This window comes from Streptomyces sp. NRRL B-1140, from assembly GCF_001280065.1.
Classification (GTDB): domain Bacteria; phylum Actinomycetota; class Actinomycetes; order Streptomycetales; family Streptomycetaceae; genus Streptomyces.
The window spans coordinates 1-168,939 of record NZ_LGEA01000080.1 but is presented as its reverse complement, the minus strand read 5'-3'; the positions used below and the strand labels follow the sequence as shown (position 1 = coordinate 168,939).

The window sequence follows — 168,939 nt, the reverse complement described above, 5'->3', positions numbered from 1 at the left end:
CGACGGCATCACCGTCCCCGACCTCGCAGTCGACGACCCGCACGGCGCGCGGACCCTGGTCCTGGGCTGGGGCTCGACGTACGGGCCGATCACCGCGGCGGTTCGGCGGCTGCGCCGGGCCGGGGAGTCGATCGCGCAGGCACATCTGCGCCACCTCAACCCCTTCCCGCGGAATCTGGGTTCCGTGCTGGAGCGTTACGACAAGGTGGTGATCCCCGAGATGAACCTCGGGCAGCTCGCCACGCTCATCCGGGCGAAGTACCTGGTCGACGCCCACTCCTACACCCAGGTCAACGGCATGCCGTTCAAGGCGGAGCAGCTCGCCGCGGCTCTGAAGGAGGCCATCGATGGCTGAGACGTCCACGCACGGCACGGGCACCATCGAAGCGCTGTCCCTCGTCCCAAAGGCCGAGGGCAGGCAGTCGATGAAGGACTTCAAGTCCGATCAGGAAGTGCGCTGGTGCCCGGGCTGCGGCGACTACGCCATCCTCGCCGCGGTGCAGGGCTTCATGCCGGAGCTGGGCCTGGCGAAGGAGAACATCGTCTTCGTCTCCGGCATCGGCTGCTCCTCCCGCTTCCCGTACTACATGGACACCTAACCTCAAGATCCTGCTGTTCAACAACCGGATCTACGGCCTGACCAAGGGCCAGTACTCGCCCACCTCCGAAGTCGGCAAGATCACCAAGTCGACGCCGGTGGGCTCGCTGGACGCGCCGTTCAACCCGGTGTCGCTGGCGATCGGCGCGGAGGCGTCGTTCGTGGCGCGGACGGTGGATTCGGACCGCAAGCACCTGACGGAGGTGCTGCGCCAGGCCGCCGCCCACCAGGGCACGGCTCTGATCGAGATCTACCAGAACTGCAACATCTTCAACGACGGCGCCTTCGACGCCCTCAAGGACAAGCAGCAGGCCGAGGACGCCGTGATCCGGCTGGAGCACGGCAAGCCCATCCGCTTCGGCGCCGACCTGGCCAAGGGAGTCGTGAGGGACCCGGCGACCGGTGACCTGAAGGTGGTCGCGGTGACGCCGGACAACGAGGACCGGGTGCTCGTCCACGACGCCCACTCCCCGTCCCCGACCACCGCGTTCGCACTGTCGCGCCTCGCCGATCCGGACACCCTGCACCACACCCCCATCGGCGTCCTGCGCTCCGTCGAGCGGCCCGTCTACGACACCCAGATGGCCGACCAGCTGGACCAGGCCATCGAGCAGCACGGCAAGGGCGACCTGGGCGCGCTGCTGGCCGGCGGCGACACCTGGACCGTCGTCGGCTGACCTGCCGGACCCGCCCGAGGCCCGGGACCGCTAGGAGGCGGCCCGGGCCTCGTCGTACGTCTGCCGCGCCTTCTCCACGTCGTCCATGCGGTCGCGCGTCCACTGCGACAGGGCCCGTACCTGCTCGGCGGCCTCGCGGCCCAGGCCGGTGAGGGAGTAGTCGACGCGTGGCGGGATGACCGGCTTGGCGTCGCGGTGGACGAGTCCGTCCCGTTCCAGGGTCTGGAGGGTCTGCGTGAGCATCTTCTCGCTGACGCCCCGGCCGCCGCCGTAGGCGCTGATCGTCCGGCGCAGTTCGCTGAACCGGTAAGGGCGGTCCAGGAGCTCGATCAGGACGAGCACGCCCCAGCGGCTGGTCACGTGCTCCAGGACGAGCCGGTACGGGCACAGGGCTTCCTTTTCACTTACCGCCATGCCAGTACCTTACTTGAAAGTGGGTACTTTCCAGAAGTTAGCGCGCCCTCTACGGTTAGTGGCAACGCACCCCACAAGGAGAGTTCTCACCATGAGCATCGTCGTCACCGGAGCCACCGGAAACCTCGGCCGTCACGTCGTGGAGCAGCTGCTGGAGAAGGTCCCGGCCGAGCAGATCACCGCGGTCGTGCGCAGCGCCGACAAGGCCGCCGACTTCGCCGACCGCGGTGTGAAGATCGCCCTCGCCGACTACAACACCCCCGCAACCTTCGACGGCCTCTTCTCCGCCGGTGACAAGGTGCTGCTGATCTCCGGCAACGAGTTCGACAAGGGCCGGGTGCAGCAGCACAAGGTCGTCATCGACGCCGCCAAGGCCGCCGGCGTCGCCCTGCTCGCCTACACCAGCGCCCCCGGCACCCTGACCGCCGCGCTCGCCGACGACCACCGCGGCACCGAGGAGATCCTGCTGGACTCCGGAGTGCCCTACGCGCTGCTGCGCAACGGCTGGTACCACGAGAACTACACCGAGAACCTGGCCCCGGTCCTGGAGCACAACGCGGTCGTCGCGGCGGCCGGCGAGGGCAAGGTGTCCTCCGCCTCCCGCGCCGACTACGCCGCCGCCGCGGTCGCCGTGCTGACCGGCGAGGGACACGAGAACAAGACGTACGAGCTGGGCGGCGACACCCCGTGGAGCTTCGCCGAGTACGCGGCGGAGCTGAGCCGTCAGACCGGCAAGGAGATCTCCTACAGCGCCGTCTCCCCCGACGCCCTCGTCGGCATCCTCACGGGCGCGGGTCTGCCCGAGCCGTTCGCCCGCACCCTGGCCGGTGTGGACGTCTCCATCGAGAAGGGCGAGCTGGTCGTCTCCAGCGGCGACCTGTCCCGCCTGATCGGCCGTCCGACCACCCCGCTCTCCGAGGCCGTCACCGCCGCGCTCAAGGGCTGACACCGCCCTCCTGCACGCCACCCCCGACTGTCATGACCGTATGCCGATACGGGCATGACAGCCGGGGGTGCTCGGCGTTACCGTCGTGAACGCGGACGCAGGCCAGGCGCGAAGGAGGGGCACGTGAGCGGCAAGCCGAGGGGTGAGCGCCACATAGGACTGCTGAACGGCTTCGCGGCCTACGGGATGTGGGGGCTCGTCCCCCTGTTCTGGCCCCTGCTGAAGCCGGCCGGCGCGGCGGAGATCCTGGCCAACCGGATGGTGTGGTCGCTGGTCTTCGTGGGTGCCGCCCTGCTCGTGCTGCGCCGCTGGTCCTGGGCCGGTGAGCTGCTGCGGCAGCCGCGCAAACTGGCGCTGATCACGGTCGCCGCGGCGGTCATCACCGTCAACTGGGGCCTCTACATCTGGTCCGTGAACTCCGGGCACGTCGTCGAGGCCTCGCTCGGGTACTTCATCAACCCGCTGGTCACCATCGCCATGGGCGTGCTGCTGCTCAAGGAGCGGCTGCGGCCGGTGCAGTGGGCGGCGGTCGGGACCGGCTGCGCGGCGGTCGTCGTGCTGACCATCGGCTACGGCCGGCCCCCGTGGATCTCGCTCTGTCTCGCGTTCTCCTTCGCAACGTACGGGCTGGTGAAGAAGAAGGTGGGCCTCGGCGGAATCGAGTCGCTGGCCGCCGAGACCGCGATCCAGTTCCTGCCCGCGCTCGGCTTCCTGGTGTGGCTCTCCGCGCGGGGCGACTCCACCTTCGCGACCGAGGGCATGGGGCACGCGGCGCTGCTCGCCTCGGCCGGCATCGTCACCGCACTCCCCCTGGTCTGCTTCGGCGCGGCCGCCATTCGCGTGCCGCTGTCCACCATCGGCCTGCTCCAGTACCTGACGCCGGTCTTCCAGTTCCTGCTCGGCATCCTCTACTTCCACGAGGCGATGCCGCCGGAGCGCTGGGCCGGGTTCGCGCTGGTCTGGCTGGCGCTGACGCTGCTCACCTGGGACGCGTTGCGCACGGCCCGCCGGTCCGCCCGGACGCTCACCGGCGAGATCGGCGTGCCCGGCACCACCGGCACCACCGGCACGGCCGGCACGGCCGGTGCCGCGCGGAACGCCGAGAGCGTGGCGGCCTCCGGGCCGGGCCCGGTGGACGCCAGGCCGTAGACCACGCCGAGGAGAGCGGCGCCTCCAGGCCGGCTCGCGCGACCGCGCCCCGGCGCAGCAGACCCTGTGCGGCACGGCCTGCGCGGGGGCGTGCGCGGCGCGGCCTACGACGCCCGCGCGGCGCGGGCCACGGACGTTACGGCTTCGCAGGAGCGTGGCGCGTCCGGTGCATCCGGGCCTTCTCCCGGTTCCCGCAGTGCTCCATCGCGCACCAGCGGCGGCGGCCCGGGCGGGAGGTGTCGACGAAGAGCAGGTGGCAGTCGTGCGCGCCGCACTCCCGCACGCGGTCGGCACAGGGCCCGGTGAACAGCTCGATCGCGTCGCGGGCGACGGTCGCGAGCAACCGGCTGCCCGTGGCACCCGGGGCCCAGGAGCGGGTGCCGTCGGGCTCGATGCGGGTGATGAGCGGGGGCGCGGCCGCGGCGGCGTTGACGACGTCCAGGTGGGCGGCCTGCAGGGGGCGGCCGTGGGCGCGGTCGGCGGCCATCAGGAGAACGGCGTCACGCAGGGTGCGGGCCCGCCGCAGTTCCTCCCCGGAGACGGTGAGGTCGAGCCCGTCCGGCAGCCGGCTGCGCCCGGCCCAGGCGATCAGGTCGGCGGGTTCGTGCAGCGCTTCCCAGCGGGCGAAGGCCCCGGGGCCGCCCGTCGTCGTCAGCTCCAGACAGAGGGCGCCGGGGTCGAAGCGGTAGGGCTTGCCCCCGCCCGAGACCAGCATCAGGCCGGGCGTCCGATCCGGCGTTTCCCCTGCGCGTCCACTCACCTAACCAGTATAAGTGGTTACATGACGCAGACACCCGCATCACCCGCTGCCGTGCACTGGAAACTCGTCATCGACGCGAACGACCCGCACGCGCAGGCCGACTTCTGGGCCGCCGCCCTGAGGTACGAGGTCGAGGACAACAGCGCCCTGATCGGGAAGCTGCTCGGCTTCGGCGCCCTGCCCGAGGAGGCCACGGTCGAGTTCCACGGCCGCCACGCCTTCAAGGACCTCGTCGCCGTACGGCACCCCGAGGACCCGTTCGAGGAGGAGAGCGGGACCGGCCTGGGGCGGCGGCTGCTGTTCCAGCGGGTGCCGGAGGCGAAGACGGTCAAGAACCGGCTGCACCTCGATCTGCACCCGGGCGAGGGGCGGCGTGACGAGGAGGTCGCCCGACTGGAGGGACTCGGGGCCGGTGTGCTGCGGCGGGTGAAGGAGCAGGGCGGCGCGTGGGTCGTGATGGCGGACCCGGAGGGGAACGAGTTCTGCGTGCATTGACCTGGGCGGCGGAGGCGCGCACTCCGTAACGCCCTGGCCGGATCACGACCTTGACGGAGAGTCAGTACCAGCTTCACCATCCAGGCACCCCATTCACTGTGGGCGGCCCGTGGACACCCCACGGGCCTCCTGACGGAATCCGGAGCCCCCACATGAAGCTCTCCGTTTCCGCGCGCGCCGTCGCCGCGGGCGGCATGGCAACAGCCATGCTCCTGACCGGCGGTGCCGTGGCGGACGCCGCGTCATCCGCTCCTTCCAGATCCGCCGCCGCGCCGGACATCCCCGTGGCGAACGTCAAGACCCACCTGTCCCAGCTGCAGTCCATAGCCACCGCCAACGGCGGCAACCGGGCGCACGGCCGGGCCGGCTACAAGGCCTCGCTCGACTACGTCAAGGCCAAGCTGGACGCGGCCGGATACACCACCACGATCCAGCAGTTCACCGCCTCCAGCCGTACCGGCTACAACCTGATCGCCGACTGGCCGGGCGGCGACGCGAACCAGGTCGTGATGGCCGGCTCGCACCTCGACAGCGTCACCTCCGGACCCGGCATCAACGACAACGGCTCGGGCTCCGCCGCCGTCCTGGAGACCGCCCTGGCCGTGTCCCGGGCGCAGTACAAGCCCACCAAGCACCTGCGGTTCGCCTGGTGGGGAGCGGAGGAGCTCGGCCTGGTCGGCTCCCGTTACTACGTCAACCGGCTGGCCACCGGCGACCGTTCGAAGATCAGCGCCTATCTGAACTTCGACATGATCGGCTCCCCGAACCCCGGCTACTTCGTCTACGACGACGACCCGGCGATCGAGAAGACCTTCAAGGACTACTTCGGCGGCATCGGCGTCCCGACCGAGATCGAGACCGAGGGCGACGGCCGCTCCGACCACGCGCCGTTCAAGAGCGCGGGTGTGCCGGTGGGCGGCCTGTTCACCGGGGCGAGCCGGACGAAGACGGCGGCGCAGGCGGCCAAGTGGGGCGGTACGGCCGGGCAGTCCTTCGACCGCTGTTACCACTCGTCCTGCGACACCACCGCCAACATCAACGACACCGCCCTGAACCGCAACAGCGACGCCCTGGCGTACGCGGTGTGGGGGCTGTCGGAGTAGTCCGCGCGTCGGCGCCTACCGGTTGCGGGCGGCGCGCTCGGCGAGGCGGCCCATGCGGGCGCGGGCCGACTCCAGCCGCTCGACCTCCTCGGCGGCCGGGCCGTCCTCGGCGGCGAGCTCCGTCCACAGGCCGATCAGGTCCCGCCCGAGCTCCAGCCCGAGCGCCGGGTCGCGCACCGCCCGCCAGGCGGTGGCCGCGCTCTCCACGTTGCCGTAGGCGGCCTCCGCGTCACCGGCCCGGCGGTGGGCGCCGGCCACGTCGAGGGACAGGCGGAGGGCGCGGAGCGGGTCACCGGCCAAGTAGGCGATGTACGCGGTCAGTTCGCTGAGCCGGAGCACCTCGGGGTGCTCCGGCTCCAGCGTTCCCGACGCCTGCGCGAGGGTCTGCTCCGCCAGGCCTGCGGCCTCTTCGATCCTGCCCTCCTTCACCGCCTCGTTGATCCGTGAGACCGGCTCCGCGAGGAGCGCGGGCGCGGTGGAATCGCCCGGGGCGGTGAGGGGTTCGTCCCCCAGCACGGCCTCCGCGACGGCGTCGAAGCCGCGGGGAGGCGTGGGCTTGGGGTCGGGGTCGGCGGCGATCAGGGCGTCTTCGTGAACCGGGGCGGGCCGAGGAGCCGGCCGGGCCTCGGGGACGGGGAGCGGCCGCGCGTCCATGGGCGGAGGCGGACCGAACGCACCGGTGGGCGGCGCGACGGTGCCGGGCGGCGTCCCCGGGCCCGGGGCCGGGGACGCGCCCTCCGGCGCGGGTTCCGCCGGCTCCGGCACGGCCCGCAGCTCGAACGTCGGTACGACTTCCTCGGCCGGCTGCGGCTCGGACACGGCACGCAGCCGGAAGGTCTGGGCAGCGCCAGGGCCCGAGTCCGGCACGGGACGCAGCACGTGCGTGGCGCTGTCACCGGGCGGGGGCGGGGGCTCGGACGGCGGCATCATGGCACCGCCGCGGGTGGTGCGCTGCGACTCGGACACGGCCGTCGCGTCGGCGCCTCGGACATGCTGCGGCTCGGGCGGGGTCGTGGCGCCCGCGCCCCGGGCGGGCTGCGGCTCAGGCGGCGTTGCCACGCCCGCGCCCCGGGGACGCTGCGCCCCCGGTGGAGTCGTCGTGCCGGTGCCTCGGGTGTGCTGCCGCTCGGGCTGGGTCGTGGCGACCGGCTCTGCCGTGAAGTGGCTGGAGCCGTCCGGGTCCACCTGGAGCGGGACGACGTAGCCGATGCGCTCGTCGCGGATCGTCGCGAGCACGGGATGGCCGGTGGCGAGGGCGATGTGGTGGAGGCGGTTCAGGACGGCCCGCTGGATCTCCTCGCCGGGGGCCGCGAAGACCGGGACACCGCCGACGGAGGCGCCGTCGGACACTCCACCGGTTGCCCCGCTCACGTCCGTGCCGGCCCCGGGGACATGGACGTCGATCGGCGCCGCCGGGGTCGCCGCGTGCGCGGCCTGCTTCTGTTCCCGCTTCTTGTCGCGGCTGAGTCGCGCCATCGTCCCCTCACTCGGCGTCGTACACCTACTGTCGAGTGTGTCCGCTCGCCCCCGTTTCTCACGTCACCACGGTGTCACAGGCTCGTCCCAAGGGCCGTCGGCCCCGCCGCGGCCGTCGGGGCGGGCATGAGAACCGGGTGTACGAGGGAGGAGAGGGGCATGCACACAGGCATGCGACACGGGCCGGAGATCTGGCTGCGCGGTCCGGTGACCACCCCGGAGCCGGGCCCGCCGGAGCCCGCGCACGCCCACGCCGCGGCGCGGCGCTTCTCCTGGGTCGGCACACACGGCGGCGCGGGCGTCTCCACCCTCGCCGCGGTCTACGGCGGCCATGACAGCGGGCGGTCCTGGCCCGGCCCCGGCGATCCCCCGTCGGTGCTGCTGGTCGCGCGCACCCACGCGGCGGGGCTCGACACGGTCGCCGGGGTGGTGGAGCTCTTCCGGCGCGGCCAGGCCCCGCCGGGGCTCGATCTGGACGCCGTCGTGCTCGTGGCGGACGCCCCGGGCCGGCTGCCGCGCCCGCTCGCCCAGCGGGTCAGGTCGCTGGAGTCGGTGATCGACGTGTACCGCGTGCCGTGGGTGGCTTCCTGGCGGCTCGGCGAGCCGGGCCGCCCGCCCCGCGAGACGGCGGCCCTGGCCCGGCTGACGGGGGCGGCACGCTGACGGCCCTGCCGCTGTCGGCCGTGCCCCTGTCGGCCGGGGAGATCGCGGCGGGCGTTCGGGCCCGGGAGCTGCGTGCGACGGACGTGGTCGCGGCGGCCCTGGCCCGGATCGAGCGGGCCGATCCGCACCTGTGCGCGTTCGCCGAGGTGTGGGGCGAGGAGGCGTTGCGGCGGGCGGGTGAGCTGGACACACGGCTCGACCGGCGGGGTGCCGGCCCGTCCCTGCCCTTGGCCGGGGTGCCGATCGCGGTGAAGGGGCGCAGCGGGCTGCGTGCGGCGGGACCGCTGCTCACGGCCGGTGGTGTGGCCGTGGGAGCCACCTCCGTGCCCGGGCCGGGGACGCCCTGGCAGACGTGGGGGCTCGGGGCCCGGGGCCGGACCGTCAATCCGTGGCGGGCCGACCGTACGCCGGGCGGCTCGTCGGCCGGGGCCGCGGCGGCCGTGGCGGCCGGACTGGTGCCACTGGCCACGGGCGGCGACGGAGCCGGGTCGGTGCGGATCCCGGCGGCGTGGTGCGGGGTGGTCGGCCTGAAGACCACGAGGGGGCGGCTGCCGTCGGCCGACCCTACGGGGCTCGCCGTACCGGGGGTGCTGGCCCGCTCGGCGGCGGACGCCGGGCTGTGGTGGACGGTGGTGGCCGGGGAGCCGGAGCCGGCCGAAACGACCCGCCCCGTCACCGCCGTCTGGTCCCCCGACCTCGGGTTCGCCGGACCCGATCCGGAGCCCGTGGCGCTGGCGCGGGCCGAGGTGGAACGGCTCGAGGCGGCAGGGGTCGTCCGGCTCGTACGGCCGGTGAGGCCGCTGCGGCTGGCGGACCCCGGGCCGGCCTGGCTCGCCCTGCGCACTCCCGGCGCCGATCCGGCCGGGGCCGAGCGCGTCCGGGCGCAGAACGACCGGCGGCTCGCCGGAATCCTCGGTGAGGCCGAGCTGTTGCTGACCCCGACGGCACCCACCGCCCCGCATGGCCACGAGGGGCCCGGTGATCGCTACTCCACCTCCCTCACCTGGGCGTTCAACCTCAGCGGGCACCCTGCGCTGAGTCTGCCCGCGGGGTTCGGCGGCGACGGCTGCCCGGGCGGACTCCAGCTGGTGGCGTCGCACGGGCGGGAGGCGCTGCTGCTGGCCGTGGCACGGAAGGCGGACCGGAGCTGACGGACGCCCTTGCCCTATTTACTTGCGTGTACATATGATGCACACGCGTGTAATTGACGTACGCCGAGTTTCAGAGGGGCACCCCATGACCCGCCGTTTCCTTTTCGTCCTGGGCAGCGCTCGCGCCGAGGGCAACTCCGAGTTGCTGGCCCGCCGGGCCGCCGAGCAACTGCCGCCGGACGTCACGCAGGAGTGGATCGACCTCTCCGCCCTTCCGGTGCCGGACTTCGAGGACCTGCGGCACGACAGCGACCACGTCCGCCCGACCGAGGGCAACGTGGCCCGGCTGCTCGACGCCACGCTCGCGGCGACGGACATCGTGATCGTCTCGCCGCTGTACTGGTACTCGGTCTCCGCGCAGACCAAGCGCTACCTGGACTACTGGTCGGGCTGGCTGCGCACCCCCGGCCTCGACTTCAAGGAGACCCTGGCCGGCCGCACCCTGTGGGGCGTCACCGCCCTCGCGCACACGCAGGAAGTGGTCGCCGACCCGCTCGTCGGGACGCTCCACAACTCGGCGGCGTACATGGGGATGCGCTTCGGCGGTGTGCTGCTCGGCAACGGCAGCAAGCCCGGTGACGTGCTGAGCGACGACGCCGCCCTGACCCGGGCCAAGACCTTCTTCGCGCAGGAGGCGCCCCTGGCCAGGTTCCTGTACGAGGACTGAGGCTGCGCGGTGACGTCCTTCGCCGTGAAGCGCGCCCACGTCGACCCGGCCCGCAGACCGCCGAGGAGTCCGAAGACGCCGCCCGCCGTCGACGGTCGGGTCGAGCCCGTCGACGGCGAGCCGTGCGCGGCGGTCGCGGCCGGTGAGCGCGGGTGGCGATGACCGGTCCGACGGCCTCGCCCCCGCCTCCCCCGTGCTCCGGTTCCGCTCTCGTCCCGTGGGCCCACGGGGCTCACTTGCCGGCGTCGGCCGCCTTCACGAGCGCGTCCTTGGTGACCAGGCCGGCGTAGACCTTGCCGTCGTCGGTGACGAGGGCGTTGACCAGGCGGGTGGAGAAGACCGTGCCCGAGCCGAACGTGCCGTGGACCTTGTCGCCGAGCGAGTCGACGAAGCCGCCGAACGCCCCGCCGGCCTTGCCGGAGGGCACGCCCTCGCCGCCGGTGTCGAAGGTCGCTATGGCGGTCCAGCCCTCGCCGATGGTCTTCATGCCGTCATGACCGCCGGGGCCCCGGTCGGCGTCTTTCCCGGCCTTCGGGGCGTGGCCCGGCGCCTCCCCCAGGTCGAAGGGCAGGCCCGGGGCCTTGCGCGGAGTCCCGCCCGCGTCCTTGCCGGCGTCCTTCTCCTCGGTGACCTTCGCGCCCTTGGGCGGCGTGAAGTCGAAGGTCGACGCGGCCGGCGCGGCGAAATCGACCTTCGTGAAGCCCGCGTCGACGACGGCCGCGCCGCCGCCCGCCGGGGTGAGCGTGAACTTCAGCGGCATGCCGGTCTTCGCGTCCACGGCGACGGTGATCGCGCCGACCGTCGAGCCGGACTGCTTCGGCTTCACGACGAGCTTGTAGGCGTCCCGGCCGGCGACCCGGGCGGTGCCGTCCACGGTCACGGACGTCGTGTCGTCGACCGCCTTCAGGGCCTCCTCGGCGAAGTCCTTCGGTGTGGCCGGCGGCTGCTGTTCCTTGCCGCGCTCCGGGCTCTCGGCGGCGGTGCCGTGGTAGACCTCGCCGGCCTTGCTGTCGTAGCCCCAGACGTCCTTGCCGTTGTGGATGACGCTGTACTCGGCGGCGTTCTCCACCAGCGACAGCTTCTGCTTGTCCGGGCCGTCGGCGGCGACGCGCAGCGTGTGCGTACCGGAGGCCAGTTCGGCGAGCTTGGCCGACGGATCGGCGGAGGAGCCGCCCTCGCCCTTGCCCGCCGCGCCGGACAGCAGGCCCGACTCCAGGCCGCCGAGGTCCGGCAGGCCGAGGTCCGTGCTGATCTTCACCGTGCCGGACAGCTGCTGGACGTCCGACTTCGCGATCTTCTCGATGAGCTGCTGTGCGGTGATCTTCGGGAGGTCAGGGTCACCGGAGCTGGCGAGCGCGGGGACCAGCCCGATCGTCGCGGCGGCCACCCCCACCACCGCGACCGGGACGATGTACCGCGCGGCTTTGCGCTGCCCGGAGCGCTGCTCGTCGACCTCTCCGGCGGTCGTGCTGTCGTCGGATGCGTACGGTGCCATGTGTGCCCTACCTCCGTGGTCGGCGGCGGCTGTCCGTGTCGTCCACGCACTCGTCCCTGAGCCGCCAGTCTCACCCGAACAGGTGAGGAGTGGTGTTTTCCGTGGTCACCATCTGACCAAATCGGCCGGGAAGTTACGTCAGACCCCGGACTCAACTCCGCGTACTGCTGGGGTATGACACGGGAGGGCGGCTTGTCCCCCGACCCGTAGGGGTCGTAGCGGCCCTGGAGGTCCGGGCCGCCGGGAAGGGCGGGCTAGCCGGCCCGGTGCACCACCGCGTCGCACAGCTCCTGGAGCGCCGTCTTCGCGGTGCACTCGGGCAGCGGTGCCAGCGCCGCACGGGCGTCCTGGGCGTAGCGGACGGTGTCCCGCCGGGCCTGCTCCAGGGCCGGGTGGGCGCGCAGCAGGCGCAGGGCCTCGCCGTGCCGTTCGTCGTCGGTGAGATCGGAGTCGAGCAGCTCGCACAGGGCGATGTCCTCGGCGAGCCCGAGCCGGGCCGCGCGCTCACGCAGCCGGAGCACCGGCAGGGTGGGGATGCCCTCGCGCAGGTCGGTGCCGGGCGTCTTGCCGGACTCGTGGGAGTCGGAGGCGATGTCGAGGACGTCGTCCGCGAGCTGGAAGGCGACGCCGAGCCGCTCGCCGTACTGGGTCAGCACGTCCACGACGGTCTCGTCGGCGCCGGACATCATCGCGCCGAACCGGCACGAGACCGCGATGAGCGAACCGGTCTTGCCGCCCAGCACGTCCAGGTAGTGCTCGACGGGGTCCCGGCCGTCCTGCGGTCCGGCCGTCTCCAGGATCTGGCCGGTCACCAGGCGCTCGAACGCCTCGGCCTGCACCCGGACGGCCTCCGGGCCGAGGTCGGCCAGGATGTGCGAGGCGCGGGCGAAGAGGAAGTCGCCGGTGAGGACCGCGACGGAGTTGCCCCACCGGGTGTTCGCACTCGGGACACCGCGGCGCACGGCGGCCTCGTCCATGACGTCGTCGTGGTAGAGCGTGGCGAGATGGGTCAGCTCCACGACGACGGCCGACGGCACGATCCCGGGCGCGTGGCGGTCACCGAACCGGGCGGAGAGCATCACGAGCAGCGGGCGGAACCGCTTGCCGCCGGCCCGCACCAGATGCTGGGCGGCCTCCGTGATGAAGGGCACCTCACTCTTGGTGGCCTCGAGCAAGCCTTCCTCGACAGCCGTCAATCCGGCCTGGACGTCGGCTTCCAGAGCCTGGTCCCGCACGCTCAGCCCGAACGGCCCGACGTCGGTCACGAGGGGTCTCCTGTCTGCTGTGTCTGCCGTGATTACGCGGATTGTCGATAGGTCGCTGCCCTCACTCGAGTCAGCGTATCCGGTCACGTTTCGATCACCGCCAGCGCCCATGGTTACAGGCCGGGTGGTATCCGATCACGACCGCTATGTTTTCGATCAACCTATAAGAACAGATATTTATCGACTTACCCAGGGGTAGCGAGTTATGCACGATTTGCCGTGATGAGTCGTCGAATTCCCCTTGGCGGAAATTGCCCCATGGGCTCGTGATCAGTGAGTTGAATCACTACTTCCCCCATTCCGACCCGCGCCCACACCGGCCCCTACCGCCTTCTCCCGAAGGCCAGTTGAGCCTTGGCTCTCGCAAAGGATCAAGTCGCCCAAACTCCCCCGACCAAGGTCAACCGCGCAATGTGTGACTGAGGTGCTTGTTCCCGACATGTGCTCTCGCATACGTTCCGGCCCTGTCCGGCGGACGCCTAATCCTGCCGCCGCCCGGACTCCCCACAGGAACCGACTCACTCACGCGTGGCAGGAGCGGGGGACCCAGGTAAGTCGCCGGGCCGCACAGCGGCACGGCTCGGGGTGAAGCCGCGTACGGCACACGGTGCCGTAGGCGGCCGGGCACCTCCCGGCCCGAACCCGACAGCTCACCTCGCAGGCGCCGGAGAGGAACATCGCCATGGCCGGACGAGGCAAGCACCGTCGCCCCAGAACCAACCCGCTGACCCGAGGCATCGTCGCCGTCGGTACCGGTGGAGCCGCACTGACCCTTCCGCTCCTCGGGGCCACGCACGCGAGCGCCGCCGAGCCGCAGAGCGCCCCCGCCGCGCAGTCCGTGAAGCAGGCGGCCCAGCCCGCCAAGTCCCTCACGTACACCGTGGCCAAGGGCGACTCGCTCGCCCGCATCGCGGACAAGTACGACGTCCGGGGCGGCTGGAAGCAGCTCTACAAGGACAACCGCGCCGCCGTCGGCGACAACCCGAAGCTGATCCACCCGGGTCTGAAGCTCAAGGTGAAGACCACCAAGTCGCTCGCCCCGAAGAAGACGGCGACCCAGTCGTCCGCCCCCGCCAAGCCCGCCGGCGGCGTCGCCCAGGCCACCCAGGCGTCCGCGAAGACCTACGCGAACAACCTCGACGGGTGGATCCGCGAGTCGCTGGACGTCATGGCGCAGCACGGCATCCCGGGCTCCTACGACGGCATCTACCGCAACGTCATGCGCGAGTCGTCCGGCAACCCCCTGGCGATCAACAACTGGGATTCGAACGCCGCAGCGGGCACCCCGTCCAAGGGCCTGCTCCAGGTGATCGACCCGACGTTCGCCGCCTACCACGTGCCCGGCACCTCCTTCGACCCGTACGACCCGGTCGCCAACATCACGGCGGCCTGCAACTACGCGGCCGCCCGCTACGGCTCGATCGACAACGTCAACGGCCCGTACTGAGCCGACCCGCCCAGCAGTCGCTCGAGGACGACGGCGATGCCGTCGTCCTCGTTCGACAGGGTGACCTCGTCGGCCACGGCCTTCAGCTCGGGGTGGGCGTTGGCCATCGCGACGCCGTGGCCGGCCCAGTCGAACATCGGGATGTCGTTGGGCATGTCGCCGAAGGCGATGGTGTCCGCCGGCCGCAGCCCCAGATGCTCGGCGGCCAGCGCCAGCCCCGTCGCCTTGGTGATCCCGCACGGCTGGAGCTCCACCGTCCCGGGCCCCGACATCGTCACCGTCGCCAGTGAGCCGACCACCGAGCGGGCCGTCGCCGCCAACTCGTCGTCGGTCAGATGGGGATGCCGCAGCAGCACCTTGCTGATGGGCTCGCCCCACAGCTGCTCGCGCCGCTCCACCCGGACCGCGGGCAGGGTCGGGTGCGGCATCAGATAGCCCGGCTCGATCAGCGTGAGCCCCTCCACCCCGTCCTGGTCCACGGCCGCGTAGACCTGCCCCACCTCGGCCTCGATCTTGCCCAGGGCGGTCTCCGCCAGTTCCCGGTCCAGGGTGATGGACCACAGCAGCCGGTCCGCGCCGGCGTCGTACACCTGCGCGCCCTGCCCGCACACCGCGAGCCCCGTGCAGCCGAGGTCGTCCAGGAGCGGCCGCACTCTCGGCGCCGGCCGGCCCGTCACCACGAGGTGCTGGGCACCGGCGTCCGCCACCCGCCCGAGCGCGGCGAGGACCCGGTCGGACAGGGTGTCGTCGCCGCGCAGCAGCGTCCCGTCCAGATCGGTGGCGATGAGTGAATATGCGAGGGGTGCGGCCATGATCAGAGAATACGGACAGCGCGCCCCTTCGTTTCATCGGACGGCGGACGCCGATTGCCCGGTTGAAGGCCTCTGCACCGGTTGGCAACAACATGCTCCGCTACCTACCCGTGAGGCCGCATAGAGCGGTACCTTCCAAGTGTCCAGGGGGGACTTGATCGGGGGGTCGGGTTGAGCAGTGGGCGCATTCGCGTGGCTGGGCCCGGGGAGCTCGGCGAAGGGGAGAGGGAGCGCTGGCGTGCGCTGCGCGCCGCCTCGGAGGCACCGCGCAACCCTTTCATGGAGCCGGAGTTCACCGAAGCCGTCGGCTTGTTCAGGCCGGGGGCCCGGATCGCGGTGGTGTACGAAGGGCGGGAGCCGGCCGGCTTCCTGCCGTATGAGCGGGGCCCGTTGGGGCAGGGCCGGGCGATCGGGCTCGGCGTCTCGGACGCGCAGGGCGCGATCCTGCGGCCGGGTCTGGACGTGGAGACGGGCGAACTGCTGAAGGCCTGCTCGGTGTCGAGCTTCGCCTTCGACAATCTGGAGGCCGAGCAGCGGCTGTTCGTCCGCTACGCGGCCGAGGAGCACGCCACCTACGTCATCGACGTGGAGAAGGGCTACGAGACGTACGAGTCGGTGCTGCGCGCGCAGTCGCCGAAGTTCCTGAAGACGACCCTGGCCAAGGAGCGCAGGCTGGGGCGGCAGGCCGGTGAGCTGCGGTTCGTGTTCGACGAGCGCGACCCGGCCGCACTGCGCACGCTCATGGAGTGGAAGTCCGCGCAGTACCGCAGGACCGGCCGCCGGGACCGGTTCGCCCAGGAGTGGATCACCCGGCTCGTCGGGCAGCTGGCCCGGACCCGGGCGCCGGAGTGCAGCGGCACGCTGTCCGTGCTGTACGCCGGTGAGCGGCCCGTCGCCGCGCACTTCGGACTGCGTTCGGCCTCGGTGCTGGCCTGCTGGTTCCCGGCCTACGACCCGGAGTTCGCGAAGTTCTCACCGGGTCTGGTGCTGCACCTGCGCATGGCCGAGGCGGCGGCCGCCGCCGGTGTCGCCGTGCTCGACCTGGGGCGGGGCGCGGCCGAGTACAAGGACGCGCTGAAGACGGGCGAACTGCCCGTGTACGAGGGTGCGGTGACCCGTCCGGGGGTGGGCGCGGCACTGCACTGGCTGAGCCGCGAACCCGCACGCCGCGCGCACAGCTTCGTCCGCGGCAGGCCACAGCTCGCGTCGCTGGCCGCGCGGGCCCTGAAGGGCGCGGCCCGGCTGCGCCGTACCTGAACACACGAGGGGGGTGGGCGCATGGCCCGTTCGGCGCGTGCGCAGGAGGAGATACGGCGGTTCCTGGACATCGGGGCGGTGCAGGTCGCCGAGCTGGACCTCGACGGTGACGAGGCGGTGCTCAGACCCGGCCCGGGGAGTCCGCCCGTGACGCACGGAGAGGTGTTCGTGCTGGTCAGGAGAGGCGGCCGGCCCGTGGGGACGTTGCTCGGGCGGGTGCCGGAGGGCGCGGATCCGAGGGCGGTGCTGGCGGAGCGGGCCCGGGCGGAATGCGGGCCCGCCGACTTCGGCGACCCCGGGGAGCCGCCGTTCACGAGTGTGGTCGTCGCGACCCGGGAGCGGGCCGGGCAGCTGGCCCGGGCGCTGGACTCGCTGCTGGCGCAGGACCATCCGCGGTTCGAGGTCGTCGTCGTCGACAACGCGCCCGTCACGGGCGAGACGCGGGAGCTGGTCGAGCGGAAGTACGCCGAGCGGGTGCGGTACGTCTGTGAGCCCGTTCCGGGGCTCGCAGCCGCCCACAACGCCGGGCTGGAGGCCGTGCGCGGTGAGGTGGTCGCCTTCACCGACGACGACGTGGTCGCCGATCCGCGCTGGCTGACCGAGCTGGCCGCGCCCTTCGCGGCCGACCCGGGGCTCGGGTGCTGCACCGGGCTGATCCTGCCGGCGCGGCTGACGACTCCGGCGCAGGTACTGCTGGAGAGCCACGGCGGCTTCGCGAAAGGCTTCACTCCAAGGACGTACGACCCGGAGCGCCCGCCGGGCGACGAGCCGCTGTTCCCGTTCACGGCCGGGCGGTTCGGCTCGGGCGCGAACATGGCGTTCCGCACGGCGGTGCTGCGTTCCGTCGGCGGTTTCGACCCGGCCACCGGGGCCGGGACGGCGGCCCGGGGCGGCGACGACCTCTACGGCTTCGTGCGCGTCCTGGCCCAGGGGCACCGGCTGCGCTACACGCCGTACGCCCTGGTGTGGCACCACCACCGGGAGACCTGGCGGGATCTGGAGACCCAGGCGTACGGCTACGGCGCCGGGCTCACCGCCTACCTCACCGCGGTGCTCGTGAACCGGCCCGCGCTGCTCCCGGCGTTCCTCGCGCGCCTGCCCCGCGGCCTCGCCCACGCCCGCACGCTGACGGCGGTACGCGCGACGGACGGGGCGGACGGCACCGGCCCGCCGGGCGACCACGACGCCCGCACGCACCCCTGGCCGCGGCGGCTGTCACGGCTGCAGCGCAGGGGGATGCTGTACGGGCCGGTCGGCTATCTGAAGGCACGGCGTGCGCTGCGCGCGACCGCTCGTGGGAAGACGGCCCGGGGGGCGATATGAGGACGGACGGCAGAGGCCGGGCGGAACGGGGTGCGCGGGAGAGCGAGGGGCCGGTGGGCCCGCCGCCGGCCGAAGGCGCTCCCGCCATCCCCGTCTTCCTGTACCACTCCGTGATGGACGATCCGCCGCACTGGATCGCCGAGTTCACCGTCACCCCCGAGCAGTTCGCCGCGCATCTCGACGCGGTGGTCCGCAGCGGGCGTACGCCCGTCACGATCAGCGCGATCGCCGATCACCTGGCCGGGCGGGCACCGCTGCCGCCCCGGCCGGTGCTGCTCACGTTCGACGACGGATTCGCCGATCTGCCCGGACCCACCGCCGAGGCCCTGGCCGCACGCGCGCTGCCCGCCACCGCCTATCTGACCACCGGCGCCATCGCACCGGGCGGCCGCAGTCTGCTGCCGCCCGCGCCGATGATGAGCCTGGCCGACGCGGCGGAGCTGGAACGTTCCGGCATCGAGATCGGCAGCCACACCGTGACGCACGCGCAGCTCGACACCCTGTCCGCCAAGGCCCTGGCGTACGAACTGCGCACCTCCAAGGCCGTGCTGGAGGACGCCCTCGGACACGAGATCCGGCACCTCGCCTACCCGCACGGCTACAACAGCCCCCGGGTGCGGGCCATGTCGGCCGGGGCGGGCTACGAGACCGCGACGGCCGTGCGGCACGCGCTCAGCTCCGACCGCGACGAGCGGTACCGCATCGCCCGGCTCATCGTCCGGCGGACCCACACCGTCGCCGACGTCGAGGGCTGGCTGGCCGGGGCGGGCGCGCGGGTCGCGCCGTACCGGGACGGGCCGAAGACGATCGCGTGGCGCTGGTACCGGCGGGCCCGTGCGGTGCTGCACGGGCCCGAGTTCGCGGGCTGACCCCGGCGGGGCTATCGCAGCGGCTGGTTCAGGTAAGGGTCGGAGACGGCCTTGCGCAGGCTGCCCCAGGCCGCGTCGTTCGCCACCGCCAGGTCACAGTGCGGTCCGGGGTCGCGGTAGTTCCACTGGAGGGCGGCCTTGACGCCGTCCAGGCCCTTGAGCACCCCGGGCACCTGCGCGTACCACTCGGCCTGCCGCCCCGGGCGGTTCGCGTCCGCGGCGGTGCCGAACTCGGAGAGCATCAGCGGCTTGTCGTCGGAGAGGTGCGTGCGGATCCAGTCGTGCGTGGCCTTCTGGGTCTGCGCGAAGGTCAGCCAGTCCGCGTCGTGGCAGAGGTAGTAGTTGTACTGGTTGTAGCCGATCCAGTCGACGTAGTCGTCGCCCGGGTACATCTTCTCGATCGTGCCGGCGTGGTCGAGGTATCCGGTGGTGATCCACGTCCACACCACGTTGTCGACGCCCAGAGCGCGGAACCGGTCGTGGATGTGCCGGTAGGCCTTCACGTAGTCGGCGGGCGTGCCGCCGGCCGAGGTGCGGGTGTCCATCTCCAGGTCGAAGGAGAGGAACACCTTCTTGCCGTAGTCCTTGATGCGCCGGGCCTGGACGTCGATCACCCGGTCGTCCAGCTCGCCGGACGCGATCTGCTTCCAGGTCGGCTGCTGCCCCTTGGTACCGCCCCACCACTTGCTCTCCCAGGAGAGCAGCAGCAGGTGGTCCTCGCCGACACGCCGCTCCTCCGGCGTGAGCAGTTGTCCCTCCCGCCGGGCGCCCGAGGGCAGGGACATGTCGTGGTACGTGTACACGATGTCCAGCTCCCGGCCCACGCGCTTCTCGTAGGCGCGTACCTTCTCCGGCAGGTCGTCGCGCTCGTGCGGCACGAACGCCCCGAACCAGGCGCCGCAGGGCGGTACCAGGAGGGCCGTCGGGCGGCAGTCCGCCGGGGCCCCGGCCGCTCCCTGCTCCTGCGGTCCGGAGGCGTTCCGCAGAGCGAGTACGGCGACCAGCACCGCGCTGACGACCGTGGCGGACGTGATCAGCAGTCGGCGGCGGCTCGATGCCAGCGGGCCTGGGGCCGCGTGCTCCTCGTGTGGCCTCTCCCCGTGCGGCGTTCTGCGGTACCGGGCTCCGGTGGCGTGCGGCGTGCGGCGAAAGGGACGGTGGGGGCGGTTGAACCTCACTGAGCGGAACCCTTCGGTGTCCTCGGTGTCGTCCCCGGCTGCGGGGAGGCGCGCAGCGGCGGGCAGAACGCGGTGAGTGTGGTCAGCAGCGTCAGCGTCAGCAGCACCCGCTGCGCGCTGAAGGTGTGCGTGGCGATCAGCACGGTCGCCACGAGCATCACGGCGCCGATGCTCAGGAACAGCGCCAGCATCAGCCGCTCCAGCAGGTCGGAGTGGCGGGCGAAGTCCGGGTCCCGGCGCTCCACGGGCCCTTCGGCGGGCCGCGCCCCGAGGGCGGGGGCGCAGACTCTGACCACGGCCGCACCGGGCCCCGCGGCCAGGAACAGCACGACCGCGGCGCCCCGTAGCGGCGATCCGCCGGGCAGGGCGAGGGCGGCCAGTGCCAGCCAGCCGCCGAACGGGGGCAGCATCCGGACCACGAGTTCCTGCGGTCTCATCGCTCCGCTCCCCCTGACTGGTTCAGTACGTAGAGCCATCCGGCGCCGTTGTCCGCCACGAGCCGGAATCTCGGCGACGCGGCGACGGATCTCTGGATGCGCTCCAACTGGGCCCGGTCGAGCTGCCCGTTCATCTCGGAGTTGGCCACCTGCCCCTGGGTGAGCAGGAAGTAGGCCCGGCCCGGGCGCTCCACCCCCGCCATGTCTCGCGCGAGGGTGGCGGCGGGCTCCCTGACGATCCGGTCGACATGACCGCGGCCGTCGTCGAGGAACCAGTAGTGGTCGACGCTCCAGTAGTCGGCGTACGCGTCCGGGTAGTTGCGGTTGGCCGCCACGACCAGCGAGCCCTCGGGCGCCTGCGCGAAGAGCTGCCGCACGAGCGCCACTTCCTGGGGCGGGAAGTAGTTGATGCGGTCCTTGCCGGAGTAGGCGGGCACGAACGCCAGAGTGGTGCCGAGCAGCGCGGCCAGCGGCACCCAGGTGCCGGCCCCCCACCGGCGGGCCCGGCCGGGGCCGGTGGCCTGCCGGTTGCCGGCTGCCTGTGCGGTGGCGTCGGCGGCCAGGGTGCGGACCTTGGGCAGCAGGGCCGCGGCGGCGAAGAAGGCGGCTCCGGGCAGCATGAACAACAGCACCCGGAAGATCATCTCGCTGCCGTAGCTGCTCGCCGCGAACATCGGCAGCGGGGCCGCCGCGACCAGCAGCAGGGGGAAGGCGCGGTGGCGCAGCACCCGCTGGCGCAGCACTCCGACGCCCGCGAGCAGCAGGACCGAACCGGACAGCAGCCGGGCCGCCCAGGACGTCGCGATCGCTCCGGTGCCGGTCGGTGTGGCGCCGTAGCCCGTCTCGACGTTGGCGCCGACGTCGCCGATGGAGCGGATCATGTCGGGCATCGCCGCGGACAGGAAGGGCAGGGCGGCCGTGAGGCACCAGGCCAGGAAGATGACGACGGTCGTGACGACCGGGACCCAGTCGCGGTAGCGGCGGCTCAGGCACAGGGCGAGCAGGCAGACGGCCAGCATGCCCGGGGTGAGCTGGTGGGAGATGACGATCGCCACGATCATGACGGTGATCACCACCGTCCACACGGCCTGCCGCGGCTGCCCGCTCCGCACGGCGGACCGGCCGAAGCGCCGCAGGACGACCGCGAGCACGCCCACGTGCAGCGCGTACGCCACGGACTGGGGGGAGAAGTAGTCCTGCCCGACCCAGTTGGCCACGTAGAAGAGCCAGACCGCGGTCCAGATCAGCCGCCGGTCCTCGGTGAAGGTGCGGTAGATCAGCAGCAGTGGGAGCAGCAGCATCAGGCTGGAGACCAGGGGCCACCAGGCCATGAACATCGCCGCCGAGTCCACGCCCAGCAGCCGTTGCAGGGCGGCCTGGGCGGCGAAGAAGCCCGGCCACTGGTCGTACACCGCCATGTCGCCGACCTGATCGGCCGTCTGCAGTCCGCCGGCCGTCAGCAGATGGTCGATGACCGCTTCGTGCTTCCACGCCCAGGCGTACAGCGGGGTCGGGTAGAGCACGGCCTGCGTGGCCCGCTCCATCACCAGCAGGCCCAGTACGTACGCCGCCGACCAGGCTGCCGGGCGGTGTGCGTCGCGGACGGTGAACCAGAAGCCGGCGGTGAGTACCGCGAGCCCTGCCCAGAATGTCGGGTGCAGCGCGCTGACCAGCCCGTAGTCGTCGAGCCGCGAGACGTCGGTGTGCCGCACGGCGTACGCCCAGAGCGCGAGCGCGACGAGCAGCGGGACACCGGGCCAGGAGCGCGCGCGGCGGCCGGACCAGGCGGGGGGCAGGTCGGACAGGTCCGTCACGGGCCCGTGGGCGGGGCTCGACGACTCCGAGGAGCTGGGGCTGGAGGACTGGCTGGCCGTGTCGGGTCCGCCGGCGGAGGTGCTCGCGCCGTCCCGTGCGGGTGTGGGTTCCGGCGTGGATCTCTCCCTCGGTGTGACTGGCGGACGCACGGTGGTTCCCCCCTGGCGGTTGCTCTCTTCGGCTGTGCTCGGCTCTGTCCGGGCCCGGGCCCGGGGCGGTCTCGGCTTCGGGTGTGATCAGTCGCGGGGCCTGCCGCTCGGTAAGCCGCAGGCCGTTCGGTTGGCTGTCGGATCTATCGGATCCATCGGATCTGTCGGGGACGCGGTGCGCGAGCGCCACCACGCCGACGCGGCGCGGTGGAGCGGCAGGAGCAGCGCGAGGGCGACGAGCAGGGGCGGCGCGAGGGGTGCGAGCGCGTCGCGCCACACCCAGCCGCACACCGCGACGAGATACAGAACCCCCCAGCGCCCCGGCCACGTCATCCGGCCGCCCGTGTTCGCGAGCAACAGCAGCCCCAGCGGTACGAGACACAGCAGCTGGCAGACCGGCGGCGCCCAGCGCAGCAGTGGCTCGGGCCCGTCGAGCCCCACCGCGTCCGCCAGGAAACCGGCCGTCTTCTCGTACAACGCCCCGTCCACCGGCCGCGGTTCCCGTCCGAGGGCGGCCGGTGCGGCGTACAGGGCGCACAGGACGGCGCACAGTGCCGTGCCGGGCAACCACGGGTCGCGCCGGGTGCTCAGCGTGACGGCGGCGACGAACACCACGAGCAGCAGGCCGCCCGCGGCGAGCGACGGCAGGGGCAGGCCCTCCAGCAACTGGCGCCCGGACAGCGCGGCTTCGGACGCCCGGTCGAGCCACGGCAGGTCCCGCAGCGGAGCCCAGAAGAACACGACGGCGACCCCGAGCAGGCTCCACAGGGCGCCTCGCAGCCGCCGCTCCTGCGGCTCCTGCGGCTCCTGCGGCTCCTGCGGCTCCTGCGGCTCCGGCTCCGGTTCCCCGGCCGGGTGGGGCGGTGGTTCCCTGGTCGGCCCGTCCGGCCGCACGATCAGCGCCAGCGTGTCCGCCTGCAGCGCCTCGCGCTCGTAGCCGGGGCGCCCGATGAACAGCGTGACCGTGTCCTGGTCGCCGTCCTTGGGCTGGTAGGCGGCCCGGCGGGCCCAGGTCGTGCCGTATCCGGCGGTGGCGTTGAGCTTCGCCCAGCGGGTGCCGTAGGCGGGGTCGGCCGGTGGACGGGCGGCGGGGGTGCTGTCGTCGTGGCGCAGGGCCGCGCGCAGTCCGGCCATGGAGACGACGGCGATCAGCGTCATGCTCAGCAGCACCGCCCAGCCGGCGCCCGCGATCCCGGACGGGGAGAACAGCACGGCCGCACTGCCCAGCACCAGGGCGCACATGGCCCCTTGGAGCGCGGCCAGCACACCCGTGCGCCCCTGGACGCGCAGTACGCCGATGTACAGCTCCACCACCACCCGCGGCAGGGCACCGAGGGCGAGAAGCCGCAGCACGGTCGAGCCGTGCTCGGCGTAGTCCGGGCTGAAGGGCGTGAGGATCTGCGGGGCGAAGACGACCAGCACGGCCACGACCGGGACCAGCAGCAGCGTCATGCGCCGCAGGGCGCCCCGGACGCCGTCGGCGAGCTGGCGCGGGTCGTGCGAGGCGTGCGCGGTGAGCGACGAGGCCATGTTGATGGCCATGAACTCCATCGTGCCGCCGACGGTGTAGGCCACGTAGAAGTAGCCGTTCTCGGCGGCGCTGAAGCGGACCGCGACCATCACTGGCAGCAAATTGATCATCGCCAGGCTGAACAGGGCGCCCAGTGAGTCCCCGGCCAGGAACCGGCCCATGTCCCGGATCTTCGGGGGTTCCTTGTCGCGGTCGGCGGCCGCCTGGCGCGGGATGAGCCGGCGGAAGATCAGCCAGCCCAGCGGCAGGGTGGAGAAGGCGATCGCCACCGCCCAGGAGACGAAGATGCCGAGGACCGGCAGCGCGCCGGCGAAGACGACCAGAAGGGCCAGCTTGCCGACCGAGAAGACCGCGTTCCCGGCGGGCACCCACTCCGCTTTGCGCAGTCCGGTGAGCACCCCGTCCTGAAGGGTGAGCAACGCCCAGGCCACACAGGCGGCGACGAACACGGCACCCGCCACGGGTGTGCCCAGCGGTGCGTAGGACGCCCCCCACGCGTCGAGCGTGAGCAGGAAGACGGCGGCTGCGAGCGCCACGACCAGCGAACTGGCCACGTACGTGCCCCACACCAGCCGTCCGGTCTCCCGCCCGGCGCGCGGGACGAAACGGACGACGGCGCCGATCATCGTCGTCGCCGTGATGCTGGCGAGCAGCCGCATCGCGGCGATCGCGGCCGAGCCCTGGCCGACGGCCTCCTCCGTGTAGTAGCGGGCGGCCACCAGCCAGAATCCCAGGCCCAGTACGGCCGAGACGCCGGTGCTGAGCATGAGGAAGTAGGCGTTCTTGAACAGCGAGTCGTGGGTGTGGTCGCCGTCGGCAGGCTTGGGCCCGCCGCCGTCGGTGCGCGCGGCGGCGGGCTCGTGCACCTGGATCTCAGCCACCGGACCGTCCCAGCCCTCCCGGCGTCGGATTGTTCCCCGGCTGTTCTCCCGGCGTCCGGACCGGCTGGGCTCCCGACCGCTCCAGCACCTCGACCGCCGCCCGCGCCCGCAGCGGGTCCACGGGCAGCGCGTGCCGCGCGAACCAGCGGGCCGCCTCGGGAGATGGTGAGGGGTCGGTGAACTCCGCACCGGCGTAGTCGTCCAGGGGCGGGTCGTAGAGGTAGCCGACGACGATGCCCTGCCGCGCCAGAGCCGCGATCGCCGCGTTCCGGTCGGCCACGAACAGCGGGACCCGGAAGAGCGGCTGCGTCCCCTGGCCGTCGCGCGGCTTGGCCCAGGGCGTGGACAGCAGCAGTTCCGTGCCCGCCCGGCAGGCCTCCAGCACGTCGTCCAGCCGGCCGAGCTTGTGGCCGATGCGGCGCAGCCGCAGCGAGCCGGACCGGAGGCGGTAGTCGTGCATGTCGACGCGCACCCACGGGTGGTGGGCGTCGAGCCCGGGCGTGTGACGGGCGGCGAGGGCGAGTTCGTCCGGGCGCAGCGGCATCCGGATCTCCTCGCGGTCCGCCAGCCCCAGCAGCCGGATCGCGGCCCAGGCGGCGCGCCGCAGCCGCAGCCCGCGCACCGCCGCCTCCGCGTAAGGCCGGACCAGATAGGCGAGTTCGGCACTCGTCCGGCGCGGCGCGAGCAGTCCCTCGCAGGTCTTCTCCACCGCCTCCCGTAACCCCGGGTCGGCGAGCGAGAGCATGCCTCCGGCCTGGGCGCCGACGTGCTTGGACAGACTGAACACGGAGGCCTCGCCCCACGCCCCGACCGGCCGGCCGCCCACCCGGCTGCCGATCGCGTGCGCCCCGTCCTCGAACAGCGGGATCCCCAGCGCGTCGCACTTCTGCCTGAGGCGCGGTGCGGGATCCGGGTTCCCGTACAGGTTCGTCGTGAGCACAGCCGACACCGAGCCCCACACCTCGTCCGGCACGGCATCGATGTCGATGGACGCGTCGAGCGGGTTCAACGGCGCCTGCACGGGGCGCAGTCCGGCCGCGAGCACGACGAAGAAGATCACGTCGTCGTTCACCGGCGACATCAGCACCCGTCCGCCGGGCGGGCACCAGTGGCGCAGCGCCACGTACAGCCCGAATCGGCACGACGGTACGTACACACATTCCCGGCCGAGCCGGACGCGCATGGTCTCCTCCAGCCACTTCGGCTGTGCGCCACGCCGCACCGAACCCGGACCGGCCTCCCCTTTGGCCATCCGCCCCCCAGATGTGCCGTGGGAAAGCCCCCTCCCCGAGGCCTTCCGGCACCCGCCCAGAGTCGCCCCGTTCGCACCGCTCCGTCAAGATTGCGTCGCGTCCTGTGGATAACTGTCGGCACGTACGAATGCGGCGTCCCGCCCGGCGCGCCGGAGTGGACCCGTCCGGTCCCACCCGCGCCCACCTGCCCCGTTCGCCCCTCTCCGCCTCCTCGGACTCTGCCCAGGACCGGCGTGTCACCCGTAACGTGTGGCATGACCACGAACACGTGGCGACGACATGGCGCACCCGAAAGCGAGGCAGCACCCGATGCCCCCCTTCGATGTCCCCGAGGGCGACCCCTTCGGCCCGCACAACCTGCCGTACGGCGTGTTCTCCCTGCCCGGCTCGTCCCACCGGGCCGTGGGCGTCCGGCTCGGCGACCACGTACTGGACGCGGGCGCCGCGGCCCACGCGCTCGGCTCGCCCTACGCCTCCCTGCTCGCGCGGCCGACCCTCAACCCGCTGCTCGCCGCAGGCCGCACGGCCTGGTCGGACGTCCGCCGGGCGCTGACCGCCTGGGTGACCGTGCCGTCCCACCGCGAGACCGTCGCACCGCTGTTCCACCCCCTGTCGTCGGTGACCCTGCACCTGCCGTTCGAGGTCGCCGACTACGTCGACTTCTACGCCTCCGAGAACCACGCCCGGAACGTCGGGCAGATGTTCCGGCCCGACGCCGAGGACTCCCTCACCCCCAACTGGAAGCACCTGCCCATCGGCTACCACGGCCGCTCCGGCACGGTCGTCGTCTCCGGCACGGAGGTCCCGCGGCCGTCCGGGCAGCGCAAGGCCCCCACCGACGCCGCTCCGGTCTTCGGGCCGTCCGCCCGCCTGGACATCGAGGCCGAGGTCGGCTTCGTCGTCGGCGTACCCTCCCGGATGGGCGCGCCGGTGGCCCTCGGCGACTTCCGCGAGCACGTGTTCGGACTGTGCCTCCTCAACGACTGGTCCGCGCGCGACATCCAGGCCTGGGAGTACGTGCCCCTCGGCCCGTTCCTCGGCAAGTCCTTCGCCACGTCGGTGTCGGCGTGGATCACCCCGCTGGACGCCCTGGAGGAGGCCCTCGTGGCGCCTCCTGCCCGGACGCACGAGCTCCTGCCCTACCTGGACGACAGCGGCGAGGAGCCCGGCGGCTACGACCTGCGGATCAGCGTCGCCGTCAACGGCCACGTCGTCTCCGAGCCGCCCTTCTCCACCATGTACTGGACGGCCGCCCAGCAGCTGGCCCACATGACCGTCAACGGCGCCTCCCTGCGCACCGGCGACCTGTACGGCTCCGGCACGGTCAGCGGCCCGGCGGAACGGGAACGTGGCTCCCTGCTGGAACTGACCTGGAACGGCCGCGACCCGCTCGAACTCCCGGGCGGCAAGCGCACGTTCCTGGAGGACGGCGACGAGGTGACCCTCACGGCCTGGGCTCCCGGGCCCGACGGTGTGCGAGTCGGGCTCGGCGAGGTGACGGGGCGGGTCGTCCAGGGCTGACCCGGACCGGCCGGGAGCCGCTCTCCGGGGCGTCCGAGGTCGCCCCTGCCGTCTCCCTTGTCGCCGTTCGGCCCCCTGACGCACACCGCCCGGCCCGTCATACTGGGCGCGAGGCGGTGTGCCCGCACGGCCGCAACACTCGTCGTGGTCACCGGTGCGCACGGCGGCCGCCTCCCCCGCACGACCCGTAGCCGCCCCTCTCGTGACGAGGAACCGGAGCCCGTGGCCATGACCGTCTGCCTGCTCCTGCTGAGCGTCGTCGCCGTGACGGCCGCCGTCCCCGTTCCCCGTGCGCTGACCCGGGCGGCCTGGCCCGAGCGGGAACCGGTGGTCGCGCTCTGGGTCTGGCAGTGCCTGGTCGCCACCGTCCTGCTGGCGTGCGTGACGGCGCTCTCCCTGGGCGCCGCCGCCGTCTTCGGCACGGTCCGCGCCCAGCTCTTCGCCCCGGCACCGGCCGCGGTGACCGCGGCGTACGACCTGTCCGCCGCCCCGCCCTGGGCCGCCGCGCTCACCCTGCTGCTGGCCTGCGGCGCCGCCTGGACGACCGCGATGCTCGCGCGGGAGCTCGTCGAGGCGCGCCGGCGTCGGGCCCGGGCCCGGGCCCATCTGCGGGAGCGCGCACCCGACCTGCCGGCCGGCCTGCCCGCGGCCCGGGGTCCGCTGCTCGTCCTGGAGGACGAGTACCCGGACGCCTGGTGGATGCCCGGCCACCCGCCCCAGCTGATCGTCACCACGGGCGCCCTGCACCGTCTGACCGGCCACCAGCTCGACGCCGTCCTCACGCACGAGCGGGGCCACGCCCGCGCCCGCCACGACTGGCTGCTGCACCTGTCCACGGCCCTGGCCACCGGCTTCCCCCGCATCCCGCTGTTCGCCCACTTCTGCGACCAGACCCACCGCCTGGTCGAACTGGCCGCCGACGACACGGCCTCCCGCCGCTGCGGCCACCTGACGACCGCCCTGGCCCTGATCGAGCTCAACCAGCACCGCGGTGTCCTGTCCTGCGCCTCCAGCCACCGCCTGCTGGGCGAACGGGTCGACCGGCTTCTGGAGCCGCCGCCCCGGCTGGGCCGCCGGCACCGCGCCCTGACCACCACGACGGCCGCGCTCGTGCCGCTGGTGCCCCTGCTGATCGCGTTCGCACCGGGCCTGACGGCACTGTCGTAGCCCCACCGGCCGGGAGACGGCGGGCGGCCGGAGCGGGATCGGCCGAGAGGCGACCGGCTGTCGGCGCCACACCGGCCCAGGCGGTCGGTGGCGGATCCGGTCACGGTACGGCCAAACCACCAGCTCACTCGTCGGACGCGTCACATTCCCGGTGGCGCAACATTCCTGCAACACCACTTTTCCTATCGGATAGGTATGGTCCGAACCATGCCCAGTGACCGCATCCGAGACCACGCCGGACAGGGAGCCGCGACCACCGTCGCCGCCCACCGCGCGCGGCGACGGCTGCGCGCCGACCGGGCGCGGCAACTGGCGGACCTGCTCCGGCGGCTGCTGCTCACCGGGGCCTTCCCCGACGGGGTCCTCCCTCACGAGTCGACCCTCGCCACCGAGTACGGCGCGAGCCGCAACACGGTCCGCGAGGCACTCGACCTGCTGCGGGCCGAGGGCCTCGTGGAGCGTCAGCCCGGTGTCGGCACCGTGGTCGTGGCCCACAAGTACCCCCACGGCCTCGACCGCCTGATGGGCCTCGCGGAAACCCTCCGCGAGCACGGCCGGGTCACCAACGAGGTCCGCACCATGGGCCCCGCCCCGGCCCCCGCGCCGGTGGCCGACCGTCTCGGACTCGCGCCCGGCACCGACGTCCTCTACATCGAACGCCTGCGCAGGCTCGGCGGACTGCCCCTGTCCCTCGACCTCACCTACATCCCCCTGGACATCGGCACCGAACTGCTCGGCGCCGATCTGGAGAACACCGACGTCTTCCGCCTCCTGGAAGCCGTCACCGGCCAGCGCCTCGGCCACGCCGAGATCACTCTGGAAGCGGTCAGCGCGGACACCCACTCGGCCGCCGTGCTCGAGGCCCCGCGCGGCGCCGCCGTCCTCATGCTGGAACGCCTCACCCACCTCGCGGACGGCCGCCCGGTCGACCTGGAGTTCATCCGTTTCCGCGGCGACCGCATCACCATGAGCGGCCTGCTGCACCGGAACCGGTAGCCCACCCGCTCGCGCACATCCCTGGAGACAGCCATGCCCTTGGCGCCCCAGCGGGCCGACGTGCCCGTGACCATCGACGAGTCGAAGTGCATCGACGGCTGCACGCTCTGCGTGGACATGTGCCCGCTGGACTCCCTCGCCATCGACGAGCGCAACGGCAAGGCCTACATGCATGTCGACGAGTGCTGGTACTGCGGCCCGTGCGCGGCCCGCTGCCCCACCGGAGCCGTCACGGTCAACATGCCCTATCTGCTCCGGTGAGAGGCCGAAACCGCCATGTCCCGAACCACCATGAAACGCACCGTCGTCGCGATATCCGCCGTCGTCCTCCTGCTCCCGCTCAGCTCCTGCGGCGGTGACGCGGAGGCGGGCAGCGGCTCCACGGTCACCGTCACCGTCGGCTACCAGTCCCGAACCATCAACACCGTCACGGCGGGCACCCTGCTCCGCTCCCTCGGCTCCTTCGAGAAGCAGCTCAACGCCCTGCACGACGGCGTCCACTACAAGGTCGACTGGCAGGACTACGCCACCGGCGCGCCCATCACCGCACAGATGACCGCCGGGAAGATCGACATCGGCTCGATGGGCGACTTCCCGCTCCTCATCAACGCGGCCCGCGGCAAGCAGCTCAACAGCCCCACCCGCCTGGTCTCGGTCACCGGCTACAACCTGCGCGGCGGCCTCAACACCATCGTCACCGCTCCGGACTCCAAGCTGACCTCCCTGAAGGACCTCAAGGGCAAGAAGGTCTCCACGAGCGTCGGCTCGGCCGCCGACGGCACCCTCGTCCGGGCCCTGCAGCGCGCCGGCATCGATCCGAACAGCGGCATCGAGAAGCTCAACCAGCAGCCCTCCGTCGGCGCCTCCGCCCTCGCGGCCGGCAGCACGGACGCCCTGTCCCAGTTCGTCGCCTGGCCGGGCCTGCTCACCTTCCAGGGCAAGGCGAAGGCGATCTACGACGGCGCCCGGCTGAACCTGCCCACCTTCCACGGCGTCACCGCCCGCGAGGACTTCGCGAAGCAGCGCCCGGCCGTGCTGGAGGCGTTCCTGAAGGCCCAGGCGGAGGCCACCGACTACCTGCACGAGCACCCGGTGGACGCCGCCGAGAAGGTCGCGAAGGCGACCGGCCTGCCCGCCGAGGTCGTCTACCTCTACAACGGCGATCACGGCATCGCCACCTTCGACCCGGCCATCAAGCCCCAGCTCGTCTCCGCGCTGAAGCAGGACGTCTCGATCCTCAAGTCGGCGAAGCTCACCGGAGACGTGGACGTCGACTCCTTCGTCGACGACCAGTACGTGAAGAAGGCCCTCGGAACGACGGCGTACACCAAGCATCTCGCCACGAAACCCGCACCGGCCGCGAGCGAGGCCTGGCCCAAGGGCGCCTCCAAGACGGTCACCTTCAACTCCCCCTCCAAGCTGCTGCGTTACGTCGCCGGGCACCGCGACGACCTGCGCGCCGCCTACGTCCCCGACACCACCACCGGCACCCTCTGGTTCGCCGACAAGGCCGTGTGGGTGGCCGACGGCGACAAGCTGCTGCCCTTCGTCGCGCCCGACACCGCGCAGGCGTACATCGCCGGGCACGGCGGAGCCCGCGTCGTCTCCTACGCCGACGCCCTGGAGCGGGCCTCGTGAGGCGGTATGTGCTCCGCGTCCTCTCGCTGGTCGCCGCCCTGGGCCTGTGGCAGGCGCTGACCAGCCTGAACGTCGATCTGTGGCTGCGCTTCTCGCAGTTCCCGACGGTCACCGACGTGGCCCGGGCCTTCGCCGCCCGGGTGTCCGGGCCGGACTACTGGACGGACCTCACCGACAGCCTCACCCGGATCCTCACCGGCTTCCTGCTGGCCGCCGTACTCGGGGTGGCCACGGGCGTGCTCGTGGCGCGCTCGCGACTCGCCGAGGACCTGCTCGGTCCGGTGCTGGAGGTGATCCGCCCGATCCCGGCCATCGCCCTGGTGCCCGTGGCGATCCTGCTGTTCCCCTCCAACGAGCAGGGCATCGTCTTCATCACCTGCACCGCCGCCTTCTTCCCGGTCCTGGTCTCCACCCGGCACGCGGTGCGCGCCCTGACGCCCGTGTGGGAGGAGGCCGTACGCACCATGGGCGGCGGCCGGTGGCGGATCCTCGGCTCGGTCGTCCTGCCGGGCGCCCTGCCCGGCGTGTTCGGCGGTCTGTCCGTCGGCATCGGCGTCTCGTGGATCTGTGTGATCTCCGCCGAGATGATCTCCGGCCAGTACGGCGTCGGATACCGCACCTGGCAGGACTACACCGTCGTCGACTACCCCGGCGTGTTCGTCGGCATGGTCACCATCGGCGTGCTCGGCTGGCTCACCTCCACCGCCGTGGAACTCCTGGGCCGCCGCCTCACCCGCTGGCTGCCCCGCACCGCGTACGTGCCCGGCGCCCGGACGCCCCGGCCGGGCCGGTCCGTGAAGCCGGCACCGGCCGTCCCCGCCGCCGTCCACGGCGGGGCCCGATCCGAGGAGGCACGCGATGAGCACCTCGTCTGAGACCGTCCCGAACACCCCGCCCGGAGCGGCGGACACCCCGTCCGGAGCGGCGGGCACCCCGCCCAGGGCCGCGGACATGCGTCCCGGGGCCGCCCCGGGCGCCTCCCCCGAGACCGTCGGGAACGCTTCGTCCGAGAGCGCCGCGGGCACCTCCCCGGTGCGCGGCACGCGCCTCAGCCTCACCGGCGCCTCCCTCGGCCGCCCCGGCGCGACCGCCCTGGACAAGGTCGACCTGGACATCGCCCCCGGCGAGATCCTCACCGTCGTCGGCCCGTCGGGCTGCGGCAAGTCGACCCTGCTGCGCACCCTGGCCGGCCTGCTGTCGCCGCTCGCGGGCGAGATCGCCCAGGACGGGCACCCGCTGACCGGCCCCTCGGCCGACCGGGCCCTGGTCTTCCAGGAGGACGCCCTGCTCCCCTGGCGCACCCTGCGCGCCAACGTCGAACTCCCCCTCGCCATCCGCGGCGTGCCCCGCGCCGAACGCCGGGAGCAGGCCCAGAAGTGGCTGGAGCGGGTCGGACTCGGCTCCCAGGCACGGCAGTTGCCGCACCGGGTCTCCGGCGGGCAGCGCCAGCGCGTGCAGCTGGCCCGCGCCCTGGCCGGACGCCCGCGCGCCGTCCTGATGGACGAGCCGTTCGGCGCGCTCGACGCGCAGACCCGCGCCGGGATGCAGGACCTGCTGGTGGAGGTGCTCCAGGGCACGGGCGCCACCGTCGTCTTCGTCACCCACGACGTGGACGAGGCCCTGTTCCTCGGCGACCGCGTGGCCCTGCTCGGCGCGGGCGGCCTCGTCGCCGTCCGGGACATCCCCCGCCCGCGCGAGCGCGGTGCGCACGACGACCCGGCGCGCGTGGCCCTGCGGCGCGACGTCCTCACCTCGCTCGGTACGTGAAAGGCACCCCGGTGACCACCTCCGTGAACCCCCCTGCGGACACCCCCCTGGCCGTCCCCTCCCTCGCCGACGCCGAGGAACTGACCTGCGACGTCCTCGTCATCGGCGGCGGCACCGCGGGCACCATGGCCGCCCTGACCGCCGCCGAGCACGGCGCGAACGTGCTGCTGCTGGAGAAGGCGCACGTCCGCCACTCCGGCGCGCTCGCCATGGGCATGGACGGCGTGAACAACGCGGTCATCCCGGGCCGGGCCGAACCCGACGACTACGTCGCCGAGATCACCCGCGCCAACGACGGCATCGTCGACCAGTCCACCGTCCGCCAGACCGCCACCCGCGGTTTCGGCATGGTGCAGCGGCTGGAGTCCTACGGCGTGAAGTTCGAGAAGGACGAGCACGGCGACTACTCCGTCCGCCAGGTGCACCGCTCCGGCTCCTACGTCCTGCCGATGCCGGAGGGCAAGGACGTCAAGAAGGTCCTCTACCGGCAGCTGCGGCGGCGCGAGATGCGGGAGAGGATCCGCATCGAGAACCGGGTCATGCCGGTGCGCGTCCTCACCGCCGGTGAGGGCCGGGACCGCCGGGCCGTGGGGGCGGCCGGCTTCAACACCCGCAGCGGGCAGTTCGTCCAGGTCCGCGCGGGCGCGGTGATCCTCGCGACCGGCGCCTGCGGCCGCCTCGGCCTGCCCGCCTCCGGCTACCTCTACGGCACCTACGAGAACCCCACCAACGCAGGCGACGGCTACGCCATGGCCTACCACGCGGGCGCCGAGCTCACCGGTATCGAGTGCTTCCAGATCAACCCGCTGATCAAGGACTACAACGGCCCGGCCTGCGCCTACGTCGCCAACCCCTTCGGCGGCTACCAGGTCAACCGGCACGGCGAGCGCTTCGTCGACTCCGACTACTGGTCGGGGCAGATGATGTCCGAGTTCGCCGCCGAGGTGGCGTCCGACCGCGGGCCCGTCTACCTGAAGCTGAGCCACCTCCCCGAGGAGTCGGTCTCGGCCCTGGAGACGATCCTGCACTCCACCGAGCGGCCCACCCGCGGCACCTTCCACTCCGGGCGGGGCCACGACTACCGCACCCACGACATCGAGATGCACATCTCCGAGATCGGCCTGTGCGGGGGCCACTCCGCCTCGGGCGTCCGCGTCGACGACCACGCCCGCACGACCGTCCCGCGGCTGTACGCGGCCGGTGACCTGGCCTGCGTCCCGCACAACTACATGATCGGCGCCTTCGTCTTCGGCGACCTGGCGGGCGCCGACGCCTCCCAGTACCAGCCGTACACGGGCGAGTTGCCCGCGGAGCAGCTCCGGGAGGCGCACGAGCTGATCTACCGCCCGCTGCGCAACCCCGACGGCCCGCCGCAGCCCCAGGTCGAGTACAAGCTGCGCCGCTTCGTTAACGACTACGTGGCCCCGCCCAAGTCCGGTGCCCGGCTGTCGCTGGCCCTGGAGGCGTTCCAGCGGATGCACACCGACATCGCCGAGATGGGCGCCCGCACCGCGCACGAGCTGATGCGTTGCGCCGAGGTCACCTTCATCCGCGACTGCGCGGAGATGGCCGCGCGCTCCTCCCTGGCCCGCACGGAGTCCCGCTGGGGCCTCTACCACGAGCGCCTCGACCACCCCCGGCGGGACGACGCGTCCTGGTTCCACCACCTCGATCTGCACAAGTCCCCCTCCGGTGCGATGGAGTTCACGGCACGCCCCGTGGCTCCCTATCTCGTTCCCGTCGACGGTTTCGAGCCCGTCGGCGGTCCCTCTCGTGTCCTCGGCGAGGTGCACGCCGAGGATGTGGCCCTGGCAGGCTCGCGGGACGTGGCGCCGGTCGCCTCCCCGGTGGGAGCGGCGGCGCCGGAGCCGGCCCCGGCGCAACAGACATCGGTCACCGCCCCTTCCGGCGAGGTGTCCTCCGCCCGCCTGCTCGAACTCGTCGCCCTCGCCGAGGAGGAGCCGGAACTCGGCGCCCTCCAGCCGTACTTGACGGACCCCGCGCCCGCTGTCCGCCGCGAGGCCGTCGCCGTGCTCACCGAGACGCTGCCGCCCGGGACGGGCACCGCGCTCGCAGCGGCGCTGCGCGACACCGCCGCCGAGGTGCGCGCCGCCGCGGCCGCGTCCCTGCGTGAGCTCGTCGAGACGCTTCCGGCCGAGCCCGATCTGCGGGACGGCCTCGCCGCCGCCCTGACGGAGCCGGACCCGGTGGTCCGCGCGGCGGCCCTGGACGTCCTGCGCGCCCTGCGTCTCGGCGACGCCGCCCTGTTCGCGGACGCCCTCGCCGACTCCGACATCGCCGTCCGCATCGAGGCCGTACGCGCCCTGGTGTCGGTCGACGCCGCCGGTGAACTGGCCGGTGCGGCGGGCACCGACCCCTCCCGCGAGGTACGGGTCGCGATCGCCAAGGGCCTGGCCACGGTGAGTGCCGAGCGGCCGGCGGGTGACGGCCAGGACGGCGGCGACCCCAGCCCGGGCGCGACCGAAGCGGCCCTCACCGGCCTCCTCGACGATCCCGACGCCCTGGTGCGGGCAGCGGCCTACGGAGCACTCGGCATCACCGGCTGCCCGGCGCCCCTCGCCGCACGCGCCGTGGCCGCGCTGTCCGAGCCGGCCTGGCAGGTGCGGGCCGGAGCCGCGACGGCCCTGTCCGTGGCCGACGCCGAGGTGGCGGTCCCGGCGCTCGCCAAGGCCCTGGCCGACACCAACGCTGACGTCCGCAAGGCCGCCGTCCTGGCGCTGACCCGGCACCGCTCCACCGAGGAGGCCCGGGCGGCGCTGGCCACCGCGACGACCGACTCCGACGCGGATGTCAGGGCGTACGCGGGACGGGCGCTGTGACCGATACGCCCATCCGAACCGTCTGACGTGGCCGGAGCCCGGCCCTATATCCAGTCGTCCGGCTCAGGCTCCGCGTCCGTCTCAGGCCAGTGGTAGGGCTCACCGGCGTCCTGCCCCACGGCCTGGGCCGGACCCTGACCGGATGCCGGGGCCCGGCCGGACGCCTGGGCGGAGGGCGAGCCGGCAGCGGGTGCGGAGGCAGGGGCGTCCGCCGAGCCCGCACCGGGCGGCCCGCCCAGCGAGGCGAGCACCTCCAGCACCCCCTCCCCGTACGTGGTGAGCTTCTTCTCGCCGACCCCGCTGATCCCGCCGAGCTCTCCCACCGACGTCGGCCACACCGTGGCGATCTCCCGCAGGGTGGCGTCGTGGAAGATCACGTAGGCCGGGACGCCCTGCTCACGGGCCTGTTCGGCGCGCCAGGCGCGCAGCGCCTCGAAGGCGGGCAGCAGCTCCTCGGGCAGCTCGTCGGCGACCGCCTTGCCCTTGCGCTCGCCCCGTCCGGAGCCGGAGGACGAGGACCCCGACCGGGAGGCCACCGGCTTCTTCGGCTCCTTGCGCAGCGGCACGTCCCGCTCCCGCCGCAGCACCGCCCCGCTGGCCTCCGTCAGCACCAGCGTGCCGTACTCGCCCTCCACCGCGAGCAGCCCCTGGGCGAGCAACTGCCTGATGACGCCCCGCCATTCGGCCTCGGTCAGCTCCTCGCCGATACCGAACACGGACAGCTGGTCGTGGTCGAACTGGATGACCTTGCCGGTCCGCTTGCCCAGCAGGATGTCCACGATCTGCACCGCGCCGAACTTCTGCCCGCGCTCCCGCTGCAGCCGGACGACCGTCGACAGCGCCTTCTGCGCCGCGATGGTGCCGTCCCAGGTCTCCGGCGGCGTCAGGCAGGTGTCGCAGTTGCCGCAGCCGGACGGGTCGGGGTCCTGGCCGAAGTAGGCGAGGAGCTGGCCCCGGCGGCACTGGGCCGTCTCGCACAGCGCCAGCATCGAGTCCAGGTGGGCCTGGGCCCGGCGCCGGAAGGCCTCGTCTCCCTCACCGGACTGGATCAGCTTGCGCTGCTGTATGACGTCGTTCAGCCCGTAGGCCATCCAGGCCGTCGAGGGCAGCCCGTCGCGGCCGGCCCGGCCCGTCTCCTGGTAGTAGCCCTCGACCGACTTGGGCAGGTCGAGGTGGGCGACGAAGCGGACGTCCGGCTTGTCGATGCCCATGCCGAAGGCGATGGTCGCCACCACGACCAGGCCGTCCTCCCGCAGGAAGCGGGACTGGTGGGCCGCGCGCGTGCCCGCGTCCAGGCCCGCGTGGTACGGCACCGCCTCGACGCCGTTGCGGCTGAGGAACTCGGCGGTCTTCTCCACCGAGTTGCGCGAGAGGCAGTAGACGATGCCCGCGTCGCCCGCGTGCTCCTCGCGCAGGAAGCTCAGCAGCTGCTTCCTGGGGTCGGCCTTGGGCACGATCCGGTACTGGATGTTGGGCCGGTCGAAGCTCGCCACGAAGTGGCGGGCCGTCGGCATGTTCAGCCGCTGGGTGATCTCCTGGTGCGTCGCGTGCGTGGCCGTGGCCGTCAGCGCGACCCGCGGTACGTCCGGCCAGCGCTCGCCGAGCAGGGACAGCGCCAGGTAGTCGGGCCGGAAGTCGTGGCCCCACTGGGAGACGCAGTGGGCCTCGTCGATCGCGAAGAGGGAGATCTTGCCGCGCGAGAGCAGATCGAGTGTGCTCTCCAGCCGCAGCCGCTCCGGTGCCAGGTACAGCAGGTCCAGCTCGCCGGCGAGGAACTCGGCCTCGACCATCCGCCGCTCGTCGAAGTCCTGCGTGGAGTTCATGAACCCGGCCCGCACGCCGAGCGCCCGCAGCGCGTCCACCTGGTCCTGCATCAGGGCGATGAGAGGGGAGACGACCACGCCCGTGCCCGGCCTGACCAGGGACGGGATCTGGTAGCACAGCGACTTGCCGCCGCCGGTGGGCATGAGCACGACGGCGTCGCCGCCCGCCACGACGTGCTCGATGACGGCTTCCTGCTCACCGCGGAAGGCGTCGTAGCCGAAGACCCGGTGCAGTGCGGCCAGCGCCTCGCTCGCCTCGGCGCCGAGGGGCCCGGCGGGGCCGCCGCCCGCACCGATCCCGGCCTCGGTTCCGGTCGCCCCGGTCCCCATCGTCCCGGACCCGGTCACCGCGTCCCGTTCCGTCATCACACCCGTCCCGCCCGTAGCGCCCATCGTCGTGCCCCCCGTGCGTCGCGCCTCGACCACTGCGTCCACCATAGGCGCCCGCACCGACAGCCCCGGAGTTATCCACAGGCCTGCCCCGTATGGGTGCGTCAAGGACGCGATCGTCGTGCACACGCAGCACGGTCGAGTCCCCCCGGTCGGAGTGGGGATCGGACGCCGGGCCATGACCGGCTAGCGATCGACGTCGGCGGATCGCGCGGATTCCCCGGGCGCGACGAGTCCCGTCTCGTAGGCGAGGACGACGGCCTGGGCCCGGTCGCGCAGGGTCAGCTTGGCGAAAATCCTGGCCACATGGGTCTTCACTGTCGCTTCGCTCAGTGTCAGTGCCCGGGCGAGCTCGGTGTTGGACAGGCCCCTGCCCATGAGTGTCAGCACCTCGCGTTCGCGTGGTGTCAGTACGGCGAGGTCGCGGTGGACGGCGGGGATTGCCGAGCCCGGAGCGGTCCGGCCGGCGGTGGAGGCGTAGCGCTCCACGAGGCGGCGGGTGATCGAGGGTGCGAGCAGTGCGTCACCGGTGTCGACCAGGCGTACGGCGGCTGCGAGATGCGCGGGTGTGACGTCCTTGAGCAGGAAGCCGCTGGCTCCGGCGGCGAGGGCTGCGTAGACGTAGGAGTCCAGGTCGAAGGTGGTCAGCATGATCACCCGACAGGTCGGGGTCTGGGCGAGGACGCGGCGGGCGGCTTCCAGGCCGTCCATGGTCGGCATGCGGATGTCCATGAGGACGACGTCGGGGCGCAGGCGGCGGACGGCTCGGACGGCCTCGGCTCCGTCTGCGGCTTCGCCGACCACGTTGACGCCGCGTGCCGTGAGGATCAGGCGGAAACCGGTGCGGACCAGCTCCTGGTCGTCGGCGATCACGACTCGGGGGGCGGGGCCGGTGAGCGGGTTCACGGCCGGTCTAGGGGGATTCGGGCGCGGACACGGTAGCCGCCGCCCAGGCGGCGCCGGGCGTCCAGGTCGCCGCCGTAGACGGCGACCCGTTCGCGCAGGCCGAGCAGTCCCCGTCCCGCTCCGTCGGCCTGGCCTGCGGCCGGACGGCTACGCGGCCCGGGAGCATCGTCGGTCAGGACGCTCGGTCCGGTGTTCAGGACTTCGACGCGCAGGTAGTGCTCCGCATATCGGACTGTCACGTCGGCTCTGGTCCCGTCGTTGTGTTTGAGGGCGTTGGTCAGCGCCTCCTGGATGATCCGGTAGGCGGTGACATCGATCCCGGTCGGCAGCGGGCGGGGCTCCCCGGAGATGCGCACCTCCACGGGCAGGCCGGCGAAGGCGATCCTGTCGATCAGCGGGCTGAGCCGGCTCAGGCTCGGCTGTGGTGCCAGGTCCCCACCGTAGGGTTCGTCGTCGCCGTTCTGCGCGGGGGCGAGGAGGCCGAGCAGGTGCCGTAGCTCGGTCATGGCGGTCCGCCCGGCGCTCTCCACGGCGCTCAACGCGGCCTCGGCCTCGTCGGGCATGGTGGCCAGCACTTCACGGGCGGCCCCGGCCTGGACCACCATGAGGCTCACGTTGTGGCTGACGATGTCGTGGAGCTCGGCCGCGATCCTGGCCCGCTCGGCGTCGACCGCGGTGGCTGCCGCACTCTCCCGCTCCCGTTCCAGCAGCCAGCCGCGCTCTTCGATGGCTGCTCGGTGGCGCCGGCGTGCCCGGATGAGCGCCACGCCCAGGACGACGGCCGCGGCGCACGTCATCGCCCATGCCGCGACCAGCCAGATCAACCCCGAACTCCCCACCCGAGAGAGCATCGCAGCCCGGCATGCCCGTCCGCGTCATGCTCCGGATCCAGTTCCCTACATCCCCAGGATGACCCGTGGAGCCGGTTACATCCGGCGAGGGACGTCGTACCCGTCCTGCCGCTTCTAGGTTCATGCCATGACAAGTGATCCGGACAGCTCCCGGCAGGTCGTCGTCCGACTGGACGACGTCCACAAGGAATACGGCCACGTGAAGGCCCTGGACGGCGTCCGCCTGGACATCCGCGCAGGGGAAGCGGTCGCGGTGATGGGGCCCTCCGGGTGCGGCAAGTCCACGTTGCTGAACATGGTCGCCGGCCTGGACCGCCCGACGTCGGGAACGGTGCAGGTCCACGGCCAGGACCTGGGGGCATTGAACGAGACGGGGCTGGCGCTGTTCCGGCGGCGGCACATCGGCATGATCTTCCAGTTCTTCAACCTGATCGACGACCTGCCCGCGCTCGACAACGTCGCGCTGGCCGCCCAGCTGACCGGCACCTCCGCCCGGCAGGCCCGCCGCCGCGCGCTGGAACTCCTCGACGAGCTGGGCATCGCCGACCGCAAGGACGCCTACCCGGCCGCGTTGAGCGGGGGCGAGCGTCAACGAGTGGCCGTGGCCCGGTCGTTGATGAACCGCCCGGCTCTGCTCCTGGCCGACGAGCCGACGGGCGCCCTGGACAGCCGCTCGGGAGAGCAGGTCATGGACCTGCTGATCGACCTCAACCAGATCGGACAGACCCTGCTCATCGTCACGCATGACCCGCACCTGGCCAGTCGCTGCGCCAGCCGCCTGATCGAGGTCGCCGATGGCCGAGTGTCTAGCGAGAGCCAGCTGGAGCCCACCGCGTGAGCGCCGTGTGGAGGGCCTCGCGGGCGGCTGTGAAACGGCGCAGGCTGCAGACGTTCGTCATCGGGCTGGTGGTCCTGTGTTCGACCACGACCATCCTGCTCGGGCTGGGGCTGCTCACCGCGGCCTCGACCCCCTTCGACAAAGCCTTCGCCCAGCAGCACGGGGCCCACACGGTCGCGGCGTTCGACCCGGTGAAGGCGTCGGGTGCTCGGCTGGCCCGGACGGCCGAGCGTCCCGGCGTCGAGGCCGCCGCCGGGCCCTTCGGGCAAGCCTTCCTCGACATGCCCGAGGACTGGCTGTGGATGTCGGCCGGTTCTCTGTCCGTCGTGGGCCGGGCCGATCCGGACGGCCCGGTGGACCGCATCCGTCTGTTGGAAGGCCGCTGGGCCACGGCTCCCGGTGAAATCGTCGTCAACTGGCCTGCCGACGGCACACCGGGTCCGGGCCGGCTCGGCACCAGGCTCAAGGCTCGCGGCGCCCCGACTCTCACCGTCGTCGGCTTCGCCACCAGCATGAGCAAGTCCGCCGGGGCCTGGGTATCCCCTGAGCAGATGGCCCGACTGCATCCGAGCACCGTTCAGATGCTGTACCGCTTCACGGACGCAGCGACCGATCGGGAGCTGCGCACCGGCCTGACCACAGCCACGGCCGGATTGCCCGCCGGTTCGCTCACCACCGCACAGTCCTATCTCGCCCTCAAGCGGGCCTTCTCCGCCCAGGCCGACGCGTATCTGCCGTTCATGACGCTCTTCGGCGTCCTCGGCCTTCTGGTCTCCGTGCTGATCGTCGGGAATGTCGTCAGCGGGGCGGTCGTCTCAGGGCACCGGCACATCGGCGTGCTCAAGTCGCTGGGCTTCACTCCGAACCAGGTGGTGACGGTCTACCTCACGATGGTCTCCGTCCCCGCCGTCATCGGCTGCGCAGTCGGCACCCTGATCGGCAACGCGGTGGCCGGTCCCCTCCTGCGGGTGGCCTTCTCCGGTATCGAAACAGGCAGCGCCTCCGTCGGTATCAGCTGGTGGCCGTCCGTCCTCTGTCTGGTGGGCATGCCTGCCCTGGTCGTCGTCGCCGCCCTGATCCCCGCCGTGCGCGCACACCGGCTCCCCGCGGCCCAGGCGATCACAGCCGGCACCGCACCGCGGACCGGACGCGGACTGCGGGTCCAGCGCCGGCTCGGCGGGACGCGGCTGCCGCGCGCCGTGAGCCTGGGACTCGGCCAGCCGTTCGCCCGGCCGGGCCGCTCCCTGCTGACCATGGCGGCCATCGTCCTCGGGGTCACCACCGTGACACTGACGACCGGTCTGACCAGCACCATGGTCGCTTACGGAGATGCCGGCAAGAGCGACGGTGCCGCCCGGGTCGACGTCCAGACCGGCTCGCCCGCGGGTGGCGGGACCACCGCGAGACCGAGTGACCGGCAAACCGAGCAACTACTGCGCTCCCTGCCCGGGGCGGATCAGGTGACCGCCCGCGCGCTCACCAAGGTGAGCCTCACCGGCTACACGCAGACCGTGTTCGCCAACTTCTACCGCGGGGACACCCAGGACCTCGCCTCCGAGATCGTCGAGGGACACTGGCCCACCGGCGCCGGGGAAGCCGCGGCCGGGCCGGCGTTCCTCGATCAGCACGGGTTGTCGGTGGGCGACCGGGTCACCCTCCGGCTGAACGGCAGACAGACGCCCGTCACCATCGTGGGTGAGCTCATGGAAGGCAACGCCCAGGCCCTGGACTCCAACTGGCGGACGCTGACGCGACTCGCGCCCGCAACACGGGCCACGGAGTACACGGTCCGGCTCGCTCGCGGCGCCGACGACCAGCGCTACATCACAGCGGTCGAGGCGGCCGACCCGGGCCTTCGCCCCGCATTGCTGGGCTCGGACGACGCCGCCACGACGACCGTCGTCGGCTTCGCGTCGGTGTTCACCGTTCTGCTGACCGTCGTGGCCGCTCTCGGGGTCTTCAACACCGTCCTGCTCAACGTCCGGGAGCGATGCCGCGACCTCGGCATGCTCAAGTCGATCGGGATGACACCGCGCCAGGTCGTGGTGATGACCGTGTCGTCGGTTGCGGCGCTGGGGCTGACCGGCGGGGTGTTGGGGGTTCCCCTGGGAATCGTCGCGCACCGGCTGGTGGTGGACCACGTCGGAGTGGTGTCGTTCCCGGAATCCATGAAGCAGGTCTGGCACTTCCCGCACCTGGCCGCTCTGGTCCTGGCGGGCGTCACGATCGCCGTCCTCGGTGCGTTGTTCCCGGCGAGGTCGGCAGCGCGGCTCACCATCGCCAAGGTGCTGCACAACGAGTGACCCGCGCGTACACCAGCACCCGCGGGCCGTGACGCAACCCGACGAGTGACAGCCCGGCCCGCACGACAGCGGCCCGGCTCCCCCTGTAGGGAAACCGGGCCGCTGTCGCACGGCAAGCGGAGCGTCAGCGCACGAACACCCCCGCCTGCCCCGCCAGATCCAGGAAGTACTGCGGCGCCACGCCCAGCACCACCGTGACCGCAACGCCCACGCCGATCGCCGTCATCGTCAGGGGCGACGGCACGGCCACCGTCGGGCCCTCCGGCCGCGGCTCGCTGAAGAACATCAGCACGATGACGCGGATGTAGAAGAACGCCGCGATCGCCGACGAGATCACACCGATCACGACGAGCGGGGCCGCCCCGCCCTCCGCCGCCGCCTTGAACACGGCGAACTTCCCGGCGAAGCCGGACGTCAGCGGAATGCCGGCGAAGGCCAGCAGGAACACCGCGAAGACCGCCGCCACCAGCGGGGACCTGCGCCCGAGCCCCGCCCACTTGGACAGGTGCGTCGCCTCGCCCCCGGCGTCGCGGACGAGCGTGACCACCGCGAAGGCGCCGATCGTCACGAACGAGTACGCGGCCAGGTAGAACAGCACCGACGAGACACCGTCGGGCGTGGTCGCGATGACACCCGCCAGGATGAACCCGGCGTGCGCGATCGACGAGTACGCCAGCAGCCGCTTGATGTCCGTCTGCGTGATCGCGACGATCGCGCCGCCCAGCATGGTGACGATGGCGACGGCCCACATGACCGGCCGCCAGTCCCAGCGCAGGCCCGGCAGCACGACGTACAGCAGCCGCAGCAGCGCGCCGAACGCCGCCACCTTCGTAGCCGCCGCCATGAAGCCGGTCACCGGCGTCGGAGCGCCCTGGTAGACGTCCGGCGTCCACATGTGGAACGGCACCGCGCCCACCTTGAACAGCAGGCCCATCACCAGCAGCGCGGCGCCGATCAGCAGCAACGCGTCGTTGCCCATGGTGTCGGCGAGCGCCGGGTTGACGTCCTGCACGGTGCCGTCGACGACCTGCGCGATCGTGGCGTACGACATCGAGCCCGCGTAGCCGTAGAGCAGCGCGATGCCGAACAGGGTGAACGCGGAGGCGAAGGCGCCCAGCAGGAAGTACTTGACCGCCGCCTCCTGCGACATGAGCCGCTTGCGCCGGGCCAGGGCGCACAGCAGGTACAGCGGCAGGGAGAGGACTTCCAGCGCGACGAACAGCGTCAGCAGGTCGTTGGCCGCCGGGAAGATCAGCATGCCGGCGACCGCGAACATCAGCAGCGGGAAGACCTCGGTGGTGGTGAACCCGGCCTTGACCGCGGCCTTCTCGCTCTCGCTGCCCGGTACGGAGGCGGCCTGCGCGGCGAAGGAGTCCACGCGGTTGCCGTGCGCCTCCGGGTCCAGGCGCCGCTCGGCGAAGGTGAACAGGCCCACCAGGGCCGCAAGCAGGATCGTGCCCTGCAGGAACAGGGCCGGTCCGTCGACGGCGATCGCGCCCATCGCCGCGATGCGCGCCTTGGTGGTGCCGTATCCGTCGGCCGCGAGTGCGACGACCGCGGCGAAGGCGGCCGCGATCGCGACGACGGAGACGAACATCTGGACGTAGTAACGCGATTTACGCGGGACGAACGCCTCGACCAGGATCCCGACGATCGCCGCGCCGACGATGATCAGGGTGGGGGCTAGCTGCCCGTACTCGATCTTCGGCGCGTCGATCTTCGAGATCGGGTCGGCCGCCGTTGTCCACAGGCTGTGGACGGCTGTTGCGCTCACTTGGCCGCCTCCACCTCGGGCTGGGGGTCCTTCTTCTGTACGTCGGACATGGTCTGCTTGACCGCCGGATCGATGATCTGCGTGACGGGCTTCGGGTAGACGCCCAGGAAGATCAGCAGGACGACCAGCGGGGCGACCACCGCGATCTCACGGATCCGGAGGTCGGGCATCGCGGAGACCTCCGGTTTCACCGGGCCCGTCATCGTCCGCTGGTAGAGGACGAGGGTGTAGAGCGCGGCCAGGACGATGCCGAAGGTGGCGATAATGCCGATCACCGGGTAGCGCGTGAACGTGCCGACCAGGACCAGGAACTCACTGACGAACGGCGCCAGCCCCGGCAGGGACAGGGTCGCGAGGCTGCCGATCAGGAACGTGCCGGCGAGCACCGGGGCGACCTTCTGCACGCCGCCGTAGTCGGCGATGAGCCGTGAGCCGCGCCGGGAGATCAGGAAGCCCGCCACCAGCATCAGCGCGGCCGTCGAGATGCCGTGGTTGATCATGTAGAGCGTCGCGCCGGACTGGCCCTGGCTGGTCATCGCGAAGATGCCCATGATGATGAAGCCGAAGTGGGAGATCGACGCGTACGCCACCAGCCGCTTGATGTCCCGCTGGCCGACCGCGAGCAGCGCCCCGTAGATGATGCTGATCAGGGCGAGGACGAGGATGGCGGGCGTGGCCCACTTGCTGGCCTCCGGGAACAGCTGGAGGCAGAAGCGGAGCATCGCGAAGGTGCCGACCTTGTCGACGACCGCCGTGATGAGCACGGCGACCGGGGCGGTGGACTCCTGCATGGCGTTGGGCAGCCAGGTGTGCAGCGGCCACAGCGGCGCCTTCACCGCGAACGCGAAGAAGAAGCCCAGGAACAGCCAGCGTTCGGTGTTGGTCGCCATGTCGAGCGTGCCGTTGGCGCGGGCCTCGGCGATCTCCTGGAGCGAGAAGTTCCCGGCGACCACGTACAGGCCGATCACCGCGGCCAGCATGATCAGACCGCCGACCAGGTTGTAGAGGAGGAACTTCACGGCCGCGTACGAGCGTTGTGTCGCCGCCGCCTTCTCGCCGTGCTCGTGGGCACGGTCCCCGAAGCCGCCGATGAGGAAGTACATCGGGATCAGCATGGCTTCGAAGAAGATGTAGAAGAGGAAGACGTCGGTGGCCTCGAAGGAGAGGATCACCATCGCCTCGACGCCGAGGATCAGGGCGAAGAAGCCCTGCGTCGGCCGCCAGCGGCTGCTGCCGGTCTCCAGGGGGTCGGCGTCGTGCCAGCCCGCCAGGATGATGAAGGGGATCAGCAGCGCCGTGAGCGCGATGAGCGCAACGCCGATGCCGTCCACGCCCAGTTCGTAGCGGACGCCGAAGTCGGCGATCCAGGCGTGGGACTCGGTGAGCTGGTAGCGGTCGCCGTCCGGGTCGAAACGGACCAGAACGGTGATCGCCAGGACGAGCGTGGCGAGCGAGAAGAGCAGCGCCAGCCACTTGGCGGCGGTGCGCTGCGCGGCCGGTACGGCGGCCGTGGCGATCGCCCCGACGGCCGGGAGCGCCGCTGTCGCTGTCAGCAGAGGAAAGGACATCGGTATCAGACCGCCCTCATCAGCAGGGTCGCGGCGACGATGACCGCGGCGCCGCCGAACATCGAGACCGCGTAGGAGCGGGCGAAGCCGTTCTGCAGCCTGCGCATCCGCCCGGAGAGGCCGCCGACCGAGGCCGCCGTGCCGTTGACGACGCCGTCGACCAGGGTGTGGTCGACGTAGACCAGGGACCGCGTGAGGTGCTCGCCGCCGCGGACCAGGACGACGTGGTTGAAGTCGTCCTGGAGCAGATCGCGCCGGGCGGCCCGGGTGAGCAGCGAGCCGCGCGGGGCGACGGCCGGGACGGGGCGGCGGCCGTACTGGGCCCACGCGAGGGCGACGCCGATGATCATGCAGGCGACGGTCGCGCCGGTGACCACGCCCGCGCTGATCGGCGGGTTGCCGTGGCTGTGTCCGGTGACGGGCTCCAGCCAGTGCATGAACCGGTCGCCGATGCTGAAGAACGCACCTCCGGCCACCGATCCGACGGCCAGCACGATCATCGGGACCGTCATGATCCTGGGCGACTCGTGCGGGTGCGGCGGGGTGTACTCGCCGCGCGTCTCGGCGGCGGGCTCCACGTCCGGCCGGGCCGGGGACGGCGTCGGGGCGTTGCGCCAGCGCTCCTCGCCGAAGAACGTCATCAGCATCACGCGCGTCATGTAGAACGCCGTGATCGCCGCGCCGAGCAGGGCGCAGGCGCCGAGGATCCAGCCCTCGGTGCCGCCCTTGGCGAACGCTGCCTCGATGATCTTGTCCTTGGAGAAGAAGCCGGACAGGCCCGGGAAGCCGATGATGGCCAGGTAGCCGAGGCCGAAGGTGACGAAGGTGACCGGCATGTACTTCCGCAAGCCGCCGTAGCGGCGCATGTCGACCTCGTCGTTCATGCCGTGCATGACCGAGCCGGCGCCGAGGAACAGCCCGGCCTTGAAGAAGCCGTGCGTCACCAGGTGCATGATCGCGAAGACGTAGCCGATGGGGCCGAGGCCCGCGGCGAGGATCATGTAGCCGATCTGCGACATGGTCGACCCGGCCAGGGCCTTCTTGATGTCGTCCTTCGCGCAACCGACGATCGCACCGAACAGCAGCGTGACCGCGCCGACGATGGTGACGACCAGTTGTGCGTCCGGGGCGCCGTTGAAGACGGCCGCGGAGCGGACGATCAGGTAGACGCCCGCCGTCACCATGGTCGCGGCGTGGATGAGGGCCGAGACCGGGGTCGGGCCCTCCATCGCGTCCCCGAGCCAGGACTGCAGCGGCACCTGGGCGGACTTGCCGCAGGCGGCGAGCAGGAGCATCAGCGCGATGGCGGTCAGCTTGTCCTCACCGGCGGCACCGGCGAGCCCGGCCTCGCCGTGGTCGCCGAGCACCGGCCCGAAGGCGAAGGTGCCGAACCACAGGAACATCAGCATGATCGCGATCGACAGGCCCATGTCGCCGACGCGGTTGACCAGGAAGGCCTTCTTCGCGGCCGTGGCGGCGCTGGGCTTGTGCTGCCAGAAGCCGATCAGCAGGTAGGAGGCGAGACCGACGCCTTCCCAGCCGACGTACAGCAGCAGGTAGTTGTCGGCGAGGACGAGGATCAGCATCGCCGCGAGGAACAGGTTCAGATAGCCGAAGAAGCGGCGGCGCCGCTCGTCGTGCTCCATGTACCCGACGGAGTACAGGTGGATCAGCGATCCGACGCCCGTGATCAGCAGCACGAACGTCATGGACAGCTGGTCGAGCTGGAAGGCGACGTCCGCCTGGAAGCCCTCGACCGGGATCCAGCTGAACAGGTGCTGGCTCAGGACGCGGTTCTCGGCGCCCCGGCCCAGCATGTCGGTGAACAGCACCAGGCCGAGCACGAAGGAGACGGCCGCGAGCGCGGTGCCGAGCCAGTGGCCGACGGCGTCCAGCCGCCGGCCGCCGCACAGCAGGACCGCCGCTCCGAGCAGGGGCGCCGCCACCAGCAGCGCAATGAGGTTCTCCACGATTCTTCCGACCCCTTACAGCTTCATCAGGCTGGCGTCGTCGACCGAGGCCGAGTGGCGGGCACGGAACAGGGACACGATGATCGCGAGCCCGACCACGACCTCGGCGGCGGCGACGACCATCGTGAAGAAGGCGATGATCTGCCCGTCGAGGTTGCCGTGCATGCGGGAGAAGGCGACGAACGCGAGGTTGCAGGCGTTGAGCATGAGCTCGATGCACATGAACACGACGATCGCGTTGCGCCTGATCAGCACACCGGTGGCGCCGATCGTGAACAACAGGGCCGCGAGGTAGAGGTAGTTGACGGGGTTCACTTGGACGCCTCCTCGGACCGCTGGAACTTCGCCGGCCCGACCGCCCTGCGCTCCAGACGCTCCTCCGACCGCTGCTCCAGGGCCTTGAGGTCGTTGAGCGCCTCCCGCGACACGTCACGGATCTGGCCGCGCTCGCGCAGGGTCTTGCTGACGGTGAGGTCGGACGGGGTGCCGTCGGGCAGCAGGCCCGCGATGTCGACCGCGTTGTGCCGGGCGTACACACCGGGCGCCGGCAGCGGCGGCAGGTACTTGCCCTCGCGCACGCGCTCCTCGGCGAGCTCCCGCTGCGTCTTGGCCCGCTCGGTGCGCTCGCGGTGGGTGAGGACCATGGCGCCGACGGCGGCCGTGATGAGCAGGGCGCCGGTGATCTCGAACGCGAAGACGTACTTGGTGAAGATGAGGGCGGCGAGGCCCTCCACGTTTCCTCCGGCGTTCGCCTGGCCGATGCCGTTGAACTCCGACAGGGACGCGTTGCCGATGCCGCCGATCAGCAGGACTCCGAAGCCGAGGCCGCACAGCAGGGCCAGCCAGCGCTGGCCCTTGATGGTCTCCTTCAGGGAGTCCGCCGCGGTGACGCCGACGAGCATCACGACGAACAGGAACAGCATCATGATCGCGCCGGTGTAGACGATGATCTGGACGACGCCCAGGAAGTAGGCGCCGTTGGCGAGGTAGAACACCGCCAGGACGATCATGGTCCCGGCGAGGCAGAGCGCGCTGTGCACGGCCCGCTTCATGAGGATGGTGCACAGGGCGCCGATCACCGCGACGGTGCCGAGGATCCAGAACTGGACGGCCTCTCCGGTGGAGGTGGAGTAGGCGGCGAGCTGGGTGGTCATCGCCCGATCACCCTCTCCGAGGCCGGTTCCGTCCCGCCGAAGGTCGAGTCGGCCTCCTGCACGACCTCGACCTTGGAGTGGGCGACCTGCCGCTCGGTGCCGGGCGCGGCCTCCGTCACCAGGCCCCGGTAGTAGTCCTGTTCGTCCGTGCCGGGGTAGATGGCGTGGGGCGAGTCGACCATGCCCTCCTCCAGACCGGCGAGCAGCTGCTCCTTGGTGTAGATGAGGTTGGCCCGGCTGGAGTCGGCCAGTTCGAACTCGTTGGTCATCGTGAGCGCCCGGGTGGGGCAGGCCTCGATGCACAGGCCGCACAGGATGCAGCGGGCGTAGTTGATCTGGTAGACGCGGCCGTACCGCTCGCCCGGCGAGTAGCGCTCCTCGTCGGTGTTGTCCGCCCCCTCCACATAGATCGCGTCGGCGGGGCAGGCCCAGGCGCACAGTTCACAGCCGACGCACTTCTCCAGGCCGTCCGGATGGCGGTTGAGCTGGTGCCGTCCGTGGAAGCGCGGAGCCGTGGTCTTCTGCTGCTCGGGGTACTGCTCGGTCAGCCGCTTCTTGAACATGGCCTTGAAGGTCACGCCGAAGCCGGCCACGGGGTTCTGGAAACCGGGCTTGGTGTCCTTGGGTTCCTCACCCTGCGAACGCTCGAGTTCCTCAGCCATCGGACGCCTCCTTTCCATCCGTAGTTCCGCCCAGAGATTCGTCACTCTGAGTATCGGGCCCACCACTGACAATCAGCTCCCGCTCACGGCGTGAGCGGCGGCGGGGGACCGGCGGTAGTTCCTGTCCGGGCAGGGGCGGTACGGGGAATCCGCCCGCCATCGGGTCGAAGGCGGCCGGGGTGTCGGCCGGCTGCTCGGCCTTCTTGGCCTTCTCGCGGAACATGTCGGCGACGAAGGAGAGCAGCAGCAGGGCGAGCACGCCGCCGCCCACGTACAGGGCGATGTCGGCGAAGTCGTAGCCCTCGTTGCGGAAGGCCCGCACGCTCGCGACGAGCATCAGCCACACCAGCGAGACCGGGATGAGGACCTTCCAGCCGAGCTTCATCAGCTGGTCGTAGCGCACGCGCGGGAGGGTGCCGCGGATCCAGATGAACATGAACAGCAGCAGCTGGACCTTGACGGTGAACCACAGCAGCGGCCACCAGCCGTGGTTGGCGCCCTCCCAGAAGGTGCTGATCGGCCAGGGGGCCCGCCAGCCGCCGAGGAACAGCGTGGTGGCGACGGCCGAGACGGTCACCATGTTGACGTACTCGGCGAGCATGAACATCGCGAACTTGATCGACGAGTACTCGGTGTTGAAGCCGCCGACCAGGTCGCCCTCGGACTCCGGCATGTCGAAGGGTGCGCGGTTGGTCTCGCCGACCATCGTGACGATGTAGATGACGAAGGAGACCGGCAGCAGCACGATGTACCAGCGGTCGGCCTGCTGCTCGACGATCGTCGAGGTCGACATCGACCCCGAGTACAGGAAGACCGAGGCGAAGGCGGCGCCCATCGCGATCTCGTAGGAGATCATCTGCGCGCAGGAGCGCAGGCCGCCCAGCAGCGGGTACGTCGAACCGGAGCTCCAGCCCGCGAGCACGATGCCGTAGATGCCGACCGAGGCGACCGCGAGGATGTAGAGCATCGCGATCGGCAGGTCGGTGAGCTGCATCGTGGTGCGCTGGCCGAAGATCGAGATCTCGTTGCCGGCCGGGCCGAAGGGGATCACCGCGATCGCCATGAAGGCCGGGATGGCCGCGACGATCGGCGCGAGGACGTACACCACCTTGTCCGCGCGTTTGACGACGACGTCCTCCTTGAGCATCAGCTTGATGCCGTCGGCGAGCGACTGGAGCATGCCCCAGGGGCCGTGCCGGTTGGGGCCGATGCGCAGCTGCATCCAGGCGACGACCTTGCGCTCCATGACGATGGACACCAGCACGGTCACCATCAGGAAGGCGAAGCAGAACACCGCCTTGATGGCGACCAGCCACCACGGGTCGGTGCCGAACATCGAGAGGTCTTCCGCGGCGAGGTACGGGCTGATGCCGCCGCCTCCTTGAAGGCTCATGCCTCCACCTCCTTGGGGGCCTCGCCGGCGAGCGTCGCCGGGCCGATGCGGACGAGGGAGCCGGGCCGCGCCCCGGTGTCGGAGGCGACACCGCCGCCGGTGGAGTTCAGTGGCAGCCACACGACCCGGTCGGGCATGTCGCTGATCCGGAGCGGGAGTTCCACCACGCCCCGCGGTCCGGTCACCGCGAGCAGGTCGCCGTCCTTCACGCCCGCCTCGGCGGCCGTCGCGGACGACACGCGCGCCCATGCCGCGTGCCGGGTTCCGGCGAGGGCCTCGTCGCCCTGCTGGAGGACGCCCTGGTCGAGCAGCAGCCGGTGCCCGGCGAGGACGGCTTCTCCGATGGCCGGCCTCGGCAGCGCGGCAGCGGTCTCCAGGGGCTCTCCGGCCCGCGGTCCGTCCCAGGCGCCGAGCCGGTCGATCTCGCCGCGCACGGTACGCAGGTCCGGCAGCCCGAGATGGACGTCCATGGCGTCTGCCAGCATCTGCAGCACACGCGCGTCGGTGGGAGCCGGGCGTCGGGTCATCTGGTCGGGCTTGAGTGCCGCCTCGAAGAAGCGGATGCGGCCTTCCCAGTTGAGGAAGGTGCCGGCCTTCTCGGCGACCGCCGCGACGGGCAGGACGACATCGGCCTTGCGGCTGATCTCGCTCGGCCGCAGCTCCAGCGAGACGAGGAAGCCCACTTCGTCCAGCGCCGCACGCGCGCGTGCCGGGTCGGGCAGATCGGCGATCTCCACACCCGCCACCAGCAGGGCCTGGAGTTCACCGGTCGCGGCGGCCTCCACGATCTGGCCGGTGTCACGGCCGTAGCGGTGCGGAAGCCCCGCGACGCCCCAGACGGCGGCGACCTCGTCCCGCGCGCGCGGGTCGGTGGCCGGGCGCCCGCCCGGCAGCAGCGAGGGCAGCGCGCCCGCCTCGATCGCGCCGCGTTCCCCGGCCCGGCGCGGGATCCACACCAGCCGGGCCCCGGTCGCGGCGGCGGTGCGGCCGGCGGCGGTGAGCCCGCCGGCCACGGCCGCCAGCCGCTCGCCGACGACGATCACCGCGCCCTCGGCGCGCAGCGCCTCGGCGGCGAGCGCACCGTCGTCCTCCAGGCCGGCACCGCTCGCGAGCGCGTCCAGCCACTCGGTCTCGGTGCCGGGGGCCGCCGGGAGCAGCGTGCCGCCGGCCTTCTCCAGACCGCGCGTGGCGTGTGTGGCCAGGGAGTAGACCTTCTGCCCGTGCCCCCGCCATGCCTTGCGCAGCCGCAGGAAGACGCCGGGCGCCTCCTCCTCCGCCTCGAACCCGACGAGCAGGACGGCCGGGGCCTTCTCCAGCGCGGTGTACGTGACGCCCGTGCCGTCGAGGTCCCGGCCACGCCCGGCGATCTGCGCGGCGAGGAAGTCGGCCTCCTCGCTGCTGTGCACGCGCGCGCGGAAGTCGATGTCGTTGGTGTCGAGCGCCACGCGCGCGAACTTGCTGTACGCGTAGGCGTCCTCGACGGTGAGGCGGCCGCCGGTCAGGACGCCGGTGCGGCCCCGGGAGGCCAGCAGCCCCTGGGCCGCGATCTGCAGCGCCTCGGGCCAGGAGGCGGGCTCCAGCTCGCCCTCGGCGTTGCGCACCAGCGGCGTCTCGAGCCGGTCGCGCTGCTGCGCGTACCGGAAGCCGAACCGCCCCTTGTCGCAGATCCACTCCTCGTTGACCTCGGGGTCGTCGGCCGCCAGTCGCCGCATGACCTTGCCGCGGCGGTGGTCGGTGCGGGTGGCGCAGCCGCCGGAGCAGTGCTCGCACACCGACGGGGAGGACACCAGGTCGAAGGGGCGGGAGCGGAATCGGTACGCCGCCGAGGTCAGCGCTCCCACGGGGCAGATCTGGATGGTGTTGCCGGAGAAGTACGACTCGAACGGGTCGCCCTCGCCGGTGCCGACCTGCTGGAGCGCGCCCCGCTCGATCAGCTCGATCATCGGGTCGCCCGCGACCTGGTTGGAGAACCGGGTGCAGCGGGCGCACAGCACGCACCGTTCGCGGTCGAGCAGCACCTGTGTGGAGATCGGGACGGGCTTCTCGTAGGTCCGCTTGCGGCCCTCGAAGCGGGAGTCGGCGTCGCCGTGCGACATGGCCTGGTTCTGCAGCGGGCACTCACCGCCCTTGTCGCAGACCGGGCAGTCCAGCGGGTGGTTGATGAGCAGGAGCTCCATCACACCCTTCTGGGCCTTTTCGGCGACCGGGGAGGTGAGGTGAGTCTTGACGACCATCCCGTCCGTACAGGTGATCGTGCAGGACGCCATGGGCTTGCGCTGGCCCTCGACCTCGACGATGCACTGCCGGCAGGCACCGGCCGGGTCGAGCAGGGGGTGGTCGCAGAACCGGGGGATCTCGATGCCGAGCTGTTCGGCGGCCCGGATGACCAGGGTGCCCTTGGGCACGCTGATCTCGGCGCCGTCGATCGTCAGCGACACGAGGTCCTCCGGCGGGACCGCCGCTTCTCCCCCGCCGGAGGGAGAGCTGGTGGTCACGGTCATGCGTTCACCTCCGTGCGGTCGGCCCAGGCCGTCGACTTGGCCGGGTCGAAGGGGCAGCCCCGGCCCGTGATGTGCTGCTCGTACTCCTCGCGGAAGTACTTGAGCGAGGAGAAGATCGGCGAGGCGGCGCCGTCGCCGAGGGCGCAGAAGGACTTGCCGTTGATGTTGTCGGCGATGTCGTTCAGCTTGTCGAGGTCGGACATCTGTCCCTTGCCGGCCTCGATGTCGCGCAGCAGCTGCACGAGCCAGTAGGTGCCTTCGCGGCAGGGCGTGCATTTGCCGCAGGACTCGTGGGCGTAGAACTCCGTCCAGCGGGTGACGGCACGGACCACGCAGGTCGTCTCGTCGAAGCACTGGAGTGCTTTCGTGCCGAGCATGGAACCCGCGGCGCCCACTCCTTCGTAGTCAAGGGGGACGTCCAGGTGCTCGTCGGTGAACATCGGGGTCGAGGAGCCGCCCGGCGTCCAGAACTTGAGGCGGTGCCCTGGGCGCATCCCGCCGCTCATGTCGAGGAGCTGGCGGAGCGTGATTCCGAGCGGCGCCTCGTACTGGCCGGGGCTGGCGACGTGGCCGGACAGGGAGTAGAGCGTGAAGCCGGGCGACTTCTCACTCCCCATCGACCGGAACCATTCCTTGCCCCGCTGCAGGATCGCGGGAACCGACGCGATCGATTCGACGTTGTTCACCACAGTCGGGCACGCATAGAGGCCCGCGACGGCAGGGAAGGGGGGACGGAGCCGCGGCTGGCCCCGGCGGCCTTCGAGCGAGTCGAGCAGTGCGGTCTCCTCACCGCAGATGTACGCGCCCGCGCCCGCGTGCACGGTGATGTCGAGGTCGAGTCCGCTGTCCAGGATGTTCTCGCCGAGGAAGCCCGCCTCGTAGGCCTCGCGCACGGCGGAGTGCAACCGCCGCAGTACGGGGACGACTTCACCCCGCAGATAGATGAAGGCGTGCGACGACCTGATGGCGTAACACGCGATGATCATGCCCTCGATGAGGCTGTGCGGGTTCGCGAAGAGGAGCGGGATGTCCTTGCACGTCCCGGGCTCCGACTCGTCGGCGTTGACGACAAGATAGTGCGGCTTTCCGTCACCCTGGGGAATGAACTGCCACTTCATCCCGGTGGGGAAGCCCGCGCCGCCGCGTCCGCGCAGACCGGAGTCCTTGACGTACGCGATCAGGTCGTCCGGGGACATGGCGAGCGCCTTGCGCAGCCCTTCATAGCCGTCGTACCGCCGGTAGACGTCCAGCGTCCAGGACTTGTCCTCGTCCCAGAAGGCCGAGAGCACCGGTGCGAGCAGCTTCTCGGGGCTCGTGTCTTTCAGCTCGGGTGCCAAGGTCATCACTCCCCCTCCTCGGCGGTGGGCCCGGCCGGGTGGGCCGGGTCGGAGGCCGACGTGTCCTGCGGCGCGTCGTGCGAGCTCAAGTGCTCCGTCGGTGACGGCTCGTGCGGTGCCCCGGTGCGGGCCGCCTCGCCGCGCGGGTGCACCACGCGCGCGGGAGAGGCCTCGCCCTTGGCGAGCTTCAGGCCGACGAGGGAGGCGGGTCCCGCGCTTCCCCCCGACTCCACGGCTCCCTCCCGCTCGTCGGGGAAGCCGGCCAGGATCCGGGCGGTCTCCTTGAAGGTGCACATGCGCGCCCCGCGAGTGGGGGTGACCGGCCGGCCCGCGCGCAAGTCGTCGACGAGGCTCTTGGCGCTGTCGGGGGTCTGGTTGTCGAAGAACTCCCAGTTGACCATCACGACCGGCGCGAAGTCGCAGGCCGCGTTGCACTCGATGTGCTCCAGGGTGACCTTGCCGTCGCCGGTGGTCTCGCCGTTGCCGACGCCGAGGTGCTCCTGGAGCTCCTCGAAGATCGCGTCCCCGCCCATCACGGCGCACAGGGTGTTGGTGCACACCCCGACCTGGTAGTCACCGCTCGGCTTGCGCCGGTACATGGTGTAGAAGGTGGCGACGGCGGTGACCTCGGCCGTGGTCAGGCCGAGCACGTCCGCGCAGAACTGCATCCCGGTGCGGGTGACGTGCCCCTCCTCGGCCTGCACGAGGTGCAGCAGCGGCAGCAGCGCGGACCGGGAGTCCGGGTAGCGGGCGATGACCTCGCGCGCGTCCGTCTCCAGACGGGCCCGGACGTCGTCCGGGTAGGCGGGGGCGGGCAGTTCGGGCATGCCCAGGCTGACGCCCCGCTCGGAAGACGATGTGGTCACCGGTCGACGCCTCCCATCACGGGGTCGATGGACGCCACCGCGACGATGACGTCGGCGACCTGGCCGCCCTCGCACATCGCCGCCATGGCCTGCAGGTTGGTGAAGGACGGGTCGCGGAAGTGGACCCGGTAGGGGCGGGTGCCGCCGTCGGACACGACGTGCACCCCGAGTTCGCCCTTGGGCGACTCGACCGCCGCGTAGGCCTGCCCCGGCGGGACGCGGAAGCCCTCGGTGACCAGTTTGAAGTGGTGGATCAGGGCCTCCATGGAGGTGCCCATGATCTTCTTGATGTGGTCGAGGGAGTTGCCCAGGCCGTCGGGGCCGAGGGCGAGCTGGGCGGGCCAGGCGATCTTCTTGTCGGCGACCATGACCGGGCCGGGCTGGAGCCGGTCCAGGCACTGCTCGACGATCCTCAGCGACTGGCGCATCTCCTCCAGCCGGATGAGGAAGCGGCCGTAGGAGTCGCAGGTGTCGGCGGTCGGGATCTCGAAGTCGTACGTCTCGTAACCGCAGTACGGCTGCGCCTTGCGCAGGTCGTGGGGCAGGCCGGTGGAGCGCAGGATCGGGCCCGTCGCGCCGAGGGCCATGCAGCCGGCCAGGTCGAGGTAGCCCACGTCCTGCATACGGGCCTTGAAGATGGGGTTCCCGGTGGCGAGCTTGTCGTACTCCGGGAGGTTCTTCTTCATCTTCTTCACGAACTCGCGGATCTGGTCCACCGCGCCGGGCGGCAGGTCCTGGGCGAGTCCGCCGGGGCGGATGTACGCGTGGTTCATCCGCAGGCCGGTGATCAGCTCGTAGATATCGAGAATGAGTTCACGATCACGAAAGCCGTAGATCATGATCGTGGTCGCGCCGAGTTCCATGCCGCCGGTGGCGATGCACACCAGGTGGGAGGAGAGCCGGTTCAGCTCCATCAGGAGCACGCGGATGATCGAGGCCCGGTCGGGGATCTGGTCCTCGATGCCGAGGAGCTTCTCCACGCCGAGGCAGTACGCCGTCTCGTTGAAGAACGGCGTCAGGTAGTCCATGCGCGTCACGAACGTGGTGCCCTGCGTCCACGTCCGGTACTCGAGGTTCTTCTCGATGCCGGTGTGCAGGTAACCGATTCCGCAGCGGGCCTCGGTGACGGTCTCGCCGTCGATCTCCAGGATCAGGCGGAGCACACCGTGGGTGGACGGGTGCTGGGGGCCCATGTTGACGACGATGCGCTCGTCGTCGGCGCGGGCCGCGGTCTCGACGACCTCGTCCCAGTCGCCGCCGGTGACCGTGTAGACGGTTCCTTCGGTGGTCTCGCGAGGAGAAGCGTGCGAGGTGCTCATGAGTACGACCTCCGCTGGTCCGGAGCCGGGATCTGGGCGCCCTTGTACTCGACGGGGATGCCGCCGAGGGGGTAGTCCTTGCGCTGCGGGAAGCCCTGCCAGTCGTCCGGCATCATGATCCGCGTCAGGGCGGGGTGGCCGTCGAAGACGATTCCGAAGAAGTCGTACGTCTCGCGCTCGTGCCAGTCGTTCGTCGGATAGACCGAGAACAGCGACGGGATGTGCGGGTCGCTGTCGGGGGCGCTGACCTCCAGGCGGATCACCCGGTTGTGGGTGATCGAGCGCAGGTGGTAGACGGCGTGCAGCTCGCGGCCCTTGTCGTTCGGGTAGTGCACGCCGCTGACGCCGGTGCACAGCTCGAAGCGCAGGGCCGGGTCGTCGCGCAGGGTGCGGGCGACGAGGACGAGGTGCTCGCGCTCGATGTGGAAGGTCAGCTCGTCGCGGTCGACGACCGTCTTCTCGATGGCGTTGTCCGGGAGCAGGCCCTGCTCCTCCAGGGCGCCCTCCAGCTCGTCGGCGACCTCGTCGAACCAGCCGCCGTAGGGGCGGGCCGCCGGCCCCGGGAGCCGCACCGAGCGGACCAGGCCGCCGTAGCCGGTGGTGTCGCCGCCGTTGTTCGCGCCGAACATGCCGCGCTGGACGCGGATCTCCTCGCCGCCCTGGCCGCGCTGGCCCGGGAGGTTCTCCGCGGAGAGGTCCTTCTCGGGGTTGACCCCGTTGCCGTTCGCGTCGCTCATCGCAGCAGCCCCTTCATTTCGATGGTGGGCAGGGCCTTGAGCGCCGCTTCCTCCGCCTCGCGGGCCGCTTCCTCGGCGTTCACGCCGAGCTTGGAGGACTGGATCTTCTGGTGGAGCTTGAGGATCGCGTCCATCAGCATCTCCGGCCGGGGCGGGCAGCCGGGGAGGTAGATGTCGACCGGCACGATGTGGTCGACGCCCTGGACGATGGCGTAGTTGTTGAACATGCCGCCCGAGGAGGCGCAGACCCCCATGGAGATCACCCACTTGGGGTTCGGCATCTGGTCGTAGACCTGCCGGAGCACCGGCGCCATCTTCTGGCTCACCCGGCCGGCGACGATCATCAGGTCCGCCTGGCGGGGCGAACCGCGGAAGACCTCCATGCCGAAGCGCGCCAGGTCGTAGCGGCCTGCGCCGGTGGTCATCATCTCGATGGCGCAGCAGGCGAGGCCGAAGGTGGCGGGGAAGACCGAGGCCTTGCGCACCCAGCCCGCGGCCTGCTCGACGGTGGTCAGCAGGAAGCCGCTCGGCAGCTTTTCTTCGAGTCCCATGACGTGTGGCCCCTCAGTCCCATTCCAGGCCGCCGCGCCGCCACACGTACGCGTACGCGACGAAGACGGTGAGCACGAAGAGCAGCATCTCCACGAGCCCGAAGATCCCCAGGGCGTCGAAGGTGACGGCCCAGGGGTAGAGGAAGACGATCTCGATGTCGAAGACGATGAAGAGCATCGCCGTCAGGTAGTACTTGATGGGGAAGCGCCCGCCACCGGCCGGCGTGGGGGTCGGCTCGATACCGCACTCGTAGGCCTCGAGCTTGGCCCGGTTGTACCGCTTGGGCCCGATCAACGTGGCCATGACCACGGAGAAGATCGCAAAGCCTGCCCCGAGGGCTCCCAGTACGAGGATGGGCGCATACGCGTTCACCGCTCCTCGCTCCTCTCAGTCGGCACTGACTGCTGGCGGTTTGCGTCGGGCTCACTTCCGGCCCACCAGTCCCTCGAACCCCGCACGCCCCGGCGAAGATCGGGAACATGTGAAGCAGGTCACAAGCCCAACCGCGTGCATCTTATGCCGGACGCTCTGTGATCTGCGACACGGGGTATTGCACAAGCTTTGTGATCTCCACCACCTGACGATCGATCATGAAGTCGGATGAGCGGTGATCTTCACACGCGAAGCGTCCGAGTGATCACGAGAGGTGACATTTTGGCTCGTCAGTGCAGGCCGGAGGGGGCGTCTCAATATCAAGAGGGTTCTCTTGCATGCAAATTCGCGATGGGCTTGATCTCTTGATAGAGGCGCGTTCACACGTCAGGGGGCCCACGGGGTGAGGAGTGGACGCGTGCACGCGTTCACGATCTCCGCGAGCTCGTGACACGGCCGTGATCTATGCGCCGGGACGCGGTCGACAGGGCAGCCGTTCCGTGACCTCCGTCACACAGATGAGACCTCCGTGAGAACGGGGCTTGGCCAATCAAGCCAACGGATGGTAGGCGCGGGGCAATTCGGGCGTATTGATCAAACACCGTGATCACAGGCCGGTCACGGGGTGCCCGCAATGTCCGTTACGGCGTCAATAAAGAGTCTCATTCGGGGGTTTTGACGGCCCGATTGAGTAACTGTGGCGCAGCACACGTTTCTTGAAGATATGAAGGAGCCCCTGGTACCGGTTATTCCCATGTCCCACACCGCTCACATACGCAGCCACCGGAAACCCCGCCGCAGCGCGACCTCTTCGATCGCCCTGCGCGCCGGCGTTGCCGGTGGCGTTCTCAGCATGGCAGCGGCGGGCGCGTCGGCTTCGGCGAGCGCCGCCGAGCCGGTGACGCAGACCATCGAACTGCCCACCCTGACGGCCGACATGTCCGCTCAGGTCGCCCAGTCCGCCGCCGCCACCCAGCAGGCCGCGGCGAACTACGAGCTGCGCGCCGAGCGTGACGCCGCCGCCGCGAAGGCCGCCGCGGAGGCCAAGAAGGACCTCGCCGAGGCCAAGAAGAAGGCGGAGGCCAAGAAGAAGGCCGCCGAGGCCGCCCGCAAGGCCGCCGCCGAGCGCGCCAACCGCAGCACCGAGCGCGCCACCCTCTCCGCGTCCGCGTCCGCCTCGACGTCCGTGTCGGCACCCGCCAGCGGCAGCGTCGCGACGGTCATCGCGTTCCTCAAGGCCCAGGTGGGCGACGCCTACGTCATGGGCGCCACCGGCCCCAACGCCTGGGACTGCTCCTCCCTCGTGCAGGCCGCGTACAAGCAGGTTGGTGTGGACCTGCCGCGCGTCTCGCAGGACCAGTCGATGGCCGGCACGGACGTCCCGCTGTCCAGCATCCAGGTCGGCGACATCCTGTACTGGGGCGGCAAGGGCTCCGCGTACCACGTGGGTGTCTACATCGGGAACGGCCAGTACCTCGACGCGGCCAACCCCTCCAAGGGCGTCGTCATCCAGGACCTGTCGGGCTACCCGGCGTCGGGCGCGGTGCGCGTCCTCTGACGCCGCACACCCTCCGGAACCTCCGCACATACGGGCTCGAGGGCCGTCGCCACTCCTGGGCGACGGCCCTCCCGGCCTGTCCGGGGCCATCCGGCTCCCGCTCCCCCACCTCGCCCCCCAAGGCGCTCCAGAGGCACTCAGGGCCCTTCTGAAGGCCACTCGGCACCACGGCCCGCCCCTGCGCTTCGCCACCCCCGCACCGAGTGCCCGAATTGTCCCGTCCTGGCGGGGTGTTGAGGGTGAGCCGCACGGTCGCCTCGGCGTCCTCGCTCCCCTGACGGGCCGAAAGTCCCGTACGCCCCGGAATGATCCGGCCCGATGGCTGCGTGTGGCCGGCCCGTCGACTCGCACACCGGCGGCGCGGGCCGGGCCCGCGCCGACCCCGCCCGGCACCACAGCACGGCGGGCCGCTCACGCCCCCTGCAAGGGGCGGGCCGCTCGGCCCGCCCCGTCACCGCCCAGCGGGTCGTTCAGGCCTTCGGGGCCACCCTGCTCAGCCCGTTGATGATGCGGTCCATCGCGTCGCCGCCCGTGGGGTCGGTGAGGTTCGCCAGGAGCTTCAGCGTGAACTTCATCAGCATCGGGTGCGTCAGACCGCGCTGGGCCGCGATCTGCATGACCTTCGGGTTGCCGATGAGCTTCACGAAGGCGCGGCCGAGCGTGTAGTAGCCGCCGTAGGTGTCCTTCAGGACGCGCGGATAACGCTGGAGGGCCAGTTCGCGGCTCGCCGGCGTCGGCCGGGCGTGAGCCTGGACGATGACGTCGGCGGCGATCTGGCCGGACTCCATGGCGTAGGCGATGCCCTCGCCGTTGAAGGGGTTCACCAGGCCGCCGGCGTCGCCGACGAGCAGCAGTCCCTTGGTGTAGTGCGGCTGGCGGTTGAAGGCCATCGGCAGGGCGGCGCCGCGGATCGGGCCGGTCATGTTGTCCGGCGTGTAACCCCAGTCCTCCGGCATCGACGCGCACCAGGCCTTCAGGACCTCGCGCCAGTCCAGCTCCTTGAAGGAGTCGGAGGTGTTGAGCACGCCCAGGCCGACGTTCGAGGTGCCGTCGCCCATGCCGAAGATCCAGCCGTAGCCGGGCAGGAGGCGGTCCTCGGCGCCGCGGCGGTCCCACAGCTCAAGCCAGGACTCCAGGTAGTCGTCCTCGTGGCGCGGGCTGGTGAAGTACGTGCGCACCGCCACACCCATCGGCCGGTCCTCACGGCGGTGCAGGCCCATCGCGAGGGACAGCCGGGTGGAGTTGCCGTCGGCGGCGACGACGAGCGGCGCGTGGAAGGTGACCTCGCGCTTCTCCTCGCCGAGCTTGGCGTGCACCCCCGTGATGCGGCCCGTGCGGTCGTCGACGATCGGCGCGCCCACGTTGCACCGCTCGAAGAGCCGCGCCCCGGCCTTCTGGGCCTGCCGGGCGAGCTGCTCGTCGAAGTCGTCGCGCTTGCGGACGAGACCGTAGTCGGGGAAGGAGGCCAGATCCGGCCAGTCGAGCTGGAGCCGCACCCCGCCGCCGATGATGCGCAGGCCCTTGTTGCGCAGCCAGCCGGCTTCCTCCGAGATGTCGATGCCCATGGCGACCAGCTGCTTGACGGCACGCGGGGTGAGGCCGTCACCGCAGACCTTCTCGCGCGGGAACGCGGTCTTCTCCAGCAGGAGGACGTCGAGCCCCGCCTTGGCGAGGTGGTAGGCGGTGGTGGAGCCCGCCGGGCCCGCGCCCACGACGATCACATCGGCGGTGTTCTCCGAGAGGGGCTCGGTCACGACACTCACGGCGGGATCTCCCCAAGGTTCGGCATTGATGTGCCGGCCGGCACGGGACATGGGCAGTCTATGCAGCGGCATTCATCACCCGGCTGAAGGGCTGCCCCGTGAACCGAGTTCTCCCCGCCGTGCGGCTGCGCGTCCCCACCCACGAGGACGCGTTCGTCTGGCACCGGATCTTCGACGACCCGGACGTCATGGAGTTCCAGGGCGGCAGGGCCGCGGAGCTGTCGGTCTACGAGGAGCTCACCGCCCGCCAGCGCCGGCACGACGCCGAGCTCGGCTTCTGCCTGTGGACCGTGCTCGACGAGTCGGGGCAGGTCATCGGCTTCACCGGCGCCCAGCCGTGGGAGCGGGCCTGGGGCCCGGTCGGCGAGATCGAGATCGGCTGGCGGCTCGGCCGGGAGCACTGGGGCAGGGGCTACGTGACGGCGGCCGCGGCGCAGACGCTGGACCGGATGCGGGCGGTCGGCGTGCCGGGCGTGGTCGCGATGGTCGACGCCCGCAACACCCGCTCCATCGCCGTGACGCGACGACTCGGAATGCGCCTCGCCGAGACCTTCACGACTCCGGCCTCGCAGCGGACGGGGCACTGCTACCGGCTCGACCTCCCGGCCGCTGCCGGAGAGTAGCCGACTGTCACAGGACGAAACCCGTCGCTTCCGGTCGGAACGGGGCGGGAGTTACCCTTCCTGTACCGCTGGGGGTGACATCTGTGCACATATCCCGCAAGACACCCGATGTGCGCGTACCGCGTCTGGTCGGCCTGATGGCCATGGACGCGCGGGAGGCGGCCCGGGCGCAGGGCCTCCTCCTCACCACGCCGGACCGGCCCGAGACCCCGCTCGCCGTCGTCGACTACGTCGTACGCCAGTACCCGCAGCCCGGTGCCGAGGTGCCGCGGGAGTCGATGGTCTATGTGTGGTTCGACTTCGGACCCGGGGAGGGTGGTGGGGGTGTGCACGAACCGCGGATCCCGCGTCCGCCCCGGGGCGGTCTCCAGCGCGAGCTGGACGAGCCGGGCGACCCCTACATGGTCCTCAGCTCGCCTTGAAGCCCCGGTGCAGAGCGACGATCCCACCGCTCAGGTTGCGCCAGGCCACCCGCGACCAGCCGGCCTTGCCCAGCCGCTCGGCCAGCGCGGGCTGGTCGGGCCAGGCGCGGATGGACTCGGCGAGGTAGACGTAGGCGTCGGGGCTGGAGGACACGGCCCGGGCGACCGGCGGCAGGGCGCGCATCAGGTACTCGGTGTAGACCGTGCGGAACGGCGCCCACGTCGGGTGCGAGAACTCGCAGATCACGATCCGCCCGCCGGGCCGGGTCACCCGGAGCATCTCGCGCAGGGCGGCGTCCGTGTCCTGCACGTTGCGCAGCCCGAAGGAGATCGTGACGGCGTCGAAGGTGTCGTCCTTGAAGGGGAGCCTCGTCGCGTCGCCGGCGGTGTACGGCAGCCAGGGCTGCCGCTGCTTTCCGACCTGGAGCATGCCCTGGGAGAAGTCGCACGGGACGACGTAGGCGCCGGTGCGGGCGAAGGGCAGGGAAGAGGTGCCGGTGCCCGCCGCGAGGTCGAGGATCTTCTGCGCGGGGCGCGCGTCGACCGCCTTGGCGACCTCCTTGCGCCATCGCCGGTCCTGGCCGAGGGACAGCACGTCGTTGGTCAGGTCGTACCGTTCCGCCACGTCGTCGAACATCGAGGCGACTTCGTGCGGCTGCTTGTCCAGGGATGCGCGGGTCACGGGCCCATTCTTGCAGCACCCCCTCAGGGCGGGAGCCGCGGCCGCTGCCGCGCCGTCGTCGAGGGCAGGCCCGGTGATGCGACACCCGCGGAACGTGTCATGAGCGCCGGCCGCCGTGAGACGTTTGCGTCCGGGAAACGTATGGGTCCTCGCCCCCTGGAGTCTCACGAGAACCGGAGCGCACGGTCATGAGGAGTCTGCGGTGGCCGGCCGCCGGGATCGGGTGCCTGATCACCCTGGCCGCCACGGGCTGTGCGGGCCAGGACGGCCAGGACGGCCAGGCCCGAACGGTCCCCTCCGTCACGGCGGCGCCCGGCACCCCGGCCCGCACCGGGAGCGGCACCTCGTACGCCCCCTACGTCAGCGCCGGAAAAGCCGCCCCCACCGATGCGGCCGGTTCCCCCACGACGTACAACCTGGCGTTCGTCATAGCCGACGGTGACGACTGCGTCCCCAGCTGGGACGGCTCCCACGCCATCGGTGACCCCGGGATCACGTCCCGCATCGCGAAACTCGAGGAGGGCGGCGGCCGGGTCCGGGTCTCCTTCGGCGGCGCCCACGGCAGGGAACTCGCGGCGAGCTGCGACAGCGTGCCGGAACTGGCCACGGCCTACGGCAAGGCGCTCGACGCGGCCGGTACGCCCCTGGCCGACTTCGACATCGAGGGCGACGAGCTGGGCGACTCCGCGTCCATCGCGCGGCGTTCGAAGGCGATCGCGCGGTTGCAGGAGGAACGGCCCGGACTGCAGGTCTCGTTCACCCTGCCGGTGATGCCCAAGGGCCTCGGCAAGGACAGCCTGGCGCTCCTTGCGTCCGCCAACTCCCATGCCGTGCGGGTCTCCACCGTCAACCTCATGACGATGAACTACGGCTCGTCGTACGACGGTGACATGGGCGACTACGCCCTCACCGCCGCCGAGGCCGCGCACACCCAGCTGCAGAAGACCTTCAAGACCCCGGACGCGAGCACCTGGCGGGGCATGGCGCTCACCTCGATGATCGGCGTCAACGACGTCGAGGGCGAGACGTTCACACTCGCGGACGCCGCCGAGGTCCGCGCGTTCGCCGAGGAGAAGGGCATCGCCTGGGTGTCGATGTGGTCCACGGCCCGGGACCGGCAGTGCGCGCACGGCACCGAGTCGGCGAGGGCGGGGAAGGCGGCGACCGACTGCAGCGGAGTGGCACAGAAACCGGGGGCGTTCGCGGAAGCGTTCACCGGCTGAGACCGGCTCCGGGGTCAGCGGGCTCGGGGTAAGCGGGCTCGGGGTCAGCGGGCCCGGTACACCAGGCGGCCGGCCAGCACGGTCGCCACGCAGGTCACCGCGCCGCGCTCGCGCAGGGCCGTCTCGTCGGGTACGTCGAACACGGCCAGGTCGGCCCGGCCGCCGACGGACAGCGGGGCGTCGACCGTGCCGTGCAGGTCGTACCCCTCGGTGAACGGGTCGAGGCCGGGCCGCTCACCGAGGAGTGTGCCGGGAGCCCCCGTGGTCCCGACGACGGTCAGCCCGGACCGGGCGACCGCCGTGGCCACCAGCGGATCGCGGAAGCGGGCGCCGGGCGAGGCGACGGCCGTCGTGCCGTACCGCAGCATCCGCTGCACTCCGCGCCGTACGCTGCCCGACCAGCGGGTCTCGGTGAGATCACCCAGAGCGGCCAACTTCTCGCCCCACAGGGGTTCTTCGCCCAGCTCGTCGGCTTCGCGCGGGTCGGGGTGGTAGCAGTGGCGCAGCAGCCACAGCGGGTGCCACTGGCGCAGACCGGGGGTGAGCACGCCCGGCCAGCGCCGCACGCGCGCGCCCGGTGCCTGTTCGGCGAGCTCCTCGTACGGCCCGAAAGCCGCGATCCGGTCGCCGTCCACCAGCACGGCGCCGTCCACGACGGCGGTGCCCGTGCCGCGTGTGTCGGCGCCGGGTGCGTCCGTGCCGGGTGCCGCGCCCGCCGGGAGGAGCAGCGGGGCGGCGTGGATCGTCAGCACGGTGGGGTCAGTTGGGGGCCAGCAGCTTCAGCTCGGGGTGAGCCGTGCCGCCCGCGATGGCCGTGGAGGAGATGTGCGAGACCACGCGGTCGTCGACCGGGTCGTTCGCCGGGTCCTCGTGGACGACGAGGTGCTCGTAGGTGGTGGCGCGCTGGGCGGGCACCCGGCCCGCCTTCCGGATCAGATCGATGATCTCCATCCGGTTGGACCGGTGCTTGGCACCAGCCGACGACACCACGTTCTCCTCCAGCATGATCGAGCCGAGGTCGTCGGCGCCGTAGTGCAGGGAGAGCTGGCCGACCTCCTTGCCCGTGGTCAGCCAGGAGCCCTGGATGTGGGCGATGTTGTCCATGAACAGCCGCGCGATGGCGATCATGCGCAGGTACTCGAAGAGCGTCGCCTGCGTGCGGCCCTTCAGGTGGTTGTTCTCCGGCTGGTAGGTGTACGGGATGAAGGCGCGGAAGCCGCCCGTGCGGTCCTGTACGTCCCGGATCATCCGCAGGTGCTCGATGCGCTCGGCGTTGGTCTCGCCGGTGCCCATGAGCATGGTGGAGGTGGACTCCACGCCCAGGTTGTGGGCGATCTCCATGATCTCCAGCCAGCGCTCGCCCGACTCCTTCAGCGGGGCGATGGCCTTGCGGGGCCGCTCGGGCAGCAGCTCGGCGCCGGCTCCCGCGAAGGAGTCGAGGCCCGCGGCGTGGATGCGCTGGATGGCCTCCTCCACGCTCACCTTGGAGATCCGAGCCATGTGCTCGACCTCGGACGCCCCCAGGCTGTGGATGACCAGTTGCGGGAATTCCTTCTTGATCGCCGCGAAGTGCTTCTCGTAGTACTCGACGCCGTAGTCCGGGTGGTGCCCGCCCTGGAACATGATCTGCGTACCGCCCAGCTCGACGGTCTCCGCGCAGCGGCGCAGGATGTCGTCGAGGTCGCGCGTCCAGCCCTTGTCGGTGTCCTTGGGCGCGGCGTAGAAGGCGCAGAAGCGGCACGCCGTCACGCAGACGTTCGTGTAGTTGATGTTGCGCTCGATGATGTACGTCGCGATGTGCTCGGTCCCGGCGTACCGGCGGCGGCGTACGGCGTCGGCGGCGGCGCCCAGGGCGTGCAGCGGGGCGTCCCGGTACAGCACGAGTGCCTCGTCCGGGGTGATCCGGCCACCGGCGGCTGCACGGTCGAGGATGGGCTGAAGGTCGGCCTTCTCGGTCACCGGGCGTCCCTTTCGTAAGGGTTGTGGACGGACCAGCCCAGCGTACGCCAGGGCTTCGGTGGGCCGGACGTCAGGCCGTGGGGGTGGCGTGACCGTAGCGGGCGGGCGGGGTCCGCGGCGTCGAGAGGCGCTGCGGCTCGCGGCGCCGGGCGAGCCACAGGACGAGCGCGGCGTAGAGCAGATCGGTGGCCATGGCGGTGAGGGCCAGCGGCCAGGGCGCGTCGGCCGCGGTCTCGTCCGACGACAGGCCGCCGACGAGCGCGGCGGAGACGCCGAAGGCCAGCAGGTTGTTCAGGACGTGCAGGACGATGGCCGCTTCCAGTCCGCCGGTGCGGATCGTGAGCAGACCCATCACCAGACCGTTCACCGCCAGCCCGAGGAAGCCCCACCGGGTGCCCCAGCCGTGGGCCGCGGCGAACAGTACGGCCTGCGGGATCACGGCGAGCCACGGGGAGCGCACGAACGCCCCGACCGCCTGGAGCAGCCAGCCGCGGAAGACGTACTCCTCGGCCGCGGCCTGGAGCGGGACGAGGACGGCCAGCACGGCCAGGGCCGCGAGGAAAGAGCGCCAGCCCACAAAGGTGTCGGACTCGTCCGAGCCGCCCGGCAGGAAGAAGGAGATCCCCGTGAGCAGGAGGAGGGGCGGCATCCCGGCCAGCAGACACCACCCGAGCCAGCCGATCCGCAGCCGCCCGGTGACCGACGTGACGGTCCCGGCGGCCCGTCTCGCCGGCCACAACGTGGCCAGCAGTACCAGGGGGAGGGCTGTCGCGATGGCCACGAGATCCATCGCGGTGTTCCCTAGCGGCCCCAAGTTGGCACCGCCGTCGGGCAGTTCCGGGGCACCGAGCGCCGTGCCGAGCGCGTAGGAGAAGGCCAGCAGCACGAGCAGGATCACGAAATAGGCGAAGGCAAGCAGCAACGTCCCGGCCGGCGGCCGCCACCAGCGGTGGCGTCCTGTGGTGCGGTCCAGGCGGTGGTACGGATGGGGGGCGGGGTCCGGGAACGGCCCGGCGGGGGGCGGGGACGGGTAGGCGGGGTAAGAAGGTGTGTTTGTCATGATCAGCATCATGACAGCGCCGGTGCGGCGGATCACGGGCGTTCGGCGGGCTCTCGGAGGCGTCTCGGCGTGCCGGATCACCTGGTACGCCCCGGACCCTGCGGTCAGGCCGTGTACGCCCCCACCAGAAGGCCCAGGAACGCGCCCGCGATCAGGAACGGGCCGAAGGGGATGGCTGTTTTGCGGGTGGCCCGGCGGATGATCACCAGGGCCGCGCCGTACAGCGCGCCCAGGAGGAAACCGGCGAACGTGCCGAGCATGACCGTCGGCCAGCCGTACCAGCCGAGGACCGCGCCGGCGCCGAGGGCGAGTTTGACGTCGCCGAAGCCCATGCCCGCGGGATTGATGAGGAACAGGACGAAGTAGCCGCCGCCCAGGGCGAGGGAGCCGAGCAGGGCGGTCGTCCAGTGGCCCGCGTGTTCGGGGACGAGGGCGGTGAGGCCGAGCAGGGCCAGGGCGGTCGCGGCGAAGGGGAGGGTGAGCGGGTCGGGCAGGCGCCGTACCCGGAAGTCGACGACCGTGAGCAGCACGCCGACCGGGGCGAGCAGCAGCCAGACCCCGAGCTCGGGGCGGGTGTCGGTGGCGGCGGCGAGGACCGCGCAGACCAGGGCGGTGGCGATCGTGAGGGGCGTCGTACGCGGCCCGTATCCGGACTCCGCGCACTCCGGGCAGGCCGCCCGCCCCAGCCAGCCCCTGACGGGGTGCCCGCCGGGGCACTCCTCGTGCCACGCCTCCCCCGACGGCGCCGAGAACCGGTAGGCCGCGCGCGGCAGCAGCGCTCCCGCCGCCGCACCCCACAGCGCGGCGACGAGGACCAGCAGCCCGGTGCTCATCCCGCCGCGGCGATCGCGTCACGCCACGTCGGAAGCAGCTCGTCGAGCAGTGCCTCGGTGCGCGGCGGCAGCCCCCGGGCCCCGCTGCGGCCGAAGAGGTCGGTGGCGATCCGCGTGGCTCCTGTCGCTCCCGTCGAGCTTGACGAGCTTGAGGTGCAGCGTCGCGGCATGGCGGGTGTCCTGAGGGTGTGTGGAGTGGAGCGGCCTGGGGTGTGGGGTGGGGGTGAGCTGAGCCTACAGAGATCTTATGGACTCGTACTGAGGCCGTCGAAGGGCAGCAGTGAGGAAGTCACTGCCGTCCGATGTGCCCTTGTGGCCACGGGGATCCTGCGACCAAGCTTGACGATCATCATTCTTCGCGAGCGCTACTCGTTCTCAGTCGCCCACGTCGAACTCCCCCCGGCCTGCTCCACCGGGGTCTGGAAGGCCGGGATCCCTGTCCGACAGACGCGAAGAGGCCCCGGGGCAGCCCCGGGGCCTCTTCCATGCGTTCGTCAGTGAGAGACGGCCGCGTTGAGGTGGAGGTCCGCCTCGATGCCCTGCGGCGAGACAGCGAGGCCCACGCCGCCGCCGACACCGGTGGTGAGGCCCGCGGCAGTTGTCTCGACGTAGAGACCGGCTGCGGCGCCGGCACCCGCGGCAACGCCCGCTTGACCGCCGGAGATGGTGTCCAGCTCGGCGTCGGACATCTGGACGGTCTCGATCTGCGGGGTGAAGGCCATGGGGGGCGGTTCCCTTCGTTTCATTCAGCAATTGCTCGAGCGCGACCGATCAAAGCACGCCGGAGTAGGGGCGGCCAGTCAGTGCCCAATCCGTGGATGGGATAGCGGACGGAGGGCAGAAGACATTTTCATGGCTGTGACCATTCCAGTTACCTGGGACCTCACGACCTTCACACCTTTTGCCGTTTCGCGATACCGAAATGCGGTCCGCAGCGCGGAAAACGGTCCGGGCCCCGCTGCTTCCCCGCTCCACCTCGGCCTCACAGTGAACGGTGTGCAGATTCGCGGGATGTTCAGGGTCGGCTCAGCAGACCTTGTTCTCCGCCACCGCCTGGCCGTGCACCAGCACGGCACCACCGTAGAACATCGCCCGTGAAGACCGTGGAGGTTCAGCTGCACCTCGACCTCGACCCGCTGGGCGCTCGCAGCCGCGCAGCGGGTCGCGCCGATGTCCGCGCCCGTCATGTCCATCTCGCGGGCGAACGCCTTCACGCGGGCGTTGCAGTTCTCTGCGTTCACCGGCATCGCACCGCAGCGCCCCGGCGTCACACCGCCGGCACCGCGTAGATCTCCGGCCCGTTCGTCACCAGCAGTCGGTTTCCTGCCGTGGCAATCTGCCACGGGGCGCCGGAGTCCTTGTCGTCCGTCCAGGTCCAGCGCACTGTGCCGGTTTTGGCCTCAAGGGCTATGACGCCTCCTGACAGGGGCCCGGCGGCGCAGTACAGCGTCGTACCGACCCTCACGAACACCCCCGGCCCGCCGCGGTTCTGGTCCTCGCAGAGCCAGATCCGCCGGTGCGTCTTGACGTCGACGGCCCAGATGCCGTGGTCGTAGTCGCTGACGTAGAGCACACCGTCGATGACGGCCGGATTGTTGAAGCCGCGGCGCCCCGCGGGGGAGAGCGTCCAGCGGGTGCGGCCGGTCTCCGCGTCGACCGCTGTCAGTTTCTCACCAGGCATGAAGACGAGGCCGTTCGCGACCGTGGGCCGCCAGGCCCAGTCGTCGCCGATCTTCTGGGTCCACAACTGGTCGCCGGTCGCGGTGTCGCGCACGGTGAGGTTGTGGTTGGAGTCCGCGTAGACGAGGTACTTGCCGGAGACGGTGCCCTGGACGTCGTAGTCCCTCGTGCCCCAGTCGCGGTGCTGCAACCACACCTTCTTTCCGGTGCTGTGGCTGATTGCGGCGATGGCGGTGCGGTAGTCGGTGGCGCTCTTGGCCTGCGCGTAGTCGGTCGCCGTCACGTACACGTTCTTGTCGTCGATGGCGATGGTGCTCTCGATGCCGAGTTTCTTGCCGAGACGGCTGCGCCACACCTCGTCGCCGGTCTTCACGTCGCGCGCGACGAGGACTCCCTCGGCGCCGCTGTCGGTGAGGAACACCTTGCCGTCGTGGAACAGAAGCGGGGAGCCGGGGGCGCAGACGTCGGGCTTCGACCAGCGGGCTTCACTGGTCTTCACGTCGTACGCCACCAGTGGATCGCCGCTGATCAGGAGCAGGCCGTCATGGATGAGGAGCGGTACGTCGGTGCTGGTGCTGTCCTCAGCCGCAGTCTCGTGCCACAGGGGTTGGGGGGCGACTCCCGCCGGCGGAGTGGTGAAGTTCTCCTCGACAGGCTGGGCGGAACCGGCGCCGTTCGGGCCGGACGCCCCGTCCGGGGTGTCTCCGTTCCGGCCGAGCCACCAGGCGGTGCCGCCGCCCGCCAGCGCCACGGCGGCACCACCACCGAGCGCGAGACCGAGGACACGGCGGCGGGAGGGGGCGGTGGAGGTGGTGGCAACCGTGGAGGCCGACCCTGGCGCGCCGGGGTGTCCTTGAGCACCGTGGCCGGACGGGGGCGTCCCGTACCCGGGGGTGGGAAGGCCTCCGGGCGGTGTGGCGTAACCGGGGGCCGGCGTTCCCGGGGCGGCAGCCGCGGGGGCGCCGCCGAATCCCGGGGCCTGCGGATACCCGTAACCCGGGGCCGGTGTGCCCGGTGGCTGCGGTGTGCCGGCCGTCATCACCGGTGCCGGCCCAAAGGACGGGGCGGCCGTGGGCTGCGGCTGCTGCGGTGCTTCCAGGTCGAGGATGCCGGCCGCATGCGTGGCGATCGTCGACGCCACCGCCGACGGCAGCCAGTCGCTGAGGACGCTCTCGACCCCCTGCGGGGCGAGCGCCGCCACGATCTCGGCCGGTGCCGGCCGTTGCGCCGGGTCCTTCGCGAGGCATGCGCGGACGAGGCCCAGGAGTTGCTGCGGTACGCCCTCGACGTCGGGTTCACCGTGCACGACCTGATACAGCAACGAGGCGTGCGAGGCGGTTCCGTGGCCGAAAGTGCCCCGGCCGGTCGCGGCGAACGCGAGTACTGCGCCCAGCGAGAAGACATCGCTCGCCGTGCCGATGTTCTCGCCCAGCGCCTGCTCCGGTGACATGTAGCCGGGAGAGCCGACCACAACTCCCGTCTGTGTCATACGGTTGCCGTCCACGGCCCGCGCGATTCCGAAGTCGATGACGCGCGGACCGTCCGCCGCCAGCAGGACGTTCGACGGCTTCATGTCGCGGTGGATCAGTCCGGCCGCGTGCACCTCCTGGAGGGCAGCGGCGAGGCCGGCGGCTAGCGCCCGGACGGTGCGCTCCGGCAGCGCGCCGTGGGCGGCGACCACGTCCGTGAGGTCCGGGCCGAGCACGTACGACGTCGCCAGCCAGGGCAGCGACGCCTCCGGGTCGGCGTCCACGACCGGGGCGGTGAAACGGCCGGAGACCGCCTTGGCTATCTCGACTTCGTGCCGGAAGCGGTCGCGGAAGTCACCGTCCGCGGCGAGATCCGGACGTACGACCTTCACTGCGACGGTGCGGCCACCGGGCGAACGGGCGAGGTACACGCGGCCCATGCCGCCGACACCGAGTCTTCGCAGGAGCCGGTAAGGGCCCAACTCCACTGGATCGTCCGGCTGCAGTGTCTCCATGGTGGGCCTTCCCGGCGTTCGCACCGCTGGTGCGTCAGTCGCGTCTGATGGTGTTCGCTATCGCAGACACAGTAGTGAGCGCCTGAACAGGGTGGAGGGCTAGCCTCCCCGTTTCACTTCGCGTGGTTGAGCTGGCCGGATCGCGGTGAACCGGTGGTTTCGGTTGGTCGTGGCCGGGTGGGCATGGCCGGGGCCCGACGCGCGGGTCGGGTTCTCCAGGGTTCCTCGGGTCGTGGATGGGCAGGGGCGGTGCCGGGCTTCAGGTGGCGGGCCGTGGCAGGGCCGTGAGGCGGGTGAATGCGTTGGTCAGCTCGATTCGCCAGGACCAGGTCGCGGAGATCCGCAGGTGCAGGCGGCGACCACCGCGGGTGATGCGGGCGGCTGCGTGCAGCAGCCGGTAGCGGAGCTTCTTGGGCTCGGCACTGGCCAGTTCGCCGTCCAGCAGTAGAGTGCGCATTCAGGCGAGCAGGTCAAGGGCGGTCAGGGACAACTCCAGCCACGCTTGGTTGATCGCGAAGTGGCGGGAGGGGAAGCGGCCGAAGCCGGTGGTCTTGCCGCCCCGGATGCGGTCCTCGACGCGGGCGTGCGCCCGGTGGCGGACTTCCAGATGCTGCAATGGGCCTTCGCCGTGGCATCGGCGAGATCGGCCAGCAGGCGGGACCCAGCGTGGTTGACCACTCCGCGCCCGTCGGACGAGACGACGAGCTTGGGGCGTGAGGGGGTGATGTGCACGCAGAAAATGCCTTCCTGCTGTGATGACGGAGACCTTAGACAAGCCGCATCGTCCCAGCTCAGAAGGCACTTTCGCGTTCCCGCTCAAGATCCGGACACCGTGGCAAGTGAAACGCGCAGGCTAGGGCATACAGGGCAATACGCCTAGATCAAATGCCCTCTTAGCGCAGCCGGGGTACGTCGAGCGGCCCTTCGCTCTCCTCGAAGCACTGCGCCATCCAGTCGTCGTGGTGAGGGAGATCGCCGCCAAGACCTCCGTCGCTGAAATGCCGCCTCCGCGTCTCGGCGGTGCGCAGCGCTGCGATGAAGGCCGTGAGGTCCTCGGCGAAGGCGTCCGCCCCGCTCGGGTCGGCATCCGAGGCGACCGTTCCCGGCAGCCAGGTCTGGACCGACCAAGGCACGGGGTAGCCCGCCCCAGGCTTCCCCAGGGCAGACCAGTTCAACTCGGTGACAGCCAGTGGTTGTACGCCCGCGTCCGAATCTACCGAGTTTTTCGGCCGCCCACAGATGTCAGGCAGGTGTGGGCGACCCCGCGCTGACCGCGCGGGTGAAGTCCAGCGACGCGCTGAAGCACCGTTCGACGTCCTGGTCGAGCAGGCCGGCCCATGCGTGGTCGGCGCCGGGGACGGGGCGGAAGTCGACCTGGGCGCCTGCCTCGCGCAGGGCGGCGGTGAGTTGCAGGCCCTGCGCGAGCGGGATGAGGCAGTCGTCGGTGCCGTGCAGGATGAGGAACGGTGGGGCGTCGGCGGTGACATGGGTGACCGGGCTGGCCGCACGGGCCCGGTCGGGAGCCGTGGCCACGGGCGCTCCGATCAGCAGCGCCTCGCGCGTCGTGGGGCTGTCGGCGTCGTAGGCGCCGGGCCGGGACTGGGCGGGCAGGGTCGTCAGGTCGGTGGGGCCGTACCAAGTGACGCAGCCGCGCACCGGGGTGGTGAGGGCCAGCAGGGCGGCCAGATGGGCCCCGGCGGATTCGCCCCAGGTGACGGTCCGGTCGGTGTCCAGGCCGAGGCCCTCGGCGCGGGCGTCGAGCCAGGCCACGGCGGCGGTGACGTCCTCCAACTGGGCGGGGTAGACGGCCTCGCCGGTGAGCCGGTAGTCGAGGCTGGCGACGGCGAATCCAGCCTGGGCGAGCCGGGCGAAGGGGCTGAGCTGCCAGGAGCGGAAGCGCGGTCCCATCTCCGTGCGGGTGCCCGTCCTCCAGCCGCCGCCGTGGATGTAGACGATGACCGGCAGTGGATCGTGCGGGTACTCGGGCAGCCACAGGTCCAGTTCGAGTGGGCGGATGCCATCGGGGGCGGCGTAGACGGCGCCGCGCAACAGCCGTGTGCCCGGGGCGGGATGCGCGGCGGGCGGCAGCGGCAGGTGGGCGGGGGCGGGCGGGGCGAGCAGGGCGGCGAGCTTGGGCGGCAGCGGCATGAGGGTTCTTTCCGGACGAGACGGCGGGGCGTCGTGCGGATCAGCGAGGTGTGGACGACGGCACGCAGGTGCAGCCGGGAGCCGTCGCCGGGGCGTCGGCCGGGTGCGGGGCTCGGGGCGGCGGCGGAGGAGCGCGGTGCAGGGCGATCCGCGCGCCGAGCGCCGTGGCCGCGCGCTCGCCGAGGCCGATGCCCAGCAGGCCGGTGAGCCCCAATAGGGCCGGCGCGGGTGCCCTCAGGTCCCAGATCCAGTAGAGGGCGCCCATGGCCAGCCCCGCGGCGAAGGAGACCAGGACGCGTCGGCCGGACGCGACCAGGCGAGCGCGGGCCGCGCCGCTCACAATTTCCCCAGGACGGTTTGCCCGACCAGGGTGCCGAGCAGGCCGGCCAGCGCGACGGGTGGGGGAGCGGGGGCCTTGACGCGCAGCGCCGCGTACAGGGCGCCGACCAGGGCCCCGGCCAGCAGCGCGTGGACGTACGGCATCGCGGTCAGTTCCCGGTGCGCCACTGGTGGTCGGGCAGGAACCGTACGTCGTGCTCGCGCGGGACGGAGCCGAACTTGTGCGGCTCGGGTATGTACGGCTGCTTCGGCAGGCCCAGTTCCTCGGTGGGTGTGCCGAGGCTCTCGAAGAACCGCTCGAACGTCTTGCCCGGGCCGGCGGCGACGCCGACCATCCGGCTGTGGTGGCGCTCGATGCGGTAGGCGTGCGGGCAGTTCTTCGGTACGAATCCGAAGTCGCCCGCGGTGAGGAGATTTTCCTGCTGCTCGCCCCGGAGGTCCTCGATGAAGATCCGGACGGCGCCGTCGGTGACGTAGAAGATCTCGTGGGTGTCGGCGTGGGAGTGGGCGGGGACAAGGTCGCCCTTGGGGCCTTCGACGGTGAAGAAGTTGAAGGTGTTCTCGGTCTGCTCGCCGCCGGCGTAGACGGTGACCAGGTCGGTGAAGAGGTGGGCGCGGTCGCCCATGCCCTTCTCGATGAAGTAGGGCTTGCCCGGCTCGGCGGGGATACGCGAGCGGGACCGGTAGCGGGTGGCGAACTCGATGGTCATGGAAACCTCCGGTGCGACGACGCGAATAAATGTAAGGCTACCTGACGTTCACGATGGGGAAACCCCTCTGCGGCGCAGAGGTTCTGGCCGGGCCGGGCCGGGGCTGCGGGCACTATGCTCGGCATCCCGTCCTGTTGAGGAGCCATGACCACGCCCGCGCCGAACCTGCCCCAGCTGTTCACCGCGGCCAAGCGGTGGTTCGACGACGCGTTGCTGGCCAGCATGGAGGCCGGGGGGGAGCAGGCGGTGACCGTCGCCCAGGCGGCCGTCTTCGCCGCCTTGGACGAGCAGAGCAGCACGATCTCCGAGCTCGCCCGGCGGATGGGCGTCACCCGGCAGACCGTCCACCAGGCCGTGCACGGACTGATCGGCATGGGGCTGCTGGAGCAGATCCCCGACCCCGCCTCCGCCCGCAGCCGCCTGGTCCGCCCGACCGGCGAAGGCATCCGCGTCCACCACCGGGCCCAGGCCGCGCTCGCAGTGATCGAAGGCGTACTGGCCGAACGCATCGGCACCGACGCCGTCGGTGCGTTGCGGCAGGCGCTGGCCACCTCCTGGGGTGAACCGCCCCTGGTCGAGGCGCCCTGACGTCCGGACCCCGAGCGGCGCGCACACCCTCACACACCCGCACGTCAGCTGTCCTCATGGCACATGTCGATCGTGTAGGTGTGTGCGCCCGGTCCCGCAGCCACGGTGTCGGCTCCCGGAAGACGTATCTCCGCCTCGGTGCCCGGAGGGACCCGGGCCGTGAGGGTGAACTGCCCGTCGTCAGTGCCTGACTGTTTTCGAAGTCTCCCGGTGGAGTTCGCCCGGCTCAGATTCGAATAGACACCCATCGAGTTGGGTGCTTGATGGCTTCTGTAGCCTGCCGTCAGCTGTGTGTCGGGGGGAGCTGACGTGGAGAACATCCTGTCCGTGGCCATCGGTGCTTGTCTCGGCCTCATAGGGGCCGTGTTCGGGTCTTGGTTCACTGCGCGCCGGCAGGACCGCATGTGGCTGCGCGAACAGAAGCTGAAAGCCGGGGTCGGCTTCAACACCGCCGTGGTCCAGCTCATCGACTACCTTCGGGAAACACGGCTGAGCGACGACGGCACTGGGGCCAATGAACTGGCGGGCCGGATGCAGGAAGCCCGGTCAGCCCTCTATCTACTGTGTGCCGACGACACCGTCGATCTTGCCGATGCTCTCGTGGGTCGGGTCTGGAGCTCCCGGCCCAGCGAGGGCAGGGACGATCGCAGGGCCGAGCACAGGGAAACGGAGGATCTCCTGCGCCGCTTCACCCATCAGCTCCGGCAGGAGATCGCCAGGACGTAGTCTCAGTTGGTTGACACCGTGGCAAGTGAAACGCGCAGGCTAGTTGCTGATGGGCATCCGGTCCTTCAGGATGCAGCACAGGCGATACTGCCAGCTGTCAGAAACGGGGCCGCTCACGAAGACTTCGAATGGGATGAAGATCGCGAGCTAATTTGTGTCGGCGAGGACACGACTGCGGTGGAGGATCTTGCTGATGGAATTGAGCGAGCGTACGCATTCATGGTGGGGTTCGACTGTGCATTGATGGCCCTTCGGGCCGAGATGCCGGAACTTGCGAGCTTCCTTGATGAGAGCGACCCGCCGCAGGGAGCTCGGGCGCTGCGTGAGAGGAGTGCTCTCAACGCTTTCGGCAGTAATGGGCTCTCGGTCCATGATTGGCGCTATGAGCGCGGTCGCCTTGAAGTGGTATTAGATCGCTGGGGGATGGACTCCTTTTATCCTGGCCTTCAGGCGGCGATGTGGACTTACCGTTTTCTGGAGAATCTAGAAGAAGTCGCTGTGAGTGTTCGCGGTTCTGAATCAGATCCGGTCGTGGTAAGTCGCCTAGCGCTGGATGCTATGTTCCCTGTCTGGGATGAAGCGCGTACTCTCTTCCCCGTATTGCCTGCCTTTGTCTTCATGTCAGCGGAGTATTCTGTGAGGATCGCCAGGAGCCATCATGACGTTGCGTTTGGTGTGGTTCTCCGCCTGGCGATTCGGAACACGCTAGTTATGTGCTCCTCATTCGAAGAGAGCGGCAAATCCGACGGCTTGGCGCGCTGTCTTGCGCTGGCGCTAGTCGCTATCCGGAAAACGGAGGGCCTGAGTGGAGATGGTCAAGGCGTGAGGGTGAATGAAATTGAATCGCTCATTTATCGCCTGACGGAACAGCTTGCAAAGCCTAAGCGAGAAAGGGTTCCCTCAGTTGCTCGCTACCTGCTTCAGAAGCTGGCGAACCTGCATGACCGCTTGCCAGCTGCGTCGCCAATCTCTGGACTCTCGGTCGACTCTGGAACTTAACTAGCCTGATGGCGTCCGGAACGATAGGTTGTGGATCACTCACCGGGACCGCATCCCCTGGTTGTGGGCGGCTCGGGCAGTCGTGACGCGAGCAGGTCCGACTGTCGATCTATCGCCTGATTAAGCGCGGATCTGAGCAGTTCATTCTCATGCAACAGACTCGCTTGCATATTCGCTAGAAGAGTCGATGTACTGTCCGTACTAGCTGTGGCTGCCGTCGCAATCTCGTCGCGAATATTCGACACCTCACCCCTGAGGGTAATCACATCCGCCTTGACATCGTCAACCTGACTTGCCCCAGCTCCACGAGCAGACAACAGGCTCTGGAACAAGACGAACGTGACCGCCGCTCCGACCAACCCGGATCCCACGTTAGCGAAGGCGGAACCGATGAAGGAAAGGGCGTCATCTTGGGCTAGTTGACTGTAGATGAAACCAATAATGCCACAAATCAGCCCAACAACAAGTACGCCACCGAAGAGAAATGTATCGAAATTCCGCGGATTGAGTACCGCCCACCGGCCCACATTTCCGGGGTTTTGAGTTAGGGCAGTCAATCCAACCAAAGGGACCATGCCGAGAACGGAGAAGAGAAACCAGAAATTGTTAAACGTCGACACACTCTGCGGCATGATGAATGATTCATGGATGTAGCGCCTCTCGTCGCCATATTGAATTTCTATCCAGCGCCTGTTGCTACTGATTGATTGTCCGGACACCTTCTTCGTGACGACTACCTGTTGCCCTTCTTTGTATGTCGCGCTCGGCTTGCATGAAAGTCTCGGGCAGGTTCGCACGTTAGCAGAGCCAGAAACGTAGGCGACCTTTACACCGTCGACCTGACCGGCGGTAGATCCGGCCCACATGTACGCGATCGCCCCTCCTATTAAGACGAGGAAGGGCAGGCCCACCGCAACTGTGAAAGAGAGAGACCTGCGGATACTCGCCATGTCGGGCTCCTCGATGACTGGGCCGGGTCGTAGCGATTGACGCTGAACGCAGTCAGGCTGGTTCCGCCGGCGGCGCTATTAACCTGCGGACTCCAAGGAGCTGAAACACCCGGGCCAGGGGCCGTGAGCGGAACCGCGGCGAAGCCGAAGCGGAGGAAGGCTGCCGGGCCCGCCTTCCGGTGAGCACAGGCCAGGGCGTCCGCCGTCCCGCAGCCGTACGTTCAAGCGGAGGGACGGTGACTGCTCAGCGAGGGCGGTTCCTGTCGGGTGCACGTGCGCTACCCGTGGCTGTGGGTCGTCGGCCTCATGACCACCCTCGGCGCGGCCGCGCTGCTGATCCTCCTGCTCGTCAAGCTCAGCCGCGGGGCAGTCCCTACCGGACCTTCGACATCCGGGCCTGCGGCCGCCCCGACTCCTCGCTCTCCGACCGGTACTGCAGGTCGTCCCCCACCGGCTTGAGGTGCACGGTCGTCTTCGCGGGATTGCAGCCGCTGTGGTTGGTCGTCGCTCCGACCGACGTCGCGACGAGCTCCTTCTTCGTCACCTGCTTCAGGGTGAGTACGTCGACGCAGACCCCGCCGATCGGGTCGGTCTGGCGGACCTTGCCCAACTCCTCGCCCACAGCTGCCTGTTCGACCGTGACGCGGAACGTGCCGAGGGGGAGCCCGCCGTCGAGGGCGACGCCCTGGCCCTCCCAGGTGCCGAGGTACGCGGCGGGCACCGCACCCGACGGGGCGGAACTCGCGTCCGCGGCCGGGGGGGAGGCGGAGCGGCTGCCGGAACCGGCGTCGTCGTGGTCGCCGCCCCGCTCCGGCAGCAGGTCGAACACGAACACCGATCCGATCGTCACGGCCGCGATGGCCCCCGCGACCGCCAGGGCCACGGAGCAGCTGAGCCTCCGTACCCGCCCGCCGCCCTCCGGCGTGGAGGTCGCCGCGACGGAGACGGTGACCTTGCCGGGCCGCCGCCCGGCGGCGGGTCGGGTGTCCTGGAGGTGGTCGCCGTCCCGGGGCTCGGGTACGGCGGCGGGGGCAGGGGTCTGTGCCCCCGGCACGGGCGGTGACATCACCGGTGGTGGCCCGAAGACGCCCGGCCCCTCGCCTCCGGTCGCTTCCGGGGCCGTCACCGACGGGCTGCTGAATTCGACCGGCCCGGAGAGGCCCGCCGCCCCGGCTCCCGCCCCCGTCACCTCCAGGTTCAGCAAGCGCACGGCGCTGCGGCTCACCTGCTCCACCAGCGCCCCGGGCAGCCACCCGCCCGTCACCAGCCGGGCGGCGCCCTCGGGGGCCAGGCGGCGGGCCAGCTCCGCGGGGGCGGGGCGGGTGTCCGGGTCCTTCGCGAGGCAGGCCGCCGTCAGGCGCCGCAGCTCACCGTCCAGCAGACCGAGCTCCGGCTCCTCGTGGACGACCTTGTAGAGCAGGGCGGCGGAGGAGTCGCCGGGGAAGGGCGGTTCGCCGGTCGCCGCGTACGCGAGGACCGCGCCCAGGGAGAAGACGTCGGCCGCGCCCGTGACGCCCTTGCCCAGGATCTGCTCGGGCGACATGTAGCCGGGCGAGCCGATGGACACGCCGGTGGAGGTGAGGGACGCCGTGCCGTCCGTGGCCCGCGCGATACCGAAGTCGATCAGCAGGGGGCCGTCCAGGGTCAGCAGGACGTTCGACGGTTTCACGTCCCGGTGCACCAGCCCCAGCTCGTGCACCGCCGCCAGCGCCTCGGCGAGTCCCGCTCCGAGGGCCCGCACGGTGTGGGCCGGCAGGGGCCCGCCGTCGGCGATCGCGGCCGACAGCGACGGTCCGGCCGCGTACGCCGTCGCCACCCACGGCACCCGCGCCTCCGGGTCGGCGTCGAGGACGGGTGCCGTCCAGGCGCCGCCCACCCGGCGCGCGGCCTCGACCTCGCGCCGGAAACGAACCCGGAACTCCTCGTCCAGGGCGAAGTGCGGATGGACGATCTTCACGGCGACCGTGCGGCCACCGGCACTGCGGCCCAGGTAGACCCGGCCCATGCCGCCGGAGCCCAGCCGGCCCAGCAGCCGGTAGGGCCCCACGACGGTGGGTTCGTCGACGTCGAGCGGCCGCATGGGCGTCACCCCTCCCCCGGAGGCAAGCGGGGACGTCCCCGGTCCCGGTGCGCCTGCGCTCCTCAGCAGAGTAGTGCGGGAGCACCGCCCGGCTCACGGCTGGAGCAGGTCCACCTTCACGTCCGCCGGGAAACCGGTCGTCGGGCCGACCCGGCGTGCGAACTCGGCGACCGCGGCCAGCTGCGGGTCGCCGAAGCGGAAGTCGAGGGTGGTGAAGTAGCGGGCCAGGGTCTGCTCGTCGAAGGCCTCCCAGCGGGCGGCCTGCTCGGCGACCTTGCCGACCTCCTCGAGGGAGAGGTTGCGGGAGTCGAGGAAGGCCTCGTGCACCCGGCGGGTGATGACCGGCTCCCGCTCCAGGTAGTCGCGGCGGGCCGCCCAGACCGCGAAGACGAACGGCAGGCCCGTCCACTCCTTCCACAGCGCGCCGAGGTCGTGCACCTCCAGGCCGAAGCGCGGTCCGTCGAGCATGTTCGCGCGCAGTGCCGCGTCGCCGATGAGGACGGCGGCGTCGGCCTCCTGCATCATCAGGCTGAGGTCGGGCGGGCAGGTGTAGTAGTCCGGCCGGACGCCGTAGCGCTCGGCGAGGAGCAGCTGGGCGAGGCGGACGGAGGTGCGGGAGGTCGACCCGAGGGCGACGCGGGCGCCGTCGAGACGGTCCAGCGGGACCTGCGAGACGATCACGCAGGACATGACCGGGCCGTCGCAGCCGACGGCGATGTCGGGGAAGGCGACCAGATCGTCGGCGTGCCGGAGAAACTCGACGAGGGTGATCGGACCGATGTCGAGTTCGCCTTGCACCAGCTTCTCGCTGAGCTTCTCGGGGGTGTCCTTGGAGAGCTCGAAGTCGAGGAGCGTGCCCGTTCTCGCGAGCCCCCAGTACAAGGGCAGGCAGTTCAGGAACTGGATGTGGCCGACGCGCGGCCGGGTGCGAGGATTGTCCACATCGTGAGGCTAGCCCTCACGGCGTACGGACCGGCGCGCGACCCCGCCGTCGGGGTCTGGGCCCGCCTCCGGCGCCCCCTGCGCCAGTCGGCGGAGCGATGTTCAAACATTCGGGTGACGTGATCTTGACCCCTATTGCATTCCGGGGCCTGCGTGCTAGGCTCGTCGCAAGTTGCAGTTTGGTTTCCCTTGCAGTACAGAGCCTGCGGAGCATGTGACCGCGGGCTCTCGTCATTCTCAGACATATGCACTTGTGCGGAATTCATCTTCACACTTGCTGGTTCTGGAGCAGGGCAACCCTTTTGGGCCCAAGGAGGGCTTATGGCTACCGGAACCGTTAAGTGGTTCAACGCCGAAAAGGGCTTTGGTTTCATCGCCCAGGAGGGCGGCGGCCCCGACGTCTTCGTCCACTACTCCGCGATCAACGCGACCGGATTCCGGTCGCTCGAGGAGAACCAGCAGGTGTCTTTCGACGTCACGCAGGGTCCGAAGGGCCCGCAGGCTGAGAACGTCACGCCGGTCTGATTGCAGTACCCAAGGAGCCCCGCGCCGCAAGGCGACGGGGCTCCTGCCCTTTCCGGGCCCCTTCCGCTCCATGAATTCCCGGCGAATTCTGGCCATGGGACGATGAGCGGATGCGGAAAGATCAGGAGAACAGCGGGGAGACCGGCGACGCCCCCGTCGGCAAGGCACCGGTCACAGGCCTGTCGGTCGGCCTGTCCCTGGGCACGGCCCTGGGTCTCGTGCTGGGCATGACCGTCCTCGACAACCTCGCCCTGGGCATCGGTCTCGGCACGGTGATCGGCGCGAGCGCGGGCCGCCCCGGCCCGAAGCAGGCGGACGGCCGGTCGGGTGAGGGCCGGGGAGACGGCGGCTCGCGCCAGGGTCTCCGGCCATGACCGACGCCGCCGAGCCTGTGAACGACGCCCCCGACTTCGTGACCGAGACCCGCACCTTCTACGACACCGTCGCCGAGGAGTACGCCGTCCACTTCGGTGACCTGCGCCCGGGAGCGCCCCTGGACCGGGGCGTGCTGTACGGCTTCGCGGAGCTGGTGGGCGAGGGCGGCGAGGTCGCGGACCTGGGGTGCGGGCCCGGGCGGGTGACGGCGTACCTGGCGTCCCGGGGGCTGTCGGTGTTCGGGCTCGACCTGTCGGAGTCGATGCTCACGATCGCCCGCCGCGAGCACCCGGGCCTGCGGTTCGTGCAGGGCTCGATGCTGGAGCCGGACCTGCCGGCCGGCTCGCTCGACGGTGTCGTGTCCTGGTACTCGATCATCCACACGCCCGAGGAGCACCTGCCCGCCCTCTTCGCCGGTTTCCACCGCGTCCTGCGCCCCGGCGGCCATCTGCTCCTCGGCTTCCAGTGCGGTGACGAGCCCCGCCGCTACGAGGAGGCCTTCGGCCACCCGGTGTCCCTGACCTTCCTCAGGCGCCGGCCGGAGCAGGTCACCGCCCTGCTGGAGAGCGCCGGCTTCACCGTCCGCGCCACGACGGTGAGGGAGCCGGACGAGGCGCGGGGCGAGCCGGTCGCCCAGGCGAGCCTGGTGGCCCGTAAGCGGGCGGTGTAGGCAGCCCGGCGCCCAGGTCGTGTCCGCGACTCAGAGCACCCCGGCGGCATCCTTCGCCGCGATGTACCCGAACGTCATCGCCGGGCCGATCGTCGAGCCCGCGCCCGCGTAGCTGTGGCCCATCACCGCCGCGCTCGCGTTGCCCGCCGCGTACAGGCCCGGGATCACCGAGCCGTCCTCCCGCAGCACCCGGGCCCGGGCGTCCGTGCGGAGGCCGCCCTTGGTGCCGAGGTCGCCGGGGACGATGCGGAAGGCGTGGTACGGAGGGAGCCAGAGGGGCGACAGACAGGAGTTGGGACGGACCGACGGGTCCGTGTAGTAGTGGTCGTAGGCGCTGTCGCCCCGGTGGAAGTCGGGGTCCTCGCCCTGGAGCGCCTGGGCGTTGAAGCGGTTGACGCTGGTGCGCAGGGCCGCCGCCGGGACGCCGATCTTGGCCGCCAGCGCGTCCAGGGTCCACTCCTTGTGCGCGGCCCCGGAGTCGTACCAGGTGTCGGGGAAGGGCAGGGTCGGCAGGACGTCCTTGAAGAGGTACCGGTTGCGGTAGTTCTGGTCGGTGATCAGCCAGGACGGGATCGCCTCGCCCGCGTCGTACATGGTGTGCACGACGTCGCTGTAGGGCGCGGCCTCGTTGACGAAGCGCCGGCCCGCGCCGTTCACCAGCAGCCCGCCGGGCAGGGTGCGTTCGGCGAGGCAGAAGTAGGGCTGTCCGGGGACCGGGATGGCCGGGCCCCACCAGGCGTCGTCCATCAGGTCGAGTGCCGCGCCCAGCCGCTCCCCCGCCAGGATGCCGTCGCCGGTGTTCTCCTTCGCGCCGACGGTCCACTCGGTGCCGATGGGCTGCCGCTGGAAGCGCTGCCGCATCGGTGCGTTGTGCTCGAAGCCGCCGGAGCCGACGATCACGCCCCGGCGGGCGCGGAGCAGTCCGGGGGCGCCGTCGCGGGTGACGACGGCGCCCGTCACCCTGCCGTTCTCGACGTGCAGGTCCGTCAGCGGCGTGTTCAGCCAGACCGGGACCCCGGTCGAGCGCAGGCCCGCCCGCAGGCCCGCGGCCAGCGCCTGGCCCATCGTCAGGGGCTTCTGGCCGAGCGTCGCCGCCTTCGTGCCGCGCGCGAGGCACTGGGCGGCGACGGCCGCGCCCCGGGCGTTGACGGCGGCCAGGGCGACCCACTTGTAGTCGGCGCTGAAGACGACCATGCCGGCGGGCACGTCCATGTAGGGCGGGTTGAGGTGCGCCAGCTCGTCGCCCAGCAGGTTGCCGTCGAGCTGGTCCGGCTCGATGGAGCGGCCGCCGGGCAGGCCTCCGGGCAGTTCCGGGTAGTAGTCGCTGTAGCCCTCCATCCAGCGGAACCGCAGGGGGCTGTTGGCCATGACGAAGGAGAGGGTCGCAGGGCCGTGGGTCAGGAAGGCCCGCTGCCTCTCCGCGGGGACCTCCGGCCCGACGACCGCGGCGAGGTAGGAGGCGGCCTTCGCGGGGGTGTCCGGGACCCCGGCCGCGAGGATCACGGAGTTGTTGGGGATCCAGATCCCGGCACCGGAGCGGGCGGCCGAGCCGCCGAAGGTCGGCGCCTTCTCCACGACGACGCAGCTCAGCCCCTGGCGGGCGGCCGTCAGCGCCGCGGTCATGCCGGCGGCGCCCGAGCCGATGACGACGACGTCGTACGTGCCGAGCGGGGGTAAGCCGGCCGCCCGGGCGCCTTGTTGCACTCCCGCGGCGACCGCGAGTCCGGCACCGGCCGCCCCGGCCAGCAGTCGTCTCCGGGACGGGGCTGTGGCGGTGCCCGGGGTGTGCGTGGGTGTGGTCATGGCCGCTCCAGCCCGAGGAGAACGCGACAGGGGTGGGGAATGTCGCGCGGGGCCCTCACGAAGTCAAGACCCGTGCGGCACCCACCGCCCTCCGCGGCCCGACGGCCACACGTGTCGCGTCCGCTACTCCAGGCCGATGGCCGCGCAGTCCGCCTTGTACGCGGAGGTGCAGATGTCCTTGACGGTGTACACGCCGTCGGTGATCACCGTCTCCTTGATGTTGTCCTTGGTGAGGGCGACCACCGGCACCAGCATGGCCGGGATGTGCTTCTGGGTCGGGCTGTCGACCGTGTCCCGGGTCAGCGCGGCGAACTCGATGTCCCGGCCCTGGACCTTGGCCACCGCGATCTTCGCGGCGTTGGTCGCCTCCAGCAGGAAGGACTTGTACACGGTCATGTACTGCTCGCCGGAGACGACCCGCTGCACCGCGTCGAGGTTGGCGTCCTGTCCGGTGACCGGCGGCATCTTGGTGGCTCCGGCCTCCTTCAGTGCCTCGATGACGGCGCCCGCCATGCCGTCGTTGGCCGAGTAGACGGCGGCGATGTTGTTCAGCCCGACCTTCCGGATCGCCTTCTTCATGTTGGCCTCGGCGATCGCGGGCTTCCACTCCTTGGTGTCGTACTGCGCGACGATGTCGACCTGGCCCTGGAGTTCGCTGAGCGCGCCGTCCTTGAAGCGTGCGGTGTTGGGGTCCGCGGGGTCGCCGTTCATCATGACGACCTTGCTCTTCTCGGCCTTGTCGCCGAGTTCCCCCATGATGGCGCGGCCCTGTACCTGGCCGACCAGTTCGTTGTCGTGGGAGACGTAGGCGTCGATGGGGCCCTCGGCGAGCCGGTCGTAGGCGATGACCGGGATGCCGGCGGCCTTGGCCTTCTTCACGTCCGGGGCGATGGTCCTGGAGTTCAGGGCGTCGACGAGGATGACGTCCACCTTGTCGGCGATCATCTTCTGGAACTGCTCGCTCTGTCTGGTCACGCTGGCCTCGGCGTTGGCGTAGCGGACCGTGCCCTTGTTCTCCGTGAGCTCGGCGACCTCCTCCTTGATCAGCGGGTAGTCGAACTTCTCGAAGCGTGCCGTGTCCCGGTCGGGCAGCAGCAGGCCCACTGTGATGTCGTTGCCCTTCTTGCCGGCGGCGTCGTCACTCCCGCCGTCGCCGCAGGCGGTGAGGGACAGGGCCGACACGGAGACCGTCAGGGCGATCGAGATGCGCCGCACGGCGGCCTGACGGGTGTTACGCGCTATCACTGGTGGTGCCTTCCGATGGGGGGGAGCATCGTGACGAGGTGGTCGAAAGCCAACGGCCAGACGCCGTGCGTCGTCAAGAACCACGTGTGAAGACCTCGCAAAGGTGAATCACCGGGCGTACAGCCCCTCCACTTCCGTGGCGAACGCGCGCAGCACGGCCTCCCTGCGGAGCTTCATCGACGGGGTGAGGTGGCCCGCCTCCTCGGTGAAGTCCTCGGGGAGGACGGCGAAGCGGCGGATGGACTCCGGGCGGGAGACCAGCTTGTTGGCCTCGTCGACGGCACGTTGCAGAACGGCGCGCAGTTCCTCGTCGTCGACGAGGAGAGCGGCCGGTACGGGGTGTTTGCCGTTCATCTGGCGCCAGTGGGTGATGCCCTCCGCATCGAGGGTGATCAGCGCCGAGACGAAGGGCCGGCCGTCGCCCAGGACCAGGCACTGGGAGATCAGCGGGTGCGCGCGCAGCCAGTTCTCCAGCGGGGCGGGGGCGACGGACTTGCCGCCCGCGGTGATCAGCAGTTCCTTCTTGCGGCCGGTGATGGTCAGGTAGCCCTCGTCGTCCAGTTCGCCGAGGTCGCCGGTGGCGAGCCAGCCGTCGGGGGCGGCGGGGACGACGCCACCGGCCTGTGGGTCCCAGTAGCCGCGCAGCACGTGGTCGCCGCCGACCAGGATCTCCCCGTCGGCGGCGATGCGGACGCGGGTGCCGGGCAGCGGCCAGCCGACGGTCCCGAGCCGGGGTTTCAGGGGCGGGGTGACGGTGCTCGCGCCGGTGGTCTCCGTCAGGCCGTAGCCCTCGAAGATCTCGATGCCGGCGCCGGCGTAGAACGCGGCGAGGCGGCGGCCGAGCGGGGAGCCGCCGCAGATGGCGTAGCGGACCCGGCCGCCCATGGCGTTGCGGATGCGACGGTAGACCAGGGGGTCGTAGAAGGCCCGGGCGGTCCTGAGGGCGCGGGAGGGGCCGGGCCCGGTGCCGGTCTGCTGGGCCTCCAGGGCCTCTCCGTAGCGCTGCGCGACGGCCACCGCGCGGTCGAACGACGAGGCCCGGCCGCCCGCCTCGGCCTTGGCGCGGGCCGAGTTGAAGACCTTCTCCAGCATGTACGGGATGGCCAGCAGACAGGTCGGCCGGAAGCCGGCCAGGTCCGGCAGCAGACGGTCGGCCTTGATGCTCGGCGCGTGGCCGAGCCGGACGCGGGCGCGGATGCAGGCGACGGCCACCATGCGGCCGAAGATGTGGGACATCGGCAGGAACAGCAGCACCGACGCCTCTTCGCTGGTCCTGGCCCGGAAGACGGGGTAGAGCAGCTCGATGGCGTTGTCGACCTCGGCGAAGAAGTTGCCGTGCGTGAGCGCGCAGCCCTTCGGGCGTCCCGTGGTGCCCGAGGTGTAGACGAGGGTGGCGAGGGTGTCGGGGCCGAGCATGCCGCGCCGCACTTCGACCTCCTGGTCGGGCAGGTGCGCACCGGCTTCCGCGAGGCGGTTCACATGGCCCTTCTCCACGACCCACATGTGCTGGAGGTCGGTCAGCCGCTCCCGTTCGGGGCCGAGGGCGGCGGCCTGCGCGGCGGTCTCGGTGACCAGGGCGACCGCACCGGAGTCCTGGAGGATCCAGCGGATCTGGAAGACGGAGGAGGTGGGGTAGACGGGGACGGTGACCAGTCCGGCCGACCAGGCGGCGAAGTCCAGGACGGTCCACTCGTAGATGGTGCGGGCCATCACGGCGATCCGGTCGCCCGGCATCAGGCCCTCGGCGATCAGGCCCTTGGCCACGGCCCGCACCTGGTCGGCGAACCGGGCCGCCGTGACGTCGCTCCAGTTGCCGTCGGCGTCCTTGCGGCTGAGCGCTATGGCGTCCGGGTGCGCGCTCGCGTTGTCGAACGGCAGGTCGGCGAGCGACCCGTGGGCCCACGGCGGGGCCAGCGGCGGGACGGAGGCCTCCCGTACGACCCCGTCCAGCCGCCGCACCTCGGGCTCGACGAGCCTCGGCCCGCCGTACGCGTCGCCGTAGGCGGAGGAGGGATACGCAGTGGACACGGGCGGCTCCTGGGGCGTGCAGCGAAGGACTGCTTGCTGCATGACGTACGTGCCTCGCACGCCGAGGCGCTCAACCGGCTCAATCCCCCCTGAGAGGCCCTTAAGGGGTTACTGACGGTAGGAACGGGATCGTACGGCGCTCACGTGGCGGCTTTGTGCGGGTTCGGGGATGGTCCGGAGCCAGGCCTGTGCAATCTCGGGGATTACGTGAGGGGACCTCACGTATGGCGCGCCCACGCCCTCAGGCGCGCTCCAGGACGGCCGTCACCCCCTGTCCGCCCGCCGCGCAGACGGATATCAGGCCGCGGGCGGGGCCGCCCCGTTCGGTGAGGAGCTTGGCCAGGGTGGCGACGATCCGGGCGCCGGTGGCGGCGAAGGGGTGGCCGGTGGCGAGGGAGGAGCCGGCGACGTTCAGCCGGGCGCGGGCGACCGTGCCGAGGCCCCGCTTCTCCCAGGCGGCGAGTGTCGCCAGCACCTGGGAGGCGAACGCCTCGTGGATCTCGACCAGGTCGAAGTCGTCCAGGCCGAGCCCGGTGCGCTCCAGCATGCGCGGGACCGCGTACGCGGGCGCCATGAGCAGTCCGTCCTCGCCGCCGGCCACGTCGCCGCCGGCGAAGTCGACGGCCGCGGTCTCGTACGCGGTGAGGTACGCCTGCGGCTCCAGGCCGCGCTCGCGGGCCCAGTCCTCGCTCGCGAGCAGGACGGTGGCGGCGCCGTCGGTCAGCGGGGTGGAGTTCCCGGCGGTCATGGTCGGGTCGGGGTGGTCGAGTCCGAACACCGGCTTCAGCGAGGCCAGTTTCTCCACCGTCGAACCGGGGCGCAGGTTCTGGTCGCGGGCCAGGCCCCGGAAGGGGACCACCAGGTCCTGGAAGAAGCCGCGTTCGTACGCCGCCGCCAGCCGCCGGTGACTGGTGGCGGCGAGTTCGTCCTGCGCCTCGCGGGCGATGCCCCAGGCGCGGGCGGTGACGGCCGCGTGTTCGCCCATGGACAGGCCGGTGCGCGGCTCGGCGTTGCGCGGGATGTCGGGGACGAGGTGGCCCGGGCGGACTTTCGCCAGGGCTTTCAGGCGGGCGCCGGGCGTTTTCGCGCGGCGGACCTCCAGCAGGATGCGCCGCAGGGAGTCGTTGACGCCGAGGGGTGCGTCGCTGGCCGTGTCGGCGCCGCCCGCGACGGCCGACTCGGTCTGGCCGAGGGCGATCTTGTTGGCGGCGGCGATGACGGCCTGGAGTCCGGTGCCGCAGGCCTGCTGGACGTCGTAGGCGGGGGTGCGCGGGTGGAGTCGCGAGCCGAGGACGGTCTCGCGGGCGAGGTTGAAGTCACGGGCGTGCTTGAGCACCGCCCCGGCGACGAACTCCCCGACGGCGCCCGGCTCCCGGAGCCCGTAGCGCTCGACGAGGCCGTCGAGGGCGGCGGTGAGCATCTGCTGGTTGGAGGCGGTGGCGTAGGGGCCGTCGGAGCGGGCGAAGGGGATGCGCGCTCCGCCGACGACCGCCACCCGCCGCACCGGCGGCGACACCTGCTGGGGGCTGCTCATCTCGACCCGCTCCTCGTCCGTGACATAGCATTACCTCCGGTAACCTTACTCCAGAGTAAGCAGGAGTGAGGCTTCAGCGAACCGTCTTCAGCGAACCGTCCTCGGGAACTGGGAGTCGTCCATGGCCGACCGCTATCTGCGCTTCACCGCTACCGCGCCCGGCCGCTTCCTCACCCATCGGCTGGGACTGCCGCAGCCCGCGGCGCTGACCCGCTTCTCCCCCGAGCGGCCCGTCCTGGACGGTGGGCTGCTGCACCTCACCGCCGGCCGGTCCGCCCTCGCCCTGGCGCCGGTCCTGGCCCGTACGGGACTCGGCCCGGGCGGCGCCGGCCGCACGGCCGCCGTCGTCCTGGACGCGACCGGCGTGCGGGACGTCGAGGCCCTGGCGGAGGTGCACGCCGCCCTGCATCCCGTCGTCCGGTCGGTCATCCCGAGCGGGCGCGTGGTCGTACTCGGCGCGCCGCTCGACCCCGCCGACCACCACCAGGCCGCGGCCCAGCAGGCCCTGGAGGGTTTCACGCGTTCCCTCGGCAAGGAGATCGGCCGGGGCAGGACGGTGAACCTGGTCCGGCTCACGGACGCGGCCGCCGCCGAGTCGACCTTGCGCTTCCTGCTGTCGCCCAAGTCGGCTTATGTGAGCGGGCAGGTCGTCGAGGTAGGAGGAGCCACGCGGGAGACGGCCGCCGCCGACGGGGACCGCCCCCTGGCCGGCCGCACCGCCCTGGTCACCGGCGCCGCCCGGGGCATCGGCGAGGCGGTCGCCGAGACCCTCGCCCGGGACGGTGCCCGGGTCGTGGTGCTCGACGTGCCGCAGGCCGAGCCTGACGCCCGGCGGGTCGCCGACCGGCTCGGCGGCACCGCGCTGCTGCTCGACATGACGGCCGCCGACGCGGGCGCCCGGATCGCCGAGGCGCTGCCCGACGGCCTCGACGTGCTGATCCACAACGCGGGCATCACCCGCGACCGGCGCCTGGTGAACATGCCCGCCGAACGCTGGGCCTGCGTGCTGGAGGTGAACCTGACGAGCGTGCTGCGCACCACGGACGCCCTGCTCAAGGACGGCACGCTCAAGCGCGGCGGCCGGATCGTGGCCACCGCCTCGATCGCCGGGATCGCCGGCAACGCCGGCCAGACCAACTACGGCGCGAGCAAGGCGGGCGTCGTCGGCCTGGTCCGCTCCCTCGCGCCGCGGGCGCTCGACGAGCACGGCGTGACGGTCAACGCGGTCGCGCCCGGCTTCATCGAGACCAAGATGACGGCGGCCGTCCCGCTGTTCATCCGCGAGGCGGGCCGCCGGATGAACTCCCTCGCCCAGGGCGGCCTCCCGGCCGACGTCGCCGAGACCACCGCCTGGCTGGCCCACCCGGCCTCCGGCGCGGTCAACGGCCAGGTCGTCCGCGTCTGCGGCCAGAGCCTGCTGGGGGCGTGATGACCGGCACCCCCGTCCGCACCCTCACCCGGCCCCCCTCCCTCGCCCCGCTCCTGGCCCGCGGCGCCCTGCTGTCCCCCCTCAAACGGCCCGGCCCCGACGCGGAGTTCTCCCGCACCCGGCTCGTCCTGCCCGACGTGCGCGTCGACCTCGCGCGGCTCGCGGCGTACGAGCGGGTCTGCGGATTCCCCGTCGGGGAGGATGCGCTGCCGGTGACGTATCCGCACGTGCTGGGATTCCCCCTGGCCATGCGGCTGATGAGCGGCCGGGACTTCCCCCTGCCGCTGCTCGGCCTCGTCCACACGTCGATCACCGTCACCCGGCACGAGCCGATGTCTCCCGGCGGCACGCACGAACTGTCCGTCCACGTCGAGGGGTTGACTCCCCATCGGCGTGGCACGCAGGCCACGGTCGTCACCGAGGTGCGCCGCGCCGGCACCGTCGTGTGGGAGTCGAGCAGCACGTACCTGGCGCGGCACCGCACGCACCGGCTGACCGCGCTCCCCCGGGAGCCGGAGGCGCGGGAGCCGCTGCCCCCGGTCGACGAGTGGCGGCTCGCCGGGGATGTGGGGCGCCGCTACGGAGCCGCCTCCGGGGACCGCAACCCGATCCATCTGCACCCGCTGACGGCCCGGCTGTTCGGCTTTCCCCGGGCCATCGCGCACGGCATGTGGACCGTGGCCCGCTGCCTCGCCGCGCATGACGTGCCCCAGCGCTGCCATCTGCGCGCGGAGTTCAGGGCACCGGTCCTGCTGCCCGCGACGGTGACGTATGCGGCGCGGGACGGCCGGTTCGAGCTGCGCGGCCCGGGGGGCCGCGTCCATGTGACGGGGGACGTCTATGCGACGTGAGGGCCCTGCGGCTCCTCCGGGGGCGCCCAGGGCCGCCCCGCCATGAGGTCGCCGAGCCCCGCCCAGGCGAAGTTCATCAAGGTGGCCGCGGCCTGGCGGGCGGTGACGCCCGGGGTGGCGTTGGCCCAGGCGGCAAGCGACTCGGCGGCGCCGACCAGGGCCTCGGCGAGCCCGGCGACCTCGCGCTCCGGCAGGTCGGGGTCGCGGTGCGCCTCGCGGGCACCGGCGAGGATGAGCTGGGTGACGAAGGCGACGATCTCCTCGCGCATCGCGGTGACCTCGGCGGCGAACGGCTCACCGTGCGTGCGGGCCTGGAGGTGCAGGACCGACCAGGCGTCCGGGTTCTGGCCGGTGTGGGCGAAGAAGGCGCCGAGCCCTTCCCACAGTTGCCGGTCGGCGGGCAGGTCGCGGCGTACTCCGGCCCGTACCGCCTCGACGAGCGCCTGCGCCTCGCGGCGGATGCAGGCGGTGAAGAGGTCTTCCTTGGAGTTGAGGTACAGGTAGACCAACGGCTTGGACACGCCCGCGAGTTCGGCGATCTCGTCCATCGACGCGGCCATGTAGCCCCGCTGGCCGAAGATCCGCACGGCGGCGTCCAGCATCTGCTGTTCACGGACCGCGCGCGGCATCCGCTTGGTCTTCACGGCACCCATAGCGCTCAAGCGTACGGGCCCCCTGGAGGCCCCTCTCCCGGGAAACCGGGGAAGGACCGCCCAGGGGGCCCGTGACGCGTGCGGCAGGTCCGGCCGTCAGGCGGTCGCGCCGACCGGCTCGGTGCGGTCGCGCGGCTCGTCACGCGGCTCGTCGAGCGGCTCGTCCAGGGAGGAGCCGTCGGCCGTGGCGTAGGCGCCACGGTCGAGCAGGTTCTCGCGGGCCGAGACCAGGACCGGGATCAGCGCCTGCCCGGCGACGTTGGTCGCGGTGCGCATCATGTCGAGGATCGGGTCGATCGCGAGGAGCAGACCGACGCCCTCCATCGGCAGGCCGAGGGTGGAGAGGGTGAGGGTCAGCATGACCGTCGCACCGGTCAGACCGGCGGTCGCGGCCGAGCCGACCACCGACACGAACGCGATCAGCAGGTAGTCGCCGACGCCCAGCTGGATGTCGAAGATCTGGGCGACGAAGATCGCGGCGATGGCCGGGTAGATCGCGGCGCAGCCGTCCATCTTGGTCGTCGCGCCGAACGGCACGGCGAAGGAGGCGTACTCCTTCGGCACACCGAGCCGCTCGGTGACCTTCTGCGTCAGCGGCATGGTGCCCACGGACGAGCGGGAGACGAAGGCGAGCTGGATCGCCGGCCAGGCACCCTTGAAGAACTGGATGGGGTTGGCCTTGGCGACGGTGGCGAGCAGGGCCGGGTAGACCACGAACAGGACGATCGCGCAACCGACGTAGATGTCGACGGTGAAGGTGGCGTACTTGCCGATCAGGTCCCAGCCGTAGGTGGCGATGGCGTTGCCGATGAGGCCGACGGTGCCGATCGGGGCGAGCCGGATGACCCACCACAGTGCCTTCTGGAGGAGGCTGAGCACGGACTCGCTCAGGGTGAGGATCGGCTGGGCCTTCTCACCGAGCTGGAGCGCGGCGATACCGGCGACGGCGGCCATGAACACGATCTGCAGCACGTTCAGCTGGGTGAACGGCGTGATGACGTCGGTCGGGATGATGCCCGTCAGGAAGTCGATCCAGGAGCCGGTGTCCTCGGGCTTCGCGCCGTCCTTGGGCGTGAGGCCGGTACCGGCGCCGGGGTTGGTCAGCAGGCCGATGACCAGGCCGATGCTGACCGCGATCAGCGAGGTGATCATGAACCACAGGAGGGTGCGCGAGGCCAGGCGGGCCGCGTTGTTGACCTTCCGCAGGTTGGTGATCGACACCAGGATCGCGAAGAACACGAGCGGGGCGACCGCGAGCTTCAGCAGCCCGATGAAGGTGTCGCCGACCTTTTCCAGTGTCGTGGTCAGCCAGGAGAGGTCCTGGTTGCGGGCGAGCCAGCCGAGCAGCACACCCAGGACGAGACCGGCGAGTATCTGGGCCCAGAAGGGCACCTTGAAGGACTTCGTGTGTGAGGACACGGACTGACTCCGTTGGGGGGACGCGTAGGAAAGCTGACGTGGGAGGGACGGCGGGGGGTTGCGTTACGTCAGGAACGACAGAAAGCGGACGCGCACCGACAGAGATCCACGTGCAGCCGCGCCACGAGCGGAGCGCTCAGGGGCGAATGGGGCGCGACTGCTGACTTCATACCAAGACCTTAACACCTGAGCTTTGGGGACCCCAAAGCCTTTCTTTGACAGGTGACGACTCACACACACCCATACAACGCAATGCGCCCCGTTTCCGTGCATGTACGGAAACGGGGCGCTGTATGCGCGTGAGGGGCCCTACGAGGTCTGCCCCTGGGTGCGGGCCGTGTCGTCGACGGCGTCCTCCTGGCTGCGGTTGGCGTCCAGGTTCGCCTTCATCCGGTCCACGCGCTGCGCGACCTGCACCGACGCCCGGTCCCGCTCCTTGCGCAGCACGACGAAACTGATCGGCGCGGAGATCAGCAGGGCGAGGAGGACGACCCACAGTCCGTTGCTGTTGCCCAGCCCGCGCGGGGCGATGCCGGAGTAGACGGCGCCCCAGACGACCACGAGGCAGCCCACGAAGACTCCGAGGCGCATCAGTGTGTAGCGGAGCATCTCAATCCACTCTTCCGTTTCGAACGGCCGGAACGCACCCAAAGGGGCACCGTCCAGTGAAGCACGCCGAGCGGCCGATCTTGTGAGGGGGGTCGTCGGCGGTCAGGTCAGGGGCAGCAGCATGATGACGTCGTCCCGGTCCTCCCCCGGACCCAGCCGGATCGCCCCGGGGATGCGCCCGACCTCCTTGTAACCGCAGGACTCGTAGAACCGCTCAAGGCCGAGACCGCCCCGGCAGGTCAGCCGGATCGCCTCGATCCCGTCCATGGCCCGGGCCGCGTCCGCGGCGGCGCCGAGCAGCTCCCGCCCCCAGCCCTTGCCGTGATGCCTCGGATGCACCATCACCGTGTACAGCCACAGCCAGTGCGTCATCAGATGGTGCGTGTTGAAGGTCAGGAACGCCGTCGCCGCGACCCGTCCCTCCTCGTCGTGCCCGACGAGCAGCTTCGCCCGCCCCTCCGCCATCGACGCGAAGTGCTGCACCAGCGCGGGGCGGATCTCCTCCCGCGTGACCGGCGGCACGTATCCGACGGCGCCCCCGGCGTTGGAGACATCGGTCCACAGGTCGAGCAGGCCGTCACGCAACTCGGGGGTGACGGAGGGACCCAGCGTGAAGGTAAGGGGCATGGCTGGATTGTAGCTATTACGACAGCGCGTCGGCCGCCACCTTCAGGTCCGACACCAGCCCTCGGTACGCCGCCTCCCGGTCGTCGGACCGCAGCACCGACGACGGATGCACGGTCGGCACCAGCCGCTCCGGCCGCCCGTGGATCTCCTCCTCCAGCACCGTCCCCCGCACCTGTGTGACCCGGAACGAGGACCCGAGCAGCGCCTTCCCGGCGGTCGCCCCCAGGACGACGATCAGTTCCGGCTCCACGACCGCGAGCTCCGCGGCCAGCCAGGGCCCGCACGCGGTCATCTCCCGCAGGTTCGGCGCCTTGTGGATCCGCCGCTTCCGGGGCTCGGCCTGCGTGAACTTGAAGTGCTTCACGGCATTGGTGACATAGGACTCGGAAGGATCCAGGCCGGCGTCCTCGAGGGCCCGGTCCAGCAGCTTCCCGGCAGGCCCGACGAACGGCCTCCCCTGCCGGTCCTCCTGATCCCCGGGCTGCTCCCCCACGAGCATGACCCGGGCATCCGCGGCCCCGGCCCCGAACACGGTCTGGGTGGCGTCCCGGTGCAGCGGACACCCCCGGCATTCGGCGGCGGCCCGTCGCAGAGCGACAAGCCCACCCCGACCAGGAACAAAGGGTTCAGCGGTGTAGGCATCCTCAGGTGCCGAGGTCCTGACCATGCCCTCCGGGTACCCGACTCAGGGGCGCGGGGAACTGCGCGGGCAACCCCCACATGCGGAAAGCCGCGATCACACCCGCATGGGCTGCGGCGCCTCGCGAAGCAACGGGTCCGGCCCCTCATACTCCCGAATGATCTCGTACCGCGTGTTCCGCTCCACAGGCCGGAACCCGGCATCACGAATGAGATCCAGCAGATCCTCACGCGTCAGCTTGTTCGGCGTCCCATAGTTGTCCGCGTCATGAGTGATCTTGTACTCGACGACGGACCCGTCCATGTCGTCCGCCCCGTGCTGCAGCGCGAGCTGAGCGGTCTGCACCCCGTGCATCACCCAGAACACCTTCACGTGCGGCACGTTGTCGAACAGCAGCCGCGACACCGCGAAAGTCTTCAACGCCTCGGCACCGGTCGCCATCTGCGTCCGCGCCTGAAGGCGATTGCGCACCTTGCCGTCCTGCATGTCGACGAAGTCGTGCTGGTACCGCAGCGGGATGAAGACCTGGAACCCGCCGGTCTCGTCCTGCAGCTCACGCAGCCGCAGCACGTGGTCCACCCGGTGCCGGGGCTCCTCGATGTGCCCGTACAGCATCGTGCACGGGGTCTTCAGACCCTTCTCGTGCGCGAGCCGGTGGATCCGGGACCAGTCCTCCCAGTGGGTGCGGTGGTCCACGATGTGCTGCCGGACCTCCCAGTCGAAGATCTCGGCCCCGCCACCGGTGAGGGACTCGAGACCGGCGTCGATGAGCTCGTCGAGGATCTCCGAGGCGCTCATGCCCGAGATGGTCTCGAAGTGGTGGATCTCCGTCGCCGTGAACGCCTTCAGCGAGACGTCCGGCAGCGCGGCCTTCAGCTCCCGCAGCGACCGTGGGTAGTAACGCCACGGCAGGTTCGGGTGCAGCCCGTTGACGATGTGCAGCTCGGTGAGGTTCTCCGACTCCATCGCCTTCGCGAGCTTGACGGCCTCCTCGATGCGCATCGTGTACGCGTCCTTCTCCCCCGGCTTGCGCTGGAAGGAGCAGTACGCGCAGGAGGCCGTGCACACGTTCGTCATGTTGAGGTGACGGTTGACGTTGAAGTGCACGACGTCGCCGTTCTTGCGGGTGCGCACCTCGTGCGCGAGACCCCCGAGCCAGGCCAGGTCGTCCGACTCGTACAGCGCGATGCCGTCCTCACGGGTCAGGCGGACGCCCGCCCTGACCTTCTCCTCCAGCTCGCGCTTGAGCCCGAGATCCATGCCCACACCTTTCTACGACGACGTCCCAACCGTACGACTTGCGCTCTACTCCTCTTCGGGCAGCTCCCCGACCCGGTTCTCCCACTTCGTGGAGAGCACGATCGTCGTACGCGTCCGGGAGACGCCCTCGATGCCGCTGAGCCGCCGGATCATCTTCTCCAGACCGTCGACGTCCGCCGCCCGCACCTTGAGCATGTACGAGTCGTCGCCCGCGATGAACCAGCAGTCCTCGATCTCCGAGAGGTCCTTCAGCCGCTGCGCCACGTCCTCGTGGTCGGTGGCGTCGGAGAGTGAGACGCCGATCAGGGCGGTGACGCCGAGGCCGAGCGACGCGGCGTCGACGGTGGCCCGGTAGCCGGTGATGACCCCGGCCGCCTCCAGCCGGTTGATGCGGTCGGTGACACTGGGTCCCGACAGTCCGACGAGGCGTCCCAGCTCCGCGTAGGAGGCCCGGCCGTTCTCCCTCAGGGCCTGGATGAGCTGCCTGTCCACCGCGTCCATTGCGATCGAAGCCTTCCGCTGAAGTTGTCGTTGAGTCCGATGAGGTTCGCGTGCTGCTCAGCCGTCGCGGTGCGCACCGCCGCCGAGTTCACCCTGCCAACGGCGGTAGAGCCGGTGCGGCACGCCCGCCGCGTCGAGTACGCGTCCGGCGACGAAGTCCACCAGGTCCTGGATGTGCGTCGCGCCCGCGTAGAAGGCGGGTGAGGCGGGCACGACCGTCGCGCCCGCGTCGTCGAGGGTGACCAGGTGGCGCAGGGTCTGGCCGTTCAGCGGAGTCTCCCGCACGGCCACGATCAGCTTGCGGCCCTCCTTGAGGGTCACGCTCGCCGCCCGTTGCAGCAGGTCCTTCGACAGCCCGAGCGCGACCCCCGCCACGCTCGCCGTCGAGGCGGGCACGATGAGCATGCCCTTGGTGGGGTACGACCCCGAGGAGGGCCCGGCGGCCAGGTCGCCGGCGCTCCAGTGCCGCACGGCGTCGATGTCGACGGAGAAGGTGCCCGGCTTGCCGTCGGCGCCCCGGGACAGCCATTCCCGCAGGTCAGCCTGCCAGTGGGCGTCCCGGAAGGAGATCCCGGTCTCGTCCAGCAGGGTGAGCCGGGAGGCCCGGGACACCACGAGGTCGACACTCTCGCCGGCGTCCAGCAGCGCGCGCAGCACGGCAGCGGCATACGGAGTGCCGGAAGCCCCGGACACCCCTACGATCCAAGGCGTACGCGGCATCTCGCCTGGCTTGACTGGGTTCACGACTCCGAGCCTATCCGGCGCCGTGGCGTGGGAACCGGCCCAGGGGTGCGGGCCGTTGCACGGAGAGGACGAACGAGCACTGGGGGTCGCCATGTCGGGTCCGCAAGCCGGGTGGTCGAACGGCGACCGTGCGCTGGCCGCGGGCAAACTGATGCTTGCCTGGGTGGCGCTGCTGTGGCTGCTGGAAGTGGTGGACGTGGCGACGGGCCACGCGCTGGACGGCCTCGGCGTCACCCCGCGTGACACGTCCGAGCTGGTCGATGTCGTCCCCTCGTCCTTCATCCACTTCGGCTTCGCCCATCTGGCGTCGAACACCGTGCCCCTGCTGGTCCTCGGCTTCCTCGCCGCGCTCGCCGGGCTGCGGCGGTTCCTGCTCGTCTGCGCCATGGTCATCGTCGTCGACGGCCTGGGCGTCTGGCTCATAGCCCCGGACGGCACCAACACCGCGGGCGTCTCCGGGGTGATCTTCGGCCTCTTCGGCTTTCTCCTGGTCAGCGGCTTCCTCGAGCGCCGCCCCTGGGGCGTCCTGGCGGGCGTCCTGGTCGCCGCGATCTGGGGCGGCTCGATCCTGGCGGGTCTGGCCCCGACCCAGACGGGCGTCAGCTGGCAGGGCCACCTGCTGGGGCTGCTGGCGGGGGTGGCGGCGGCGTTCGTGTTCCGCCGCGCCCCGGCGGCACCGCCCGCGCTCACACCGTGAGGCCACGCACCACCAGGTCCAGCAGCGCGCACACGAACAGGGCGATGCCGATGAAACCGTTGACGCTGAAGAAGGCACGGTTCACTCGGGACAGGTCGTGGGGGCGGACGATCGAGTGTTCGTAGAGGAACGCTCCGGCGACGATCAGCAGGCCCAGCCAGAAGAAGGCGCCGGCGCCGGTGGCGAGGGCGTACCAGACGAACAGGGCCGTGGTGAGGGTGTGACAGACCCGGGCGCCCCAGATCGCCGCCGGGATGCCGAAGCGGGCCGGCACGGACATGACGCCGATCTCGCGGTCGGTCTCCACGTCCTGGCAGGCGTAGATCAGGTCGAAGCCGCCGATCCAGATACCGACGGCGAGACCGAGGAGCACCGCGTCCCAGGACCAGGAACCCGTGATGGCCAGCCAGCCGCCGACCGGGCCCATCGCCTGAGCGAGGCCCAGAATGGCCTGCGGGAAGTTCGTGAACCGCTTGCCGTACGGGTAGACCACCATCGGGATCACCGCGATGGGGGCCAGCGCCAGGCACAGGGGATTCAGCAGGGCCGCGGCGCCCAGGAAGACGGCGAGAGCGATCAGCGCGCCCGTCCAGGCGTGCTTCACCGACATCGCGCCGGTCACGAGCTCGCGCTGCGCCGTACGTGGGTTCCGCGCGTCGATCTCCCGGTCGATGATCCGGTTGACCGCCATCGCGAAGGTGCGCAGCCCCACCATGCAGACGGTGACCAGCAGCAGCCTGCCCCAGTGGATGTTCTTGTCCCACTGGAACATCGCCGTGAGCGCGGCGATGTACGCGAAGGGCAGCGCGAAGACCGAGTGCTCGATCATCACCAGCCGGAGGAACGCCTTGGTGCGTCCGGGCTGGGGGATGGCAGCGGAAGCGGAGGTCACAGTCCGTATTCCTTCCAGCGGCGGTCCACCTTGGCAGCCGTCTCCGGGTCCGACTCGACCATGTCGGGCCAGCCGCCGTCGCGCGTGTAGCCCTCCTCGGGCCACTTCTTCGTCGCGTCGATACCGGCCTTGCCGCCCCAGAACTGCTGGTAGGAGGCGTGATCGAGGTGGTCGACGGGCCCCTCGACGACCGACAGGTCCCGGGCGTAGTCCGTGTTGCCCAGCGCCCGCCAGGCGACCTCGTGCAGATCGTGCACGTCACAGTCGGAGTCGACGACCACGATCAGCTTGGTCAGCGACATCATGTGCGCGCCCCAGATCGCGTGCATCACCTTCTGCGCGTGCTTCGGGTACTTCTTGTCGATCGAGACGATCGCGCAGTTGTGGAAGCCGCCCGCCTCCGGCAGGTGGTAGTCGACGATGTCCGGCACGATGATCTTCAGCAGCGGCAGGAAGAAGCGTTCCGTCGCCCGTCCCAGCGGCCCGTCCTCCGTCGGCGGCCGACCCACGACGATCGACTGGAGCAGCGGACGCTTGCGCATCGTGATGCAGTCGATGGTCAGCGCCGGGAAGGGCTCCTGCGGCGTGTAGAAGCCGGTGTGGTCGCCGAACGGCCCCTCGGGCAGCATCTCGCCCGGCTCCAGCCAGCCCTCGATCACGACCTCGGCCTGCGCCGGCACCTGCAGCGGCACGGTCTTGCAGTCGACCATCTCGATCCGCTTGCCCGCGAGGAACCCGGCGAACAGGTACTCGTCGATGTCCCCGGGCAGCGGTGCGGTGGAGGCGTAGGTCACGGCGGGCGGACACCCGAAGGCGATCGCGACGGGCAGCCGCTCGCCCCTGCGCGCGGCCACCTGGTAGTGGTTCCGGCTGTCCTTGTGGATCTGCCAGTGCATGCCGATGGTGCGCTTGTCGTGCCGCTGGAGCCGGTACAGCCCGAGGTTGCGGACGCCGCTCTCCGGGTCCTTGGTGTGGGTCAGCCCCAGGTTGAAGAACGACCCGCCGTCCTTCGGCCAGGTGAACAGCGCCGGAAGCCGGTCCAGGTCGACGTCGTCCCCGGTCAGGACGACTTCCTGCACCGGCCCGTCCTTCACCTTCTTCGGCGGTACGTGCGTCATCGCGCCGAGCTTGCCGAAGGCCTCCCGGACGCCGACGAACCCGTGCGGCAGTTCGGGCTTCAGCAGCCCGCCGATCCGCTCGGTGATCTCGGCGTACGACTTCAGGCCCAGGGCCTTCAGCAGCCGCCGGTCCGTGCCGAACACGTTCATCGCGAGCGGCATGCTCGAACCGCGCACGTTCTCGAAGAGCAGGGCGGGACCGCCGGACTTCTGCACCCGGTCGACGATCTCCCCGACCTCCAGATACGGGTCGACCTCGGCCTTGATGCGCTTGAGGTCACCCTCGCGCTCCAGCGCCCTGAGCAGGGAGCGAAGATCGTCGTAAGCCATGGGGTCCAGTATCCCCGAGCCGCTACCCTGGCCTGGAACCACCCACCGCTTTCGCTGAGAGGCCGCATGCTCCGGGTACTGATGTTCCTCGTGCCGCTGGCGCTCAGCGTGTACGCGTTCATCGACTGCATCAGCACGAAGGACGACGACATCCGCCACATGCCCAAGCCGCTGTGGGCGCTGCTGGTGCTGGTGTTTCCGCTCGTCGGCTCGATCTCCTGGCTGATCGCCGGCAAGAAGCGGGTGCCCGCGGCGGAGCGCCCCCGGCAGTGGGTGGCGCCTGACGACAATCCCGACTTCCTGAAGTCGCTCGACCAGGACAAGGACACCGACCCGGACGAGCGCAAGCGCGAGGAGTGAGCGTCAGAGGGCGGCTGTGAACGCCGCCCAGGCGCTGCGACTCACGACCAGGACGGGCCCGTCAGGGGTTTTGCTGTCGCGGACGGGGACGGTTTCGGGGAAATCGGGGGCTATTTCTATGCAGTTGCCGCCGTTGCCGTCGCTGTAGCTGCTCTTGACCCAGGTCAGCGCGTTCCTGTCCATGGTGCCCGTACCTCTCCATCGTCTCGTGGATCAGAGCGGCGGACTGGGGAGCTGACAGGGCGTCCGCCCTGAGCACATCATAGAACTGGTTATAGCGCTCGTAGAGGGCCGGATCGTTCGTGAAGTGGCCGCGGTTCAGGGACTCCGAGTACAGCCAGTGGCGCCCCTCAGGCAGCGTGATCAGCGACATGGAGCCGCTGGGACGGACGATCTCGAAGGGGCCCGCGGGCGCGACCTGGATGCGGATGTTGGGACGCCGTGTCAGGTTCAGCAAGTGAGCGCACTGGTCTCGCATGACAGCCGGGCCGCCGACCACATTGCGCAGGCAGCTTTCGTCGAGCACGACGAGGTACAGCGGACCACCATCAGCGAGGAAGCGCTGCTGTCGGCTCAGTCGAGCTCGCACTCGCTCCTCCAGCTCCGCCCCGCTCACATAACGGCAGGACAGCGCCCGAGCGTAGTCCGCCGTCTGCAACAAACCCGGGATCACCCGCTCCTGGTACTCCCGAAGGGACACGGCCACCTCATCCATCTCGGCGCGCCGCCGGAACCAGTCCGGATGCTCCACCTGCGGATACCAGTCGATCCGGCCCCACAGCCGAAGCAAAACCCCGCCCGTGCCCAACAGTTCGTCACAGGTCTTGGCGAACGTGTCCTGCGGAACCCTCGTACCGCCCTCGACCCGCGCCACGTGCGAACGGTCGCACGGGATCTGTCTGGCCAGACCCTCCTGCGTGAGCAGCGCGGCCTCACGGAAGTGCCGCAGGACCTCACCGAATACCGCCGCCGTACTCGCCCCGCCGTTCCGTCGGCTCACGGCTCCCCCTCCGTGACAGTGCACCGGTGTCACACGCCAAGCATTGATCCGGACCATCCCCCTGCGCAACGCTCGATACACCCAGAGTGACGGAGGTGCACGGAATGGAACCGGGAACGCTCGTCTACGACCCCCAGACGCGCAAGGTCGGCGAGTACCAGGACAGAACCGGCCCGTACGTGATGCTGCGCCCGGTCGGCGGCGGCCGGGAATGGCAGGCCGACCCGGCGAGCATCCGCGAGGCGACACCGGAGGAACGGCTCAGCGCGGGCGTACGCGCGCTCAACGAACGTTCCAGGGAGGGACTGTCGGCCGATCCGGCCCGGCCGCCCTCCCCGGTACCCGGGTGCGCGGGCTGTGAGGAGCTGGCACTGCGGCGGGACAGGGCGCGGGCGGCGTTCGACGGCAGTGCGGTGACGGACGCGAACGTACTGCTGCGCCAGCACCAACGCGACGAGCACGGTGGGGAGTCGGCCGGCAGGAGGATCTTCCGGTACGTGCCGTACACGATCGTGCAGGACGCGTCCGCGCAGCCCGAGTACGAGGCGAGGTGCGTCTCGGGTGAGGAGGAGGACTGCGGGGCGGGTTCGGGTCCGTGCCAGGCACCCGGCGAGGTGGAGGAGTGGCAGCGCAGGCACACTCAGGAGACAAGGCACTTGCGCTACCGCCGCAGCTTCGCGGACTACGCGGTACTGGAGAGGCAGGGCTATAGATGACGAACGACCGCCGCCTCCGCTCCGTCGACCTGGCCCGGCTCGCCGGTATCTCCACGCAGCAGATCCGCAACTACGAGGACGCCGGTGTGCTCCCGCCGGCCGCGCGGACCGCGTCCGGCTACCGCGTCTTCGGCGAGGTGCACCGCGGCGCGCTGCTGGCATACCGGACGCTGATGCGGGGGTACGGGCCGGTGACGGCGACGCACATCATGCGGACCGTGCACGAGGGGGACGTGCCGGGCGCGCTCGCGCTGGTCGATGCCGCGCATGCGGCGCTGCACGAGGAGCGGGTGGCGCTGCGGGCGGCGAGCGAGGCCCTGGAACTGCTCGCGGCCGGGCCGCCCGCCCCGCTGCCCCGCTCGGGCGGGCTGCGCATCGGAGAGGTGGCGGGGCTGCTGGGCGTGCGGACGTCCGCGCTGCGGGTGTGGGAAGGCGCCGGGCTGCTCACGCCGGGACGCGAACGCGCCACCGGGTACCGGGTGTACACGCCGGCCGATGTGCGCGACGCCCGGATCGTGCACACCCTGCGCCGCAGCCACTACCTGTTCGACCAGATCAGGCCGGTGCTCGAGGGGCTGCGGCGGGAGGGCGGCAGTGCGGCGCTGAGTGCGGCCGTAGCGGCGCGCGGAGAGGCGCTGACGGCGCGCACCAGGGTCATGATCGAGGGCGCGGGCGCCCTGCACGCCCACCTCGACCGGCTCACCGCGGCCGGGCCGGGTTACGCAGGGGCGGCGCCGGGTCATGAATGAGGCCATGGATGAGGGCATGGACCGCGTACAGGCACGCGCCTGGCTCGCGACCGCCGTCGAGGAGGCCCGCGCCGGGCTCGCCGAGGGCGGCATCCCGATCGGTGCCGCGCTGTACGGCGCCGACGGCACCCTGCTGGGCCGCGGCCACAACCGCCGCGTGCAGGACGGCGATCCGTCGCTGCACGCGGAGACGGCGGCCTTCCGCGCGGCCGGGCGGCAACGCTCCTACCGCGGCACGACGATGGTGACGACCTTGTCGCCCTGCTGGTACTGCTCCGGCCTGGTGCGGCAGTTCGGCATCTCCCGCGTCCTGATCGGGGAGGCCGTCACCTTCCACGGCGGCCACGACTGGCTCGCCGAGCACGGTGTGAAGATCGTGCTGCTGGACGACGACGAGTGCGTCGGCCTGATGCGGGACTTCATCGCGGGCAGCCCGGAACTGTGGAACGAGGACATCGGCGTCAACTGAAGTTACCGGCCGGGTTTCGCATCACCGTTCGGGATGCCATCCGATCCATTGAAAAGTAGCGACACCCGGTGTCGCCGGTGGCGGGTTCGCCATTCCTTTGGTCGGGTCTATCCCACCTGCGAACGGAGACGCCTCGTGCGAATGACTGACATCCAGCGCTGCGACGTACGACCTGGGCGACTCGTCGAATGGACGCTCAGCCCGGCCACCGTCGCGACGGCGAAGGCCCTGCCGGAGGACTCCAGGCCTCCCGCCTACATCCAGGAGTCGCATCTGCGGACGGCCCGGTCCGTGCGCGAGGACGGCCTGTTCGTACCCACCTGGCTCGGCGCGGCGTTCGACATCCCGGGGCGGGTCGATCTGGACGCGCTGGGTGAGGCGCTGCGCGGCTGGACGCTGCGGCACGAGACCCTGCGCAGCGGCTTCCGCTGGGCGGGCGGGCCGGGCGACTCGATCCGCCGTTTCACCCTCGACGAGGCCTCGGTCTCGCTGCACCGCGAGGACGCCGGCGAGTTCACCGATCCCGAGGCGCTGGCCCAGCACCTCCAGGACCGTTTCGACACCACCGCCGACGCGCTGCGCTGGCCGAACCTCATCTACACGGCCGTCGTCCGCGACGACAGCACCAGCGTGTACATGGCGTTCGACCACAGCAACGTCGACGCGTTCTCCATCTACCGCATTCCCGCGGAGATCCAGGAGCTGTACGCCGCTCATCTCACCGGCCGGGCCCCGGAGCAGTCGCCGGTCTCCAGCTACGTCGACTTCTGCGAGGCCGAGCGGGCCAGCGCGGACCGGCTGGACGCGGACCACGAGATCGTCGCCCGCTGGCGGGAGTTCATCCGGCGCTGCGACGGTCGGCTGCCGAGTTTCCCCGTGGACCTCGGGCTGGATCCCGGGGCCGGGCTGCCGACGCAGAAGCTCATGCGCGAGATGCTCGTCGACGCGGACGCCGCCGCCGCCTTCGAGGCGTACTGCCGCCCCTACGGCGGTTCGCTGGTCGGGGTCCTGGCGGCGACCGCCCTGATCGTCCACGAGATCGGCGGTGAGCCCGTCTACCGGACGGTGGTTCCCTTCCACACCCGGGCCAAGTCCGCGTACTCGGACTCGGTGGGCTGGTACGTCGGCGGCGCGCCCATCGAGGTGCCCGTCGCCGACGCGCCCGACTTCCCCGCCGCGCTGAAGACCGTACGGGCCGCGCTGCACGCCACCCGGCCGCTGGCCCGGATGCCGCTGGCCCGGGTGCTGCGGCTGCTCGGCGCGGACTTCCGCCCGACGTCCCCCGACATGTACTCGATCGTGTCGTTCGCCGACGCCCGTGGCATCCCCGAGTCCACGACCTGGACCGAGCGCAACGCCTACGGCCTGATCAGGGTGTCGTACGGCGACCAGGTCTGCGCCTGGGTCACGCGGCTCCACGAGGGCCTGTGGTTCGCGGCCCGCTACCCGGACACCGATGTCGCGCACAAGAACCTGCGGCTGTACGCCGACCGGCTGCGCGACATCATCGTGTCGGTGGCGGAACACGCCCCCGTCCCCCGGCGGTGATGTGCCCGGCGGGGGCGGGACGGGGCACGCCGACGGGTCCTACACGCCCGCGTAGGAGTGCTTGCCGGAGACGAAGATGTTCACGCCGTAGTAGTTGAACAGCCAGCAGCCGAACGCGATGAGGGCCAGGTAGGCGGCCTTGCGGCCCTTCCAGCCGGCGGTGGCGCGGGCGTGCAGGTAGCAGGCGTAGGCGACCCAGGTGATGAAGGACCAGGTCTCCTTCGGGTCCCAGCCCCAGTAGCGGCCCCAGGCGTCACCGGCCCAGATGGCGCCCGCGATGATCGTGAACGTCCACAGCGGGAAGACGGCCGCGTTGACGCGGTAGGAGAACTTGTCGAGGGAGGCGGAGGAGGGCAGCCGCTCCAGGACGGAGGTCGCGAAGGTGCCGGGCGTGCCGCCGCTCGCGAGCTTGCTCTCGTAGGAGTCCTTGAAGAGGTACAGGATCGTGGCGACCGCGCCCACGTAGAAGACCGCGCCGCAGAAGATCGCCGTCGAGACGTGGATGTACAGCCAGTACGAGTGCAGGGCGGGGACCAGCTGGTCGCTGGCGGTGTAGAGGACCGTGACCGCCAGGCCCAGGTCGAGCAGGACCGATGTGATCAGGAACAGGCCGAGCCAGCGCACGTTCTTCTTCAGGGCCAGCAGCCCGAGGTACACGCCGACCGCGACCGTGGAGAACGTGATGTTGAACTCGTACATGTTGCCCCACGGGGCGCGCTCCACCGACAGGGCGCGGGTGAGGACACCGCCGAACTCGACCAGGAAGGCGAGGACCGTGAGGGAGATGGCGATCCGGCCGTACAGGTCGCCCTGCTCGTCCCCGCCGTGCGCCCCGGGGCCGTCGGGCACGTCGCGCTGACCGGACGCGGCCCGCACGGTGACCTTCGGCCGCTCCAGCACGGCGGTGCCGCCGGCCTGGTTCACGGTGACGGCCGGGGCCGCCTTCTTGGCGTCCGCCTTGGTGGTGAGCGCGGCGGCGGTCCGGGCGACCTTGCTGCGGCTGCCGAAGAGCCATTCGGCGATGTACGCGAAGAAGGCCAGGGTGTAGACGGCCATCGCGGAGTAGATCAGGACGTTGCTGATGTTCGCGAGGTTTTCGTTGGTGGCGGCGGCGAGAGTCACTGCTTCTCAGCCCCTTCGGCAGGTACGGGGGGTTCGGTACCCGGCTCCTGATCGGGGTCGGGGGAATCTGCGGGGTCGTCGGGGCCGGGGGCGCCCGGTGCCTGCTCGTAGAGGTCGCCGGCGAGCCGGCCCAGTTCCTCGGGGACCTTGGCGGACTCGCTGCGGCCGAGGCCGGCCATCTCGACGACGGTGACGCCGTCGGCGCCCTTGACCGCGCGCACCCAGACACGGCGGCGCTGGATGAACAGGGAGGCGGCGAGGCCGCCGATCGCGGCGAGGGCACCGGCGAGGGCCCAGCCGCTGCCGGGCTGCTGGACGACCTGGAAGCCGGCCCACTCCTTGATGTCCTTGCCGAAGGTGACCGATCCGGCACCGTTCGGGAGCTTCATGGTCTCGCCGGGCTTCAGCAGCTTCTTGAACAGCTTGCCGTCGGAGTCCTTGAACTCCTTCATGTTGGTCCGGTCCATCTGGTACACGCTCTGCGGGATGCCGGAGTCGGCCCCCAGGTCGCCGTGGTAGGCGGACAGCGCGAGCAGCGGATTGTCCAGGGCGGGGAACTGCGACAGCATCGTGCCGCTGGCGGAGCCGCCGAAGGTCGGCACGAAGAAGGCGTTGAAGCCGAGCTGTTCCTTCTTGCCCTGGGCGTTGCGGTAGCCGTCGAGGACCTTGACGACGCCGGAGGAGGTGACGTTGGAGTCGAGCGGCAGCAGCGGCACGGCGTCGTCGAAGACGACCTTGCCCTGGGCGTCGCGGACGGTGATGACCGGGGCGTAGCCGTGGCTGACCAGGTAGACCTTGGAGTCGCCGATCTCCAGCGGGTGGTTCACCTCGACGGTGTCGTTCTCGTCCTTGCCGTAGGCGCCCGTGCTGTAGGTGATGTCGGCCTTGTAGACGCGCGGGGTGCCCTTGTTGGGGCCGGTGCGCTCGTAGGTGCCGGTGAACTTCTTCAGGTTGAAGCTGAACGGCACCAGGTCGTCGGAGGTGAAGAGGTTGCCGGACTTGAAGTCGTCGTACTGGGTGAGCGTGTTGGAGAAGCCGTCACCCTCGACGACCAGCTTGTTCCCCTCGGACTTGTAGAGCTGGCCCCAGGCGAAGGCGGTCAGCATCACGATGAGGGCGATGTGGAAGACGAGGTTGCCGACCTCGCGCAGGTAGCCCTTCTCGGCGGCGACGGCGTCCCCGGTGAGATGGGTGCGGAAGCGGCGCTTCTTCAGCAGGGCCAGGGCGGCCTGGTGGACCTGCTCGGGTTCGGCGGTGGTGCGCCAGGTGGTGTGGGCGGGCAGCCGGGTCAGCCGTCGGGGCGCGCCGGGCGGCAGCCCGCGCAGCTGGCCGACGAACTGCCAGGTGCGGGGCACGATGCAGCCGATGAGGGAGACGAACAGCAGGATGTAGATCGCGGAGAACCACACCGAGCTGTAGACGTGGAACATGCCGATCTTGTCGTAGACGTCCCCGAGGGCCGGGTGGGCCTTGCGGAAGTCGGCGACCTTCGTCTCGTCCTGGCCGGACTGCGGAATGAGCGAGCCGGGGATCGCGCCGAGGGAGAGCAGCAGGAGCAGCAGCAGGGCGACCCGCATGGAGGTGAGCTGCCGCCAGAACCAGCGGGCCCAGCCGATGACGCCCAGGGACGGCAGGCCGGTCGCCTCCTCCTTGGGGGCGGTGGACAGCTGGGAGCCGGCGTCGCCCAGCTCCTGGTCATCGGCGGCGGAGGGGGCCGGGTCGGAGGCGGTGGTCTTGCTCATGGATCAGATCCCCACAGTGAAGCCGTCGGACCAGACCTGCATCTCCTGCACGATGCGGTCCCACGCGCCGGTCAGCAGCAGCAGACCGGTCACGATCATCATGGTGCCGCCGATCCGCATCACCCAGACGTAGTGGCGCTTGATCCAGCCGAAGGCTCCGAGGGCCTTGCGGAAGGCGACCGCGGCGAGCACGAACGGCACGCCCAGGCCCAGACAGTACGCGAAGGTGAGTATCGCCCCGCGACCGGCGGTTCCCTGCTGCCAGGCGAGTGTCTGCACGGCGGACAGCGTCGGGCCGATGCAGGGCGTCCAGCCGATGCCGAAGAGGGCGCCGAGCACGGGGGCTCCCACCAGGCCGGTCGCCGGCCTCTTGTGGAAACGGAACTCGCGCTGGGTGAGCCAGGGCATCAGGCCCATGAAGAAGACGCCCATGAGGATCATGAGGACGCCCAGCACCTTGGTGAGTACGCCCCGCTCCTCCTGGAGCGTCTGGCCGAAGTACCCGAAGAGGGCCCCGCCGGAGACGAACACCGCCGTGAAGCCCAGGACGAACAGCGAGGCACCGGCGACCATCCGTCCCCGCCGGGCCTCGGCCAGGTCGGTGCCGCTGACTCCGGTGACGTAGGAGAGGTATCCGGGCACCAGCGGCAGGACGCAGGGCGAGAAGAAGGAGACGAGTCCGCCGAGCAGCGCGATCGGCAGGGCCGCCAGCAGGGCGCCGTTGAGCACCGTGCCGTTGGGGTCCGCCACCGCGGCGAGGGTGACTGCGCTCACGTCGGTGCTCCGCTCACTTCTCGGCGACGACCGGCTTGAGCATCTTCAGCAGCCGTTCCTCGCTGAGCGCGGACAGCGAGCGGGCCGCGATCCTGCCGTCCCGGTCGAGGATGAGCGTGGAGGGGATCGCCTGCGGGTTGAGCGTGCCCTTCTTGAAGCGCAGCAGCAGCTTGCCGGTGGGGTCGTAGAGGCTGGGGTAGGTGATGCCCCAGTCCTTCTCGAAGGCGAGGGCCGCGCCGGTGGAGGTGTCACGGGTGTTGATGCCGACGAACTGCACGCCCTTGCCGGCGTAGTCCTTGGAGACCTTCGCGAAGTACTTGGCCTCGGCGCGGCAGGGGTTGCACCAGGAACCCCACACGTTGAGGACGACGACCTTGCCCTTGTAGTCCGCGACGTCGAGGGTCTTGCCGGCGATGGTCTTGCCGGACAGATCGGGGGCCGGGGTGCGCTTGCCCTGGGCGACGGTGGCGACGCCGTCGGTGCCGGTGACGAAATTGGTGTTGCCGCCCCCGCCGGAGGTGCCGCCGGAGCCGCACGCGGTGACGAGCAGCGCGGCCGCGGCGAGAGAGGCGGTCAGGGCGGCACTACGGCGGACACGTCGGGTGCGCTCGGTGGCACGGGTCGTGCGGTTCGAACGCTGGGGGGCGCTGTCGGCACTCATGTGAAAAGTTTCGCATGCCCGTTCTGGGGGTCTCGCCCACCCCCCTTGCGGGCGGAAAACCGCATTTCAGGCGGCGTTCGGCGAGGCTTCCCGGCTGGGCGTGGCGGCCTGGCCGGTGAACTCCCGCCAGCCACCGGCCGGCTGCTGCCCGACGCCGAGCGTACGGAGCTTGTCGAGGACCTCGGGGTTCTGCACGTCGAGCCAGTCGGTGAACTGCCGGAAGGAGACGAGACGCACATCGGCACCCTTCTCCTTCTCGCGCGCGATGTGCCGGAAGGCCTCCTCGACGGCGTCCATGTAGATGCCGCCGTTCCACTGCTCGAAGTGGTTGCCGATGAAGAGCGGTGCCCGGTTTGTCTCGTATGCCCGCTTGAATCCCTGGATGTACGCCTGCGCCGACTGCTTCCGCCAGCCCGGGTAGTTGTGGGCCGGGGCCTTCGTGGTGGCGAGGGACTGGTTGGCCAGCATGTTGTAGTCCATCGACAGGACCTCGAAGCCGCGGCCGGGGAAAGGTATCTGCTGCAGGGGCAGGTCCCATATGCCCTGGCGCTTGCGGGGCCAGACCTGGAGGCCGCCGGGCGAGGAGGCGTCGTAGCGCCAGCCGAGCTCGCGCGCGGTGGGCAGCAGGTTGTCCTGGCCGAGCAGACAGGGCGTACGGCCGCCGACGAGCTCCTTGTCGTAGTCGAACGGCAGCGACGGCAGGTCGGTCCAGCCGGTGTTGGTGCGCCACTCCTTGACGAAGGACTTCGCCTGGTCGATCTCCGTGCGCCACTGCGCCGGCGTCCAGTTCTTGACCGAGCCGTGGGACTCGCCGCAGAAGTGCCCGTTGAAGTGGGTGCCGATCTCGTGGCCCTCCAGCCACGCCCGGCGGACGTTCTCCAGGGTCGCCTTGACGTGGTCGTCGGTGAGGTAGCCGATGTCGGAGGCGCCGCGCGGGTTGTTCGGCGGGTTGTACAGGCGCTTCTTCGACTCGGGCAGCAGGTACAGCCCGGACAGGAAGAAGGTCATGCTCGCGCCGTGCTCCTTGGCCAGATCCAGGAAGCGCGGGAAGAGGCCGTTGCCGACCTCGCCGGCGCCGTCCCAGGAGAACACGACGAACTGGGGCGGGGTCTGACCCGGCTCCAGCGGCTCGGGCCCGGCGGGCTGGTGGGGCTGCTTGCCCGTGTGGGCGGTGGAGCCGTCGCCGATGGGGCGGGCGGTGGGCTTCGGCTTCGGCTTCGATCCGCCCTGCGCTGACTCGCCGCCGGAACCGTCGGCGCGGCCGGAGTCGTCCGAGCCCGTGAGACCGCCGCATCCGGCGAGTGAGACGGCGGCGGCGGCTCCCGCGCCGAGTCCGAGCATTCCCCTGCGGGAGAGAGCGCGCATGGCATCCCCGATTCGTCACGTCGTGCTGGTCACCCAGTCAGAGGCCGTGGCGGGGAACGGGGTTCCGCTGATATGCGCAGATTCCGTAACGAAGTAGTCCTAAGCGCTCATAAGGGGGCGAACGAAAGGCCTTGCAGGCCTGCCGAACGCCCCCTTACGCGGGCCCGGGGAACTACGCCCCGAACGCCTTGGCCTGCCCCTTCACCGGCTTGGCACCGGCGAGGAGATGGGCCGGGACGAGATCGCGGGCCGGTTCGCTGTAGCCGACGGAGACGATCCGGTCGCCCTGGTACGTGAACGTCGTCAGCGACGCGAGCGTGCACTGGCGCTTGCGCGGGTCGTGCCAGAGGCGGCGGCGCTCGACGTAGGACCGGACGATCCAGATGGGCAGCTGGTGGCTGACCACGACCGCCTCGTGCCCGCGGGCCTGGTCCTTCGCCGTGCTGAGCGCGCTCATCATGCGGACGACCTGGTCGACGTACGGCTCGCCCCACGACGGCCGGAACGGGTTGACCAGGTGCTTCCAGTTGTTCGGCTTGCGCAGCGCACCGTCCCCGACGCCGAACGTCTTGCCCTGGAAGATGTTGTCGGCCTCGATCAGCCGCTCGTCGGTCGCCAGGTCCAGACCGTGCGCCTTGGCGATCGGCTCGGCCGTCTCCTGGGCCCGCTCCAGCGGGGAGGCGACGACGTACGTCACATCACGGCCGGACAGGTGCTCGGCGACCCGGTCGGCCATGCGGCGCCCCAGGTCGGAGAGGTGGTAGCCGGGGAGGCGGCCGTAGAGGATGCCGTCCGGGTTGGCGACCTCGCCGTGCCGCATGACGTGGACGACGGTGATGTCCTCGGCGCCGTTGCTCCGCTGCTCGCTCATGCCGTGGCCTCCGCAGCCGCCCGGGCCGCCGCCGGAAGGGCGTCGGCGATCTTCTGTACGGCCCGCTCGTCGTGCGCGGTGGACACGAACCAGGACTCGAAGGAGGACGGCGGCAGGTAGACGCCGTCGGCGAGCAGCGAGTGGAAGAACGCGGTGAAGCGGAAGGACTCCTGGGTCCTGGCGTCCTCGTAGTTGCGCACGGGCCGGTCGGTGAAGAACACCGAGAACATGTTGGAGGCGTTCTGGAGCGTGTGCGCCACGCCCTCCTTGGACAGGGCTCCGGTGACGAGCCCCTGGATCTCCTTCGACACGGCGTCGACCTTGGCGTAGGCGGCGTCGTCGAGGAGCCGCAGCTGGGCGAGCCCGGCGGCGGTGGCGACGGGGTTACCGGAGAGGGTGCCGGCCTGGTAGACGGGCCCGGCCGGGGCGAGGTGGGCCATGACGTCCGCGCGCCCGCCGAAGGCCGCCGCGGGGAAGCCGCCGCCCATGACCTTGCCGAAGGTCATCAGGTCCGGGACGACGCCGTCGACCCCGAACCACCCGGACCGGCTGGTCCGGAAGCCGGTCATGACCTCGTCGGAGATGTAGAGCGCGCCGTTCTCGGCGCACAGGTCCTTCAGGCCCTGGTTGAACCCCTCGGCGGGCGGCACGACGCCCATGTTGCCCGGGGACGCCTCGGTGATCACGCACGCGACCTCGCCGGGGTGGGCCCCGAAGGCCTCGCGCACGGCGTCGAGGTCGTTGTACGGCAGGACGATGGTGTCGCCGGCCTGGGCGCCCGTGACGCCCGGGGTGTCGGGCAGCGCGAAGGTGGCGACCCCGCTGCCGGCCGCGGCGAGCAGCGAGTCGACGTGCCCGTGGTAGCACCCGGCGAACTTGATCACCTTGGTGCGCTGCGTGAATCCCCGCGCGAGCCGGATGGCGGACATGGTCGCCTCGGTCCCGCTGGAGACGAGGCGCACCTGCTCCAGCGGCGCGACGCGGGCGACCATCTCCTCGGCGAGCGCGACCTCGCCCTCACCGGGCGTGCCGAAGGACGTACCGCGGGATACGGCGTCCTGCACGGCGGCGATGACCTCGGGGTGCGAGTGGCCCAGGATCATGGGCCCCCAGGAGCACACGAGATCGACGTACTCCCTGCCGTCGGCGTCGGTCAGATAGGGGCCGGTGCCGGACACCATGAACCGCGGCGTGCCGCCGACGGCTCGGAAGGCCCGCACCGGGGAGTTCACGCCGCCGGGCGTGACGGCCGCCGCACGGTCGAACAGAGCCTGCGAGGCCGGTGCTTCATACGGATATGCCAGTTCACTCATGACCTGCGACTTCTCCGACCTTCTCCGACGCTGTCGGGCTCCGGGTGCCAGTGACCTGTTCAGGGTAGGCCAGGGGCGCGGGCGGACGGGGCACGGGACAACCGGCCCCGCGGTCCCCGTCGTCTGCGAGACTGGACCCGGATACACACAGCTCGCACGGCCCGGCGTGGCCGGAGGCTGCGGACATCCCGCGGACAGTTGTTTCAGCGCACGTTTCGGCGTGCGGCCGTGGGGGAGGTCACTGACACGATGATCGGGTTGCGCGGCGGGGCGACGCGTTCTGGAAAAAGCAGTCGGGTGGAGATATGCATCGCGGTGGCGGACTGGGCGAGGGGACCGATGACCTGGGTCCTCGACGTGCCCGGCGGGGACGGCACCGGCGCGAGGCGGAGGACGCTCAGGAACCGCGTCGGACACAGGGTGCACCGAGTGAACCGGAGCGGGCCGCCGGACGTACTGAACGTCAGGTGGACGATCTTCCTGAACGTCAGGTGGACGATCTTCGGGCCGGGAGCAGCGGGAATGGTGGTCGGGTGGGGGTGACGTACAAGTACTTCGGTGCGCCCGACGGCGCGACCGCGGCCCGCGTGCCGATCTCGATGCGCCCCGAGGAGCTCGGCGGCGACGAGCTCGGCATGAACGGCATGTTCACGAAGATCAAGCCGGAGACCATGGCCGCGATGGTCCTCACGGGCATCGAGGGCGTCCCCCTGCACAAGGTCCCGCCCCTGGAGCTCGTCGTCCTGCACCCCGACTACGCCGTGGTGAAGCTGCCCATGACGGTCGTCGACCCCCTGCGCGGCATCGGCGAGGAGGCGGTGGGCGCGGCGGCCTTCATCTGGTCGACGGTCCCGGACCGGGGCGGCCCCCGGGACGCGTTCAACGTCTACCAACTGCTGCACGAGTGGCAGGACTTCAGCCATCGGTTGCATGAGGCGGGGCACCAGCCGTACTGCCTTGTGTGGCCCTGAGCCGGGGCTTCTTGCGATTCGGGCGGAGCTTTCGGGCTCCGCCCTCAGATGGAAGGCGCCCTCCGAACCCCTCAGGACCCCTCAGGACCCCTCAGGCGACCGCATAGTCCCCGATCGCCGGTTCGAGGAGGTCGAAGGCCCGTGCCGCCTCCTGACCGATCGTCCCGGCGATCTCGTCGTTGGTGTGACCGGCCAGGGTCAGGTCCTGGATGCGCTGGAACAGGACGCGGTGCACGGCGCCGAGCAGCCCGGCGACTGTACGGACGGTGATGTCGTCCGGCCGCGCACCTACGGCTTCGGCGAGGGCCTCTGCCAGCGCCTGCTCACGCCGGTCGTGGAGGTTGCGCAGGCATGCCGACAGGGTGGGGCTGTCGGTGATCATGCGGGAGAACTCCGGGCCGGCGAATCCGGCGACCGGGTCCTGCGCCGCGACGGCGGCCTCGAAGGCACGGCGCAGCGCCGCGAGGGCCGACTCCCCGGGGTCGCGTGACATCACGACCCGGGCCGGCGAGGCCGCGAACTCGTCCTGATGGTCGAGAGCCAAGTCCTCTTTGCGCGCGAAGTAGTTGGTCACCGTCTTCTTCGCGACGCGGGAAGCCGCCGCGATCTCGGCGATGGTGGTGTTCTCGAAGCCCTGCTCGATGAAGAGCCGGGTCGCGTGGTCGGAGATCAGCTGCCGCGTCTCCTGCTTCTTCGCCTCCCGCAGGCCCTGCGGGGCGGTGGCGCCGGGTGTGGAGGCAGTCGCCGGGGGGCTCGTCCTGGTGTCCATGGAAGAGAATCTTACCTCCGTAGCAAAAATATGTTTACGGCATTGGGTGCACGGTAGTAATGTTACTACCGACGTAAGATCAGCGCCGAAGGAACACCACCCCGACCGCAATCCGACAAGGAACCCAGTTTGAGGATCACCGCTTCCACCGCCTCCCTCACCGTCGAAGACATCGCGGCCTCCCGCGGCTTCTTCACCGAGCACCTCGGCTACCGGGAACAGGCCGCGGCCGACGGATTCGCCTCCCTCGCCCGTGACGATGCCGCCGTCGACATCGTCCTGCTCCAAAGGGGCACCGACGTCCTGCCGCCCGACCAGCGCGACCGGCACGCCGACGGCCTGATCCTCGCCTTCACCGTCACCGGCCTCGACGCCGAGGAGAGACGGCTGCGTTCCGAGGGCGTCGACATCACGATGCCCCTGCGCGAAGAGCCGTGGGGAGAGCGCCTGTTCCAGGTCACCGACCCGAACGGGGTCGTCGTCCAGTTCGTCGAATGGGTCACGCCGGACCACTCCTGACCCCCTCGCCCATCCCGCAGACCCGGAAGAGAGCGCACCGCATGCGAAAGCTCGTGTACTACATCGCCACCACCCTGGACGGTTTCATCGCGGGCCCGGACGGCGCCGACCCCACAGGTCCGGACGGCTTCTGGCCGATCCCCGGGGACTACATCCAGCACCTCGTGACGGAGTACCCGGAGACCCTGCCCGTCCAGGCCCGGGCGGCTCTGTCCGTCACCGCGGAGGGCACACACTTCGACACCGTCCTGGAGGGACGGCGCAGTTACGAGATCGGCCTCAAGGCCGGCATCGACGACGCCTACCCCCATCTGCGTCACCTGGTCTTCTCACGGACCCTCACCGAGGTCCCGGCCCCGGCCGTCGAACTGGTCGCCGGCGACGCGGTCGACAGGGTGCGGCAGTTGAAGCAGGAGGACGGCAAGGACATCTGGCTGCTGGGCGGGGCGGAACTGGCCGGTGCCCTGTACGGCGAGATCGACCAGCTCGTCCTCAAGACGGCCCCGTTGACCATCGGCGCCGGAATCCCGGTCTTCTCCCACAAGGCCGCCTTCGATCCGCGCGGCTGGGAGCTCACCGGCCACACCGTGCTCGACAGCGGCGCGGCCATCGTCACCTACGCGCGCGCCACCGGGAACTGAAGCCTGACGAACCGCGGTTCCGGCGCCGGCGCCTTTCCGGGCTCCGGCACCGGAACCATCCGTGGTGCTCCCCGCGACCCATGATGAAGGGCCGAAGCCCTACCCGCATTGCCGGTTTCCGGCAGGGTTCCCTAGGGTCTGCATGCCGGTGGCCGTCAAAGGGGCCGTCAGCGGCACACGAAGGAAGGGGGCAGGGTGAGCGAGCCGGACACGGCGACGCGGTACCTGGACGGGTACGCGGAGATCCTGGCCGAGGTCGCGGCGACCGGCCGTCGTCCGACGCGGGACGAGCTCGACGACCGCCGCGCCCTGGGTGAGATGGCCGCGGAGCGCGGACACAGTCTGCGCGGCCTCGTACGGGAGCACCTCGCGGCCACCCGGGCCGGCTGGCCCGGCACCCCGGGCTCCGCCGCCAGTGTCCTGGCCGCGGTCGAGCAGGCGGTCGACGCCTTCGCCGAGGGGTACGAGCGGGCCCAGCGCCAGGCCGTGCGCGAAGAGGAGGCGGCACGCCGGGAGTTCATCGACGACCTGCTCTACGGCCGCAGCAACCTGGGCCGCCTCGCCGAGCGCGCCGAACGCTTCGGCCTCGTGCTTTCCCGCGCCCATGCCGTCGCGGTCGCCGAGGGGCCCGAGGCGTACGACGACGTCGCACCGGTCACCCGCCGCATCGAGGCCGCGCTGACGGCGCGGTTCGGCAACCGGCGCATCCTGCTCGCCACGAAGAACGAGAAGCTGGTCTGCATCGCTCCCGGCGACCAGGACGACGTGCTCGCCTACTTCGCCAAGCAGGCCCACGCCGCCACGGACGACGGCCGCGTGGCCATCGGCCGCCCGCGGCCCGGCGCCGGCGGAGTGGTGCACTCCTACGAGGAGGCGCTCAGCACGCTCGAACTCGCCGGCCGGCTGGGCCTGGACGATCCCGTCGTCCGCGCCGCCGATCTGTTGGTCTACCCGGTCCTCGCCCGTGACCGGCAGGCCATGGCCGACCTGGTCCTCAGCGCGCTGGGGCCGCTGAGGCGTGCCCGCGGCGGTGCCGAGCCGCTCCTCCGTACGTTGCAGGTGTACTTCGAGTCCGGGTGCACCGCAGCCGAGGCGGCCCGTCGCCTGGCACTGAGCGTGCGGGCCCTGACGTACCGGCTGGAGCGCATCCATCAGCTGACCGGCGCCAACCCGGCCGATCCCCTGCACCGCTACACCCTGCAGACCGCCGTCATCGGGGCGCGGCTGCTGGACTGGCCGGCCCAGGAGATCTGAGCAGGCGAGCAAGGACGGGGGACGATCCAGGGCCCGCCCACCGGGTGAACGGCGAGCGGGCCCCGCGGAGCACCGGCGCGTCAGCCGGTGATCTCGACCTTCCCGTTGGGCGACACCGGCTGCTCTCCCGTCGCCGCGGTGCGCCGCGTGACGCCCTTCAGCAGCTCGGCGAGGTCGACGCCCGTCGTGGAGCCGAGAAGTTCCAGGCCCTGGGCGACGTTGTCCGCGACCGCCCGCGGGATGCGGCCGGCGCCGTCGGTGGAGATGACCGTCATCTTCTCCACCGCGCTCAGCGGCTCGGACGCCTTGGCCACGACCTGCGGCAGCACCTCGACGAGCATCTGCAGGATGGCCGCGTCCCCGTACTGCCCGAACGCGTCCGCCTTCTTGCGCATCGCCTCGGCCTCGGCCGCGCCCTTCGCACCGATCGCCGACGCGTCGGCCTCGCCCTCCAGCCGGACGGCCTCCGCGATCGCCGCACGCCGGGCCCGCTCGGCCTCACCCTGCTTCAGGCCCTCGACGGCCTCCGCCTCGGCCAGCGCGGAGCGGCGCTGCTTCTCGCCCTCACCGGTCAGCCGGGCCCGCTCGGCCTCCGCCTGCGCGGCCGCGATACCGGCCGCCTTGTCCGCTTCGGCCTGCTTGACCCGGGCGACGCGCTTGGCCTCGGCCTCCTGTTCGGCGGCGTAGCGCTGGGCGTCGGCGGGCTTGCGGACCTGGGTGTCGAGCTGCCGGTCGGTCAGCGCGGCCTGCCGCTCGGCGACCTTCTCCTGCTGGGTGAGGATCTCCTGCTGCCGGGCCGCCTCGGCCAGCGGTCCGGCCGCCGCCGCGCGGGCCGCGGCCTCGTCGGTCTCGGCCTTGATCTCGGCCTGCTTGAGGGCGAAGGTCCGCTGCGCGACCGCGATCTCCTCCTCCGCCTTCAGCCGTGCCTGCTCTGCGGCCCGCCGGGCGACGGCCTCGGCGATGTCGGCCTCCTGCTTGGCTCGTGCCGCCTCGGGCCGGCCGAGGTCCTCCAGGTAGGAGCCCTCGGTGGTGATGTCCTGGATCTGGAACGCGTCCAGCACCAGCCCCTGCCCGGACAGGCTGGCCTCGGCCTCCTCCGCGACCTGCCCGGCGAACGCCGCCCGGTCGCGGATGACGTCCTCCACCGACATCCGTCCGACGATGGCCCGCAGCGCGCCGGACAGCACCTCCTGGGTGAAGCCGACGATGCCGTCCTGCTGCATCAGGAACCGCTGCGCGGCGGCGCGGATGGAGTCCTCGGTGCCGCCGACCTTGACGATCGCGACACCGTCCAGGTTGGCCTTCACACCGCGCAGCGTGACCGCGCCGCGCACCGCGACCGGGATGTGGCGGGAGGACAGGTCGAGGGTGAACTTCTGCTGCACGAACGGCACGACGAACACGCCGCCGCCGACCACGACCTTCTGCCCGCTGTTGTCGGTGAAGACCCGGCCGGTCTCCGGGTCGGTGGCCTTCTTGCCGCGCCGGCCGGTGACGATGAACGCCTCACTCGGACCCGCCACCTTGTAGCGGGTGACCACGACCAGTGCCAGCAGCACGAGGAGTACGACGACCCCCGCGACGGCGACGACGACAGGACTCATGACAGTGCCCCCGAATCACATACGTAAGAACGAACAGGAAGAACGAACAGAAAGAGAAGAAGGACGGAGGGAGGGAGGGAAGGCGGGTCAGCGGTCCACCGGGCGGACCACGACGGACGTGGCGGAGGGCACCGCCTCCACCCACACCTCGGCGCCTCGGGCCACCGGCCCCGCACTGCGGGCGGCGAACTTCACCGGCTGACCCGCGAGTCGCAGCAGTACCTCGCCGTAGCCGCCGTCCGCCGGGATGGCCGTGACCACGTTGCCCGACGTCCCCACCAGGTCGTCGCCGGTCGGCGTGAGATCCGTCTGGTCACGCATCAGAACCCGGCTGAAGCGGTAGGTCAGCCAGGCCGTCCCGACTCCGCACACGGCTCCCGCCGTGGTGGCCACCGCGGGACCGGCGTCCGCCGCACCCGTGGCGACGGCCCCGGCGAAGCCGGTCATCGCCAGGAACCCGGCGATGACCGGCAGCGACAGCCACCCGTCCAGGGCACTGCCCAGCGCACCGTCGAGGACGCCGTCCAGCACCCCGTCGAAGAGCAGCGACAGGGCGAGCAACGCGACCCCCGTCATGCCCAGTCCCAGAAACCAGACCATCCGCGCCGTCCCCCTCCCCCCTGCCGCTGAACTCCGACTTGGCGGAATCTTCACACGCGGGGAGGTGCCGTTTCATTGCCATGTTCCGGCAATCTTTACGGGCCTTTTATGCCGGGCTCCGGAGCATTCCCCCGCCGACCCGCCCACGCGGGGCAGGACCTTGGCCACTTACCGGCCACAAACGGCTCCCCTGGCAAGACCGGAGGATGAGCCGGGCCGCCGGCGGGCAGGACCGGGGCGGCAGCAGTCGGTGACCGGAGGGGGACCTGTGCGTGATCTCGCGGAGTCGATCGAGTCGATGGAACAGCTCGCCACGGTCTGGCGGGCCATGGTGCTCGATCGCGATCCCGGTGCCGACGTGCGGGACCTGCCGGGCATCGCCGTGCGGTGGGCCGACTGCCGGTTCGCCTTCTGGAACTGCGTGACCCTGACGGACGTCGGTACGGACGCCGGGTTGCTGAAGCAGCGGCTGAACGAGGCCTCCCAGATCATGCGGGCGAAATCCCACGCCGGGTTCCTGTGGGTCTTCGAAGCCCTGCTCGACGACCAGGCGCAGGCCGGGCTCGGGGCAGCCGCCGAGCAGGCGGGCCTGCGGTACGCCTTTCCCGGCACCGGCATGGCGGGTGACCTGCTGCCGGTTCCCGAACCCGCCCACCCCGAGCTGACCTTCGTCCGCGTGGACGACGAGGAGCTGCTGCGGGCGTACGCGGACATCAACTCCCGCGCCTACGGGTTCCCGCTCGAGGACGGGCGGGACGGGCTCGCCGGGTCCTCGCTGTGGAAGAGCGGGGTGTTCGCTTACCTGGGGCTGCGGGAGGGCGTCCCCGTGACCTGCGCCGCCTCCGTCGAGGCGGACGGGCGGCTCTTCGTCGTGCTCGTCGCCACCGATCCGGCGTGGGAGCGGCGAGGCTACGGGGAGGCCGTGACACGCAAGGCGCTGTACGAGGGGGCCCGGGCCACCGGCCTGACCCGGGCGACCCTGCACGCGACCGCCGCCGGCGCGCCCGTGTACCCGCGGATCGGGTTCCGGCCGAACTCGCCGATCGGCTTCTACGCACTGGCGGACTGACCGGCGAGGCAACGGCTGCGCATCCGGGCCTACGAGGTGAGCGGCGTCTCCTCTGGAGACATGACCAGGCCGGGGACTTGGGGCAGGGCGGCACGGACGGCGTCGGCCACGCGCGGCAGGTCCACTCCGAGACGGGTGAGCCTGGGAAGGAGCTCCTCCAGGGGCAGGCCGGCGAAACGGACGATGCTCAAGAAGTCGCTGATCGGCCGGGCCAGATTCAGCGGGAGCCGGCGGTTTTCTCCGTCCTGGTTGTGTTCCTCGAGGCACAGGCGTCGGTCGGTCTCGTCCAGGTCGCTCAGCGCGTCGACGGGGACCCGAAGGCCGAAGGCCGTCAGACGGTCCACCACCTCCTGAGGCTCCATCACCAGGGTGCGCGGCGCGGAGACCAGGTAGTGCACCGGCACGGGCTCGTCCCAGTCGAGTGCGGTCCCCCGCGCCAGACTGCCCGACCAGGGGCTGACGAGTTCGACGTCATACCTGCTCGCCTTGGTCGGCGCCGTGGTGCACAGGGTGCGCAATCCATAGCAGGCGAGCCGGTCGATGACCGTCCGGGGGGACTTGCTCATGGTCTGCGCCGCCGAGATCACCGCCAGCATGGGCAAAGGCCGGCCCGCCTCGACGGCCTCGTCGTCCCGGAGCCGGTAGGCGAAGAGCTGGCGCAGCATCATCACGTCGTCTGGTTCCACCCGCTCCGGCAGCTCCGACCAGGGGACCCGCAAGCCATAGGCGCGGAGGCGGTCCGCCAACACCGCTGGGGCAAGCCCGCTTCTTTGGGAGGCATCCACAAGGGCGGGGAGGTCGATCTCGTCACCACTGTCGTGCCAGTAGCGCTCCCGTGTGTCGATGCTGAGGATCAGCGTGTCCGTCGAGTCGGCATGCTCAGGGTGGGCACCGGCCGAGAGGCCGAACTCCGCGAGGCGGCGGGCGATGTCGGACAGGGGGACATCCGCGGTGAGCGCCGCGAGGGCGAGGAGGCCGGGCGGCACCGCTTCTCCCACTTTGAGGCACTCGACAGCGTCCGAACGCCAGCCCCACTGTGCCGCCTGCGCGAACAGTTCCGCGGCGCCCTCCTCGTCGAGAGGACCGAGTTCCGGGTGGAATCCGTACGCCCTGAGCACATCGACCACCTCGCCGAACGAGCGCCGGCACTCGGCGACAGCGGCCAGGACGTGCCCCACGGGGACCGGGACACGGAGATCGAGCCAGGGGCTTTCCCCGTCCAGGTCGCGGCTGAGCAGTTTCACCACCCAGTCCTCGGGGGCCTCCATCGGCATCGCTCCCCCCTGGACGTCGAAGCCGAAAGCCCTCATCCGGTCGGCCGCCTCGTCGGCACCGATGTTCAACAGCAGTGCTGCTTTGAGGAGGTGGCCGGGCGGCACCGCCTCCCCGGGCTCCCACCAGCCACCCCCGTAAGCCCTGTTATGACGGTCGAGCAACGCCACACCGGTCGGGTCGACCGAGACGGCGGCATTGGCGGGTGCCGGTACGGGCAGATGGAGTCGCTCCAGGCGGGCGACGGCCGCCTCGTAGGACATCCCGCAGGTCAGCGCCACGGACAGAGCATGTCCGGGGTGAGCCGTCACATGGGCGAGCATCTCCGGGTCCGTCCAGCTCCTGTTGTTCCAAGCCCCTCCGGAATCGGTGCGCAACAGCATGTCCGAGGGCTTGGCGGCGAGCACCGAGTCGATCCGGGCGAGCTCCGGTACCAGCGCGGTCAGGGTGGACAGTTCGACGTTCGGCCGATGGGCGAGCAGCCGCCACAGCAACGTGATGTCATCGGGGAAGCCGTAGACGTCGCCCCGGGCAGCGGCGACCGCGAAGCGCTTGGCCTCAGGTAGGCCCGAGTCGGCCCGGTGGACGACTTGGTCGTCCACCGGGAAGAACCCGGTCCTGGCAACCGGCACCGGGTGACCGTGCAGCTCCATCTCGACCCCGGCCTTCCCGGCCGCCTCGGTCACGATGTCCGCGAGCCGCGGGCTGTGCCAGGCCATTTCTGACAGCCATTCGAAGCCGAGCAGGGGAGGATCGGCGGAGAGCAGAGCGGGCAGGGCGTCCGCGATGAGCCGTTCCACCGGCTCGCAGACGTCGTCGTCCAGGATCTCCGTACGGTCCACCGACAGATCCCGAGGCCGCGTGCTCCCGGTCAGGTTGACGACGACCCCGCGCGGGCGGCGGCGGTTGCCGGGGTCGGTCAGCACCCCTCGCCGTGTCCTGGGCTCGGTGTGGATGCCGTCGACAAGGATGCCGCCCCCCTCCTCGCACCAGATCACCTGGCCATCGGCCTCGTAGGTGCCCCCCGGCCAGGCGACCGTGCGCCCGTGGGCCACGAAGCCTCCGGGGCGGCTCGCGGCGGCTTCCCGCAGGCGCAGCTCCCCCGGTTTCCAGATCGCCTCCTGCGTGCCGTGCCGGGCGATCGTCGGGAACTCGGCCAGACCCAGTAGCCGGCGCAGTTCCCGTACGCAGGAGGGGGCCTTGTCCCCGTCACGCAGATACAGGCGCACCGTCGTGCCGACGGGACCCTTGCGGCCGGTCCTGCGCACTCTGAAGTAGTGGCCGGGGCCGGTGATCAGGACGGTGAGTTCCTCCGGGCGTCCGGTGCCCCCGTCCATGGCGCAGGTGGTGACCCGGATCTCGTCCGCGATCATGAAGTAGCTGAGCACGCCGATGCCGAACCTGCTGTTGGGATGGACGGTGATGCCCTGCCGCTCCCAGTCCTCCCGCTCCTCCTGGTAGCGAGGCAGGTCGGTGAACCGGACGCCGGCGCGGGAGAAGACGTCCGCCAGAACCGACTCGTCCATTCCGATCCCGTTGTCCGCGCACTCCAGGTAGTAGCGGCCCTCCTCGCGGTCGAAGTCCTGCGTGAAGGTGATCTCACCGTCGTAGGTGTCGCGTCCGTCGCGTGCGTGCTGGCGTGCCCGGCGGTAGCGGCAGGCGTCCAGCGCGTTCTGGTAGAGCTCGCGGATCGCGAGACTGCGGTCGCGGTACAGGTTCTCGCCCATGAGGAGTTCCTGGATGCGTTCCTCGTCGAGCCGGAACCGGATCACTTCGCCGGCTTGGGCCGGTCCCTCCCCGCCGTCCGCCTCGTGCACCTCGTCGGCGTGGGCGTACACCGGCAGTGCGCCGACCTCCTCGGCGAGCTTCGCTCGCCGGGCGCCGCGCAGCAGGGTGTCCACGAGTTCGGCGTGCTCGGACAGCGCGGCCACGGCCGCGGGGTGATCACACACCGCTCTCAGTCCGAGGACGTCCCGGTGGGCGGCCCAGGTGGCCTCTGCCACCGTGGTGAAGAGGCAATCGAGATCCAGGGGATCCGGGATGCCGAGGTGCCGGACGACCGCCGGGGGAAGGTCCGTGAGTTCGATCGCCAGGGCGTGGGCGATCGCGAACAGCGGCCCCACCAGCCATTCGCGCACCTGCTGCCAGTCCCGGCCGCCGAAGTCGAGCGGATAGGGATCCTCACGGAGGGCACCGGTGCGACCGCGCCCGTACAGCTTGCGCGGCGCCACCTGCGCACAGGCCAGCAACCGGGACACCAGTTCCGGTCGGCAGACGGTCGCCATGTCGGCTCCACAGACATCCGCCGTGCCCGGCACGGCCCGGAGGTCCATGGGCCGGCCCTTGGCCCACTGGTGGAACAGCCACCAGCCGATCTCGCGGCGTCCGCCGGACCGGTCCTGGAGGGCCTCACCGCGCACGGCCTGCCGGACGAGCCTTTTGTGGGAGCGCAGCAGCACCTCGTAGGCCCGGCGTTCGGGGCCACCCGCCGGCTGTGCCCCGAGGTCGGCCGGGTTCACATGGGACAGCGCCGCGGCCGTGTGCGCGCTGTGCACCTGGTAGAGGAACGGAAGGAGGGCGAGCAGGGCCGCCTCGGCCGGTTCGAGGATCCCTTCCTGGTGGCACCGGAGCTGGTACAGAAGGAGGTTGGTCCGGTGAGCGATACGGCGGGCCAGGTTCGGGTCGTGCCACGGGTCGTCGGCGAGGAGGTCGCGCACGGGTCCGTACAGCCCGGCCAGTCGGCCGGCGAACTCCCGGGCCTGCTCCCGCAGGGCGTCGGCGCGCTCTTCGAAGCCGGGCCGGACGAACTGCCAGGCCTGGGACTGGGCCGTATCGTCCTGCCAGTCCTGCCCCTCCGGGCGGGCCTGGGGCGGCCCTCCCGGAGGACCGGCCGTCTCCGCTGATCGCTTGAGGCGGGCTTTGCGCGCCTCCTCCGCCATGTTGTCCCACTGCGCCGAGGTGGGAAGCGGTAAGCGCGTTCCGTTGCGTCGGTGCGCAAGTCTCACCAGGGCGTTCAGGAAGTCGTGTCGGTCCCTGCGGTGGCGCGGGATCGCCCCCGCGAGCCGGGAATCGAGGGAGCTGATCCCCGGTGGGCGCCGGCCCCGCTCCAGGTCGCTCGCGATCTCTTCGCGCAGTTCGGCCGGGCTCGGGTTTCCGGCCCACTCGATCAGCCTGGCCAGCGCCTGGTCGTACCGCTGCGGTCCCGCCATCGCCGCCGTCCCCCTCCCGCGCCCCCACCGGCGCCCCTGTCGGCCGAGCCACCCGACTCGTACGACCCGTACGACTCGTGGGGCCGCACATTACCGGTTTGACCTGCGGCATCACCCCGGAATCGGCGATTGCGCCCGAACGCCGCCGCACCGCCCCGGGCACGGTCGGTCGCGTCACCCCGCTGCTCCGCTTCCCCGGGAGGAAACCTCGATGGACCCCGTGCTCGCCGCCGCCGCTTGTGGCGTGCTGATGCTGCTGATCGTCGCCTGTGCGGCCGTGCTCGTCGTTCGGTCCGCGCTGAGCGGATCCGAGTCGAAGGACCGCGCGCGGATCCTCGTGGCCGTGGCCGAGGTGGTGCGGGCGCTGCGGGGGAAGCGGTGACCGGCTCGGCGGCCGGACGGCGGCTTCCCGGGTTCTCCTCGGACGGCTGCTCAGTCCTCCTCGCGACCGCTTCCCGGCGGCAGCCCGCCCACCGTGAACCCCGTGACCGTCCCGCCCCCTTCCCGCCGGAAGGCGAACGGCGCTCCCCCGTGGGCGAGGGCCACCTCGCGGACGATGGACAGGCCGAGGCCCGAGCCCGGCAGGGAGCGGGCGTCGGCGGCGCGGTAGAAGCGGTCGAAGACCCGGGTGAGGTCGCGCTCGGCGATGCCGGGGCCGCGGTCGAGGACCTCGACCCGGATCCGGCCGGGCCGGGCGGGCCCCGAGACGACGATCTCGATGGGGGCCCGGCCGCCCTGGTCGAACTTGACCGCGTTCTCCACGAGGTTGGACAGCGCGCGGGTCAGCATCCCGGCACGCCCGTCGGTCGTGGTGTCGCCGCTCGCACGCAGCAGGATCTCCCGGCCGCTGCGGCGCCGGGCCACCCCCGCCACCTCCTCGGCGATGTCCGCGACGTCCACCCGCCGCGGCGGCTCGGTGTCGGACTGCCCGGCCGCGAGATCCACCAGTTCGTTGACCAGGTCGGTCAGCTCCCGGGCCTCCTGGCCCAGGTCGGCGACGAGTTCGTCGCGGGCCTCCGGCGGGAGTTCGTCGATCCGGCGCAGCAGGGAGATGTTCGTACGCAGTGAGGTGAGCGGCGTGCGCAGTTCGTGGCCCGCGTCCTGGACCAGGCGGCGCTGGTCCTCCTCGGACTGGGCGAGCCGGCCCAGCATGCGGTCGAAGGCCCGGCCGAGGCGGCCCACCTCGTCGTGTCCGGCCACGGGCACCTGGATGCCCAGGCGGCGGGTGCGGGCGACGTCCTCGGCGGCGTCGGTCAGCACGACCAGGCGGCGCGTGATCCGCCGGGCCAGCCACCAGCCGAACAGCCCGGCGCCGACCACCACGGCCGCCACCAGCAGCAGTGTCCGCTGCTGGAGCACCCGCAGCAGGTCCTCGACGTCGCTGAACTCCTGGGCGACCTGCACCGCGCCCCGGCCGTCGCCGAGGGAGACCGTGGCGACGCGGTAGACGTCGTCGCCCACGTCGACGTCCTTGTGCTCGGCCACCTCCCCGGGCGAGGACGCGGCGGCGATCCGCATGTCGGCGCCGGTGACCGGCAGTCCCGGGCTGCCCCGGTCGACGACGTGCCCGTCCGGGCCGAGCACCTGCACGTCGGTGCGGGCGGGCCGTACCAGGTCGTGGCCGGGCGCGGCGGACGAGAAGTCGCCGGGCCTCATGTGGTTCTGGCGCACCTCGTCGCGCAGATCCTGCACGACCTCGTCGAACACCGTCTGCTGGTCCACCCGCACCAGCCGCGCGGCGGCGCTGTACGACAGGATGCCGACCAGGATCGTCACGGCCGCCGTCACCGCCGCGAACGACACCGCGAAAGTGGTGCGCAGCGAGACGAGCCCCGGGCGCCGCCCGGCCGACAGCCGGCGCAGGCGGCCCACTCAGTCCTCCCGCAGTACGTAACCCACGCCGCGGACCGTGTGGATCAGCTGCGGCGCGTCCGGCTCGTCGAGCTTGCGGCGCAGGTAGCCGACGTACACGGCGAGGTTCTTCGAGCCGGGCCCGAAGTCGTAGCCCCAGATGCGGTCGTAGATCGTCGAGTGATCGAGGACGATGCCCGCGTTGCGCACCAGCAGCTCCAGCAGCTCGAACTCGGTGCGGGTCAGTTCCAGCTCGCGCGCGCCCCGCCAGGCCCGGCGAGCCTGCGGGTCCATGCGGATCCCGGCCGCCTCCAGGAACCGCTCCGACAGCGGCCTGGGCGCCTCGGCCGCGGGTGCGCCGCCCGCCCCCACCGGGCTGGTGCGCCGCAGCAGGGCGCGCAGCCGGGCGAAGACCTCCTCCACGTCGAAGGGCTTGACCACGTAGTCGTCGGCGCCCGCGTCCAGGCCGGCGATCCGGTCGGCGGTCTCGACGAGGGCCGTGAGCATCAGCACCGGCGTCCGGTCCCCCTCGGCGCGCAGCACCCGGCACACCTGGAGACCGTCGATGCCGGGCATCATCACGTCCAGCAGGAGCACGTCCGGTCGGTTGCGGTGGGCCTGCGCCAGTGCCTCGACACCGTCGGCGACCGCCATGACCTGGTAGCCCTCCAGGGTCAGGGCACGCTCCAGGGCGTTGCGGATGGCGCGGTCGTCTTCGGCGAGCAGCACGGTGTGGGACACGCGTCCAGTGTGCCAAGCCGCCCGGCCCCGGGGACCGTCCGCGCTGTGCGGGAGCGTCCTTCTTACTCCTCTCTCACCAGCGGCCGGGCAACCTCGGAGCCGGGCCCTACCCTGCCCTCACCCTCGGGCCCGGGCGAGCCTGTCGGCGTGCGTCGGGGCGTCCGGGACGTCCGCCGGGCGGTCCACCGCGAACTCCTTGCGCAGCACCGGCACGACCTCCTCGCCGAGCAGGTCGATCTGCTCCAGCACGGTCTTCAGCGGCAGCCCGGCGTGGTCGATCAGGAACAGCTGGCGCTGGTAGTCGCCGGCGTACTCGCGGAAGGCCAGCGTCTTCTCGATGACCTGCTGCGGGGAGCCGACGGTCAGCGGCGTCTGCTCCATGAAGTCCTCCAGTGAGGGCCCGTGCCCGTACACCGGGGCGACGTCGAAGTAGGGGCGGAACTCGCGCACCGCGTCCTGGGCGTTCTTCCGCATGAACACGTGCCCGCCGAGGCCGACGACGGCCTGCTCGGGAGTGCCGTGCCCGTAGTGGGCGTAGCGCTCGCGGTACAGCTCGACCATGCGCTTGGTGTGGTCGGCCGGCCAGAAGATGTTGTTGTGGAAGAAGCCGTCGCCGTAGAACGCGGCCTGCTCGGCGATCTCCGGCGAGCGGATCGACCCGTGCCAGACGAACGGCGGTACGCCGTCCAGCGGGCGGGGCGTGGCGGTGAACCCCTGCAGCGGGGTGCGGAACTTCCCCTCCCAGTCGACGACGTCCTCGCGCCACAGGCGGTGCAACAGCGCGTAGTTCTCGACGGCGAGGTTGATGCCCTGGCGGATGTCCTGACCGAACCAGGGGTAGACCGGGCCGGTGTTCCCGCGTCCCAGCATCAGGTCGACCCGGCCGTCGGCCAGGTGCTGGAGCATCGCGAAGTCCTCGGCGATCTTCACCGGGTCGTTGGTGGTGATCAGGGTCGTGGCCGTGGAGAGGATCAGCCGCTCGGTGCGGGCCGCGACGTAGCCGAGCATCGTCGTGGGGGACGAGGGCACGAAGGGCGGGTTGTGGTGCTCACCGGTGGCGAACACGTCCAGGCCCACCTCCTCGGCCTTCAGCGCGATGGCCACCATGGCCTTGATCCGCTCGCGCTCCGTGGGCGTCCGGCCGGTGGTGGGGTCGGGCGTGACGTCGCCGACGCTGAAGATCCCGAACTGCATGCTCGCTCACCCTTCAGGTTGTTTATCGTTCAACCATACCTGTGAACGGCGGCCCACGTGGGGCTATTCCCCCGGAGGGGACCTGCCGGACCGACGCCCACGCCGGGCCCGTTGGGGGGCGCCGGCCCGCGCCCGCCCTCGCCCCCGCCGCGTACCCCCCACGTACCCCCGCCAAGGCCCGGCACCGGAGAGCGAAAAGGGCCGGAGCCCGGGCACCGAGGGCCCGGGCCGGATCCGGCGACCCGGCACGGGCGTCAGGGCACGAGCACCAGCCGCCCCCGCACACCCCCCTCGTCGAGCCGGGCATGCGCCTTGGCCGCGTCCTCCAGGGCGAACGTCTCGGCCACCCGCGTCGTCAGCACCCCCTCGTCCACCAGCCGCACCAGCTCCGCCAGCCGCGCCCCGTCCGCGCTCACCTCGACCGCGCCCGTCCGCACGTCCCGGACCGACGCCGGCTCCGCCTGCGGGATGACCCCGGCGTACCGGCCCCCGTCGCGCACCGCGGCCAGGGCCGGCTCACCGAGAACAGCGGCGTCCAGCACCGCGTCGAACTCCCCGTCCGGGACGGCGCCGCCGACGAAACGCCCGGCCCCCAGGGACCGCACGAACGCCTCGTCCCCCTCCCGGGCCAGCCCGGCCACCGCGATCCCCCGGTGCGCGGCCAGCTGCACCGCGTACCCGCCGACCGCCCCCGCCGCACCCGTCACCAGCAGCGACCGGTCCGGCGACAGCTCCAGCAGCTCCAGGGCCTGCAGGGCGGTCAGAGCGTTCAACGGCAGGGTCGCCGCGTGGACCGGGTCCACCGAGGCGGGCGCGAGGGCCACGGCGTCCGTGTCGACGACGACGTAGTCGGCATGGGTGCCCAGCGGCTTGACCATGCCGTAGTCGAGCGCCACCACCGCGTCCCCGACGCTCCACGCACTGGCCACGCCCACCGCGTCCACCGTCCCGGCGACGTCCCAGCCGAGCCCGATCCGCTTGCCCGCACCCCCGAAGACACCGGCCCGCACCCCCGCGTCCACCGGATTCAGCGAGGCCGCCGCGACCTTGATCCGCACCTGCCGCGCACCCGGCTCCGGCACCTCCGCCTCCACGACCTCCACCGTCTCCGGCCCACCGAACGAATTCACCACAACAGCACGCACAGCGAAGCTCCTTGGACAGTCGGTATCCGGGACGACCTCCCGGCCCCCACAACCCTAGGAAGAGCTACTATCCACAGGTAAGTAGTTACCTGTGAGTGCGTACGTACCCCGGAGGTGAGCCATGGTGACCATGACGGCGGCCCAGCGGCGCGAACAGGCCCGCATCGAGTACGACGCCTTCCTCAAGAGCTGCCCCACCAACCAGCTCCTGGACCGCATCAGCGACAAGTGGGTCAGCCTCGTCGTGTCCGCCCTCGCCCCGGGCCCCCTTCGCTACAGCGACCTCGGCCGCAAGATCGCCGGCGTCAGCCCCAAGATGCTCACCCAGACCCTGCGCTCCCTCGAACGCGACGGCCTCCTCACCCGCACCGTCACCCCGTCCGTCCCGGTCCGCGTCGACTACGAACTCACGCCCCTGGGCCACAACCTGGCCCTGCTCCTGACCGCCGTGAAGGACTGGGCGGAGCACCACTTCGACGAGGTCAGGGACGCCCGCGAGCGCTACGACGCCGAGACCCGGGACGACTGACACCGGCGGCACGGCCAAGGGATCGGCGCGCGTGCGAAGCTGACCGCCATGTCCGTACTGCGCTCCGCCGCCCTCTTCGTCCTCGCCGCCCTGCTGGAGATCGGCGGCGCCTGGCTGGTCTGGCAGGGCGTGCGCGAACACAAGGGCCGGCTCTGGGCGGCCGGCGGCGTCCTCGCCCTCGGCGCCTACGGCTTCGTCGCGACGTTCCAGCCCGACGCCCACTTCGGCCGCGTCCTCGCCGCGTACGGCGGGATCTTCGTCGCCGGTTCGATCCTGTGGGGCGTGGTCGCGGACGGCTACCGCCCGGACCGCTGGGACATCACGGGCGCGCTGGTCTGCCTCGCGGGCATGGCCGTGATCATGTACGCCCCGCGAGGGAACTGACCCGGCCCTTCGCGCGGCTCAGAACGGCTCGTCGGGCGGGAGCAGCCCCAGCTGCCCCAGGAAGTCCAACTCGTCGAAGTACAGCCGGTAGTCGACGATCCGCCCGTCCTTCACGGTGGCGATGTCCACCCCGCGGATCCGGACCTCCTTCTGCGTCGGCGGCAGCGTCTCCCCGTTGGGCAGCTCCAGCGGCCCGGTGTTCCGCCCGCGGTAGACGCCCTCGTCGATCGCCGTGTCACCGGCCTCGTAGGAGTGCAGCGCCTCGAACGTCGCCCCGGGGACGGCCTCGGTCATCGTCCGCCAGTACGCGACGATCGCGTCGCGTCCGCGCAGCTCGCCCTCGTCGGGAGTGAAGGCCACCGCGTCCTCGGCGTAGAGCTCGCCCACGACTTTCAGGTCGGGGTGCGCGGTCACCGCGTCCGTGAGCCGGTCCATGACCTCACGTGCCTCACCCATGATCCACCTCCGGGAGAACAGGGGACCACCCAGCCTCATTCTCCCACCACGGGCCCTGCCTATCCTGGCCGGAAGCGTCCGCGCCCCGTCCGCCCCGCACACCCACGCCCGAGGAGCTCCCATGGCCACCGCCGCCCCGTCCGCAGCCTCCCGCATCGCCGTCGTCACGGGTGCGAGCAGCGGAATCGGCGCCGCCACGGCCCGGCAACTCGCCGCGGCGGGCTACCGCGTCGTCCTCACCGCGCGCCGCAAGGACCGCATCGAGGCCCTGGCCGAGGAGATCAACGCGGCGGGCCACCAGGCCACGGCCTACGCCCTCGACGTCACGGACCGCGCGGCGGTCGACGAGTTCGCCACGGCGTTCAGGACGATCGGCGTGCTGGTCAACAACGCGGGCGGCGCGCTGGGCGCCGACCCGGTCGCCACCGGCGACCCGGACGACTGGCGCCGGATGTACGAGACGAACGTCCTCGGCACCCTCAACCTCACCCAGGCCCTGCTGCCCAAGCTGATCGCGAGCGGCGACGGCACGGTCGTGGTCGTCTCCTCCACCGCCGGCCACGGCACCTACGAGGGCGGCGGGGGCTACGTCGCCGCCAAGCACGGCGCCCACGTCCTGGCCGAGACCCTGCGCCTGGAGATCGTCGGGCAGCCGGTCCGCGTCATCGAGATCGCCCCCGGCATGGTCAAGACGGACGAGTTCGCCCTGACCCGCTTCGGCGGCGACGAGGAGAAGGCCGCCAAGGTCTACCAGGGCGTCGCCGAGCCCCTGACGGCCGACGACGTGGCCGACACGATCACGTGGGCGGTCACCCGCCCCGCCCACGTCAACGTCGACCTCCTGGTCCTGCGCCCCCGCGCCCAGGCGTCGAACACGAAGGTGCACCGGGAGTCGTAGAGCCTGCCGGTCAGCCCTTCACACAGACGACCTGCTTGATGCGCGCCACGACCTCCACCAGGTCCCGCTGCTGGTCGATGACCTGCTCGATCGGCTTGTAGGCGCCGGGGATCTCGTCGACGACACCGGAGTCCTTGCGGCACTCCACGCCCTGGGTCTGCTGCTCCAGGTCCTTCGTGGAGAACCGGCGCTTGGCCGCGTTGCGGCTCATGCGCCGGCCCGCGCCGTGCGAGGCCGAGTTGAAGGACTTGGCGTTGCCGAGGCCCTTCACGATGTACGAACCCGTGCCCATGGAGCCCGGGATGATCCCGTACTCGCCGGAGCCGGCCCGGATCGCGCCCTTGCGGGTCACGAGCAGGTCCATCCCCTCGTAGCGCTCCTCGGCCACGTAGTTGTGGTGCGCGCTGATCTCCGGCTCGAACGTCGGCTTGGCCTTCTTGAACTCCTTGCGGATCACGTCCTTCAGGAGCGCCATCATGATCGAGCGATTGTGCTTCGCGTACTCCTGCGCCCAGAACAGGTCGTTGCGGTATGCCGCCATCTGCGGGGTGTCCGCGACGAACACCGCGAGGTCGCGGTCGACCAGACCCTGGTTGTGCGGGAGCTTCTGGGCCACACCGATGTGATGCTCGGCCAGTTCCTTGCCGATGTTCCGGGAACCGGAATGCAGCATCAGCCAGACAGAACCGGTCGTATCCGTGCACACCTCGACAAAATGGTTGCCTCCACCGAGCGTTCCCATCTGTTTTGTGGCACGTTCCTGACGGAACTTGACCGCTTCCGCCACCCCACCGAACCGCGACCAGAAGTCGTCCCATCCGGCGGTGGCCAGCCCGTGGAACCGCCCCGGATCCACCGGGTCGTCATGCATCCCCCGGCCCACCGGAATGGCCTGCTCGATCCGCGAACGCAGCCGGGACAGGTCGCCGGGCAGGTCGTTCGCCGTCAGGGACGTCTTCACCGCCGACATCCCGCAGCCGATGTCCACGCCCACCGCCGCCGGACACACCGCGCCCCGCATGGCGATGACCGAGCCGACCGTGGCTCCCTTGCCGTAGTGCACGTCGGGCATGACCGCCAGGCCCTTGATCCACGGCAGCGTGGCGACGTTCCGCAACTGCTGGAGCGCGCCCTCCTCGACCGAGGCCGGGTCGGTCCACATCCGGATCGGTACCTTCGCACCCGGTATCTCTACGTACGACATAACGCCCTCAATCCCCCGTAAACGAACAGAAGTCTTCAACAGCAAATACCGGCGCCAAGGTCGACGAAAAGGAAATCGGACCGGCGTCCACGGCAGTGCGTGCGATACACATTGTGTCCATCGCCCGCTGTACGGCGGCAAGCCAATATCCGTGTCGAGAGGAGCCACCACGTGCGACGGAAGGCGTGGGCACCCGGAATCGCCGCGCTCCTCGTGGCGGTACTGGCCGGCTGCACCGGCGGCTCGGCCGACGGCGGCCCGACGGACGAATCCAACCCCGACGACACCGGCACGGCATCGCCCGCCGCCGAGCCCGGCCGCTACCGCACGCTGCCCGATCCGTGCGCCGAGGTCGGCGAGAGCACGCTCGACGAACTGCTCCCGGGCATCCGGCAGATCGGCGACGAGGAACAGCGCGACCAGGCCTACGAGGGCGAGCCGACGACCACCTTCGACACCGACCGCAAGGTCGGCTGCCGCTGGAAGGTGGACTCCTCGGCGGCCACCGACCATCTGCTGATCGACTTCGAGCGGGTCGTCTCCTACGACAACGCCGTCAGCGACGACAGCCAGGCCGAGCAGCTCTTCGCGGAGCGGGAGGCCGCGGCTCACCTGCCCGAGCCGACCACCACGCAGACGGCGGCCTCCGGCAGCACCCCGGCGGGCGGTGCGGCGGCGTCACCGAGCGGTTCCCCGGCCCCCTCCGGTTCCTCCTCGCCCTCGGCGCCCCCGTCGGCGACCCCGACCGATCTGCAGCCCCGGGTCCTGGAGGACCTCGGCGACGAGGCCTTCCTCGACGACGGGCTGAACAGTTCCGGTTCGACGGCGAAGCAGCGGACGGTGACTGTGGCGTTCCGCACGTCCAACGTCATCGTGACCATCGAGTACGCGGAGCAGCCGACGACCGTCGGTGTCGTCCCGGACAGCAAGGAAATGCAGGACAGGGCGCAGAAACTGGCCTCCCGGCTGGCGGAGTCGCTGGGCGACTGAGGCCCCTTCACGGCCCCTTCACGCCCACCCGCGAAGCACCCGAAGAAAGAACACATCGCTGCCTCAGCGCGTACGGTGACCATTCGGACCCGTTCCGACCGCAGGGAACCACGAGCGTCATGAGTGAAGGAACCATGCAGCGACGAGCACAGCGAGTAGAGCGAGACCAGCGAGCGAAGCGCCGGGGCCGCGTCCTTGTCTGCGCGGCCGCCGTCCCCGTGGTGCTGGTCGCCGCCGGCTGCTCCTCGGACTCCGGCTCCGGCGACAGCACGGACAAGGCCGCCAAGGCGGCGGCTTCGGCGTCGTCGAGCCCGTCACCGACCGTGCAGGCGGCGGCGTACGACAAGCTTCCGGAGCCCTGCAAGGTGCTCTCGAAGAAGACGCTGAAGGACCTCGTGCCGAAGGGTGTGTCCGGCAAGGAGAGCAAGTCGGACGACATCTCGACGCGTGCCGGCTGCTCCTGGAACAGCCTCGACAACAACGGTGTGAAGGGCTCGCAGTTCCGCTGGCTGAACGTGTCGATGCTGCGCTTCGAGTCGGACGTCACCCGCGGCCCGGCCGACAAGCTGGCTCAGGAGTACTACGAGAAGCAGGTCCAGGAGGCCCAGGCCGCCGAGGGCGCGAAGGGCGTCAAGTCGGAGCCGGTGTCCGGTACGGGCGATCAGGCGACGGCCGTGCACTACGACCTGAAGAAGAAGGAAGGCACGTTCAAGCAGCAGACGCTCGTGGCGCGCGTGGAGAACGTCGTGGTCACGCTCGACTACAACGGCGCCGGTCTGGCCGGTGACAAGACGCCGGACGAGGGCGACCTGCTGAAGGACGCGAAGAAGGCCGTCAAGGAGGCAGTGAAGGCGGTGTCGAACGCGAACGGCAAGGGCGGCAGTGCTCCGTCCGGTGCCGCGTCCGAGTCGTCGAAGCCGTCGAAGTCGCCTTCGAAGTCGGCGTCCAAGGAGGCGTCGGACGAGTCCTCGAAGGGCGCCTCGGCCTCGCCGTCCAAGAAGCCCGCGTCGAAGAGCTGAGCAGTTCCGACAGGAACCGGCCACCCGTTCCCCGCACACATGTGCCACCCTGTTGCGCGCAACAACACGCAAGGGGAGGGGATTACGGGTGGCCGCGCCACTGCAGCTGACTCGGATGCACCGCGTTCTCATCGGCGTGGTCGTGGCCGGTGCCGTGATCATCGCCGGTATCGGCTTCGCCGGTTCGTACGCGGCGGTCCGCGAGTTGGCCATCAAGAAGGGCTTCGGGAACTTCTCCTACGTGTTCCCGATCGGCATCGACGCGGGCATCTGTGTCCTGCTGGCCCTGGATCTGCTCCTCACCTGGATCAGGATCCCGTTCCCCCTCCTGCGTCAGACGGCCTGGCTGCTGACGGCGGCGACGATCGCCTTCAACGGCGCGGCCGCGTGGCCGGATCCGCTCGGTGTGGGCATGCACGCGGTGATCCCGGTGCTGTTCGTGGTCGCGGTCGAGGCGGCCCGGCACGCGATCGGCCGGATCGCCGACATCACGGCCGACAAGCACATGGAGGGCGTCCGTCTCACCCGCTGGCTCCTCTCCCCGGTCCCGACGTTCCTGCTGTGGCGCCGCATGAAGCTCTGGGAGCTGCGCTCCTACGACCAGGTCATCAAGCTGGAGCAGGAGCGGCTGGTCTACCAGGCGCGGCTGCGGTCGCGGTTCGGGCGGGCGTGGCGCAGGAAGGCTCCGGTGGAGTCGCTGATGCCGCTGCGGCTGGCGAAGTACGGGGTGCCGTTGGCGGAGACGGCTCCGGCGGGGCTGGCGGCCGCGGGGATCGAGCCGGCCTTGATACCGCCGGCTCCGCAGCAGGCGCTGGACGCGGCGGAGCCGAAGACGCTCGCGGCGGACGCGGCCCTCGCCGCGGCCGGTCGTGCCGCCGGGGCGGCACAGGCGGGCGCTGCGGCGCCCCGCGGTGGGCAGCGTCCGGAGCTCGACGGCAGCCCCCGCCCGCAAGCGCCCGACGAGGAACCCGAACCCGACCAGAGCCCCTGGTTCAACACCCCGCGCGAGGTGGAGTACCAGGGCGGCTACGACCCGGCCTTCGACCCCGACCAGTACGCCCGGTGGATCGCCGAGCCTCCGCAGGCCGCCCAGCATTCCGACTTGTCGCAGGAGACCCTCTCCCCTGAGGACACCGGCAGCTTCCCCATCCCGGTCGGCCCGAACCGCACACGCGAGCTGGGCGACGGCGGCGGCACACCTCCCACGGAGCCGGACGAGGAGGCGTACTACCAGATCTTCCGTGAGTCGATCAAGAGCGGGAACGGAGCGCCCACCCCGCGCGGGTTCATCGCCGATGTCGAGGCGACGTACGGCGTCACGCTGGAGGAGGCCGAGTCCAAGCGCATGGTGAACCGTTTTTCCAACCGTCTCAACGCAGAGCTGACGGACGAGCACATCGCATGACGAAGGGGCCCTGACACCAGGGCCCCTTCTCTTGCGGCGGCGGTTACCGGCCGAGCAGCGTCCGCACCCGGTCCTGCCCGACCGCGAGCAGCAGCGTGGGCAGCCGCGGCCCGGTGTCACGGCCCACCAGCAGGTGGTACAGCAGCGCGAAGAACGACCGCTGGGCGGTCTTGATCTCCGGCGGCAGCTCCTTGGGCGTGGCGTCGGCGGAGAACCCGGCCTGCACCTTCGGCACGCCGTACACCAGGTGCGTCAGCCCGTCGAGCGACCAGTGGTCGGCCAGTCCGTCGAGCAGCAGCCGCAGCGACTCGCGGCCCGGCTCGTCGAGGGACTTCAGCAGCTCGGCGTCCGGCTCGTCCCGCACGATCGTCCGCTGGTCGGCCGGGACGTGCGTGTTGATCCAGGCCTCGGCCTTGTCGTAGCGCGGGCGCGCCTCGTCGAGGGAGGCCAGCGGCTGCTCGGGGTCGAGCTCGCTGAGGATGCGCAGCGCCTGGTCCTCGTGCCCGGCGGTGATGTCCGCGACGGACGCCAGCGTCCGGTACGGCAGCGGCCGGGACGTCCGGGGCAGCTCACCGGCGGCCGTGCCCACGGCACGCGCGTGCGCGGCGACGTCGGCCGGCAGGGCGCTGCCGTCGGCGACCTTGGCGTCGAGACGGTCCCACTCGTCGTAGAGCCGCTGGATCTCCTGGTCGAAGGCGACCTTGAAGGACTGGTTGGGCCTGCGGCGCGCGTACAGCCAGCGCAGCAGCTGCGGCTCCATGATCTGCAGGGCGTCGGCCGGGGTGGGCACGCCGCCCTTCGAGGACGACATCTTCGCCATGCCGGAGATGCCGACGAAGGCGTACATCGGCCCGATCGGCTGCTTCCCGCCGAAGATGCCGACGATCTGCCCGCCGACCTGGAACGACGACCCCGGGGAGGAGTGGTCGACACCGGAGGGCTCGAAGATCACACCCTCGTACGCCCACCGCATCGGCCAGTCGACCTTCCAGACCAGCTTGCCGCGGTTGAACTCGTTGAGCCGGACCGTCTCGGAGAAGCCGCACGCGGTGCAGGCGTACGTCAGCTCGGTGGAGTCGTCGTCGTAGGAGGTGACGGTGGTGAGGTCCTTCTCGCAGTTGCCGCAGTACGGCTTGTACGGGAAGTACCCGGCGGCGGTGGAACTGCCGTCGTCCTCGCCGGCCGCGCCGGAGCCCTCGGCGGCCTCCAGCTCGGCCTCGTCCACCGGCTTCTGCCCCTGCTGCTTCTTGGCGGGGGCCTTCTTCGTGCGGTACTGGTCGAGGATCGCGTCGATGTCGCCGCGGTGCCTGATGGCGTGCAGGATCTGCTCGCGGTACACGCCGGAGGTGTACTGCGCGGTCTGGCTGATGCCGTCGAACTCCACGCCCAGGTCGGCCAGCGACTCGATCATCGCGGCCTTGAAGTGCTCGGCCCAGTTCGGGTGCGAGGAGCCCTTGGGCGCCGGGACGGACGTCAGCGGCTTGCCGATGTGCTCCTTCCAGGCCTCTTCGTCGACCCCGGCGATGCCCTTGGGCACCTTGCGGTAGCGGTCGTAGTCGTCCCAGGAGATCAGGTGCCGCACCTGGTGGCCGCGGCGGCGGATCTCGTCGGCGACGAGGTGCGGGGTCATGACCTCGCGCAGGTTGCCGAGGTGGATGGGGCCCGACGGCGAGAGGCCGGACGCGACGACGACGGGTTTGCCCGGGGCCCGGCGCTCCGACTCCTCGATGACCTCATCCGCGAAACGGGAGACCCAGTCGGTGGTCTCGGTGCTCTGAGCCACGATCGGCACGTCCTTCTTTCTGCATCGGGCAGCCGGTACGGTCGCACGGCTGACCGCATCATTGTCCCAGACCGCTTCGCGCCCGGAAAAACGGCTTTACCCCCATGGGATACTGGCCGGGTCCATCGATTTCCCCTAGGAGAACGGCACCCTCGCCCATGGCCTCGGTCACGTCCCTCAGCGACTCCGTCCACCAGCGCCTCGCGGCGGCCCTGTCGGCGGCTCTGCCGCAGGCCGGCTCCGCGGACCCGCTGCTGCGACGAAGCGACCGGGCCGACTTCCAGGCCAACGGGATCCTGGCCCTCGCCAAGAAGGAGAAGGCCAACCCGCGCGAGCTGGCCACGCAGGTCGTCTCCCGGGTCGAGTCGGGTGAGCTGATCAAGGATGTCGAGGTCTCCGGCCCCGGCTTCCTGAACGTCACGATCACCGACCGGGCGATCACGGAGAACCTCGCCGCGCGGCACGCGGACGGCGAGCGCCTCGGCGTGCCGCTGAAGGAGAACGCGGGCATCACGGTCGTCGACTACGCCCAGCCGAACGTGGCGAAGGAGATGCACGTCGGTCACCTGCGGTCGGCGGTCATCGGCGACGCCCTGCGCGGCATGCTCGACTTCACCGGTGAGCAGACGATCGGCCGGCACCACATCGGCGACTGGGGCACCCAGTTCGGCATGCTCATCCAGTACCTGTTCGAGCACCCCGGCGAGCTGGCCCCCGCGGCCGACGTCGACGGCGAGCAGGCGATGAGCAACCTGAACCGGGTGTACAAGGCGTCGCGTGCGCTCTTCGACGCGGACGAGGAGTTCAAGGAGCGGGCCCGGGGGCGGGTCGTCGCCCTGCAGTCCGGTGACAAGGAGACGCTCGAGCTGTGGCAGCAGTTCGTGGACGAGTCGAAGGTCTACTTCTACTCCGTCTTCGAGAAGCTCGACATGGAGATCCGCGACGAGGAGATCGTCGGCGAGTCCGCCTACAACGAGGGCATGCCCGAGACCGCCCGCATCCTGGAGGAGACGGGTGTCGCCGTGCGCTCCGAAGGCGCGCTCGTGGTGTTCTTCGACGAGATCCGCGGCAAGGACGACCAGCCGGTCCCGCTGATCGTGCAGAAGGCGGACGGCGGCTTCGGCTACGCGGCCTCCGACCTGACGGCGATCCGCAACCGCGTCTTCGACCTGCGGGCGACGACCTTGCTGTACGTCGTGGACGTGCGCCAGTCGCTGCACTTCAAGATGGTCTTCGAGACGGCCCGCCGGGCCGGCTGGCTGGGCGAGCACGTCACCGCGCACAACATGGGCTACGGCACGGTGCTCGGCGCGGACGGCAAGCCGTTCAAGACCCGTGAGGGCGAGACCGTACGGCTGGAGGACCTGCTGGACGAGGCCGTGCAGCGGGCCGCCGAGGTCGTACGGGAGAAGGCACAGGACCTCACCGAGGACGAGATCCAGGAGCGGGCCGCCCAGGTCGGCATCGGTGCCGTGAAGTACGCGGACCTGTCGACGTCGCCGAGCCGGGACTACAAGTTCGACCTGGACCAGATGGTGTCGCTGAACGGCGACACGTCCGTCTACCTCCAGTACGCCTACGCCCGGATCCAGTCGATCCTGCGCAAGGCCGGCGAGACGAAGCCGGTCGCACACCCGGAGCTCGCGCTCGCCCCGGCGGAGCGGGCGCTCGGTCTGCACCTGGACACCTTCGGCGACACGGTCTTCGAAGCCGCCGCGGAGTACGCCCCGCACAAGCTGGCGGCGTACCTGTACCAGCTGGCGTCGCTGTACACGGCGTTCTACGACAAGTGCCCGGTCCTCAAGGCCGAGACGCCCGAGCAGGTCGAGAACCGGCTGTTCCTCTGCGACATCACGGCCCGCACGCTCCGCCAGGGCATGAACCTGCTGGGCATCCGGACACCCGAGCGCCTCTGAGCCCGGGGCCCCGGCCGACGGTCCCGAGGGCGGCACTCCCCTGTGGAGTGCCGCCCTCGGGCGTTCCGGGGCAGCGTGTGCCGTGACACTCTGGTCCGATGCCGCACCGGGTCAGCGCCGGGCCGTGCTGTTCGCGCCGTCCAGGGCCTCCCGGATGATGTCGGCGTGCCCGGCGTGCTGGGCGGTCTCCTTGATCAGGTGCAGCAGGATCCGGCGGACGGACCAGTGCCCGGGGTCCGGCGGGGACCAGGGGGTGCGCGGCAGCGGAACGCGCACGTCCAGGTCCGGCAGCCCGGCCACCGCCTCCTCGGCGGCCCGCGCGGCCGACTCGTAGCGCTCCAGCAGGGCGGGGAGGGTGTCGCTCCCGGACATCCGGTACTGCGCCATGTCCAGCATGCCGTCGGGCAGTTCCCCGTCGGCCTTGGTCATGATCTGCGTCCACGTCTCCTGGCCCTGGGCCAGGTGCTTCAGGATGCCGCCGAGGGTCAGCTCGCTCACGGTCGTACGCCGCGCGGCCTGCGCGTCGGTGAGCCCCTGCACGGTGAGCAGCAGCAGGGCACGCTGTTCCGCGAACGCCGCCAGCAGGTCCGTCTTCTCCGGGGAAGTGGTCATGTCCCGAACGGTAAGGCGCCAATAGGACGGATTCTGTCCGCCATGACGGTCGCGGGGCCGGCCGGGATGTCAGTGGCCGGCTCTAGAGTCACCGCCATGGCGACTCTTCCCAATCCTCTGCCGGCGCTGGCGGCAGACCCGAGCGGCGGCTCGCTCGGCCTTCGGCTCCCCGCCGGGACGCTCCTCGGCACCACCGACGAGGGCCCCCGCCACGAGCCGCTGCTGTGGTGCGCGGACGGGCGGGCCCTTCCGGGCGGCTGGGCGGCACTGGAGCCGGCTCGCCGGGCGGGACTGCTTCCCCTCGTGCTGGAGACGGGCGACGGCCATGGCGGCCCGGACCGCTGGGAGCTGATGCCCGGTGGGGTGTCCTACCCGGGGGACCACGACGCGCAGGAGGTGCTCGCCGAGTACTGGGAGGAGCACGCCGCGCAGGGCGAGGCATGGCCCGGACCGGCCGGGCCCCTCGCCCCGGGCCGGGACCCCGACGCCCTGGCCGCCGACGTCGCGGACACCCTGCTCGGCGACGGCGGCCCGTTCAAGGAGCCCCGCCCCGCCCTGGTCCCGGCCCGCCGCAGCGCGGACCTCCCGACGGCGATCGGCTGGACGGGCCCGGTGAACCACGAGGGCGACACGGCCCGGCTCAGCGCGGTGCTCCGCTCCTGGGAGGACCGCTTCGGCATACGCGTCGTAGGCCTCGGCTTCGATCAGCTGCTGGTGTCCGTGGCGAGCCCGCCCACGAGCCAGGCCGCCGCGCTGGCCGTCGCCGCCGAGCACTTCGCGTTCTGCCCCGGCAACATCCACCAAGGCGCGGACCCGACCCTCCGGGCCTATGCCGATCACCAGGTCCTCAACCAGCGGACTTGGCACTTCTGGTGGGACTGAGCCCCTCCCCCAGCCGGCGCAGCCCCTCCCCGATCTCCTCGGGCGTCTGCGTCACGAAGCACAGCCGCAGGGTCGTCCGGTCGGGCGGGCCGGCGTAGAAGGGCGCGCCGGGGACGTAGGCCACGTCGTGCCGGACCACCTGCGGCAGCAGGGCCGTCGTGTCGTACGGCTCCGGCAGGCGCGCCCAGAGGAACATGCCGCCCTCGGGCCGGTTCCAGACCGACCCCTCGGGCAGCGCCCCGGCCAGTCCGCAGAGCATCGCGTCGCGGCGTTCTCGGTACACGCCGGCGACGCGGGCGACATGGGCGTCGAGGTCGTGGTCGGCCACATAGCGGGCCGCGGCGAGCTGGTTGACCGTCGGGGTGTGCAGGTCGGCGGCCTGCTTGGCGACGGCACAGGCCCGCCTCAGCTCCCCGGGCGCCCGCAGCCAGCCCAGCCGCAGCCCGGGCGCCATGACCTTGGAGAAGCTGCCGAGCAGCACGGTCCGGTCCTCGGCGCCCGGCTGGACGGCGATCCACGGCACGCACTCACCCTCGTAGCGCAGCTCGCCGTAGGGGTCGTCCTCGACGATCCACAGGCCGCGCCGCGCGGCGACGGCGGCCACGGCGGCGCGGCGTTCGGCGGGCAGGGTCCGGCCGGTGGGGTTCTGGAAGGTGGGCACCGTGTAGAGCAGCTTGGGCCGCTCCCGCACGACGAGTTCCTCCAGGGCCCCGGGGCCGACGCCGTGTTCGTCGCCGGGTACGGCCACGATCCGTGCCCCGGCGAAGCCGAAGGCCTGCAGTGCCGCCAGATAGCAGGGGTTCTCGACGAGGACGGTGTCGCCCGGTTCGAGGAGGGCGGTGGCAAGGAGCGAAAGGGCCTGCTGCGAGCCGGTGGTGACGAGCAGGTCGTCGGGGCCGGTCGGCAGACCGCGCGCGGTGGTGCGGGCGGCGAGCGCGTCCCGCAGCGCGGGTTCGCCCTCGGTGGTGGAGTACTGCAGCGCCCGCGCGGGCGCCTCGGCGAGCACGGCCTCGTAGGCCGCGGCGATGCCCCGGGCGTCGAACAGCTCCGGTGCCGGGAGCCCGCCCGCGAAGTTGATCACCTCGGGGCGGGCGGTGACGGCGAGGATGTCGCGTACGGGAGAGCCGCCGACGGCCTGCGCCCGCGCGGCCAGGGGCGGCACGGGAGAGTGGGTGGGCAGGGGTTCGGCGACGGTCATGAGTCGGCTCCTCGGGCTGCGGTGACGCCTGGTGTCCCGCAGCCTAGAGAAGTACGTGCCGTCTACAAGCAGGTTTCCGGGATCCGGACGCCCCGCCGGACACCCGGCGCACCAGGGCTCACCCCTTGGTGCCGATCGCCGCGTACACGTTGATGTCCGCGTCCGTGACGTCGTTGATGTCGCGGTACCGCACCTTCTCGATCTCCTCCAGCCCGGCGAGGAAGGACTCCTCCGGCTGCTCGGGGACGGGGGCGGCGTGGTCGGGCCGCCAGCGGTGTGCGGGGACGACCCCCGGGTCGGTGATCTCCAGCCGGCTCTCGGTGAAGAACCGCTCGACGTCGGCCCGCGAGCGCAGCACGAAGGTGAAGCCGCGTTCGGTGTAGGTGCGTTGGACCGCGCGGATGTTCTCGGGGTTGAGGTCGTCGGTGAGGTGGCTCAGTACCAGTCGGCTGCCGACGGGCAGTTCGTCGAGCAGCCCGCTCACCAGCGGATAGGCCTCCTCGTCGGCGACGAAGTGCAGGATCGCGACCAGGCAGAGCGCCACCGGCTGGTCGAAGTCCAGGGTCTTGGCGGCCTGTTCGAGGATGCGGTCCGGGTCCCGGAGGTCGGCGTCGATGTAGTCCGTGCGTCCCTCGGGGCCGCTGGTGAGCAGGGCACGCGCGTGCGCGAGCACCACGGGATCGTTGTCGACGTACACGACCCGCGACTCGGGTGTGACGCGCTGGGCGATCTGGTGGACGTTCTCGGCGGTGGGCAGCCCGGTGCCGATGTCGAGGAACTGCCGGATGCCGTCCTGTTCCACGAGCGTGGTCACCGCGCGCCGGAGGAAGTCGCGGTTGTGCCGGACGTCGAGGTACCCGCGCGGGTTGGCGGCGAGCGCGGCGGCGGCGGCGTCCCGGTCGGCTGGGTAGTGGTCCTTGCCGCCGAGGAAGACGTCGTAGACCCGTGCCGGGTGCGCCTTGCTGCTGTCGATCCTCCTCTGCAGCTCGGCGGGATCCTGACTGAGGGCGTCAGCGGACATGGACGTCTCCCTGAAGAGTGTGTAGTTCAACCAACAACCACTACGACGGTCAACAACCTAACGGTTCAACTGATTTGATGGTGCCCGTGCGGAACGAAAGCCGAGCGACGACGACCCTCTGGCGACCCACCGGCCCCAAGGAGCTGGACCTGGTCCGGGACCTCGACTGGCGCGCCTGGCCACCCCGGCTCCCCGAGCAGCCGATCTTCTACCCGGTCCTCGACGAGGACTACGCCATCAAGATCGCCCGCGACTGGAACGTGAAGCACGACGGCGCCGGTTTCGTCACCCGGTTCGAGGTCGACACCGACTTCCTCGCCCGCTACCCGGTCCGGCAGGCCGGCGGCCGCACCATCCTGGAGCTGTGGGTCCCGGCCGAGGAACTCGACGAGTTCAACGCCCACATCGTCGGAGAGATCGAGCTGGTCCACGAGTTCCACTGAGGCCACCGCCGCACGACTACTCCGTGGTCCCCTCCTCGACCCACTTCTCGCCGCCCAGCGGGAACTCGTAGGCCGGACGCCCGTTGTTGCCGCTCGTACGGAAGGGCCGGCCGTGGTCGTCCACGGTCAGCGTGCCCGTCCGGCCCCCGCTGGACCACCGCAGCTCCAGGTACCAGCTGACGTCGTACGCGGAGGCGTCGGCCCGGATGTAGTACATCTCGGGGTCGGACTCACTCACCTTGAAGGGGAAGTCCGCGTGCCCCGCGTCCGGCACCACCGCGGGACGCATGGCGTCGAGGGCGACCGTGAAGAACCTGGTGGGCACGCCGCCGCCGCACCCGACGCCCGGATATCCCATGGCGTAGTCGTTCCAGGCGAGCGGCGCCCTCTTGCCGGCCATCCGGACCGTCAGCCCCTTGACGACCACGGTCTCCTTGCCCTTCCCCTGCACGGTCAGTTTCAGGAACTGCTCCCCCGAGGGAACGGCCGCCATCGCCGCGACCCAGCCGGGCGCGCCCGGTTCCGCCGGCGGCGGCTTGACCTGCCCCGGCGGCAGATTCACCAGGTAGCGCTGGGAACAGGGGCTTTCCCAGGCGTGCGGTTCCGTGGTCACGGTGAGGGGAACAGCGGCGGGGGCGGCGTCACCACCGCCCGGGTGATCGCCCCCGCCGGTGGCGGATGCCGAAGGGGGAGGCGCGGAGGCACGCGCCTTCTCCTCCTTCTGCTCCTTCTCCCCGACCTTGCGCACGCTCTTGTCGCCGCCCTTGGAGGGCGAAGGGGCCGAGGGCGACACGGAGGCCGCCGTGCCCTCCTTCTCCGGCCCGCCGGCAGCGCCGGAGGCCACCGCCGCTCCGCGCCGCCCCTCCTCGTCGCCGCCCGAGGGGACGGCCACGGCGAGGCCGACCCCACCGAGGACCACGGCGGCGGCGACCCCGGCGAGGACCGCACGACGACGGCTCCGGACCGCGTGCTGCTCCGGCGCGGAGACGCCGGTGTCCGGGGACTCCTCCGGCGGGAGTGCGTCGGCATCGGCGGACCCGTCCGGTGCGGGTACGTCGGCGTCCACGGCGGAGGTCACCTCCGCAGCGCCGCTCCCCGTACCCCCAGGCCTCGTACCGCCGCTCCCCTTGCGCACTCGCCCGGCGTCCGCCAGCACCCACCGCCGGTGCAGCTCGACCAGTTCCGTGGGCGACGCCTTGCACAGCCGGGCGAGCCGCTCCACCGGCGCGTAATCGGTCGGCACCGCGTCCCCGTTGCAGTACCGGTGCAGCGTCGACGTACTCATGTGGAGCCGCTTGGCGAGCACCCCGTAGCTCAGCCCCGAGCGCTCCTTCAACTCCCCCAACAGCGCGGCGAATTCTCCCGCGGTCGTGCCTTCCGACACTGCCCCTCCATGCCCCGTGTCCCGTTCCCCCGTTCCAGGGAATGACTGTTGTCCCTGGTCAGAGCATGTGCGGGCGTTCCAGCATCCCTGATGTCCCGCCTGGTCTGGCGGCCGGGACGGATCACCGCACAAGCTCTGGTCATCCAAGCACGCCGCTCCCGGCCCACCGGCAGCGCGACCCACCCGGGCCTGCTGACCCAGCGCCTTTGTCCGAAAGGAAACGCAAGCATGCGCAAGTACCGCGCCCTTCCCGTCGCCCTCCTGGCCGCCCTCGCCCTGACGGCATGCCAGAACGGCACGGGCACGAAGGACGAGGGAGCCGCCCACCCCGAGCCGGCCTCGGCGACCGTCCCGGCGACGCAGCCGACCGGGAGCGACAGCAACGGGCAGGACGAGCACGGCACCGCGGGCGGCAGCGGTGCGGGGGACACGCAGGCGAGGGGCACACAGGCCGCCCAGGCCGGCCGGAAGAGCGCGAAGGACGCGAAGGGCGCCGCGGCGGCCCGTGTCCTGTGCAACGGCTCCAACACCACCGTCACCGCCCAGCCGGTCCGCCGCCCCGTCAACCACATGCTGCTCACGGTGAAGAACACCGGGTCGAAGACGTGCGACCTCACCTACTACCCGACGCTGCGCTTCGACGAGATGCAGTGGGCGCCGCAGCCGATCGAGGACTCCCAGCCGCAGGCGGTGACGACCCTGGCCCCCGGCGAGTCCGGCTACGCGGGCGTCTCGCTGTCGGCGGCCGACGGCAGCGGCGAGTGGGGCACCACCGGCCGCAAGCTCACGGTCGGCTTCCAGGGCTACACGCCGAACAGCGACGGCGGCCCCTCGGCGGTCCCGGCCCTGCCGGCCAAGGGCGTGTACTACGACAGCACCCTGAAGGTCACCTACTGGCTGCGCGACATGGACGACGCGCTGTCCTACTGACGACCGGGACCTACTGCTCCTTGAGCTTCTGGGCCACCTCGGTGGCCCAGTAGGTGAGGATGCTGCGCGCACCGGCCCGCCGGATGCCGGTCAGGGACTCCATGATCGCCCGGTCCCGGTCGATCCAGCCCTTCTCGGCGGCGGCCTCGATCATCGAGTACTCGCCGGAGATCTGGTACGCGGCGACCGGCACGTCCACGGCGTCCGAGACGCGGGCGAGGATGTCCAGGTAAGGTCCGGCCGGCTTGACCATCACCATGTCGGCGCCCTCCTCCAGATCGAGGGCGAGCTCGCGCAGCGACTCACGCACGTTCGCGGGATCCTGCTGGTACGTCTTCCGATCCCCTCGCAGGGACGAGCCGACGGCCTCCCGGAAGGGCCCGTAGAAGGCGGAGGCGTACTTCACGGTGTAGGCGAGGATCGCGACGTCCTCGCGCCCGATCTGGTCGAGTGCGTCGCGGACGACCCCGACCTGCCCGTCCATCATCCCGCTGGGACCGACGACATGGGCGCCGGCGTCGGCCTGCACCTGGGCCATCTCGGCGTACCGCTCCAGGGTGGCGTCGTTGTCGACCCGCCCCTGCTCGTCGAGGACGCCGCAGTGCCCGTGGTCGGTGGTCTCGTCGAGGCACAGGTCGGACATGACGAGCAGGTCGTCGCCGACCTCGGCCCGCACGTCCCGCAGGGCGACCTGGAGGATCCCGTCCGGGTCGGTCCCGGGCGTCCCGAGCGCGTCCTTCTTCGACTCCTCCGGCACGCCGAACAGCATGATCCCGGAGATCCCCGCCGCGACCGCCTCCGCCGCGGCCTTCTTCAGACTGTCCCGGGTGTGCTGCACGACCCCCGGCATGGCACCGATCGGCACGGGCTCGCTGACGCCCTCCCGCACGAAGGCCGGGAGAATGAGATCGGCGGGGTGCAGTCGGGTCTCGGCGACCATCCGACGCATCACGGGGTTGGTCCGCAACCGCCGCGGCCGAGTACCGGGAAAAGATCCGTACGTCGTCATGCCCTCTACGCTACGCCCGCCCCGAACCCCCCGATGCCGACGTCCTGTCGGCCCCGGGCGAGCACGCGCACAGCCCCGCAATGCGCCCGGCACCCCCCAGGTCCATCCTGAAACAACAAGGACCCCGACGGCCCCCACACCGTCGCCGTCCCTCCGTACGCCCCCACGGAGGACGCGATGACAACCCACCCCCACACCCCCGACCTCTTCGCCCTCTCGGAGATCAACGGCCCGGTCCTGCGCCCCGGCGACCCCGCCTACGCCGACGAGGTCACCGGCTTCAACCTGGCCGCCCTCCACACCCCGGACGTGGTCGTGGGAGCCACCGGCCCCGACGACGTCGTCACCGCCATGCGCTGGGCACACGCCACCCACACCCCCGTAGCCGTCCAGGCCACCGGCCACGGCGCCAACTTCCCGATCGAGCACGGCCTGCTGATCAGCACGGCCCGTATGACGGACGTGGACGTCGACCCCACCACCCGCACCGCCACCGTCGCCGCGGGCGCGAAGTGGAGCCACGTCATGGCGGCGGCCGCCCCGCACGGCCTGGCGGGCCTGTGCGGCACCTCCACGGACGCGGGCGCCGTCGGCTACACCCTGGGCGGCGGGCTCCCGGTCCTCGGCAGGGCCTACGGCTTCGCCGCCGACCTGGTCCGCTCCTTCCAGGTCGTCACCCCGGACGGGCACCTGCGCGAGGTGGACCCCCGGCACGAACCGGAACTGTTCTGGGCGCTGCGCGGCGGCAAGGGCAACGTAGGCGTCGTCACCTCGATGGTCACCGAACTGCTGCCGCTGCCCCGCCTCTACGGCGGCGGCCTGTACTGCCACGCCGAGCACGCCCGGGCCCTGCTGCGCGCCTGGACGGACTGGACCCGCACCGTCCCCGACGCGATGTGCAGCATGTTCTCGGTCCTGCGCCTGCCGCCGATCCCCCAGATCCCCGAGCCCCTGCGCGGCGGCTTCTGGGCCCGGGTCGCGATCGCCTGGCCGGGCGACACGGCCGAGGGGGAGGCCCTGTTCGCGCCCCTGCGGCAAGCCGCACCCGTGGCCGTCGACCTGGTCGAGGAGATGGACCACGCGGCGCTGGACCGCATCCACATGGAACCGCAGGACCCGCTCCCGGCACGGGAGTGCTGCATGCTCCTGCGCGACCTGCCGCCCGAGGCCGTCGACACGTTCCTGGAGCAGGTCGGCCCCGCGGCCGGCGCCGACCACCCGCTGCTGGTCGCCTCACTGCGCCACATGGGCGGCGCGCTGGCCCGCCCGTCGGCCGTCGAGGACGCCGTCTGCGCCCGCGACGCCCGCTACTTCATGGAATCGGTCGGCATCATGCCGGCCCCACCCGTCGCCGAGGCCGTCGAACAGGCGACGCGCCGCCTGTACAACGCCATGGCCCCGTACGGCACGGGCCGCACCATGGTCAACATCCACGGCACCCCCGGCGACGACCAGGACCGCGCCCGCGCCTGGACCCCGGAGGCCTACGCCCGCCTACGCCACGACAAGGCCGTCTACGACCCGGACAACCTGCTGCGCTACGGCCACGCGGTGACACCCGCGTAGCCGTAGCGACAGGCAATACCCGTAGCGCGGCCGGCGCCGCTCAGGTCGTCGACCGCCTCCGCCGTGCCCCCGGCCGCCGCTCGCTCGGCCGCGTCACCGGGTCCCCGGCCTCCACCGCCGCCGTGCGGCGCTTCGCGCCGAAGTCGGCCAGGGCCTCCGCCAGCTTGTGGACGGACGGCTCGGGAGCCATGACGTCCACCCGCAGCCCGTGCTCCTCGGCGGTCTTCGCCGTGGCGGGGCCGATACACGCGATCACCGTGACGTTGTGCGGCTTGCCGGCGATGCCGACCAGGTTCCGCACGGTGGAGGACGACGTGAACAGCACGGCGTCGAAACCGCCGCCCTTGATCGCCTCACGGGTCTCCGCCGGCGGCGGCGAGGCCCGCACGGTCCGGTAGGCCGTCACGTCGTCGACCTCCCAGCCGAGCTCGATCAGCCCGGCCACCAGCGTCTCCGTGGCGATGTCGGCACGCGGCAGGAACACTCTGTCGATCGGGTCGAAGACCGGGTCGTAGGGCGGCCAGTCCTCCAGCAGACCGGCGGCCGACTGCTCGCCGCTGGGCACCAGGTCCGGCTTCACACCGAACGCGATCAGCGCGTTCGCCGTCTGCTCGCCCACGGCCGCGACCTTGATGCCCGCGAAGGCACGCGCGTCGAGCCCGTACTCCTCGAACTTCTCCCGCACGGCCTTGACCGCGTTGACCGAGGTGAAGGCGATCCACTCGTAGCGGCCCGTGACGAGCCCCTTGACCGCGCGCTCCATCTGCTGGGGCGTGCGCGGCGGCTCGACGGCGATCGTCGGCACCTCGTGCGGCACGGCCCCGTACGACCGCAGCTGGTCGGAGAGCGACGCCGCCTGCTCCTTCGTGCGGGGCACGAGCACCTTCCAGCCGAACAGCGGCTTGGACTCGAACCACGCGAGCTGGTCGCGCTGGGCGGCGGCGGAACGCTCACCGACCACGGCTATGACCGGCCGGCCGCCCTCCGGCGAGGGCAGCACCTTCGCCTGCTTCAGCGTCTGCGCGATCGTGCCGAGCGTGGCGGTCCAGGTGCGCTGCCGCGTGGTCGTACCGGCGACGGTGACCGTCATCGGGGTGTCCGGCTTGCGCCCGGCGGAGACGAGCTCGCCGGCGGCCGCCGCCACGGAGTCCAGCGTCGTGGAGACGACGACCGTGCCGTCCGACGCCCCGACCTCCGTCCAGCACCGGTCCGACGCCGTCCGCGCGTCCACGAACCGCACGTCCGCGCCCTGCGCGTCGCGCAGCGGCACACCGGCGTAGGCGGGCACACCGACGGCGCTCGCGATACCGGGGACGACCTCGAAGGGCACCCCGGCGGCGGCGCACGCCAGCATCTCCTCGGCGGCGTACGTGTCGAGGCCCGGGTCCCCGGACACCGCACGCACGACCCGCCTGCCGCCCCGCGCGGCCTCCATGACAAGATGTGCGGCATCCCGCACCGCGGGGACGGCGGCGGTGGTTGACGTGCCGTCAACTACCGTCAGCTGGGGCGTTCCTGTGCCCGGCGCCGGATCCTGGGAGGGATCGGGATCCGTGTGCACCTCGGAGACGCCTTGCCTGGCGTGCTGACGTACGACGTCGAGCACCTCGTGCTCGGCGACGAGGACGTCCGCGCTCGCCAGCGCCTCCACGGCGCGCAGAGTAAGTAGTCCCGGATCTCCGGGTCCGGCACCCAGGAAGGTGACGTGCCCGTGTTCAGGACCGGCGGAAAGGGTGGTGGGGCTCAATGTGCTCGCTCCCCCATCAGACCGGCCGCGCCCTGGGCGAGCATGTCGGCCGCGAGTTCGCGACCGAGCGCCATTGCCCCGTCGTGCGTCTCGGGCACGGGACCGGTGGTGGACAGCTGCACCATGCGCGTGCCGTCGGTGGTCCCGACGACGGCGCGCAGGCGCATTTCCTTGACAATCTGCCTGTCGGCCTGGGGGTTTCCCCGCTCGAGCGGATCCGAGGGTGGGGGAAGGTCGGCCAGCGCGCCCACGGGGGCACTGCAACCTGCTTCCAGGGCGGCGAGCAGTGATCGCTCGGCCGTCACGGCGATCCGCGTGAACGGGTCGTCGAGTTCGGCGAGCGCGGCGACGAGGTCCGCGTTGCCCGCGGTGCACTCGATCGCCAGGGCCCCCTGGCCGGGGGCGGGCAAAACCGTGTCGACCGACAGGAAGTCGGTCGCTTCGTCGCCGCGGCCGATCCGGTTCAGTCCGGCGGCGGCCAGCACGACGGCGTCGAGCTCCCCACTGCGCACGAACCCGATCCGGGTGTCGACGTTGCCGCGGATCGGGACCGTGGATATGTCCAGGCCGTGGCTGCGGGCGTACGCGTTGAGCTGTGCCATGCGGCGCGGCGAACCCGTACCGATGCGAGCCCCGGAGGGCAGGTCGGTGAACTTCAGGTCGTCCCGCGCGACGATCACGTCCCGCGGGTCCTCGCGCACCGGTACGGCGGCCACGACCAGCTCGTCGGGCTGCGTGGTCGGCAGGTCCTTCAGCGAGTGCACCGCGAAGTCGACCTCGCCCTTGAGCAGTGCGTCGCGCAGGGCGGTCACGAACACGCCGGTGCCGCCGATCTGCGCGAGCTGCTCGCGCGAGACGTCGCCGTACGTGGTGATCTCGACGAGCTCGACGGGCCGTCCGGTCACCCGGCTCACGGCTTCCGCCACCTGCCCGGACTGGGCCATGGCGAGCCTGCTGCGCCGGGTGCCGAGCCTCAGCGTCTTGTCCTTCATGCCGGCCCTCGGTCTCTTGGGGTGGTGCTTTCCTCGGCCCGGGAGACGGCGGCCACCGTCTCCGGGTCGAGGTCGAACAGGGTCCGCAGCGCGTCCGCGTACCCGGCGCCGCCGGGTTCGGCCGCGAGTTGCTTGACCCGCACGGTCGGCGCGTGGAGCAGTTTGTCGACCACGCGCCGCACGGTCTGGGTGATCTCCGCTCGGTGCTTGTCGTCGAGACCGGGCAGCCGTCCGTCCAGCCGGGCGATCTCACCGGCCACGACGTCGGCGGCCATGGTGCGCAGGGCGACCACGGTCGGTGTGATGTGCGCGGCCCGCAGTGCTGCTCCGAAGGCCGCGACCTCGTCGGAGACGATACGCCGGACCTGGTCCACATCGGCAGCCATCGGAGCGCCCGCGGAGGCCTCCGCCAGCGACTCGATGTCCACCAGCCGCACCCCGGCCAGCCGGTGCACGGCCGCGTCGATGTCCCGCGGCATCGCGAGGTCCAGCAGGAAGAGGACCGGCTCGGGCCGCTGCGGCTCCTCGACCGGCTCGGGCCGGCGCCGCTCGGGGATCCGCCCGACGGTGGCGACCGTCGCGGCGAGCGCGGCGATGGCGTCGGTGTCCGCGGCCGGGTCGAGCGTGCCGGCCGGGGCCTGCCGGGCCGGGCCGCCGGCCCGCCGGTCGCCGCCCACCGTGCCGTTGTCCACCCACGCCGCGTGCTGTTCCAGGTCGGCGGCGGCCATCCCGGCCACGGCGGCCTCGCCCAGCACGGAGAACCCGGCGGTGCCCTGCACCGCGGACAGCTCCAGCGGGCAGCCGTCCTCGCTGCCGAGGCTCGTGCCGGACGCACCGCCGTGCTGCGCGCCGGCCGCGGAGCCGGACGCGCCGCCCGGCGCCCCCGGCCCGTCCTCGCCGGGCACGGCCCGCGGCGCGGGCGTACGGCCCTGTATCGCCTCGGCGACCGCCTCGGCCGTCAGGACCAGGCCCGTCGCGCCGGTGCAGGAGACGGCGACGTCGGCACGTGTCAGCTCGGCCGGCACCGACTCCATCGGTACCGCGCGGGCCGCCACGTCCGTGTCGTCGCCGTCCATGAGGATCTCGGCGAGGCGCTCGGCCCGGTCGAAGGTGCGGTTGGCGACGACGATCTCGGCGACCCCGGCCCGCGCGAGCGTGGCCGCGGCCAGGGAGGACATCGACCCCGCCCCGATGACCAGGGCCCTCTTGCCCCGGGCCCACTGCTGTACGTCCCCGCCCCGGGCCAGCTGCTCCAGGCCGAAGGTGACCAGGGACTGCCCGGCGCGGTCGATGCCGGTCTCGGAGTGGGCGCGCTTGCCGACCCGCAGGGCCTGCTGGAACAGGTCGTTGAGCAGACGGCCGGCGGAGTGCACCTCCTGCGCCCGGGCCAGGGCGTCCTTGATCTGGCCGAGGATCTGCCCCTCGCCGACGACCATCGAGTCGAGCCCGCAGGCCACCGAGAACAGGTGGTGGACGGCCCGGTCCTCGTAGTGCACGTAGAGATAGGGAGTGAGCTCCTCGAGACCGACCCCGCTGTGCTGGGCGAGCAGCGTGGACAGCTCGGCGACACCGGCGTGGAACTTGTCCACGTCGGCGTAGAGCTCGATGCGGTTGCAGGTGGCGAGCACCGCGGCCTCGGCGGCCGGCTCGGCGGCGACCGTGTCCTGGAGCAGCTTGACCTGCGCGTCCGCGGTCAGCGCGGCCCGCTCCAGCACGCTGACCGGGGCGCTGCGGTGACTGAGTCCGACGACGAGGAGGCTCATGCCGGCATCACGGCGGGCATGTCCCCGTCGGGCCCCTGGTCGGCCGAGTCGCTGCGGGCGGCTGCGGCGGTGGGTACGCCGCCGTCGGAGGAGGCGGCCTCCTCCCCTGCCTTGCGCTGCTCGTGGAAGGCGAGGATCTGCAGCTCGATGGAGAGGTCGACCTTGCGTACGTCGACGCCCTCGGGGACGGACAGCACGGTCGGCGCGAAGTTCAGGATGGAGGTGACACCGGCGGCCACGAGCCGGTCGCAGACGGCCTGTGCGGCACCGGCGGGGGTGGCGATGACACCGATCGACACGCCGTTGTCCTGGATGATCTTCTCCAGGTCGTCGGAGTGCTGCACCGGGATCCCGGCGACGGGCTTGCCGGCCATGGCCGGGTCGGCGTCGATGAGCGCGGCGACGCGGAATCCGCGGGAGGCGAAGCCGCCGTAGTTGGCGAGGGCGGCGCCGAGGTTTCCGATACCGACGATCACAACCGGCCAGTCCTGGGTGAGCCCCAGTTCACGGGAGATCTGGTACACGAGATACTCGACGTCGTAGCCGACACCCCTGGTCCCGTAGGAGCCGAGGTAGGAGAAGTCCTTGCGCAGCTTCGCGGAGTTGACCCCCGCCGCGGCCGCGAGCTCCTCGGAGGAGACCGTGGGGACCGAGCGCTCCGACAGCGCGGTCAGAGCGCGGAGGTACAGCGGAAGCCGGGCGACGGTGGCCTCGGGAATCCCTCGGCTGCGGGTCGCCGGTCGGTGAGTTCGGCCAGTTGCCACGGTGCTCCTGCGGGTAGAGCGGGGCTGTAGGCGGTCATACGTCCCTACATGACCGCCCCGTCGAATGCAGGCTATGTCTTTGTGAACGCGTGCACAAAGATGGTGTCCGATTTGCCCGGCCAACGTGACCGGGGTCACGCGCCCCCGGCGCGCGCGCAGGGAACCCGCGCCTGGGCGCCACCGTCCCTTGTCTTCTGGGGGCAAAACCGCACACTCTCCTCAGTGAATCCCGCCCCCGAGACCAAGCCGCCATCGATCCTAAGCGACCTGGCGGGCTTCTTTGGACTGCTCGGTCAGTCGCTCACCGGGCGGGATCAGTCGGTCAGCGCCTTGCGCAGACGACCCTCGTTCACACGCCAGAACGTGTGCTGCCTGCCGTCCACCAGCACGACCGGGATCTGCTCCCAGTACTGGTCGTGCAGTTCCCGATCCTCGGTGATGTCCTTCTGTTCCCAGGGGACTCCCAGATCACCACACACCTTCTCCACAACGACCTGTGCGTCATCACACAGATGGCAGCCGGGCTTGCGGATCAGGGTGACGAGCCGGTCACCGGAGGGCCTGCGACGGAAGAGGGGACTCATGTCGGCCATTGTCGCGCGCCCGCGGACAAGCGGAACCCCCGCGAAGGCCCCGGCGGACACGCCGGACGCGCCCGACCCGCACGGCGTCTTTTGACGACATGCTTGCCGAGAGTTCACACGCCCCCAACCTTCCGGCTCCGGAACCCCCGAACAAACTGGCTATGCTCACGCCATGGCCGCTCTCGGATGGCTCACTCCCCGTAGGCGCTCCGCCACGGCGCGGAGCGTTTTGGCAGGCGAGGCCTCGGCGGAGGCAGCCCGCAAGTCCACGCAGGAAGCCGTCGGCACGGCCGAGGAACCGCAGTTCCCGGTGCACGGCGACGACCGGGCCGCCGCCTTCTTCGACCTGGACAACACCGTCATGCAGGGCGCGGCCCTCTTCCACTTCGGGCGGGGCCTGTACAAGCGGAAGTTCTTCGAGACGCGCGAGCTGGCGAAGTTCGCCTGGCAGCAGGCGTGGTTCCGCCTCGCCGGGGTCGAGGATCCCGAGCACATGCAGGAGGCCCGCGACTCGGCCCTGTCGATCGTGCAGGGCCACCGCGTCGCCGAACTGCAGTCGATCGGCGAGGAGATCTACGACGAGTACATGGCCGAGCGCATCTGGCCCGGCACCCGCGCCCTCGCCCAGGCCCACCTGGACGCCGGCCAGAAGGTGTGGCTGGTGACGGCCGCCCCCGTCGAGATCGCCACGGTCATCGCCCGCCGCCTCGGCCTGACCGGCGCCCTCGGCACGGTCGCCGAGTCCGTCGACGGCGTCTACACCGGCAAGCTCGTCGGCGAACCGCTGCACGGCCCCGCCAAGGCCGAGGCCGTCCGCGCCCTGGCCGCCGCCGAGGGCCTGGACCTCGGCCGCTGCGCCGCCTACAGCGACTCGCACAACGACATCCCGATGCTCTCCCTGGTCGGCCACCCCTACGCCATCAACCCGGACAGCAAGCTGCGCAAGCACGCCCGGCAGCTGGACTGGCGTCTGCGCGACTACCGCACGGGCCGCAAGGCGGCCAAGGTCGGCATCCCGGCCGCGGCGGGCGTCGGCGCGGTCGCGGGCGGCACGGCGGCCGCCATCGCCCTGCACCGTCGGCGCCGCTGACGACCTGATCAAACCGGGACACGGATGTTTGCGGCCTGACAATCGCCGTAAATCCAACTGGCGTACCCCCACAACCTCCCCTCCAGTCCTCTTGGCTGCACACGGCCACAACACGCCCTGCACTCAGCCACAATCCGAAGCATTTCGGTCGCCAACCGATCACGCTCCGGCACTTGATCAGGCGTCAATCGGTTACGGAAGCGACGTAATCGATGATTTGAGCAACTCGGTGTAGCAGCGCCTGCACGAAGCGTTATTCTCCTCAGACGCAAACCGGTACCCCTCCGTCGCTACGACGGGTGAAAGGTCCCGCACTGCACGTGATGGAAGCTCTGCCTCTGGGAGTCCCGTGTACCCACACGTCGGGGTTGACGCCTCGGGCCTGGCTACGCTGCGCGCAACGGTCAACGACCTGTTGCGCGGCTTCGTCCCCACCGCGTACGCCGTCCCCGCATTCGCCACCGCCGCGCCCGTAGGCCCTTGCTACGCACTGGCCGACGGCAGCGCCGCGGTCGGCAGACGAGGGCGCCCCTCCGGCGCGGCCACCGCACGCCGGCCTGCCGCGGACAGCGACAGCGCCCGGATGATGGACCTCGTGGAGCGCGCCCAGGCCGGCGAGGCCGACGCCTTCGGCCGCCTCTACGACCAATACAGCGACACCGTCTACCGGTACATCTACTACCGGGTCGGAGGAAAGGCGACCGCCGAGGACCTCACCAGCGAGACCTTCCTGCGGGCCCTGCGCCGCATCGGCACCTTCACCTGGCAGGGCCGCGACTTCGGCGCCTGGCTCGTGACCATCGCCCGCAACCTCGTCGCGGACCACTTCAAGTCCAGCCGGTTCCGCCTGGAGGTCACCACCGGCGAGATGCTCGACGCCAACGAGGTCGAGCGCTCCCCCGAGGACTCCGTCCTGGAGTCCCTCTCCAACGCCGCCCTGCTCGACGCCGTACGGCGGCTCAACCCCCAGCAGCAGGAGTGCGTGACGCTCCGCTTCCTCCAAGGCCTCTCCGTGGCCGAGACCGCCCGGGTGATGGGCAAGAACGAGGGCGCCATCAAGACCCTCCAGTACCGGGCCGTCCGCACCCTCGCCCGGCTGCTCCCGGAAGACGCCCGCTGACCGGCGGGCACGCTCGGCGACACCCAACTCACGGACCGTGAAAGTCCGTTGGCTCCGGCATCCGTTCAGCCGGAGTCCGTAACCCAAGTGCCACACCGCTCGTTGTGCGGAATGCAGGCTCCCTGTGGTCACCCCCTGGCTGGCTCCGGTCACTCGATCGTGTGGTCGTGGTCGGGGTGTGCAACCCTCAGGACCCCCTGGGGAGTCGACCGTCATGACGAGAGGAGGTGCCGCCAGTGATCGCGAACGTATCGGCGCACCGGCGGGCGAACGCCTTCGCCCAGGCCCTGGAGGAGCAGTCCGAGCAGGGCCCGGCGGCCGAGCAGCCCGAAGGATCGGCACCGGCCCCGGCCGGCGCGGAATCGAGCGAACAGGCCCGCCATCTGGCGCTCGCCTCGGGGCTCGGCGCGTTGCCCAAGCCGGAGCTCGACCCGGAGGTCAAGGTCGTCCAGCGGGCCCAGCTGGTGGCCGCGTTCGAGGCCATGCTCCAGGAGGGCACCGCGGGCGGCGGGGCGACGGACAGCGCGGTCCCCGAACAGCGGTCCCGGGCCCGCGGGGCGCACCGCGCGGGTTCACTGAAGAAGTTGCGGCCGCGTTCCCGGCTCGCCAAGGGCCTCACCGCGGGCGGACTCAGCGTCGGGGTCGCCGCGAGCGCCTTCGGCGGGGTCTCCGCCGCCAGCTCGGACGCCCTTCCCGGCGACTCGCTCTACGGCCTCAAGCGCGGCATCGAGGACGTCAAGCTCGGGCTCGCCGACGGGGCGGACGAGCGCGGCCGGGTCTATCTCGACCACGCCTCCACCCGGCTCAGCGAAGCGCGCCGCCTGATGGAGCGGGGCCGCAGCGGCCCCCTGGACCACGAGTCCGTCGGCGAGATCCGCCGTGCCCTGTCCGGCATGCGGCACGACGCGTCGGAGGGCCACCGGCTGCTGAGCGAGGCGTACCAGCGCGACCCGGACTCACTCGGCCCCATCCAGGCCCTGTCCGCGTTCTCCCGCTCCCACCGCCAGGCCTGGGGCGAACTGCGCGAGCGACTGCCCGTCCAGCTCGGCGACGTCAGCCGGGAGGTGTCGTCCGTCTTCGACGCCATAGACGAGGACGTCGCCCCGCTGCGCTCCCTGCTGCCCGAGCCCCCGGCCACCGGCGGCGGCGACGGCAAGCGGCAGGGCGTCTCCGAGTCCGCTCCCGGCGGCTCCTCGGGCACGGGCCGCTCGACCCGCCCCAGCGACAGCGGCGGCGGGCACAGCGACGAGCACAGTACCGGCGGCGGCCACCGCAGCGGCAGCCCCAGCCGCTCGGCCGGCTCCGGTGACGACAGCGACGGCCTGCTCGGCGGCAACACCGGCGGCCTGCTCGACCCGCCGAAGAACAGCGAGACCAGCACCTCCCCGTCCGCGGGGGGCAACACACCCGTCCCCGAGCCGGATGTGACCCTCCCACCCCTGCTGCCCGGCCTGCTGCCCGGCCTGGGCATCGACGGCGAGGACGCGGACTAGGCAGCGCCATGACAGCGGGGGCGCCCCTTCGGCAGGGGCGCCCCCGTCGTCGTACGCGAAGCGTCAGAAGAACACCGACCGCCGCTGCACGAGCAATTTGTAGAGCGTGTGCTGGATCTGCTCCCTGACCTGGTCGGTCAGGTTGAACATCAGCATCGGGTCCTCCGCCGCCTCCGGCGGATAGCCGTCCGTGGGGATCGGCTCGCCGAACTGGATCGTCCACTTGGTCGGCAGCGGAATCGCTCCGAGCGGACCCAGCCACGGGAACGTCGGCGTGATCGGGAAGTACGGGAAACCCAGCAGCCGCGCGACCGTCTTGGCGTTGCCGATCATCGGGTAGATCTCCTCGGCCCCGACGATCGAGCAGGGCACGATCGGCGTCCCCGCCCGCAGTGCCGTCGAGACGAAACCGCCGCGGCCGAAGCGCTGCAGCTTGTAGCGGTCCGCGAAGGGCTTGCCGAGACCCTTGAAGCCCTCCGGCATCACCCCGACCAGCTCGCCCTGCTCCAGCAGCCGGGAGGCGTCCTCGGCGCACGCCAGGGTGTGACCCAGCTTGCGGGCCAGCTCGTTGACCACCGGCAGCATGAACACCAGGTCGGCGGCCAGAAGTCGCAGATGCCGGCCCGCCGGGTGGTTGTCGTGCACGGCGACCTGCATCATCAGGCCGTCCATCGGCAGGGTGCCGGAGTGGTTGGCGACGATCAGGGCACCGCCCTCGGACGGGATGTTCTCGACGCCCTTCACCTCGACCCGGAAGTACGTGTCGTACAGCGGGCGCAGCAGCGACATCAGGACCTGGTCGGTGAGTTCCTCGTCGTAGCCGAAGTCGTCGACCTCGTAGTCCCCGGTGAGGCGGCGGCGCAGGAACGCCAGGCCGCCCGCGATCCGCCGTTCCAGCCCGCCCCCGCCGTCCCGGGAGGGCTCCGGCGGCTGTTCATCGGAAGTCACAGGAACATCATCCTGCGGAACGGCACCGGTGGGCAGGGGCCGCACCTCACGCACCGGCACGGACTCCGCGCCCGGGCGGCGGTTCCCGGCGCTCCGGCGCCGCTGGGGACGCTGCGCGGCGCTCCCCCGGGACCGGTCGTCGTCGAACGGAATGACCTTGGCGTCCGCCATCGTTGATGCGCTCCTCAGTTGGCGCTCTGCGTCGGGGAGTGTCCGCCGCCCGCGAGGGGCAGGCCGGCGATCCGGTCGACGGCCCCCGCGAGGGCCTCCGGCGGAAGGAGTCCGGGGCCCTGGCTGCGGGCGAAGTCCGCGAACGTCTCCGCGGTCGTGTACTTGGGCTGGAATCCCAGCGTCTCGCGCATCTGGCCCGTGGCCACCACCCGGCCGTGCGTGAGCAGCCGGATCTGCTCGGGCGAGAAATCCGTCATCCCCAGCGTACGCACCAGCGAGCCCGCCCAGGTGACGGCCGGCAGCAGCAGGGGCACGGTGGGGCGGCCCAGGCGCCGGGAGCACTGCGAGAGCAGCAGCACACCGTCGCCGGCGATGTTGAAGGTGCCGCTGTTGAGCGTGCCGCGCCGGGGCTCGTGGGAGCCGAGCCGCAGCACCTCGATCACGTCGTCCTCGTGCACGAACTGCAGCCTGGGGTCGTAGCCGAAGACGGTCGGCAGGACCGGCAGCGCGAAGTACGACGCGAGCGGGGTGTCCGCGGTCGGGCCGAGGATGTTGGCGAACCGCAGCACGCACACGGCCACGTCGGGCCGGCGGCGCGCGAAGCCGCGGACGTAGCCCTCGACCTCGACGGTGTCCTTGGCGAAGCCCCCGCTGGGCAGGGACTTGGGCGGGGTCGTCTCGGTGAACACGGCCGGGTCGCGGGGCGCGGAGCCGTAGACGTTCGTGCTGGACTTCACGACCAGCCGCTGCACGGCCGGGGACTTCTGGCAGGCACCGAGCAGCTGCATGGTGCCGATGACGTTGGTCTCCTTCAGGGAGGTCCGGTTGCCGCTGCCCAGCGGCGTGCCGGTCACGTCGAGGTGGACGATCGTGTCGGCGCCCGTCTCGGCGAGCACCCGCGCGATGCCGGGCTGCCGGATGTCGGCCTGGACGAAGTCCGCACCGCCCAGATGGTGCTCGGGCGGCACCGCGTCCACGGCGACGACCCGGTCGACGTCGGGGTCCCGCTGGATCCGCCGGACGAACCGGCCCCCCAGCTGGCGGGCCACTCCGGTCACGAGCACGACCTTGCCCAAGATCAGCGCCTTCCTTCCGAACTCCTCGTCCCCGCCGCGTTCCCCCGTGGGGCCAACTTAGCGGGTTGGTGTTGCGCTGTGATGACCGCCCGATGCGCGAAGTGACCGAAGCCAGCCGGACGCAGGAGCCGCGGCCGGAGCCGGTGGCCGGACGCGGATATGCGTGTGGCCCCCCACCGGTGGTGGGGGGCCACAGCAACGCTCTCGCGGCGTGCGCGTCGCGAACTTACTTCTTGTTGCGACGCTGGACGCGCGTGCGCTTGAGCAGCTTGCGGTGCTTCTTCTTAGCCATCCGCTTGCGCCGCTTCTTGATAACAGAGCCCACGACTACCCTCGCTCACTTCTCATCACTCGGTGTTTGGGCGCCATGGGCCCATACGACCTACGAGGGGCCAGCCTACCCGTCCGAGCGCTGAGGTCGTAATCGAGGAGGCCGGAGGGATCCCCGAGTGCCCTGTGGGGGGATCGCCCCGGCCCTGCCGTCAGGCGGTTTCCACCCCCACGTAACTCTCGCGGAGGTACTCGTGAACCGCTTGCTCCGGGACGCGGAAGGACCGCCCCACACGGATCGCGGGCAGATGACCGCTGTGCACCAGGCGGTACACGGTCATCTTCGACACTCGCATCACCGAGGCGACTTCCGCCACGGTAAGGAACTGAACCTCGTTCAGAGGCCTCTCGCCAGCTGCAGCCATGACACACCTGAACCTTCCGCACTCGACGGCCACCGGCTTCCCCTTCCGGTGACTCTTCGTCGCTGCGTGCTCACTCCCCAATGTAGGGGCCAGTGATGCGAGTGGGGAAGAGGTGCACCCATCGGCGGCCTACTGTGACAGACACGCCCGATTGAGTACGTAGCGGGTAAGCGGCAGGTAGTAATCGGACCGCACGCCGTCATCAAGTGGAACGACGACGGACACGGACCCCTCGACCTCCCCCACGAACAGCGCCGGGTCGTCCGTATCGGCCGGCCCGATGGCCTCGAACCCCAGCTGACCTGCCCCGCAGACCCACCCGTGGTCCCCGATCACCAGCTCGGGCAACGGCCCGCCGGCCTCCGCGCAAGCGGCGAGCACGGTACGAACCGGGAGAGGTGAGTGCGTATGTGCGCCGGGCTCACAACCGGGGCGTTCGGGGTCCGGGGTCCGCACGAGCGCGACTCCTCGTACGTAGTCGAGGTTGTGCGTACGTAGACCGAACCGGGTCGTTATGTCGACACGGCGACCCTGCGCAGGGGTGAGGACGGCACATCCCGCCGCCGACAGAGCGTCTGCCAGAGCGCCGTAGAAACCGAGCAGCCGGTGCGGGTGCCCGGTGCCGAGAAGCACGGGGGCACCCCGCCGGGCGGCCTCGGCGAGACGTTCCGCGAAGGCGTCCAGCGCCGCCACGGTCCGCTCCGGATCGATCACGTCCTGACCGGAAACCTGCCGCGAATCGGCCGAAACACCACACCGGTCCGCCATCAGCTCGAGCAACTCACGCTGTCTCCACACCCCTTCGGGATCGATCCCGAGCAGCACCCGCGGGTCCCGGGCCGCGAAGAGCCGGTAACTGCGCAGGCTCTCCTCCCGCGAGGTCGCCACGGTACCGGCGAGCCGCGCGCCCACCAGGTGCGCACGCAGGGCTTCGGTGGTCAGCACATGAAGATCGTGCGTGACCGTCACTCCACCTGTCCCGAGAACACGCGAACACCGCACGGTCGGCCCATGACCGGCTCCGCCGGACCGGGTCGCAGGAGCCACAGGCCTTACGTCAGCAGCCCCCGCAGCGGGAACACCGCCCGCCGGGCCGCCAGCACCGCCTGGTCCAGCCGGTCCGCCGGATCGTAGCCCTCCTCCCAGCCGGACCAGGACAGCGGCCACCGCCCGTCCGTCATCCGCGCCGGGGCCAACTGCCGCGTCCTCGCGAACACTTCCTGCCGCCAGCCCTCGGGGATCATCGCCTCGGGCTCCACGGGCCGGCCGGCTGCGATCGCGACCAGATGCGTCCACGAACGCGGCACGACGTCCACCACCGCGTAACCACCTCCGCCCAGGGCCACCCACCGCCCGTCGGCGTACTCGTGGGCCAGGTCGTGACAGGCCGCCTGCACCGCCCGCTGCGCGTCCAGCGACACCGCCAGGTGCGCCAGCGGATCCTCGAAGTGCGTGTCCGCCCCGTGCTGCGTCACCAGCACCTGGGGCCGGAAGTCGGCGATCAGCTCCGGCACGATCGCGTGGAACGCCCGCAGCCACCCGGCATCCCCCGTCCCGGCCGGCAGCGCCACGTTCACCGCCGAGCCCTCCGCCGAGTCCGCCCCGGTCTCCTCCGGCCACCCGGTCTGCGGGAACAGCGTCCGCGGATGCTCGTGCAGCGAGATCGTCAGAACCCGCGGGTCCTCCCAGAACGCCGCCTGCACCCCGTCCCCGTGATGCACGTCGACATCGATGTACGCCACCCGTTCCGCCCCGAGCTCCAGCAGCCGCGCGATCGCCAGCGAGGCGTCGTTGTAGATGCAGAACCCTGACGCACCGCCCGGCATCGCGTGGTGCAGCCCGCCCGCGAAGTTCACCGCGTGCAGCGCCTCACCCCGCCACACCGCCTCCGCCGCCCCCACCGACTGCCCGGCGATCAGCGCCGACACCTCGTGCATCCCCGCGAACGCCGGATCGTCCATCGTCCCCAGCCCGTACGACTGGTCCGCCGCCCCCGGATCCGCGGACGCGGCCTTCACCGCCCCGATGTAGTCCTGCCGGTGGACGAGCTTCAGCGTCGACTCCCCGGCCGCCCTCGCGGCGACCACGTCCACCTCGCGGTCCAGCCCGAAGGCGTCGACCAGTTTCCGGGTCAGGGCGAGCCGGACGGGGTCCATCGGATGCCCCGGACCGAAGTCATACCCCGTTACTGCCTCGTCCCACATCAGCTGTGCGCGGCCGCTCATGCCCGCCACCGTATCGGTCCGGTTGAGCTCCGAACGACCGGGCGTACACCAGCGTCACCAGCACCAACACCATCGGCACCAGCATGGCCCCGCGGTAGCTCCACAGATCGCCGAGCGCCCCGACCAGCGGCGAACCGACCAGGAAGCCCACGTAGTTGAAGACGTTCAGCCGCGCCACGGCCGCATCCGAAGCCCCCGGGAAGAGCCTCCCGGCCGCCGCGAACGTCTGCGGCACCAGCACGCACAACCCCAGCCCCAGCAGCGTGAACCCCAGCATCCCGACCCACGCCCCGGGCGCGGCGGCCACCACGGCGAACCCGCCCGCCGCCACCAGCGCACCGGCCCGCACCACCGCGACCGCCCCGAACCGCCGCACCCCGAAGTCGCCGATCGTCCGCCCCAGCAGCGTGGTGACCATGTACACGTTGAACGGCACCGTTGCCATCTGCTCCGAGCTTCCCAGCACGTCCTGCAGATACTTGGCACTCCAGTTGGAGACCGTCGAGTCCCCGATGTACGCGACGGTCATCACCAGACACAGCGGCAGCAGCCACGTGAAGACGACCGCGCCTCCCTCCCCGGTCTGCCCTTCCGCGCCGGGCGCCGCACCCCGGTCGTCGACATACCAACGGCTCCCCACCAGCACCGCCGGCAGCAGCATCAGCACGACCGGCAGATACGACACCCACAACGCCAGATGCCAGTGCGCTCCCGCCCAGGCCAGCGAGGCCCCGACGATCCCGCCCAGGCTGTAGGCCGCGTGGAAACTGAGCATGATGCTGCGCCCGTACGCCCGCTGCAGACTCACGCCGAGCATGTTCATCGAGGCGTCCAGCACCCCTACGGCAAGCCCGAACGCCGCGAGCGCGACGCCGAGTTCCACCATCCGCTCCCCGGCCCCGACGCCGAGCAGCGCCAGCAGCACCACGGGCTGGGACCACCGCAGCAGCCGGCTCGGCGGCATCCGCTTCACCAGCCGCTCCGTGGTCACGCTCCCGACCCCGGCGAGGACCGGAACGGCGGCCAGAAACGCGGGCAGCAGCGCGTCGGAGACCCCGTAGCGGTTCTGGATGGCCGGGATCCTCGTCACGAGCAGAGCGAAGGCGACACCCTGCACCAGGAAGCCGAACGCCAGCGAGGCCCTGCCGCGCCGCAGCACATCTGTCATGGCGGCGAGCGTAGGGCCCTGGCTTACCCGTGGGTAGATCCAGCCAAAGGTGAATTTCCCTCAGCTCTGCTTGGCGGTCACCAGATCCGCGGTGGCGAGACCGCTCTCGAGAGAGGCATCCGAGCGGCCGGCGCCCGTCCGCGCCTCGGCGTGCTTGTCGTTGTCCGTCCCCGCCTTGGCCTCCGCGACGACCATCGCGGCCATCGGACCGACGCCCAGCGCCCCGCCGACCACGAAGCCCAGTCCCATGGCGACGACCATGATCACATTCCCGAACCACACCATGGTGTCCACCGGCAGGGTGTACGCCGCCACCACGCGCACCACACACTCGGCGAGCAGTACGACCCCCCACACCAGCGAGAACGTCCGCTCGGCCCGCCGAAACCGCGCCGACCCGGCATGCAGCCGCGCCCAGGCGGTCTCCCGGCCCGCGTCCCCCTTCACCACCCAGGGCTTCATCCCTGCGGTCATCAAGGGCTTGCCGAGCGCCACGGAGACAATGACGCCGATCCCGATCGTGCTGCTGACCGCGCTGTCCTTGACGATCATCAGCCGTGGGTCACCGGCCACGAAACCGAGCAGCAGGGAGACGACGTTCACGAGGAGGATGAGCGCGGCCAGCCCGTTGACCTCACGGGACCTCACCACACCCCACCCGGTCCGCACGGCGGGCACGACGCTGCTCAGGCCGAGCGCCACGAGGGTGCTCATCCCGAGGCCGTTCTTCAGGAGGTAGTACGCCCCGAGGGGCACCGCCACGTCGAGGAGCAACGGCGCGAAGTTCCGCAGCACACTCCGGCTGTTGGTGTCGCTTCCCTTGGCGTTCCCCGTGTTCGTCGTCATGCACCCAGCTTCGCGGCCGGCACGGGATCGCCGGTAGAAACGATCATCCGGTCCCCGGCATGACAAATGTCAGAGCAGCAGGTCGGCCAACTCCGCCATGTCGGAGAAGAGTTGAGTGGCACCCGCGAGCCGGTCGGCCGGCGTCATCGCGGTGAACCCGTACACGTCCATCCCGGCAGCGACGGCCGCCCGTACTCCCAGCGGACTGTCCTCGACGACGACGCACCGCTCGGGCGCGGCCCCCATCCGCTCGGCCGCGTACAGAAACAGGTCGGGAGCCGGCTTGCCGCGCCCGACGTCCTGCGAGCTGAAGATGCGCTCCTCGTCGAACCACCGGTCGAGCCCGGTCGTCCGGTGCCCCACTCGGATCCGCTCATGGCTCCCGGAGGATGCCACGCAGTACGGCACAGCGTCCGCGGTGAGCCTCTGCAGCACCTGTTCGGCGCCGGCCACGGGCTTCAACTCCTCCTCGAAGGCCGCGAAGACCCGCTCGTGGAACACGTCGTCGAAGTTCTCCGGCAACAGCTGCCCGGTACGTTCTTGGATCAGATCGTGTACGCGGTGCATGGCAGCGCCCATGTAGTCACGCAGGGAGTCCTCGTAGGACGTGGGGTGTCCGAGCTCGGTCAGATAGGCGGCCAGGAGCCGGTTGGAGATCGGCTCACTGTCGACGAGGACACCGTCGTTATCGAAGATCACGAGGTCATGGCGCATAACCCGAGCCTAAACGCAGAAAACCCCCGCATCCGAAGATGCGGGGGTTTTCCCAAAAATTGTTCGGCGGCGTCCTACTCTCCCACAGGGTCCCCCCTGCAGTACCATCG

Annotated in this window: 156 protein-coding genes, 6 pseudogenes and 1 riboswitch; of the genes and pseudogenes, 62 read left to right on the top strand and 100 right to left on the bottom strand. The window is 71.1% G+C overall.

Features of this window, described 5'->3' with window-relative positions:
* Together ADK65_RS10150 and ADK65_RS10145 are read left to right on the top strand one after the other, a co-directional pair.
* Positions 1-355, top strand: a pseudogene (locus ADK65_RS10150) (2-oxoglutarate ferredoxin oxidoreductase subunit alpha); the annotation flags it as partial.
* Positions 348-1,275, top strand: a pseudogene (locus ADK65_RS10145) (2-oxoacid:ferredoxin oxidoreductase subunit beta). The pseudogenes ADK65_RS10150 and ADK65_RS10145, both read left to right, overlap by 8 nt.
* A gap of 30 nt (positions 1,276-1,305) precedes the next feature.
* On the opposite strand, the gene ADK65_RS10140 reads toward ADK65_RS10145, so the two are convergent.
* Positions 1,306-1,689, bottom strand: a complete 384-nt coding sequence (locus tag ADK65_RS10140) for a winged helix-turn-helix transcriptional regulator (protein ID WP_053669622.1) — start codon at positions 1,687-1,689, stop codon at positions 1,306-1,308.
* Between the two features lie 91 nt (positions 1,690-1,780).
* On the opposite strand from ADK65_RS10140, the gene ADK65_RS10135 reads away from it, so the two are divergent.
* Entirely contained in the window at positions 1,781-2,635 is an 855-nt protein-coding gene (locus tag ADK65_RS10135; protein ID WP_053669621.1) for an SDR family oxidoreductase, read from the top strand.
* A 123-nt stretch (positions 2,636-2,758) separates the two neighbouring features.
* Complete coding sequence (rarD, locus tag ADK65_RS10130; RefSeq protein ID WP_234352843.1) at positions 2,759-3,784, top strand: EamA family transporter RarD; 1,026 nt, start codon at positions 2,759-2,761, stop codon at positions 3,782-3,784.
* Positions 3,785-3,920: 136 nt separating this feature from the next.
* Here the strand turns inward: rarD and ADK65_RS10125 are convergent, their stop codons facing one another.
* Positions 3,921-4,499 (bottom strand): CGNR zinc finger domain-containing protein, encoded by a 579-nt coding sequence (locus ADK65_RS10125; protein ID WP_053669620.1) that lies wholly within the window; start codon positions 4,497-4,499, stop codon positions 3,921-3,923.
* A 66-nt stretch (positions 4,500-4,565) separates the two neighbouring features.
* On the opposite strand from ADK65_RS10125, the gene ADK65_RS10120 reads away from it, so the two are divergent.
* Together ADK65_RS10120 and ADK65_RS10115 are read left to right on the top strand one after the other, a co-directional pair.
* Complete coding sequence (locus tag ADK65_RS10120; RefSeq protein ID WP_053669619.1) at positions 4,566-5,039, top strand: VOC family protein; 474 nt, start codon at positions 4,566-4,568, stop codon at positions 5,037-5,039.
* A 152-nt stretch (positions 5,040-5,191) separates the two neighbouring features.
* Positions 5,192-6,142: a M28 family metallopeptidase gene (locus tag ADK65_RS10115; protein ID WP_053669618.1), complete on the top strand. Its 951-nt coding sequence runs from the start codon at positions 5,192-5,194 to the stop codon at positions 6,140-6,142.
* A gap of 15 nt (positions 6,143-6,157) precedes the next feature.
* Here the strand turns inward: ADK65_RS10115 and ADK65_RS10110 are convergent, their stop codons facing one another.
* Positions 6,158-7,618, bottom strand: a complete 1,461-nt coding sequence (locus tag ADK65_RS10110) for a hypothetical protein (RefSeq protein ID WP_053669617.1) — start codon at positions 7,616-7,618, stop codon at positions 6,158-6,160.
* Between the two features lie 159 nt (positions 7,619-7,777).
* Here ADK65_RS10110 and ADK65_RS10105 point away from each other — a divergent pair, with 159 nt between their 5' ends.
* The 4 genes from ADK65_RS10105 to ADK65_RS38480 all read left to right on the top strand — a co-directional run bounded on the left by ADK65_RS10105 (position 7,778) and on the right by ADK65_RS38480 (position 10,261).
* Positions 7,778-8,281: a DUF6668 family protein gene (locus tag ADK65_RS10105; RefSeq protein WP_053669616.1), complete on the top strand. Its 504-nt coding sequence runs from the start codon at positions 7,778-7,780 to the stop codon at positions 8,279-8,281.
* 20 nt (positions 8,282-8,301) lie between these two features.
* Positions 8,302-9,432, top strand: a complete 1,131-nt coding sequence (locus ADK65_RS10100) for an amidase (RefSeq protein WP_107092260.1) — start codon at positions 8,302-8,304, stop codon at positions 9,430-9,432.
* An 85-nt stretch (positions 9,433-9,517) separates the two neighbouring features.
* Positions 9,518-10,099 carry a flavodoxin family protein gene (locus ADK65_RS10095; protein WP_053669615.1) on the top strand — a complete coding sequence of 194 codons (582 nt, stop codon included), beginning with the start codon at positions 9,518-9,520 and terminating at the stop codon, positions 10,097-10,099.
* A gap of 9 nt (positions 10,100-10,108) precedes the next feature.
* Positions 10,109-10,261 (top strand): hypothetical protein, encoded by a 153-nt coding sequence (locus tag ADK65_RS38480; RefSeq protein WP_159038754.1) that lies wholly within the window; start codon positions 10,109-10,111, stop codon positions 10,259-10,261.
* A gap of 70 nt (positions 10,262-10,331) precedes the next feature.
* Here the strand turns inward: ADK65_RS38480 and ADK65_RS10090 are convergent, their stop codons facing one another.
* Entirely contained in the window at positions 10,332-11,594 is a 1,263-nt protein-coding gene (locus ADK65_RS10090) for a LolA family protein (RefSeq protein WP_053669614.1), read from the bottom strand.
* Positions 11,595-11,848: 254 nt separating this feature from the next.
* On the bottom strand, positions 11,849-12,859 hold the full coding sequence (locus tag ADK65_RS10085) for a polyprenyl synthetase family protein (protein ID WP_053669613.1): 1,011 nt from the start codon (positions 12,857-12,859) through the stop codon (positions 11,849-11,851).
* A gap of 501 nt (positions 12,860-13,360) precedes the next feature.
* A riboswitch (cyclic di-AMP (ydaO/yuaA leader) is annotated at positions 13,361-13,536 on the top strand.
* A gap of 5 nt (positions 13,537-13,541) precedes the next feature.
* On the opposite strand from ADK65_RS10085, the gene ADK65_RS10080 reads away from it, so the two are divergent.
* Positions 13,542-14,306 carry a LysM peptidoglycan-binding domain-containing protein gene (locus ADK65_RS10080; RefSeq protein WP_053669612.1) on the top strand — a complete coding sequence of 255 codons (765 nt, stop codon included), beginning with the start codon at positions 13,542-13,544 and terminating at the stop codon, positions 14,304-14,306.
* Here the strand turns inward: ADK65_RS10080 and ADK65_RS10075 are convergent.
* Positions 14,270-15,118, bottom strand: coding sequence for an HAD family hydrolase (locus ADK65_RS10075; RefSeq protein WP_053669611.1), 849 nt, complete (start codon positions 15,116-15,118; stop codon positions 14,270-14,272). The genes ADK65_RS10080 and ADK65_RS10075 overlap by 37 nt on opposite strands.
* Before the next feature lie 186 nt (positions 15,119-15,304).
* On the opposite strand from ADK65_RS10075, the gene ADK65_RS10070 reads away from it, so the two are divergent.
* From ADK65_RS10070 to ADK65_RS10060, 3 genes are all read left to right on the top strand, one after another.
* On the top strand, positions 15,305-16,375 hold the full coding sequence (locus ADK65_RS10070) for a GNAT family N-acetyltransferase (RefSeq protein WP_420709000.1): 1,071 nt from the start codon (positions 15,305-15,307) through the stop codon (positions 16,373-16,375).
* Positions 16,376-16,396: 21 nt separating this feature from the next.
* A complete protein-coding gene (locus ADK65_RS10065) occupies positions 16,397-17,698 on the top strand; it encodes a glycosyltransferase (RefSeq protein WP_053669609.1) in 1,302 nt (433 codons plus the stop codon).
* 113 nt (positions 17,699-17,811) lie between these two features.
* The gene (locus ADK65_RS10060) at positions 17,812-18,567 is read left to right on the top strand and encodes a polysaccharide deacetylase family protein (protein ID WP_053669636.1); all 756 of its coding nucleotides are present in this window, start codon (positions 17,812-17,814) and stop codon (positions 18,565-18,567) included.
* 11 nt (positions 18,568-18,578) lie between these two features.
* Here the strand turns inward: ADK65_RS10060 and ADK65_RS10055 are convergent, their stop codons facing one another.
* The 5 genes from ADK65_RS10055 to ADK65_RS10035 all read right to left on the bottom strand — a co-directional run bounded on the left by ADK65_RS10055 (position 18,579) and on the right by ADK65_RS10035 (position 25,810).
* The gene (locus ADK65_RS10055; protein ID WP_053669608.1) at positions 18,579-19,745 is read right to left on the bottom strand and encodes a glycoside hydrolase family 26 protein; all 1,167 of its coding nucleotides are present in this window, start codon (positions 19,743-19,745) and stop codon (positions 18,579-18,581) included.
* Positions 19,742-20,182, bottom strand: a complete 441-nt coding sequence (locus ADK65_RS10050; RefSeq protein WP_053669607.1) for a hypothetical protein — start codon at positions 20,180-20,182, stop codon at positions 19,742-19,744. Before ADK65_RS10050 ends, ADK65_RS10055 begins: the two co-directional genes overlap by 4 nt.
* Positions 20,179-21,996, bottom strand: coding sequence for a hypothetical protein (locus ADK65_RS10045; RefSeq protein ID WP_053669606.1), 1,818 nt, complete (start codon positions 21,994-21,996; stop codon positions 20,179-20,181). The genes ADK65_RS10050 and ADK65_RS10045 overlap by 4 nt, the downstream gene beginning before the upstream one ends.
* A gap of 237 nt (positions 21,997-22,233) precedes the next feature.
* Positions 22,234-24,558, bottom strand: a complete 2,325-nt coding sequence (locus ADK65_RS10040; RefSeq protein WP_234352841.1) for a lipopolysaccharide biosynthesis protein — start codon at positions 24,556-24,558, stop codon at positions 22,234-22,236.
* The gene (locus ADK65_RS10035) at positions 24,551-25,810 is read right to left on the bottom strand and encodes a DegT/DnrJ/EryC1/StrS family aminotransferase (protein ID WP_078955883.1); all 1,260 of its coding nucleotides are present in this window, start codon (positions 25,808-25,810) and stop codon (positions 24,551-24,553) included. Before ADK65_RS10035 ends, ADK65_RS10040 begins: the two co-directional genes overlap by 8 nt.
* Positions 25,811-26,120: 310 nt before the next feature.
* Between ADK65_RS10035 and fahA the strand changes: the two genes are divergently transcribed.
* The 8 genes from fahA to ADK65_RS09995 all read left to right on the top strand — a co-directional run bounded on the left by fahA (position 26,121) and on the right by ADK65_RS09995 (position 35,740).
* Positions 26,121-27,332: a fumarylacetoacetase gene (fahA, locus tag ADK65_RS10030; protein WP_053669605.1), complete on the top strand. Its 1,212-nt coding sequence runs from the start codon at positions 26,121-26,123 to the stop codon at positions 27,330-27,332.
* Between the two features lie 228 nt (positions 27,333-27,560).
* Complete coding sequence (locus ADK65_RS10025; protein WP_053669634.1) at positions 27,561-28,499, top strand: M56 family metallopeptidase; 939 nt, start codon at positions 27,561-27,563, stop codon at positions 28,497-28,499.
* A gap of 207 nt (positions 28,500-28,706) precedes the next feature.
* Complete coding sequence (locus ADK65_RS10020; RefSeq protein WP_170320979.1) at positions 28,707-29,495, top strand: GntR family transcriptional regulator; 789 nt, start codon at positions 28,707-28,709, stop codon at positions 29,493-29,495.
* A 33-nt stretch (positions 29,496-29,528) separates the two neighbouring features.
* Positions 29,529-29,756: a 4Fe-4S dicluster domain-containing protein gene (locus ADK65_RS10015; protein ID WP_003992261.1), complete on the top strand. Its 228-nt coding sequence runs from the start codon at positions 29,529-29,531 to the stop codon at positions 29,754-29,756.
* 30 nt (positions 29,757-29,786) lie between these two features.
* The gene (locus ADK65_RS10010) at positions 29,787-31,133 is read left to right on the top strand and encodes an ABC transporter substrate-binding protein (protein ID WP_053669633.1); all 1,347 of its coding nucleotides are present in this window, start codon (positions 29,787-29,789) and stop codon (positions 31,131-31,133) included.
* Positions 31,130-32,008: an ABC transporter permease gene (locus tag ADK65_RS10005; RefSeq protein WP_053669603.1), complete on the top strand. Its 879-nt coding sequence runs from the start codon at positions 31,130-31,132 to the stop codon at positions 32,006-32,008. Before ADK65_RS10010 ends, ADK65_RS10005 begins: the two co-directional genes overlap by 4 nt.
* On the top strand, positions 31,992-32,900 hold the full coding sequence (locus ADK65_RS10000) for an ABC transporter ATP-binding protein (protein ID WP_420708998.1): 909 nt from the start codon (positions 31,992-31,994) through the stop codon (positions 32,898-32,900). The genes ADK65_RS10005 and ADK65_RS10000 overlap by 17 nt, the downstream gene beginning before the upstream one ends.
* Before the next feature lie 11 nt (positions 32,901-32,911).
* Positions 32,912-35,740, top strand: a complete 2,829-nt coding sequence (locus ADK65_RS09995) for a fumarate reductase/succinate dehydrogenase flavoprotein subunit (RefSeq protein WP_053669602.1) — start codon at positions 32,912-32,914, stop codon at positions 35,738-35,740.
* A 44-nt stretch (positions 35,741-35,784) separates the two neighbouring features.
* On the opposite strand, the gene recQ is transcribed toward ADK65_RS09995, so the two are convergent.
* The 3 genes from recQ to ADK65_RS09980 all read right to left on the bottom strand — a co-directional run bounded on the left by recQ (position 35,785) and on the right by ADK65_RS09980 (position 39,683).
* Positions 35,785-37,929 carry a DNA helicase RecQ gene (recQ, locus tag ADK65_RS09990; protein ID WP_234352840.1) on the bottom strand — a complete coding sequence of 715 codons (2,145 nt, stop codon included), beginning with the start codon at positions 37,927-37,929 and terminating at the stop codon, positions 35,785-35,787.
* A gap of 210 nt (positions 37,930-38,139) precedes the next feature.
* Positions 38,140-38,859, bottom strand: a complete 720-nt coding sequence (locus tag ADK65_RS09985) for a response regulator (protein WP_053669601.1) — start codon at positions 38,857-38,859, stop codon at positions 38,140-38,142.
* Positions 38,856-39,683, bottom strand: a complete 828-nt coding sequence (locus ADK65_RS09980) for a sensor histidine kinase (RefSeq protein WP_053669600.1) — start codon at positions 39,681-39,683, stop codon at positions 38,856-38,858. Before ADK65_RS09980 ends, ADK65_RS09985 begins: the two co-directional genes overlap by 4 nt.
* 154 nt (positions 39,684-39,837) lie before the next feature.
* On the opposite strand from ADK65_RS09980, the gene ADK65_RS09975 reads away from it, so the two are divergent.
* Both ADK65_RS09975 and ADK65_RS09970 read left to right on the top strand, forming a co-directional pair.
* Positions 39,838-40,548, top strand: a complete 711-nt coding sequence (locus ADK65_RS09975) for an ABC transporter ATP-binding protein (protein ID WP_053669599.1) — start codon at positions 39,838-39,840, stop codon at positions 40,546-40,548.
* The gene (locus ADK65_RS09970) at positions 40,545-42,851 is read left to right on the top strand and encodes an ABC transporter permease (RefSeq protein WP_053669598.1); all 2,307 of its coding nucleotides are present in this window, start codon (positions 40,545-40,547) and stop codon (positions 42,849-42,851) included. Before ADK65_RS09975 ends, ADK65_RS09970 begins: the two co-directional genes overlap by 4 nt.
* 124 nt (positions 42,852-42,975) lie before the next feature.
* Here ADK65_RS09970 and nuoN read toward each other — a convergent pair whose 3' ends face one another.
* The 14 genes from nuoN to ADK65_RS09900 are packed head-to-tail and all read right to left on the bottom strand — an operon-like array spanning position 42,976 to position 59,056.
* The gene (gene nuoN / locus ADK65_RS09965) at positions 42,976-44,625 is read right to left on the bottom strand and encodes an NADH-quinone oxidoreductase subunit NuoN (protein WP_053669597.1); all 1,650 of its coding nucleotides are present in this window, start codon (positions 44,623-44,625) and stop codon (positions 42,976-42,978) included.
* Positions 44,622-46,193 carry an NADH-quinone oxidoreductase subunit M gene (locus ADK65_RS09960; RefSeq protein ID WP_053669596.1) on the bottom strand — a complete coding sequence of 524 codons (1,572 nt, stop codon included), beginning with the start codon at positions 46,191-46,193 and terminating at the stop codon, positions 44,622-44,624. The genes nuoN and ADK65_RS09960 overlap by 4 nt, the downstream gene beginning before the upstream one ends.
* A 5-nt stretch (positions 46,194-46,198) precedes the next feature.
* The gene (gene nuoL / locus ADK65_RS09955; RefSeq protein ID WP_053669595.1) at positions 46,199-48,163 is read right to left on the bottom strand and encodes an NADH-quinone oxidoreductase subunit L; all 1,965 of its coding nucleotides are present in this window, start codon (positions 48,161-48,163) and stop codon (positions 46,199-46,201) included.
* 15 nt (positions 48,164-48,178) lie between these two features.
* On the bottom strand, positions 48,179-48,478 hold the full coding sequence (nuoK, locus tag ADK65_RS09950) for an NADH-quinone oxidoreductase subunit NuoK (protein ID WP_003992252.1): 300 nt from the start codon (positions 48,476-48,478) through the stop codon (positions 48,179-48,181).
* On the bottom strand, positions 48,475-49,317 hold the full coding sequence (locus ADK65_RS09945; protein ID WP_053669594.1) for an NADH-quinone oxidoreductase subunit J: 843 nt from the start codon (positions 49,315-49,317) through the stop codon (positions 48,475-48,477). The genes nuoK and ADK65_RS09945 overlap by 4 nt, the downstream gene beginning before the upstream one ends.
* Complete coding sequence (nuoI, locus tag ADK65_RS09940) at positions 49,314-49,979, bottom strand: NADH-quinone oxidoreductase subunit NuoI (protein WP_053669593.1); 666 nt, start codon at positions 49,977-49,979, stop codon at positions 49,314-49,316. The genes ADK65_RS09945 and nuoI overlap by 4 nt, the downstream gene beginning before the upstream one ends.
* The gene (gene nuoH / locus ADK65_RS09935) at positions 49,972-51,348 is read right to left on the bottom strand and encodes an NADH-quinone oxidoreductase subunit NuoH (RefSeq protein WP_053669630.1); all 1,377 of its coding nucleotides are present in this window, start codon (positions 51,346-51,348) and stop codon (positions 49,972-49,974) included. The genes nuoI and nuoH overlap by 8 nt, the downstream gene beginning before the upstream one ends.
* Positions 51,349-51,368: 20 nt before the next feature.
* Complete coding sequence (locus ADK65_RS09930; protein ID WP_053669592.1) at positions 51,369-53,873, bottom strand: NADH-quinone oxidoreductase subunit G; 2,505 nt, start codon at positions 53,871-53,873, stop codon at positions 51,369-51,371.
* Complete coding sequence (gene nuoF / locus ADK65_RS09925; RefSeq protein ID WP_053669591.1) at positions 53,870-55,216, bottom strand: NADH-quinone oxidoreductase subunit NuoF; 1,347 nt, start codon at positions 55,214-55,216, stop codon at positions 53,870-53,872. The genes ADK65_RS09930 and nuoF overlap by 4 nt, the downstream gene beginning before the upstream one ends.
* Positions 55,216-56,076, bottom strand: a complete 861-nt coding sequence (gene nuoE / locus ADK65_RS09920; protein WP_053669590.1) for an NADH-quinone oxidoreductase subunit NuoE — start codon at positions 56,074-56,076, stop codon at positions 55,216-55,218. The genes nuoF and nuoE overlap by 1 nt, the downstream gene beginning before the upstream one ends.
* The gene (locus ADK65_RS09915; RefSeq protein ID WP_053669589.1) at positions 56,073-57,395 is read right to left on the bottom strand and encodes an NADH-quinone oxidoreductase subunit D; all 1,323 of its coding nucleotides are present in this window, start codon (positions 57,393-57,395) and stop codon (positions 56,073-56,075) included. Before ADK65_RS09915 ends, nuoE begins: the two co-directional genes overlap by 4 nt.
* Positions 57,392-58,132 (bottom strand): NADH-quinone oxidoreductase subunit C, encoded by a 741-nt coding sequence (locus ADK65_RS09910; RefSeq protein ID WP_053669588.1) that lies wholly within the window; start codon positions 58,130-58,132, stop codon positions 57,392-57,394. Before ADK65_RS09910 ends, ADK65_RS09915 begins: the two co-directional genes overlap by 4 nt.
* Entirely contained in the window at positions 58,129-58,683 is a 555-nt protein-coding gene (locus ADK65_RS09905) for a NuoB/complex I 20 kDa subunit family protein (protein ID WP_007383964.1), read from the bottom strand. The genes ADK65_RS09910 and ADK65_RS09905 overlap by 4 nt, the downstream gene beginning before the upstream one ends.
* A gap of 13 nt (positions 58,684-58,696) precedes the next feature.
* Positions 58,697-59,056, bottom strand: a complete 360-nt coding sequence (locus tag ADK65_RS09900; protein WP_003992243.1) for an NADH-quinone oxidoreductase subunit A — start codon at positions 59,054-59,056, stop codon at positions 58,697-58,699.
* A 724-nt stretch (positions 59,057-59,780) separates the two neighbouring features.
* Here ADK65_RS09900 and ADK65_RS09895 point away from each other — a divergent pair.
* Positions 59,781-60,614 carry a C40 family peptidase gene (locus ADK65_RS09895; protein ID WP_053669587.1) on the top strand — a complete coding sequence of 278 codons (834 nt, stop codon included), beginning with the start codon at positions 59,781-59,783 and terminating at the stop codon, positions 60,612-60,614.
* Positions 60,615-61,084: 470 nt separating this feature from the next.
* Here the strand turns inward: ADK65_RS09895 and ADK65_RS09890 are convergent, their stop codons facing one another.
* Positions 61,085-62,377 carry a geranylgeranyl reductase family protein gene (locus ADK65_RS09890; protein ID WP_053669586.1) on the bottom strand — a complete coding sequence of 431 codons (1,293 nt, stop codon included), beginning with the start codon at positions 62,375-62,377 and terminating at the stop codon, positions 61,085-61,087.
* Positions 62,378-62,475: 98 nt separating this feature from the next.
* On the opposite strand from ADK65_RS09890, the gene ADK65_RS09885 reads away from it, so the two are divergent.
* On the top strand, positions 62,476-63,000 hold the full coding sequence (locus tag ADK65_RS09885) for a GNAT family N-acetyltransferase (protein ID WP_053669585.1): 525 nt from the start codon (positions 62,476-62,478) through the stop codon (positions 62,998-63,000).
* A gap of 110 nt (positions 63,001-63,110) precedes the next feature.
* Positions 63,111-63,422, top strand: coding sequence for a PASTA domain-containing protein (locus ADK65_RS09880; protein WP_053669584.1), 312 nt, complete (start codon positions 63,111-63,113; stop codon positions 63,420-63,422).
* Here ADK65_RS09880 and ADK65_RS09875 read toward each other — a convergent pair.
* Complete coding sequence (locus ADK65_RS09875; RefSeq protein WP_053669583.1) at positions 63,409-64,104, bottom strand: demethylmenaquinone methyltransferase; 696 nt, start codon at positions 64,102-64,104, stop codon at positions 63,409-63,411. The two genes, ADK65_RS09880 and ADK65_RS09875, sit on opposite strands and share 14 nt — an antisense overlap.
* A gap of 188 nt (positions 64,105-64,292) precedes the next feature.
* Between ADK65_RS09875 and ADK65_RS09870 the strand changes: the two genes are divergently transcribed.
* A complete protein-coding gene (locus ADK65_RS09870) occupies positions 64,293-65,327 on the top strand; it encodes a chitinase (RefSeq protein WP_053669582.1) in 1,035 nt (344 codons plus the stop codon).
* Positions 65,328-65,371: 44 nt separating this feature from the next.
* On the opposite strand, the gene ADK65_RS09865 is transcribed toward ADK65_RS09870, so the two are convergent.
* From ADK65_RS09865 to ADK65_RS09815, 13 genes and pseudogenes are all read right to left on the bottom strand, one after another.
* A complete protein-coding gene (locus ADK65_RS09865) occupies positions 65,372-66,079 on the bottom strand; it encodes an imidazolonepropionase-like domain-containing protein (RefSeq protein ID WP_053669581.1) in 708 nt (235 codons plus the stop codon).
* Positions 66,080-66,086: 7 nt separating this feature from the next.
* Entirely contained in the window at positions 66,087-67,286 is a 1,200-nt protein-coding gene (mqnC, locus tag ADK65_RS09860; RefSeq protein ID WP_053669580.1) for a cyclic dehypoxanthinyl futalosine synthase, read from the bottom strand.
* A 70-nt stretch (positions 67,287-67,356) separates the two neighbouring features.
* Positions 67,357-68,346, bottom strand: coding sequence for a CPBP family intramembrane glutamic endopeptidase (locus ADK65_RS09855; protein WP_078955886.1), 990 nt, complete (start codon positions 68,344-68,346; stop codon positions 67,357-67,359).
* Positions 68,347-68,450: 104 nt separating this feature from the next.
* Positions 68,451-69,179: a prepilin peptidase gene (locus tag ADK65_RS09850; RefSeq protein ID WP_053669579.1), complete on the bottom strand. Its 729-nt coding sequence runs from the start codon at positions 69,177-69,179 to the stop codon at positions 68,451-68,453.
* A 494-nt stretch (positions 69,180-69,673) separates the two neighbouring features.
* Complete coding sequence (locus ADK65_RS09845; RefSeq protein WP_053669578.1) at positions 69,674-69,901, bottom strand: hypothetical protein; 228 nt, start codon at positions 69,899-69,901, stop codon at positions 69,674-69,676.
* Positions 69,902-70,205: 304 nt separating this feature from the next.
* Positions 70,206-70,432, bottom strand: a pseudogene (locus ADK65_RS39180) (hypothetical protein); the annotation flags it as partial.
* 14 nt (positions 70,433-70,446) lie between these two features.
* Complete coding sequence (locus tag ADK65_RS09840; RefSeq protein ID WP_053669577.1) at positions 70,447-72,843, bottom strand: serine/threonine-protein kinase; 2,397 nt, start codon at positions 72,841-72,843, stop codon at positions 70,447-70,449.
* A 259-nt stretch (positions 72,844-73,102) separates the two neighbouring features.
* A pseudogene (locus ADK65_RS09835) lies at positions 73,103-73,471 on the bottom strand (transposase); the annotation flags it as partial.
* 268 nt (positions 73,472-73,739) lie between these two features.
* Positions 73,740-74,006, bottom strand: a pseudogene (locus ADK65_RS09830) (phosphotransferase); the annotation flags it as partial.
* Between the two features lie 79 nt (positions 74,007-74,085).
* A complete protein-coding gene (locus ADK65_RS09825; protein ID WP_053669575.1) occupies positions 74,086-74,991 on the bottom strand; it encodes an alpha/beta hydrolase in 906 nt (301 codons plus the stop codon).
* Positions 74,992-75,031: 40 nt separating this feature from the next.
* Positions 75,032-75,331 carry a DUF1427 family protein gene (locus ADK65_RS09820; RefSeq protein ID WP_053669574.1) on the bottom strand — a complete coding sequence of 100 codons (300 nt, stop codon included), beginning with the start codon at positions 75,329-75,331 and terminating at the stop codon, positions 75,032-75,034.
* A complete protein-coding gene (locus tag ADK65_RS36955; protein ID WP_078955885.1) occupies positions 75,328-75,474 on the bottom strand; it encodes a DUF1427 family protein in 147 nt (48 codons plus the stop codon). The genes ADK65_RS09820 and ADK65_RS36955 overlap by 4 nt, the downstream gene beginning before the upstream one ends.
* Before the next feature lie 5 nt (positions 75,475-75,479).
* Positions 75,480-76,040, bottom strand: coding sequence for a quercetin 2,3-dioxygenase (locus ADK65_RS09815; RefSeq protein ID WP_053669573.1), 561 nt, complete (start codon positions 76,038-76,040; stop codon positions 75,480-75,482).
* A 144-nt stretch (positions 76,041-76,184) separates the two neighbouring features.
* On the opposite strand from ADK65_RS09815, the gene ADK65_RS09810 reads away from it, so the two are divergent.
* The 3 genes from ADK65_RS09810 (at position 76,185) to ADK65_RS38475 (ending at position 78,353) form a co-directional block, all read left to right on the top strand.
* Positions 76,185-76,628, top strand: coding sequence for a MarR family winged helix-turn-helix transcriptional regulator (locus ADK65_RS09810; RefSeq protein WP_053669572.1), 444 nt, complete (start codon positions 76,185-76,187; stop codon positions 76,626-76,628).
* Between the two features lie 309 nt (positions 76,629-76,937).
* Positions 76,938-77,354 (top strand): hypothetical protein, encoded by a 417-nt coding sequence (locus ADK65_RS09805; RefSeq protein WP_053669571.1) that lies wholly within the window; start codon positions 76,938-76,940, stop codon positions 77,352-77,354.
* A 6-nt stretch (positions 77,355-77,360) separates the two neighbouring features.
* Positions 77,361-78,353: a hypothetical protein gene (locus tag ADK65_RS38475; RefSeq protein ID WP_159038753.1), complete on the top strand. Its 993-nt coding sequence runs from the start codon at positions 77,361-77,363 to the stop codon at positions 78,351-78,353.
* Positions 78,354-78,388: 35 nt separating this feature from the next.
* Here ADK65_RS38475 and ADK65_RS38470 read toward each other — a convergent pair whose 3' ends face one another.
* The 3 genes from ADK65_RS38470 to ADK65_RS09795 form a co-directional block, all read right to left on the bottom strand.
* The gene (locus tag ADK65_RS38470; RefSeq protein WP_159038752.1) at positions 78,389-79,303 is read right to left on the bottom strand and encodes a hypothetical protein; all 915 of its coding nucleotides are present in this window, start codon (positions 79,301-79,303) and stop codon (positions 78,389-78,391) included.
* Between the two features lie 373 nt (positions 79,304-79,676).
* A complete protein-coding gene (locus ADK65_RS09800; RefSeq protein ID WP_053669570.1) occupies positions 79,677-81,383 on the bottom strand; it encodes a serine/threonine-protein kinase in 1,707 nt (568 codons plus the stop codon).
* Between the two features lie 93 nt (positions 81,384-81,476).
* On the bottom strand, positions 81,477-82,325 hold the full coding sequence (locus ADK65_RS09795) for a menaquinone biosynthetic enzyme MqnA/MqnD family protein (RefSeq protein WP_053669569.1): 849 nt from the start codon (positions 82,323-82,325) through the stop codon (positions 81,477-81,479).
* A 321-nt stretch (positions 82,326-82,646) separates the two neighbouring features.
* On the opposite strand from ADK65_RS09795, the gene ADK65_RS09790 reads away from it, so the two are divergent.
* The 3 genes from ADK65_RS09790 to ADK65_RS09780 all read left to right on the top strand — a co-directional run bounded on the left by ADK65_RS09790 (position 82,647) and on the right by ADK65_RS09780 (position 83,895).
* Entirely contained in the window at positions 82,647-82,850 is a 204-nt protein-coding gene (locus ADK65_RS09790; RefSeq protein WP_004984723.1) for a cold-shock protein, read from the top strand.
* A 110-nt stretch (positions 82,851-82,960) separates the two neighbouring features.
* Positions 82,961-83,224, top strand: a complete 264-nt coding sequence (locus ADK65_RS09785) for a hypothetical protein (RefSeq protein ID WP_053669568.1) — start codon at positions 82,961-82,963, stop codon at positions 83,222-83,224.
* Complete coding sequence (locus ADK65_RS09780) at positions 83,221-83,895, top strand: class I SAM-dependent methyltransferase (RefSeq protein WP_053669567.1); 675 nt, start codon at positions 83,221-83,223, stop codon at positions 83,893-83,895. The genes ADK65_RS09785 and ADK65_RS09780 overlap by 4 nt, the downstream gene beginning before the upstream one ends.
* A 30-nt stretch (positions 83,896-83,925) precedes the next feature.
* Here the strand turns inward: ADK65_RS09780 and kstD are convergent, their stop codons facing one another.
* The 4 genes from kstD to ADK65_RS09760 form a co-directional block, all read right to left on the bottom strand.
* Positions 83,926-85,698, bottom strand: a complete 1,773-nt coding sequence (kstD, locus tag ADK65_RS09775) for a 3-oxosteroid 1-dehydrogenase (RefSeq protein WP_053669566.1) — start codon at positions 85,696-85,698, stop codon at positions 83,926-83,928.
* Positions 85,699-85,821: 123 nt separating this feature from the next.
* A complete protein-coding gene (locus ADK65_RS09770) occupies positions 85,822-86,943 on the bottom strand; it encodes a sugar ABC transporter substrate-binding protein (protein ID WP_078955882.1) in 1,122 nt (373 codons plus the stop codon).
* Positions 86,944-87,051: 108 nt separating this feature from the next.
* Complete coding sequence (locus ADK65_RS09765) at positions 87,052-88,971, bottom strand: AMP-dependent synthetase/ligase (RefSeq protein WP_199825598.1); 1,920 nt, start codon at positions 88,969-88,971, stop codon at positions 87,052-87,054.
* A gap of 241 nt (positions 88,972-89,212) precedes the next feature.
* Positions 89,213-90,505 carry an acetyl-CoA C-acetyltransferase gene (locus ADK65_RS09760; RefSeq protein ID WP_053669565.1) on the bottom strand — a complete coding sequence of 431 codons (1,293 nt, stop codon included), beginning with the start codon at positions 90,503-90,505 and terminating at the stop codon, positions 89,213-89,215.
* Between the two features lie 121 nt (positions 90,506-90,626).
* Here ADK65_RS09760 and ADK65_RS09755 point away from each other — a divergent pair, with 121 nt between their 5' ends.
* Together ADK65_RS09755 and ADK65_RS09750 are read left to right on the top strand one after the other, a co-directional pair.
* Positions 90,627-91,934 (top strand): 3-oxoacyl-ACP reductase, encoded by a 1,308-nt coding sequence (locus ADK65_RS09755; RefSeq protein ID WP_053669564.1) that lies wholly within the window; start codon positions 90,627-90,629, stop codon positions 91,932-91,934.
* Positions 91,934-92,785 (top strand): MaoC family dehydratase, encoded by an 852-nt coding sequence (locus ADK65_RS09750; RefSeq protein WP_053669563.1) that lies wholly within the window; start codon positions 91,934-91,936, stop codon positions 92,783-92,785. Before ADK65_RS09755 ends, ADK65_RS09750 begins: the two co-directional genes overlap by 1 nt.
* On the opposite strand, the gene ADK65_RS09745 is transcribed toward ADK65_RS09750, so the two are convergent.
* From ADK65_RS09745 to ADK65_RS09710, 9 genes and pseudogenes are all read right to left on the bottom strand, one after another.
* Entirely contained in the window at positions 92,773-93,438 is a 666-nt protein-coding gene (locus ADK65_RS09745; protein ID WP_053669562.1) for a TetR/AcrR family transcriptional regulator, read from the bottom strand. The two genes, ADK65_RS09750 and ADK65_RS09745, sit on opposite strands and share 13 nt — an antisense overlap.
* Positions 93,439-93,534: 96 nt before the next feature.
* Positions 93,535-94,857: a dicarboxylate/amino acid:cation symporter gene (locus ADK65_RS09740; RefSeq protein ID WP_053669561.1), complete on the bottom strand. Its 1,323-nt coding sequence runs from the start codon at positions 94,855-94,857 to the stop codon at positions 93,535-93,537.
* Between the two features lie 68 nt (positions 94,858-94,925).
* Positions 94,926-94,985: pseudogene (locus ADK65_RS39895) on the bottom strand (putative leader peptide); the annotation flags it as partial.
* Positions 94,986-95,166: 181 nt separating this feature from the next.
* Positions 95,167-95,466 carry a DUF4229 domain-containing protein gene (locus ADK65_RS09735; RefSeq protein ID WP_053669560.1) on the bottom strand — a complete coding sequence of 100 codons (300 nt, stop codon included), beginning with the start codon at positions 95,464-95,466 and terminating at the stop codon, positions 95,167-95,169.
* 102 nt (positions 95,467-95,568) lie between these two features.
* Complete coding sequence (locus ADK65_RS09730) at positions 95,569-96,093, bottom strand: GNAT family N-acetyltransferase (protein ID WP_053669559.1); 525 nt, start codon at positions 96,091-96,093, stop codon at positions 95,569-95,571.
* A gap of 16 nt (positions 96,094-96,109) precedes the next feature.
* A complete protein-coding gene (locus tag ADK65_RS09725) occupies positions 96,110-96,760 on the bottom strand; it encodes a UdgX family uracil-DNA binding protein (RefSeq protein ID WP_053669558.1) in 651 nt (216 codons plus the stop codon).
* A gap of 69 nt (positions 96,761-96,829) precedes the next feature.
* On the bottom strand, positions 96,830-97,993 hold the full coding sequence (gene mqnE, locus ADK65_RS09720; protein WP_053669557.1) for an aminofutalosine synthase MqnE: 1,164 nt from the start codon (positions 97,991-97,993) through the stop codon (positions 96,830-96,832).
* 45 nt (positions 97,994-98,038) lie between these two features.
* The gene (locus ADK65_RS09715) at positions 98,039-98,494 is read right to left on the bottom strand and encodes an Lrp/AsnC family transcriptional regulator (protein WP_053669556.1); all 456 of its coding nucleotides are present in this window, start codon (positions 98,492-98,494) and stop codon (positions 98,039-98,041) included.
* A 57-nt stretch (positions 98,495-98,551) separates the two neighbouring features.
* The gene (locus ADK65_RS09710; protein WP_053669555.1) at positions 98,552-99,214 is read right to left on the bottom strand and encodes a UbiX family flavin prenyltransferase; all 663 of its coding nucleotides are present in this window, start codon (positions 99,212-99,214) and stop codon (positions 98,552-98,554) included.
* Between the two features lie 115 nt (positions 99,215-99,329).
* Between ADK65_RS09710 and ADK65_RS09705 the strand changes: the two genes are divergently transcribed.
* On the top strand, positions 99,330-99,935 hold the full coding sequence (locus ADK65_RS09705; RefSeq protein ID WP_053669554.1) for a rhomboid family intramembrane serine protease: 606 nt from the start codon (positions 99,330-99,332) through the stop codon (positions 99,933-99,935).
* On the opposite strand, the gene mqnP is transcribed toward ADK65_RS09705, so the two are convergent.
* Together mqnP and ADK65_RS09695 are read right to left on the bottom strand one after the other, a co-directional pair.
* Positions 99,925-100,827 carry a menaquinone biosynthesis prenyltransferase MqnP gene (gene mqnP / locus ADK65_RS09700; RefSeq protein WP_053669553.1) on the bottom strand — a complete coding sequence of 301 codons (903 nt, stop codon included), beginning with the start codon at positions 100,825-100,827 and terminating at the stop codon, positions 99,925-99,927. The genes ADK65_RS09705 and mqnP overlap by 11 nt on opposite strands.
* A complete protein-coding gene (locus tag ADK65_RS09695) occupies positions 100,824-102,275 on the bottom strand; it encodes a menaquinone biosynthesis decarboxylase (protein WP_053669552.1) in 1,452 nt (483 codons plus the stop codon). Before ADK65_RS09695 ends, mqnP begins: the two co-directional genes overlap by 4 nt.
* Positions 102,276-102,341: 66 nt before the next feature.
* On the opposite strand from ADK65_RS09695, the gene ADK65_RS09690 reads away from it, so the two are divergent.
* Positions 102,342-102,635, top strand: a complete 294-nt coding sequence (locus ADK65_RS09690; protein ID WP_053669551.1) for a PLD nuclease N-terminal domain-containing protein — start codon at positions 102,342-102,344, stop codon at positions 102,633-102,635.
* 3 nt (positions 102,636-102,638) lie between these two features.
* Here the strand turns inward: ADK65_RS09690 and ADK65_RS39175 are convergent, their stop codons facing one another.
* Together ADK65_RS39175 and ADK65_RS09685 are read right to left on the bottom strand one after the other, a co-directional pair.
* Positions 102,639-102,749, bottom strand: coding sequence for a DUF397 domain-containing protein (locus ADK65_RS39175; RefSeq protein ID WP_234352844.1), 111 nt, complete (start codon positions 102,747-102,749; stop codon positions 102,639-102,641).
* Positions 102,697-103,635 (bottom strand): helix-turn-helix domain-containing protein, encoded by a 939-nt coding sequence (locus ADK65_RS09685; RefSeq protein WP_053669550.1) that lies wholly within the window; start codon positions 103,633-103,635, stop codon positions 102,697-102,699. Before ADK65_RS09685 ends, ADK65_RS39175 begins: the two co-directional genes overlap by 53 nt.
* A 104-nt stretch (positions 103,636-103,739) precedes the next feature.
* On the opposite strand from ADK65_RS09685, the gene ADK65_RS39750 reads away from it, so the two are divergent.
* The 4 genes from ADK65_RS39750 (at position 103,740) to ADK65_RS09665 (ending at position 107,117) form a co-directional block, all read left to right on the top strand.
* Positions 103,740-104,351 (top strand): hypothetical protein, encoded by a 612-nt coding sequence (locus ADK65_RS39750; RefSeq protein WP_053669549.1) that lies wholly within the window; start codon positions 103,740-103,742, stop codon positions 104,349-104,351.
* Positions 104,348-105,100, top strand: coding sequence for a MerR family transcriptional regulator (locus ADK65_RS09675; protein WP_053669548.1), 753 nt, complete (start codon positions 104,348-104,350; stop codon positions 105,098-105,100). The genes ADK65_RS39750 and ADK65_RS09675 overlap by 4 nt, the downstream gene beginning before the upstream one ends.
* Before the next feature lie 16 nt (positions 105,101-105,116).
* Positions 105,117-105,569 (top strand): nucleoside deaminase, encoded by a 453-nt coding sequence (locus ADK65_RS09670; RefSeq protein WP_107092254.1) that lies wholly within the window; start codon positions 105,117-105,119, stop codon positions 105,567-105,569.
* 135 nt (positions 105,570-105,704) lie between these two features.
* On the top strand, positions 105,705-107,117 hold the full coding sequence (locus ADK65_RS09665) for a condensation domain-containing protein (protein ID WP_053669546.1): 1,413 nt from the start codon (positions 105,705-105,707) through the stop codon (positions 107,115-107,117).
* 39 nt (positions 107,118-107,156) lie between these two features.
* Here the strand turns inward: ADK65_RS09665 and ccsB are convergent, their stop codons facing one another.
* The 7 genes from ccsB to hemL form a co-directional block, all read right to left on the bottom strand.
* On the bottom strand, positions 107,157-108,239 hold the full coding sequence (gene ccsB / locus ADK65_RS09660; protein WP_053669545.1) for a c-type cytochrome biogenesis protein CcsB: 1,083 nt from the start codon (positions 108,237-108,239) through the stop codon (positions 107,157-107,159).
* On the bottom strand, positions 108,236-109,981 hold the full coding sequence (resB, locus tag ADK65_RS09655) for a cytochrome c biogenesis protein ResB (protein WP_053669544.1): 1,746 nt from the start codon (positions 109,979-109,981) through the stop codon (positions 108,236-108,238). The genes ccsB and resB overlap by 4 nt, the downstream gene beginning before the upstream one ends.
* A 3-nt stretch (positions 109,982-109,984) precedes the next feature.
* Positions 109,985-110,755 carry a cytochrome c biogenesis CcdA family protein gene (locus ADK65_RS09650; RefSeq protein ID WP_053669543.1) on the bottom strand — a complete coding sequence of 257 codons (771 nt, stop codon included), beginning with the start codon at positions 110,753-110,755 and terminating at the stop codon, positions 109,985-109,987.
* Positions 110,756-110,768: 13 nt separating this feature from the next.
* Positions 110,769-111,416, bottom strand: a complete 648-nt coding sequence (locus ADK65_RS09645) for a TlpA family protein disulfide reductase (protein ID WP_053669542.1) — start codon at positions 111,414-111,416, stop codon at positions 110,769-110,771.
* 66 nt (positions 111,417-111,482) lie between these two features.
* A complete protein-coding gene (locus ADK65_RS09640; RefSeq protein WP_053669541.1) occupies positions 111,483-112,781 on the bottom strand; it encodes a polysaccharide deacetylase family protein in 1,299 nt (432 codons plus the stop codon).
* Positions 112,782-112,953: 172 nt separating this feature from the next.
* On the bottom strand, positions 112,954-113,652 hold the full coding sequence (locus tag ADK65_RS09635) for a histidine phosphatase family protein (protein ID WP_053669540.1): 699 nt from the start codon (positions 113,650-113,652) through the stop codon (positions 112,954-112,956).
* The gene (gene hemL, locus ADK65_RS09630; protein WP_053669539.1) at positions 113,649-114,965 is read right to left on the bottom strand and encodes a glutamate-1-semialdehyde 2,1-aminomutase; all 1,317 of its coding nucleotides are present in this window, start codon (positions 114,963-114,965) and stop codon (positions 113,649-113,651) included. The genes ADK65_RS09635 and hemL overlap by 4 nt, the downstream gene beginning before the upstream one ends.
* Before the next feature lie 533 nt (positions 114,966-115,498).
* Between hemL and ADK65_RS09620 the strand changes: the two genes are divergently transcribed.
* A complete protein-coding gene (locus ADK65_RS09620; protein WP_003974483.1) occupies positions 115,499-115,936 on the top strand; it encodes a hypothetical protein in 438 nt (145 codons plus the stop codon).
* A 91-nt stretch (positions 115,937-116,027) separates the two neighbouring features.
* On the opposite strand, the gene ADK65_RS09615 is transcribed toward ADK65_RS09620, so the two are convergent.
* Positions 116,028-116,705: a TetR/AcrR family transcriptional regulator gene (locus ADK65_RS09615; protein ID WP_053669537.1), complete on the bottom strand. Its 678-nt coding sequence runs from the start codon at positions 116,703-116,705 to the stop codon at positions 116,028-116,030.
* A 129-nt stretch (positions 116,706-116,834) separates the two neighbouring features.
* Between ADK65_RS09615 and ADK65_RS09610 the strand changes: the two genes are divergently transcribed.
* The 3 genes from ADK65_RS09610 (at position 116,835) to ADK65_RS09600 (ending at position 119,119) form a co-directional block, all read left to right on the top strand.
* Complete coding sequence (locus ADK65_RS09610; protein ID WP_053669536.1) at positions 116,835-117,224, top strand: VOC family protein; 390 nt, start codon at positions 116,835-116,837, stop codon at positions 117,222-117,224.
* A 41-nt stretch (positions 117,225-117,265) separates the two neighbouring features.
* Positions 117,266-117,865, top strand: a complete 600-nt coding sequence (locus ADK65_RS09605; protein ID WP_053669535.1) for a dihydrofolate reductase family protein — start codon at positions 117,266-117,268, stop codon at positions 117,863-117,865.
* Between the two features lie 195 nt (positions 117,866-118,060).
* Complete coding sequence (locus ADK65_RS09600; protein ID WP_053669534.1) at positions 118,061-119,119, top strand: PucR family transcriptional regulator; 1,059 nt, start codon at positions 118,061-118,063, stop codon at positions 119,117-119,119.
* 80 nt (positions 119,120-119,199) lie between these two features.
* Here ADK65_RS09600 and ADK65_RS09595 read toward each other — a convergent pair whose 3' ends face one another.
* Together ADK65_RS09595 and ADK65_RS09590 are read right to left on the bottom strand one after the other, a co-directional pair.
* The gene (locus tag ADK65_RS09595; protein ID WP_053669533.1) at positions 119,200-120,723 is read right to left on the bottom strand and encodes an SPFH domain-containing protein; all 1,524 of its coding nucleotides are present in this window, start codon (positions 120,721-120,723) and stop codon (positions 119,200-119,202) included.
* Positions 120,724-120,810: 87 nt separating this feature from the next.
* Positions 120,811-121,323, bottom strand: coding sequence for an NfeD family protein (locus ADK65_RS09590; protein ID WP_053669532.1), 513 nt, complete (start codon positions 121,321-121,323; stop codon positions 120,811-120,813).
* A gap of 268 nt (positions 121,324-121,591) precedes the next feature.
* Here ADK65_RS09590 and ADK65_RS09585 point away from each other — a divergent pair, with 268 nt between their 5' ends.
* The gene (locus ADK65_RS09585) at positions 121,592-122,392 is read left to right on the top strand and encodes a GNAT family N-acetyltransferase (RefSeq protein ID WP_107092253.1); all 801 of its coding nucleotides are present in this window, start codon (positions 121,592-121,594) and stop codon (positions 122,390-122,392) included.
* A 29-nt stretch (positions 122,393-122,421) separates the two neighbouring features.
* On the opposite strand, the gene ADK65_RS09580 is transcribed toward ADK65_RS09585, so the two are convergent.
* Positions 122,422-126,873 (bottom strand): ATP-binding protein, encoded by a 4,452-nt coding sequence (locus tag ADK65_RS09580; RefSeq protein WP_053669531.1) that lies wholly within the window; start codon positions 126,871-126,873, stop codon positions 122,422-122,424.
* 211 nt (positions 126,874-127,084) lie between these two features.
* On the opposite strand from ADK65_RS09580, the gene ADK65_RS38465 reads away from it, so the two are divergent.
* Positions 127,085-127,255, top strand: a complete 171-nt coding sequence (locus tag ADK65_RS38465) for a hypothetical protein (protein WP_159038751.1) — start codon at positions 127,085-127,087, stop codon at positions 127,253-127,255.
* Between the two features lie 50 nt (positions 127,256-127,305).
* Here the strand turns inward: ADK65_RS38465 and ADK65_RS09575 are convergent, their stop codons facing one another.
* The 4 genes from ADK65_RS09575 to ADK65_RS09560 form a co-directional block, all read right to left on the bottom strand.
* A complete protein-coding gene (locus ADK65_RS09575) occupies positions 127,306-128,745 on the bottom strand; it encodes a sensor histidine kinase (protein WP_053669530.1) in 1,440 nt (479 codons plus the stop codon).
* The gene (locus ADK65_RS09570) at positions 128,746-129,465 is read right to left on the bottom strand and encodes a response regulator transcription factor (RefSeq protein ID WP_107092252.1); all 720 of its coding nucleotides are present in this window, start codon (positions 129,463-129,465) and stop codon (positions 128,746-128,748) included.
* A gap of 117 nt (positions 129,466-129,582) precedes the next feature.
* Positions 129,583-130,659: an LLM class flavin-dependent oxidoreductase gene (locus tag ADK65_RS09565; protein ID WP_053669529.1), complete on the bottom strand. Its 1,077-nt coding sequence runs from the start codon at positions 130,657-130,659 to the stop codon at positions 129,583-129,585.
* Positions 130,660-130,913: 254 nt separating this feature from the next.
* Entirely contained in the window at positions 130,914-131,804 is an 891-nt protein-coding gene (locus ADK65_RS09560; RefSeq protein WP_053669528.1) for an NADP-dependent oxidoreductase, read from the bottom strand.
* A gap of 121 nt (positions 131,805-131,925) precedes the next feature.
* On the opposite strand from ADK65_RS09560, the gene ADK65_RS09555 reads away from it, so the two are divergent.
* Together ADK65_RS09555 and ADK65_RS09550 are read left to right on the top strand one after the other, a co-directional pair.
* Entirely contained in the window at positions 131,926-132,333 is a 408-nt protein-coding gene (locus ADK65_RS09555) for a winged helix-turn-helix transcriptional regulator (protein ID WP_053669527.1), read from the top strand.
* A 48-nt stretch (positions 132,334-132,381) separates the two neighbouring features.
* A complete protein-coding gene (locus tag ADK65_RS09550) occupies positions 132,382-132,717 on the top strand; it encodes a YnfA family protein (protein WP_053669526.1) in 336 nt (111 codons plus the stop codon).
* 18 nt (positions 132,718-132,735) lie between these two features.
* Here the strand turns inward: ADK65_RS09550 and ADK65_RS09545 are convergent, their stop codons facing one another.
* Positions 132,736-133,173: an ester cyclase gene (locus tag ADK65_RS09545; protein ID WP_053669525.1), complete on the bottom strand. Its 438-nt coding sequence runs from the start codon at positions 133,171-133,173 to the stop codon at positions 132,736-132,738.
* Positions 133,174-133,294: 121 nt separating this feature from the next.
* On the opposite strand from ADK65_RS09545, the gene ADK65_RS09540 reads away from it, so the two are divergent.
* Positions 133,295-134,071: an SDR family NAD(P)-dependent oxidoreductase gene (locus tag ADK65_RS09540; protein WP_053669524.1), complete on the top strand. Its 777-nt coding sequence runs from the start codon at positions 133,295-133,297 to the stop codon at positions 134,069-134,071.
* A 10-nt stretch (positions 134,072-134,081) separates the two neighbouring features.
* Here ADK65_RS09540 and ADK65_RS09535 read toward each other — a convergent pair whose 3' ends face one another.
* Complete coding sequence (locus ADK65_RS09535; RefSeq protein ID WP_053669523.1) at positions 134,082-135,275, bottom strand: RtcB family protein; 1,194 nt, start codon at positions 135,273-135,275, stop codon at positions 134,082-134,084.
* A 171-nt stretch (positions 135,276-135,446) separates the two neighbouring features.
* Between ADK65_RS09535 and ADK65_RS09530 the strand changes: the two genes are divergently transcribed.
* The 3 genes from ADK65_RS09530 (at position 135,447) to ADK65_RS09520 (ending at position 138,689) form a co-directional block, all read left to right on the top strand.
* Entirely contained in the window at positions 135,447-136,265 is an 819-nt protein-coding gene (locus ADK65_RS09530) for a hypothetical protein (protein ID WP_053669522.1), read from the top strand.
* Between the two features lie 134 nt (positions 136,266-136,399).
* Positions 136,400-137,284 (top strand): DUF3558 family protein, encoded by an 885-nt coding sequence (locus ADK65_RS09525; protein WP_234352839.1) that lies wholly within the window; start codon positions 136,400-136,402, stop codon positions 137,282-137,284.
* 88 nt (positions 137,285-137,372) lie between these two features.
* Entirely contained in the window at positions 137,373-138,689 is a 1,317-nt protein-coding gene (locus tag ADK65_RS09520; RefSeq protein ID WP_053669520.1) for a DUF2637 domain-containing protein, read from the top strand.
* A 43-nt stretch (positions 138,690-138,732) separates the two neighbouring features.
* Here ADK65_RS09520 and lysS read toward each other — a convergent pair whose 3' ends face one another.
* The gene (gene lysS / locus ADK65_RS09515; protein ID WP_053669519.1) at positions 138,733-140,481 is read right to left on the bottom strand and encodes a lysine--tRNA ligase; all 1,749 of its coding nucleotides are present in this window, start codon (positions 140,479-140,481) and stop codon (positions 138,733-138,735) included.
* A gap of 149 nt (positions 140,482-140,630) precedes the next feature.
* On the opposite strand from lysS, the gene argS reads away from it, so the two are divergent.
* On the top strand, positions 140,631-142,388 hold the full coding sequence (gene argS, locus ADK65_RS09510) for an arginine--tRNA ligase (RefSeq protein ID WP_053669518.1): 1,758 nt from the start codon (positions 140,631-140,633) through the stop codon (positions 142,386-142,388).
* 111 nt (positions 142,389-142,499) lie between these two features.
* Here argS and ADK65_RS09505 read toward each other — a convergent pair whose 3' ends face one another.
* A complete protein-coding gene (locus tag ADK65_RS09505; protein ID WP_053669517.1) occupies positions 142,500-143,000 on the bottom strand; it encodes a DinB family protein in 501 nt (166 codons plus the stop codon).
* A gap of 96 nt (positions 143,001-143,096) precedes the next feature.
* On the opposite strand from ADK65_RS09505, the gene ADK65_RS09500 reads away from it, so the two are divergent.
* Entirely contained in the window at positions 143,097-143,882 is a 786-nt protein-coding gene (locus tag ADK65_RS09500; protein WP_053669516.1) for a DUF4253 domain-containing protein, read from the top strand.
* Here the strand turns inward: ADK65_RS09500 and ADK65_RS09495 are convergent.
* Entirely contained in the window at positions 143,848-145,080 is a 1,233-nt protein-coding gene (locus ADK65_RS09495) for a PLP-dependent aminotransferase family protein (protein ID WP_053669515.1), read from the bottom strand. The two genes, ADK65_RS09500 and ADK65_RS09495, sit on opposite strands and share 35 nt — an antisense overlap.
* Before the next feature lie 118 nt (positions 145,081-145,198).
* A complete protein-coding gene (locus ADK65_RS09490; RefSeq protein WP_053669514.1) occupies positions 145,199-146,101 on the bottom strand; it encodes an SAM-dependent methyltransferase in 903 nt (300 codons plus the stop codon).
* 86 nt (positions 146,102-146,187) lie between these two features.
* Between ADK65_RS09490 and ADK65_RS09485 the strand changes: the two genes are divergently transcribed.
* Complete coding sequence (locus tag ADK65_RS09485) at positions 146,188-146,544, top strand: hypothetical protein (RefSeq protein ID WP_234352838.1); 357 nt, start codon at positions 146,188-146,190, stop codon at positions 146,542-146,544.
* Positions 146,545-146,560: 16 nt separating this feature from the next.
* Here the strand turns inward: ADK65_RS09485 and ADK65_RS09480 are convergent, their stop codons facing one another.
* Positions 146,561-147,928, bottom strand: coding sequence for a helix-turn-helix domain-containing protein (locus ADK65_RS09480; protein ID WP_053669512.1), 1,368 nt, complete (start codon positions 147,926-147,928; stop codon positions 146,561-146,563).
* 228 nt (positions 147,929-148,156) lie between these two features.
* Between ADK65_RS09480 and ADK65_RS09475 the strand changes: the two genes are divergently transcribed.
* Positions 148,157-148,858 carry a DUF4232 domain-containing protein gene (locus ADK65_RS09475; protein ID WP_053669511.1) on the top strand — a complete coding sequence of 234 codons (702 nt, stop codon included), beginning with the start codon at positions 148,157-148,159 and terminating at the stop codon, positions 148,856-148,858.
* 10 nt (positions 148,859-148,868) lie between these two features.
* On the opposite strand, the gene hemB is transcribed toward ADK65_RS09475, so the two are convergent.
* Complete coding sequence (hemB, locus tag ADK65_RS09470; protein ID WP_053669510.1) at positions 148,869-149,867, bottom strand: porphobilinogen synthase; 999 nt, start codon at positions 149,865-149,867, stop codon at positions 148,869-148,871.
* A 177-nt stretch (positions 149,868-150,044) separates the two neighbouring features.
* On the opposite strand from hemB, the gene ADK65_RS09465 reads away from it, so the two are divergent.
* Positions 150,045-151,433: an FAD-binding oxidoreductase gene (locus ADK65_RS09465; protein ID WP_053669509.1), complete on the top strand. Its 1,389-nt coding sequence runs from the start codon at positions 150,045-150,047 to the stop codon at positions 151,431-151,433.
* A 40-nt stretch (positions 151,434-151,473) separates the two neighbouring features.
* Here ADK65_RS09465 and ADK65_RS09460 read toward each other — a convergent pair whose 3' ends face one another.
* The 5 genes from ADK65_RS09460 to ADK65_RS09440 form a co-directional block, all read right to left on the bottom strand.
* Complete coding sequence (locus ADK65_RS09460; RefSeq protein WP_053669508.1) at positions 151,474-153,180, bottom strand: uroporphyrinogen-III synthase; 1,707 nt, start codon at positions 153,178-153,180, stop codon at positions 151,474-151,476.
* Complete coding sequence (gene hemC, locus ADK65_RS09455) at positions 153,177-154,172, bottom strand: hydroxymethylbilane synthase (protein WP_053669507.1); 996 nt, start codon at positions 154,170-154,172, stop codon at positions 153,177-153,179. Before hemC ends, ADK65_RS09460 begins: the two co-directional genes overlap by 4 nt.
* Positions 154,169-155,935 (bottom strand): glutamyl-tRNA reductase, encoded by a 1,767-nt coding sequence (locus tag ADK65_RS09450; protein WP_053669506.1) that lies wholly within the window; start codon positions 155,933-155,935, stop codon positions 154,169-154,171. Before ADK65_RS09450 ends, hemC begins: the two co-directional genes overlap by 4 nt.
* Positions 155,932-156,699, bottom strand: coding sequence for a redox-sensing transcriptional repressor Rex (locus ADK65_RS09445; protein WP_053669505.1), 768 nt, complete (start codon positions 156,697-156,699; stop codon positions 155,932-155,934). The genes ADK65_RS09450 and ADK65_RS09445 overlap by 4 nt, the downstream gene beginning before the upstream one ends.
* A gap of 314 nt (positions 156,700-157,013) precedes the next feature.
* Entirely contained in the window at positions 157,014-157,292 is a 279-nt protein-coding gene (locus ADK65_RS09440; RefSeq protein WP_107092251.1) for a glutaredoxin family protein, read from the bottom strand.
* Positions 157,293-157,455: 163 nt separating this feature from the next.
* On the opposite strand from ADK65_RS09440, the gene ADK65_RS09435 reads away from it, so the two are divergent.
* The 3 genes from ADK65_RS09435 to ADK65_RS09425 all read left to right on the top strand — a co-directional run bounded on the left by ADK65_RS09435 (position 157,456) and on the right by ADK65_RS09425 (position 160,986).
* Positions 157,456-158,373, top strand: coding sequence for an HAD family hydrolase (locus ADK65_RS09435; RefSeq protein WP_053669504.1), 918 nt, complete (start codon positions 157,456-157,458; stop codon positions 158,371-158,373).
* A gap of 349 nt (positions 158,374-158,722) precedes the next feature.
* A complete protein-coding gene (locus tag ADK65_RS09430; protein WP_053669503.1) occupies positions 158,723-159,493 on the top strand; it encodes an ECF subfamily RNA polymerase sigma factor, BldN family in 771 nt (256 codons plus the stop codon).
* 236 nt (positions 159,494-159,729) lie between these two features.
* Complete coding sequence (locus tag ADK65_RS09425; RefSeq protein WP_053669502.1) at positions 159,730-160,986, top strand: DUF5667 domain-containing protein; 1,257 nt, start codon at positions 159,730-159,732, stop codon at positions 160,984-160,986.
* A gap of 63 nt (positions 160,987-161,049) precedes the next feature.
* Here the strand turns inward: ADK65_RS09425 and ADK65_RS09420 are convergent, their stop codons facing one another.
* From ADK65_RS09420 to ADK65_RS09385, 9 genes are all read right to left on the bottom strand, one after another.
* Positions 161,050-162,105 carry a 1-acyl-sn-glycerol-3-phosphate acyltransferase gene (locus ADK65_RS09420; RefSeq protein WP_053669501.1) on the bottom strand — a complete coding sequence of 352 codons (1,056 nt, stop codon included), beginning with the start codon at positions 162,103-162,105 and terminating at the stop codon, positions 161,050-161,052.
* A gap of 14 nt (positions 162,106-162,119) precedes the next feature.
* Positions 162,120-163,181, bottom strand: a complete 1,062-nt coding sequence (locus ADK65_RS09415) for an NAD-dependent epimerase/dehydratase family protein (protein WP_053669500.1) — start codon at positions 163,179-163,181, stop codon at positions 162,120-162,122.
* A gap of 226 nt (positions 163,182-163,407) precedes the next feature.
* Positions 163,408-163,506 (bottom strand): 30S ribosomal protein bS22, encoded by a 99-nt coding sequence (locus tag ADK65_RS36945; protein ID WP_003948845.1) that lies wholly within the window; start codon positions 163,504-163,506, stop codon positions 163,408-163,410.
* Between the two features lie 157 nt (positions 163,507-163,663).
* Complete coding sequence (locus tag ADK65_RS09410; RefSeq protein WP_004984898.1) at positions 163,664-163,876, bottom strand: helix-turn-helix domain-containing protein; 213 nt, start codon at positions 163,874-163,876, stop codon at positions 163,664-163,666.
* A 129-nt stretch (positions 163,877-164,005) separates the two neighbouring features.
* Entirely contained in the window at positions 164,006-164,821 is an 816-nt protein-coding gene (locus ADK65_RS09405) for a phosphatase (RefSeq protein ID WP_053669623.1), read from the bottom strand.
* Between the two features lie 107 nt (positions 164,822-164,928).
* Complete coding sequence (locus ADK65_RS09400; protein WP_053669499.1) at positions 164,929-166,101, bottom strand: acetoin utilization protein AcuC; 1,173 nt, start codon at positions 166,099-166,101, stop codon at positions 164,929-164,931.
* Complete coding sequence (locus ADK65_RS09395) at positions 166,052-167,269, bottom strand: MFS transporter (RefSeq protein ID WP_053669498.1); 1,218 nt, start codon at positions 167,267-167,269, stop codon at positions 166,052-166,054. Before ADK65_RS09395 ends, ADK65_RS09400 begins: the two co-directional genes overlap by 50 nt.
* A 60-nt stretch (positions 167,270-167,329) precedes the next feature.
* On the bottom strand, positions 167,330-168,115 hold the full coding sequence (locus ADK65_RS09390; RefSeq protein ID WP_078955879.1) for a VC0807 family protein: 786 nt from the start codon (positions 168,113-168,115) through the stop codon (positions 167,330-167,332).
* A 69-nt stretch (positions 168,116-168,184) separates the two neighbouring features.
* Positions 168,185-168,829 carry an HAD family hydrolase gene (locus ADK65_RS09385; RefSeq protein WP_053669497.1) on the bottom strand — a complete coding sequence of 215 codons (645 nt, stop codon included), beginning with the start codon at positions 168,827-168,829 and terminating at the stop codon, positions 168,185-168,187.
* Positions 168,830-168,939 lie beyond the last annotated feature (110 nt).

Excerpts from the sequence above, each read along its gene's own strand:
- ADK65_RS09895 (WP_053669587.1), top strand. The coding sequence starts at position 59,781 with ATGAAGGAGCCCCTGGTACCGGTTATTCCCATGTCCCACACCGCTCAC.
- ADK65_RS09735 (WP_053669560.1), bottom strand. The coding sequence starts at position 95,466 with ATGCTCCGCTACACACTGATGCGCCTCGGAGTCTTCGTGGGCTGCCTC.
- ADK65_RS10120 (WP_053669619.1), top strand. The coding sequence starts at position 4,566 with ATGACGCAGACACCCGCATCACCCGCTGCCGTGCACTGGAAACTCGTC.
- hemB (WP_053669510.1), bottom strand. The coding sequence starts at position 149,867 with ATGACGACGTACGGATCTTTTCCCGGTACTCGGCCGCGGCGGTTGCGG.
- ADK65_RS36955 (WP_078955885.1), bottom strand. The coding sequence starts at position 75,474 with ATGCCGTACGTCCACGCGCTGCTGGCCGGGGCCCTGGTCGGCGCCCTG.
- ADK65_RS09535 (WP_053669523.1), bottom strand. The coding sequence starts at position 135,275 with ATGTCGTACGTAGAGATACCGGGTGCGAAGGTACCGATCCGGATGTGG.
- ADK65_RS09750 (WP_053669563.1), top strand. The coding sequence starts at position 91,934 with ATGACCGGCACCCCCGTCCGCACCCTCACCCGGCCCCCCTCCCTCGCC.
- ADK65_RS10020 (WP_170320979.1), top strand. The coding sequence starts at position 28,707 with ATGCCCAGTGACCGCATCCGAGACCACGCCGGACAGGGAGCCGCGACC.
- ADK65_RS09845 (WP_053669578.1), bottom strand. The coding sequence starts at position 69,901 with ATGGCCTTCACCCCGCAGATCGAGACCGTCCAGATGTCCGACGCCGAG.
- ADK65_RS09780 (WP_053669567.1), top strand. The coding sequence starts at position 83,221 with ATGACCGACGCCGCCGAGCCTGTGAACGACGCCCCCGACTTCGTGACC.
- ADK65_RS09400 (WP_053669499.1), bottom strand. The coding sequence starts at position 166,101 with ATGAGCGGCCGCGCACAGCTGATGTGGGACGAGGCAGTAACGGGGTAT.
- ADK65_RS09915 (WP_053669589.1), bottom strand. The coding sequence starts at position 57,395 with ATGAGCACCTCGCACGCTTCTCCTCGCGAGACCACCGAAGGAACCGTC.
- ADK65_RS10140 (WP_053669622.1), bottom strand. The coding sequence starts at position 1,689 with ATGGCGGTAAGTGAAAAGGAAGCCCTGTGCCCGTACCGGCTCGTCCTG.
- mqnE (WP_053669557.1), bottom strand. The coding sequence starts at position 97,993 with ATGGATCTCGGGCTCAAGCGCGAGCTGGAGGAGAAGGTCAGGGCGGGC.
- ADK65_RS09715 (WP_053669556.1), bottom strand. The coding sequence starts at position 98,494 with ATGGACGCGGTGGACAGGCAGCTCATCCAGGCCCTGAGGGAGAACGGC.
- ADK65_RS10035 (WP_078955883.1), bottom strand. The coding sequence starts at position 25,810 with ATGGCCAAAGGGGAGGCCGGTCCGGGTTCGGTGCGGCGTGGCGCACAG.
- ADK65_RS10010 (WP_053669633.1), top strand. The coding sequence starts at position 29,787 with ATGAAACGCACCGTCGTCGCGATATCCGCCGTCGTCCTCCTGCTCCCG.
- ADK65_RS10065 (WP_053669609.1), top strand. The coding sequence starts at position 16,397 with ATGGCCCGTTCGGCGCGTGCGCAGGAGGAGATACGGCGGTTCCTGGAC.
- ADK65_RS09675 (WP_053669548.1), top strand. The coding sequence starts at position 104,348 with ATGACGAACGACCGCCGCCTCCGCTCCGTCGACCTGGCCCGGCTCGCC.
- ADK65_RS09420 (WP_053669501.1), bottom strand. The coding sequence starts at position 162,105 with ATGGCGGACGCCAAGGTCATTCCGTTCGACGACGACCGGTCCCGGGGG.
- nuoF (WP_053669591.1), bottom strand. The coding sequence starts at position 55,216 with ATGACCTTGGCACCCGAGCTGAAAGACACGAGCCCCGAGAAGCTGCTC.
- argS (WP_053669518.1), top strand. The coding sequence starts at position 140,631 with ATGGCCTCGGTCACGTCCCTCAGCGACTCCGTCCACCAGCGCCTCGCG.
- ADK65_RS10080 (WP_053669612.1), top strand. The coding sequence starts at position 13,542 with ATGGCCGGACGAGGCAAGCACCGTCGCCCCAGAACCAACCCGCTGACC.
- ADK65_RS09745 (WP_053669562.1), bottom strand. The coding sequence starts at position 93,438 with ATGGGTGCCGTGAAGACCAAGCGGATGCCGCGCGCGGTCCGTGAACAG.
- fahA (WP_053669605.1), top strand. The coding sequence starts at position 26,121 with ATGCCCCCCTTCGATGTCCCCGAGGGCGACCCCTTCGGCCCGCACAAC.
- ADK65_RS10000 (WP_420708998.1), top strand. The coding sequence starts at position 31,992 with ATGAGCACCTCGTCTGAGACCGTCCCGAACACCCCGCCCGGAGCGGCG.
- ADK65_RS09825 (WP_053669575.1), bottom strand. The coding sequence starts at position 74,991 with ATGCCGCTGCCGCCCAAGCTCGCCGCCCTGCTCGCCCCGCCCGCCCCC.
- ADK65_RS09450 (WP_053669506.1), bottom strand. The coding sequence starts at position 155,935 with ATGAGCCTCCTCGTCGTCGGACTCAGTCACCGCAGCGCCCCGGTCAGC.
- ADK65_RS09605 (WP_053669535.1), top strand. The coding sequence starts at position 117,266 with ATGCGAAAGCTCGTGTACTACATCGCCACCACCCTGGACGGTTTCATC.
- ADK65_RS09850 (WP_053669579.1), bottom strand. The coding sequence starts at position 69,179 with ATGAGCACCGGGCTGCTGGTCCTCGTCGCCGCGCTGTGGGGTGCGGCG.
- ADK65_RS09635 (WP_053669540.1), bottom strand. The coding sequence starts at position 113,652 with ATGAGCGAGCAGCGGAGCAACGGCGCCGAGGACATCACCGTCGTCCAC.
- ADK65_RS09500 (WP_053669516.1), top strand. The coding sequence starts at position 143,097 with ATGGCGACTCTTCCCAATCCTCTGCCGGCGCTGGCGGCAGACCCGAGC.
- ADK65_RS10125 (WP_053669620.1), bottom strand. The coding sequence starts at position 4,499 with ATGCTGGTCTCGGGCGGGGGCAAGCCCTACCGCTTCGACCCCGGCGCC.
- ADK65_RS09930 (WP_053669592.1), bottom strand. The coding sequence starts at position 53,873 with ATGACCGTGACCACCAGCTCTCCCTCCGGCGGGGGAGAAGCGGCGGTC.
- ADK65_RS09855 (WP_078955886.1), bottom strand. The coding sequence starts at position 68,346 with ATGACAAACACACCTTCTTACCCCGCCTACCCGTCCCCGCCCCCCGCC.
- ADK65_RS09435 (WP_053669504.1), top strand. The coding sequence starts at position 157,456 with ATGGCCGCTCTCGGATGGCTCACTCCCCGTAGGCGCTCCGCCACGGCG.
- ADK65_RS10025 (WP_053669634.1), top strand. The coding sequence starts at position 27,561 with ATGACCGTCTGCCTGCTCCTGCTGAGCGTCGTCGCCGTGACGGCCGCC.
- ADK65_RS09495 (WP_053669515.1), bottom strand. The coding sequence starts at position 145,080 with ATGACCGTCGCCGAACCCCTGCCCACCCACTCTCCCGTGCCGCCCCTG.
- ADK65_RS09615 (WP_053669537.1), bottom strand. The coding sequence starts at position 116,705 with ATGGACACCAGGACGAGCCCCCCGGCGACTGCCTCCACACCCGGCGCC.
- ADK65_RS10090 (WP_053669614.1), bottom strand. The coding sequence starts at position 11,594 with ATGGCACCGTACGCATCCGACGACAGCACGACCGCCGGAGAGGTCGAC.
- ADK65_RS09730 (WP_053669559.1), bottom strand. The coding sequence starts at position 96,093 with ATGCCCCTTACCTTCACGCTGGGTCCCTCCGTCACCCCCGAGTTGCGT.
- recQ (WP_234352840.1), bottom strand. The coding sequence starts at position 37,929 with ATGACGGAACGGGACGCGGTGACCGGGTCCGGGACGATGGGGACCGGG.
- ADK65_RS10015 (WP_003992261.1), top strand. The coding sequence starts at position 29,529 with ATGCCCTTGGCGCCCCAGCGGGCCGACGTGCCCGTGACCATCGACGAG.
- ADK65_RS09840 (WP_053669577.1), bottom strand. The coding sequence starts at position 72,843 with ATGGAGACACTGCAGCCGGACGATCCAGTGGAGTTGGGCCCTTACCGG.
- ADK65_RS09960 (WP_053669596.1), bottom strand. The coding sequence starts at position 46,193 with ATGTCCTTTCCTCTGCTGACAGCGACAGCGGCGCTCCCGGCCGTCGGG.
- ADK65_RS10115 (WP_053669618.1), top strand. The coding sequence starts at position 5,192 with ATGAAGCTCTCCGTTTCCGCGCGCGCCGTCGCCGCGGGCGGCATGGCA.
- ADK65_RS09505 (WP_053669517.1), bottom strand. The coding sequence starts at position 143,000 with ATGACCACTTCCCCGGAGAAGACGGACCTGCTGGCGGCGTTCGCGGAA.
- ADK65_RS10095 (WP_053669615.1), top strand. The coding sequence starts at position 9,518 with ATGACCCGCCGTTTCCTTTTCGTCCTGGGCAGCGCTCGCGCCGAGGGC.
- ADK65_RS09410 (WP_004984898.1), bottom strand. The coding sequence starts at position 163,876 with ATGGCTGCAGCTGGCGAGAGGCCTCTGAACGAGGTTCAGTTCCTTACC.
- ADK65_RS09390 (WP_078955879.1), bottom strand. The coding sequence starts at position 168,115 with ATGACGACGAACACGGGGAACGCCAAGGGAAGCGACACCAACAGCCGG.
- ADK65_RS09815 (WP_053669573.1), bottom strand. The coding sequence starts at position 76,040 with ATGACCATCGAGTTCGCCACCCGCTACCGGTCCCGCTCGCGTATCCCC.
- hemL (WP_053669539.1), bottom strand. The coding sequence starts at position 114,965 with ATGAGTGAACTGGCATATCCGTATGAAGCACCGGCCTCGCAGGCTCTG.
- ADK65_RS10060 (WP_053669636.1), top strand. The coding sequence starts at position 17,812 with ATGGACGATCCGCCGCACTGGATCGCCGAGTTCACCGTCACCCCCGAG.
- ADK65_RS09695 (WP_053669552.1), bottom strand. The coding sequence starts at position 102,275 with ATGGCTTACGACGATCTTCGCTCCCTGCTCAGGGCGCTGGAGCGCGAG.
- ADK65_RS38470 (WP_159038752.1), bottom strand. The coding sequence starts at position 79,303 with ATGGCGAGTATCCGCAGGTCTCTCTCTTTCACAGTTGCGGTGGGCCTG.
- ADK65_RS09870 (WP_053669582.1), top strand. The coding sequence starts at position 64,293 with ATGAGGAGTCTGCGGTGGCCGGCCGCCGGGATCGGGTGCCTGATCACC.
- ADK65_RS09710 (WP_053669555.1), bottom strand. The coding sequence starts at position 99,214 with ATGCCGCGTACGCCTTGGATCGTAGGGGTGTCCGGGGCTTCCGGCACT.
- ADK65_RS09760 (WP_053669565.1), bottom strand. The coding sequence starts at position 90,505 with ATGAGCAGCCCCCAGCAGGTGTCGCCGCCGGTGCGGCGGGTGGCGGTC.
- ADK65_RS09910 (WP_053669588.1), bottom strand. The coding sequence starts at position 58,132 with ATGAGCGACGCGAACGGCAACGGGGTCAACCCCGAGAAGGACCTCTCC.
- ADK65_RS09725 (WP_053669558.1), bottom strand. The coding sequence starts at position 96,760 with ATGGTCAGGACCTCGGCACCTGAGGATGCCTACACCGCTGAACCCTTT.
- ADK65_RS09800 (WP_053669570.1), bottom strand. The coding sequence starts at position 81,383 with ATGCGGCCGCTCGACGTCGACGAACCCACCGTCGTGGGGCCCTACCGG.
- ADK65_RS09565 (WP_053669529.1), bottom strand. The coding sequence starts at position 130,659 with ATGCAGTTCGGGATCTTCAGCGTCGGCGACGTCACGCCCGACCCCACC.
- ADK65_RS09905 (WP_007383964.1), bottom strand. The coding sequence starts at position 58,683 with ATGGGACTCGAAGAAAAGCTGCCGAGCGGCTTCCTGCTGACCACCGTC.
- kstD (WP_053669566.1), bottom strand. The coding sequence starts at position 85,698 with ATGACCACACCCACGCACACCCCGGGCACCGCCACAGCCCCGTCCCGG.
- ADK65_RS09595 (WP_053669533.1), bottom strand. The coding sequence starts at position 120,723 with ATGAGTCCTGTCGTCGTCGCCGTCGCGGGGGTCGTCGTACTCCTCGTG.
- ADK65_RS09555 (WP_053669527.1), top strand. The coding sequence starts at position 131,926 with ATGGTGACCATGACGGCGGCCCAGCGGCGCGAACAGGCCCGCATCGAG.
- ADK65_RS09385 (WP_053669497.1), bottom strand. The coding sequence starts at position 168,829 with ATGCGCCATGACCTCGTGATCTTCGATAACGACGGTGTCCTCGTCGAC.
- ADK65_RS09545 (WP_053669525.1), bottom strand. The coding sequence starts at position 133,173 with ATGGGTGAGGCACGTGAGGTCATGGACCGGCTCACGGACGCGGTGACC.
- nuoI (WP_053669593.1), bottom strand. The coding sequence starts at position 49,979 with ATGGCTGAGGAACTCGAGCGTTCGCAGGGTGAGGAACCCAAGGACACC.
- ADK65_RS10050 (WP_053669607.1), bottom strand. The coding sequence starts at position 20,182 with ATGAGACCGCAGGAACTCGTGGTCCGGATGCTGCCCCCGTTCGGCGGC.
- ADK65_RS09690 (WP_053669551.1), top strand. The coding sequence starts at position 102,342 with ATGCTCCGGGTACTGATGTTCCTCGTGCCGCTGGCGCTCAGCGTGTAC.
- resB (WP_053669544.1), bottom strand. The coding sequence starts at position 109,981 with ATGAGCAAGACCACCGCCTCCGACCCGGCCCCCTCCGCCGCCGATGAC.
- ADK65_RS10110 (WP_053669617.1), bottom strand. The coding sequence starts at position 7,618 with ATGGCGCGACTCAGCCGCGACAAGAAGCGGGAACAGAAGCAGGCCGCG.
- ADK65_RS09790 (WP_004984723.1), top strand. The coding sequence starts at position 82,647 with ATGGCTACCGGAACCGTTAAGTGGTTCAACGCCGAAAAGGGCTTTGGT.
- ADK65_RS09490 (WP_053669514.1), bottom strand. The coding sequence starts at position 146,101 with ATGTCCGCTGACGCCCTCAGTCAGGATCCCGCCGAGCTGCAGAGGAGG.
- ADK65_RS09645 (WP_053669542.1), bottom strand. The coding sequence starts at position 111,416 with ATGAGTGCCGACAGCGCCCCCCAGCGTTCGAACCGCACGACCCGTGCC.
- ADK65_RS10105 (WP_053669616.1), top strand. The coding sequence starts at position 7,778 with ATGCACACAGGCATGCGACACGGGCCGGAGATCTGGCTGCGCGGTCCG.
- ADK65_RS09810 (WP_053669572.1), top strand. The coding sequence starts at position 76,185 with ATGACCACGCCCGCGCCGAACCTGCCCCAGCTGTTCACCGCGGCCAAG.
- ADK65_RS09525 (WP_234352839.1), top strand. The coding sequence starts at position 136,400 with ATGCAGCGACGAGCACAGCGAGTAGAGCGAGACCAGCGAGCGAAGCGC.
- ADK65_RS09440 (WP_107092251.1), bottom strand. The coding sequence starts at position 157,292 with ATGGCCGACATGAGTCCCCTCTTCCGTCGCAGGCCCTCCGGTGACCGG.
- ADK65_RS09540 (WP_053669524.1), top strand. The coding sequence starts at position 133,295 with ATGGCCACCGCCGCCCCGTCCGCAGCCTCCCGCATCGCCGTCGTCACG.
- ADK65_RS10075 (WP_053669611.1), bottom strand. The coding sequence starts at position 15,118 with ATGGCCGCACCCCTCGCATATTCACTCATCGCCACCGATCTGGACGGG.
- ADK65_RS09640 (WP_053669541.1), bottom strand. The coding sequence starts at position 112,781 with ATGCGCGCTCTCTCCCGCAGGGGAATGCTCGGACTCGGCGCGGGAGCC.
- hemC (WP_053669507.1), bottom strand. The coding sequence starts at position 154,172 with ATGAAGGACAAGACGCTGAGGCTCGGCACCCGGCGCAGCAGGCTCGCC.
- ADK65_RS09670 (WP_107092254.1), top strand. The coding sequence starts at position 105,117 with ATGGACCGCGTACAGGCACGCGCCTGGCTCGCGACCGCCGTCGAGGAG.
- ADK65_RS10135 (WP_053669621.1), top strand. The coding sequence starts at position 1,781 with ATGAGCATCGTCGTCACCGGAGCCACCGGAAACCTCGGCCGTCACGTC.
- ADK65_RS09580 (WP_053669531.1), bottom strand. The coding sequence starts at position 126,873 with ATGGCGGGACCGCAGCGGTACGACCAGGCGCTGGCCAGGCTGATCGAG.
- ADK65_RS09465 (WP_053669509.1), top strand. The coding sequence starts at position 150,045 with ATGACAACCCACCCCCACACCCCCGACCTCTTCGCCCTCTCGGAGATC.
- ADK65_RS09550 (WP_053669526.1), top strand. The coding sequence starts at position 132,382 with ATGTCCGTACTGCGCTCCGCCGCCCTCTTCGTCCTCGCCGCCCTGCTG.
- ADK65_RS38465 (WP_159038751.1), top strand. The coding sequence starts at position 127,085 with ATGGACCCCGTGCTCGCCGCCGCCGCTTGTGGCGTGCTGATGCTGCTG.
- ADK65_RS09475 (WP_053669511.1), top strand. The coding sequence starts at position 148,157 with ATGCGCAAGTACCGCGCCCTTCCCGTCGCCCTCCTGGCCGCCCTCGCC.
- ADK65_RS39750 (WP_053669549.1), top strand. The coding sequence starts at position 103,740 with ATGGAACCGGGAACGCTCGTCTACGACCCCCAGACGCGCAAGGTCGGC.
- ADK65_RS09755 (WP_053669564.1), top strand. The coding sequence starts at position 90,627 with ATGGCCGACCGCTATCTGCGCTTCACCGCTACCGCGCCCGGCCGCTTC.
- ADK65_RS09945 (WP_053669594.1), bottom strand. The coding sequence starts at position 49,317 with ATGACCACCCAGCTCGCCGCCTACTCCACCTCCACCGGAGAGGCCGTC.
- ADK65_RS09975 (WP_053669599.1), top strand. The coding sequence starts at position 39,838 with ATGACAAGTGATCCGGACAGCTCCCGGCAGGTCGTCGTCCGACTGGAC.
- ADK65_RS09590 (WP_053669532.1), bottom strand. The coding sequence starts at position 121,323 with ATGGTCTGGTTTCTGGGACTGGGCATGACGGGGGTCGCGTTGCTCGCC.
- ADK65_RS09395 (WP_053669498.1), bottom strand. The coding sequence starts at position 167,269 with ATGACAGATGTGCTGCGGCGCGGCAGGGCCTCGCTGGCGTTCGGCTTC.
- ADK65_RS09785 (WP_053669568.1), top strand. The coding sequence starts at position 82,961 with ATGCGGAAAGATCAGGAGAACAGCGGGGAGACCGGCGACGCCCCCGTC.
- ADK65_RS09705 (WP_053669554.1), top strand. The coding sequence starts at position 99,330 with ATGTCGGGTCCGCAAGCCGGGTGGTCGAACGGCGACCGTGCGCTGGCC.